Raw genomic sequence first — 227,771 nt, forward strand, 5'->3', positions numbered from 1 at the left:
TTTAAGTCTATGCGTTCCGTTATTTGTTCTTTTGTCAAACTAGTTAATTCCTCAATCTTTTTTCTTGCTTCTTCTAGTGCTTCATAATGGTAACTGTGTGGTTGAAACTCTGGAATTGGGGTATTCAATGGCTCATCACGCATCATAATTGTTGCTCCAAAAGCACGAGCACACTGTAATACGTATTCATTTACATCTGTAATCGTGCCATTACTCACTCCATATGTGTATCCTGTTGGCATCTAATCATCTCCCATTTATAGTTTACTTCTCATAGAATCGTTGTTTTATTGTTATTATTCAATTTTTTTGCCAAAGGTTATCTTCAACTTCTTTTTTGAGAGTATTTAAACATTCCTCGTAATTCTTTTCTTCAAGTAAATCAATGCAATAATCCATTTCATTTAGCAGCCATCTAATCTGCCTAATCAGAACTGTTCTGTCTTTTGGAAATTCATTGGTCGTAACCCTCTTCATTCTTAACCTACCTCACCGTTATGCTCTTTCCATTCTTTAAACTTCATTTGCGAGGATACTCCAAGACTTCCTCCAAACCATTCAGGGGCAAACTTAAATGTTTTCACAAAGTCAGTTAAACATTTATCACATAGATCAAATCTCCAAACGTTAGTTCTATATTTACTGTCTTCGCCTTCGAAATCTACTGTCACCCGATGAGTATCCTGAAATGTAAGATTCGAATCCTGTTCTTCTTCATAAAATCCTTTATCTATTTTGCCGCACTTATTACATACTACTGAATTAGTGAATTCTTTTTTGGCTTTAATTTCTTCAATCCTTGTATTTCTCATCTTTCAACCTCCTATGAAACCTTCGTTTCGTTGTCTACTCAATCACACCGTCCCAATATTTGAATTCCTCTATTCCTTTTTGCTTATCGAGTTCTTTATGTATTTCTGTAGTTGTTTTTTTGGCATAACTTTTGACCGCTCTTATAGCAAGTTCTTTATAACTTTCATCCCATCCACGCTCTAGTTTATGAACACTTTTAAATCTTTTAAAATTTAATAGTCCTTGATTTTTTACAAACACTTCGGCCACGATTCGAAGTACGCCGTGAAAAATATCTTCTTCATAAACTGAAACCATGTATTTATGCCCTTCATACTCAACAGGATATTTTACCAAGTACATAGAGTCACCTCTCTTCATTCTTTTTGAAACCTGATATCTGGATACTCCCAAGGATAATTTCTAGCAATTCTTCTCTCTTTTTCATGTGTAAGCATTCTTAATTTATTTTGTAATGCTACGATGTTACTATTCGTTTTCTCAATTTCATTATTTAATTCTTCATCACTCATCTCTTTGAAGAACATATTGCCACCACCTCTCTTGTGAATTATCTGTTACTCATTCCAATTAATTTTTTCACTTGTCAGAATTTCAGCAATACCAATTTCAACTTTTGATCCATATATAACCGAGTCATTTATTGCCCAGCTCATTCTTCTCTTCGCTTCTTCAAGATCAGAGTAAAATCCGAATTCCCTATGCCCACTTTTATAATTAAAAAATACGATATAGCCGTTCATGACTTCGCCTCCTATGCCATTTCTCATTGGGCAACAAAAATAATATTTTATTGTGTAAGTTCGAGACTGAACTTAACTTGATCCTTCGTCACCCAATCACAGTCATTCTGATTAACATTAAAACAGTAATATTGATCTACGGGGATACTATCTTCGCTTGCCGGTATTGTATCAAGTATCCAAAGCATGTCTTCGTCTTCCCATTCATAACAATCAAGGTTATCTCCACTGATCCAACAAATTCCTTCGATTTTTAACTTGCCTTTTTCATCATATTCGATTCTTGGCTTTAGAAACTGAACTACATTTTCGGAATTAATTGCTTGCATAGTTTTCTCCTTATTAAATCTACATTTCATTCGCTTTGCTCACATACTTCATCAATTGTATTTAGATGCCAAAGGATATTTTTGTAAACCTCAGACTCTGAATGATTGTCGCAATTCTTAATGTCATTTGGAATCAGGAGTTTCTTCACCATCAATCTAAAGGCTATCTCTTCCATGCCATCCATGATATGAGGGTAAGAAACTAGTCTTGCGACATAAGAAGTGATCTGCTCGTTTTCCATACTTAACAACTCCTTATGAAATGAATATTTATTATTTATATGTTTTATTTATATTCTAGATCCTCATCACTCTTTCCAGTAGCCTCACATATAGTCCAGATGAGCACTGCAAAAACCATAATTCCAATACTAATTGCTATCCACATTTCTTCTGCCCCTTTGTCATTGAGTCATAAAATTGAATAAATCTTTTTCAGTTCCATATGGACCAATTAGATAAATTCCACCCTTATCCTTTTGGACTTGTTCTACTTTTGCTCCGTGTTGCTTTGCTAAACTGATCAGTTCATATTTATTAATCTCTAACATTTCATTCAGTTCCTCATACCGTTTTTGGTCTTTAAAGAACCACCGACTGAATTGTTTACCCTTCATATTTCTAATTTCAATAATCTTGTTGCCTTTAACCCAGATATGAAGATTGCCATACATATAGAGTTCTGCTCCTTCTCCATCCTTATATGGAACCTTGGCAGCCAACATAATGTTTCGAGTCAACTTCCGTCTCACAAGTGCTGCTGAAGCGAATTCGTTCCCTTTTACTTTTGCTCGATATGTATTTAATACGTTTCCAGAAAGTTGATACAACTTGTAGTTCATTAAATCATCTCCTCTTTTAATTATGTTTTTATTATATATATTTATTTTATAAAAGTAAAGCACCTTAGAAGAAATATTTTCTAGGTGCTAGGTAATAAAATAACCTTTTCATAGTCAGCATATTTTGTATTTGTATCGATCATTGTACATCTTTAGCCATATATCTTTACCGGCATCTGCAGGGCTTGCTTTAGGATCACTAAATAAGTTCTCACTGTCCCATAAATGATAAACCCTGCGGTTCTTAATCTGTTTGAGTTGACCCTTTATGTATTCTTGATCCTTGTCCTTATCCCATCCAAACACAAAATCAATATCCAACCCTAAATCCTTGAGCAGCTTTGCCTGAACTGGACTTAATTTATCTCCCTCGATTGATACAGCGTTACAAATACCATAGGACCACAAAAGCATGACTGTCTTCGCAGCCTCTACAACTAAACATTCCTTTTTTTCTTTTATGTATGGTAATGCTCTGTGCAAATTAAATAACTCAATACTTTTTGAACAAGAATAAAGATAGGAATACTTTTTAGAATCAGATATCTCTTTATTACCGCCTATATAACGCCCCTTAACTCCAATTAATTGACCGGCAGCATTATGGAAAGGTATAGTTACCCGTTCGCTGTCTATATCGAATCCAACGCCAAATAGTTTTTGCGTCGCTAATTCAATGCCTTCATTGTACCAGTCATAGTACGGATAATTTATGTATTGATTCAAAACTGATTCACTAATTATTTCATTCCTTCTAATTTCAATTTCTTTAGTTCTCGCTTTCTGTATAGGTCTAAGCCACCAATTCCAATCTGTCTTTGGTTTTTCTATGAAGTCATTGCTAGTGTGTTCATAATCTAAGGCGTTACATATGTATGTTTTTATCTGATATAAGTTTCTTTTTACATCCTCAAACGTCCTACAATCATAAAGAATAAATCCTACTAAGAAATAAACGTCCCCACTAACACCCCTGTTAACTATTTCTGTGTGTAGTTGCGGATTCAAATAAATTTGCACACTTCTAGTATTATTCGATCCCGGTAGACGTGCAGTTACTAAAGGATCTCCATTTCTTTTATGATTAACTTTAATTAAGTCACAACCCAACTCCTCAAGTAATTGTCCGATTGTTCCTTCTTCGTATATGCGTTCTTTTAACAGTCTAAGTGAGTCGGACATAAACCTCCTCCCGATTAATCATTTATTGAAAGCTTATATGGAACTGCCTCTGCCATAAGTGTATAAATTTCCGAATTTCTAAACACTTCATTCATTTTTTTAGTTGCTTCCCTTGGTATAGATAGCCCCTGTAGTCCATTCTTTTCACGTTTACTGTGTGTAATACTGCTTCTTATTCCAAACTTATGGAATAATATTTCTTGTGCATATTCACATTCTCTCATATTGAAACTTGCACAGGTAATACTTGCATATCTGTTAGAATGCAAACTTCCATCATCCAAATACCACACTAACAAACTTGTTGCATTTAAACTGGTCAATAAATTGTATATATTCATTTCCTTATATTTATGGAAAATAGGCAGTGATTTAGTTGTAAAATCGTACATTGGTTTTCTGTCTGGGTATTTAGGATTTATGTATTTTCTAATCTTCTTATTGGGCACCATAAGACTTTTTAAGAAATCATATTTTAACTGTAAATATGCAAGTTGATCTTCGTTATGTGATAATTTTAATAAGTAATTCTTACTCCTTTGAGCCTGCAATAATGCTCCATCTCCTAAAAGAGAACCTATTATGATATCTCTTTGAATGTTGTTCTCCTTGTAACTGTTTTGCTTCGCCTCGCCGTTTAATCCGTGCATAACTAGATACTTATTGACCCTTCCTTTAGTTGTACCTAAGAACTCTGCAATCTCTCTCTGTAACATCTTCTTATTTATATATAAATCGTACCAATCATCATAAGTAAATTCATCTATCTCTTTTAAGTAAATCATTTAACACTCCTCAATAATTATGGTCATCGAATACCGTGGTCCAGCCAATTTCTGTCCAAGCGTTCACTCCAAAGTGCGGCTTCATTACAAGGACCCTTTGTCCCGTTTTATAATCTTGTCCACGTCTATTTTTACTGGTGAATATTAAGAAACATTGAGCATTCTTGTCTTTGTCTTTCTTCAAAGGTTCAATTACTTCTCCATATTCGTTAGTAAAAGGATCTTTTCTCCATTGTGTTACAAGCAGTTCCTTCTTCCCTCCTTCATATTCATCATCCCACATAAATCTGCCTGTAAAGAATACAGAGACCTCATTCTTTGCTTTGCGTCCTTCTCCCAGAGCATATTCATTAAGAAACCGCATCTTCAAGGCAGAATCGGCTAGTTGAACATTCATCCAGACCGCCAAATTCAATCCTCCACCGTTAGGTTTGGCAAGTTTATATAACTCCTTAGCATCCTCTACAAAGCGTTCCCAACGAGCCATGTTATTATCGCCCTCTGACGGTTTTGCCGTGTCTACTATAACTCTTGAAATACCTCTAGCGGCATAGTACTTGATCAACTTTTTAACATCTTCCATGACGTAATTTTCCATAAAAACAAAAGTAATTAGTTTTTTATCTCCATCACACAAATCGTGAAGCCATTGTTTAGCCTCTTTTAGACGTTCTTTTTCTTCTTTTGTAAATCCTCCTTCATTCAGTCTTTGACGTCCAACATATTTTCGTTCGCTCTGTTCCCTATCTCTGTTCATTGCTCCTAGAGCGGTTATCAGAAGAATCTTTCTAAACTCCTTAATGCTTTGTTCATTTGCTATAACAAGGAGTTCCTCTTTATTCTCAATACAGGACATAATTACCTTGTTTACTGTGAACGAAGTTTTCCCGCTGCCACCGAAACCACCATACATATAAACATGCCCATGCGCCCATCCTGTACAGATTCCAGTTAACTTCTTTGCATCGTAAAATGGTAATCCCACATCGGGACTTGTGTCCATTTCTTCTATGTCTTCGTCAATATTATCAAGCAGGTGGTGTTCATCATATTGATTATCACCGTCAATTGCTAATTGATTTACTTTATCATTCCAATATGTATGAAGTTGCTCTTTACTCATTTTTTTATAATCGTAATTTCCATTAAGTTGAAGCACTCTTTCTCCGAATAATTCAACTAGGTTTTTGAGGAGATTATATTTTTTTATTTCTTTATAATATGCTTCAAGGTTTTCTTCTTTACCTCTTGTCTCATATATCAACTCATTTATCGTATCAAATCCACCATATTGACTGTAATGTTTTTCAACACCCAAATCTTTCACTACTTCACTAATTGAAATATCATCAAAATATTTCAATTGTTTTTTTGCAGCTCTACGCCCAAGCTCCAAGAAAAAACCATAAACAGGATTAAGGAATGTCTTACTGTTTATTTTGTCTTCAGGATAAAAATTATAGTTTTCTGGATTAGCCCAAAACAAGCCAGTTAAATAACCTTCGCTTAGTACAACTTCCCTTTGTAGGCGTTCTAGAAATTCTTTCATTTAATCTCTCCCTTATAAAAATGCTGTTATATTATTTGCGACACTTTGTTTTTTCTTATAAATAATTTCTCTTCTCTCTTCTTTTGGATCATCGTTCATTTGGTTTCTTATTTCCTCTTCTCTCCGAAGTCTCAACTGTTCATTTCTAAATACCTCATTAAGCGATGAATTTATTACCAGTGTTATTACTTTATTAATCGCATCAGCATTATTTTCATCATTCAATACAGTCTTAATAAACCAATTCACTTTATCTTCGCATAGTCGGTATGCATCTAAAATCAATTTGTATGATATATTTTTACTTTCTTTTAATTCCCGAAGCCGCTTTATATTTCTTGGCGGGATGTTTAAAGCTCTGTGAAGATCAATCAAGTAATCATAGAGCAAACTCCATTCTACCTTCTCAGCCTCCTTTTGTTTCTGCTCTTCTTCAAAAATTAGGATGCAAGTTTTATGAATATAACCTTTGGGATGAATACCTTTGACCATGAAAGTTTTTTCGTCTTTATTTTTGCAATGTTTGCAAATGACTTGAGCCATATTATCACCTCACAATACAAATTCATCGAATACAGGCAATCTCATCAATCCTACCTTAGTCCATTCTCTAAATTTAACCTTGCATCTTAATGCCGGTTCAACAAAAACAAATTCTTTATTTTCCTTTGTCTTCATCTTACTAAGTATCGGCCATGCTGATTTTCTCTCTATGCTGCCCACTCCCAATTCGAGTATTCCTGCAGGCCTAATTCGTTTACCATCTTTGTACCCTATCAGCCAGCCAAATTCATCTTTTCTGTACCCAGTGATATAAACTTCTGCATCATTAACGGAAAGTGATATCGCCTCGTTACCGTCCCAACCCTCTACATAGATCACGTCTGCTTCCGTATTCCCCTTGAACTCCTCTACCGATTTTCAATACTTCCGTAGTTCCACGATACATTAATCATTATGGTTCCTCCTGGCTCCATGAAAGGAGTGTTTTATTATTATTTTTTATTCTACATATTGTGATATCAACGTATTTGCTTCTTCAATCTTTTTCATTAGTTTCTCTTGTTCTTCTTGTTTCTTTCGCTCTTCTCTTTCCTTAACTACCTTATCGGTCTCAATTTTTAAATCTACGAGACGTCTCTCATCTATAAGTGTTTCCTTGTTTATTCGAAATGTCTTAAATTCATAATATCCGTCATATGATAAGAATTCTGTTTCTATGACAAATTCATTGTCCCCAACTGTAATATTTTTGATTTCATAGTATTTATCATCAATTTCACGAATATAACCGATTATTTCATAAAGTAATTTCCCGACTCGATTATGAACCTCCATATAAGATTCTACTTGTTCTTGGTTCAACAACATTCATTCCTCCTTAGCAATCTATTCTGTAATAGGATCATCAAATCCTTCACAATGGAATTCCGTACAATACGAAGCACACCATTCCACTAACTCATTTTTCAACTTGCAATATCCATCATATTCATCGTCTATAAATACTCCTTCCTTATCTGTATAACGTTCAAAATGAATACAGTAATCACAGACTACAATACAGTCTTCCCCGCATTTTTTCATCTCTCATTCCTCATTCTTCTTCTCGTTTTGCCTTTTGTACCATTCAATAATATCATCAACAGTCTTTAATTCCATTTTAATTCACCTTATAAAATCTGAATTTTATCACTTATTCATTTCTCTGAATTCTTGTTACATCTACATTGAAATACTCGGCTAATCTGCATTCAAAATCACACCTAACTTTAGGCCACAGCATAGTTATTTTCCCCGTGTATCCTCTGCACAGGTAATCAATTTCTAACCGATCATCAAATCGTTTTTCCTCAAGAACCTTTATCCCCCGTCTACGCATTTCCTTCCGTATTGCAGATGCGTCTTTGCTTATCTGGTCTTGTATACTATTGAAGAAAAGATTATAAACTTCACCCAACTTAAACTTTGCTACTTTCATCTTCTTTATATTCAGTTCAATGATGTCTAACAAGATAATCATTTCAACATTATCGATAACCAATTTTTCATCCTCAGATGTCGGCACTTTTGTCATTGTTTCCACCCCATAAGAACTTATGTTCTTATTATAAATTGAGATGATAACAAATTCAAATCGAATTCCCTTGGTCATCACACATTTGGTGCAATCCCCACCAATAATGCCCCCAATATTGATCCAACTTCTCCATAACTTCATCTGCTACGATACATTCCTCAAATTGCTCGGAATTATATTGTCCAAGGACGATCCCAATCTCTTCAAGTATGTATTTATCATTCAGCGGTGCTGCAATCCATCCCTTTAGCATAAATCTCACCTCTTCCTATAAAAGATAGTTTTTATCGCCTCAATTATTTCTTTTACTTCTAATATTCGCTTCTTTTTTCTCAAAATCAAGCTCGACTCTTGTAGCATTGTATATCATAATAGCAATATCAGAAGCATCATACTGACAATTTACTTCTTGCAAAAAATTACCTTCCTCATCAATCAATTTCCACTCCATATATCCCACTCCTATACAGCGCAAACATTGCAGCCATCTTTATTTTCACCGTCAACGTCATGCAGTTTCTTCATATCCCAACTATCTATCAACTCTCGCAGCCTTTTATTTTTAACCAATTCGATCATTTCTTGCTCTGAATAAGTAAACTGTTCTTTATTTTGTGTTTTCTTATATTGTCTCTTTATGTATCTGATAATTATATCTTCAGCATTTTCTGAGATGTAGGTTAACGGCTTATCTTTCACCCATGTAAACGTCCTGCCGTCATCATGTTCTGTCTCATAATTTTGTGATTCTTTAAATAAGTTTGGATATAACTTATACATAATAGCCCATTCAACTCGTCTTTGGTAGAAACAGAAATAGCATCCACTTCTTGTTCTCCACTTGTAGTATTCAGGCAACCCAATGGTATCTTCAAGTAATTTATAAATATCTTTTAAAACTAATCCATCTTGTTGATAAAGAAGTATTGGTTGAATATTTTTATTTTTACTCCTACTGATATAACCTTCTCTAAACATTTCGTCTGCTCGTATACCAATATAACTAATACAATAGTCATCTCCAATCCATTGTTCCAAAGGAACGATTTTCATTGTCCGAGTACACCATCTTGCATTTGGTGCTGGTAAGTATCCCTTAAATTGTTTCAATAAATCTTCAAAAGGATTCGACTCATCCCCCCCCGCAACAACTTTAAATTTATTTACATGATTAGGATCGGCTTTGATTCGAAGTATTTTCTTGTCTAAATATTTCTCAAGTTTTTCAAGGTAATCATAAATTTCAGGTAATTCTGAGCCGGTATCAGTGAAGAAAAGTTCTAATTTCTCAAATATTTCAGGATAGTTCTTCTTGATGTAAATTGCCATCGCAGAAGAATCTTTCCCCCCACTGATACCACAAATATGTCTTGGATTTTCTTTTGTACCTAACCTCATAGTATCATCTCCTATTCACAATCATCACACTTGTCGTTTACTGAACTGTAGTCGTCTACATCGACGTAGCTATCACAATTGCAGCAATATCTGTAATGCTGACTCAAATCTTCCGATTGTATCTCTCTCTCCCAGCAAATCACTTCAATTTCACTTTCGGTAAAATGCATCATTGTAACTTCTCCTTTTGTTAATAAAATTTAGTTCCACTGTCTCAATTCCACCTATAACAAAGGGAGAATTGCTTCCCCCTTATTGTATTACATTTAATTATTATTGTAAATATTTATTTTATATTATGACCATTCAATTTTATTGTTCTTGTAATTGTCCAGTCTTCATCCTCTTCATCAAAATAAATTAGAATCTCAGTGTTAGGATGATCTTCGTTGAGAAGCATTTCATCAACTATTTTTGCTACCTCATTTTTATTTTCCGTACTATCGTGACAACTCATATCTTTCCACCTCTCCGTTTAATTTTTAATTGCTTCGTTGATCTTTAACAAACTTATGTATCTGAATCAGTTCTCTAAAATTTCTCTTTATCATCATTTCATTTACTTCATCAACAATTTGGTACATCGCTTCTTCAAGGTCTCTGCGAAGCGAAGAAGGGCAATCCAGTTGGTCAGGTGTTGCTGAAGCATACTGTACTTCACTTTCTGGGCAGCATTGATCAAATGCATTCCATAAACAATATTTATTCGTACAATTCATATGTCTACTCCTTCCATCGTAAAGCTACACATCCAAAGTAGTTACTTTCAGTCAAATGATGTCCATCTGGAATACTGTCTTTCAATTTTGAAGCTGTATCCACATAGTCATGCATTTTGATTGCTTTGTCATACACTCGAAAATGCACCTTTCTTTCGATTGAGAAATTGGTTGGAGTATAATGACCAATTCGTGTACATGTTAAAGAATAACAACCCTGATCGCCATATTTCTTTACAGCATCAAACAAGCTTCCCTTGTACGTACCTAATTTCTTAGTACTTCTTCCTTCAACATCTCCCTCAGTAGTAATTTCCCAGATCCCATAGATGTTAAAATGTTCAGTTTCTAGTTTTTGAAGCATTGCGGCCTTTTCTTCAACTTCTTTGCGTAGTTTTTGAATTTCTTCATTAATACTCATATAAGCCACCTTTTTTAAGTATAAAATTTTCTGTTAGCACCACTTTTTAGCGATATATTAATACAATCTCATCATCTTCCTTCTTTTTGAAAGTTAAGATGTCCTCCTTTTAGTTTAGCAGTTGGTTTGCACGGATAACCATCCTTATCCCAATATATCCCTTTCGGCAACTTGTCAGGACAGTGTTTGCACCATTGTCCTGGCGTCTTGTTACCACAATGGTTACACTCGAAAACGTCTCTAGGGTCGTCAAAAAATTCCTTCAACCATCTGAACATTGCTACCAACCTTTCATCATAGATTTACTCCTTTATTTTATTCATTATTCCACTTATCAATAATTTCCTGAGTCCATATTTCTGTACCATATTCACATACACACTCATATTCTCCTTGAGTATCATCATCAATTTGAACCCCGACACCCGCTATTACTCCGGGCATCTTATTTAATTCTTCGGCGTTTAGAAACTGACCATTTTCAAATTTATAATTTGGACATCTTTCTTGCATTTTCTCACTCGTAAACTTAAGATACAATGCTTCCCCAACTTGACCATGATTATTTTCCATTTGTTAACCTCCAATTAAATTTCTATTCTATTGAGTATTTTTGTTTTAATTTTTTTACTTCATTATCAAATTTAATTTTATTCACAACTGGATTATCTGTTAATTTTTCCATTCCCTTAAGTTCTCTCTCAATATAATAAACTTTGTTTCTATATTCTGCTGCTTCTTCTTTTAAAACTGCTTCTTGTTTCGCAGTGTCACAGTCGCAAAAATAAATAATTTCTTCTTCCCATCTATGATTATGAGACGACCCAATATCTTTTCTCTGTGCTTTATTCCCACAATATGAACAATAATATACATCTGCCCGATAGCCATCTTCTTTTTCATTAAGCATAAACACGGAAGTACTTTGCAATATATTCTCCTCCTCGATGAAATTACAATTCTATAGTCTCTACATTTTTTACCGCATAGAAATGTGGTTCATTGTTTGTCTTCTGTAACCACCCTTTGAAAGCGGCAGTAAGCATTTGATCTAACAATATTTCATCTTCGTTGCTTACTTTCTCTAACCAAGAATCCGATATCTCACCGCATTGTTCTCCTACTTGCTCAGTAACAGGATCAATTACATGGCGACCGTAAATAGATATATCTGGTTCAATAATCTGTCCTACATCAAAACTATTCCCTTCAAAGGTTTCATCGTTGTCAGATGCATAACCATACTCGTCGGCATCAGTAAAGTATCTACTGCCTTCTTCAATTGCCTCTTCTTTAGTATCAAATTCACCACCAATGCATTCCCAATTCTCTTCACTGCCTGTGTTATACATCCATTTACCAATAATATTGTTCACTTTCCTCTCTCCCTTTCCTAATAAAATCACGATTTTAATGTATTTATTTATTATCTTCTATGTATTTGCTTCGCTGCTCTTCCCAATATCTAATTTGATCATCGTAATACTTTAGCTCTTCTTCTTTTTTCTTTGCTTCATTGCCTTCAGTTACTCCTGACCATTCCTCTGCAAGTTTCCACATATCTCTTTCTACGCCTTTGAACGAACCATAAGCAAGGTCAGTATGCATACTAATATTAATCTGCGGAGCGACCCAATCACAACCATTGCCGCAACAACGACGCCCATAATTGTATCCCTCATCTTCTGGACTACATTGACAATACCCCCAGTACCGCTCTTCAATTAGAAAATTGATAACATAGTGATGATCAACACGACGTTCCCAGTAGCGCTCCCAATCACCTCCCTCACCTTCTAACTTTTTATATAGAGAGATATTTATTTGCCCCGGATTATAATACTGAGAATCATAATCTTCAGTTCTGTTAAAACTGAATTTCATTTCATAGTCCTCATAATCATTGATAATTGGAGAAATTTTATCTTGTTGCTGCACAATTGTTTCATAATATCCCCAAGGTTCAAGATCTTGCTGATCTCTGAATTCTTCCAGCATAAACTCTTTTAATGCCTCAAAAAAAGTTTTATTCATTAGATCACTCTTCCTTATTTTTTATTTAGCCTGCCTTAGAAAATTTATAATTCCCTCTAATGTCATACACCGCTTCAATCATCGAATATTCAAATGTTTTATATTTTAAACCTACACAGATAGGTATTTTGAATTTGAAACAATCATTAATATGCCATGATTTTACTTCATTAACCGATTGGCCTTCTTGCAAACACATCATAAAATCATATCCGTTATCTTTCCAATTTGGAACGATGTGATATGTCTTTCCATTATCACACGTTATATAGTCATATGCTTCGATCATCCGTTACAACTCCTTTCCCATGCAAGTTTCATTTCAATGGAATAAATTTACCCCATTCTTTAACTGACTCCAATGTCTTTGCATTTTCTTTGCCGTAAGATATAAGAACTGAAGGTGCTCCCGCATTTGCCTTTGCCTTCTCTCCACTTACATGGTGAAAGAATAGTCTGCCTTTAAAAAACAGTAACGCATCGGCCTTATTCCAAACATGATCGAAGAACATTTTGGTTTCTGTTCTTGCAAATATCAATGCGATGCCATTTCCGTATGTCGCAAGACGGTCTAGTCATGCTGCAGTTTCTTCCCCGTATGGCGGGTTCATCCAGACCTTGCCAAACCATTTTTTCTTTAAGCCATTATCTTCGATTGTGTAGTGGTTTTTAGCAGTGTCCCATGGCCTGTTAATAGGAACACAGGGGTCTAAATCAAACTCTCCTAAACCCTTTATAATTTCAGGAGGCGTCAGCCACTCATCTTTCATCATTCTTGCTGATTGATGCCCTCCCATACCCCTTACTCTTGTACTCAATAAATAAACTCCTTTATTATCTATTTTTATTTATGTCACTTTCTATTCTTGATATTCTTCTAAAATTTCTATAGCGAATTTCAAGTCATAGATCTCACGTGTCATTCTGGTAATAGTCTTAACCATTACATCATCAAGTCTTTGTTTGTATTCATTAACTTCCGATTCTTTTTCTCTAAGTTCATCCTTCAGCAATCGCAACGCATATTCGCCTGACATGCTTCAAGCCTCACTTTCTTTTTTCAAATTCACTTGCTCTACTCGTAAACGAGTATATACGTGGCCGCATATCTTACATCTCTGCTCATGAGTGAACCAACAAGTTTCTTTTGATTTGACCAATTCATACTCATGCTTGTGATTGCTCTTCTTAGATGGCATGATGCCCTCCTTTTAAACTACTGATCATGATGAAATGCTGAATTCATTAGATTTTGTATAGATCTTCGTGATACTCCATCTCAACTGCCAAGTGTGGATTATTATTTTTAAATTCAAACCATATTGTTTTATAATCAAGTTTATTGCAATTATACTTTTTTATTATAATCAATTCGTTATCATGATCCAGATAGACCTCTAAAGGTTCTCCCGGCCTAATTTTTAATGCCTGTCTAAACTCTTTCGGAATAGCAATCCTGCCTAAATCATCGTTACTCTTTACAATTGCATTACTCCAGCTCATACCTTATCCCCCTTTCTCATATCTACCCTAAACTCAAATTGGCTTCTGGTATAATGTCTCCCCGAAATCTTCACCGATACAGGAGTATACATTTCAACTTGCCCACCATAATCTATAATTTGAACTAGTCCATCAGTGATAAGAGGCGACACTACATACACCTGCACCTGAAACAATGCAGCAGTCAAGAATTCCGCATCTGTTTTTAACACTTTGTATGTATGATTCAATGTGATCACCTCTTATCGTTTGAAGAACTATTCGATATTTAGTGTTATGATTCCTTTTTGTCTAAACGGTCAATAACGCTCTTTAACGACTTACCAATCTCTTCGCCAGTTACCCCAGTAAAATGAACAGTCAAGGCAAATATTTGCTCTTCGGTTAATTCAAGACCCATTGCATTGAGTGCTTTTAATCGATTGATAAACTCTTCTCGATCTTGGGTTTTATCTTGATCGGTCATATAATTCCTCCCAATAAAATATCAATTTGATTTGTTTTCTATTGCATACAAAGTAAAATCTATAATACTCTTCGTCAATGATATTGCTTGTTCTTTACTATAACCCCTCTTCTCTACTATTTCCTTTCCAATACGGCATCTTGCCAAAAATGGATACTCCTTATCGTTGTTCTTAACTACATCTATTTCAAACCCTCTATATATTTTTGTCATTCAGGTCCTCCTTTCCAATGAAATCTTTATTTTATTACTATCTGATTTATTGATGAATCAAACGAAAGTCTACCCAAATATTATGTATAGGTACAGATAAACCATCTTCGTTAATGATCAAATTACCTTTTACAGTATAAGGAATATCGGCTTGGAATATTTCCTTCTCATGCTCGTCAATCATGTTGTCTTCTAAATATACAACTCGTTTATTCAATGACTTCGCTCCTTCGCTTTATGTGCAGATTACGCATCAGTTTCCGTTAACTTTTAGGTCGATGTCGGGTAAAATGGCTTCTGGCTTAAACGTAACCCGATAATGATACACACTTACAGCCGCTGTTTCCAATTGCTCTGCGAAGTACGTTACATTATCCGATAGACCTAAAAAGTGCTTTTTGTATTTCTCGTCTCCTGTCTTGCACGTCACTGTTACTTGCTTGGATCGATCATCCTGATTACCAAGTGAGCACCGCCCTTCGATAGTTAGTAAGTAGGTGTCAGTGATCCCGTTGTAAAATACAATTCGTCTATTGATCTCAAAATTGTCAGCGGCCTTGGACAAATTGTTTGAGGCAATGTCGGCATCTGTACAAGCGCTTAGGACGATGACCAAGCCTAATAAAATTGATAAAAGTGAAATTTTCCTCATGTTACTCATCCTTCCGTGTCTACAATTTGCATATATAATCTTTTTTTATTAACCTACACGAGCCTTTGAATAATAGAATTTCCTACCGTCAACATTGAATTTATTAATGAACCAAACCAAGAACTTTGCATATTTCTCCTTTTTAAATCCACAAAGCATTGAATCTTGCATGAAGTCTTTACCATTGTATCGAATGATCCAGTATTCAGTTCTCAAAATATCATCTCCAACTTAATATCCGCCTTCTTTGTCCAACAGCCATTCTTTAAGCAATACCTGTGCTTTTGCAAAGGCTAAATCTCTATCGCAATCTTGCACATGAATTATGTGCCGTCCATGCCATGGATGATCGGCACTGTATCCTACAGTAATATTCCAATCAAGAATACTTGAATAATAAATCTCTAGCGACCAACCTCTATGATGATTCTTGATTGAATCATAGAACCTCAAAAATTCTTCCATATACCCTCCCCATTATCCGAATAAATCCAAATTTTATCGCAAATCAGAATACTTAATATTTCCGATAACAGAGTCTGAAGTCAAATATATTCCCTGTGGATTTATTCGTGCAAACTTAACTTCAGCCCAACCAAAACCCGATTTATCCAAGTCAACCGCATACAAACACCATGATTGACCAAGTTTCAACTCATCTCGCCCTCGCTCCTCTAGTCTTTGCCATAGATCCAATGCTTTCACCCCCAATCATCTAACAAAAATCAAGTTTCATTGGTATTTACTAATCAATGTATTGATGTCTGTAAGTACTTTGCTAATCTCATCACTCGAACCGAAAATTGAACCACCACTTGATTTAATCTCAATTTTAAATTGCTTTGGATCGGTTACTGGTTCAACTGGTGAACTATAATAAAATAATGTCCCTTTGGGAAATGTCTTTTTATAGTAAGAATCAGTATAGTCCTCGGTTAGCTCGGTCAATCCTTTGCAACCCCTCACACGCTTTTCTTTCTTCTTGCTATGTATGTGATAGACAAGTGATTTGTATTTATAAACTTCAACTAATAAACCTTCTCTAATCCTCCAGATATCTTTAATTTCATGAGATTGAATCTGTTCCATTTATCCTCCTTATAAAGTACACAGCTTATCGTAAATCCTCTATCTTACATAAGCCATCGTCATAATTCGGTGCTTGTTGCCCAATGCCGAAAACAACACCATTAAATGCGAAATATTTATAACCCACACTTGTAGCAACTTTTCTACATTCATAAAAGTCTGCTGGAAATATCTTGCGCGAATCAAATACATCTCTCCAATACATTTTCGACTCCTCCCTGATTAGGAAATACAGACTTTATTCACTAAATTCTTCTTCAGATAAATCTTCGCCCTGCTTAATGACCCCCAGTTCAACCATTAAATCCCCAACAGAGCCTGAAAAAATATCATACTCGTACCATTCTAAATGAATTGAGTATTCATAAAGCCATTGTTTGCTATGCTTTAGACAGGCCTCTTTGAATGCCCGATCCCAACCATGCGAACACTCCACAAATGCATAAAATCCTATATTTGTTGCAAGTTCCTCTTTCTCTACATTGAAAGTTTTCATTACATTTTTATGTAGATCGATAAGCAACTCTCTTGTTAGTTGACCCCTAACGCCATCGGGCATCTGATACTCATAACCTTTATCTGTAACTGGCAAGCTGCCACCCCATAAAATAAGATTTTTATCGTCCTTTTTCTTTTAAATCAATATCCTCTTTATTCTCAAAGATGTCTTTCATTTGATGAATAAGCCACAGCGCTTCTTGTGTAGAACTTCCCATATGATATTCATATTGATTCAAAGCTTTCATTGCTTTATGTATTCGTTCGTCCACTATGCTCTCCTCCCTCATGAAACAACACTTTCGTTGTCTTATTCAACTGTATTAATTTGCCATATACCATCTTCATTAAGATACGGTTTTCCCATTGCCAAAAACTCACATCTACCCTTCATATCAACAACGGGTTCTCCATTGGGTTCGAACATCCTGAACGCATCTCCTTGTTTCAATTCTCGAAACTCAATAGTCTGCCATTCCATTGAAGCCAATGATACCAGTCTTTGTACTGTCCTAGTTTCTTCCATTGTTATTCACCTCTTCCTATAAAAATGAAATTTCGTGGTCAATCCCAAACTCCGTCTTCTCTCATTTCTTGTTCTTTTTCATTCCAATAATCAGAATCATAATTTGAACGATGCCTTTCAATTTCTCTTTTCAGGTTTTCAATCTCTTCCTGTGCAGAAACAAAATCATCGTATAAATCAATTATGTCTTGTTCGCAATAATGACCGTTATCAATATACTCTTCCAATTTTTTCTTGCTCATATTGCCTAGTCTTTTCATGTTTTGTCTCCCAGTGAAATGAGATTATTCGTTTAGCTATAGTAGCTTTTGAATTTCTTCTTTCAAATACTTGATTCTTTCATTAGTATCATTATTTATTTCTTCGATTTCTTTTTCCAGTTATTTTATTTTCCTATCAACTCGTTGTTTATGATCGGCGGTAGCCTTATAGAATGCATTATTTTCGGGTCTAACATCTGCTTTTAATTCAAAACTTTGGCTACAATTAGAAAAGGTGCGTTCTCTGGTAATTATGGCTGTAATATTATATAAAAACGGGATCTCAATTGTATAATACTTACCTTCGACAATACTTCTTGCTGTTAAGAAATGCCCCTTACCATCTTCTCTTCTAATAATATGCATTTCTTCAAAGCTGCCTTCTTGATTGCTCAATGACATCCCCTCCAATAAAAGTCGAATTTCGATGGCTTTTTAATGCATACTAATTTCATTTTTGTCTTCTCTAATGCGACCCTTCCATGTGGGAAATCGCATAGAGTATGCACTATCGTCTTGATTCTGGCTTAGTTCAAAATATCCAACAGTAACAATTTTACCGATCAGTATCTCAGGATTATCATAAAACCTAACTCGCTCGGCATCTGAAAAACCGCTACCCACATTGCAAGTATAATGCTCCCCTTCGTACTCAAATTGAATAAGAATACTTCCTAGTTTCCCAACATTTTTACCTGTTCCTTCAACCACTTCAAGAACTCGAACATCAGCTTCATGAAACTTTTTCATCTTTAATATTGCATCACTTCGCTTACATTCATACGGCCTGTTTTGATTTACCATTAAGCCTTCAAATCCATTTTTAATGGCCTCATCCAACAATTTGAATACTTCGGCTCTATCTCGTCCTTTGTATAGTACAGGAACTAACTTAATCAGTTTAAAGCCATACTCCTGTAATAGTTGATTTAATTCTTCTTTCCGCTCAACACACTTTTGTTTTGATTTTCCGCTTTTGAATTCTTCCATAGGAATCATATCAAAACAATGAAATTCAACGTTGTATTTCTCCCCAATTTTAGATATTTCTCTCATTGTTTCTCTATATAAATCAGCGCTACTCAAATTCTTTTCATTTCTTAGTAACAACTCTCCATCATAAGCAATGTTGTCTGGTAATTGTCTTAATTCCTCAATAAGTTCGTTCATATCTTCAAACAATTTGCCTTGTCGGCTAATTAACTTGATCTGACCATTCTCTTTGAGAATGACACAGCGAACACCATCAAGTTTCAATGTAACAACAAAATCATCTGTGATTTTATGTTCGTGCTCTTCAAATTTTTTCGCAAGCATTACTTCAAAAGTTGGAACCAAATTAGGCCAAATTTTATTATAGGTAGATTCGGTACATCCTTCTCTTAAATCCTTTAACAACATTCTTTTATACCATTCTTGTTCATCTTCAGGTTGTCTAGCAATATAACTGTTAATTTCTAGTTTAGTTTCATCTGAAGCATTTCTTTGAAGCAACCAATCCATTAATTCAAAGATATTGTTGAATCTCGAATGAACGATTTCACTTTTCTTAGTAAATGTTTTGGAGCCAACATTGAAAATTTTATAAGGATTATATGTATATTCAAGAGTTCGCTTCAACAATTCATTGTTGATATTTTGCTTAAGAATGGACTCTTTTTCATTTCGAGAACTTGTTTTAGACACCTTATCTACAATCTCAAATACTTTCTTCAAGTGAACATCCCTCTCTACTAATTATTACTTAAAAAGTTCTTGTAATTCTTTTTCCATGCTTTTGATTTTAGCTCTGATATATGCAATTTTAAGTCCAGTCAATTTATTATAGTTATCTTTATTGCTGCACTTTGCCACGCCTTTTGAACCATCATCCAAGATAACAATTGTCTCATCTTTAGTATGAATTACTTTTTGTTTTCTTTCTGGAATTCTAAAGGAGTCACTTTTTGTGTATTCTGTAAAATTGGAAGTTTCAGTAAACTTCTGGTGTGATTGGTGATAAACAATTTCCTTGACTTCCGTATTAGAAACCTTATTATTAATTTTCATATTTTTATTTCTCCTTTTTATTTAATTTCAATCAGATATTTAATAGTCAACTGATCTTCTTTATAAACGATAATCTCATCGTTTTTCAACATGTTTCCTGCATGCGCATGTATGCAATTACTTCCTTTTGAGGCTTGCTGAAGCTTATCATAATTAAAATCATAATATTTACTATCGAAAGAATGTACATCGTATGACTTCCCATAGGCAACATCAAAAAGTCCCATAAATCCAGAGTTGGCATTTCCCCCAGCCCAATACGAGCCATGTAATGATGTGTAGCCTAGACTCTTTTGTGCTTTCGGAGCGAAATAAATTCCATATCCGAACATTTTTCCTGTGATCTGTGCGGAAGGTCTTAATACCAAACTAGTATTAATAATGCTCCAAAAATTCTCATTACGACTACCATGGAACAACAACCTTCTATCTTTGATGTTATTTACTTTCACAAAGTTATCAAATTTTTCTTGTGTCTTAATATTAGTGACTTTCCACGCTTGATAAAACTTATCTTTAATCGATCCCATTTGAGATTTAATCACTTCTCTATCTTCGAATGTAGTTTCTTCAAAAATCAATCCCATAGCTTCCAGTATAGTTTGAGAAGTATTCAGCGTATCATTGTTGCCATTTACATTATTTGTTTCGCTTTCATGTGCGACTTGACCCTTCATGACATCCAATAAGTCTTGTTCTGATTGAATAATTTTGGCAAAATCGCTTGTACTACGCGCTAAATGCTCCTTTACACTTCTCATTTTTCTTGGGATTGTTTTAAATAATTCTACCAAGATTTTATTGAACATATCTACAGAATCAACATTCATTAAATTATGTAATTGTGACTGTGCCTCACTAATCATAGTATTTGTGACTTTATTTGCTGTAATCGTGTAATTATCCTCAATGGCCTTTCTAGCCATTGATTGGAGTCTAGAAACAATAGATTGGATGATAGAATTCGGAATATCCGCATAGTCTTTCTTACGTTTAACTGTAGGCTCTGCAACTAATCTTGTCTGATCAACATATCCTTTTTTAATTTTACTTTTAATTGTTGATTCCCACTTTGACATAGGATATGAAGTCGTCTGGCATCCTGAGACTCCAATTCTGCCATATTGAACTTCAAACCGATCTCCATTTTGAATCATGCGATAATATTTATTATTATTTGCGTTTGGCTCTACTTTGACTAAGTAGACCGATGACATATTCATTCCTCCTCAAATATCTAATAAAAATTCAATTTTATTTGAAAAATTCCATTGCACTATCTACATTAATAATTGAAACCGCGAAGAGAAGCACAAACCCAAATAATCTGATTGTAATATCTATTTTTTTATTAGATTTGAAGATAGCTAGATATAAACAAAATAAAGATAAACATATTGGCGATAATGTAAAAACGAATAATAAAAAAATTGTTGCGGCTTGTACCATAGAGTTCGACTCCCTTCTAAATCTTTATTCTATCTCCGACCCAATAAAGTTTCTCGGATCTCTTCCCAATTATTAACTCTGTAAAATCTATCTTCATTTGAATTATGAGGAGCCGTGAACAGCATTTTTTTACCTCGGAAGTTCTCTAGATTTTTAGGCTTATCATCGATTAAATAATCAGCAGCAATTATCGACTTATCTCTTGTGAATACAAATTTATCTTCATCCAAAAAACTAAAGTGTTTCTTGAGCCATTTATATTTAGGAACAATATTATTCAAATTAAATGGAGAGGTTACAATATAGATGCCATATGTGTAATTTAACTCTTTAAGCACCTCTTGACTGTTTTCGATTACCGACAGCGATTCAAACAATGTAGGATCATCCATATACTCATAAATCTTATCTCCACATTCAGGTTTACACAGATGACTCCAGTTCCAAGCATTAATATCCTCAGGTTTTAGATTGTCATTATAGTCTTCGTTATACCGCCTCACCCACTCTGCAACCAAGTCTGCAATTACATTATCTTGATCTACGGCCAAAATCTCTTTCAAACTTACACCTCTCCTTCTTCTTTAATTGCTACAGCCTGAGCAAACATTGCTCGACACATGATATGTGACAAGTGGTCATCCGTAGTGTCTCCTGCCAAGTATGCATATATATGAATCAAAAGATGATTTAGATGGTCACTGACATCGATTTTCTTCCAGTTATCAGTTCCGTACTTTTCAGCTCCATACTTAAGCACTTTTGTCATTTCAAACATTGCTTTAGGGTCTAATAGGTCAAACCGATATAATACTTGAGACTGCTTGCCACCCTGTTCATTAGTAACCGTGGGAGCGTCCTTCCCTACTCCTAGTACAATCTCGTTCATATTAATCATCCTGCGTCACTATCCCTTATTTAATATTTTTACTTTTAATTTCTGCTTTCCAAATTTTCTTGCTTCGCTAAGATCTTCGATAAATAAATCTAGTTTATTGCCCTTGATAGCAGAACCAGTATCTTGAACAACCCTCTCTCCAACACCTTCTATATATATTCGCGTTCCCATTGGCAGCACCCTTATATCAGCGCTTACCGTAATACCTTCCTTGGTCTTTGCTCCTGAAGCGGTTATTCCATATCCTTTATCACCGGGACGTTTAGAAGTCGATTCTGGGCCATTGGTATAGGCGGTAACAATAAAAATTCCCCAATGCTCTTTTTCCTTCTTAACCACTTCTCGATTCACTTTCTTAACTTCTGGCTTTGTTTTATCCTTTTTCTTGATTTGAATTTTCTTTTCTGCTTTGACCTTCTCGATTTGCTTATGGACTATTGTCTTATGTATGTCCAATCCCGACCTGTAACTATTGATCAATTCATCATTCGTTTTTGTTTCTTTGACTCCGCCTGCAGTTCCACACCCTGTTATAGATACCAAGGATGCTGCAACGAGTAAAGATAGCACATAATTCCTGCTCATGATCCCTCCGCTTAAATAAACGCCCCTCGCCTTGCTTTTAACGGTCTGACGAGGGGTTTATGTATTATGAAATGATTATTTTATTGTTTTATTAAACTGCAAGGTTTTTAATAAACTCGACTGCTGCCGTCAATTGAGTTACATCATTTACTTTTCTGTAGTCTGGTTGTCCAAAGATCTTCCTGAATTCTGGGATAACCAATTGACGAATTTGTTGATCTGTAAATCGCTTTGCTTCTTCGGCAACAGAAGCTCGCAATTCCTCAGCGGTCTCCGAATCACTCTGCTCTTCTTCGATCTGTTCGGCTGTTTCCTTAGCTCGTTGCTCACGCTCTTTTGTTTCTTCGTCACGCAATTCTTCAATAGATTTCTTAGTCTTCTTAAGTTGACCCTCTACAGCATCTTCAAATACTTTCATAAAGTTCTCAGCACTATATTCTACTCGCTCAGGAAGGTCTGTAAATCTGCCGCCTGCGATGCTGATATAACTTGAAGGACGGAAATACATATAAGTTTCTGTTTTATGGAACTTAGAAGCAATTTCTTTATTTTTTTTAGTTTTAGCATTCTCCTCAAGTTCGTTCCCATCTTTATCTGTTACAATAGCTTCATTAAACAAACATGTAACAAGGTGTGCTTGAGACTCAAAAATATCTTTCCCAGTCTTACTCATCATTAGTTCAATTGACTGGAATTTAAGGCCATCGATTGTTGTAGTCTCTTTTTCTTTAGTCCATGCAAGCCAGAAGAATCCATAACCAGCGCGTTTCAAGATATCAATCTGTCTCCAAATTTCTTTCTTAAGCTCGGTATACACATTTTCATCTTTGATGTTCTCATTAAATTCTTGAATGGAGGTAAAGTTTTTAGCATATTTTTTATTCCATTCTTTAATGAACCACTCTGAACACATATCAATTAGCCGGTCAACCGTGTCGATACCAATTACTTTAGTGATAGATCCCGTTTTAGCTTCTTCAACAAGGTTCTTTACAACTTCTTTTTTGAAGTAATCCCAGTCTTTATTATGCATGTCGATATATGAATCCAGTTCCCAAGTTGTATAACCATCTTCGAATGCAAGTAACAAACCAGCATCCGGGTTGTCTGGATAGTGTAGCTCCATAACTTCTTTCCAAAGGCGTGTCTTACCAGACTTAAACGAACCTGCAACCAGAACATTATAGCTTTGCAAATCTACTTTTGGTACATTTCTTTTAACTGCTTTTTGTCTCCAACTCATCTAAATATATCTCTCCCTTATGTATATTTTTTATGTTGCTTATATGTATGAATATTAGAATGGTAGGTCGTCTTCATCAAATGTAAATGGATCTTCTGAGCTGCCACTGAACGGATCTTCATTTGTTGTTTGAATAGATTTTGAAATCTCTTCTTCAGTCAAGAATTTGCGGATAAGTGTACCAGTTACATAACCTGTAATCTCAAGACCTTTTTTAGAACCATTGACTACTCGCTCATATCTAATCTGCTTATTTGATTCATCCACATCTGCAAACGGGTCATCATCTGAAACATTGTCCTCAACAGGAACTTCGGCAAAGGTTGCCCGATTATTATCTACTCCAACAACCTCAATAAAATCTAATGCTTCAAGTGAAGCGAATGCATCCGCCAATGATTTTTTTCCTTCAGTTGTTTCTGTTTGATAAACTACCAATTCAACATCTTTTGGCTCTGATCGATCCTTTCCATAAGCCAAGAACACTCCGTTGACTCTTGTCTCTCCTTTTGCTTCATCAGCATATGTGCTGCGAATACCAATTTGCATATTGAATCGGTTTACTTCTTTAAAATCTGGAGATTTAAAATCGCATACATAGTTCAGTTTCTCTTTTTTATTCAACTTAATTTCTTGTCCGTCTTCAATTACCGTCACTGAATCAAAAACACGACGGACGTTTTTAAATTCTTTACCATCATCTGTAGTAAATTCGTTTGGTTCGTAATGGCCTCTTACTTCTACCCACTTATCTGATGAAACTTCTTGACCAACTTTTTCAGCCTTATCCCAATCTGGATCAATCAAGTGATATGTATCGTCGGGAAATTTCTCTTTATTATGTCTATCTGACCAAACAATCTTATGTGCTTTATTGTGTGTTGAACTATACGGCCATACAAATGCTTGTTCCATACCGAACAATTCAATTTTCAATTCATTTCCTTCTGCTGTTTCTACATTGAAATGAACCTTTCGCATCGGTTTCCCTGAGCGAGATTTGGTTTCCTCATAAATCGGTTGATCTTCCCAGTTATCTGTGACTTCATCCTTCTTACGTACTGGATTCAATTTCCCTACAAAATGGAAGTATCCTTTAAACTCTTTGCCTCCATGATTTTTATTCGTTTTAACCGGTGATTTGTCAGCCATTAATATGTATTCGCTCCTTTTGTTATTTTAATATTTTATTTTATTTATCAGGCTTTTTTTGGTGGATCTAACCCATAAAACTGCTCTTTCATCGGTTGCTCCTTTCTGCAGAGTGTAATGTGAAACATCTATATAATCGCTTTTCAGCGTTATTTTATCGTCTCTGCTTTACATTAATCATCTTATCACACATCAATTATTATTGCAATATTTTATTTTATATTGTTGAGAAATTTATTTCTTCAGTTCTCCCAGTGCTTTTTTATACTTCTCAATCCGCTTATAATCAGTATCTGTTGGTTCAGGGATTCTGGATAGAACTATATTGTCTTCAATATCAACAATTTTAATCGTACGTGCAAGTTCGTTGGTTTTGAGCCGGTGAATGAAGCCCATATAGCTCTCCCCTTCTTGACGAGTAAGAGCAAATATAGCATCTGTAATTTCTTTAGAAAATCCCTCCCTCTTCAAATCATCAATTGTTATATCTGTATCCTCAATCACATCATGCAATACGCCTACAATTTTCTCATCTTCGGTGTACAGTTTTCTCATTACACGTAACGGGTGAAGCAGATAGGGATTTCCCCCTTTATCAACTTGCCCGAAATGTGCATTAACAGCAATTGAAATAGCTTTTTCTAATTGTGATGACATATTTTATTTCGCTCCTTATACGCTCAATGTTCCTTTTTCACATTCTTTTGCTTCATACACGCCGGGGAGATTCCAAACATCAGTTATATCTAACTCAGATGTGAGTACTACAAAGCTCATTTTGAGTTTTGGAATATATACATCTCCAAAGGGATTGAGTAACTCTGGTTCATTTGTGTAAACAAAATACTGTTTCAAAACTCCACCTTCTTTATATACTTATAATGGGTTGTTATTATTAGATTTCTGTTTAATCCAATCAAAAAAATGCCTTGATTGTGTTAAAGTGTAACTATCTAAAAATTCAAAAACACTAATCTTTAAAGTTTCATTCAAATATTCTTGTAGTTCATCTAGCGAGGCATAAAAATAAAATTCACTGAAATGATTATAAGTAAGTATTTGTATCTTCGAATCGTCTGATTTATACATCATTGGTCTATACACTGCTGCAGTCTCCTTATTGCCACATAATAATCAAATTTAGCATACAACCCATTTCTAACGTAGACTTTCATTTTGATTTTAAGAATTCTTCGGTCAAAAGTTCCACAATATCCTTTTTATTTTTTCTATGGAATATGTTTTTACGGTCAGTTACTAAATAACCGCGCCAATCATCTTTATATAATTTGTATATATTGGCGACGTGCTCATTCTTGTAATAGCCTTCATACATCGTATTATCGTTTGAATTTTTAACTAATCTTAATACAATCATCTCCTCTCATCCCCATCTTTTCTTACCCATCTTTTCTTACTTTTTTCATTTTTGCTTTTAAGGCTCCTAATTAATTCAATATCAAGAGAACCGAACGATTCAGACTCAATTTCATACTTTTTAGGCAGTAAATCTTTAGGAGGCCAATTCGAATAAACATTTCTCATGTGATCACCAATAATAGAATACATTTTCCAACTAAATCGTTCCATCTTAGGCATTGATCCATAGTCGATTCTAACTATTGCAGGGAAAACATCTACACCTAATTCATCTTTAATTCTCATGGCCAGTTTGTATGAGGCTTTAGTTATTAAACCCTTATTTCCTGTATTCATGTTTTGATTAACTAAAAGTTCCATAACTTGTTTCCATTTTTCATTGTCGTACTCTTGTCTAATTTTCTCCCATAACTCACTATCTTCATCACTGAACCAACTCCAAGTATCTGATTTAAGTTTTTTGAATAAGTGGTAGTGCTGCATCTTACGCCCCCTTTCCCATGAAATAAACTTTTTGTTGGATTATAGATATGTCACAGACATATATTCTTTCAGCCATTTGCCTTTCTCATCATAAACATCCACGGCGGTAAATGACTCCTGTCTAACCAGATTCCTTGCAATTCTAATCGTACTTAACAGGCTCAGTTCCAAAAATTTTATCTTCCGCTTCTCACCGTTAATACAGCATTCTAATCTGTACATATTTTGCTCTCCAATCTTTATAAAATCAACCTTTTTTTATTTATGTATCAATTCACCTGTTTAAACGGCGAGTTTTCTTCGCCCAACCCTTGTTTTGCAATGAAATGAAACTGATTAAACTCATGGTTGTATGCCGTTCTACCTTTAAGTATATTTAATGCCCACTCCATACAATTAGCTTTTTCGGCTTGTTCAATAAGCCAGTCAATATCTCTTCGGTGTAGTTCGCCCAATTCATGTTGCCTTTTTACCTCTCTAAACCTGTCGTACAATCTCATTCACCCTTTCCCGTGTTTTATCACTAAATAAAAGTAAACTTTTATTGGACCACGCAAATGCAACAGACACATACTCTGTCTATCTAGTCATAAGTACCTTGATATTGAGTATACTGTGGTTTATTATATATGATGAGGTGAACAAAATGATCATACTTATTATCGGGATTACTCTTCTTGTTATTTATCTGTCAATAGGAATATTTATTGCCTATCTTCGAGATAAACTCTATTTTCGTAATAAAAAAGTTGATAAATTTAAAGCAGATGGAAACATTGTTGATATACAGATCACTGTAATAAAAGATCGCATAAATAATGAACCCAAACATAGAATTGGTTCATTTATTTATTGCACTTTGTTTTGGACTAAGATGATTGATATATATAAGCAAAATTAAGGAATTGTCGTTTGACAATTCTTTTTTTGTTTATATATATTCGTTGGATTACTTTCGGATTCATATTTCTTTTTGCTATCACTAATTCTTTCCCACTCTTAAAACTATGTTTATAAACTACCACTTTGTTTTTTTGTTTAATACTGAATTAATCATGTCATCCAAACTATCTACTTTATTCTTATTCTTTTTATTAATGTTGTTCAGTATTTCTTGGTTAACCTTTTTCAAGGAGGTGAATTTCTTTTGTATGTTGCCTCGATTTTTAAGAAGTTCTTGTTTACCGTATTTATTCATTAGGTCCATAAATCTTTCATATTTCATATTGTTCTTTAATTCATTACATTCCCTACATGAGCATACAAGATTACTTTTGGCATTACTTCCTCCCTTATCTAGCGGGATAATGTGGTCAATAGTATCTCCATATTCTCCGCAATAATGGCAAGTGAAATTCGCCTCTATTTTGACATCATTGAATCTTTCTGTCTTTACTTTTTCAGTCTTGTATATAGTGTCAGAAGAGTAAACAGTCGCTCTTCCCTCTTGAACTAAGTTTTTAGCCTTTTCATATGAAACCTGATAAGCCATAGAGACATCGTTTCTCATACAATGAATCAATTCTAATGAACTATCTAGCGCATCTAAACCCAGATCCACCTTTGAGTATCTTTCCATCCGTTGTTTTCTATGCTCCTCTTTACACTCTTTACAGATTCTACTGCCCTTGCTCTCATATGATTCAATCGGTTTTAAAATTTCACACCTTTCACATTGTTTCAATGTCATAAGAGGATCGCACATCCTTTTTTGTTATGATAGGTACAATTATATCATATTTTTAAATATGGCTCAAAACCAAAATGCGATAAATGCGATTGTTTGTATGTCTTACTAATCAATAAAAGAAAGATTTCATCTGATTTATCTTATTCGATCTCCGAAGCAGTGTACAACTCTTCTTCATCCAACTCTAACAATTTCATTTCGGCTTCTTCTGTATCAATTCCTAACTCTTCAAGAACTGAAATTATGTCATCTCTGCCTCCGACTTCTCCTCCTCCCCATCCATCATTTCTACTCAGAACAATACCGCATGCCGCGATTGGCTCCAGTTTATAGCCGTACCATTTGACCATCATTTGAGCTACATCTCCGGGCAAAATACTATAATCTTCATTTTGCTTCACTCTATCGTTATGCATTCTAATAAGTACTTGAGCCAAGTCTTTTTCAAAATCATCCTGATCTTTGCGACGATGTTTTAATCGAAATGTGATGGTCTCATCTGAATTTTTCTCAATTATCTCAAACCTCTCATCATTCTTACTTTTCCATGCTTCTTTTGCCGCCAGCACTGCCTGTTCATCTCTATTATATCTTTGTCCAAGCCCCACACGAATCATTTCTCTGGCGAAACGTTCATCAGAGTCACGGAATTTCTGTCCAGTTGTGTGCAGATACCAATGACATAACTCGTGTAGTAGTGTGCGCTTAATTTCTCTTTCGGTTCTTCTCTTATTGACCTCGCTATTGAATGCAATAGTTTTAATGTCATTGCAATAGTACCCAACTGCAGTTGTCCAATTCAAATCTTTACGTTCTAAATCGATTGTGATTGTTGGAATCTCATTCAAGTTCCAATGCTTTTTCACAAGTTGTTTTGCTTGTTTATTAAGCCATTCCAAAGTTACTTCTGGCATTGTTTTCACCTCTCATGATAAAATGTATGCTTTATCGGATCTTAATATCTGATACTTTACGAACTAAATTTTCGATAAATATCATCAGATCTCTTTCAACAAGTTTACCTTTCCTCCGACTGTACTTTAAGAATATTTTGAATACATTCGTTCATTAATTCTTCCTTATATGAGTTCTGTGCTGCACGTAAGTTATCTTTTGCATTACCTAATTCATATTCCGCCCTAGACATTTGACTAAGTGCATTCATCCTTTTCTCATTTGGCATAGCAGCACATCTCCTAATGAAATATTTGTTTTATCGCTTTATTAAAAACCGTTTTAGCTCACCACTAACTCATAGTCGGGATATAACAGACAGTTCTTAACTATCTGGGCTAGAAAATTTATAGCGCCCTCATAATTACCCCATCCGTTTTCTGGATTCATTTCTTTATACAATGCCGGTTTATTTGTCAATGTGATAATTCCATCTGTAAGAATAATCGCAACATCGGCAGCGGATCTCCTGTGTAAGTCTCCAATCGTGAATCCCATAGCCCTCCTGTACATTGGAGAGACGTTATAAGTGTAATTTCCGCAATCAATTTCTTCATGGCCATCTTTAACCAAGGATACATCCCAACTCATTTTCATTTCCTTCTTTCTTCATATATTTGGACGAACCATTTCTTCGTATGTATAACCCTTGTTCTCAAGTTTTTGCTTTAAATTATATACAGCTTCCGATATTTCATCATGTAAGTCAGGGTTTGAAGTAAGTAACCCCGCCCATCCATCTGCTGTTCCAGTCAACATTGCCTCAGCATCATCTATCATCATTAGTAACGCAAAAATTTGTGATTTATTTAAATAAATTTGCATAATATTCCTCTTCTCTTTTCCGATGAAAGTCATATTTTATTGAGACTACTCATAATTAAATATCATCAACGTGATATAGCTTGTCACGTTTTAAAACAACCTGTTTTTTGCTCATTTCATCTGCTTCGAATTGAAATGGCGTACATCTTGCTCGATCAAAAAATTCGTCTATTGCACACTTATAGTTACAATAAAACTCTCCATATTCTTCACTGTACTCCACTTCTGTTTTGTTTGTTATCTCTTCACTGCATCTTCCACATTTTATAACTTCCACTTCTATCCATCCCTCCAATTTCTAAATAGAACTCACATTTTATCTGTATTTACATACTGCAAATTATTTACCGGAAAGTCACCATTGTTGCCGAATTTATAACCCTCAAGATACACAAATCTGTATTCCCCTATGCCAACAGTAAATTCATCACTTTTACAAGTCCATACTTTGCCATAGTTTTCAGATTCATAAGCTTCCTGACACGAATGCATAACAACCCTATCGCCGCTTTTAAGCTTCATTTTTTATCCTTTCTCTATAAATGATTTAGAAAGAAATATTAGTTATCGACAAAATAGTATGATCTTTTTCAATACTTGCAATCGTCTTCATTAACTCTGTTATGCTGTTTGCTATAATTTCCATATCTTCTGTACAGAAGTACTCTTCGTCATCCAATCGCCACACAATTTTATATTTGAACAAACAATTTCTCCTTTCAATGAAGTTCACAATTTATCGCGATTTAAATATTCATCAAGGTATTTCTTAAAAATGGATATATTAAAAGTCGATCTCATTTTGTTTTTATTCATATACTCAATTATTTCATCGTATGTAGGATTTTTCTGAAAATAAATGCTGTATTTCTTATCAAAATCAACTGTTCTTCTTGACCTCGGTTCTCTAATTAAATCTGTGATTTTACAAGTAATATCCTCAACAAAATCATTATCGAAATCACTGTTGTGATTATGACTTGCATTTTCTGTTTCATATTTACAATCAATACATTTGATAAATACTCTGATTTCAAATAATGGTGGATTTTTTAAGTCGGACTTCTTGAATCCCTTAATCTCACTATTAATAATTTTGCTGGTGGTATACGCAATGTAAGCTACTTCAGTTTGTACTTCTAGGTTGTCGCTATTGCACTTAGGACATTTCGTCATATCCGCCTCATCCCCCTATGAATGATTCGTTTTATCGGTTTTCGATTTCATATTCTAGTATACGAATGTTCTGTAAGGTTTCTTCAATATCTTTTTCCTTTCCAGAATATCGTTCACTTATGTAATACTTCTGCAAGTCTTTCTTGTGAATCTCTCTCATCTTCTGCAGGCTAATTAAACTAATATTCCTTAATTCTCCCTCAGAGTATACCCCCACAATATCACCTCTAAATACTTCAAATGCTATTCAATTTCCCAATTTCATCAGCAATAGATTCAAATTCAATAACAATATCTTTATTCTTCATTCTATATTCATTTCCGTATTCCAAAGGAATATTGTGCTTGGCAACCATATGGTTTAGTAATGTAGAAAGTTCTACAACTTTCATTTTGTCCGAAATATCTTTTTTAAGGATTGCCTCTTTTTGAAGTTTGAATTGTTGTACATCTGCCATATAATAATCTCTCCGTTTCGATTTTATCTTGTAACTTCAATTCCTTTTTTCTCAAGATATTTAAGCAAAGGCTCAACCATTGACTTTTGTGTTGCTTGGCTATTGAAATTCCCAGAACCTATTCCATTAAGCAGCGTCCATCCATTTTGATCAATGCCTTCGAAAATCTTATCTATTACTGTTTTTTGGCTAACTTTCATTCTTCTCATCTCCTCATAAAAGGCTAATTTCGTCGGTTCATCATATAAACTATGGATTCCAGTTTTTTAATTGCAGCTTCAGGATTGTTTGATTGTTGCACATAATCTATATAAACATCCCTTACACCATCGTCTTCCTTAATCCCTGTAGTTTCAAACCAGCTTTCGATTATTTCTTCATATTCCCTAGCTTTAGCATTATACTTTGCAGCCTTTCGCATAGCATCCCTTATATGCTTAGGAACATTTGTCTTCATAATTGGCTCCCTTTTAGATGAACAACTTTTCAAATTCTCCGTCTTTCAAATAATATCTTATGTACAATCCTTCATGTGGGCTATGCAGCAGCATATGACCTTCTGGCTTCTTATAAAGATCAATGTCGCTGTTCCCATATGCCCAGACACATCTTTCTCTTTTGCCAGCGGCCATTTCTTTGAGTTGGTCTTTATACATGCCTTTGCTCATGATTCTTACGAACGCTTCTTCTCCATCCTCTAGACCCAGTGTAATAATAATATCATCTGGAAACTTACCTTCTTTTACATTAATTATTGAGCAATTTTTATTGTTCACATGTTTGGTGTCGTACAATACTATTCCTCCCCTTCATCTAACCATTTTTCATTAAATACCTCTCCGCATTTTAAGCACTTCCATGTACTCAGACTGTTCTCAATTAGCGTATCTTCTTCACAAATTGGACATTCACGGTCTCCCATTGAATATGCCCCTTTCGTCATTTAGATTGTGGATACTTATTTAGAACAGAATGAGCAAAAGATAAAGATTCTTCGACGTTTCCTGCTTTTTCTCCACATAATACTTTTTCAAATTGATCTACTACCCAGCGAAGTGCTACAATTTCCTCGGGGTCGTTTATCCTTTCCTCTGTTACAATTTCAAGAAAGTTAATTTCTGTATCATAATCTATGTAAAATGTTTCAATTCTATTTTTAGGGTAAAAACTCGTCTCACTCCATCTAAGACTTGGATTACCCTGTTTGTCATACCAGTTTATTTTTTCAAATCTCTTATTGTGTTGTTCGAACTCAGAAAAATCAAACTTAAGTTCAAAGCAGCCGCTTCCATCATCGCGGAAATCAACAAGTCTTGCCATCATGCCATCATCAAATCCGCATTCAATCTCTGATTCAACTTTCTCAGTAAATTTCACAACTGGTTTTTTATTAATTAAGTCAACTAATTCTCTACCGTTCATTTCTCCAACTCCTTATGAAAGACTCATTGTATCGGCTCATATATAATGGTTTTAATTCGTCTTAATTGATCCAAAGTTAACTTTACTTTATCATAAGACCTAAAAATATTCTCGATTTCCCGTGATATTCTCTGGAATTCTTCTTCATCTAAGATTTCCTGCATCGAAAAATATAGTTTCCAATCAGCGGTATACCCTCCTGTTTCTTGCTTTAGACCATCAATTTGAAATTTAAGTGGCCTATGATCGGCTCCAACTTCAAAGTATTTTCGACCAACTTTAGTAATCACATCTTCCTTGATATAGACCTCTTTTCTATGTCTTGCGTTGTTTCCCACTGCCTTTAGATAAACTGTTTCTCCGACTTGCATAGAGACTCCTCCTAACAATGAAAGTATTATTTCAAGGAATATTTATGCCTGATAAAGGCATATTGATATCTTTCTTTTACTCCCTCCAAATTGAACGCTATAAATATAGATCTTAGAATTTTTTGAATCATTTCTAGTTCACTTTGGGTTAGATACTCTGTCTTCAGGGCTAATGATAATATTGTATCTTGCTCAGAGCAATCCAAAAACAATTTAATAACATCTCCTTATGAAATCATCGTTTTATGACATTGAGATCATCCATATAGTAATCCGTAATTGAAGTATCGCCTTTTGTAATTTGGATTTTTGCAGCTCCGTCATGAATCACCTGAACAATTCCTTCAGCATTTGTAATTTCAGCATATACTTCTGAGCCTACCTTAATCTCTTCCTTCATAATCTCCCCCACGAAATTATATTTTCATTATGTATCCAACAATTACCTTACTGCAAGTATAATCCATAGCATTATCAAAGTCAATTATTATTATATTTATTTATTTTATAAATTGATTAGGAAGCCGCCAATACAATAATCAGCAAGCTTCACATTATTGTTTATAAGACATGATATGTAGCGTTATCCTTTTCTCTCCTATAGTATTCTATTTGGGCCTCAACTGCTTTCCAATTATGATAAAACTGAGCATATGGTCTGCCGGTATTACATGCTTTATACTTCAACAAAGCTGCCTCCCATGTCCCATAATAAACTCTGCAAGCACAATCATCACTGTAAATAAGCAATACACCATATTCATTTTTATCCATTCTAGTATACCCCTCTGTGTCTGATTTGCATTTCTTTATTGACTGAGATTAGCATTGTGAAACAGGAACATTTGTTCTCTTTATTCAGTAAGATCATTATACCATGTCTTAACTTTCGGTCAACTTTTCCATCACTAAATGTTGTTAATACAATTTTACCAGTAAATTCATACTAGTCCCATTCCTAAATTCATGCGATATTTAACGTAATTTTACATATTGACACATAATAAACACTTGTTCCATTGTAAAATTATGTCGAATAATTTGTCGAATCTTATGTAAAAAAAGAAAACTGCTCCGAATTGGAACAGTTATTATCTAGTCAATAGGCTTCTGTGTTTAATTTGTGTATACATCACTGAATCGTCACGAACATCAAAGTCTTCTCCAAAAAGAGGTTTTATAACTTCGGTTATTGTTTTTTGAGATACTACTGTAAAAGGATATTTTTTGTCTGCAGATTCATGGAAATAAACAACCTTATTATTGGAATCATATTTTTTAATTCTCTTTATATTGATTGCTAATCTTTTATCAACCATATGAAAGTTTTCGAATGTCTCACTCAAATGAGCTATAAAATCTATACTTTTGTCTGAAAATTGATACACTCCCTCTGAAGTAATGACGTAAATTTCTTTTCTTGTTGGTCTTTCTGCATAAAGAATATCATTTATTCTTACATATGTTAACATGTTGTCATGGTTTATAAGCACTGATTCGGTCATTAGCTCAGATTCGATTTCCTGAACTAGTTGATCCATCACTATAGGGGCAACAATACCGAGTTTTGATGTGATAATATTTTTAATTTTTTCAGATAGCATAAAAGTTCTCCTTAAAAAGTTAAATTGGTAGCCCCTAATTAAAGGGGCTATTTTAGGTTTTTAATTTCCAGCTTTTTTAGTCGGGATATGCCACAATCCCAATTTAGTAGTACTATTTTCAGTACCATTTGAAACCGCAGTGGCTGTTCTTGCGATAACAGTAAGAATTTTTTTCATTTTGAATTGACCTCCTTTTCTTTTTTTAAAGCGCTACGTATACGAGTTACGACTTCAGTTCTCTCATCTCTTTCGCGCTTTATCGATAAATATATAAATAAAATAAATATTATAAAAATTAGAATAGTGTAAACGATAAAATTAAATGAGTTTTGAGAAAAAATCAAAAACTTTAATGCGAATATTTCTGACGCGATGCCAAAAATTAAAACAATAACATACACAGTTTTTGACTTATTGATTTTGCGAAAACTAAAACTAAAATAATCACCACTAAAAATTTTGAAGCCTGCAATGCATAAAGCCGTAAATGCCGATAGTGTCTGGAGTATTTCGCCATGAGGAGTAAAAGGCACAGCGACCTCTTCCAACGTTGTAAAATCAGTATATACAGCAATTAAAGCGACAATCGTTTGAATCATTAAATAAATAGTGTATCCTAAAGCTGTCCGCCAAAATGAACTAATCCAATTTTCTTCGAATAGAACTTTAAAAGAAATAACTAATATAGAAAATTGAACAAGCGTATTATAGCCTGCATAATCAGAATTGATCTGGAAGTATGATATCGTTGGCATCAAAACAGCGAGAAAAATGATTTCTTTTACATACCATTTGATAGGAATCCGAAATGACCCCATGATAAAAATAAGAACAGCAATTACTTCAAATGAATTAAATAGTAAAAATCTAAAGTACTCACCTGTCATAAGATATCTTCCTTTTGAGTGTTATTAGGTCAATAGCCTGAATCAATAAAGCCGTACTGATAATTGGAGAAGACATTAGTACCATATTGGCCGTAACGATTAATATTGAGATGATTTTTCTTCTATCTCTAATATTGAACGACTGTTGAAAAGGCGATAACAAGACAATGAGCACAAGTGTAATTAAATCTAATTCGATTTTCTCAAACCTATGTATATAATCGGATATATAAGGAGAAATATTTAGCACTAGACTTGAAAAAACAACACATACGTCAGAACTTTTAAAATGATGCCCTCCAGTAAATAACCTCAATAAAATAATGGAAACCATAGTTATTACTACATCAAACCATCTGCCAGAAAAAACACAAAATACTGAAGATAATATCACTATAAATAAAAAATTAAATATAATTTTCAATCCATGATCGACATCTTCTTTTATAAATCCTTCGGTTTTTCTTATAATATAAGCAGAGAATTTATCAGAGAAACAATAAACCGTCATTCTCACCTCCTTTCCTATTATGAATAATAGTAATTCTTTCCTCATACATAAAGATACCATACAACAATGCTTATTGCAAGTATTTATTTTAATTAACGAAAAATAACCCTTTGTGGGCTATTCTTCATACACTTTTTTAATTGTTTCCACATTAAGAAAATCTTCCTTTAAACGATGAAAATGATATGTTTTATATCCATTGTTCATGGTTGACTTAAACCCAAAATGATCACATATTTCATGATACATTTCCTTGGTCAGTTCTTTGCGTCCATTTGCCATTTTTTTAGCCATGTAGAGCATCCCGGAATTTCTTATCATTGATGGGGTTAGGGTTTTAAGATCATTATAACTTTTAACCGCTGCAATGCGCCTTTGGATTAGAAAAAGATCGGCTTTACCTACATTTTTACTTCTTGTGGATACATTCCTTAAGACATAATCGCTTTGGTCTAAATCTGCTTCTGCCCGCGACCTTAAATCACTGCTAACAAGTCCATTTTTTTTGATATACATTTTCTGACTTAGTGCTTTTTCAACCATTTCATAACATTTATCGCTAACCTTAAGGACTCGTTTTAAGTTTCCATCTTGCAGCATCAGATCATTATTGCCAAGTAAACTATTTTTAGTCAAATTAAGTAACTCATCATATCCAATTGTACCATACGCTCCATTGAAGAGTAACAGGACTACTACTGCATCTTGTGGATTGACACAAATATCAACCATGTCATTTATCTCATCTATTGTAAACAGCGTTTTTTTAGTTTTATCAATAAACTTTTTGTAGTACTCTTTATCCGCGATAGCATCCATAGGATTAATATTGGTTTGTCTCAGATCCTGTTCAATCCCCCATCTGATATATGACTGAGTTATGAAAAAATTTTGACGACTTGAAGCTAGAGTAGCAGGATTTAAATAAAATAATAATTGTTCGATTTGTTCTAAATTAAAATTATATAAGTCGGTTTGATACTGTTCTTCTATGATCTTCGCCCTAGATAGGACGCGCATAGATATTTGAGCCGTCTTTTCTTTTTCGAACGTTTTGAGATAACGTCTTTTTTGCATCTCATTAAAGAAACCTTGTTCATAAATCTTGTTAGACATTTTTTGTTACACCTCTAAATTTAGGATGTTTAAAACATTTACATTTTTCTGAAAATAGTCTCTGACTTGCTTTTGTAATCGAGATGACGAACCTCGATTATTTGTTACAACTTCTTTTATATTTTCTTTATTATTTATATGCTCAATCACATCGTTCAGTCTATTTAATGAGATATCATTATCTTTAAATTGTTTTGCAATTACAATGTACCCGGCAAACATTCTAAAGTGTTTTAAAATGCTGTCATTTGATTCAAATTCATCGCTAAATTTACCCAGAAGATAATTGAAGAAGTCAGTTAAATATGTTCCCAATTCTCTTGCTTCAAATGTATTTTTTGGTTCAAAGACATCTTCAATCGCATTTGCTAACACATCAGATGTAGTTAGTTGACCAGCCAACTCACTAACCCTTGACCCTGAAGCAATCTTGCCCTTTAAATCCGAATTACGCTGAAGTTGTTTTACGGCTACGTACGAAATTTTCTCTTGTTTCAATTCCTCAAGCCGTTCCCGTTTTACTACATTTAAGGTGTTTATCTGTCCAAAATATTTTTTAGCTGTATCGGTATCATACGTTCGGATACTTAATATTATGTCTTGATTGAGTTCAGGGTTTATTGCTACGGCTCTTGCTGCTCCCTGCAAACGGTGAAATCCGTCCAATATTGATACTGTGGTTCCGTCTTTTATTGTTAATTCATTATTTTTAGCATTGTAAGATATCGGCTCTTCTTCTTCCGAATAAACGTTCAATGTGATCATGTCTGGCAAGTAAGTTTCATTCAACATGTTTTCAGCAATGGCTTTGACTGACTCGATATTTATATCTGGAGTAGGTACTACTCCATCACGACCACGCTTAAATTTTGGAGAACGTTGAGTTTCGAAATCGTAAACAATTATGTTACTATTGTTCCATTTTACGACTTCAGTAAATTTAATCGATGTTACATAATTTTCTAGGTCAATTTGTAGTACATTTGGAATTGTAAACGGTAATGATATACCCGCTTTGCTTTCGATTTTATGTTTTTTTGCTTCTTTGAGTTCGTTTTCGGTGAAATAACTCTCAGCTCGGACACCATCAGTTGAATCAATTTCGAAAACAGCGATTGAGATTAAGGCCAGAATATCGGTATCAATCTCTTCGAGTAGAGCAGTGTTTTTTGCTATTTCATTAAAAAATCCTGCTCCGACATATTGTGATAAATTTTTATTTATTTGTTCTACATTCTTGCGCTTGTATTTAATATTTTCTATGCTTTGTTTTAAATTTTCTTCTAATTCTTTCCGATCTCTTAACATCCGCTTATCCGCACTCCTCTCAAAATCCTATTACATTTAAGTATATACGAAAAACTAAAAGATATACAATAGTCAATGTGTCTAGATACATTGACTAAAAACAATGTAAATGACTTGGTGCTTTTTGACTATGTATATCTTTTATACTACATTATGTGTTAAATTTAGTTGTTAATATTAGTAAATGATTAAAGCGTTGCGATAAAAGTGAATTTTCATCGTCAATCCAATTTACATTCCTCAAGATGATCTATCATATTTTGTAACCTTGAATTCAAGTTCTCTTTAAATAATTCGATACGCTCTTCGTCGGAATCACCTTCAAGAGAAATATCTACAAGTGCGGTTTCATACGGCAAATGTAGTACAATCTCTTTGTCATTAATTTCAACGACTTCGATATCACTTTTCTGCTTCAGCAGTTTTTTTAATTCGCTCTTTACACTCATAATTTACACCCCTTATCCCTTGAAATCAGTTTTTATTGACTCAAGAACGTTAATGTGCTTCTTCAATTCGTTAATATGAAAATTAATTACTTCAATTTCCTTTTCATCGATTGTTGCCTTCAACTTCTCTTCTGCTACTTTCAAACGGTTTTTAGCTTCTGTTAGTGAATCTACATTAAAGTTCGGATGAATGCTAAGTCCGAATCTGCCTGCTTCTTGTCTAATTTTATTGAGTTTCTCTTTATCCACATTAATTCATCCTTTCATGATGAAATCCGTGATTAATTATGCGTTCTGACTGATATGTAGTCATTCTGTGCCGTTCTATTACATTTTATCACTATTCATTTTGTTTTACTATTTCATTCTCGCGGCTATCATATATTCGGTAGCCTGTAGCAGCAAACGGCCGTAAGGCTTCAACATCGTTGCTCGATAATGATGTATATTTCCAAGTTTCTGTTCTAGATCTCATATCGACCTCTATTAGTTTTTGAAGTTGAAATCTCTTACTGGAATTCATAATCCACCTCAATGGAAAATTTTATGCTGTAAATTAACTCGTTTATTTGATAAAATATCAAAGAAACTCCCTGCTGAGTGTTAGGGAGTTTTTGTCATGCCTGTTTTTTGACACGATTTTCGTTTCACTCAGTATCAGTATACTCCTGATGCAATTTTCGTGTCAACTCCCTAATTGGTTCTTGGAGGAAAAAATTATGCTTGTGGAAATACAGCTCAAATATATATTAGAAAAGAAAAACATATCTGAGCGAGAATTGTCCAGAAGAACCGGAATAAGACAAGGAACCATTAATGATATGTGCAATAACGTATCTAAACAGATTTCGGTAGCTAATCTTGCTTTAATCTGTGATGAGTTAAATATTGACATATCGGATCTTTTAAAACTTAAGAAGTAGCTTCTACTTCAATTTTTTAGTTGTTCGTCATCTTGACCATAGCAGAAGGGACAGGTTATCCTTATGACCTCTCTTCTAACCTCAATTAAAGACTGATCATTTATTTTAGGTTCAATTACAACTTCAATTTTTCTTTTGTTATTGCAATATGAACAAATCATACCTGTCTCCTCTGCTCTGCTTTTGATTATTTTACCAAATCACTCTCGCCAGATTCTAAACATACATTGTCAAAATTCCTCTTTAATTGTCCTAATACGTACTACATCCTCAAGTGCAGCATCAAATGCGTTTTGAAATTTAGAATCATTACCCATAAAACCGCTGATATAGAAAAGCATATTCACTAGAAATTCCGAGTCTTTTGTTTTCATTATTTTCGCCCGTTCTTCACTCATTTCGCTGAACAAACTTCATCCCCCTTAAAATTCACTTTTCATCAGATTGTATAGAACTGTACTGGCATTCAGTTGAAAGGACTACTCTGCCATCTTCTAATTGTATAATCATGCGGTTAGGCTCCTCCATATCATCGCGTATTATTTTCCCTCTGAACTTAGTATTTGTATTGTAGTGAAAGCATACTTCAACATCAGTATCTAACCATTCTCCTTGTCTCGGAAATTTATTTGCTGTGATATTTTGATGCACTCCCATGTACTATATCTCCCCTACTAATTTATAAAATCTGCTTTTCATTGAATGTGTCTTAGTAATTCATAATAATCCCTGTTAAATATCCTATCTAATTGATTCTTGCTTTTTACTTTTTCATATACACCCCAACCAGTATGATAAAACAAACCGTCTTCCAGTTTTAGAAATAATCCAACCTCTGTAATCTGCGAATTATTGTCTGTGCATTTTGTACAAATTTTCATGCGTTTGCTACTGTGACAGAAACCATCGAAATCATTTATTTGAAAGTGTTCAAGTGATTCTGAACCTCCGCAATTAATGCATTCATCTTGAGTCATTGTAATCATACTCTTTTCATCCTCCTATGAATTTACTTTTTTATTGGTTTAGCCTTAACTGTTATCTCAAACTCATATTCAAGTTTCCCGTCCAGATGCTCTACAAGATCATTTGGATAAAAATTAAAACGTCTCTTATGAAAAGGATTTTTGCAATACGAATCTGGTTTATGCCCAGTTAATCTAATAAATTCGTCCCGACTCACAGCAAAACAAAAACTCTCATAGTCACCTGAATTATAACCACTAAATTTGAATGTCTTTTCTAACATAATTACACTCCTCCTAAAATTCTTATCGTGTTGGCTGATCTCTTGTAAATAAAGAACCACGTTTAGGAACTGCAACTTCTTCAGGAGCAATACCTTCGCCGATTACGGCCAATCTTCCCTCGTCATAGAATTGACCTTCGCGCGGCTTACCATCTTTATCTACTGGAGGTTCAACATAATATTGGCTGCAATTATGTAGATACTCAACCGTCATCAAAACTTTTCCTTCAAATCCCGATACTTTATCCTTTACTTCTGTTCCTAGTGGAACCGCAAAAATGTCTGCATACTCGTCATCACCATAAACAGCATTTGTTGCGTCTAAAATCTCAATTCTTGCCTCATCAAAATATTCTGTCTTTTTTGGTGTTCCGTCAGAAGCTAATTCTTGAGGCGCAAGACCATATTGAGCACAGCCAAACAAATGGGCAGTACGAGCAATAATAACCCCTTCAAATCCAGAAATAGAGTCCTTGGCAACGGCCATCATTGGATGCTTAAATTTAGTTTGCACGATATATCCATCTCCATTTTTTATAATATTATTATTTTTATTATTTATTTTATTAAGAAAGTTCGATCTCTACTACAGTTTGTTTCCTATTATATATTTTTATAACATCATTGGATACATTCAATTCATACTTAAACGCGGTACAGGCCCCTAATAATTTTCCTAGAGCAATCCCATAATAAAATCCATCTTCTCTTTGCCACACTTTATTTTGTTCTTTCTCATAGATGTAATCTTGCGCTAAGACCTCTAATAATTCCTTCTTTTCATATAACTTCATAGCAACCCCGTTTCATCTAATTTAAAGACTTGACTCATATGATCGTATCTTAATTAAAATATTTCATCTTTTTAGCATCAATAAGCCTAAACCCATCGGCTATTGATTTTGAAACCTTTTCTGTTACAACGATCTTTTCCTTGGAATAAGGCAAGTTAAGTATCACTGTACTATTTACCCAGTCTATCTCTATGGTATAAGGAACCTCTTTATATCCATTCATACACTCACCTACTTTGAGAAATTAAAAGTATCAGCACATCCAGTACACAGAACATGGGCTAGTGCATCTGGGTTTTGACAATTGTTTTCAACGTCGTATTCATCAAAGTATCCATAACCATTGATGTCGTAAAAAGTTACTTCATCTAGTGAAGAGCTTTCAAAATCACATACTTCGCATTTCAACATTCAAGCCGCTCCTTTGTTTTCTGATCTGAATAAAGACTTATTTCATCGTCTCAATTCCTTTTCTAACCTAATCAGATACATTAAATCCTCTTTGGATGAAAATAATCCGTAACCTGCCGCTGACGGATATTCGCCAGTAAGTTCAAAATACTCATTCCTAAGTCCTTGCATCGTCTTTTTTACTTTATTCATTTGTCAACTCTCTCCTTATCATGAAATACTTCTTTTATTCATAATTCTGATTTCTGTAAACCTCGTTACATGTCATGCAAACATAACTTTCTTTTCCGTCTTTATTATCTAAACATAGCCTCTGAATACTATTACAACACTCACAATCTCGTTCACCTTCTTTTCCGTCTCTCTCAAAATTCAATACTTTGTACCGTCCCAAAGTAAACAACTCCTTTAATTTCATTTTTAGAATAAAAGAATCCTTTTATCGCCCGTTCAACAACTCATTAACAACAAATTCTTTTCTACCTAAGTCATCAACATTGATCATTCTAAGATTTATCTGATGTATATAATCAGTAACGCTCATATGGTTTATGTAATTGTAGTAAGTAAAAGGAATGTTATTGTTTTTATTTCTACTCTCAGAGTGATTTATCCAACATTTCAATTCAACCTTTTTTAGAATATTTGCGTCATCATAAAAATCTTCGAAAAACCTTCTCGCCTCATCTATAGTAGTTAGTCCATTGTCATTATTCATTCCTTCATTTCATCTCCCTATAGAATAATCTATTCATTCACCTTAGAACTATAATTTATAGTCTTTTGGATTTCTCTTTCCTTTTCCTTTAGTATATGGTCTGACGAAAATCTCTTTCCCGTTCTTTAGTTTTCTGATGTGACCACGTACACCCCAAGATTCTGGCTTCCAATTCACTTTCTTTTTCGAAATTGGGGATTTAACTGTATAAGTTGATTTATTGATATAGACAGTGTACCTTTTTCTATTTGCTTTTCTTTTTGTTTTTACCGTAACAGTTTCTGTATTGGTGGCAATTTTGTTGGTATTTGACTTGTATTTCAGCATATACATCATTGTCGATTTCCAAAAATTTGTAAAACCACTAACGATCATGTCAACATTAGCATCCAAAAAGTTTTTATTACTGATATTTGAAGCTATAGCGATTTCTTTTGAATCCTTATTCAAAAACCAGTGTCCGACTACGTCATTATCTCTTTCTAAATATAAAAACATTACAGTTCTTTCAACATCAATAAAAACAACTTCAATTTTATCTTCAATTAATATTTTTGCAGATTCCATTGGAATTTGTTCTAAACTAAAATTATCTAGACCCTGTATCTTTCCCCATTCAAAAAGATCGACAAATTCCTTTTCTGAGTTAATTATAATTGAATCCGCGTTTTCTAAGTTGCCTGTGTTAATCAAGATTTTTCCTCCCTTAAAAAACATTCCTTTCTAAGATTTTAGCATATCAAGAAGTAACAATAAAATATTCATTTCATCTTATATGTGTACTTATCAACCATTGCTCCCATAACTGAGCGGGCTTCTTTATAAGTCAATAGTACTTGTGGTTTTCCTTCTGCTTCAAACACATATTGATAAGGTGAGCCGCTGCTGGTTTTGGTATTTAAAAATGTGCCTTGAAATATGTATTCTTCTCCGTCAATACCAAAACAGCAACCGATGTACTTTTCAAACCACTGTTTTCGTTGTTTCATACTTCCAACTCCTTATTAAAGAAATACTTTATTTAATGATATTATATTTCTCTTCTAGATAATCAATGTAATCTCTGCTAGTCTGCCATTCAACATTTCTGCTTTTTATATCACATTTATAGTATTTAATTGCTGCCATTCTTCCTCTTTCTCTTAAAACACGTACTACTTTTGCCTCAGTACCTACTTTCCAAGTCCACGTGATTTCTGCAATTCCCAATTTAATTTTGAACATTTTCCATCTCCTCAAGAATGATCGATTTTATTGCCTTACTCATAATCACTATCAGATGCGCGACCTTCTCCGTCTCCTCGTTCTTGGAAGTGTCTATAAGCATAATGTACAACACAATCCTCAGACGCTTCAACGTAACACACAATATCTCTTCCAAATTTATAGTGACTAAATTTCTGAGTATCGATTTCACGTCCACACGCTACACATTTTGCTTTACGAGCCATCGGTTACACCCTCCCTATGAATGGATCATTTTATTTCCACATTGTAGCCTTTGAATTCAGACAACACATTTAGAATAAATTCTGCGCTTGATGTTTTTCGAAGAAGTATTTCACCATTATATAGTGCGTAGTACGCAGTTGCATCTTCGCTTGTATATTTAGATTTCTCATTAACAACCAGTTTCAAGTTCATCTCTTTTATCTCCTTCGTCTTCTTATCTATTATATATTTCTCTAGACTTTCTGAATATCTTGCCGAGAGCAGATTTCCCAAGATTCAAACGTTCAACCAGTTCGACTACTTCCCAATTCGCCCCTTCGAATTCTTCACCTTTTCGATTAGAAAGAAACCTCGCAACATCATCATACAGTTCTGTCTTGTTAATTTGTTTATTTAGATATTGCAACTCTATCTCTTTAAGTCTCTTCATAACGCTCCCTCCAATGAAAATATAGATTTATTGGCTTCTTATGTATTCATCATTAAGTTAACATTATTGTATATTTTTATTTTATATCTGTCAACAGTTATATTTATGGCCTGATCGGCTATTTATATTCTGATCAGGCCTATGTACTGTTCATATCTAACCATCCCCTTGAATAAGATGGTAATCCTCTTTTGAATTAAAACGATAATCCTAAACTTATTCTTACTGCTGTTTCAATTTCTTTCATCTTATCAACATCAACAGATGTAATCTTGTGAATCAAGAACTCTTTGTCTACCGTTTTAATTTGTTCACAAAATATAAGTGAATCTCTGAGCACTCCATTTTTACCGGCTTCAAGTTTAACATGTGTGGGCATTGCTTTTTTGCTTGTACTGCTTGAGATAGGTGCTACAATGACAACTGGAGAATATTTATTTCCCAAATTATTGGAAATTACCAAGCAAGGTCTAATCCCGCTTTGCTCCCGCTTACGACCATTATTTAGATCTACAAGCCATATCTCCCCTCGGTAAACACTTTCCTTTGCTTCTCTACCTCTTTCCATTACTACACTCATCAATTCATCTCTCCTATTTATTATTTATTTTTATTATTCTTCATATCTCATAATCTATTTATATCCACATTATAAAGAATAAATACTTGCAATACAATAGGAACTTTTGTTCTTGTCAAGATTCTTTTTTTACTGATTTTAGGGGAATTTTATCGTTTACATTTACTTCAAAATATGATAAGGAATAAATTTCATGTTATCAGGATAATATATAATCAGGATGGTATATAAATTGAGGTGATATCATGAATCGTAAGGACAAATGGACAGAAAACGATGATAATATGTTGACTCAGACTGTGATAGACCATATAAGGACTGGAAGCACTCAATTAAAAGCTTTTGCGAAAGTAGCAGAGATTCAGAGCAGGACGGCGGCAGCTTGTGGTTTTAGGTGGAATGCTGAGTTGCGACACAGATATAACAACGAGATAAAAGAAGCAAAGTTGCAAGGTCGGCAGAGTAAAGATGTTGCTATAGTTGTGAGAAATCAAGAGCAACTTAATCCGATTGATCAAATAATTGATGCTCTTGAGAAGTTCAGATTTGAACATCTGGAGTTTGAAAATGAAATACGGAATCTGAAGTCTAAGAATGCAGAATTAGAACTGGAACTTGAAGAACTCCGTAACTCCAACGGTTTGAATATAAATCCTTCAGATGACCTCCAGACCCTTCTAGATCTGATAAGAAAGGCAGAAGGAATGATTATTGAACGTGAAAACAAAAAGCCCGCTTATAGGTAATTTAGCAACAAAGAACAGACCTTTGCTTTTGCACAAGAGGTCTGCTCTTTTATTTAATTAGTCCTTTTTTAAGTCGAAATTAGAAATCATATTCGTTGACCAATACAACTTGCATTTCATCGTCTTTCTATAAATGCTACATTCTTAACACGTTTGAATGGTTTCCCAAGAACCGATGAACTTTGAAACACTGTCATCCTAACAAGCCATTTCTGACCCTTGCGGACATGTTCGGGATCGGTCGCCGTATTCCATTCATATTCATTACCTTCTTCATCTTCAAAATCAAACCTTTGGGCTACGTTAGGTTTTATGTCTGAATGCTCTCTATCTCTAATTACTGTGACGACTTTTTCAATCCTCATTTAATTCACCATCCTATAAATCATGCCTTTCATTGTAGTTTATCTGGTAAGAACAATAATTTATCTTCTATCACTTGCATCTCCTTGATTATTTTCTGTGCTTTCTCTATCTCTCGATTTACTTCGTTTAAGAGTTCATCTACTGCAGATTTTTTAGAGCACAAAAAAATATTACCTTTAAATTCAACTGATACTATTTTGATGTCGATGAATTCAAGATAATCATATACTACTGATCGATCTTCACTCAACCTAAACAGCCCTTTTTGAATAAGAGCGGTTTCGACTTTATGCAGATAATACATTTCACTATCGGGAAACGGAATATTAAATTCTCTTCTTACTTCAGCGGAAATACCGTTTCTATTCCCAAAAATATCTCTAGAAAGTTGACTCCCATAATTTTTATTCAATGTATCAATAATTTTAGCTCTCACCTGTATTTCGTTGTTTAAATCAACATCTCGATGTTCTTCTTGTTCGTGATTAAAACAACTTACATGTATATTATAAAGGTCGGTTTCCAAATGATAAGTATACTTCTTATTATTTAATTGAAACGTTTTGCTTACGAGAAGCATTTTTTATTTTCACTCCTTCCCATACAATAGCCATTTTATTTACCTTTCAAATAATCGTCGATCCATTTTACTGCTTCGGACTGAGCCTCTTGGAGTGTTGAATATTTCCCATCAAACCACAAAGAATTTTGTCTTGTATCTGTCTTTTCATTTGTAATCGAAAACCAATAGTATTCTACATTTTTTGAAAAACCATTGCTTCCCTCTGATACTTTAATATGAAAGTTTTTGTATCGTGCCTTCCAAGTATCAAAAGTATCCCAACGACTCATCTTTCCCTGAATCCATTTCACTATATATACTCCTTTAACACATAATTTATAATGAAACAGTCATTTCATGATCTAATTACAATACCATCCCATAGTAATCTCTTTCTTCAACATCTTCTGTCCATGTTGTAAATGGTAAATTGACACGATTTTTCTTTAGAAGCAGACAGAACTCATAATCGCAGCGTTCTGGATAAAGCCTTTTGTCAGGAACATAATGAGAATTGCAATCTACAAGCATTGTAATACAACTATTGTCCTTATAACGTATTGTGTGAATTTCGTTATCTTTTAAATATACATGCCAAGTATCTCTCTCTGAAGTATAGCCATATAACAGTGTTCGATTATTTTTGTTTACCAAATCTTCAGCAGAAATTGGGAGTTTCTTTCCCTCACTATAAGAATTGATCTCTTCCAATTCATTTTTATTCATGTTAAACCGCTCCTTATAAAATAGTTATTTCATTGACTAAGCTTATGAAGTTCAAAGAAATCAAATCTTCTCTTGCCCAATCCCTCATAATGTGCTTGAACTTTGGGGTCAATAAATTCTAACTCAACAGGAAAACAAAAACCGTCGATCAAACGAATTTTAGCTTCTTCTCCCCATAATCCTACCTCAGCATCTTTTACAATTTCTATCTTTCTTCTAACTTTAACAGGATCACCGACTTTATAAGTCATGCTCATTTCCTCCAATTCTTCAAATGAATTAAACCTTTCATTGTTCATTCTTCAAATCCATTCTTAACATGTTATAGATCATTGCGGGGGCATGTAATTCTTGGCCGTATTTCTTGCATAAACAAAATACCAGTGCTTCATCAAAAGATATAAATGATTCCTTAACATACACACCATTAACAACAGGATAGTATAAGGTTTCAGTACCTTTGTTTATCTTCGTTTCAGCTTCTACAATTGCCATTGTGTCACTTATGATTGTAGTTTCTAGTATTCGTCTATGGTCACTCTCAATCTTTCTTTCTACTTCCGTTTCAGCTAGACGAATTCTTTGGCTATGCAGAAGCATACCGTAAAGCTGCACTTTTTGAAATTTTGAGTTAGGTGCATCCTCTAATTCATCAAAAAACTTTTTTATACCATCAAATCCCATTTCTTTTAGCATTTTATATCCTCCTGTTATTCTAATGAAATACAAATTTGATCAGTTTATCAGTATATCTCAAATTCTCCAGCCAATAGTTCTCCTGCTTTACTTATAATAATAGAATCGCTCGTCCATTCATTTATATATTCATATCTTTCTTGCGAATAATGACCGTCATATTTATAATTATCCAACACTTTGTTATCTGCATATTTGTCTTTTGCGAAGAGTAATAGCGGCGCATAAGATTCTTCCTTAGAAGTGTGCCATTCTTTTACTGATCCTGTTTCCTTGTTGAATTCAGAAATCTTAACTCCATTTTGTTTAAAATATTCTATGCCTTTTTGGTGTTCGTATTTCCATTCAAAACCTACTTCTTCAAACTTAATTTTGTATCGCTTTATTAACTCGTCAATGGTTAAAGAATAACAATGGTCTCCAAAAAAGTGAGCAAAATTATGACGAATCCACATCCTGTAATTGTTATTAAGCAAAACTGCTTCCGGTGGGACGAGATGGTTCCCATTAGTTCTTTGTTTGTTCTTCTTAATATCATTCCAATATTGAAGATCCTCTTTGTTCATGAGCGTTCTCCCCTTCTTAAGCGCTTAAATTATTCTTGTTACTATGCTGAATATACAATAATCTATCTTCACGGCAAAACTTTATAAAAGATTCCATATCAGATTCGTTTCTGAATGTATACGTGTTAGCTATTACATTACCTTTATGCTTTTCAATCACAGATACTTTATACATATTATATCACCTGTCTTAAATATTTGTCGCTAGTAGTTACATTTCGAGAAGTTTTATAAGCAAATCTCTGCTCACCTTGCTGCTACAATTCTTGATGTTATTTGTAATTAAGTAAATCAAGAACGACTTAATATGTGCCTCCTTATTCTTTCTTGTCTGAGAATTTGGTACGCCTGCAAGGAAGTTGTCTATATCCTCGCGCTTTGACATGGCAACATCTTTAGTAAGTGATTCTAGATAGTTGTTTAATGTACATCTGTATTGATTATAACTTTTACGATGCCTTGAATTATTCTCGGTATCTGGATATTTTTCTTCCTTGAACGCTTCAAGATATTGCCGGTTTATTTCGGAAACGTTGTAAATCTTGAAGTGTGCCTTATTATTGATATCATCTATAGTTAACTGCTGCACAATCTGATTACCTCCAATCTAATTTTATTTTTCATTTGCCGAATGAGCAAGTAAGGTTAATTCAATCCAGTTAGAACCTTTTGTTTTTACATAAAATTTTTCGCCAATTCGTTTTCCGCCTTTATACATTAGGTTTTCCTCCTTTTTTTAGATTATTTTATTTATTATAATTGTACCAGCCTTTTCCAAGTCTCTCCAGCACATCTTACCCATGACTTCACCCAACCTTGATATTCATTTTTCGTTTCATTATTTAACTATCTTCATTATATCAAAGTATAATTTTATTGCAAGTATTTATTTTATATATTGAACGATAAAAACAGGATTTTATCGGTAAAAGAAAAGTCGCCTATTGACGACCTAACCAATAACTTTTGAGTAAGATTTAACTTCCAATCCAGTATATCTAATATCTCGGAGCGGATTATAATTTCCATCTTCTCGCAGTTCCATTTCCTTAAAAATCCCTGGGGTGCCAATATAGGTTCCATGATAATGAGTCTGTACTGCAGGAACCTTATCATAATCATAATTTTTGATCTTTTCTTGATCTATCATCTTCATTCCTTTTACAAAATCGAACTGATTTACGGGATAATTGGAAGATGTTAATTCCCATTTACCTTTTTCATGAGGGTAACAAAGCCCTCTTGCGTCATATATAAATTTGTGAGTAAACACAACTTTTGTTGCTTTTTGTATAATATCCATTCCATTTATTTTCCAACCGAGTGTATATTCCCCGCTGCACTTTTCCAAAGAAAGTTTATCCTCTGATAGTGTATAATGATAAGACACAGGAACATCATCAATATAAATTAACCCAATCTTAAAATTACTGCGAAAAGACTTATCTACTCCAAATGACATTACATTCTGCAGAAACTCTTCTTTTTCCATTTCATTTTCTCCTTTTACACTGCCTCCCTAAAGGTGAGGTCTTATGCGAATCAAACATCATCGCTGTTATTATATTCTCATCTTACAAACCACGGGGTTGGTTGAGTGTCTTCTTTGACCCACATGATAACGTCGCGGTCATCTCTCTTAATAACAGGACGTTGGGCATTTTTGCGCGCCTCTTGTTCGTCTCGACCAGATACAGTTTCACAATAGTCTTTTTTGTTATAGCTTTTGAATTTTACTGTCCATGCTTTCATTTTCATTTTCCCCTTTCACCTCATCCGGTCTATCCGGTTTGTTGGCTCCGTGTCGTCCCTTGCTGTAATTAAATAATACCATGACCTATACATTTTGTATAGGGGAACAAATACGAACATATTGTAAAACTTATTTTAGTAGATGTTTTATTGTGTCCACATGCCAAGTCTTTTTAGATTCGTCATCAAATGGTGGCAGTGTCCCTCGACGAATACGGTCTGCTATTGCTCCACGTGTCACACCTAAAGCTTTTGCAAGATCTGCCTGTTTATAGTTAGGTTCAATGTCTTCAGGCTTATAAGTACGTCCAGAAGGGCTAACAATCACCTCATCATCAATACTCCAGCCTTGCCATATGCCTGAACCAATCCATTTGTTTGTCATTGCTTGTGTCCTCCTAAATAATCATAAAGCAAAAAGAGCAACGGCTTCCCATCCCCCTCGCGTCCTGCTAATAATTATCCATCTTTAAAAGACAATCTTAACACCATCCTTCAAAATATTGCTTTTAAAAGTGGGTAGTACCTTTCCAGAATCCCAGTCAACTTTATTAAAGTATATTACGCTTATAGGTGGCTCGTAGTACGGATTTACATCAAAAAGCATATCCGACAAATAGTGTCTATTCTCAGGGCAATCCTCTAATTCTGTCAACACCAGCAAGTCTATGTCGCTTTCCGATTCAAAATCCCCACGAGCTTTTGATCCAAAAAGGATTGCCTGTCTTACTTTAAAAGGGACTTGGATTTTGTGTAATACTTCTGCCAAAGCTAATTTCTCTTTCTCCACAAGGAAATTCAGGTTAGATATCTCTGAGTTGCGCATAAAGTATCATATCCTCTCTGTCTACTTTCCCTCGGTAACGGGCGGAGTAATATTCCTGGCATCGTAGGCAGTGGTGTGGCTGACCTCGGTGCATTATCTTTGGTTCGATCCATACGCCTCCGCATTGAGGACATTTGCCTTCAATGCGGTTAAGGTCCCGCTGACGTGCTTTGTGATACCGTTCACGGCAGCGGGATGAGCAGTAATAATTATCGTGCCTACACGGGACAAAAACCTTACCACAGCCGGATGCCTTACAGGTAATAGGATTATATTTCTTTTTCATTTCAATCCATGCTTTCGGCATTGGTTGGTGAATCCGTCTCCAACATGTGAGACAGCACCCGTGGGAGTGCATCGAGCCGCTTTTGTCCAACTGCCTTTAACTGCCCCGTTGTTATGCATAACAAGTCGTAATCATCATTGCGTATGGCTCGTTCCAAGTCTCGTATTAGACCGTCATGCTCGTCTTTCCAGTTTTGCGCCCAAGCTAGGGCGATATTCGCTTTGCTTACCGGCGATCTTGCTTTATTTAGCCGCTGGCTGATTGATCGTTTTTTCATGAAATCATCTCCTACATTCATTTTACATTTTGTACTCCTAAAGTAAAGAGAGACTTTGAAATCTCACGCGAATTTTGTCGTTAACTAGATGGTTTAACATATTTAATATTTTATTTATTATGAAATAAGCATTTTATCCGCTTTTATTCCTCATTATTGAATTTATAGGTAGTGTCTGCTTTCATTTCTTTAATTCGTTCCTTTATTTCTGCATACATTACTGGTTTAGCAGGAATTACACAGTTTTTAAAAGTGTGTTCTAGTGTTGCATCAGTTACAGGTGTATTTCTGCTATTGTCTGCAAAAAACTTGTTAGCATATTGATTGATACGTGATTGTTTCAGTTTTTCATTCATTTTAATTCCTCCAACATATTTAAATTATTTATATGATGAAATCATTTATCTGTATAGTTGATATCTTTTTACGACAGGTTGAAGAACTGATTTATAATCAGGCTTGCAACCTACAACCGTCAAAGAACCGCTAGGAATCTCGGTACGACCGTTATCAATTACATGTACCCATCCCAAGGCTATTAATTTACGAAGTTCTTTTTCCTTGGCTACAAGGATAATTTTAGGATGATCCTTACTATGCCATTCTTCATATTTCTCTGCGCCCTTTTGGAGATAGGTAATTTTGTCTGCAACATGAGCCACCTGTGCCGCTACTTTTCCCGCAGACATTTCAAGTTCTTTATTTACGACATAGTATTGAACGATTTCATCCGTGATAATTGTTCTCATCCTCCAATCATGTAATTATTCATTTATTTAGAACAGAAACGACTTTATTTCCCTATCCTCTGCTGCTTTACGTCGTAGTTCCACAACAAGGCAAATGCATCTTCTGGGCTTACTTCTCCACCTAGAACCTTTGGCATATACTCCACGACTAATGCGTGTTCCGCTGTAACGCAGAAACGGAATGTATTGTTAGAGCGCCCACTTTTGATATGCGCTGCATATTGAGCATTATAATTATTCCGTCCCATACGCTCCGCTGCTTGCTGTAATGCGTTGTATGCTTGCTCTTGTGCTTTAGTTGTGAGCAATTAAACCATGTCATTTTTTCATTCCTCCAATGCAATCATGCTTTTATGCCCTCATTAACTCTTTCAGATCAATATAGGCATTCATGGTTACATTGTGAAATTCTTGATCGCTCATATTGAACAAATCTCTATCATGATAATCATCAATCAATTCCCTGACGTCTTCGCACTCGATTGCGCTAATTTGAAGCGTGGACTTGATTCTTTTTGCAACTGTATTCCTAATTCTGGCAGTATCGCTCATAATTCTTTCTTCTTTTTCTACTAGCCATTTTGGAGGCTTATATTCTCTAAATGGCTTGCTCATGACATGGTTATCATCTACCCACTGTTTGCCGTTACATTCGTAACATTTTCCCCCATCAATCATAATGTAATTTTTAATGATGCCCTTACCAAAGCATTTAGGGCACTTTTTCATATGATCATCTCCGCTTTGGTGAAATAACTCTTTGATCTGCTCTTGTAACCAGAAGAAAGAAGTATACTCTCAATTGAATTTATATTGTTCTTCTCTAAGATGTTGTTTCTGAACCAATTAGGTCTATTCAAATTATTTTTATAGAATGATCTTTGGAACACTTTTATATTCTTCCCATCTGTGAATACAACCACTTTGCATGGTGTGTTTTGCATTGCCTTGATAGTCCCTTCGTAAATTCTATACAAGTCCATTTTCCACTTCCTATTTAAGATTGAACAACTTATTCGCTCTCAATTACCAACCTCTGCCGTTCATTACTGCTTCTAAATTAGCTTTCGCGTGATTAATGTAGTCTTCTTTTCTAGAGTCATTTCCATATGTACCAACGACCTTTTCCAACTGTTTTTTATAGTAATTAATCAATTCTTCTTTTGTTTTCATTGTTTATTCCTCCTAATATTCTAATGAAATGAGTATTTCGAGGGGGATTTTACGCCCCTTCAGTCATTCACTCCCAATGTTCCCCTGATTTTTGACCTGAACACTTTTTACAAATTTTCGCCCCAGTTGGTGGAATTTCTAAGCCGTCACCGTTTAGATAATTAGGTTTATCGAGATTATAACTCTGACAGTTTGCATATTTTTCATTCCCAATTTCAAAACCAAATTTATGCCAAGTGCCTGTTTTTGATTGCATCCACAAAGTTGTTTTATTTTCATTCTTTGTTTCTGTTGTGTTTTTTGAATTTACTCTGTCTATTTTCTTACTTTCGATCCTTTCACGCTCTTTGAGTTCGTTCTTTGCTCGTCTAACATTCTCATTAAGATCATTCAATTCGATTAATAACTTTCTTTCTTCAGAACCCGGAGGAAACGTTGCCCAAAAGATCTTTTCATCAATGCCCTTTTCTTTTATTTTTTTATAATGATTATTATACTTCAATTCATACCTTTGAACCTTTTTAATTGCGGCCTCAAGTTTATCCATCTTAACCGCCTCCTATGTATTTAACTTATGATGTTATTATACACTTTATTAACTCTTATTGCAATGTTTTATTTTATATTTAATCTGTTATGACCTCATTTTCTCTTGCCACCCAACCGCCAGAATAGAGGCGGTTAACGCTCTAGGCTTAAGGCTCTTATCCCGTTATATGGGAACCGCCTAGACGGCTGCAATCTAATCCCATTACTATTCTTTGATCGGTCTTAAGGTTTCATCAAGCATCCACTGCGCTTTGCCTTGATAATCATCAAAATGAACTTGTACAACATTTTCGTGATAAGGATCGATTGCGACAACTGTACCTTTTCCCAATAACTCATGTTCTACTCTCTTTTCCATTAGGTTTCCTCCTTTAAATACACTAATATAATTTTAACCGGTTCCCTCATAACTTCATACTCTTTATGAGAGATTCAATTTTTTTCCTTCTTGTTTATTATTATACACTTTATAATTAGTTACTTCAAGTACTTATTTTATATTTATACGATAAAAGTAACATTTCATCATCTAAATACATTTTCAAAAGATATATTGCTTTTGCTTCCCAAAATTCAGTTTATCTTCTTCGATAGTAATTTTTATTTCTCAGACTCCCATTTTCTTTATTTGTTTACATTATAAAATGATTCAAAATCTTGATATCCTTCCCGCCTGAAAGTAATGGCGGCATAACTCAGAGTAGTAACGTTTCCCTTTACGGTTTCATTATATTTTTTAGTGAAATGTAATTGTCCAATGCTATCAAAATATGGGTTAACACCAGATATAAAATCCTTTACATTATTGTATTTCTTTGCTTCTATTTTTAGATCATTTAAGATTTCTTCCATTTTTTTCGTATCTCCAATCAAAGGAATATTTCATTGTCCTTGAAATACAGTTTCTTTAAATTCTTTAGCTAAATCCTTATGGAAAAACTCTACCGCGTCAATAAAGTAATTGATTTGATTTTCAAATTCTCTTTGCTTGTCTACATCCTTCTTTTCAATTGCCCATTTCAGAAATGATAGATATTCTTCAAAGTCCTTCCTGATTTCATCATCAGACATTACAAGTTTTCTCTCATAATCTTTAACAGGTTTATTCGTTTCATCATTTTTAACACCAAAAGCTTGGCGTATGGTAGCAATCTGCACCATAACCCTTGCGCTTTGTTCCTGACTAAGTAAAGGCTGTGTATCCAATTCAATCACTTTTTTCATAATTTCTACGTTCCTCATTATTATTCATCTCCAATGAATTTAAAATTTTATTGTTTATTATTCCTCCGCTTCCTCCTTAGGGGCCGAAACCCCTGTGTCAGATATCTATTACCTTTGTGCCGATTTCAATCGCCCCGTTACGGTCCAAATACTCATCGAAATACCCGCGCATTTTCACGTATTCGACCACTCTGTCCCAAAGAACCTCACCTTCAACAACTTCTGAGTCATCATAAAGCAATGGAGCCACTAGGAATTTGAATCGATACGTTGATGTATTAAGCTTTCTATCCGCTGGAATCCCCGGAAACCTATGGTATGCTTTCATAGTCCATATAACGCACTGCTTACCCCGAAGCATATATTCTTGAACTATCTCGTGAGCTTTCAAAGCGTTAACGTTTTTGATGCCGCCCCAGTAATCGCCGTTTTCCTCATGAATCCAAACAAAGTAGAGTTCATTTTTATACTTCTCTACTTGCTTCGGTGTGATCCGATCAGGGTTTCTATAGCTTGTCATCTTTACAACCTCCCGCGTAAGGCCGCCGCCGTATAAAATAATTGTTTTATTCGTTAACCTCATTATAAACTTTTTGTGTATTATTTCAAGTGTTTATTTTATTTATTCCCGTGCATGAGGGTCATGGATAACTGCAGTTACAGTAGCACCTACCATACCAACCAATAAACCCAAAACTCCCCATCCTATGATAGTCTGGTTGAAATGTGTGTAACTGTCTGGCTGCATAATACCATACCCGAATACCATTACACCCAACAACAACAATACTATACTGGTAAACATAACTGCCTCGAAAAATTTGTTCATACTCAGTATCCGCTCCTTTGAGATAAAATAATTATTTGATAATCTCATTATAAACTCATACAAAAATTATTGCAAGTATTTATTTTATATATCCGCAATAAACATTGCATTTACTGAATAATCCCATGCCGCTATGCACGAATCATTTGTGCAAACTTCCTCATCCTCAATTACTTCCAGCGGCTTGCCACAAGATACGCAGTTTAACACGTTTAACCCTCCTTTTAACCGGCACAATGAATATATACAAACGATCCTTCATAAATAACCCTATCGGTCTGTAGGCACGTTGTAAACTCTAATACATCTGCCTCTGTGCCTTGCTTCTTGATGATAATTCTACCGTCTTTACGAACAACACGGATGTATTTCATGCTGACACCTCCATTTCTGGCTTGTAGACCGCTAATGGCTGCTTATCAATAGCATTAAGCAGGTCAGACATATAACGTCTGTCAAAACACCCGTATTTAGACTGTGTGACTGTTACGAGTTGATTATATTTAATATATTTATCAGTATTCTTGGTAATACCGTTAATGTCCACATTAATCCAGCCTTCATAGATCATGATGTCATTATGAGGCAAGATAATATTAACCCACTCTGAACGTTTACCCTTAGGTTTATGAATGATGTACAGCGCCTCTTTATATTGTGCGTAAGGTTTAACACTAATTTCTTTAACCGTAGTTTGAACAGCGTTAGGAAAGCCGAATTCTGTAAACATAACCATTGTAACTTTACGTTCTGGCTGAAGCTGCTCCACAACCTCACTATAGACGCTGTTAGTTGCTATGTATTCTTTTAGCATGTCGGCCATTGGAGAGGATTCGTATTTCTCTTCTACGGCCTTAATGACTTCATCAGTGATAACCATACCGTTTTCTTCCAAACCGTTGAGAAAATCGTTTTTAGCTTGGATTTTCTCTGCATCGGTCAACAGTTCCCAATTGTCACGGCTTTTGCAAATTGCATTCGCCAGCAGATCCGAAAGCATATCAAGTTTTACAAACATATTTTCTTGGTTAAAACTTGCATAGTAGTTGAACATTATTATTACCACCTTTTATTTTTATTATTTATCCTTATTGGATAATTCTATTATATCAAAATATAATTTTATTGCAAGTATTTATTTTATATATCCATTTTATTGTTGGCTTATTTTATTCCTTCCTTCATTTCCTCAAGTTTGTCTATAACAACTATAACCGTACTAACTCCCGTCCCTGACTCTTTAAATGATCCATCTGGCAACTTTTCGTAATAACCTTTACCATTCAGCCAATTCCGAAAATGAACGCTTTTTGAATCGTTAGCAAACGTCCAATGAAGCGACATTATAGCAACCAGTTTTCCTCCATCATTTAGGCATTCATAGGCCTTTAGAACATGGTCTGTATCTTGATTTTTCTCAAATGGTGGATTCATAATTACCCTATCATATTTAGCAAATGGGATGAATTCTGTAAAGTCGTCCCCTACAACTTTATACTGTTTTAGTTCTAGGATATGCCTTAAAGAATAATTACATTCAATACCGTGCAATTCAGCCTGTAAGCCGTTGTCATCAATATACTGCTTAATTCCGTCTAAGATGTTCCCGTTGCCCGCTGACGGCTCTAGAATAGTTTCACCGTCTTTAATATCAGCAAATTCAATCATACGCTGAACAATTGTTTTAGGTGTTGGAAAATAACCAGTTATCTTTCTTAACTTGACTTCATTTTCAAGCTTTTTTATTTGCTGTTCAATAGGGTTGGATGGTGTTTCAATTACTTTTACCAATTCTCCATATTGATTTACTGCTTCTTTTAGTTGTTCAGTATTATATATATTTACTTTGTTGTATCGCTTTTGACGTTTAGGAACTTCAAGGTTCCACATTCCATCAGGGTCAAGTTTCGGGTCAATTTCTGGATATTTAATAACAAAATTATGTCTAGTTTTGGAATTATATTTACATCTAATATCTTCGCGGAAGGCATTATTCAATAAAGCTATTTCCAATTGTGTTAATTCATTAGTTGCCGCTTTTTCCCTAAATAATTGTAACATAGCGATATCAAAACGATACTGCTCCCTTTTCTCCTCTCTCGATTCTTCTTCATTTTGACGCTTCCAAGTGTTGGTGAGATATTCGCCAGAAATAGAATTCAATTTATTTTGTATTGATTCAATTTGCTTATCAATTTTTGAAATGTATTTTGTTTGGCTACGCTCTTCATCTTTTTTTTCTGTTTTAGCTTCATCATTATTTGATTTTTCTGACGCAATTGCTGCATTAGTGTTCATATACGCTTTTACTTCTAATATAATGTTGTGTCCCACTTTTGACTTTGTGATCAATTCGGATGCTTTTGTTTTGCTAATTTTCATTCCTCTAGTGTCAAGCTTTGTAGCACAATGTAATGCCCATAACTGTCTAGTTGTAGCCGGTTCCGTAACTTCGCTTTCTTCTGTGTTATCACTTACTGTTGCTTGTACTTCTTCTGTTGTTTCGATGGCTGGAACATCGGAAACGGTTTGTTTTCTAACTGTCTTTCTATATACTGTTTTCTCTTTGTATTCTGTTACTTCTACGAACTCAATTACTGCAATATGACCCTTTTTAAGTAAATCGTTAATTCGGTCAATTGTAAGACTCCACGACTTTCCTATGCTCGTGGATGGTTTATTATTTTTTGTTAATTGTGCAAATGTGATATAATCTCCTCTTTTGTTAGTAAAGGTGTATTTATTTCCTTTATTTTTACCATGTGTGTATCCAACTTTCATAATAAAAGTAAACCCATCGTTAATATCGTTTTGTGTTACATTTGTAACAGTTTTCTCTACTTCTTTAATAACTTTTACAGGCACCTGTATAACTTCTGCCTTCAGCGCATCGGTTTCTGAAATTACTTTTTCAAATCGCTTAATCAATGCCTGCACTTTCTCCGCTTTTTGTTGAAACTCTGTCTTCTCTTTGTTTTCCCAATCATATTCATTCACCGCAAAAACACCTTTACCTTTAGCAATAATCTGACCATCTTTTTCGATGTGCCAGCTTGTGCCACGTGGGTTAGTAAAAGAGAAAATAGGATACGTTTCAGTTACTACCCACTTTTGAATAGAAGCATCTTTTTCTCTTTCCTTCTCAATCAGTACAGCACAAGATGCTTTTTCATTTTCTGTAGAAGCAGGATCATTCATCATTGCCAAAAGCTTTTGAATCCGTGTATTTGTTTTGTACCCTGAATTACCACCTATGTATTGTTTTTGTTCGAAACCACTATAACGAGTATTGTTCTGATCGATGCAAAGAACATAGCCGTTCTTTTCAGCAATGCCATTCCAATCAGCAGGGCTATAGTAGTCTATCATTGCGTCAGATTCGTCATTTTTCCACCCATAAATTTTCCAGCCCATTTTAACCAATTCTCTTGCAATCATAACTTTAGCTTCTCTTTTATCTCCGTAGTACATTCCGCTCACCTCGTATTATTATTTGCTGTTCTTTCTCTAACGATAATTCTATTATATCGAAATATGATTTTATTGCAAGTATTTATTTTATTAATTCAAAAAAGAAAACCGCCTGCTTAGACGGTTCTAATGCTGCTCTGGGATGTCTTTTGTTGTTCCACGTACTCCAATGCTGCGAAACTGTACGAATGCGCTCCACACGCTGTGCATTCAAGTGTAGGAATGTTATGGATTGTAATCGACTTGCCATTTTGTTCGTGTTGTTCGTTGCTAAATATTTCTCTATGTTCATTATTACCACACTCAGGGCATACAAAATGCTTCATATCCTTTCATCTCCTTTGGCAATTCCTTTGCCATTTATTATACCACATATGTACATGATAAATCATGGTTACAGTCAAATGACCGTAACCACAATAACCATTGTGTTTTCATTATTTATTGATAATACAATTGAGGCGAACCGCTTTTTGCCTCCCTTTATTTTATATGTATACCCTTTACTTTCGTCATATCGAGCTTCGACATATTGTCTGGGATTCATTAGTATGTCTTTCACTTCATAAATATTGAACTTCCTTTCATTCATCCTTTCTCGTGCGTGTTTCGTGAATATGATCGCATTATCATAAGCCAACATTTTGACTATCGCGAACAATTCACTTTTGGATAATGGATTCATGCTTTCATCTCCTCTCCGTTATAGATATTATATCAAATTATAGTTTTATTGTATAGTTTTATTTTATATAGCCCCCATGTCAAACAATGAATAAATATTAATCAATTCTAGATTATGAATATCACCATTAGATAACATTCTTTCTGAAAAATCTCCAGAATTTATACAATCGTACAAATGGACAAGAGATATTTTATATTCCCTGTTATTAATTGTTTTGAACAATGGTTGAATTGATTCTTTAAACTGTTCCATTGTCAGTTTAGATAAACGCTCCCTCGGATCATCCTTAGACGTTTTTGTAACCTGTCCCATGCTCAATTTAAGCTGCTCAGAAACAGTAATAAAATCTTTAATACCTTTAATGTAATATGGAATCTGTTCGCTATTTTCAAGATGATACTTAATAAACATATCCCATGCTTTATGAGGGTCTAGGATTGTCTGAAGCAGGTAATATGTAGCATCGCCTTTCATAAGTTCCATTTCCTTTTTAGTTCGTCTTGTCATGGCTACTAGCTCCTTATGTATTATTGATTAATTACATCTTATCAAATAACAGTTTTATTGTAAAGTTTTATCTTATAATGCCAAAGAAAAACCGCTTTTACAAGCGGCTTAATCATAATTTTTTGTTGATCTGTATAATGCTGCTCCCCCAACCGCGAACAAGCATATAGCTACAACCGGCATCCATACACGCAAATAAAATGGGTCTGATTCGGCTCTAAGTGAAAGTAATACTATCCCGAAAACAATTGAAAATATACCACTTGCAAACCATCCCCTGTGATGAATCTTCATATTCATCAATAACAACTCCTCTCATGTTAATTGTATCCGTTTCGTGTTATAGTTATTATAACATAGAGAGGATTTCTCCTCTCTATATATGTATCATTTGCCTAAAGGCGTGTTCTTCTTGGCGGGAGTTCAACGCCTTTTTGTGTTAGTTCGTGTTCTTTCTCTAGGATGTTTAGCCGTTTGATATGCTGTTCTAGTTCTAAGTTTTTCACCTCCAGTTTGTGTTTTCTGTTGAATCGGTTCAGCGAAAATGTAATGATTGCTGCGAATATTGTCCCAATGACTGTTACTAATGCTTTGATATCATCCCAATTCAATCTGTTCCCTCCCTTCTGTCTATAAACATTGTATCAAATATTTATTTTATTGTAAAGTTTTATTTTATATATGAGCAAAATAAAATAAGCCGTAACATCTTTAGATGGAACGGCCAGAGACAAAACGTTTTTCTTTGGCTCTGATGTATTGATTATTTATATTTATTATACCCCCTCGCCTCTATGGGTAAGAGGAAAAAAAGACAGTCGTACTAAGCATTTTTTTATCAGTTTATAACTTTCGAAGTAATAAGGTTTTATTAGTTAACGTCTTCAAGCCAATTGTTTAATATTCTCCTCATTCTCTTGGATGGAATATAAATATGTATTTCTTCATTATTTCTTATTGCACTTCTCCATATCCACTGGATCATTTCAGATAGTGCAAACATATCCTGATTAACTCTAATCCCTTTTGAGTTGAAATATCCATCTAATATAGGGCTAAGATATCTATTTACTGTATAGGCCAAAACCTTCTTATGTTGATACTCATTCGTACTACGTGCAGTTATAGATACATGACCCTTAGTATACCCTTTACCGCTTATCTTTGGCTTATAGTCTTTATAAGTACCCCACATATTATCATTGGACTTGGATTTCATAATGTTATTGAAATAGTTTAAAGTGTTGTTTTTAAGTTGTTTATGAAGATGTGTTTTATTTATGTACCATGATTTAGAAAGCGCATATTCATCGTCGCCTATATTGTTTAAAACCCCATCATAAATATGTATTAATGATTTAATTTTATTTTTTACTTCAGTGTCGGTATAATCATCTTTCTTTATAAACTTATATTCTCCATCTTCGTTAATTGCTCTATAGTATTCATAGTTAATACCATGCAAATCAAAATAATATTTCTGAAGTTGTGCAGGGAATAGGTAAGTCAAAATATATGAGTCATTGAACAATTTAAATACATCAGAAGGAAAGTTCCATAACAATATCTTGCCACCATGTAATATAAGGTTGTGATTTAATGCATATCTCCTAACTGATTGAAACTTTCCTTGGTATACTCCCTTGTCTTTTTCTTTATCTGTATCCCATAACACTAATCCATCTTTAACATACATCCATTCTTTTAAAAGCATCTCAATATCATCTGGTGTTACTTTTAATTCCCTCACTACTTCCATTGCTTCATCAAGTATCAATGTGTATCCACCATTATAAATCAACTCCCTCGTTTCATCTGTAGCACCCTTGAATAGTTCGTGTGTGGTTGCAATGTTTTTACCTTCAGATAAGAGTTTATGAAGAGATTCAAATTTGAATAGCTTTTCCCCATCTTTTTCATATACCTTAGGTTCGAAGAATTTGCGAATCGTACACACATTTCTAATCCTTGCTATTTCGTTTAGAAAAGGTGTTATGTATATGTATTTATTGCTGTCTATTCTGTTCATTAAGTTAATGGCTGCACTTGTCTTACCCGATCCCATGATACTATCAACAACTTTAACTATGGTCATTTGACTCCTCCTCTTTATGAGTTAACTTATATTATATTTATTTAGTTTATAAAAAATCGAAGTTCTCTTACTTATCAATAATCTTCAATACCTTTTCGCATCCAGCAATTACTGAATGTTCTCTTTCCCCATCTGTTTCACCGTCCTCCATATCCATCTGCATCCTGTTAATAGTCCATTCAATTTCATTTTTAATAAATGGAACATCAACTTGATCAAGTGTTTTACCCTCGTCGCTTAATGTATCCTCTATCTGCTGCTGTGCTTCATATGGTAACTGATTAAACAAAGTTTGAATATCATTGTTATTATCATTATTTACTTCTTCAAAATATTCAGTTACTGCATTACTGAAGAAAGTTCTTTCATCAGTGCTTAATTTAGCAGCATGTTGGTATGGATTCTTATCTTTGTATTGTTCGTAAATTGTTGCAGCCAATTTCACATTCCCTTCTGCTATTCTAATGAAATCACGGATTAGTTTCACGATTCTTTCTTCTTTCGTTGTCTTCATAATCAATTCCTCCATCAATATGTATTTTAACTTATAACTCATTTTAACACACAATTATATTTTATGTCAATATTTTATTTTATTTGTAGTTCTATCAGTCGGTGATTATGTTATGCTGTAGTCACTATAGCTATATAAGCTATTGTTATAATAATGTGTAGTAGTTATCATTTGAGACATGTTTTGTTTATAGGGACTGATACATAGATATATGCAATAAGATTATAATACGTTATAGTTTATAGTTATAAGTGTTGAACGATCCCAAAATCATTATGTGACGATATGGTCACATGTTATGCCCTATGCACACATATAAGAGCGCACAATTTTAAATTTTAAATTGCAGATAATTGGAAATTTTTTAAAGTTAATTGATCCGGTAACAGGGCAAGCATCAGCCTACAGATGACGATCATAAGTGATATATAACGTACCTTCTATACCATCTATGCCGTATGGGTGGGGGTGTTTTACATCGGGAAATTGGGACCATTTTACAGATAGGCCTGCAGCACTTCTATTTCGACACTCAACTTATTTTTTAATTCCCCTCCCCATCAAATTTCACCTAAAATCCTATCGATATCTCTATCGGTGCGCTCGATAGAAACCCTTGCTACATCTAGCTTTTTCAACTTTCCATTTTCTTTACATTCTATCCAAACTACCCAAATTCACCCCTTAAACACGAAAAAGCCCTTGCAGCACAAGGACTTACCGATACAAATGATATTCAATTTTTCATTCAACTGCAAAAAGTCCAATTTATCCTTGCTACACTTAGATTTTTCACCATTTTTAATTCCCTCATCGATAAACACTTCGTCGATCATCAAAATTTTTACCTCGATGATTTTTTCAATTTTGATTTCTCCAACAATTCAGTTATCAAAAAAGGTTAAACTTTTGGGAAGTAAAATAATATATATAATACCTTTCTCAATACCTCACCTTAACAATTTAAATTATCATATCTCCAAGTTTTCAGCCTATTATATATTATATTATAAACTTCCCATATCTTTAACCTTTTTGAATTCACACTTTTCACCCTTTGCACAACACTTTATATGTGTTTGGGAACATGTGTTTAGAGTTACCTTCATCATTTTCTCTATGGTCATCCCTATAGCCATTATTAATGACATCTAAATAACCTTTGCTCTCCAGCAAATTCGAATATTTCATTATCGTGTTTTTACTAACTCCACACTCTTTCTCTAACTTTTCGAAGCTTACTGTGTATCCACCCTTAAACAAATCGTTCTTATATTTCAAATACTGATAAAGATAAAATCCAATGGTACCGATCTCCTCATTCCCAACCATATCAATAAAAATATTTATATCAAACAAATGTGTATTACTGATATCATAAAAAGTTCCATCATTCAAATTTTCATCTCTGCTTTCTTCTGTTCTGTGAAAGGCTTTAACTGGATACTTTATCTTGAAATTTTTAGACATATTAATTATTATTTTAGTCTCCAGATCTAAATCTGAGTACATAGTGAAGTTTAAAATATTGTAATCCCCCATCTCATAAGAAATGGGGAAATTACGCATTGTTAATGTATATTGAAGACAATCTAAAATACCATTTTTTTTAATAATGTAATCCAAAGTTTTATTATTACCCGCATAACCCAATATCTCTTTTATCAATTCAGAAGTAAAAAATTCTCCTTGCCCATATTTGCAATATCTATAGAGGTATGTGATTAAGCAGTAATAATTATAAGTAAATGCTATACTTTTAGCGGATTTTAATTGTTCGCTGTTGAATATATCCTTGAATATTTCGTTTGGGATATAAATTTCCTCTCTGTCGTTTGGTGACAGCAATTTATTCAGTTGTTTTTGATTCATTCACCTCACCTCTCAAATAAGGCTCCTTACTTTTCCTCAATAATTCGCACAAAAAAGTATTTCTTCTTAGATTTTCGACTTTCCTCATAGCCTGATTGATCACATCTGCCTGACAAAGAATTATACAATAATCGACCGACCTAGTGATGGCCGTATAAAGCAAATTAGCATTCAATTGATATTTATGAGCTTTGTCCATTACAATGAGAACTGCTTTGCCACTTGAACCTTGTGATTTATGCATTGTTAGACACCATGCATGAAGTAACTGCAATTTTTCCGGGAGAGGGATGCATATTACATCGAAATCAAAGTCAACAACTATGCCGTTCCCATCTTGTTCAAACTCATCTTCTGAATTTTTACTTTTAATTGGCTTCCAATCCGTAACAATGTCGAGTATTTTCCCTGTGTCTCCATTTACTATTTCGACTACATTATTGTCCATATTCAAAATGTCATAAGTATTTTTTGTATTAATTACATAATCACCGATTCTAAATACGCTATCCTCACCAAATTCAAGTTCCTTGCTTGCATCGGTTTGAAGGTTTACAATGTCTTGAATAGTTTTATTTATCGTGACAGTTCCCAGATCTCCTTTCTTGGTAGGAGATAGGGTCATGATATCCTCAATAGAATATTTCTCCAAATAGTTTGTATAATAATGTTTATATCCACCTGTCATATGTTCTGATTTTACAGAGTGAATTAGTAAATTATTTCCGTACATGATCTTACCGAAAAATTCATTATCAATAAACTTTTCACCTTTTCGTATCTTCGTTGCTATATCCAATATACCACCTTCGTTTTGCCTAAAGACAATATCTAACTTGGTGATGGGGATAATTTTACTTTCAATAATATCGTGAAGTACATTGCCTGCAAATACGGACGGAATCTGAAAACTGTCACCTATAAATAGAATTCTCGCAGAAGGATTTTTTATTTTCTTTAACAACATTGATAATAAGAAAACATCAACCATAGATGTCTCGTCGATGATTATAAAATCCTCCGTAATTTCGATCATATCTTTTTCTTTTTTATCCATTCCATATCCAATCGCTTTGTGTATCGTATATGCTTTTTCTTCAGTATAGTTGGATAGTATTTTTGCAGCTTTCCCCGTTGGTGATAACCATTTTGCCGTTAAGCCAATTTCAAATAGTAAATCCTTCAATAATTTCTGAAGCATCGATTTCCCGCAACCAGCAAACCCAACAAGAGCATTTACATTGTACTTCTTTATATTATGGAAAAATAATTTCTGCTGATCAGACAATCCATTTTTCAGAACATTCTTGTATTTTTCTTCCATGCGAACTATAAATTTTTCAGGATCAAATTTCAATTCTTTTGACTTATTCAGCATTTCATTTAGAATTTCTGCAATAGATTTTTCAGACTTGAAAGTAGATTCCAGTGCAACTCGATCTTCTGCGATATATAATCCTTCTGCTTTAAACACTTGATTTTCAATTAAATCTTCTGTTACCTGTAATAATTCCTTACTTCTTTTAATTAGATCATCATATTTTATATATGTATGACCGCTTGTTTGTTCCTTCCCAATAACATGCTTAATACCGTATTGAATCCTGTACGGGTCTTCAATAGGTATCCCCATATTTCGCGCAATTGCATCTGCCTTCTTAAAACCGATCTCCTGAACGCGAATCAGTTCGTAAGGACACTCAGTAATTTTTTGTATGGCTATTTGGGCAGATCCAAATTCAATCATCAACTTTTTTATTGTGTCATAAGTCACTCCGTACTTTCCAAGATAACTAAACAATTCTTGAAATTCTAAATTCTCCAATATCTTTTTCCTTGCTCTTTCATAGATTACTTCGCCAAATCCTTTAACTCTTGTATAGTCAAATTTACCCTCTTTAAACAATTCAATGATGTTCTCATTTGGGTATGTGTTATAAATTGCTTCAACCTGTAAATCCGTCAAAATCGCTTTCAAGTAATCTTTTTGGTCTTCTGCTTTTTCAGGAATATCTTGATAAATGGAGAGCACATTATAACTCGCACCATACCTAGGGTTAAACTCAGCCAATTGAATTTGTGCTTTATATGGTACTCCAATATCTAGACGTTGCATGTTACCTTTGATTGAAACATTATTGTATGTATTTTTCTCTATGCTTGGGTCATCAGTTGAACAGGCATAAATATAATAATTTGATGCAGGATTTGGATAGAGACATTTTTCTGGAACTAAAATTGTTTCAATAATATCGTTCATATAAAACTCCTTTGTTATTTATTTTTATTTTATTTTTCTATTCGATTCCTAATACTTTGTGCAACTTTTCAATACGTTCTATTTTCATTGATTTAGTTCCTCTAAGGAACTGATACAGTAAACTATAACTGCAATCTAATTGTCTACACACCCATGACATATTCCGTCCTTGTTGTCGGATAATATCTTTATACTCACTAGGGTTCAACACTTGCAACATATCTTCACCTTCCTTTATAAAAAATTCGTAACCACTTGGCTACGAATCAAATGTATCACACAATAATTATTATTTCAATAATTTATTTTATCATCTTACTCATCTCCCCTCCACAATTTTCTTAGCTGCCACTTTCAACTGAAGACCCACACCATTTCCCATTCCTTTAACCAGACCTAACAACTCTTCATGGGAAAGTTCATCAAAAATCGAGTCGTCAATTTTATTCTCAATCTGGATACCGGCGTATTCAGCATAGTTATCATTATTTTCATCAATATATTTCATTGATGTGTTCAAGACACTGTGTCCTAACTGTTGTTTAATCTTGAATATGTCTCCTTCTGTTTCCTTGATGTAATTCGCCAACACATTACGAAGCGAGTGAAACGCTACATTACGTTGTTCGCTTATATTCAATTGTTGTTTAAGTGCTTCAATCATATCCTGAACAGTCGTTTTAGATAAATGAAAAATTTTGTTATCGTTATATCGGGTATAATATGCCTGCTCTTTAATCTTAAGGAGTTCATTATGCATGTCTACGGATATTGGCTTAGAATGCTTCTTTTGTCCTTTCCCAATCACTGTCACAATGTAAACATTCTGTTCAGCATTATATACAATGTCATCCCATTCCAGCGACAGAAGTTCGCTTTTACGGAAACTGGTTGTATAAGCCAACCTAATGAGAGCAGATTTTTCTTGACCCTTAACCTGCTCTTTAGCCAATTGGGCCATTGTTTCTGCTTCATGCATGGAGAGTTTTCCATAACTCTTGCTATCATCAGGCAATTGTTTCACTTTCACGGTTTTAGCCTTCAAAGGATATTCATTCACCTCAAGGAAATCGTACAGACTTGAAATAGCAGCCAGATAACTGTTGATTGTGTTATTGGATAGACCTATTTGCTGAAGATATGCCTGATATTTGACAACATCAGCATTACGGATATTCAAATCTTCATCTGACAAATTTTCAATTTCTTTATTTCTTATGTACATGAAAAAGTCTCTGATATTGCGTTCATACTTTAAGTTTGTGTTTACACTTGCCATCCGATGTTGCGCCAAAAATGTCATAATGTCCTCATATACATTTGCACCGTTTTGGTTAATCGCTACTACATTATTCATCATTCAAACCTCCCATTATTTTCTTATCTGATATCATTTTAAACTTCCGTACCATATAAGTCAATACGTTAAATTATTATTGTAATATTTTATTTTATATGTTAAACTGATATCAGAATCACCGAAAGAGAGGTGGTTAATAATACATACTGATGGAGGAATTAATGAGTGAACAGGTATTTTAGAACATGGCAGGACGATTATTATGATGGTGTAGATTTGGATGATGAAGTGGTCAATGATAGGGATTTAGAACGGGATGATTATTTGGAATTTATTAATGATACATCTGACGATCATTACATATGGCTAAAGAATAATGCACAGAGATTATATTATAGAGAACCATTTAAGCCAATACATAGTGTGACAAAAGAATTTATTCATAATAAATAAATTATTGAAGGAGTTGTTTAGAATATTGAAACACCTTGAAAGATATTTAAATGATTATACGCCTGTATTGATGGCAGAAAATCTACGAGTTGAAAATGATATAGACGATGTGCCCAGATTTACTTTCGATTCTGAATTCACAGGTGAGAAAAGAAAATATATGTTATTGATTAATACCAGAGTTTCCAAAGAGATTTTACATAGTTTCATTAAAGATGAATTTGCTATAGAAATTGAAGAGGCTGATGTAGATGAAGAAAGTGTTTGTATGCAATGTCTAGAGATTCACTCTGATTGTGAATGTTAAGAATCAATCGATAGCGTAGCCGCAGGACTTGGCATGTATATAGATGATGACGGAAACTGGCTTCCCTATGACGACGACGATGATGTTTATTTCTTAGAATATGATTTTGAACCAGATGAATATACACATTTATGCCCTAATGGCACAGAAGTAACCATTACAGAATATCAAAGTTATTTAACTATTATTAATCATGATACGAAGGATGTGTTGAAATAATTTGAGTAATAACCAATTTTCTCACGTAACTGATCTACATAAACCCGTTTACATCCCTTCTATTGAAGGGAACGACATTTATAATCATATTTATAGAGATAGAGAATTAGATTTAAAATACATAGGAATGATCCCATCTAGTCTAGAACTGAATAAACTAATTGACTTAGGTTTAAGAACCACTCGGAAGAAAACCAGTGATAAACTGCTTTCGACCGATGTAATCAATGTGAAATTCCGTCAGAAAGTAGATTCTGGTAATCAAATCATAAAGAAACTTGAGGTTAAAATCGAAAAATTAGATAATAAACCTGAATATAAAGAAAAATTGATTAAATTTATTGAACAAATCAAAACCGAATTACACGAAGATAAGTGGAAAGGTATCTCACAAATTGAACTTAGAAAGCAACTATACACGAATGGTTTTGTCCTCAACGGAGTAAAATATGTAGTCTATAAAAGATCAAGTGCTAAATCTAGAGTCGGACAGTGTTTATTCATTAAAGAAAAATTGTATAAACCAATGATTAAATGGAGTCGTATGGGGTTAGATTTTGGAAACAAAACAAAAGATAAAGAAATTGACTACCCCTCCCTACTGGCTTATGAAAGCTTAGTTGGGTCATCGATTGAAAGTATTATTCATATCAATCCAAATAATATCTTGATAGTAGATGATGTTAAGAGCGTATTCAGTCAGAAGTGTAATGTTGTGAGAACCGGCGAAAACGGATTCTTAGACAGTTTTGAAGAAATGGCCGAAATTGAAAACAGCCTATTCGACGGGGAGTCATTGTTAGAGGCGAGTTATTTCCCGCCCGGGAAGTCAATGATACTTCTTAGAAATCACATGTTTAAAAGTGCAGCGTTCAACTGTAACATCCAACAATTCCTTAAGGACAATTGTCCTGATGATATTGAATATGAGAATTGGCAGATCCCCAGTATGTTCAATAATGATAAGGTCTTTGCAAAAGATATTCATCTGATTACTACACCAAGCAGCCTTAAAGCGTTAAAATTCAGTAAGTTGCAAGGAACCGAAAAAGACATGTGGGGATATTGGAAAGACGTTGTAATAAAAGATGGATGTCTGTTTGGAGTTTGCAAGAGCGAAAAAATGTCTAAGCAAGGCGTTGATGATCGGGGGAGAGTCCTGCAGCAGACTAGTTATCAAATGCTTAATTCGTTACCAATGACTAAAGACGATATTAATGTGTTGACTAAGTTTGAAAAAGAATACATAAATAAATTGAAGAACAATGATGATTTCTTTATCGAATATATAAAGGATAACAAGAATGATATGAACAGCAACGAAATGTTTGCAGATATATATGAGAGAAATCCGGACATCGTAAATACCAAGATTTTTAGGAAATTTAGAAAGAATACAATCAACGGCTATGTTACACATATAAAGAATGGCAAAGTGAGAATGCACGGAGATTATTGTGTAATGCTTGGTAACCCTATTGAATTTTTATATCATACTATCGGAAAATTGAATGTTGCGAATCCTGAACCTGTTGTACTAACCTACAATGAAGTTTATACAACCATGTTTGAAGAAAAAGAATTAACAGGCTTCAGGAATCCGCACACTAGTCCAAATAACGTTCTTCTTGTTAGAAATAGACATAATGCAATTATCAATAAGTATTTCAATCTAACTGATAATATAGTTTGTGTAAATGCAATTCAATTCCCACTGCAAGATATTTTATCTGGCAGTGACTATGACAGTGATACTGTATTATTGATTGATAATGATCATCTCTTAAGTATTACAAAGAGAGTTTTTGGAGAGTATAATGTTTGCATTAACAAAGTAAGTAGTTCAAAACGGGAATATAGAGTATGTAACGAAGATATGGCAATCATCGATAATGAACTTTCTAACAGCCAAAAATACATTGGTAGAACAGTAAACACAGGTCAACTTTGTATGTCAAGATACTGGGATTTACTAAACAATGGTAAGAAAGAAGATGAGGTATTCGAATTAATTAAGAAGATTGACGTTGTAACCGTTCTATCTGGAATATGCATTGATCTTGCAAAAAAAATGTTTGATATTAACATCAATAAGGAAATAGAGTATATTTCCAAGGCAAAAGAGTTGAAAAAAGAAAAGCCGTTATTTTGGAAATATGTTAGTCAATCTGCAGAGATAATAACAAGTAGATATGATTGTCCAATGGATTTTCTTTATGAAGAAATGAGTGATTTAAATTATGCAGATAAGAAAGATGATATTCCCCTGTATGATTTATTGATCCAAAGGTCATTAAAAAATGTAATTCGAAGACAGGAATATAAGATAAATAACTATGTTGAGACAATGGTAGAAAAGATCAATAATACATATGGTAGCAACTTGTCCGAAGAAGAACGAGACAGAAGGATTGATGACATCATAAGGTATTACAAATTCTTTGTAGATAAACTACTGATTAATGAAAACACTATGTATTCACTAATATATAAAGTATCAAAAAATAAAAAAGATAAAATCGCATCCAGATTATTAAGGACCCTTCATATGTCTAATAAAACAACATTTATTGATGCATTTTTAGCCAAAAACGACACACTCTTGAAGTAAAAACATACAAAAAACCTTTATAAATAAAGGTAATTTTAATTACATTAAAGGTCTACATATGATAGGGGGTATTTCCCTCTCATAAAATAAAAAATTAAGGGAGAATTAAAAACATGAACAAACAAGATATTATCAATGAAGTTGTACGAATAGCAGGAATTCAAAAAAAAGATGCATGGGCTGCAGTAGAAGCAGTATTTTCAACTGTCGATAACGCTTTAGTTAATGGTGAAAAAGTATATGTTAAAGGTCATGGTACTTATGAAGTGCGCGCCCGTTCTGCTCGCACCGGCATTAATCCTACACTTCTGAAGGAATTGAAAGCCCAAGGTGTTGATGAGGAAACCGCAAAAGAACAAGCGAAAATTGATATTCCAGCTTCCAAGGCTGTTGCTTTCAAGCCTGCTGGCAAACTCAAAGAATCTGTTAAATAAAATTATATAATACATAATCGGTTTAGGTGTTTCGCTGCCCTGAAAGCGAGTGGTACTATCGGTGTTCACTACCATAAAATGTGAATTTAATCGAGAGGTGTGAAAAACGCCTCTCCCCTACTATGTCTTGGGCAAATTCCCAAAGTTACTGATAAGATAAAATAATAATTTCATAGGGAGAAAAATAAATGGCAAAACGAAATAATTCTGTTCAATTCAAAGGTGATCTGGAAGTTGAAACTATGGAGATTCATGAAGTAACCAAAGAAGGCTCTTTTACATATGACCTATTGGCTGAACTTCGTCGTTTTGATGGTAAACAAATTACAATTTCCATCAAAGAAGAGTTTCCAGTAGAGCCTAAACCAGAGGAGTGATTAAATGCCGGTTGCTCCAGATGCAAAACGAAAACAGGATGAAACTGTAGATTCCTACTTGTATCGTGTAGGTTCAAATAAGGATATTTACAACCTTGATTGGCTGGAAATCCGGGACCTAATGAATGAGTCTACTGGCAACAGTTACAACGAGTCTACGTGGAGAAAACGGTTCTCTTCGTTTAGAGATGGTGTAGAATACGCCAAGAAGTCATTTGTCAGTGATAATGAAGTTGTTAAAGAAATCGAGGATAAAACTCTTGAATTTCAAAAGGAACGGTTTAAGTTTCAAGATCAAAAACGCGAATACACAAATATTGTTCGTTCACAAGCACGCTTCGAACACTTGAAAGACGAAATTCATAAGTCTATTTTAGAATTAGCAAAGCACAAACCGTTGAAATTTGTACCGCCCTCCCCTACCCTGTCAAACACAAAAGCCAATACTCTTTGGTCAGATTGGCATGTAGGATCTGAAATCAGGAATAGTTTAAATACATACAGTTTGGTCATCTTTAAAGAGCGCGTTAAGCAACTTGTCTCCAAGGTTATTGAAACAGGTAGGATTCATAATGTGTCTGAATTGACTATTGCCGACCTCGGAGATATGATTTCCGGGGCAATCCATGTTTCTACCAGAGTACAAGCATCTGAAGATGTTATACGACAACTTCAAATCGTGGCTGAGGTAATCGCAGAATCTGTAGCGGAACTTTCCGGTCATTTCGATAAAATTAAGCTTATTACAATCATAGGTAATCATTCTAGGTTAATCCCTAATAAAACTGAGGCTCTACATCGTGAAAATCTTGAATACTTGATTCCTTGGTACTTGGAATCCAGATTAGCCGCCTTCTCTAATGTAGAAATCGTGAAGGATACCGATGGTTATTATATAGATGAGGTTGATGGAGAAAAACATGTTTATGTTCACGGTGATCTTGATCATGTTGCCTCTGTAGCCCGTACCCTCCCTCAACTACTCGGATTTGTACCAAAATACGTATTCTGCGGACATATCCACCATGATACCGTAAAAGAATACGGACGTACAAAAGTGATTTCTAACGGCAGTCTCATGGGAATCGATGACTATGCCCTCACCAAGCGTTTTTATGCTGAGCCTATGCAGAAAATGCATATTTTTGATGGACCAAGAATTAAGTGTACATATGATTTTGAATTGAAGTGATGTCAATATTAGCACCATCAAATTCTCATTTCATTAATCACTACCCGGACGGTGGGGCAAATTGCCGTCGCAACGCGCTATCGGACATAGGAGCCGAAAATATATACTTGAGAGGGGGTGGTAAAATGAAAGGCTTTGCCTATATTGACAATTCCAAAGTACTCCATATTGTAGCAGACGAAGAAATTGCCAAGCAATACACTGGCACTGATGGCAAGTACAAAGAAGTAGATATGGCTTATGAATATGGTTATCCGGTATATGATAAACAAACTTTGGCCGTATATTCTGATGGTCGTGAGAAAGAAGATCGTTATGTTCCCCAAGAAATCCTTGATCTTATCGAAAAAATTAAATAAATAAATTCAAGCTCTACATAATTTAGATTAGTAAGATCATACAGGGCACATCAGATACGTCTGGTGTGCTTTAATGTTTTTACTAAAGAAGGTGGAGAACTCTGTTGTAAGGGTTCGTAAACAGGCTTTCTCCCTCCTATCCACCTTCTTTATTTACCCACAGGGAGAAATCTAAAGGTGGTGACTAATGTCTAAAGCAAAAAATGAAGTTAATGAAGTGAAAAATAATAAAAAGCAGTGCATAAGCTGTAACAAACTAAAAATTGCAAACACATCTTTTTTCTTATCAAACAGCGATTTTCATGCGGACTCCCGTTTCCCTGTCTGCAAAGAATGTTTGAAGAAAAATTTAAACACCAATGATTTGAATAATGTCAAAGATTTGCTTCTACAAATGAACCGCCCATTTATTTATGATCTTTGGCAATCATCACTCGAAGAAGCTTCTAAAAAAAGTAGCGAACCATTTGGTATATATTTAAAATCTGTGGTGCTTAATCATCGTGATGAAACTTGGAAGCATAGCATTATGGAACCGACAGATTTAATCTCAGAAATTGATCAACCCGAAAAAAGAAAATCAGGAAGCGAATTTACCCCTACAGATAAAATAACGAACGAAATTATTGATAAATGGGGAATTGGTTATTCGAACGATGAGTATAGAGCATTCGAAAAAAAGTACAAACGTCTGATAAATAACTACGGGGAAAAAACAGCTTTACATACTGAAGGACTAATTACATATATCCGATATCGTGTAAAAGAAGAAATGGCAACGGCAAAAGGCGAGGTTAAAGAAGCTAAAGAATGGGGAACCTTAGCCTCTAAAGCAGCACAAGATGCAAAAATCAATGTTTCGCAATTGAGTAAGAGCGACATTAGTGGTGGAGTAGATGTGCTAGCTCAATTATTCGAAGCGGTTGAAAGCGAGGTTGGTATCATTCCTCTGCTTCCAAAAGTTCTCGAACAACCTTATGACGATGTAGATTTAGTTATCTGGGCAACAGTAAATTACAACAGAAGATTGGAAGATAAACCGTCGGTTTCATATAGAGACGTTTGGGCATTCTACGATGACATGTTGGAAGAACATTTTGGACAACAAGGTTATAACGAGGATCAAATCAAAGAATTTAAAGAAAGAAGAAACAATGTTTTTCGTGATCTGGGCGAAGTTTATAAGGAGCAATTGTATGAAAGCGATGGTGAGTAGTTTTGGCTAGTTATAAAAATTTCAAAAGTAAAAATAATAAACATACCATTGACAGATATGACATCTATGAAGATTCGTTTAATACACCGGCAACACCAAGCGACAATTCAAATATTATAAAAAGACATATACATAAATGGACAGAGTTCTGTGCATTCTTGCGTTTTTATCCAGATATATTTTTTGACATGATTAAACCGGAAACAGGTGGAATAAAACTTGATCTTTACCAAAGAGTAATGATGCGAGTATTGAGTAGATTTCAACAAAATTACTTTTGCATTCCCCGTGGTGGCTCCAAAACCCTAGTACAGATAATGGTCGCATATCATACCGCTATCACACACCCAAATATTACAATCGCTATCACAGCCTCAACTAAAGAGTCTGCGGTGAAAATATGGAAAGAAAAGCACGATGAGATATTAAGATTCTATCCCTCTATAGCAGATGAAATCAAATCTGCTAACTTCGCAAAAGACAGTGGTAGAGTTCTGTTCGCAAATGGTGCAGTAATTGACAATTTGGCAAATGCCCAACAATCAAAAGGTCTGCGGAGACGCCGAGGGAGTTTAGAGGAAAGTGCTCTTATTGATAAAGACTTATACGAAGATGCCATTGAACCGATTTTTAACATCCCTAGAACTACTGTTACAGGAGAAATTGACCCTGCAGAACTAAATGGTCAAATTAATAGATTCTCAACTTCGGGCTACAAAAACTCAGATGAATATGAAAAAATTCTAACAATGGTAAAAGAAATGACCGATCTAAAAGGCACCTATGTATTCGGTTCTGATTGGAGAATTCCTATTCACTTTGGCCGTCAAAAAATATCTGTAATCAATAAGGCTAGACAGGGTAATGTGATTAGATTTCGCCAAAATTACCTGTGTGATTGGATTGGTGTAAGTGATGGTGCGCTACTAAATGTCAGTAAGTTAATGAAGGCTAGAGTAATTTCAGATCCTGAACTTGAATGTCCAAAAGATAAACGTGGAAATTACGAATTAAATGAATATGTAATTGGGGTTGACGTTGCTCGTTCCGCTTCTGAATCCAATAACAAAACCGCTATTGTTGTCGGCAAGATCATTAGAAATCCACAAGGAGTTATCAGACAAGTTCAAATTGTGAATATAATAACACCTCCAAACGGCTTAAACTTTAAAGAACAGTCAATTGCTGTAAAGAAAATTTTCTATAGATATGGCGGGAATTTGGATATAAATAAATCACGGGTTAAAGCAGTAGTAATAGATGCAGTTACAATTGGTCAAGGTTTAGTAGATAGATTATTAGAAGATGTGACAGACCCAGAAACTAACGAAGAATTGGGATGTTGGGCAACTATTAATACTGATCAAAAACCTAGTGTTCCTAACTCTCCCCCATTAGTCTATTGTTTAAAATCACAGGGTATTAACGGTGAAATCATACGGACGTTTATTGATTATGTGGAATCAGAAAAACTAAAACTTATTAAACAATTCGATGAAATCAAGGAAGGTAGCGGAAGAGATATTAGTGATTTATCTGTTGAAACTGCTCGTATTCAAACGCAGTTTTTAATTGATGAAATTGCCAACCTAAGACTCAAAAAGACCCAGACAACAATTACTGTCGAACAAGTTGTAAAAAGAGTTGATAAGGATAGATACTCTGCGACTGCATATATGCTTTATTATATATCTTTGTTTCTCGAAAAAGAAGAAGAAGATACCTATGATGAGTCAGACGACATCATTTATTTTTAATCGACTTTAAAGAATAAGATTTTCAAGGTGGTGAAAAGTTGACTGAAACTTCCAGTATGAATGCGAAAGCTGCAGACATGGAAACAGATCGAGAATTATCTTCTATTAATCGGGCTACTTCTGCATTTGCAGATGCGTTTATTAGTAAGATGTTTAGCGATGGAATTATTAAAGACGTAACAATGGACCAGTTACTAAAATATCTTTCCAATCCCGATAATTACATAATTGATTTGCAAAACATCGCCCATTATTATTACATTACTTCTGGTGAAGTATTTCAATTGTTTGAGATGACAAAAGTCCTCCCCTCTCTCAATTACAAAATAACTGCGTTTGATAAAAGTAAGAACTACGAGAAAAATATGGACACTTGTAATAGGGTACTTAGAAAAGTAAAGCATAAACAATTGACAAGGGATATTATTGCTCAAGTAATTTCTACCGGTACACTAACGGGAATATGGATTGGTGATAAGAAAAATCCATATCCTTATATATTCGATAGGCCAGATAAAGTTTTTCCTGCCTACAGATTAAATGGTGAATGGTTAATCAATGTTGATTTGGATTGGGTTGTTGGTCTAAAAGAATCAGAACAGATAGCATTAACTGCCAACCTGTCTCCTTATTTAACCATGGATATGGTGAATGAATACAAAAGTGATAGAACTAAAGATAAACAATACATCTCTCTTCCACAGGATAGAACATTTTGTATCAGAACTCATACTTTAAAACGAAACCAACCATTTGGGATAAACTGGTCATTGACCGGTCTATATGATTTGCAACATAAGAAGAAATTAAAAGACCTAGAAAAATCCATTGCCAATAAGATCATTTCCGCTATTGCTGTATTGACTATTGGCAATAAAGATAATCCAGAATATGCAAATTTAAAGTTAAACAAGGATCTCAAAAGAAAAATCCATAATGGTGTAAAAACAGCGCTTGATAAGAATCAAACTCAAGGCGTAACAGTTGTTTCTATTCCTGAGTTTGCAGATATTAAGTTCCCTGAAATGAAGTCAGACGCTCTCGATCCTAAGAAGTTTGTTTCCATAAATCAAGATGTATCTTCTTCATACGGGATAGGCTCATCAATGACTAATGGAACAGGAGCAAACTTCGCATCTGCAAAAATTAATTTAGACATTTTTTATAAAAAGATTGCAGTATTGCTTGAAGATATGGAAACGGATGTCTATGGTAAACTGTTTAAGTTGGTTCTGCCCTCTTCTGTTTCTGACGATTTTTTCCTTGAGTACGACAAAGAACCTCCACTCACCCTTAAAGAGAAAATTGATATCCTAATGAAACTGCACACGCAAGAAGGGTTTAGTTTGAAGGCCGTGCTAGATAATATTAGTACGGTAGATTTTAATGAATATATAGAGCAGTCGATCTATGAGCAAGAAACATTGAAACTTCAGGACAAAATCAAACCATACGCAAGTGCTTATATAAGTACGGGCGAAGAAAACGGTGGCCGTCCGACCAATGAGAATCCCGAAAGTGAATCAACTATACGCTCAAAAACTTCAAATAGCAACGATACCCCTGAAGGGTAAGGAGGTGAGATTTAAAAAGTGAACGATAAAAAATCTAACCTCCAGCTTATGCTTCATTCTTTTAACGAAACGACAGAAGATTTGACAGTTTTAAAAGCAACATTCATTATCCATGATTTCTCAAAATCGTGGAACGGTCAAATTATCACAAAAGAAGTTGCACTTGAAAATGCACATACGCTTCTTAATAAACCGATTGTTGCAAAATACTATCCTGCTATTGAAGGCAATTCATCTACCGATGCTCTAGGTTCACATGAACAATATCTTGGAGCAAATCGTTACGGTGAAGATATCATACAAATGAACACTGTTGCAGTTGGCGTTATTACTACGACTGGATATGTGCTAACCGTTAACGAAAATGGTGAAGACAAAGAAGTATTAGCAATTGATGGCGTTCTTTGGAGAGATCGATATTCGGATGTTTGTGATTTGCTCATTGAGTGGTACAGCCGTGGAATACATATATTTTCTAGCGTGGAATATCTATATAGAAATTTTTCATTCAGGGATGGAATTGAGTATATAGAATCGCCCATTTATTATTCTGGTCATGCTATATTGAACTCTGAGCAACGCGGGGGTCACGATGTTGTATTACCTTCATATGACTCCTCTCGTCTTTTGAGTTTCAATGATATAAAACAATTTAACAGGTTGGTTGCACAGGCATTCAATCGACAAATAAATGAGGAAGGTGAAAAGATGCTATTTAGAAAGATTTGCGAATTGTCGCATGATGATATTCGTTCTAAAATTTATCAGGTATTAGATCCAACATTGACAGAAGGAGTTTATTCTTGGCTAGTTGCAGTTTACGATAATCATTTTGTAGCAGAAATTTATAGCGAAGAATCAGGATATAAATATTACGATTATAAGTATTCTATCGGTGAAGACGCAGTTACAATTGATTTTGAAACGAAATCGGAAGTTGTAGAGGAAAGAACCTGGAAGGCTGTTTCCGAAGTTCAAGATCTTCAAATTCAACTAAACAATGCGTCCGCTAAAGTAGATTATCTCACTGCTGAATTAGAGGCGGCTAAAACTTCTATGAATGACGTAAAAAATGAGAAAGAAAAAATTGAGGAAAAGTTCAACTCTGTTTCGGAGACTATTGTTTCTCTAAATGCTCAAGTAAGAGAATTGGAACAAATTAAAGAACAGTTTGACCAAGAAAAATTTGAACAAACGCTTAATTCTCAAATTGATTTTTATGCCGAAAAGTTTGAAGCCGTTGAAGGCAAGGATAAATTCCAAACTGAAGAGGTTCAAAGTCTTATTAAATTATCCGTAAATGAAAACGAAGAAGGCAAAAGCGCTAAACTTCAATTGAATTCCATGCTTGTTGAATTGGTTAAGCCGGTTAAAAAAACAGATCATAATAATAATGCTGGCATCAAAGAATTGATTAGTCGGAATGAGCGCTTAATCCCTGAAGCAACAGACTTTGAAAGCAGATATACAATTTAAAATAAATATATAATATAGGAGGAAATTATTTAAATGGCTACTAGACAACTTAAAGTGTTGACTGAGGTTGGAACGCATGGCGTTGGCTCACTCAACGTAATCCAAGTTAAAACTCTTTCGGGCGGTGCAAAAGTAATTGGTACGGACGTGGATAACTACACTCTCGTTGAAGATGCAGGATTCAATGCGGACGGTGATCGTACAGTTAAGCAACTCTCCGCAATTACCAATAAAGCATATCTTATTGCCTCACCTGAGATTCGCAATATGGGCGAAGCATTGGTGGATTTTTACAATGGTGTGGGCGAATTCGCACGTATTGTTATTCCGGAGCCGGGATACACTCGTTTTGAAACATCTTCTTATTCGCTGAATACAGGCGTAAGTGAAGTTGCTAAGGGACACGTTGCTCACTTTGATCCTGCTACTAAGAAATTCATCATTTCCGTTGCTGGTACACCTCATACGGATTATGCTGGATCGAGCGCACAATTTCTTGTAGTAGCAAGTGAGGATGAGACTGGCTATACTCTTGGTGCTCCCACAGTTCGTCTTGAAGTAAGTAAGGCTTAATAAAATAAATAATTAGTATATTTGGAGGAATAATAAATTATGGCGTACGATTCTAGAAAATTGTTCGATTTGATGAACCGTGTATATAACAATAAAATGCAAGAAACTGATGGCAATGACATTTCAGAATATGTAAAACGTGTGTTCAATGGTCGTGAAAATCCAGATCCCTCTATGTTGTGGCAATTTAACAATCTCGTCGTGCAACAAGCCGATGAAATTGCAAAACCGATGACAACTGATATTGTATCGGTACTTGCCAACTACAAATCAGTAGCTAAAGACACAGTTGTAAAATATGATATTCCACAAAAAGCAAAAGTTCGCTTTCAATGGTCTGCTAATGGTTCCGGTGTAGACTTGGTTCGCGTTGAAAACCGTAAGAGCGTAATCGCTACACCAAAAACGTTTTCTACTGGCCTGTACTACGAGCCGTTTGGAGATACCGATGCGGTAGAATGGTTCAATAAACTTATTGATTACATCGCTCAAGCAAAAGTTGATCTGTACTTTAAAGAAATCTCCAAACTGGTCACTGCTGCTGTTAGTGCTGGTGACATTCCTACCACAAACGTCCTTACTGGTAGCGGCCTTACTATCACTCAATACAACAAACTAGCTTCTACTCTTGGCCGCTATGGCGGTCGTCCTGTCTTTGTTGCTGACACTCTGATGATTGACTACTTTGCTCAACAACAAACTGGCGCTAAAACTAAAGATCTTTTAACGGATCGTGTTCGTGAAGACCTGCTTCGCGCTCTTAACATTACACAAATCGGTCGTACTGATGCTATCAACCTTGTGAATCCATTCATGGATGATACAAATAGTTCAACTGAACTACCAGTAAATATTGGTTATATGTTTGCTGGCGTAAACAAAAAGCCATTCAACGTCACAGAGTTTGGCGGCATGAAGCAATTGACAGAACAGAATATGGAAGATGAGCGCGTTAAAATGAAGATTACTCAGGATGCAGATATCTCCCTGATGTTTGGAGAGGTAATTGGCTACATCAAAGAGGACGCTTCCGTTACACTTTAATATACTAATCATTAATGGGGCGAGACAAATTCTCGTCCCTATTCTATTAGATTATAAATTTTAAGGGGGATATTTTTGGAATGGTAAAAAATAATAAGATTGCTCGGTATCGTAGTTTCCCATATACGGTAAATTACACTGCTGGCGGTGGAATTAAAGTTTTTCAATGGGCAGGTTCGAAAAGGAATAAGGTTGATATTAAAGAAGTTCCTGAAGAAGTAGTTGAGTGGCTAATGATGAACAGCCGCTGCTTTAGCGAAGGTGAACTTGTGATTATCGAGGATACTGAAGAAGTTAAAGATATTGTAGATAATATTGATGATCTAGAAAAATATAAAAACAACTCTCATAGTCGGGAAGACATAGAAAAGATTTTAACGGGTAATTTCAATGCAATGAAAAAAGAACTTGAGAAAATCACGGTAAATGAAGAAAAAAGATTTGTAATTGATGTGGCAAAGGATGTCAAACTTGACTCTTCCTCTAAACAAAAATTTATCGCTGAATGGGCAAACGTTCCGGTTGACGCCATTTTTGGTGAATAAGTGAGGTGGTTTGATGACCACGTATGACGAAATTTTCACTGAATTTCTTGTTATTACAAAAACAGAGCCTGTTAATGTTCCTACTGAACAAGATAAGATTTATGATGTTATACATAGTGCGGTACGTCATTATAATAACCGAATGCGGACAAAGGTAATGTGTGATGACTTAACAGAAACGATTAGTGAGGAATTAGATGACGATGAATTGATAATCATTGCAAACTTTCTAAAGTTAGCATTCTTAGAAAATCAATTAATCTATTTCACAACATTGTGGCAACCATTCGCCCAAGATATCGGCTTGCGGAATTATCAAGCACAGATTAAGTCTATGGAATACTTAATCAAGAGACAAGAAGACAAGTTAGATCAAATAATTAACAGAATTCAGACGGATTATTTGTAGGGCAGTGGTAAAATGAAGGATTATTCACAGTATCACCAAAATGATAAAGACATAATTTTGAGTCATGGTCTAAGGTTATTCGAGTTAAACAAAGATGGATTCGATGGTGCAGATGTATCAGTAAATGGAGTATCAAGACGAATAATCTTAAAAGATAAATATTCCTTTGATCGTACATTGAAAAAAATCACAGATAGTGCTGGTTCAATAAAGTATGGGGATATTGTCACAATAGATAGTGTCAATTGGTTAGTGCTAACTAAAGAAAAAGAGAATCAAATTTATGAGGACTGGATCGCAGAGAAGTGTAACGGTCAGTTAAAATGGCTTAGTTTTACTGGAGACATAAAGGGCGAATGGTTCACTTTCAGAACGGTATCCAATGCTAATTCAGGTATTGATGAGGGAAGAATTGTCGATTTAGGTAATGAATATAGGCATATTTACATCCCTTGCAACGATGATACTAAGCAGATATCGAAAGATAAGAGGTTCATTTTTGACGAACGTCCATGGGTGGTTGTTGGTGTAGATCGAATAAGCCGACAAGGATTGATTACTCTAGTTCTCAAGGAAGACACTTTTTCTGTCTCAGATAATCTTGAATTGAGTATAGCGGACTATGAAGGAAATATTGCTGATTACTCCATATCAATTGAATATGGTACCCCTCTCTCTGTCTCTGTTGGAGATACTTTGCAGTTACGATCTGAAGTAAGAAATAACGGAAAAATCGCTTCTAAACCTGTCATATGGTTTGTTGATGATGTATCAATTGCAACTGTAAATGAAAGTGGAATTTTATCGGCTATTTCTATTGGTGTAGCAAGTGTTACTGTTACTTTAGTAGATGATCCGAATGTATTTACTACAGCATCTATAAATGTAACGGATTCGCCGCAAGAAGTTTACTCATTAGAAATTACCAGTGCCTCTTCCCTTCCAGATGAAATAAAGAATGGGCAAAGTAAATCATACACCGGAATGCTTCGCCTTAATTCATCTGCGCTAAATGAACCTTTAACATGGGAAATATTTTCTGATGATAAGATTACTCCAACTTCACTGGCAACAATAAACATCAAATCTGATCACAGTTGTACGGTAAAATCTAATTCAAATACTGGGTGTGTACAGATTCATGTTTTCGTGAATTCGAATCCCGCAATAGAATCTTGGAAAAGAATTCAGTTGAAGCCTCTTTTCTGATTGAGGTGATATAAGATGGCAAAATTTGAACAATTAAATGATTACGTATTTAACACCTTGCAAGCACTGATCGGAAATCAGAATCTATGCAAACTTCTTAAATATAATAATACTGACCCATTGTCACAACCAGACATAGAAGACGCCTCCGTATTAATTATGGACAAGATATATCCAATGCCTAATATTCCGGGAACTCAAGCTGAAGAAAGCAGCCTGTTGAATATTATTTTCGATAATTTCAAGTTGTCTTCTGACAATAAAGGAACAAAAGACGGAACCCTTGTGATAAATATAATTGTTCATAATAATCTCTGGCTCATGAATGGTCGTCTCCGCCCCTTCTCAATCCTTGCCGAACTCGATAAAACATTTAATGATAAAAGAATTGTTGGCATCAAAAAGATGCAGTTTGATCGGGGAAGGTATTATTTTATTAATGAGAAATTCAGCGGTTATCAAGTAATTTATCAAGTTGTGAGTACAAATTAATGACTAGTTTAAACCATATATTGGGTTACCCAGAAATCATCAGTGGTATCGGTGAAGTTCACCCTATAACCTTAAAAGATTATGATTTGTTTGAAAGTTGCTCCTCTGTTCTATATCTCACTAAAGCCCACTTCGGGGAGAATTATGCAGACCATTTTCTTTTGGATTTGTTGGTTTTAGGAGTCAACGACGATGTGATTAAGAATTCATTGAGACTCATTTTCTCAATTGTGACTAAAAAAGAAGTAACGCTACATATCGATGCTTCGACAAATAATTATGCCTTCGTGATAGACGAAGAAAACCAGATTAATAAATATAACTATGATCAACTTCGTCAATTGATCATGAAACAAAACTTAATGTTTGAGCAAAAAGTATATAAAAATAAAATAATAAAAGAATGGGCAGAGAAAGCACTAAAAGCGAGATCAAAAAAAGGTGCGAAAATCACGATTGAAGATATAATTTCAACCATTTCCGTATTCACAGGTAAGCATTACAAAGATTTAGCCAGTTATACAATTTATCAGTTGCAAAGTGATTTCAATCGTATCAATAAATTAAAAGATTATGATGCCACTATCGCTTTCAAGTGCGCTGGTGATGATAAGAGCAAGATTGGTCACTATGCCGAATTCATAGACTTGTTCAAGAATCCAAATGATGATCCATTTGTTGACGATAGTAAACTGGCAAATTTGAATAGTGCAATTTCTTAAGGGGAACTGGTTAATACCAGTTCTTTTTTTATATTTTAATAACTCTAGGAGGCCTTTTATAATGGCATTGATTGCTGATGTATTTGATGTAATTCTTAAAGATTCAAACGGTGATGTATTTGGAACTACTACCTTGCAGGATGCGGGTATTGAATTTACCGTTCAAGAAAATGAAGTTCGCTCTGGTAAAGGTAATCAGTTGTATGGTGTTCTGCATGTCTCCAGAGATATCAATATTAACCTGACTGACGTAGAATTTAAGTATGAATGGCTTGCTAAACAACTTGGTCAGACTGTCGTCACAGGTGCCGGTACGGCTTGGTCTATGCCTAAGTGGTATACAATTGATGCGGCTGACAAAATTTCATTGCCCGAAACACCTATCAATGACTCTTTGGCTATTTATGATGCCACGGGCAGGAAACTGGCTCTCACTACGGATTATACTGTAACAGCCAAAGATGTAACTTTTACAGGTCTTACTGCTGGCACAGAAGTAGAAGTAAGAACGTATTCCTACACCACTGCTCCTAACACACAGACAATTGCTATTGACAACTCTGTTTTTGGTAAAGGTGTGCAAGCTGTTTTGGAAACAATCGAAATCAATGGTAACGAAGAAGTTGTAGCAACTATTCAATATCAATTTGATAACGCAGTACCTTCCGGTAACTTTACTATCAATACTGCTTCTGAACGAAATGCGGCAACACAGGCATTCAATCTTCGAGTTATTAAGCCTAGAACTACGAACATTGTTGGTCGCTTCCTTCGTATTCCAGTGACCCAATAACATCATTCTGAGGGCGCTTATGCCCTCTCTTCTTTTTTTAAGGACATTCTTCACAATTCATGTTCCGAAAGAGATCCATCATAAGTGTCTTTCTGACAGACTAAAATTAAATTGGGGGTTATTGCATGGCAAAACAAAAAAAACTTGTACTTAATGAGGGCAATATTAATGATATTGATAAAGAATATGATACTCTAACGAAAATTACATTTAATGATGGAGCGTATACAGAAATATACAAGAAATTCAAACCTGAAAAAGTAGATGTGATGCTGAACGATTTCGCAAGTTTTATCCAAGATTATGAAAAGCATGGCGGTTCAGTTAACAATGATAAGGAATTTGTTAAATATTTGTATCTCTTTATCGTTCAACATTTCTCCACCCTTGTTCAAGGACTCCCTTCGGAATTTGCCAGCCGGTTAAATCTATTGGATAAATTGACTAACAATCGTTATGTGTTAGGCCTTGAAGAGCATTTTGATAAAGATGAACTGCAGTATGTATATACTACTATCTTTAAAAAGATCGAAGCACTGCAGAAAATGAGTGAAGTTGATAAAGAGTTGAAAAATCAGATGAGAGAAAAGATTGAATCCATGGAACTTGAGAACGAAGATATCATCAAGAAAATTATGCTTGGTGAGGATGTGGCTGATGAACAAGCAGTTCACTAATTTGAACAGTTTGCTCAAACATATTCAAAAGGAAGCAGAAAAATCAATTCAGAGCGATGTTTCTAAAAAGGTAATAAAGAAAGCACAAGATCATGTTGATGAGGATGTTTACGCGGTATATCCTGACCCAAAAGAATATGAACGGTCGGGAAAACTCAGAAACAGTTTTGTCGTCACCTCTGTCAAAGATGGAGTAGAAATAACGAACAATAGAATTGACGTAGATCCGTCTACTGGTGAAATAAGAGAAATTGCAGAGATAATCGAATATGGTCACGACGATTCCGAACAAGGCTACCTCTACCCTGCTTATTATCCCGGTAGCGAAAACTTTGTACAACCCAGACCATTCATGAAGAATACAGCAGACGAATTAAACCAGACAGGTGAACATGTTATAACTCTGAAAAAATCTCTGCAGAGAAAGGGTATGGACGTAAATTAAGGAGTGTTTTAATGCCTCGTAATACTTATCGTAAACAAATTACTACGCCAGAATTAATTGAGCAAATAAAAATAGATAATAAAAAGTTAATGGAAAGGTTTCTTAGAGAGCGTAATACACGTTGTGCCGAAGGAACTATTGAAGCTTATCGTAGTGATTTAAATATTTTCTTTGTTTGGAACTTGTTGAACAATGAAAATAAATTATTTGTTGATGTTAAGAAAATTGAGTTTGCAGATTTTTTCAGTTTTTGTGTTGAAGAGTTGAAATGGAGTTCAAACAGATTTGGCAGAATGAAATCTTGTCTAAGCAGTTTCTCAACATTTATTGAGAATTTTTTAGATGATGATTATCCTAGTTTCAGAAATATTATCTTAAAGGCAATCGAAAGTATGCCTAAAAATCCAGTTCGGGAAAAGACTATTCTAACCGAAGACCAAGTAAATAGTCTTCTTAATTTTCTGAAAAATGAAATTAACCGTCCACAAGAAGCTTGCCTATTAGCATTAGCAATTAGCAGTGGTGCTCGTGTCTCGGAACTTCTTAGATTTACAACTGATATTATTGATGAGAATAATACTGCATTTGGTGATATGTTTCTTGAGACAACAAAGATGATTAAGACCAAAGGTAGAACTAAGACTGGTAAGATGATGCACAAATACATAATCAAAGATATTTTCATCCCATATTACAATGAATGGCTTGTTAAGCGCAAAGAAATCTTGGATAAATATGGTGAAAACCACACTGCTATCTTCATTAGGCGTGATGGTAAACCGGCTACCGTTGACACTATTCGAGGTTGGATTGAAAAGTGGGAAAAATTCCTTGATATCCCCTTCTATCCTCACTGTCTGAGACATTATATCGTTACTCATTTGACGCGGCTTGGTCTAAGTTCTGATTTTATCATTGAAATTATGGGCTGGACGTCTTCTGAAATGTATCGTGTGTACAATGATTTGACGGCCAAGGAACGTGAATGGAAAGGCCTTGATAAGCTAAAAGATCATCTTACGAAAGGGGACGAATAGTAATGAAAGCTAAAATTTTTGGTTTTGAAGTCGAAGGTACTCCAGAAGAGTTAGTTAAATTTAAAGAATTGATGGAGAATAAAAGTCAAAAAACAATTACATACTCCCCTTCTCTATTTGTAAAAGATTATGGTAATCCTTATTCGGATAACCCGTTTACTCGTTCTACTGGTTCAAAGAGTATTAAATTCTAACTACCAATAAAACAGCATTTTCATTAGGAGCTGCCACTGAATTAACTGGTGACAGTTCCTAATGAAAACAACATTTTATTGTGAATTCTACCTATTTTAAATTTGTACTATGGTCCTCCGTTAAGCAGGTAGTTATCATGATTCCATAAAATAAGAGCACTAACCCCTCTCTATTTGCACAATTCGACAACTATGAACATATGTTCTATAGGAATTTATTCCTAAATGTCGTATTATGATTTGATGGGAGGATGATAGTTTGTGGCGATAAATGATAATTTAGAGTTTAACAGTAGATTAGATGGCATCTTCAGTGAAATTAAGGGGTTGTTGCAAGGCCATGATGAAGAAGAGGTTATTGCGTTTGCTGAATGGTTTAAGGAAAAAGCTGATTTGAAATTCTATAAGGAAATCAATTCAAGCCTTAGTATTATTAACAACGGCATATATTGGGCTTTCCTTGGATCAAATATTGGAAGCGAACAAGATTTCCATCGCCCAGTTTTAGTAGTAAATACATCACATAAGTCTCCGGTTTGTACAATAATACCATTGACATTAGAAAGACTTAAAGATGGATACTGGTATCATGTTGATCTTGAGGAGTCAAATTCAACAGCTCTTGTAGAGCACATAAGAGTCATTAGCAAAAAACGAATTGATAAACCGTTACGTAAAAATGGATATATTGCAAGCATTACCGAGAATGATTGGAATGCTATTAATAAGCAGTTGAACTACCTTTATCGACTTAAAAAACTCATAAAACCAGAGTGAAAAAATGGGTTGACAATTCGTTTATATGGGTTTAATATGAAGACATTAGATTCCGGCGTCCAGCCGTAAAGCATTACATAATTTTTATTAGATCCAAAACACCTCTATTTTGAGGTGTTTTGCTTTTTATTAAATCGTTTATTAATAAGCCGAGAATCTCGTGGCTTTAGCCATGAGAGGTTCAATCGGTTGATAAGGAACTAAATTTCATGTATTGTATGAGTACAACAGCAAATAAATGACTTCAAACAATGTTTGAAGCATACACTGTGAATGTGCGATGCATATTCCAACAAGGGGCCTTATTTTTATGAGGTCCCTTTTAATTTTTTTGCTTAATATTTGTGTATTGAATAGTTAACTAAGCTCCTTAAAGGAGTTTAGTTGGATCATATAATGTTTTTACGTAAAGAAAACCGCCTTAATTTTAGAGACGGTTCTTTTTGTGTTGAAACGGATTTACTAAGGTCAATTAATGACCTTAGTAAGATTCAAGTAAAGTCCTTAAAGGACTTTACTTGAATTTGTATGATATTTCTTCTTATACATTGAATGGTTAACTAAGATCCTTAAAGGATCTTAGCGAGGCCAGTGAGATCCTTTAAGGAGTTCACTGGATTGTTCGTAGAAATCTGATTTCTAAAGGTTATTTTTGATTGTCAGGTGCGGAACTGAAAATTACACCACTATTTACGCCGTTATTAGTTTGTGTATCTTTTGGTATCCAAGCAATTTTATAATCAAGGACTTCTGCTATCTCTAGAATTTCACCGTATCGGATTGTACCTTTAGAAAGCTTCTTATGGAAATTGGGCAATGAATCATTGCGATTGTATTTATTATTTAAACGCTCAACTAGTTCTGTCATAGTGATTCCCTTTTCTATAGTCAATATTTTTATCAAGCTGAGGAAATTACTCACTTTATCACCCTTTAGGCTTTCATCATTTATGTTTAATTATAGTGCAAAATAGACAACTTTTAAACCAGAGAGTTAAAACTTTTCCACTAACACAATTGACAAAATTGTCTCCTGGGTATATATTTTAACCATGAGGTTAATTTATTATACAGGAGGATAATTATGGACCCATTTGGTATCTGTTTGGTTTATAAAGATGATGGATGTACTATTTATTATGGTATCAGCGACAAGATAATGAATGTCTTTAAACAGTGTAAGGATGGCAGGCCATACGGTTTCTTCTTCCCTACTCGGAAGGTAATGAATTTACAGTTACAATATTATCGAGATATCAATAAGAAAGCTACATATGTTGAAGTCTGATATATAGTCTACGTTTTAATCAATTTTAAACTAAGGTCCCTCAAGGACCTTAGTAATACCTTTATACCGTTTCGTAGTAGGAGTTGAAATATAATATGAGAAAATTTACATTCGAAGAAGTTTATCAGGCATTTATATCAAAAGATTGCAAATTAATATCTACAGAGTATATTGACATAAAGTTACCTTTAGAGTTTATTTGTAAGTGTGGAAAAAGAACGACTGCCAGTTTTGATAACTTTAAAAGAAATAAATATTGTAGTGATTGCGGGATAATAAAACAAGTAAAATCACAAAGACATACATTTGGATACATAGCTAACTATTTTGAAGAGAAAAATTGTAAATTATTAAGTACTACTTATGTGAATAATAAACAGAAATTAGATTACATTTGTTGTTGTGGAAATAAGTCTTCTATTGCCTTTAATGACTTTCAATCAGGTAAAAGATGTTGGCAGTGTAAAGGAAAGAGATCAAATAAAGACAGGGTATTAACATTAGAATATGTTTCTAACTATTTTAAGGAACAAAATTGTATCTTATTGTCAGATAGTTATGATAATGCTAGAGAGCCACTAGAGTATATCTGTGGGTGTGGAACTATCTCTAAAATCGCCTTTTATAAATTTCAATCTGGACAAAGATGTTTTAACTGTAAAAGTAAAAAGATAAGTATAAAGTTGGTAGGACATTACGCTCCAAGAGGAAAAGATAGTCCTAGTTGGAACCCAGATCTAACTGATGAAGAAAGAAAAATTAAAAGAAATTATCCAGAATACCGTAAATGGACTAAAGCAGTTTTGATGAGAGATAATTACACATGTCAACATTGTCTTAAACGTGGTAATGGTAATCTTAATGCGCATCACCTTGATGGCTATAATTGGTGCAAAGAAAAAAGAGTTGACATAGATAACGGTATAACTCTCTGTGATAAATGTCATAAGGGTTTTCATGATACTTTTGGTTGGAAGGATAATACTAAAGAACAATGGGTTGAATATAATCAATTAGTTATAAAATAAATCTTTCTCCCCTCACACATATTCTGTATACTAAATACATGGATATTTATGGGGGTGCTTGTATTTGAAAAAATACATCTTATTAATCATTTTTATTTTGCTTCTAACAGGCTGTTCTTCCTATGCGAGTAGTAATCAAGAAGAGTTACAAATAAACTCTCCTTTAAAAATGAAAGAAGAATACTCGAAGATACTAAATGACAAAGTAATTGAAGAAATGGTTGGAGAGTCCTACAATATCTTGGCTACAGGATATAATAATAGAGATAAAGAGAACGGTTCGATTAAGCCCGATGACTCAATTAATCAATATATCGAATTTATTCAAGCAGCTACTGAGAAAGCTATAGAAAATCACGAAATGGAAAAAGCAGATATGCTAATTGATTTCTTGGATTCATCAGCTAATATCGTTAAGGTTACGAATTATACTGAGCCTGAACTCAATGTAGACACAAAAGGCGACTACGTTGTAGATTCGGAAACTTCAATTTCAGAAGAAAATTTCACTAAAATTAAAGATGAATTAACATTCAAGATTGATAAGTATTTTGAATAAAAAGATAGTGGCTGATTTATGAATAATTAAATACTAACATCTGTAAAGAAGTGGTTATTCGACCGCTTCTTTTTATTTTCTAAAAAGGAGCGAAATGATGTCTAATGATTTAAGAATACTTATTACTGCCGGTTTAAATACTGGTAAGTCTATTGGTGAAATTAACACAGCAATTTCTGGACTACAGAAGAAAATAAATAAATTAAATCTTAAAGCCCAAGTAGATCAAAACTTCACCACTGCAATCAATTCGTTTATAAAAGCAACCGAGAAATTAAGAACAGTCACCAGCGAACAAAGTAAAATAGTTTCTGAAACACAGAATGTCTATAAGAGATTGGATGGAACTGTTGAAACAGTTACACAACAAATCCTTAAGAACGGCGAAATAATTCAGAAAAGTAAAACTATACATGACGCCAACAAAAAGGCAATCAATGAAGAGTCAACTTCTCTAGAAAATCAAATTCGTACACTCAAGCAATTAGAAAAAGAGCTTGAAGGTTATACATTAGCCAAGACTAGGGCAAGTAAAAACAAATTTGGTGAAGTAACTGGCTATACCAATGCATATAAGGATAACAACAACCAAACCGTTACTGTTAAGACAGATGCCGAAGGTAATGTCCAGAAGATTAATGAATTAAAAAATTTCCTAAAGCAAAGAAATGACATACAAAAGCAACAAGAAGCGTTAGATCGAGCACACTATTCAGCATTACAAACAGAAAAAGCTAGATTTGAAGCATTAGACAAAATTCATTATCTTGCTCTTAAACAAAATGCTGAACGAGATTTGAGAGAAAGACAGAGAATTAACAAAGAAGCAGAAGCAATTGATAAAGCTCACTATCTTGCCCTACAACAAAACGCCAAAAGGAATCAAGATTACATTCGTAATGTCGCTGCCACTCAACAAAAAATTAATGATGCAAAAAGTAAATTTAGTGATAATCGGGAAGGCTTAGCAAGTTTAAATGAACTTGAAAACAGATTACAAAGTATTAAAAATAGGGGTGATTTCAAATCTCCCCTCTCCGATCTTAATAATGATATTAAACGAACAATATCGGGATTGAACGAGGCCAGTAAGAGTTCTCAAACATTTGGAAGCTCTTTGAAAGCTGCTTTTAATTCCTTCCCGATCTGGATGATTACGGGAACAGCTTATATGGCTATGACCAATTTTTTCACTGACGGGGTTAGATACGTAAATGATTTAAATAAAGAATTAACACAATTGTCTATCGTATACATGGAGGGTCAAGATCAACTTGGAAAGTACGTCGATAAATTCCATGATTTAGGCAAGGAAATGAGCATCACTACACTTGAGCTGAGCCGTGGCGCCTCGGAGTTTGCCCGCCAAGGTCTTTCCCAAGAGGAAACATTCAATAGAATGGAAACAGCAGTTAAATATGCGAAGATTTCCAATATTGATTTTTCAACTAGTGCAAAGATACTTACTGCTACTGTCAATAGCATGGATGTTGACATTAACAGAGCTGCAGACAGTTTTGCATATTTGGGGGATGCGACCGCGAGTGACGCCTCGGAGATCGGTGAGGCTATGCAACGTGTTGGAGGCACAGCAGGGTCAATAGGCGTGGAATTTGAGAAGGTCTCAAGCTGGATTGCTACTGTTTCAGCTAATACCCGTGAATCCGCTTTTACCATCGGTAACTCCATCAAATCTATTATGGCTCGTGTTCAAAGTATGAAAGAGTATGGGTTTGATGAAGAGGACGGCACCCAAGTTAATGAAGTAGCGAGAGCATTAGCAGCGGTCGATATTCAGTTAGTGGATTCAGAAGGCAACTTCCGCAACTTTGGGACTGTAATGGATGAATTAGGTGCAAAATGGGATAAATTGAGTAGCCGAGAAAAGGCGTATATTTCGACTACGGTTGCCGGAAATTACCAATCTGCTAGATTTAGGAATTTAATGGAAGACTACGCTCAATCCGTAGAACTCTATGAAGGAGCACTGAATTCTGCGGGTATTGCCCAACAAAAGTTTGAACTGTATCAACAAAGCACTGAAGCTCACTTGAACCAACTCAAAAATGCTATGGAGGACATGTGGTCAAATAGTTTTGATTCGAATGCCATCAGGAATGTAATTGATGCATTAACAGTACTTGTCGAATCATTTGATAACCTTGGTAATGTATTGGTTTTAACAAGCGGCCTATTCCTCGCCTTTAGATACAAAGCAATTGCCGGTTTTATAACGGGTGCAGGTGCTGCAGTAAAATCATTGTTAACAACAAGAGCAGCTCTTCAAGGAACTACATCTGCCGCTAATGGCGCTTCGGTTGCTATGACAAGATTGGAAAGATCTTTAGGGTTAATTGGAATAATTGCTACTGTAGGATCTCTGTTTATAACCGCATTTAATGGAGCTAACGATGCAATCAATAATAGTGCTGACTCCATTGAAAAACTTAATGAGAAATATAAGGATTTGTCGGATCAATTAGACAATGTTAGTTCCTATTATGAACAGAATTACGATGCTATTGATACAAACGTAGAAGTCAAGAATAAACTGTTTGAGATGCAAAACAGTCTAATTGATACTTTTGGGCAAGAAGCAAATGGTTTAGATTTAGTCAACGGAAAATACGAAGATCAGATAGCAAAACTTAAAGAACTCAATGAAAATAAAATTGATCTTGAAATAAAAGAAAATCAACTAGCAGTTGACTCTTTACTAAGCAAAAATTATACAGAACCATCGCTAGTGCCAGATGTCTCAAAGAGACTAAGTGATATATTTAGCGGAAATAATTTAAGTTACGCTGTAGGTAATGGCGCTGGTCAAGGTAATCTGAATTTAGAACAATACTATAAAAAATTAAAAGAGCTTCAAAATGAAATACTGAATACAAATGAAAAGATATTCAAATCACAGGAACTAATTCCTCAGAATAGTGAAGAATGGAATAGAGCGCTTCAAGCAGTAAATGCTGAATTAGAAGCAATCGAACCACTTTATAATCAAATCTCAAAATTAGAAGATTTAAAAAAGAAAAAGATTGAAGCCTCCACTCTGGCTCAACAGTCTTTTAACGAAGAACAAAAAGGACTGTTTGAGGATCTGAGTAACGCATTTTCCAACCAACCTTTAGAAGAGTTTGAAAACAGTATTAAATCTGTTACTTCTATCGTTAATGATTTTGATGGGGAAAATGTAGATGAAATCATTGAACAATTAAAGCAAATCCCTAATCTACAAGGGAACCCAGAAATACAAAATTTCATACAAACTTTAGCCGAGAATGCTCGTGTTGCAGAAAGTTCAGTAGACGGACTCTCTACAAGTTTTGATGATGTAATGAATAAAATTCTTGAGTCCTCTGATAATATTGAACTACTAAATAAAGCTCAAGAAGAACTATCGGAAAACAACCAACTTTCTGGTAAGACAATTCAAGAGATTAGTAAAAAATATGATAATTTCATCGATGTTACAAAGTTGAATCGAGAAGAAATTCTAAAGTTCATCAAAGCTAAAAAACAAGAATCTGTTGACTTTACTGAAACAGAACGTCAGAAAACAAAAGATTTGATAGATCAGACTAAGGCAAGAATTACCGCTTATGAGTCTGAAATGTCTGCTATCGGTAAGCTGATCCAAACTATGATAGATCAAACCGGAGAAGCCATTGACAGTGGAGCATTAAACGAACAGGCGCAACTTGCTGCAGAATCGCGAATTGGTTCATGGAGAAAGGTACTAGGTGACACGGCCTCCTCTCTTCAGGATGAAAAGGATAAATTGGCTGAGCTTGAGGGTCAATATGAAACACTTGGCAATGCTAAAGACAACTTGACGGCCACTTCCAATAAGTCAGATAAAGAGCAAAAAAAATCTAACGAAACCCTCTCTGTTACCAACGAACTCTTAACCGAACAAATGAAAAAGTTAAGAGAATTGAAAACAGCCTTAGATAATGCTGATAAAAGTAAAAGCAGATTCAAAAAAGGCTCTGTTGAATACGAACGTGCCTTAAAAAGAGAAATTGCATTGCTTGAACGTCAAGCAGAATTATTGACTGAAGGAATCAAAGATCCTAGTAAACTGGTTGCCACAAAGGTTACAACTACTACAAAAGGTGATGGTTCGGCTAAGGGTATAGACTCCCTACTCACTGCTTCGCAAGCTTTATCTGCTACTAACGCATTAACATATAAACAAGTCAGCGGTAAATTTGAAGGTTCTTACGACCAATTTATTGAACGCGCCCTCTCCGACTGTTCGCAATTTGTTCAGGAGATGTATGATGAATTCCTTGGTATCCAACTTCCAAGGACTGCTGCAGAACAAGCTAAAGTTGGTACTGCCGTAACCAGCAAAAAGGATCTGCAAAAAGGAGACCTTGTATTCTTCAATACTACAGGCAAGTCCAATTCCCATGTTGGTGTATACATGGGCGAAGGTAACTTCATGCAGATGGGTAATTCTGGACTAAAGCAATACAATCTTAACGATGCAGTTTGGAAAAATAAGTATGAAGGTGCTCGTCGAATCTCTGGGGTTTATGAATCTTCCTTCTCACCCTCTTCTCTATCAGGTTCAAAGGTTACAGGCAAAAACGCTGATCTGATCAATAAGTATGCTGGTGCTAATAATGTTGATCCAGCCTTGATCAAAGCAATCATCCAACAAGAATCTGGCAACGGTGCAAATGGTATTAGTAATGTAATGCAAGTCAGCAAACTTGGCAAAAACACAACTGTAGCAAAAAGCATTGAAACGGGAACAGCAATGTTTGCCAAGTATTTGAACCAAACAGGCGATGTTGATATTGCCCTAGCCATGTATAATATGGGACCGGGTATTCTGGATTTCTTCAATAAAAATGGTGGTTATTCCAAAGAGAACATGCAGAAGTTTTCTAACTTGCAAAAGAAGAAAACAGGAAGCTCAGTTTATGGGGACCCTAACTACGTTGATAATGTGAAGAGTTATTATCCATCAGCTAATTCATCAGGAGACAGTAAGGTTAAATACACTCTTCCCTCTCAAAGCGAGATGGAAGAAACTCAAAACAATGCCCGGAAAGAAAGATCTGATACTTATGATGAGATTTATCAACGTAAAATTGCTGTAGTCGAAAACTATGTCACCGGTTCAAAACAGAAGATTGAAAATTTAGATAATCTAATTGCAAAATCACAGGGCGCTCAGTCACGGTTTGACGATGTTTCTGAACAGTGGAGAAAAGAAGAAACCTCGCAAATCAGTTTAATTGAGCAGAAACAGAAAGAACTTGAAACTCAAAATAAGGAATTAGATAGACTCGTTAAAGAAAATAAAATTACTTCAGGCGAATTTGATTCTCAGAAAGCATCTAATAGTACAGAATGGTGGCAATTAGAGCAGGAAAAACAAGAGAAAAAATATGCTGTTATTACTAGTTCTTTAGATGAATATGAGAAGAAAGCTTCTGAGGTAAATAACGTAATCGAATTGTCTCAAGCTCGTCTTGCTCTGCTTGCAGAAGGAACTGAAGAATATAACGATGAAGTAAAAAATCAAATCGATTTACTTAATCAGAAGAAAGTTCCATATCAACAAGAGTTAGATTTAGTTAATGATTTGTTGAAGAGCGGTGGACACACTGCAACACAGACTGAGGATCTTAAAGAGCGCCAACATCAATTAGAATTAGCTCTCCTTGAAACAAATAGTGCAATCAAAGACCAGACTGACGCGCTTAAATCTGCTGCTTCGGATGCACTTAGCAAATATTCCGACGCAATTTCTTCAGTCATTGACTCCATTAAGGATTCGCTTGGAGCAGATGAACTATTTGATACTGGTGCATTTAGCGACTCTGTAGATTCCATCTTGGCCGAACTAGACAGAATCGATGGCAAGTATATTACCGGTGCTCAATTTATTGATACTAGTTCAAGCGCTCGCTCTTCCCTCTCTTCCTACGCATCTCAAGTAAGAAATATTGCCTCAGATGTTCAAAGGATGCTTAATTACTCAAAGGATCTGAGCAATGTAAGTTTTGATAATCTCTCTGACTTTGGAAATCAAATTAATTACCAAATTGCCGCAGCCTCTAAACTGAAAGAGCGACTGGAAGCAATAAATAATGAGATTCGGGATACTGAACTTCAATATCAGAAAGAAGAAGCGGCATTAGAGAAATATATTGATTCTGTCTCTAAATCCTATGACGAGCAAATTAAGAAACAACAAGATTTACTGGATAAACTAGATGAGCAATATGAACTAGAAGACAGAACAAAAGCGCTCAAGGATATCAACGATCAGATTAATGCTGCTAAGAATGATAAGCGCTATTCATACATCACTGAAGCTGGAGAAGAAATCCTTACCTATAACAAGGAAACCGTTAAGGACCTTGAAGACCAAAAGGATGAACTGGTTAAGCAATATGAGCGAGAAGATGTCAAACAGGCCATTCAAGATGAGATTGACCGATTGCAAGATGCAAAGGATAAGGAACTTGAAATTCTCAATGAAAAATTAGAGAGAACAAAAGAAATTCATCAGCAAAACCTTGCAGCTATGCAACTGTATAAAGATAATCTCTCCAATATGTATAACCAGCTAATTGCGGATACTCAAGCCAAGTTGGATCAATATGCTCAGGCTATAACAACAGGTATGGAGAATGGTTCTATTTCTGCAGCCGAAGGATCTAAATTACTGGAATCCGTAGTTGGAGGTTGGCAGTCCTCTTCTATTGCTGGCTGGAACAATTACATAACTCAAGTTAAAGCAAAATTAACTGAGATTCAAAGTCTATATGCACAACTTCAGAAATTGGCTTCCTCCATCAATAGCATTTCTGTTAGTAGCGGTTCAGGTAAATCATCTGGAGGTTCGTCATCTTCTGGCAGTTCTTCTAGCGGCTCCAAAAGTAGCAGTCCGTCTAGTGGTTCAAAGAGTAGTGGCTCAAGTAGTGGCTCTAAAAACAGTAGCGGTAACAGTTTGAGCAATGTTGTGAAAAGCGTCACCGACACAGTAAAAAGTATTGTTGGTGGCACTAAGAAGTATCATACTGGCGGCGAAGTCGGCATGGAACCCCTTGGACCTAATGAAGTTCCTGCTATCCTCAAAAAAGGCGAAGTTGTTTTTACAGAGGAACACCAAAAGATGATAAGGAAAATAATTGCTCAAAATGTAGCACTTAATAAAACATTCTATTTACCAGATCCTAATAAGAAGTTTAAAGCAGTTACTCAACAGGGACCAACTTCGGTAGATAGCAGTGTAACTTATTCGATCAATGGACCAATACATGTGAATGCGAATAATGCTACTGAATTCTATAGAAGCATGCAAAGAACAATTAATTCTAAGAAAAGATGAGGAGGTCTCCCCTCCTCTCTTCTTTTTTTGTTAAGGGGTGAAAATGTGACTATCATCGGGTACGACTTTTACGGTCCTCAGTTTTTTCGTTCTCCGGGTGGCGTAGTCAAAGATATGTACTACGGTGAACTGAAAAATGGACAATATGACCAATTAGAAATACGGGAACGTACTGATGTGCCTACCGATTCCGTTAAAGTTGGCTGGAATACGGATACAAGGGCTATATTTGAATTCACAAGTGATCTAGAAGGTGGCAATATTACCAATGGTGGCTTAGAAATCGTTTCTTTCTTGATCCGACGAAGAAGAGCAGACGAACTAACCACATATACGCTAGACAAGATTCCATTTGTAAATAATTCTCAAATTGAATATGTAGATAAAACACAGCCAAATGCGAATCTAATATACAGCATTGTTCCCTTAGCGGAAAATGCAATTGATGGTAAGGCTGTATCTGTTCAAGCAGAGTCTGATTTTGTGGGATGGTGGATTGTAGACAAGGCAACTGGTAATACATTGGGATTTGATCAGGCTATTGATGATTTAGGGGAAGTTGAAACCGAACTGGAACAAGGACGAAGTGTTATTGAAACGTTTAGTAAATATCCTACAATCTATTATAGCGAAAAGGAGTATCATACGTTTACGTTAGAAGCTGCCCTTATCCCTGAAGAGTTGGAACGGTCAGGGTATAGCTATGAAAAAATCAAAACTCAGTTTATAAGCAATCATAAACCGTTTCTAGTCAAGAGTGACAACGGTAGGTTATTTGTTTGCGATATTAGTAATCCAACATTTAAGACTCCTCAGAATACATGGCATGGATATGATTATGCTACCCTCTCATTGGAATTTACGGAGATTGGTACCTATGAGGATTATATGAATGGAGTTTTGTGATGATTAATTGTAGCCAAGATTTTTTAAATGCACTGAAGCGTCCAATTAAACAATTGTATGTTAAGTTTGAATTCTATGATTCCAAAATGAATTACATTAACGAATTCACAAAACAAGTTACGGAATCGGATACTGGCTCAATCGATGTCAATGGCGATGATCCAGTTAGAAGAAATTTCAGTTTCTCAATGACGAACAAGAACGATGAATTTACATGGGGAGAACAAAAACTTATATGGATTGATAAGCGAGTAAAGGTTTTTGTTGGATTGAAACTTGCAAATGGAAATATAGAGTTTATTCCACAAGGGGTATTTATCTTAAACGAACCTAAAGATTATCACACAATAGATGAAAAAAAGACTGTAGTAAGTGGTCAGGACAAAATGTGGTTAATGACCGAGAAGCGTGGAAAATTCAAATACGAAACTACTATTGAGACAGGGGCCAATATTGGAACCACTATAATGACTTTGGCGGGAAAGGTTGGAGAGACATTATTTAACTTTGATAGGGTAACAGCGACAGTTCCTTATAAAATTACTTATCAACCAAATGATAGTATTTATGATGCCATAGAAGAATTAGCATTATTGGCAAAATGTCAGGTATATTATGATGTCTATGGATATCTACGACTCCAGAACATTGATTTAAATGATTTCGATTCTAACCCTGCCGTTTGGTCCTATATTTATGGGGATGAGAACGAAAGATTCTACGCAGGTAACGTCAGAGAGATGGACGAATCAGACTTAGCCAATCATATATATGTTCTTGGTGGTTCATCTAATACGGCCACTTGTAGTTATGAGTTAATTGTTACTGAAAAAGATAATCGTTGGAAAGATAGCCCGTATACGATTGAGAAAATAGGCGACGTTTTATACACCCATAACGATGGAAACCCGGATTCGCTGCTTACCACAAACGATGAGTGCAAATGGCGCGCTAAGTATGAGTTAATGAAACGTTTAGGATATTCGGAGAAACTGTCACTGTCCATTGCTCCAAACTATCTTCATGATGTCTACGATATCATAAAAATTGAAGATCCAGAAAATAATGTTACGGGTAAATATATGATTGAGAGTTTTTCTGTTCCTCTCTCCCCTGACTTAATGTCATGTGAGTGTCTGAAATATCGTAAAGTCATTGATAATTGGGATTTCATTTAAGGAGAAAGATAAATGGCAAATGACAAAGAATTTTTTTATGACGCCGTAAAGAAAATAGTACAAACTGAGATAAGCAATCTAGGCCTTTTAAATGGTAATTGGCATTTAGGCGAAGTCGTGTCTATAGTCAACTCATTTAAACTCATGGTTTGTGTGGATGGTTCAACAACACCGCAAGAAATCTCATACAATCCTGATGTTAGTTTTAAAGCAGGAGATCAAGTATGGGTTATTTTTATTAATGGGAAGTCAAGAGATAAGTTCGTTCTATGCAAACGAGCATTTTAAGGAAGTGATAATATGGCTTTGCAAAGGCCTTATAACATAAATATTACCGGTCAAACTATAGCCGCTGAAGAAGTCATCAAGGTGACTTGGCAAGTAACAGGCGATATTAGTACAGCATATCAGGTACGAATTTACCTAAATAGTACAGGATCGATGGTTTACGATAGCGGGCAAATCACATCGTTTGCACAGTCACACAATATCCCTGCTAATGCTATTACGAATGGTTCAGAGTTTAAAATTGCTGTCACCATATATAATTCAAATGAAAGTATATCGTCATTAAGTCAGATATTCCAAACCTCCTCTCGTCCTAAAGTTTCGGTTGGGACGATTGGAACGGTAAAATCAAATTCTTATCGATTTACGGCAACGTATTCACAAGCTGAAGCCAATCCAATTCGATCATGGGTTATGTACTTATACAACGAGGATCGAATCAGGGTGCAGACATCGCCCATAAGTACGAATAGTTCTATTGAATACATATTTAGCAGTCTTGAAAGTGGCGCTGATTATTATATTGAGATTCAAGTAACAAGTGCAAAAGGTTTGACGGGTACTTCTGGACTCATTCCGTTCGATGTCCAATATCGACAACCAAATGTTAAGATTAATTTAACTACAGAAAATACGGATGACGCTGGTATAAAAATCTTATGGAATGTGATTCAGATTATTGGAGAGACAACCAAGCCTCCTATATTTACGAGTGATGGATACCTTGATTTAACAGATGATACACTTACTTTTTCAGAAGGATTTAGTGTAGACCAAGATTTTACAATTAAAATATGGATGCGAAATATTAAACCTGACAAGGATTTATTCTTCCTCAAAGGGAAAACAGGAACCATCACTGTTCAATATTGGAGTGATGACCACAAGTTTCATGTATTCAAAGATGTATATGGATATAGATCACATTACGCCAGTCCTGAAGTTGTTGGAATTGGTCTTTTTTGCTGTATTCAGCAAATATTCTGTGACATGAATGTGTTTGCGGAAGTATTAAAAATTTAAAGGAGGAAATTTAATGGCAAATTTATCTACCTTCCCGGCCAGTATTGATTCGTTCGCGCGCCATTTTGAACTCTCGGCATCTGACATTGTAAATGTTGCTCGTTTTCAAGAACTCAAACTAAAACAAAACAGAACGCCCACCGAAGAAACAGAACTAGGTAATCTAACTGTTCAATTAAGGGATAAATTGATATCAGCAGATGATTACAACAAGTTCCAAGATGCTCTTGTCAACATGGAGTTATTTATTCGTGATAATGTTGAGGGCTACATTGAAGACAAACAAGCTTTGTTCGATGAGCATCTTGAAGATGGTATTGAAACGATGGAAGATAAGAAAGATTATTTTATTGAATATGTGAACACCAAAGAAACAGAGGTTCAAGCATTAGTCCGTGAATTTGACAGCAATACGGCTAGATATTATCAAACTTGGAGTGCAACAACTGGACAATATGAGTTTCCTATTTACTCCACACAAGGTACGAATAAGGATATTCCCAAAGAAGCAAATTTGAACATTGGCGAAGAGAATATTGATTTGACTGTGAACGGTACTTCCCTTACGCCATATGTTGATTTTGCAGTTAAGAAAAATGGATTCTATGACACCATTGTTTTATTGGGTAACAATGCTTCTCTCATTACTGCTGGTACAGAGGTTGTGGCAAGATGGTTTAAGAATGTCGGTAAACTCTATTTTAAACATGCATCCTCCCATAATTCGAATGGCACTGATCCTTTGACGGTTTTTGAGGATATGTTGGATAGCACATTAAAGACCAAAGTGAATAATCTCTTGCAGAAGATGACTGTAAGTAAAACAGCCCCAAGTAATCCTGCAACTAATGATATTTGGATCGATATGAATTAGGAGGTGGATATAAATGACCATACAGAAGATTAATCAGGTTGTCATTAGTCAGGATATATTAGATGACATCGCTAGAAAAGCAACAAAAACTGAATTGCAAACGGTAAAAACAGAAATTGATAATCAAATTGCAGCGGTTGTTTCTAATTTAGTTGCTAAAACAGCCGTTGAAACCTTTGATGATATTGCTACTACTTACCCCAATCCCAAAGAAGGCTGGACGGTAACTGTTGATGATACAAATATTACGTATGCCTATGATGAGGACACAAATACGTGGTACAAAATATCGGCAAATTCAATTCCTAAAGCAACGGAGCAGCTTGACGGACTTATTACTAAAGAGTTGGTAACTAAACTGAACACCATTGAAGAACATGCACAAAAAAATAAAACTCCAGATGAAATTTTTGAAGATATAAAAGCTATCGATGGTGTTGGAAGTGGATTAGATGCGGATACACTCCAAAGTTACACACCTGATGATTTTGCAAATGCTGATCATAATCATGACGGAAGATATTTTACACAGGCTCAAATAACATCTGCATTAGGTGGAAAAGTTGACAAGATCAGCGGAAAAGGGTTATCTACTGAGGACTATACAACTGAAGAAAAGGCTTGGGTGATGCAACAAATCGATGGTGTATCGACGGATGTGCCTGCAGATAGTTTATCACCTGAATCTGATATTGCCGAATGGCCTGCTGGTACAAGCATAATGGGGCTTACTCAGACGCGGGACAACTGGTTATATTCTATAAATATGGATACTGAAACCGATGGAATTATCCCTGTGATGATAAAAACATCTAAAACGTTAGGACCTAATGGAACACTCATTTCTGCAATGCAAGAAGCTTACTGTTCTGACGGCAATATGGACATCAACAGGAAGGGTCCAATAGTGTTCCAAAGGATTCAGGTTGGGGCTGCTGGTCCCATGTGGTCATATTGGACTCAAGCTGGCTTTGCCATTGAGATACCACCTAACTCAAATTTAAATGACTATACAACTGAGGGTCAATATTATGTTCCCCTTACAGCGACAGCCGAAACGATTGCGAATGTGCCGAGTGCTGAAGCATTTAATCTAGAAGTCAAAAAGCACGGAGCAGGAGGAGTGAGTAAAGGAGTTATACAGGTTTTCACAACCTATTACCCTACCAACCTGAGAATCTATGAGCGTAGTTTATACAATGGCACTTGGGGAGATTGGAAAGAGATTGTAACCCAAGATCAAACAACTAACTGGCAAAAATACAGCCTAACTGACATCAATGGACGTGCATTCAATATAACCGGACAAGATTTGAACAACATAACAACCGGAGGGTATTATAACGGCAGTGATCTTAAAAATGCGCCAGATAACACATCTTGGTGGTACATCGAGGTTATAGCGCACACGAACAACAATGGCTACACGTTACAGAAGGCATATATGCTTAACGGTGGCGTTCGTGTTATGAAAATGAGGACGCAGGAAGCTGGCACATGGTCTGAATGGACTCAAGTTGGAGCAGGAGGTGTGACTTCTCCCATAGTGGTGAGTGCGACAGTGCCATTAAATCCATCAACGGGGTTGATTTGGTTTGATATTAGTTAATTAGGAGGACGATGATTCAATGGCAAAACCAATTAAAGTGAATACCGGTACATCAACTGAACCAATTTGGACTGAAATAAATGTAAGAGCAAATATAGGGACTGGAAAAGATTCTACAGCCGAAGGCTATAATACAAAGGCAACAGGAGATTATTCCCATACAGAAGGATATATGACGACAGCAGCAGGACAATCCTCTCATGCGGAAGGTGCTCTCTCAACGGCATCAGGAAGTTACTCCCACGCAGAAGGTAATAGTGTAGCATCCGGTTCTTATGCACATGCCGAAGGACGAAGTGCAGCATCTGGAAACGCATCTCATGCTGAAGGTTATCATACAAAAGCAGGCGGAAATGCATCACATGCGGAAGGACAGGAAACAAAAGCTCTAAGTACATCTGCACATGCAGAAGGACAATCGACGGTTGCTATGCATGGATATTCATACTCAATTGCAGAGTGGAATACTGAACAAAAAACAATTACTACATATGAAACTATAGATACCAGTATAACTGTTTCAAATTTTGCCCTTATAATTTTACAGGATTCTAATGGTACAACATATACAATTGAGACAATTCTATCTGCAATAGATTATTCCAATAATATAGTTTCTCTAGGAGTAGACATAGATTTTAACAGCCAATTCCCACAGTTTATTGTTTTCCGAGCTGCATCAGATTTTCCGACTCATGCAGAGGGGCAGAGAACTTTGGCATTAGGAAGGGCAACACACGCCGAAGGTGAAAATACAAAGGCGTTGGGTGATTATGCCCACGCAGAAGGATACAACACAGAAGCATCGGGACAAGGCTCTCATACTGAAGGGTCTGCAACGAAAGCTACAGGAGATTTTTCACATACAGAAGGAATTGGAACAATAGCATCGGCAGATTCAACTCATGCTGAAGGTTACGAAACGACAGCTTCAGCAGATTCGGCACATGCTGAGGGAAAATATACAAAAGCGCTTGGGCCAGCTTCCCATGCAGAAGGTCAGAATACAACAGCAACAGGCGCTTCTGCCCATGCAGAAGGTTATAGTACTAAAGCGACTGGCGGATACTCTCATGCCGAAGGTTATAATACAACAGCAGCAGGTAATTATTCGCATTCTGAAGGAACTGCTACGTCAGCATCTGGCAAAGCCTCACATGCGGAAGGAGAGGCAACCACAGCATTAGGGATGTATACTCATACGGAAGGGAAAGGAACAGTTGCCCTATCTGGAACGCAGTATACAATTGCAAGTTATAATTCGCAACAAAAAACATTTGTCACAAAAGAAAACATTGACAACAAATTTGTATCTACGAACATTCCCGTGTTTGTAGCTTTATATGATTTTTATAGCACTCTAACAGTTTCAGAAACGATACCAACGTCGGTTGATTACGTAAATAAAACAATTGTACTAGGAAATTTAAATGTTGATTTACGGTTAAATACACCTAAATATATTATTTCTAAAATCGATAGAGAATATCCGGCTCATGCGGAAGGTTTTTATACTTATTCTTTAGGTCATTCTTCACATACAGAAGGAAAAATGACGTTGGCAATGGGGGATCACTCACATGCTGAAGGAGGTTCGACTATTACTAGTGGTATGTACTCACACGCAGAAGGAATAGTAGCTTTAGCGAGTGGTTTTGCTTCACATGCAGAGGGGAATAGTACAATTGCATCTGGTTTTCATTCCCACGCAGAAGGTCAAAATACAACAGCTTCCGGGGAGAATTCTCATGCAGAAGGTTCCAACACAATAGCATCAAATTTTTACTCTCATGCTGAAGGGAGTCGTACAGCAGCTTCTGGACTAGCTTCTCATGCAGAAGGTTCCAACACGATAGCATCAGGTGATTACTCCCACGCAGAGGGTAATGGTACAAATGCAAATTTTTATGGTTCTCATATCATGGGGCAGTTTGGCGATGCATCAGCAGCCTATTCTTGGAACCTTGCAAATGGTACAAGCACTACAGCTAAAGGACTTGCTGCAAAAATCCTGCAATCAGGAGCAATGTATGCTGATAGCACGTACAATTCAACTGGCGCTGACTATGCAGAATTATTCGAATGGTTTGATGGTAATACAGAAAATGAAGATAGAGTTGGCTATTTTGTAACTCTAGACGGAATGAAAATCAGGAAAGCAACCTCTAATGATACATACATACTTGGAATTGTTTCATCTAATCCTTCTGTTATTGGTGATTCCTCTGGTCTTAGATGGAACGGTAAATACATTACTGATGAATGGGATCGAATACAGCACGAATTTGTAACTATCTCTGCTGAAACAGCAACCGTAAAAGAGCATGTAGAAACTCAAAATGAAGATGGCACGACCACGATAAAAGAAGTTGAGAAAGTAATAGAGGTTATACCTGAACGTATAGAGTGGCAACCGAAATTGAATCCAGACTGGAATCCAGATGAACCATATGTTGAACGGATTATTCGGCCTGAATGGGATGCTATTGGTATGATGGGGAAATTATTCGTTCGTGATGATGGAACATGTGAAGTCAATGGATACGCCAAACCTAATGATGAAGGCATAGCTACTAAGTCTGACTCAGGATATCGAGTTTTAAGAAGAAAATCAACAAATATCATCGAAGTATTGGTAAAATGACAGGAGGAAAATAAAAATGCCTAAAATGAGAGTAAATACGGGAACATCAGCATCGCCCAATTGGACAATTTTAGATGCAAAAGATGCTGATACTGTAGATGGATTACATATGAGAGTTAGCAATAATGTTCTTCAATATTCTAGTAATGGAAGTACATATACGAATGCAGGGATGACAGATAGTGAAAGAAATCTATTGAATACGACCACTGCTACTGCTAACAATGCTCTGCCTAAGTCTGGGGGAGTTATTAGTGGTGACTTGGCTGTTTCTAATCAATTGAAGGTAAGATACAATGGCGCATCTAATATAACTATGCCTATTGGAGACTCTGATACGGGACTTCATTGGGCAGGAGATGGAGTTTTAGAGATTTGGTCTAATAATATACCTGTAGCAAGAACTCAAGATGGCATTCTAAAACTTAGGGGATCAGATGGAGTATATAGAGGAGTGAATGAAATGAATAAAGTCGCAGTAGCGAGTGATAATGTAAGATATTCTGATGCAACAGCTAGATCATTTTATAAAAACAGCCCGTATCAAGGTATGCTTTTTTATAGATTTATTGCTCCAGCTTCTGGGGAATATCGGATAAACGGAACTGTAAATACTAAGAATACTTTAATAGGTGCACCATTATATATAGCTATAACTGCAGATACTGGTTACAATTACCAGCATGATCGTAATGCTAATTTTGTAAGTGCTTCACGTTATACGTACTTAGATTATACAATTCCTGTAGGTACTGTTATAGATCCTAAAAACTCTTATACATTTTATGAATATAAAAATACTACTGTTGTCTATGATTCAGAGCAAAGTGGAAATAGAGATTTTTCATTTACTGTACGTGTATCAGAACCGGGTCCAGTATATTTAATTGTTTCCACTGATGGTCCGTGGTCTACTGGTCAACCAATTACTGTAAGCAATGTTGCTGTTAGATATGATTTAATTAATGTTTAAAATTCACAAGAGAGTTGTCATATCTAATATCGAATTTGGAACTTAAGAGATAATATTACCCAATAAAATACGCATTTCATGAGAAATATGGAGTTAAAAAAGCCTTATATATCAAGGTTTTTTGCTCCATATTTTTTAATTTATCGGAAGCAGGTTGAACAAATGAAGGAAGAATTTTATGAAATTTGTCTGGGGGCATATGAATACCTGATAAAAGTAGTAGAATACGTAAAACTGGTATGGGTTCTACTGTATACTTTTATATCTTACATACTCTTCCCTAATGAATCTTACATCCCCCCTACTCTATCTCTGTTGGGTGCATTAGTTATGGATGTATTCACTAAATATTATGCCATTAGTAAACAAAATGGTGGTTTTAAGCATGCGGTAAAAACTCGGAAAATCACTTCTAATTCGTTTTGGAAAGGCACGAAAAAGAAACTAGTCAGCATGCTGGTCATTATGATTTGTTGCGGGTTGCTTATAAGGTTCACTCCTTTCCTGCCTGAAATTGCAGTTACTGTAACGATAGTTTGCTATGGATTTATGTTTCTACGTGAAATTCAAAGTATTGCTGAAAATATGATTGATGCCGGTCACGATGATATGGTTTGGTTCTTGAACTTGCTTAAACGTAAAAAGAAACAATTCATTGATGAGAACGGAATTGATGAGCAACCAACAGAAGAAATAAATAAACAGGAGGAGTAAAATGAAACAGCAAGGTAATTTCCTATTACTTGAATGCAGTGAATTTAGAGAATGGCTAAAGAAGCAGAGCGTCACTCGTAACATTAGAGTGCTTCAGGTACATCATACAGCCTCTCCCAATTATTCAACCAGAAAGAATCAAGATCATTTTAAGTGTCTTGAAGGAATGAGAAATTATCATATTGATACAAATGGCTGGGCGGCAACTGGTCAAAATATAACTACTTTTGAGGATGGCAAAATTGCTATCTCTTTGGACAGAGACTTGAATAAGACACCTGCCGGGATTAGAAATTTTAATACTGGGTGTATTTGTATTGAGAACATAGGTAATTTCGATAATAGTGGAGATACCATTACGGAGGACCAAAGAAAAACGATTGTCCATTTGTATGCTTGCCTTGCAGAGAAATTTAACATTCCAATAGATACAAATCATATTGTCTATCACGGATGGTTCTCTTATACCGGTACTAGACTTAGTGACTATACTCCCGGAAAATCTAGTAAAACCTGTCCCGGAACTAATTTCTGGGGAGATGGGAATACAATTGCTGCAGCCAAGAAGGGCTTTATTCCTGATATTTTAGCTGAGTATAACCGACTCAAAGGAAAAACAAATATAAACGAGGATGGTCAACAAATGACAGAAGTAGAGAAACAAGAGTTTAATGCGCTGAAGAAACAAGTTGAAGATTTGGTCAATAGTAAAGATTCACTCAAAGAGACAAATCAACAACAAGATGAATATCTTAAGAATGTCGATGAACGTACAAAAGCATTGGAGAATAAGCACTCTCTTTCTGAAATCCCGATTTATGCTAAAGAGGCAATTGAAGCACTCTCTAAATTAACCGATAAAAATGGAAACAAAGTTATCGATACTCCTACAGGAAGAAGTGCAGATTTTTACTCAATCATAACAGTTCTTTATCGTAGCGGATTATTTAAATAAAAAAATATACATAAGGAGTAGATTGAATGGCTGACTATACAGATTTATATGTAATTGGTGGATTAATTTTGTTGGTTACTGGCCTCTTCTTCCTTATTCCTTTCTTGAAAATGAAGGGTATAAAAGTTGAAGAAGTTGCAGATCAAATTTTAGATTCAATTGAAATTGCTGATCTGGTTCTTGCGGTTCTTCCTATTGCTGAGAAACATAAGAATAAGGCATCAGTCGTGTCCGATGTTGCTAAACATGTTATCAAGTATGTCGAAGATTTCAGCAATGATACGCTGACTCAGGAAGCCAAGGAGAAACTTTCAAAAGAGTTAATTGATAAAGTGTTGGCTGAATTAAAAATTGTTCCTACTAATGCACAGAGAAAACTAATCGAAGTTCTTGTGAAGAATGGACTAGGCATTTAAACAGATGTAAACAGAGTTACGAATTGACAATAAAAAAACCGCTTTTAGCAGTTATCGAAGTGTGTTATAATTTAATCAGAGTTTATCCCGTCAAACATGTGCTGGTGTAACCATTCCCAGACCTATAACGGTAAGGCTCTTTTTATTTCAAATATTGCCTCTTCTCCATGTCTTTACCTTACCAAAAACTAAACAAGGGAGAATCTCTTCCTTCCGAAAAAACTATAAATTCTATAATTACATAGATAGCCCTCTTTAAGACTATATCTCTTTGAGGGCTATTTTTATCGTTTTAGTAGTCTAAAATATAAGTTGATTTGAGGATTAAGGTGAATCGAGTTATATACATAGCATGAGAAATAAAAATACTCCTCGATAGGTTCAAGAGGAGTATTTTTATAATTAAGAACTTAGAGTTTCTGGCCTGACTCCAACATCTGATACGGGTACAAGGTCATTAATCTGGATAAGCATAAGATCGTTCTTAGACAATTTAGCATGTTTCCCAATTAATCTCACGGCTTGTTGACGGATGGATTTTTCAATCAAATTTCTTACAAGTCTTGCATTGCTAAAAATTGGTTCCCTAAGTTTTTCAATAATAATTATCTCTTTCAACTTTGTTCTTGCCGACTCACTAAGCATATATTCTCTTTCCTTGACCATCTTATCAGCGATAAGAATTAGTTCGTCTAACTCATAATCACGGAATTCAATTTTCATCGGAAAACGAGAAGGAAGACCGGTATTAGTACACAAGAACTCATCCATCTCATCAGGATATCCCGCAAGAATAATAATTAGATCGTCCTTTTTATCCTCCATAACTTTGACAAGACAATCTATAGCCTCTTTGCCAAAATCCTTTTCGCCACCACGAGCAAGACTGTAAGCTTCATCAATAAAAAGTATCCCACCCATAGCTTTCTTAACTAATTACCTTGTTTTCTGTGCTGTATGACCAATATACTCACCAACTAAATCTGCCCGTTCAACTTCAATTAAATGCCCTTTGCTTAGTAATCCCATTTCTTTAAAAAGTTTAGCAACTATACGAGCAATGGTTGTTTTCCCGGTTCCCGGATTGCCTCTAAATAACATATGGTAAGATTGCGAACCAGCACGCAAGCCAACTTCTTTCCTCATTTTCTCAATTTGCATAAAGGCATAAATCTCATAAATCAGTTCTTTAACCTGTTCCAGTCCAATCATGGAATTCATTTCTTCAAATATGTGATTAACCGATTCAATTTGCTCGTGCTGGATGAAGGGTTCTTTTACTTCTTCCCTAATAGAAGTAATTTCTGTTTGTTGTTTAAAAGTGATATTTATACGTGATTCGTTTACAGTTATTTGTCTAAGACTTTCACCCAAGGATTTCACCTCGCAATTACTAAATGTTTTGGGGCTGTATCGTTATATGCTTCTCAGACGTGCTACAGTCCTGTATAAGACATTTTTGGGGTGCGACCAATACAAAGTTATTAGCCATCGTTTCCTTCGCTTAGAATCTGTCTGCAATAAGCAGGGCTGTAGCCATATGTTTTATAAATCTCTGCAAACGATCTGTTCTCTTGCTTATGCAATTTATAAATTAAGGGATAAAGTTTTCCCCTTTTTAATTTTGCTCTTTCCTTTAGAGTGAATCTTGGTATGTTGTGCTTTTCGAATAATCGTTTGATTATCCACCAATCGATGCTTAGTTTTTCGGCTATCTCCTCAAAAGTCAGCAATTCTTTATGATAGAGGCGAACCATTTCATCGAACTGCTCTTCATAAAGATCAGGTTTAGACTGAAAATCTTCTCCTCCCCACTTCGGCTTGCTTATTTTAATTGAATCATACACATAAAAATCTATACCATCGCCTTTACAAGCGTGTCAATCGCTTCTTTGCCAAAATCCTTTTCCCCGCCTCTTGCCAGGCTGTAAGCCTCATCGACGAATAAAATTCCGCCGAGCGCCTTTTTAACGAGATCCCTCGTTTTCTGAGCTGTATGCCCGATATACTCGCCCACCAGATCGGCGCGCTCCGCTTCAATCAAATGCCCTTTGCTCAGCACGCCCATTCTTTGCAGCATTTTGGCCACAATCCGGGCCACCGTCGTTTTGCCCGTCCCGGGATTTCCTTTAAAGATCATATGATATACGTGCGAGCTGCTCTGCAGCCCGGCATCCGAACGCATTTTTGCAATCTGCAGGAAAGCGTAAATCTCGAATACCAGCTCTTTAATGCTGTCCAGTCCGACCAGTTGGTCCAGCTCTTTTTGAATCTCCTGGTACAGGCTATCGTAAGGCATCTCTTTGACAGCCCCGGCTGTATCGACTTCAGGTGTGCTTGGAGGCTCCTGGCTGCGGATTACGACATTAATCTGTCTGGAAGGTCTCTCCTCCGGCCGCTTACCGGCGGCTGCTCCCCGTCCGTTCATGCATCCATCACCTCGATATTTGTTCGGACTTCGGTCCCTTACCAAATGTATTCAGCGCAGCTTGTTCTTATTAGTATTTTGATTCAAACAGCAGCCGGTCAAGCCGCCATTTCACATACGCCAGTACCTCGCAGCACCTTTCATTTGCGCTTGAACTCTCCGTTGTGAAACCACTCCGCGCGATGACGGAGCGACATCTGAAAAAAAGGAAACATATGCGCATCAATCTGCCGCAGCAGCTCTGCAGCCGTTCTGTTGGCCAATTGTGCTTCGCCAGCCGTAATATGTCCTTTCTGAAGAGCTTCCTGCAGTTCATCCTCATCCACCAGAAACACTTCGCCATTGCCGAGAACCACAATGTCCAGATACAAATCATCGAACCACGGCACACCCTGATCGGTTACGCCCTGACTACGGCATGTATCGATATACCACTCCACAATTTGCTGTTTGTCATTAAACATGGCGGTCACTACATAATGTGCAGCTTTCGGATAATACTGCAGCCAGGAATATCCTTTGTCTGCAATGCAAAAGGTGTGGCTGCCGTAAGTTTTCCACAATGGTTCTTTCAGCCCCAGCATCGTGTACAGTGTTACATATCCGGTAAAAGACTCGCTTTGCACATATTTGCAGGCAAATTTCCGGTTTGTGATTCGCCTCCAATTGGCCCTGTCTCCGAATTTCCGTTTCATTGTAGACTGTCCTCTCCAACATTGGTAAATTCAGCTTACCATATTTGCAGATTACACTCAAAAATGAATTAAACCTGCGGCTTTTCAGCCGCAGGTTAACATAATTTTTCATACGTTATCTATTTTCTCCACTTCCGTCCCCATTACCATTCACTGCACCATTGCCTATGTCCGAGTTATTGTCTTGTGTATTCACAGTCCCGGAGTTCAGTTCACCATCCTGAGTGGTGCTGTTGTCAACCTCTCCTTCCCCTGCAGGCTGATCCTGAATGTTGGGATCAGTTTGCCCATCAGGAACACCTGTTCCGGTGTCTGTGCCGGCGTCTGTACCTGAACCGTCACCGTTACTCTGCCCTGGCGATGTGGTATCTTCAGGAAGGCCGCTGTTCTCCCCGGAGCCGGTTCCGTTATCTGGAACTGTATTGCCCGGATCAACCGTCCCTGTGCCATTGTCAGGAGGCACCGTCTCGCCCTCACCAGACTGATCATCCGTAGAGTTTTCCGGCGGAGCCTGCGCTTCAATGGATATTTGAACCGTACCGGACGGATCTGATTCTCCTTCCGCATTGTAGGCTGTCACATAGTAGTCATATGTGTGGCCTTCAGGCGCATCGATATCTTCCGTATTGGTTACAGACAGACCTTCGATCACAGGCGTAAAGCTGCCCGCGGAAGCTTCCTTTCTATATACCCGATACTGGGCATTCTCTCCGTCCACCGCATTCCAGGTAAGGGATACGATCTGCGTATCCGGGTTGTAGGATGCGGACAATCCCGCAGGAGCGGATAACTTCTGCGGCTCCTCTGGCGGAGCTTCAGTCTCCGGCAATCCTTCAGGCTTTTCAAAATCCTGCACCGGCTCGCCTTCCAGCGCCTGGCTCATCACCTTGGCAAAGAACGCCGCCGCTAGGCTTGAGCTGTTCTTCAGCATATGTTTGCTGTCAGGCTGATCATATCCCATCCAAATGGCACCCGTATATTGAGGGGTATAACCAACAAACCAGACGTCACGGTTGCCGCTGTTGCCTTCAATACCGCTTTGGGTCGTACCGGTCTTGCCTGCCAGCGGTCTGCCAATGTCCGCACGTCTGCCAGTACCGCTGTTAACAACCTCGCGCATCATATCCGTCATCTGGTAGGCCGTTTGCTCGCCCATGACTTCTCTTGCATCAGATTTATGCTCATACACGACGCTTCCTTCGCTGTTCTCGATCTGTTTGATCGAAAAGGCGGACTGGAATTGGCCCTTGTTGGCAAATGCGCTGTAGGCCTGCGCCATTTCCAGCGTGTTTGTTCCTTTACTCATGCCGCCGAGCGCAATGGCCAGCGACTTGTCTTCCTCGGTCATCGTAATGCCAAGCTTTTGCGCAAATTCGTAGCCTGTGTTTACGCCGATTTGGTTGAGCAGCCATACCGCAGGAATGTTCTCCGATTTCGTAATGGCATCCTGCATGCTGATGGTTGAAGAGTAACCGTGCAGGTTCGTCGGGCAATAGTTGCCAAAGCACTGCTTCTCGTTGCTTAACCGTGAATCGGATGTGAAGTTGCCTGTCTCCAAAGCAGGCGCATAGGTAACGATCGGTTTCAGTGCCGATCCGGGCTGTCTGCGGCTGGCATTTACCCGGTTAAAGCCCTGACGCTGGTAATCCCGCCCGCCCATAAGAGCCGCGATGCTGCCGTTCTGGTTGTTCATAATGACCATGGAGCCCTGCACTGGCTTGTCGTCAGGGCTTTTCTCGAACATATCATCGTCCTCGAAAGCCTGCTCAAGCGCATTCTGCGCCTTTTCATCCATCGTCGTATAAATCTTGTACCCGCCAACGTTTAAGTCATCACTCGTTAAATGGGTTACTTCCTCGGCTTCATCCATTACATAGTCGATAAATGCCGTATATTTGGTTTCCGAAGCTGGCGGCTCGTAACCATAGTCCACAGCCTGCGCTTCTTCCATCTGCAGCTTCGAAATATACCCCTGCTCATACATGAGCTGCAGCACAACCCCCCGCCGCTCCTTGGAGTTCTCCGGATTGGAGAGCGGGTTATATTTGGACGGCCCTTTCGGCAACGCCGCCAGAGTAGCCATTTCCCACAGTTCCAGTTTGTTTAAATCGCTCTCCCCAAAATAATATTCGGCAGCGGCTTTAATCCCATAACGCTGATGGCCGAAGAAAATCCGGTTCAGGTACAGCGTCAAAATTTCGTCTTTGGTCATATTGCGTTCGAGAGCCGTTGCGATGGACACTTCCGTCGCTTTGCGGAAAAACGTCTTATCTCTCGTCAAAAACAGGTTTTTGGCCAACTGCTGGGTGATCGTGCTGCCGCCTTCCACAGCCGCCCGGGCGATTACGTCACGAACCGCCGCGCGTCCAATCGCCCATATATCAACGCCCTGATGCTCGTAGAAACGCTTGTCCTCAGTCGCAACAAAAGCATCCTTTAACAGTTTGGGGATCTCTTCGCCTTCAACCGGCTCGCTCTTCTGGATTGAAAGTTCGCCCATCTGCTTGCCGTTGCGGTCGTAAATCCGGGAAGGCTCGTTAACCGAAATTTTGTCCAAATTCGCCTGATATAACTTTTCTCCATTAACCATAACATACAAATAACCTGCCAGTGCTACGATAATCGCAAGTGCCGCCGTAAAGAAGAGCGTCCAGCCGACACGCTTTGCCGTAATTTTCTTCTTCTTGCCCTTCGGCTTGCCCGCATCATTCTGCCGATTGCGATTACCGGATCTGGACAATGAATCGTTTGGCATTCCTCTGACTCCCTTTCGGTGTTGCGTAGTCTTCTCTCTTAATGAAAAGAACAACCTCTGTCAGGTTGCTCCCGTATCCATTTCTATTCAATTAGACGAAATTTAATGCCCAAAAGTTACATCCTGAGGGACTCAGCTCTCGCTGCCGCTTTCCTGCTGCTGCATTAGCGAAACATTCCGCTGCGGTGTAAATGTGGAAATGGCATGCTTGTAAATCATTTGCTGCCGTCCATCGGAATCAATCACAATTGTAAAGTTGTCAAAAGCTTTAATGGTCCCCCGTACCTGGAACCCGTTCACTAAATAAACGGTGACTGGAATGCTTTCTTTGCGAAGCTGGTTTAAGAACGTATCTTGGATGTTGATGGACTTGTTCATTAGCCGTACCCCCAATAATCATTTGAGTTATTCTGAAATGTATTCAAGATCTATCCTGAACTTTCCTGCTGCAATCTTCTTCAATTCGTCGGCAGTTTCTGAAAAATGTGCAGCATTCGTCACATCCATCCACCGGATATCCTTCATGTGCCGGAACCAGGAAAGCTGCCGTTTAGCAAAATGGCGGGTATCTCTCTTCAATAAAGTGACTGCGTCTTCAAGCGTTGCTTCCCCTCGCAGATAGGATGAAATTTCCTTGTAGCCCAGGCCCTGCATCGAGATGGCATCACCTCTGACTCCGCGCTCCATCAAGGACGCCACTTCCTCAATAAGCCCTTGCCGCAGCATGCCATCAATACGGTCTTCAATACGGTTATATAGCATTTGCCTATCCATTGTCAAACCCACGATGCACAAATCATAGGGAGATTCCCTTTTTTGCGCGGCTGCAAGGGAGCTGAGGGGCCTGCCGCTGACATGGTATACCTCTAGCGCACGAATGATCCGGCGGCGGTCGTTCGGATGCAGCTTCACCGCGCTTTCAGGATCCACAGCGGCCAATTTCGCATGCAGCGCCTCGTTCCCCGCGCGTTCGGCGTAGGCAAATTGTTCCTGCCGGAAAGCATCATCCGCACCAACCTCGGAAAAGCGGTATTCATAACAGACGGACTCCACATACAAGCCTGTCCCGCCCACAATAAAAGGCAACCGGTTTCTGCCATGAATCTCCGGAATCAGCCTGCGGCAGTCCTCCTGAAACTCTGCAACCGAATAAGGGTATTCGGGATCATGTATATCAATTAAATGGTGAGCAATGCCTCCCATTTCCTCTTTTTTTATTTTCGCTGTGCCAATGTCCATATGCCTGTAGACCTGCATGGAATCACCGGAAATGATTTCGCAATGAAATGATCGGGCTATTTCAATGCTTAGCTGTGTTTTGCCGATCGCGGTAGGTCCGACCAACACAAGCAGCTTCGGCTTAGGATGTACTGTCAATCTGAATCACTCCGTACACTGTTTTCGTTTGTCCACGCTGTTCAACCTGGAATCCGAGCCGGCTGAATTCACTGCTCTTCCGTTTTTCTTTCATGAGCACGGTCTTTCTTGCCACCCTGCATGCCTCACGGATGCTCTCCGCCTCCAGGGGAGCCGGATTGGCATAGGTCCGCAGCGGCCCGATGGCGCTTGAATCCGCGACAGGGTCACGGAACATCGGATCAAAATAGACGATATCCACGCTGCGGTCAGGAAGGTTGCGGAGCATGTCCAGATGATTGGCGCTCGTGACATGAATGCGCTTGAGGGCCTCATCCACTTCGGGAAAACCGGAGCGGTAATATTTCATCCCTTCCATGAGGAGCGCACATACGGGCCTTGAGCTTTCGACGGCTGTCACTTGACCGCCAGGTCCTGAAGCGACGGAAAACACCAGGGAATCGGCTCCCATGCCTGCCGTGCAGTCCAGCACGGTATCCCCTGCCTTCAGCCTCGCGGCGGTCAGCATCGGGTCTGCCTCGCCCTTTAATACCCGTCGCGCGCGAATATATCCCATGCTGGGGTGATAATCCAGCGTGGGCTGTCCCGGACGGATCAGCCGTACGCCGTCCTGTACAAGCACCAGCACGTCGGAGGCGCCGTGCCGCTTCGCCAGCATGGCTACAGATAGTCGGCCGCGCGGGATGTATGATGCCCCAGTGGCGGCTGACAGCCGCGCTGCCCGCTCCAGTGTCGCTGTACCGGGAGAATCGCCTGTTGTTATGATAAAGCTGTTGCCAGGTTGTTGTAAAGACACTTGGTTTATGACTCCTTATAGAGGTGGTTCAAAAAGTCATCTTTTGATCACGAAGTAAATCAGGAAGCGGACTCGACATCGAATCTTGAATTCAGCCGGGCCTTCCGGTGCTCACGTACCCTAAGTACGCTCCGCTCCTCAGTCCCTGGCTTCATTCAACCTTCTCGGTGCTGAAAACCTGACTTTTTGAACACTCATTTATATTACATCACTCGTTTGAACAGCTTCTCCAGATCATAGGTTGAGAAGGAGACGACAATCGGACGGCCGTGCGGGCAGGTATAAGGCTGCTTGCACTGGCCGAGCCGCTGCAGCAGCACACTCGCTTCCCGCTCGGTAAGCTTCTGATTGGCTTTGATGGATGCACGGCAGGAGCACATGATGGACGAAGCCTCACGCAGCTTGGCCAGATCAATCGTTTTCTCCTGCAGCACCCACTCGGCCATCTCTTCTATCACATCAGACTCCTCCCCTTTGGGCAGCCAATAGGGATAAGATGTGACACGGAATGTCTGTCCTCCGAAATGCTCCAGATGTACACCCGCCTGCTCGAACCAATGCAGCCTGCTCTTCAGCTTTTCTGCATCGGATGGTGTAAATTCGAGCGTAATGGGAAGCAGCAGTTCCTGAGAGGCTGCTGCCGGATTGCCGAATTTCCCGTAATAATATTCATAGTTGATGCGCTCATGGGCTGCATGCTGGTCGATCAGATACAAGCCGCTGTCGTTCTGCGCAATCAGATATGTTCCATGATGCTGCCCGATCAGGGTCAGCTCCGGAAAACGCGGTATTTCAGGCGCGGCTCCTTGAAGTGCCTGCTCTGCTGCAAGCTGCTGTGCCTTCCGCTCCGCCTCCTGCTGGTAGGGTGTCCTCCGTTCCCCTACCTCCAGCTTGTAGGTTGAAGCGGCTGCCTCGCGGATGCCGGACTGCTGTCCGGTGAAGCCCGTCCCGGCCTGTCTCGCAGTCCGCTCATCGTGCTCATCCGTTCGTGAAACGGCAGACTGTGCTTCATCCGCCGCTGCAGGACGATGCCCGGAAGAAGTCCCATACTCTGGTGAAATGGCTGCCGGAGCATCCAAGTCCTCCCTGGCAGCACGGACCGCCCGCTCTTGCGGTTCAGCAAATGCCTGATCTTTTGAAAAATGAAACTGCTCCTGAATGATCGATTTGCTCTCCTTGCTGCCAGGCTCACGCTTGACCGCCTTCGGGATCAGCACCTGCTGCTGCAGGGCTGCCCGGACCGTTTCCTCCACGAATTGATAAAGCTCCGCTTCTTTGCTGAACCTCACCTCAAGCTTGGCCGGATGCACGTTCACATCCACCAGCGACGGGTGCATCTCCAGCCGGAGCACGGTCAGCGGATAACGATTGATCGGCAGCAGCGTATGATAAGCCTTCAGGAGCGCCTGATTCAAGCCAAAGCTGCGGACAAAACGTCCGTTGACCACCGTGGAAATGGCGCTGCGGCTGGAACGGGTCCATTCCGGCTTGCTGATGAAGCCGCTGACCCGGTAGTCCAGGCTTTCGCCTTCCAGGACGAGCATCGCCTTGGCGGCGGATGTGCCGTATACGGCGGCGATGACCTGCAACAGATCGCCGTTGCCCAGCGTCTGCAGCAGCACATTGCCGTTGTGGCGCAGCGTAAAAGCGATCTCCGGATGAGACAACGCCATCCGGTAGAGCACGTCCGAAATGTGGCCCAGCTCCGTCTGAATCGTTTTCATATATTTAAGCCTTGCAGGTGTATTGTAAAACAATTCACGGACCGTAAAATCGGTACCCTGCTGTGCGGCCGCATCTTCATGTGCCACAAGCCTTCCGCCTTCAATGACGATACGCCGCGCGCGCCCGTCATCACTGGCGGAGGTCAGCACCTCGACCTTGGCAACCGCCGCGATGCTGGGAAGAGCTTCTCCCCGGAAGCCAAGGCTTGTAATCTGGAACAGATCACGGCCGTGCGCAATTTTGCTGGTGGCATGCCTGTAAAACGCCGTCTCGACATCGTCGGGCTCAATGCCGCCGCCGTTGTCCAACACGCGAATGCTTGCCAGCCCGCCTTCTTCAACCATGACATCGATGCGCGAGCTGCCCGCGTCAACCGAGTTTTCAAGCAGTTCCTTCACGACGGAAGCGGGCCGTTCAACTACCTCGCCCGCCGCGATCTGGTTGGCGATGTGCTCGTCCAGCACCTTGATTTTCGCCATAACCTTCTCCCTCCCCGTCCGAATGTAATAGGCGGTTACAAATCAACCGCATTATGCTTCAGTTCGTTCAGCAGCTGCATCGCCTGCAGCGGCGTCATATTCATGATATCTGCCTGTTTCACCATCCGGATAATATCCATCACCGCAGGCTCCACGGCTGTCGCCGACTGCACGGGACCTGCCTTCGGTTCGGCCGTCTCTTCTTCACCGAACATGGACAGCTGGACAACCGTTTCCTTAATCTGACTGTTCCGGTCATCCTGATGATTCTTGCTACCGGTATCAGACTGCAAACCGGCAACGGGCATTTCCTGCGCTTCCGGCACCTGCCCGGCAGCGGAGCCTGCAGCCGCCTCCACGCCCGCGGTCACCTGCGCAGCAGCCTGCCCGAAGCCGGACAGCAGCCCGTTGGCCCGGTTAATGATCACGTCAGGCAGACCGGCAAGCCGGGCGCAATAAATGCCATAGCTGCTGTCAGCAGCTCCTGGAATCAGCTTGCGCAGGAAGTTCACCTTGTCTCCGCTTTCCTGTACAGCCATCGAGTAATTGCGCAGCGAGTGCAGGCTTTCCTCCAGATGGGCCAGCTCGTGGAAGTGCGTCGATACAAGCGCCTTACAGCCGATTTTGTCATGCACATATTCGATGACCGCCTGGGCAATCGCCATTCCTTCGCTGGTGGACGTGCCTCTGCCAAGCTCATCAATAATAATGAAGCTGCGGGCGGTCGCTTTCTCCGTCATGACCTGGATATCCGCCATCTCCACCATAAAGGTGCTTTGCCCTCCGATCAGGTCGTCCGCCGCACCGATGCGCGTGAAAATGCGGTCCAGGATCGGTACCTCGGCCCTTGCTGCTGGAACAAAACAGCCGATCTGCGCCATGATGGCAATCAGTGCAACCTGACGCATGTAGGTGCTCTTGCCGGCCATGTTAGGCCCGGTAATCAGCAGAATGCGAGCGGCCGCTTTTTCCAGCCCGGTAGCGTTGGCGATAAAACCTCCGTCCTTCATGACCGCCTCCACGACCGGATGCCGGCCCTGCTCCACTCTGAAATCATACCCGTCCGTCATCTCCGGCTTCACAAACCCGCGCTCCGCGCTGACAGAAGCGAGCGACTGGTAGACATCGATCTCGGCCACCTGCTCGGCCAGCTTCTGCAGCCGCTGGATTTCCCCATTCAGCTTTGACCTTAACTCGCTGAAGAGGCTGTATTCCAGATCAACCATCTGGTCCTCTGCCTCCAGGATCAGTGTCTCCTTTTCCTTCAATTCTGGAGTTATGTACCGCTCCGCATTGGCCAAAGTCTGCTTGCGCTCATACCTGCCTGTCGGCAGTGCGGAAAGGTTCGATTTGGTGACCTCAATATAGTAGCCGAAAACCTTGTTGTAGCCGATTTTCAGGGACCTGATGCCCGTCGCCTCACGTTCCTTCGCTTCCAGCTCGGCAATCCAGCGCTTGCCGTTCACGCTCGCTTCCCGCAGCTCATCCAGCCGTTGGTGATAACCGGCCTTGATAATGCCGCCTTCCCGCACCGACACAGGCGGTTCATCCGCTATGGCCTTATCGATCACGCCTCCTAAATCGGCGCACTCATCCATAGTGTCCGCAATGCTGCGCAGGGTCGCCGAGGGAGACTCGCTGCAGAGCTGCTTCAGCTCCGGGATGCGCGCCAAGGACAGCTTGAGCGCAATCAGGTCGCGCGCATTCGCGTTGCCGAAGGCGATGCGTCCGACGAGCCGCTCCAGATCATAGATGTCTTTCAGCTGTCCGCGCACATCCTCCCGCAAAATAAACTGGTGGTACAGCTTGTCCACGGCTTCCAGACGATCTTCAATAGTGCTGCGCGACAGCAAGGGCTTGTCGATCCATCGCCGCAGCAGCCGTGAGCCCATGGAGGTCTCTGTGCGGTCGAGCAGCCATAACAGGGAGCCCTTTTTCGAGCGCTCCCGCACAGTTTCCACCAGTTCCAGATTGCGGCGGGTAAACGGATCCAGAATCATGAAATGATTCGGCTCGTACGCTGAGATGCTTGTAAGCTGACCGAGCGAACGCTTCTGTGTTTCATGCAGATAGGCCAGCAGCCTGGAGACACAGACACGCCGCTCCGTGGTCGTCCGCGCCCATTCGGCTTCGCCGAACTGCTGCCGCACGAGATCGTCCTTCGCCTTGTCCCATGCCGTATAGACAACCTTGCGGCCCGCAATCGGGCTTCTTGCGGCGATGAGATCAAGCAGCTTTCCGTCCCCGATCATTTCGGAGGGCTCATAAATGTTGACTTCATCCATCAGCCATTCCTCGGAATAAGGCGCGGAGGTCAGATAAAGCTCCCCTGTGGACAAATCGCAGGCAGCAAGGGCCAGCATGCCGCCGCTCTCCGTCACACACACCATATAATTGTTGGAGCGCTCGCCCAGCGCTTTGCCCTCCATCACAGTGCCCGGCGTCACCACCCGCACAATTTCACGTCTTACCATGCCTTTGGTGACGGTCGGATCTTCCATCTGCTCGCAAATTGCAACCTTGTAGCCTTTTTCAATCAGCCGCTGGATATAGTTCTCGGCCGAATGATAAGGAACGCCGCACATCGGGATTTTTTCACCGATTCCCCCGTCCCGTCCGGTCAGCGTAATTTCCAGTTCCTTCGCCGCCAGCACTGCATCGTCAAAAAACATCTCGTAAAAATCGCCGAGCCTGAAAAACAAGAACGCATCCTTTGCCTGTTCTTTTACCTTTAAATATTGCTCGATCATCGGCGTATACTTTGCCATAACTACCCCCACCAAACTTACTCTTTTATAGAATCAATCAGTCCAGTTGATTGTACTTGTATTTCCTGAGTCTTTATTATACCAAAAAAGGCCTCCCGGATCATCGGGGGAACGGAAGGCCCCACAGCGGGCGGATATCCCGCGTCTCATCCCACACCTCCCCGCCGCGGAGGCAGCGGATAAACGGATCTGCAAAATGCCTGTATTCCTGAAAAGAAGGCAGGTGTTCGATGTCGTCCAGGAGCGGCTCCAATGCTTTATACAACCTGGGCTTATCTCCATTATAAAAGGCCTCGTGGATGGCATCCTGCTGTAATGGGCGCTGCGGCAGCTCCCTGTAATGGCGGGCGATCAGATAAGCAAAGCCGATGACACCTTTGGCAAGCAGCGGAGAGACGAGAAAGCTGGGGAGCGTGCGGTATTCGAAGCCCCCGTGGGGCTTGCGGCGGAAATCCCCCAGCGTGCCGTAACGCGGACGCCGCGCATGGGTCCGCTGATCCTCAAGCAGTGCTATCGGAAGCGCAAGGTAATTGTCCAGCACCCGCAGTAGCTCACCGGTAAGCGCAATTCCGCTGAAATGCAGATGGCCGCCCAAGGGCAGCCCGCGCTGCGGCATCCCACCGGCCTGCCAGATCAGCGTCCTGTCCGTAATGCGCCGCGAGGCAGACGCCATCGCCTTCCGCAAGTGGCGCAGCAGTCGTGATGGCTCAGGACTCGGAGCAGGGCGCAGCTCCGCTACCGGGAAGAGCGTCCGCCCGCGCCGTGATACGGCATCACAGCCCGCTTCCCCATGCCTGTCAAGATACCTGGAGGCGGGGACGACCCTCTTCTCGGGCAGCCTGACCAGCAAAAACTCGGGATCCATGCCGATGAGCGGCGTTTCTCCGGCATGATGCAGTTCCTTCTCCGTGGCAGATGCAGCAGAAGATAACCCGGCTTGGTACAGCTCCCTCAAACGGCTGTCGTTTCGCCATGGCTCGGGCCGCACACGGGCCACTCCATATCCGTTCCGGGCAGGCATCAGCACAATTTCTCCGGAATCCATCCCGAGGGTATACAGACTACGCACCGCAAGCCTCCCCAGCCGGGTGTAAAGGAGAGGGCCTGCGGTCGGCAGACTGCTTATTTTCGCTAGCGATGCAAGGCCTGTTCCCATGCTGCGGATTTCCAGTACCTGCAGCCGCTGCACCTGTACAGCGTAACCCAGCGCAAATGTCTCCGGGGCGGACCGCACGGTCAGCATTTCGGCAATCCCGGTCCGGGTCAATCTGCGGCATTGCTCACGGACAGGCATATTTCTGAACACATCCGGTAAACGATCCAATTCCTGCATGCCTCCTGAGCCTCCTGTACGAGCATTCGCCCAAAACATTAAAAAAAGAGGGCATCCGCCCTCTACTTTGCTGCAGCCCGCGCATATGATGCTGCATAAATCCAAAGCAACCATGTTTACAATTCGTCATCAGCAAGATCGAGATCAAGATCCTCAAAATCTTCTTCTCCCGAGATATACTCATAATCTTTTTCGTCAGCATCTCCGCAGCTGTCGCACACCAGTACGCACACTTTGGTTTCAGCAATCATTTCAACTGCGAACTCGCGCTCAACGCGGATGATGACGCTGCCTCCACCAGGAGAAACACTCGCTTCAACACAGCTGGGTTCCTGCGTTGCCTCCGCAGCAACCTCCACTGTTGATTTCCTGTGCTTCGCATCCAGATAAGAAAGGCCCACCTGCTCGACATAAGATACCGATTCTTTAGCCACGTCGGTTTGGGAATTGTTATCATAGGAGTACCAGATGTTAATATGGTAAGTTCCAACAACCTCAATTCCTTCACCGGCAAAAACCGCTTCATACTGGTGGTTGATAACCCAGGCCCCCAGGATGCTTGTCGGATTATTTGGCGGAGTCACGGTATGAGTTACGGTAGAGAATTTGCGGCCTTTACCACAAACCGCTTTGGTTATGACTTCTCTACATTTCGGTTTATGACTCAATGACATTTTGAACCTCCTCCATACAATCATTCACTACATGTGTATGCAGGGCGTGGGCTAAAGTTGAGTGAATGGGACAACGGGAATAAATATTATTTGTCAAAGCCCATTTTTATGCACCGCAATCGCTTTGCTACATTATACAGATTAACGATCATAAATATGATTCGCTGGCGATGGGCAGTAACATGAACAAAAAGACCGAATCTCAAGTTGAGGAACGGTCTTTTTGTGATGTGTCTTACTTAAGCTTCCGCCTGCTTCAAATCCACCGGAGCCGGAGCCTTGTCCTTTTTGGCGATTTTCAAATATTGCAACAGCTCTCTGCTGAGCTGCAGGATGGCCGATCTGACTTCGAACTCCTCGCGCGTGGCAGGCAGGTCCATCTCCCTGAATTTTTCATCCACCTGCTGCAGCAGCTTCTCCGTACGGCCTGTGTAGTGTTCTGTAACGACATCGACGCTCAGCTGCTCAAAAAGCTCCGCTACAAGCTCAGCCTGCGGCATATGAAGGTACATCTGCGAGATCAGCTGCATCATGTTCTGGATGGAGTCCAGCTGCTGTCTGCGCATGTAGAAATACACTTTCCAGTCCTCGCGCGGGTGCAGCACCTGATTCTCCAGCGAGCGGCCTGCTTCGCTGATCCCCTTTGCTATAGCCTGATCTGCCGCAATCATTTCACTGCCGTCCCAACCATAATCCGGATTTCGCAGCGTTTGCGCAATCCGTGTAAATATAACGGAAAAAGTCTGATCAATACGCTGGCGAATCTCCAGCATCGTATTATCCGTCCGCGGCATGTAAGCCAAATTAACCACCATGGCGGAGCCAAGCCCGATCAGCAACAGCCACAGTTGGGTCAACAGCACCTCTGCATCGATCACCCCACCGCTGAACACCCGAAAAACGACAACCGATCCCGTTACAATCCCTTCCTTGAAGCCCACCCTGACAATGACCGGAAAAGCCGTTAAAATATACAGTGCCAGCACCCAATAATGAAAGCCGAACACATCGAATAATACACTGGCAAAAAGCAGTCCCACCACAGAGGCAAAAAAACGCGCCGATATGGTGCGAATGCTCCTTTTACGCGTGACATCCACGCCAAGAATCGCAAGCAGCCCTGCCGACGTGGCTCCGGGAACGCCGAGCCCGTCCGCGATAAGGACAGCCATCAGCGCTGCAATCGCCGTCTTAATCACACGAAAACCCATGAAAAAATTCGCCCTTCCTTGAAAACTAATTGATTGTTTTCATGATACCTTACTTTATACGCTAACGTAAACTTGGAAAGCAACAAGAAGGGAAATAACTTGTTAGCTGAAATCGATCCTGCACCTATTTTTCCACCAACACAAAAAAACGGCCGGTGTTCAGAAGCTCTCGCCCCTGTTCCCGCCGCTGTTTGCCTCAGTCTTTTTTTGAACTACCTCTAATGTTGTCTGCCTGTCAAAAGTCTCCGCTCCATATAGGCAACCCCCTGATACATAATGGCCGCAATGATGGAAATCAGCAGCAGGCTCGACATGACGAGCGTAAAGTTGAACACCTGAAAGCCGTAAATAATCAAATATCCCAGACCGGCCCGGGCTGCGAGAAACTCGCCGACAATAACCCCGATCCAGGCCATGCCGACATTGACCTTCAGCGTGGAGATGATGGCCGCAAAAGAGGCGGGCAGCACCACCTTTCGGAATTCGTCCCGCTTGCTTCCCCCGAAGGAACGGACCACTTTAATATAATTGGCGTCCACCTCGCGGAAGCTGTTATAAACCACCAGTGTCGTAATGATGATAATAATGGACAGGGTTGTCATCAGAATCGCGGTAAAGCCGGCCCCGAACATCACGATGAAAATGGGGCCAAGCGCCACCTTGGGCATGCTGTTGAACACGACCATATAGGGATCCAGCACCCTGGAGAGAAACGGAAACCACCAGATCAGAATGGCCAGCGCCGTTCCGAGCAGCGTCCCCAATATAAATCCGGCTATCGTCTCACCGACGGTAATCGCCAGATGACCCCATAATTCCCCGCTGACGGCATCTCCGTAAATTTGCCCGAAAACCTTGCTCGGATAGCTGAAAAGCAGCACATCAATCCAGCCACGCCTGCCCGCCAGCTCCCACAACAGAAAAGAGGCGATCAGAATCGCCAGCTGTACTGCACGCACCCGCCACTTGGCGACCCGGTTGCGCCGCTTGTATTGCTGATGAATGCCCTGCATCCATACCTGCGTTTCCGCTTCCGTTCCGGTATTCATATCCGCATCACTCCTTTGCGCCGGAGGCTTCGAGTTCAGCCCAAATATCACGAAAAAGCTCGTTAAACCCCTCCTGCTCCCTTGCATAAAAGGGCTGCGCCTTCCGGATCGGATCGGGTACCGTGAACGAACTCCGGATACGTCCGGGATTGCGGTCAAGCACCAGTATCCGGTCGCTGACCGCTATCGCTTCAGCCAGATCATGCGTAACGAGGACAGCCGTTTTGCCGTGGGCGTGCAACGTCTTCGCTATCAAATCCTCAAGCTGCAGCTTCGTCTGATAGTCCAACGCGGAGAACGGCTCATCCAGCAGCAATAGCTCGGGGTCCGTCGCCAACGTCCGCACCAGGGCCACACGCTGCCGCATTCCTCCCGACAGCTGGGAGGGATACAGATTTTCGGTGCCTGTGAGTCCCATATCTTCCAGCAGACGCAGCACCCGCATTTTTGCATCCGCCTTAACGGTGTGGGTCAGCTCAAAGCCAAGCATCGTGTTTTCCAGTATAGTACGCCAGGGAAACAAGTAGTCCTGCTGCAGCATATAACCCACTCTGCGGTCCGGTCCCGCTACGGGCTTGCCCTGAAGCAGCACCTGGCCGGCTGCCGGCTGAAGCAAGCCTGCGATCATGGACAGAATGGTCGTTTTGCCACAGCCGCTCGGACCGACAAGACTGATGAATTCACCGGGCGCAACCGTAAAGCTTACGTTATCGACAGCAAGCGCGGCTTCTTTTTCCGTAACGTAGACATGTTTTATATTTTGCAGTTCCACCAGAGGCATCAATCCGATTCCTCCAGAGATCCTGCCGCCTTTTCCGCAAACTGGTTGTTCACAATCTCTTCCAGCGGAACCTCGCGCTGCAGCTCGCCTGCACTGTCCATTACGTTCAGCAAATTGGCCCATTCCTTGTCGTCAATCACCGGATTTTCCGCATAAGTGCCCTGTTCCTTGTATCGCTTGATACTGCTGATCACAATATCCTTATCCGTGTCCTTGAAATAAGGGAGAATCGCTGCGGCAATTTCTTCGGGAGAATGCTCTTTCACCCACTGCTGGGCCTTCTGCAGCGCATTCGCAAATTTTTGAGCGGTCTCGCCGTGCTGCTGCAGATAGCTTTGTTTCGCCATATAAACCGTATATGGAAGCAGCCCGCTTTCCGTACCGAAGGAAGCGACGACATGCCCGCGCCCCTCTTTCTCAAAAATGGAAGCCTGCGGCTCGAACAGCTGCACATAATCCCCGGTGCCTGACGCAAATGCGGATGTGATGTTGGCAAAATCTATATTCTGAATCAGCTGCATATCCTGATGCGGGTCAATATAATGCTTGCGCAAGGCAAATTCCCCGGCCATCTGCGGCATTCCGCCTTTGCGCTGTCCGAGAAATTCACTGCCCTTAAGGGACTCCCAGTCAAACTCTCCTTCGGTGCTCCTTGCAAACAGGAAGGTGCCGTCGGTCTGTGTCAACTGGGCAAAGTTAATGACCGGATCCTGAGTCCCCTGCTGAACGATATAAATGGATGTTTCCGACCCAATCAGCGCAATATCCGCCTGGTTGGACAAGAGCGCCGTCATGGACTTATCCCCGCCGGGAATCGTCGTCAGTTCCACATCCAATCCTTCCTCCGCAAAAAAGCCCTGACTTAACGCTACATACTGAGGCGCATAAAAAATAGTGCGCGCCACCTCGGCCAGCCTGACCTTCGTCCCGCCCTGCTCTGGCGAACATCCCCCCAGCAGCAGCAATCCGCACAGCGCTGCCGCTGTCGCGGCCTTCATCCAACCTGCTGCTTTCATAAGCCTTTCCTCCATTTCACTGGGCAAATCTAAAATATGTATATGCACAGTTAAGATGGTTGGTCAACGCGGATCACACCAAAGCTGCTCCGACAACGAACCATTCCTCCAGTCTCTGTTGCCCCCAAATTTACCAACTGAATGGCGTTTGGGTTTAATAAAAAAAGCCAGGAACCAGAGCGTGTTAGCTCGGTTCCCGACCTTTTGCGTCAAGTTACAGCTTGTAGATTTCGGTATATTTCGCTTCCAGATAATCCGCCAGATAGTCCGGATTCAGCTCCTCGCCGGTAATGGACAGAATCAGCTCGGACGGTGTACGGCTCTTGCCGTAAACATAAATTTTGTCCGTAAGCCATTCCTTGATCGGCAACAGATTGCCCTGTCCGATGAACTGGTCAAAATCCGGTATCTGCTTGCGCATCGTTGCCATCATCTGTGCGGCATACATATTGCCGAGCGAATAAGAAGCAAAATAGCCGAAATCGCCTCCCGACCAATGCACATCCTGCAGGACACCCAGCGAATCATTCGGCGGCGTAATGCCCAAATAGTCTTGATATTTGGCATTCCACACTTCAGGCAGCTTTTTCACTTCAAGTCCTTCATTAAACAGCATCTTTTCAATTTCATACCTGACGATAATGTGCAGATTATATGTAAGCTCATCGGCTTCAATCCGGATCAGCGAATTCTCCACCCGGTTCACCGCCAGGTAGAACTGCTCCAGTGAAACCCCGGCAAGCTTATCCGGAAAATGCTTCTGCAGCTCCTTGTAGTACCGCTGCCAGAACGGTTTGCTGCGGCCGATCATATTCTCCCACAAACGAGACTGCGACTCATGTATGCCCATCGAAGTGCCTTCCGCGAGCAGCGTCCCAGCCAGCTCAGGGCTGATGTTCTGTTCATACAGCGCATGACCGCCCTCGTGTAGGGAGCTAAAGATCGCGCTCAGTACGTCGTCCTGGACGTAATGCGTCGTAATGCGCACATCCCCCGGGTTTAATCCGGTAGCAAACGGATGCACGCTTTCGTCCAGGCGGCCTGCCTCAAAATCATAGCCCATTTGCTCCAGCAAATACAGCCCGAACTTCTCCTGCTGGCCGACATCGTACACATCCTTCAAAAATGAAGCGTCAGGCTTGTGCGGGGAAGCTTGTATTTTCTCCAGCAGCGGGACGAGCCTTTTTTTGAGCCGGTCGAACACCAGGTCCAGCTTCTCCACCGTCATGTCCGGTTCATACATATCCAGCAGCGTGTCGTAGCGGGTATGTTCAACTCCCCAGTAATCTATAAACTCCTGCTTCATCGCCACAATTTTGGTCAGATAAGGCTCAAAGCCCGCAAAATCATTGTCGCCCTTCGCCTTTTCCCAATAGCTTTCCGATTGGGCAGCCAGCACCGCATATTGCTTGATTTTTTCGGCAGGCACTGACTTGTTCAGCTCATATTCCTTGCGGCATTCCTCGACCAGCCGGCGGTCGTTATCTGCGAACTGCGCGGCGGCTTCCGGTGTCGACAAAACCTCCAGCAGCTCCTTCATTTCATCCGATACCTGAAGCTTGAATACCTCCGTTGACAGCATGCCTACCGTTTCCGAACGGATTTCAATTCCCTTTCGTGGTGCTCCTGTCCGCATATCCCAATGGAGAAGTCCGATCGCCTCGCCATAGCTTTTGATCTTGTGTACCAGCTCCTTGAACTGCTGCAAACGGTCCGTTAACTGCTGCTGCTCCATTTCACTCACCTCAGCTTAAATTTAATTCCGGTTTTTCAGTGCTCCCGGTTTGTGCCATACATCTTGATGATAATAATTATTCGCCGTATAATCAAATGTTAAGGGATCAGAACGCAAAGAAACCTCAAGGAACGTATCTAACAGTGAGGAGATGGAGAGATGAACCATATTCAGGCCATTTTGGAGCATAATACACAGTTTGTGGCGAACAAAGAGTATGAAGCTTATCGGGCAGGCAAGTTTCCGAACAAAAGAATGGTGATTATCACCTGCATGGATACCCGCCTGGTGGAGCTTCTGCCACGTGCCATGAATCTGCGCAACGGCGATGTGAAGGTGATCAAAAATGCCGGCGCCATCATTTCGCAGCCCTTCGGCAGTGTCATGCGTAGTGTGCTCGTCGCCCTGTATGAGCTGGAAGCCGATGAGGTCGTCGTTGTCGGCCATCACGAGTGCGGCATGGCGGCCCTCAACTCAGAGGTTATGGTCCAGCACATGCTTGAGCGGGGAATAGATCAGAAGGTACTGGATACACTGGAGAATTCGGGGATCAAGCTGAAAAAATGGCTGCGCGGATTTGACAACGTGGAGGAAGGGGTAAAAAGTACTGTGAAGATCATTAAGAATCATCCATTACTTCCCCCCCGAGTACCTGTTCACGGCATGATTATCCACCCTGAAACCGGGGCGCTTGATCTTGTTGTTGACGGATATGAAAATTAGACATCTCTCTATTTTTGGGCACGGATTTCGAATCCGTGCCTTTTTGTGCGGCTTTGCAGCGGGAAAACCAGGCTTTCCGGAGGTAAAGTTGAATACCATACAGTTCTAGTGTACACTTTCCTTATAACAGCAGCAGAATGCTGCAGGTTCCAGCCGCTATTAAATACTTGTATTAATGGAAGAAGGAGATAACGCTTATGAATTTATTGTCCTACGGTTTGTTGGGTCTTTTGGCCCGGCATGAATCCTCGGGATATGATCTGATGCTGCGTATTCAGCCTTTCTGGCAGGCCAAGCACAGCCAGATCTATCCTTTGCTGGCACGCATGGAGAAGAACGGCCTGCTCTCCTCCCGCTGGATTCAGCAATCAGATAAACCGGACAAGAAAATCTACATGATTACGGACAAAGGAACTCATGCACTCCAGCAATGGACCCATGAATCGGTATCTCCGCCGGTTACCCGCGACGAGATGAGCCTGCGGCTTTTCTGCCTGTGGCTCGCGGATAAAGGAAGCGCCATCCGTATGTTCGAGGAGAGAAAGCGTCATTTTAATCATCGTATTGCTCACCTGGAGGACTACCTGGGAACCATTCCCGCAGAGAACTTGAGCTTCGGCAGCCAGGCCTTCGGCGATTACATCCTCGTGCAAAAAGGGCTGCTGAACGCCAAAGCCGGACTGGACTGGTGCAATATGGTGTTGAAGATGCTCGCCGGAGATGTGCAGGAGCAGCAAAATCCGTTTATGCTTAAAAATTAATTTATTCCGTTTTGAAACCATGCTCCATATTCATCGTATATAGGGATAGCGGCTGGAGAACAATCATTTTACAATAATTATTTTACAGGGGGTAACAACTTATCATGAAAGCATTTTCTTTCAAGAAATTCACTATGATCATGATGGCTTTCACATTGCTGTTCGCTGTAGTTGCGCCGTCAGACGCGGATGCACGCCGTGGCGGAGGATTCAGCTCAGGCAAGAAATCCTATCAGCAGTCCACAACACCAAGCAGACCGAATGACAGCTCCAACAACAACAACGTGAACCGCAGCGAGACAAGAACAAATAATAATTCGGTAGCCGGCAACAGAACCGGCGGCGGATTTTTCGGTGGCGGATTTATGCGCGGCATGCTGATCGGCGGTCTGGCAGGCATGCTGTTCGGCGGCCTCTTCGCGAATATGGGCATGCTCGGAAACCTGCTCGGACTCGCCATCAACCTGCTCGGCATTTACCTGCTTGTAGTCATCGGCTTTGCCATCTACCGCAGCATCAAAAATCGCCGCAAGCAGAAAGAATCCCGCGAAGGACGTTACTAATCCATGGTTCTGAGTATGGATGAAATCATCAACGCCATCTGTCTCCATATGGCTGCCCGCAAGGACGTAAAGCCGACCGACGTAACGGTTGAGCTCTTGTGGGACGAGGAAACCGGCTATTCTGCGGAAGTGTGGGTTCATGAGAGAAGCCAGTATCTCGTGGAATCCAATATTATTGAAGCGATTTTGCGGTATCTTCATTCCGAGCACGGCATTCGTGCCTACCGGGAAGATGTTGTATTGGAGCTGGACGAGGAAATAACCGCTCACGTACGCGTATAACAGTCTCATATTTACTTTTAGGTGCTCCATTTTAGTATTACATTTAGTATGAAAAAGGACCTCATGACCCACTTCAATGTGGATTTTGAGGTCCTTTCGCGTTTTCAGAACTGTTCCTTACTTATGGGGTGATTTTAACTGCTGAATTGTCTTCGAGCAGTGCCAGATTATTTACGGCTATCGTCTCCCCTTTTTCAATACCGCTTGTGATCAATGCCTGAGATCCGGACTTGCTTGCAACGGTTACTTCTTTGCGGACAACATGATCATCATTCACGACAAAAACATATGCTTTGCTGTCTTGCTCCAGCACGGCGCCGGAAGGTACAATCATGCCCTGCTGTGCATCGTTATTCACGAAGCTGATGTCTGCCAGCATGCCCGATTTCAGCTTCATGTCCGGATTGGCAACCGAAACTTTTACCGGATATCCTTTGCCGCTCGAATCCAGCGGGCTTACATTTTTAACCGTTCCAGTCGTAATCAAATCGGAAGCTGTCACCCGTACCTGAACCTTGTCCCCGACCTTAACCTGGTTAATTTGATCTGCAGGAACATAAATCAGTGTATTTACTGTGCTCAGATTTGCGATTACCAGAGCGGGTGATGAGGCGGATACCATTTCTCCGACCTCCGTATTTTTGACGCCTACAATACCGTTAATCGGAGAAGTGATCACGGAATCCTCCAGTGCGTCCTGTGCGATGGAAACATTGAGCTGGGCCTGCTTGAGGGACTCGCGGCTTGATTCAATCGTTGCGGTGCTTTGCGAAACCTCCAGCTGCCGCTGCGCATTGCTGTATCCGCTGTTCGCATTCTCATAACTGCTGGTTGCATTTTTATAGGCTTCCTGTGCAACGGCCAAGGCTTTTTGGGCTGCATCCCGCTGATTCTCTGCATTTGACTTGGCATTTACTGCATTATCGTGTGCCGCCTGGGCGCTTACCACCGCAGTTTGAGCCTGTTCAAGCTGGGCCTGCGAAACGGAGCCTTCACTGAACAAAGCCTGTGTTCGCGTGAGCGCCTTTTTCGCGTCAGCCAAAGCCTGCTCCGTCTGCTTTACGCTATTGGCTGCGCTGGACAGACCGTTCTTCGCCTGTTCCACCGCCGTTTTCGCCTGATTAACGCTCCCCTGCGCCTGATTAATAGCACTCTTGGAGGAAATGACGCCGCTCTTCGAGTTGACTATACCGGAGGTTGCCGATACGACCCCGGACTCGTGGGAGGCTTCTGCCGTGCTGACAGCGGCTCCAGCCGCAGATGCCGCAGCCTTGGCCTTGGCCAGATTATTGCGGAGATCGTTGTCCTCCAGCTTGAACAGCATCTGCCCCTTCTTCACCTCAGAGCCGACATCCACCGGAAGCTCGACGACCTTGCCCGCCATCTTCGAAACGATGTTTACCGTCTCGGTCGGAGTAACAACCCCGGTATAAATTTTGCCTTCACCCAAAATGCCTTCCTGGGCCTGACCTACCTTCACCGGTACAACCATATCCTGGGACGCCGCTCCGCTGCCCGAGCAACCGGCTAACACGGCTGTTCCGAGCAGAACTGCGGCTAACGTAGTTTCCAATTTTGTTATCTTCATTAATGTTCCCTTTCTTTCTATCATTTTTAATGAGGGCGCATCACCATGGTCCACCTTGCCTTGCGTTTATTCGCTTGGGGAGGCTTTCTTTTCCGACTTTCTTTTCTGGATAAACAGAAAAATAAGCGGGATAGAACAGAACAGCGGTACCGAAGAGACCAGGAAGGTGTCCCCGATGCCTCTCGAATAAGCATCCAGCGATATCATTCCGGAGACCGTAGACTGCCAGGAGCTGCCAAGCAGAGACTGAAACGATCTGGCGGAATCAGGCGTGATCGATTCAGCAATATGCTGGGAATGCATGGCTGTTCGTGTCTGCATAATGGAAGTAAATACGGCAATCGCCATCGAAGCCGCTACCGTCCGCACCAGATTCGATGCCGTGGAGGCGTTGCCCACCTTGCTCGCCGGCACTGCGTTCATCCCGACCGTGGATAATGGCATCATACAGATCCCGATCCCGAGACCACGCAAAGCCATTACGATTTCCAGCCACTGGTGAGGCGTGTCCGGAGTAAGCTGGTGCAAATGGTACGTCATAAAACCGGTCAGCGTGAGACCGACCAAGCCCAAGGGCACAATCCCGAATTTATCGAACAGCTTGCCCGCGATCGGCATCATGACCCCCATCGCGAGCGCCTGCGGAATGAGTAAAATACCGGTGTCTATCGGAGACACGGACTGGATATTTTGCAAAAACAGCGGCGTAAGAAACATTCCGCCATACATCCCCATCATCACGAAACTGGAAGCAATGACGCTGAGCGTAAACCTGTAATTTTTAAACAAGGAAATTTCGATCACCGCATTGTCTTTACCGGCTTCAACGTAAATAAGGAACACCAGTGCCCAGAATGCAATGAATAACAACCCCACAATTTTAAAAGAAGTCCAGCCGTCGGATGAACCGTTCGACAAAGCATACAGCAGAGTGCCTGCACATGTTGCTGCCAGTAAAAAACCGGGCAAATCAAATTTTCGTGGTTCCCCTTTAGGTGGTTCCTTGATCAAAACAATAGCCATCAGAATGGCAAACAATGCAAACGGTAGACTGATGATAAACAGAAAACGCCAGTTGAACCATTCGATCAAATAACCGCTGAGCGTTGGACCAATGGCCGGGGCCGCCATCGCGGAAATGCCCCAAATCCCAAGAGACATACCAACCTGCTCCCGTGGCATAATTTTATACACGATCGTCATACTGAGCGGCATGATGACACCGCCCCCGAGACCGGCAATAATCCGCGCCGCGATGAGCGAGGTGTCGCTCCAGGCGAATATACACAACCCCGTACCCAGCGAAAAAACGCTAAGCGCTAAAATAAGAAACTTTTTGTAACCAATGCGCTGCTCCATAAAACCTGTAATCGGGACGATCACCCCGGATGCGAGAGTGTATCCCGTGATAACCCATTGAATCTTACTCGTGGTCGAGCCAAGATCTGTTGTCAGACTCGGGATGGCTACGTTGATCAGACTGTTGTTGAGAATAGCGACAAAAGCCCCCAGGATAATAGCTAGAAAGGCAAGCCAGCGTTCTCTGACCGAGCCTGTGGAAGGAGCAGCGGCAGTATCTGCGGAAGACACATCGACTCCCCCTTTTTATTTGGTATGAATCTTAACTTCAACATTGGTTCCCGGAATCAGCTTCAGGTCATCCGGCGTATTAAGCACGATTTCCACCGGGATACGTTGGGTCACTTTATTGAAGTTTCCGCTGGTGTTCGTGGCCGCAATGGCAGCAAATACTGAGTTGGAGGCCTGCCCCACCTTGCGCACCTTGCCCTGGATAGTTCGGTTGCTAGAGGCGTCAAGCGTAATGTCCACCAGCTGTCCAGGCTTCACCCGGCTGATGTCGGTTTCTTCAATATTGGTCGTCACATAAGCGTTGCTCATATTAGCCATGACCGCAACAGCGGCGCTGGGCGATCCGATCTCATGCACCTTGGAATACACTTTGATCACGGTGCCATCGATCGGCGCCCGCAAGACAGACTTGCTGACGGAGGAGGCGTCAAGATTCGCAACATCCTGTTCGGCAACTGGCTCATTTTGCTTGAGCATATCGCCTTCCTCTACATCAATATGGGTAATTTCCCCTGTGATCTGCGGCATCACCTTATACTGGTCCACCGTAATGCGGGCGTCGTCACTGGTGATAAAATGGCTCCCCTGATACCAGTAATAATAGCCAAGCGTGCCACCGCTTAAGATCAAAATTACAATGAGAATCGGCAGTACAGTCTTCTTACTCACTTCTTCCACCCCTGTTACTATAAAAATTATTATTCAACGCTGATATTTTAAATTTAAAATATACGCGGTCAAATCAATATACACAGATCTGCTGAATAAAGAAAAGCATGACTTTTAAGCCATGCGCTTACCGATACAAAAGCGATCAACAACTAATGTAACTACTTATATTTAAAAAGTTTCATATCAAGCTCACAAAAACTAATTATAGTTAAATTTATCAAATTGGCAAGTAGTTCTTTTGGACTATTTTAGAAATTTTTCGTCTTTCAGCATGCAAAAGAACGCCCCGAGTCATAGACCATTTGGGGCGTCCTTAGTGCATTTTGCACATTAAGAAATGTGAAGTCTGCTGTTTTTTTTCTCCGCCCCCGGAAGCAGATTGGTTTCACGCCGCTTCGCGCAATTCGGACAGAGGCATCGGTCCATCATATAACCAGCTTCTTGCAAGGTGTCACGCAGCAGTGTCACATAATCCAATGATCTGCCCAAAGAAGACGGGCCGTTTACATAAGACACCTTTTTGCCTTCCAGCAGACAGTAAAACTCAATCATTTCGGGTACAGAGCCAAAGGCATAATGGCTGAACACGGTAATCAGATGCATATATGCGTTAACCAAATAAGGGTCGTAAGAAACCATGTATTTCTGAACGAGCAGCGAATCCGCATGCGGCCCCATCATCCAGGCTGCCTCTATGATCAACGATAGCTCCACATTCAGCTCCGCTGCCGGGATTTGAAATTGCTCAAACAATATCGCAGGCTCATGGAGCTGCCGGTTAGCCGCCCCGATTTTGCAAATTCCGCCGGTCACCTTGTCTTTAACCTCCCAATAATGGGAATAGGACTCAAAGCCAGTGTGCTGCTTCGGCCACCATTTTTCAAGCATGTATTGCACCGGAATTTCACATCTGACATCATATGGGGTGCTGTAATATTCATGCAAAGCATGAGAGACCGCATGCTGCACATGTTCGCGCCAGCCCGCGCCCGGCTTCAGCTTGTCGCTCTTCCGGGACTGCTGGGGCTTGCGGCTGCCCCACATATATTCAATTTGATAATCGTAAAGTACAGGTATGGAGCTGCCAAGCTGCTCATCTCTCATCATTTATCCGGTCCTTTCCGGTCAGGATACCGCAATGCCTGCCTGCAAAAACCTGCGGCCAAACTCACGGCATGCTTCTTTTTCCGAGTCCTGTGGATTGAATTCAATCTTGAGGCTGTCCTGCACCAATAGCGCCCCCCGCTCCTTCAGCTTCTGCTCCAGCAGATCGACTGCACCGCAAAATTGCGCGTAGGACGTATCCCCGCTGCCAAAAACCGCTGTTTTGCTTCCCTCCAGCTCAAGCTCTTCCAATTCTTCATAGAAATCGAGAAACTCATCAGGCAGCTCGCCGTCTCCCCATGTGTAGACGCCAAGCAGGTATCCGTCATATTCAAGCAGCTCCGCCGCATTGCATTCATAAGCTTCCTTAAGCACCGCCAAATGTCCTGTCTGCCTGATACCTTCTGCGATCAATTCGGCAATTTCTTCGGTATTTCCCGTCATCGACGCGTAAGCAATCAAAATCTTGGCCAAAATACATCCCTCGCTTTATTGTCTTCTTGTTAACATGAATATAAATGATAATGATTCTCATTGTCAAATATTTTATACAAAAATCGTTCGTGTTGGCCTTCCCCGCCCTGCTGGCGGCGCAAGCTGCAATTGTGTACAATAGTGTACATACGACTTTTTGAAGGATGGATTATAACATGTATGTAGCTGACAAATGGAATGATTATGAAGTGATTGATACCGGTGGCGGTGAAAAGCTCGAACGCTGGGGGGATGTTATTTTGCGGCGCCCCGATCCGCAAATCATTTGGCCTTTGGCGAAGGAAACAGCGGAGTGGCGCAGCACGCACGGCCATTACCACCGCAGCTCGGCTGGCGGCGGCAGCTGGGAGATGAAGAAGCCTGTTCCCGAGCGCTGGACGATTAACTATGAAAACCTCAAGTTCCATATTCGCCCGACCAGCTTCAAGCATACCGGCCTCTTCCCCGAGCAGGCAGCAAACTGGAGCTGGATGATGGATAAAATCGCCTCAGCAGGCAGACCGATCTCGGTGCTGAATTTGTTTGCTTATACAGGCGGAGCGACGGTTGCGGCGGCTTACGCCGGAGCCAGCGTCGTTCATGTCGATGCAGCCAAAGGTATGGTACAGTGGGCCAAGGAGAACGCGCAGCTGTCCGGCCTCGCCGACAGACCGGTGCGTTTTATTATGGACGATGTATTCAAGTTTGTGCAACGGGAGCAACGGCGTGGCAACAAATACGATGCTATCATCATGGACCCGCCTTCGTATGGGCGCGGACCGAGCGGCGAAACGTGGAAGCTGGAGCAGAGCCTCTATCCTTTCCTGGAATCGTGCATGAGCATCATATCGGACAATCCTTTGTTTATGCTCATCAACTCCTATACGACCGGCATTTCGCCTACCGTATTAAAAAATATGCTCAGCATGACGATGCAGCCCAAATATGGCGGACGCATCACCGCAGGTGAGATCGGGCTTCCGATCACCCGCTCCGGGCTCATTCTGCCTTGCGGTATTCTCGGACGCTGGGAGGCGTAGCCCCCATGTCACATGTACCAAATGAGGAATCCGGGATTAAGGTATTGTATGAGGACAACCATGTGCTGGCAGTCGAAAAACCGGTGAATGTCCCCACCCAGGAGGATACGAGCGGAGATCTTGACCTCCTGACCCTGCTGAAGCAGGATTTGAAGATCAGGCATCAAAAGCCGGGCAACGTGTTTTTGGGGCTGGTTCACAGACTGGACAGGCCCGTTGGCGGCGCCATGATCTTCGCCAAAACGTCCAAAGCCGCATCCAGGCTGTCCGAGACCGTCCGCACACGCAGCTTTCGCAAGCTGTACGCGGCTGTGGTACATGGCTCCCCGGGAGCGCAGAGCGGCAGGCTTGAGCATGATCTGCTCAAGGACCCGCGCACCAATACGGTGCGGGCGGTCAAGTCCGGTACGCCGGGAGCCAAGCAAGCCTTGCTGGACTATAAGGTCGTAGGAGAAAAGGACGGATTAAGTCTGATTCTGGTTGAGCTTCACACCGGCCGTCCTCATCAAATCCGCGTGCAGTTGCAAAGCATCGGCTGTCCACTGTACGGGGATCAGAAATACGGTGCAACGGTGAACCGCCCGGGCCAGCAGCTCGCCCTTTGGTCCCTGCTGGCCGGCGCCCCTCACCCTGTCAGCAAGGAGCCGCTTCTCTTCAGATCGATCCCGCCGCGTCAATTTCCGTGGAATGAATGGCCGCAGGAGGTTTATGAAAGGGCAATTCCTGAGTTTTGAATGCTGGCAGAGTGCCTCTGTGTTGATTTCTCCCTTTTTCGGTCCTGATAATAAAACAGCGGCTATCTAAGACATATGATTTTGTCTTAGCAGCCGCTATTTTTAATGATTTATTAGTCAAGTAGTAATTAGCATTTTAATACGAATAATTGATATAGACTTTAAAGTTGGTTTAAACCAATTATTACCGTCTGAATGGGTATATTCTGTTTAATTGTTGTTCTTTTCCTTTGAGATATTCCTCCGCCCAAGTAACACCATTTTCTATAATCGAACCTAAATTATCTTTATTGTAAGTAAACCCTTTAATATGATGATAACTAACCTCGTAATCACCTTGCATCCAGGTATCTCCCATACCTTCCTCACGAAGCCAAATACCCACTAGACGATTAATAGCACAAATATGAGCTTCATCTATGTGACCCGAGGGAACAGATTTTTCTATAACGATAAATCTAGCAATTGCAGCATAGGCAAGCATTTTTTCTTCGTTAGTAAGATGACCAATATCAGGCTGATCTTTTATTAAGAAAGGCGAGTAACCCATCATTTTTAATTGCTCACATATCATTTTTAACCTAGTCCATGTTTCATGAGTGTTATCTTTACCTAATACTAAAACCATAGATTTTTTACATTTTTCTAACCATTCTGAAAAAGACTTTTCTGCACTATTAGATTTATTTTCTTCAAAACATCCCTCCGTCATTTCTCTTAATTTATCTTCTGAAAAAGGCTCCTTAAAACCCAAGTCTCTAAATACTTGATATAGCCGTGGCCTCACATAGGCCGGAGATTCAAGTATTACAAACAATCTCTCAATTAATGATCTCTGTACTATCATCTCTACAAGTGAACCGCTTAATTGCTGCTTTGTCATACCTCTGCCAACATAGTCATCCTTCTCTATACTAAGTATTCGTCCCAAAGCATACAATTCATCCTCAGAATACGATTGCTTTAAAAAAACTATCAATCGTTGTTGATTTGCTGGGTTATTTTCAAAATGTAAATTCAAAGAGTTTTCCATCGTCTCCATTATTACTTAGCTCCAATCTTATATATGGATGTTGATTTAATTCCTCGGGCATTAAAATAGTTGTGATAATATATTGGAAATCAGGATCTTTCCCTTTATCTATAAAAGGCTTTTCTAACATATCAATTACGTAAGAAAAAATTCTGTTATATACCAATGGCTCAATATCATTGATGTTTGGTGAATCGTGAACAAGTAGTCGAGGATGTGGAGTGTTTTGATTAATTCCAAGCTTTAGTAAAGCTAAATCAAATGCAATAACTGCTAAAGTAATCGCTGCTGCCCCAGTATCCTTACCTTCGCTAATTGTTAGATATTTAATCTCAGCTATAAAATTTTTTGCTCGTTCGCTTAAACTTAATGAACCAATTCGTTTATTAAAATATAAAAATGATACAGCTTCATGAAAGAAGGTTTTTAAAGATTCGAGACCTTCATCCATTAGTTTCTGAATTCGATCTCTCTCTGTTTTAGCAATAGTTAAATTGTCTTTCGCACGGCCGTGTTTTCTTTGGTATTCGTCACGATCTCGAAAATAATCCAGATCTTGTTTTAACCCCGTAAACTTCTCGGATAGAACTTGAAGTTCTTGCTCTTCGTTCTTCATTAATTCTAAAATTTTATTAACGTCTTTTGATATTTCCAAATTTACATCTGAAATTTTTGAATCTAATTGACTTACTTCAGAATGAATCTCATTTATCGATTTATTCAAATCATTAATAGCCAGTATTAGATCTTGTTTTTCATTAGATAAGATATTTTGCATAGTCTTCATAACTTCCTCGGAGTAATTTTCATCATTCGACTTTTTGGGGCAAACGAAAGATGGATCATTAGTAATTGGAACTAAGCAAACAGGACATATTTCATATTCAAAAGATTGAAGAAAAAGGTGAGCTTGGTTTGCTGTTTCTATATTTTCTTTTTCTATCTGTATTTCATTTAAAGTAGCCTGAAAACTATTTAGCCTCGTATTAAGTAATTGGACTTCTTTTAAGTACACCATTTTCTTTTGAAGGAATTTATTTTTCTTTTCAATTCGTTCATCAGAATGCTTTTGTAGATGCATTATTTCCATTTTCAATTCATCTATAACTCTTTGTTTTTCTTTCATTTTTTCTAAGACATCATCTGCTTCTGACCTAATAACTTGCTCTGCCTGATTTACTTTGTGATTAACGTATCTTTTAATAATATCTAATGCTTTTTTTGCTTCCTTTTCCACTTCTTCAGCTTCGATAACCTTGCTATTAGCACTTAACGTTTCATAGGTGGTCAAACCCGAAAGAAATTGCATTAATTTTCTTTTTGAGTCTGCACTGGCAGTGTAATTTCCTGGCTTATCAATAAACTCAAAGCCACCAACCTGATCACGAAAAATAATTTGCATAACATCACGAAAGGAAACAATTTTTTTATCTTCAAATGTATTTGCTCCCTGAAATATAGACTGATCTAAAAAATTTCTATAATCGGCATCTTGGTAAGACTCAAATGAATGCTCCACTCCAACTAAAAGGTCATCAATAACCCAACCATTATATAGTAAACAAACCTCACCCTTTACCAGATTACGCTGTACAGTATACTCTTGTTTTCCAATACGAAATTCCATCAACAAATCATGTAATTCTAGTTTCTTTCGTCCATAAACTTTATCTTTTCCTAAAAATTTCCCTTTTCCCAATCCATAATCTAGAAGATTTACAAACGTAGTTTTTCCTACACTATTTCGAGTCCCCGGAAGATTTCCCTGATGTACATTGGCTTCGTTAACAACATTAATTTCTTCATATAATACAGCTCGAATAATATTAAGACCAGTTCTGAATGTGACATCTGTCTTTCCTTTAGGAGGATTTATCGCAATTCTGTTGATATATAAAGATTTTCCCATTGTTCTTCTCCTATTGCTTGATAGATTTTTGTTTGAAGTTGAGATAACTCATATCTCCTAATAACAGTGCATGCAAATACCGCTTTATGTCTTATTATCCTAAAACTATCATTTTCAAGAGGTATCGCAGCTCTCAAGGCTACACTTACAAATTCCCCTTCAATTTTAACAAGACTTCTGGCTAACAATTCTTTTAATCCTCTTACAAAACGTCTATCATATTTCTGGATAATATAGGGTGAAAGTATAGAATCAAGGTTTCTTAATTCCCATTCAGGTATGTATTCTAAAAAGCGCTCCCTTTCAATTTCATTTAATAATCTTGAAAGTACTTTAGTAAAGCGCACGAGGTAAAATGCATAAGATAGCTGATCTAAAGTACATTTCGAAAATGAATTAATAATCATAAATAAGATAAGACCATTATATGAACCTGTTTCATCTGCCTCATATAAAGCCAGTTCTTGTTCAATATTGCGTTTAAACACTTTTAATCACCTTCACTCATTGAAGATATAACAGTCATAAGCCGTATCAAATATGACACCTGATAGATGTTCTAGACTTTCATCAAATTGTTCTCGAATATGGAGCGGTAGTTGGGCGTATAGATACTCCAATAAACGTTCAAATCTGAAATCAGCTTTATAAGTATCTGCCGGATAATTGTCACAAATACGAAAATACAAATACATGACTTTCTTCTTTAACTTGTTATATTTAGTGTAACCTAACTTTTTAGCTATTCTTTGTAATACGGAAATTTCCGTTCTACTTCTCATAGCATGAGCTTGCTTATCCTTTGAGAATTTGGCTTTATTCTCCAATTTATCTTGAAAACTTGTCATATCAGCTGTGTCAATATCTGCCGTGTACTTTTCTAATTCCTCATCGTTCATTTGCTCTAGTGCATGAAGCAAGCTTGTAAACATATTGCCGAATTGGTTTGCTAAATCAGCGTCTAATGGCCGTATTACAAATTGAGAATCAAAGCTATGAATTGTTTTTTCAAACTCAGGGATTAGCATTTCTGAAACCCCCTTTTGAACTGAACGATCCACTAATAAGCCAATTGCTTGAATAATTGTTGCCTGATTGGAGTAAACATCAAATGGGTTTTCTTCGACAACTAGTCGACAAACTCTTTCAATTTGTGCATATGTAGGTTGCATTTCATGTATTTTATCAATAATAAGTTGTTTTTCTGGCTCACTTGTGTTGGAAATCGCCATTCATGTCACTCACCTTTAATAATCTACAATGATATACTACTTTGTAGTATCATTAGCCTAATACTTTCGACACCCTTCGCCGTTCTCCTTCTTTTTCCATATATTTTTCAAAGAAAATTAGTATAATCTTCATTTTAAAGCTTCATACGAGGTGATAAATCATTAAGGCAAAAATAATTAATATCCTTTTTTGATATTAATCTTCTAAATATATAACCTTTAGAACTACTACTGAGGACTTATCTTGATAAACAAATCATTCAAATAATGTAAATATGTTTTTTTGGTTTGATCAATAATCATTCCTTTGCCGGAAGATCACGGCGCTGCTCGGAGAGAGCATAAGATGAACCACAATCGCGTGCAGCGGATTATGCAGCTTGATGGGTTACAATGTCGTGTCGAAGTGAAGAAACGCAAACCCACTGAGCAGCCTGCTTACATAGCAAAACACCTATTAAGGCGCCAATTTGAGGCCGATGCCCCCATGAAAAACTTGTTATGGATATTACATATTCGCCGTTTGGCGGAAAGCTTGTACCCGCCAAGTATCTTGGACTTGTTTAACGGAGAGATTGTGGCATACAGTATAGCGGACAAGCAAGACTCAGTGTTTGAACTGGACACGCTCAATCAGTTACTCGCTCTACTAGGCATGATGCTCCATAGCGACCAGGGTAGCTTCTACACCTCTCAGGTTGTAAAGGGAAAAGGCATTACCATAAACATGTCCCGTAAGGGTACGCCCGCTGATAATGCCCCATCGAATTGTTTAATTCCACGATAAAGTCTGAAACGTTCTATCTCGAAAGGGCTTTACGATGGTGGCCATTGTCGTAAAGCCCTTTCGAGACTACATTCTGTCCCCTAACTCATTTCGCATTCAAACAAACTAAACAACCAGTCGCCAGTTAATTTCCGGCAACTGGTTGTTTAGAACTTGGAGGGTGTCTTGTTCCCTGCCTCACAAATAGGGGCCAATCCCAGTTATAGGATGTCTGTTTATTTATTATGATCCATGTTACGAAGAAACAGCCGTCCGTCTCTTTTTCTCCACCGCTTCATGCTGCTTCTGCGGATTTGTATTTTGAATAAAAAAGGACAGGATCAGGGCGGCAATACTCATGCCTGTGGCAATCATGAACGCATAATTGATGCCATAGGTCATCGCATGGTTGGTAATACCCGCCAAAGCCGCATCATCTGTCAAGGAGACTCCTTGTGTATGTGCCAGCTCCAGCGTGCGGCTCTCCGTTTTCATCGTCATAACCGTCACGAGCAGCGCCGTTCCGATCGAGCCTGAAATCATGCGCAGCGTATTGCTCATCGCCGTGCCATGAGCGTTCAGATGCTGGGGAAGCTGGTTCAGGCCTGCCGTCTGAATCGGCATCATAATCATCGACATGCCGAACATACGGGCCGTGTAAACAATCAGCAGCTCCATATACGATGTGGTATCACTAAGCCGCGTAAACTCCTAGGTCGTGATGCTCATAATGGCTAAGCCGATTACTGTCAGCCAGCGGGCTCCGACTTTATCGAAGATGGTACCCGTAATCGGGGACATGATGCCCATGAGAATTGCGCCAGGCAGCAGCAGACCTGACTGCATGGGGGTAAAACCCCGGATGTTTTGCAGATATAGCGGCAGCAGAATCATACCCGCATACAAAGCCATGGTGACGATTACGTTAATAATGGTGGTCAAACTGTACATATTGAACTTAAAAATCCGGAATTCAAGCATCGGCTCATCGCTTTTAAGCTCACGAATAATGAACAGGAGCAGCGTAATAGCGCCAATGGCCAGGGTTGCGAGCACAACCGGGCTGCTCCAGCCAGCGTTGGCCGCCTCACTGAAGCCGTACAGCAGACCGCCAAAGCCCAGTGTGGACAAAATGACAGCCGGAATGTCCAGTTTAGGTTTGGACAGCTCTGTCACATTTTTCAGGAAAAATACACCGATTAACGTAGCGATCACAGCAATCGGCAGGATAATCCAGAACAGCACACGCCAGTCATAATGCTCAACAATATAACCGGAAAGAGTCGGACCGACGGCCGGAGCAAAGGTCATGGCAATGCCCATCGCCTGTCCCCGTTTCTCAATCGGGAAAATATTCAGGAACACGACCGTCATCAGCGGCATCGTAATCCCGGCGCCAGCGGCCTGGATCAGTCTTCCGATCAAAACAACTGTAAAGTTAGGCGCAATAGCACACAGCAGTGTTCCGATCGTAAATAAAATCATAGAGCTTAAAAAAAGCTGCCTGGTACTGAACCTGGCAATCAGAAAAGCGGTCACCGGTATCAGCACACCATTGACCAGCATGATATGGTGGCACAAGAAGTCAAGACAGATTTTTTTATTTTTTAAGGTGTGAAAAAATGTACATACTTCTCTCAATGAACTTGTGGATTCTATAGAGAAAGAACGATCATGATCCATAAATGGATGATGATACCACTTTTAGTTGTCCACGGGTGGAGGACGCAGCCCAAGCGGGAGCGTGGTCCACCTGTGGACCATCGCCTAGCCTAACTTATATACGGTGGCGGGGGTTTGGTAACCCAGGGACTGGTGTGGACGAGTATGATTATAAAAGTCCAGATAGCGATGGATGCCATTTCGTGCTTCCCTTGGAGTCGCGTAATCGTGAAGATACACCTCTTCATACTTGACACTGCGCCATAAGCGTTCGGTAAAAATGTTGTCCAGCGCTCTTCCCCTCCCGTCCATGCTAATTCGCACATCTACAGCCTTTAGCAGGTCGGTGTATTGGGGACTCGTGAAATGGCTGCCCTGGTCGCTATTGAAAATGTCGGGTTTATGCACCGCCAGTGCGCGGCGAACCGTATCGAGTACAAAGTCAATCTCTAAACTTTGATCCAGTTGCCAAGCCACAACAAACCGGGAATACCAATCCAAAACGGCGACCAGGTACATCCAGCCTTGTCGCAGACGAATGTAGGTGATATCTATACCAAAGACCTGGTTGGGTCGCTCCATCGTGAGGCCACGCAGCAAATAGGGATAGGTCCGGTTTTGCAGATTACGCTTGCTCAGATTTGGGCCGGGATAGATGGCAGCTAAGCCCATGTCCCGCATATAGACCTGGACGGTATTGCGGTGAATGCCTTCGCCCTCCCGCTGCAGCATGGCGGCAATCCGCCTGGAGCCCATAAATGGGTACTGCGTATAGATTTCATCAATCCGGTGCTTGAGGCGTATTTCCTCCGGAGAGGGAGGAGCCGGCTTGTAGTACAGGCTGGTGCGATTCAAGCTGAGCAACTCGGCTTGCACCGTGAGGGACAGTTCGGGGTGATCCCGTTCGAACAGAGCGATACGGGCTCCACGGGTCATTTCAGAGGCCAGATTTTTTTTTGAGCCACGCATTATGGGTCGTGAGCTTCCCAACTTCGGCGTAGAGGTCATTGATCTTTTGTTCGTAGTCGGTTTTCATTTTGGTGATGCCTTTGCGATCATCCACAAACAGCTGATGCAAATTCTGAACAGCTTCTGTTTTCCACCGCTGGAGGACATTCGCGTGGATGCCATGCTCGCTTGCCAGCTGGGAAACCGACTTTTCTTCCTTTAATATTTCCAGTACGATCTGCGCTTTCTGCTCGGGGGTAAATTTTCTTCGCACGGTACTCATACAACTAACTTGCTCCTTTTTTGCTGTCTGAATTTCTTAGTCCATTATAGTTGCTGATGGATCTGCAATGTAAAACAGCCGCTCCACAACTCCGCTCATCGTACTGCTTCCTATATTAGCTCATTTTTCCAGCTCGGCTAGACCGATCTCAGGCCGTTCGTGCAGGATGGTCAGCTACATAGCTTAACTCTTCATTTATGTAATAGTCAACATAACACACGCTTTTTTTCTGAAAATTAACAAAATAAAAGACAGTTTTCTGAAAGCCAGAAATGAACTGTCTGATTCCATCATTTATTATACTTGTCCGGCTGCTGTAATTTTACCCAATAGATAAACGAGCAGATTCTGGTTATGCATGGAGATTCGGCCAAGCGCCGAGGATAGAAAATCATTGCGAACTTGAATGCCCCGGTCTGCTTCCTCCATGCCGTGGTTTGTGATCAGGATCCACACGATTCTGCGGTCCTCCTGATCTCTCACACGGGTGACAAGCTCGTTTTTTTCCATTCTGTCCAGCAACATGGTGACTGCAGCAGGTGTCGTGGCAAGGTACGGGATAAGCTGTGAGGGCTTCATCCGGCCATTCTCCTGAAGCACTTCCAGTACTGTCAGCTGCGACTCGGTCAACGATGGTGCCAAGTGCTGTTCCATATATGCTTTATAATCTTTGGTCAACTTAAACCACAGCTTGGCAAATTCAGACGTTTGCACTCTTTCATCTCCTCTCAGCAGTCATTTGCAAGCACGTTGTAAAAGCAACTTATTCATGCTGTTAAATTTCGCCGTGGCGCCTTCTTTTCCTGCCCTGTTAACCCCAAGATAGCCAAAACAGGAAATAAGTCATACATACACCCAAGGGGTATCCTGCATTTCGACAGCCGTCATTAAAAACCTTTCCATCTTGACAGACAGAGCCCGACAATAAGCGGAAAAGGCGAACCGGAAGCCCCATAAGACTCGGCGCATCCCGTATACGTTCTGACACGCTCCAAGAACGAAGCATTCCTACAATCGCTGTTGCCCCCCAATTTCTAACTATTTTCTAGAGGAGGAAATTCGGTGGCAAAGGCGAGCGCTATCGCTTTTCCGGAATTGCTTCGTCCTTTCCGCTGCTGCGTGCGCGTGCCTACTTAAAAGGAATCGCCAAGCTTATGCGATTCCTTAAATAACAAGAAAGGTCGAGAACAGGGGAGTTATCCTGTTCTCGACCTTTGCGGAGTCAAAAGCCCTTATTCTCTTCATCTTCGAATAAGCAAGCAAAAATACTTCCCTTGAACAAGCGAAGCGTTCAAGGGATACTACCCTGCCAAGTGCCCGGAATTGTCCTGAAGAAGCGGAGCGTTCGCCTTTATCCCCGGATTTCTTCCGCTGCCTGCTTCAATCAGGAAATCCGGGGATAACAGCGATCGGAAGGACAATCCGGGCACGCCTAACTCCGGGCACGCTTCCTTACTCAACCCCTGACGAGCTCTGCGGCTCTGGACGGAGCCGCACGTCCGCCACAAGGTCCTTCTTCTCCAAAGGAACAAGCTGTTTTCCCGTGTCCTTGCGGCCCATTAACGGCGCTTTCTCGGAAAGGATGGCTACAGATTGCCCTTCGCTGGTAACAGCAGTCAACTGTACAGCCTCCGTAACGTGGAAGGCGGCCATCAGCCTGGAGCCGTTCGGACGAACCCGCTTGCCTTCCTTGAATTCAAAGGTGGCGATGCCTTTGCCACCCCGGCCCTGAAGCGGATAATCGAGTAGCAGCGATCTCTTACCATATCCGAGATCAGACACTACCAGAATCTCTCCTTCATCCTCCTGAACCCACAGCGTGGCGATGACTTCGTCACTCTCCGCCAACTGGATACCCCGGACACCAGCAGACACACGGCCCATCGCATTTACCTCGTTCTCACGGAAACGAATGCTCATTCCGGCGCGGGTGACTAGCATCAGATCACGCGAATTGTCACTCAGCGTGACTGACAGCACTTCATCATCCGCAGCCACCTTGGCTGCGGCTACCGCGCTGGAGCGCTTGGTGGCGTAGTCCTTCAGCTCCGTTCGTTTGACCTGCCCCTTGCGGGTGACAAAAACAAGACTTTTGCCCTCTTCTTCCATGTTCTTCACCGGAATGATGCTGACAATCCGGTCTTCCTTCGATAAAGGAATAACATTGACTATTGCCGTGCCCGGCTCCTTCCACTTATATTCAGGAATCTGGTGCACAGGCAGCAGGAAGTATTGCCCCCTCTGTGTGAAGACGAGCAGCGAGTCCAGAGTATTCACATCCAGCAGCTCAGTAATATAATCGCCTTCCTTAACGCCAGAGCCGGAGCGCTCTCCCCCGGAGCGGGTAAAGGACAGCAGGCTGATGCGTTTTACATAACCCTGCCTGGACAGGGTCACGAGCACATCCTCCGAGCTGACCATGACCTCAAGGTTCACCTTGATTTCTTCCACTTCCTCCTGGATCGCGGAGCGGCGGTCGATGCCGAAACGCTCGCGGATTTCCAGCAGCTCCTTGCGGATGACATTGATCAGTTTGCGGTCACTGTCCAGAATGGCGCGCAACTGGGCAATTTTCTTTTGGATGTCAGCCAGCTCTTTTTCCAGAGAAGTAATCTCCAGATTGGTCAAACGGTACAGCTGCAGGGTCAGGATAGAGTCCGCCTGGCGCTCGCTGAAGCCGAACATCCACTGTAAATTGTTCTGCGCATCCTGACGGTTTTTGGATGCCTTGATCGCCGCGATCACCTCATCCAGAATATTAAGCGCTTTAACCAGACCTTCGAGCACATGAGCACGGTCCTCCGCCTTCTCCAGCTCAAATTGGGTGCGGTGGGTAACGACTTCGCGCTGATGCGCAATATAGGCCTCCAGAATTGCTTTCAGCCCCAACTGATGCGGAGCCTTGTTCACGATAGCCACCATATTAAAGTTATAGGCTACCTGAAGATCCGTCTTCTTTAAAAAATAAGCCAGTATGCCTTCCGCATCGGCGTCTTTCTTCAGTTCAATCACAATCCGCAATCCTTCGCGGCCGCTTTCGTCACGAACCTCGGCGATGCCCTCGACCTTTTTCTCCAGACGGATATTTTCCATGGCGGTAACCATGCGGGATTTGACCACCTGATAAGGAATTTCGGTAATGACAATCTGCTGTTTACCGCCCCGCAACGATTCAATTTCCGTCTTGGAGCGGATATAGATGCGTCCCTTGCCTGTTCTGTACGCTTCCAGAATACCGTCCCCGCCCATAATCAGGCCGCCTGTCGGGAAGTCGGGCCCCTTGATAAAGGTCATGATCTCTTCCAGTTCAATGGAAGGCTTCTCCATCACGGCGATGCAGGCATCGATCACCTCGCGCAAATTATGAGTAGGGATTTCAGTAGCAAAACCCGATGAAATGCCGCTGACCCCGTTGACCAGCAGATTCGGATAACGTGAAGGCAGTACAACAGGTTCTTTGGCCGTATTATCAAAATTGTCTTTGAACAGAACCGTCCGCTTCTCAATATCGCGCAGCATTTCCATCGCGATCGGCGAAAGCCTGGCTTCCGTATAACGCATGGCCGCAGCCGGATCGTCATCCCGCGAGCCCCAGTTGCCATGGCCATCAACAAGCACATGCGCCATTTTCCATGGCTGGGCCATGCGGACCATCCCCTCGTAAATCGGTGCGTCGCCGTGGGGATGATAATTACCCATGACATCGCCGACGGTCTTCGCCGCCTTCCGGTACGGTTTATCCGGGGTATTGCCCGAATCGTACATGGAGTACAAAATGCGACGCTGTACAGGCTTCAGACCATCGCGCACGTCAGGAATCGCCCGGTCCTGAATAATATACTTGGAATATCGGCCAAACCGGTCGCCGACAACCTCTTCCAGAAAAGCTGGCAAAAACTGTTCTGATATGCTCATCTAAGCACCTCTTTTTAAAAATAACCGTTCATCGTTGATGCTATGCATGAATATCGTTTACTCTTCATATTCGGTAAAATCCACATTTTCAACAATCCATCTTTTGCGCGGATCCACCTTATCCCCCATTAACGTTGACACCCTGCGCTCCGCCTTGGCCGCATCCTCAATCTGCACCTGTAAAAGAATACGCGACTCCGGATTCATCGTCGTTTCCCACAGCTGATCCGGGTTCATCTCACCGAGTCCTTTATACCGCTGCAGCTCAAAGTTCTTCCCGAATTCCTTCAGGTAGTTTTGCAGTTGCTCATCGCTCCAGGCATATCTGACCGTTTCCAGCTTGCCTGATTTGCGTGTGATTTTGTACAGCGGCGGCTGTGCGATATAGACCTTCCCGGCATCGATCAGCGGTTTCATATAACGATAGAAGAACGTGAGCAGAAGCACTTGAATATGAGCGCCGTCCGTATCCGCATCCGTCATGATGATAATTTTCGAATAATTGCTGTCTTCAACGGAGAATTCCGTACCGATCCCCGCTCCGATCGCGGAAGTGATGGCACGATACTCCTCATTCTTCAGAATGTCGGCCAGCTTCGCTTTCTCGGGATTCATCGGTTTGCCCTTCAGCGGCAAAATCGCCTGAATCTTGGAGTCCCGTCCCTGCTTGGCCGAGCCCCCAGCCGAATCTCCTTCAACGATAAACAGTTCGTTGCGCGTAAAGTCCTTGGACTGCGCAGGAGACAGCTTGCCGTTCAGATTGGAGCTCTCGCTGCGCTTTTTGCCTGAGCGCATTTCATCCCTTGCTTTTCTTGCCGCTTCACGCGCCTTGGAAGCCTGGATCGATTTCTTGATCAAGGTTTGGGCTACCTGCGGATTCTCCTCCAGAAAACGCTGCATGTTCTCGGCCACAATCGCATCCACGGTACTGCGCGCCGAAGCGCTCCCCAACTGATCCTTGGTCTGTCCGACAAATTCCACCTCAGACATTTTGACACTGATGACGGCCATCATGCCTTCACGCAGGTCATTGCCTTCGAGATTTTTTTCCTTCTCCTTTAGCATTCCGGTACGGCGGGCGTAATCGTTCATCACACGCGTATAAGCTGTTTTGAATCCGGTCTCATGTGTACCGCCGCCGCGGGTCGGAATGGAGTTAACGAAGGAAGCAAGCGTCTCCGTATAACCCGCATTATACTGAATAGCCACTTCTACCTCGATATCTTCCTTTTCACCGGTGAAGTGAATCACATCGTGCAGGACGTCCTTGCCCTCGTTCAGGAACGCGACAAATTGGCTGGCTCCGCCCTCATAATAAAATTCATCGCTTTTGCCATTGGGCTCATCCTTCAGGACAACGCGGAGGCCGGAGTTGAGGAAAGCAATTTCCTGCAGCCGCTCGGCAAGCGTATCATAATTCAGATTGATGCCGTTCTGAAAGACACGAATATCGGGTTTGAACGTGATTTTGCTGCCGGTTTTGTTCGTATTCCCAAAGGCCTCAAGCCCGGTAACGGGTTCTCCGACATGCTCAACCCCCTGCTCATCCTGCCAATATTCAAACCGCTGGCGGTGAATTTTGCCTTCCCGGTAAATCTCTACTTCCAGCCACTCGGAAAGCGCGTTGGTTACGGACGCCCCTACGCCGTGCAGACCGCCCGATTTTTTATACCCGGAACCGCCGAATTTACCGCCAGCGTGCAAAATCGTAAATACAACCTGGGGAGTCGGTATACCCATCTTATGCATTCCCGTTGGAATGCCCCGTCCGTTGTCCAATACAGTAACAGAACCGTCCTTATGCAGCGTAATTTCGATTCGGGAGCAAAATTTGGCGAGATGCTCGTCAACCGCATTGTCTACTATTTCCCATACCAAATGATGCAGCCCCGAAGAACTGGTGCTCCCGATGTACATGCCCGGCCGTTTCCGTACCGCCACAAGCCCTTCGAGAACTTGAATGTCGTCCGCCCCGTAATCCGAAGCCTGACGGTCATTCCCGTCAGCTCCCCTGGCGAACAAGTCGATTTCGTCGACCATTCATGCTCCCCCTTTGTCTAATCATGACCTTGTTTAAAGCAAAAATGCAAACAGATGTTTTCTTTTATACTTTGTCCATTTTAATTCAATATATCCCGTTTCGTAAAGACGGCGAATGAAACGATCAGCGCTGATATACCCCAAACAGACAGCACAGTCAGAGAAAACGGCAGTGTCATGCCCTCAATTGGCGCGGGGTTTCCAGCCAGATATGCTGTCAATCCGAGATTCACCATAAACAGATATTTTGCGCTTTCCCAGGAAGAAGCCATATTGGTCAGAATCGTGCCTGCGATCAATGCCGACATCATGACCACTATGCTCGCCGCCGTACTGCGGAGAAGGACGGAAACCATAAACGCCAGCATGGCAACAATCATGCTCACAAACCAGATCAGCCCGCACTGGAGCAGCATGTATTTCCACTGCGGCACCGCCTGAACGGCTGACATATCCACATTCGAGCCTACAATCCGGAAACCGGTGAATACCGGCACCCCAAAGCCTTTGTAGCCGAAGAAAAGCCCGGAAATGAGATAGCTCATTACAAAGGTGGATACCACTATGAGCGAGACGAACATAAAGAGCGCCAGCAGCTTGCTTAACAGCACCTTCCACCTGCGGACTGGTCTTGTAAGCAGCATCTTGATGGTGCCTGTCGTCCGCTCCCCGGATACGAGATCCGATGCGATCGCCATAATGAGCAGCGGGATGAACAGATTGACGGAATTGTCCATAAATTCACGGGTGAAGGTAACCGCTCCCGGCTCATTGGGATTGATGTCATGCTCTAAATAATACTGCATTTGCTGAATAAAAACACTTCGGTACCTTTTCCATTCCTCAGGGACCCGGTCGCTGCCAAGCGAGTTCTGGTTGTCCGTGATCGCCTGCTGCAGCTCAAGCCGCCAGTCACCGCCAAATTTCTCGCGGTTTCTCTCCGCGGCTTTAAGCTGGGCATACGTAAATATAGGCACGAGAACGAGCAAAATGAGCAGAATGATATAAAATCTTTTTCTTTTCATAATTTTGATCGTCTCGTTCTTCACTAAAGGCAGTATGTTATTCAAGCACTTCACCCTCTGTCATCTTCAGGAATAGCTGCTCCAGAGTAGGATTGATCGGGCTTACACGGTGCACCTCGATGCCAGCCCCTGTGAGAAGGGCAACCAGTTCAGATATATGCCTTTCCTCCATTTCGGTGAATATCGCCCCTTCACCCGCAGAGGCAATGATGCTGTCATCCACCTGCTCGTCCGGCCGCTCAAGCACCTTGACGAACGGCGAGCCTTGAAGCAGAGCCATCCCTTGCTCACGCGGGTGCAGTTGCCAGATTGCGAGCCGTGAATGATCCGCAACCAGTTCCTTAACTTCGCCTACTGTTAGCACGTTGCCGTGGCTGATTATGGCCACCCGGTCGCATAGCAGCTGAATTTCGCTCAACAAGTGACTGGATACGAATACGGCCATGCCCTGCTCGGCCAGCTCCCTGATGAAAGCCCGCATTTCCTTGATACCCTTGGGGTCCAGCCCGTTGGTCGGCTCATCAAGGATTAACAGCTTCGGCCTGCCCAGCAGCGCCTGCGCAATGCCGAGCCGCTGCCGCATGCCCAGGGAGTATGTATTGACCTTGTCGTGAATCCTCCGGTCCAGCTGAACGAGATGGACAACCTCTTGAATGCGGGCAGCGTCGATTCCCGGCTGCATACGCGCAAAGTGCTCAAGATTTTCCCAGCCTGTAAGGTAGCCGTACATTTCCGGATTTTCAACAATTGAGCCGACAAAAGTGAGTGCTCGCTCCGGGTCCCGGTTCACATTGTATCCGCAGACGCTGATCGTTCCCTCCGTCGGTTTGATCAGATCCACCAGCATGCGAATGGTGGTCGTTTTGCCGGCCCCGTTTGGTCCGAGGAAACCAAAAATCTCCCCTGCGTATACATCAAAAGTTACATCCTGGATGATCCAGCGGCGTCCTATCTTTTTCTTTACATGCTGTACGGATAATACCGTTTCCCGCTCATGTGTGTCCATTATTCATCCGCCTCCCCGCCGGGCGATGCTGTGGCGAAGCCCTGAACGATCCGTTCCGCAATGGCCTGATACCCTGCGCCGTTCGGGTGAAAATGATCTGAAGAAAGGTAGGCAGGCAGGTTTTGCCAAAACAGGTCGAACGTCGGAATCACACTCATGTTATCGTTTTTGTTCGTAATCGTAAGCGCCGCTTCATTCCATTCGCTGACCACGGTATTGCCGGGAGCTTTCAACTCCGCCAGATCGCTGAAAGGATTGTACAGGCCGAGATACAATATTCGCGCATCCGGATTGATGGTGTGCAGCCTGTCCAGTATCTTCTGCAGGCGTGCCGAAGCCGCCGGCAGGGTTGTCCTCAACTGCTCCGCTGTCGGGGGCTCCGAGCCGCTCTGGAGAGCCTGTCCGCCTGCAAACAGATCGTTCCCACCGATGGAGAGCATGATCACGTTGGCTTCCTTGAGAACATATTGTACACCTGTCTCGTCAAGTCTGGTCAAGAGGGCGTCTGTCGTAAGCCCGTTAATTCCAAGATTATTAATCAGCTTGGCATGCATCCCGTTTTTGTCCAGCAGATCGACCGCTCTTCGCACGAATCCGCTTCCCGAGTCGTCCCCCGTTCCTCTGGCAAGCGAATCTCCGATAGCGACGGCTCTGATCTCATTCCCGGCCGCAGGAGACGGGACCTGTCCGCTTTCCGGTGCAGCAGCGGGCGGAGACACTGGCGCTGGCGAAAGATTCCCGGCAACAGCAGCTGCAAAACCGTATATAAGAAGCAATGTGGCTGCAATGGACAAGGTGCTTGTTATTCTCCAGATCCAGCTCGTTGAATTCAACCTGCATACCTCCCGAATGCCCTAATCTACCTAAAGATAAAGCTTCTTTTTCCGATTTGCAAATTTCCCCTTTGCTGCGGGCGCCGGAAAGTGATTTTGTAGAGAACGCAAAAAAGCAGATCAGGAATCTCAGTATTCCCGATCTGCTTTTTCCTATTTCGTTTATTTTCCGACAAATTCCTGCACCCAGTAGCCGTTATAATAGCCGATACCGATCAGCGTGAAGTTCGGGCTCATAATATTTTTACGGTGTCCCTCACTGTTCATCCAGTCTTTCATGACCTCTTCAGGCGTCTGTTGTCCCATGGCAATATTCTCACCGGCATAGGAATAGGAAATGCCGAATTTCTTCATCATATCAAATGGTGAACCGTAGGTTGGCGAGTTATGATCAAAGTAGTTGTTCTTGCTCATATCCTTCGCTTTTTCCAGCGCCATGTTGGAAAGGTTCGCATGGCTGGTCAACGGTTTCAAACCTGCTTTGCTGCGCTCCTGATTTACGAGGGCGATAACTTGCGCTGTAAACTGCGACTTATCTGTTGATGGCTTAGTTGTAGTAGTGTCCGGATTAGACACCGGCTGTGTCGGAGCCGCCGGCTTTGGTGCGGTTTGTCCGCTTTCCGGCAAGTTTACTGTATCTCCGGCATAACCGTTATCGTTGAGCCATTGCTGAATATAGGAAGATAAGTCCGTTGAAGTCGTTGGCGCAGGTGCCGCTGATGCTGGCAAGACCAATGCTGCGGACAACGCTGCTGTCAGGGTTCCTGTTGTCAAAATCTTTTTCCACGTATGTTTCAAAGATCTCATCTCCCAATTTTAAAATTTACAAAAAGGTTACAAACTTGTCATCAGCACAGTGTCAGTATAACATGATTCAACCCGAGGTTCCTAACCCAAATTTATGGAAATTCACCTTCGAAATCACAGAAAAAGCCGCGGCAGAACCGCGGCTTTGTTACTTTTATAGTTATGTCTTACTTTTTGGTTGCATATTTTCTCATATCAATGGCGATTGCAGCCACGATGATGAGACCTTTAATAATCAGCTGCCAGTAAGGGCTGACCCCGATAAATGTCAAACCATAGTTGATAATGGTGAAAATGAATACCCCTACGAGTACGCCTGGCACAGTTCCGATACCGCCGGAAGTGGATACCCCGCCCACGACACATGCCGCGATGGCGTCAAGCTCATACATGTTACCGTAGTTGTTCGTGGCACCGCCTGTACGTGCAGCTTCCAGCACCCCGGCCAGGCCATACAGTGCGCCGGCAATCGCATAGATCCAGATCAGGTTTTTGGATACATTGATGCCGGATACCTTTGCAGCCTGAATATTGCCGCCGATGGCATACATGTTTTTACCAAGCTTTGTTTTGTTAAACACGACCCACACGATGACAGACACAACAATGGCAATGATGACGATGTACGGGATGGAAAATTCCCCGCTGCCGATGAATCCGGAGCCGATAGTCGTGAAATCAGGACGCAGACCGCCAATCGGCTGGGAGACGTTCGGTTCCATATCAAAATACAAGGAGTTCAAGCCATATACGGCAACCATGGTGCCGAGTGTGGCGATAAACGGCGGTACGTTCAGCTTGGCTACAACCCAGCCATTGATCATACCGCACACCAGACCGATAATGACAGCCAGCGCAATCGGGATGATGACGTTCAGCTCCGGCAGATCCGGGAAGAAGCGGCGCGGATAATCGGATACCTGCAGCATGGATGCCGAGATGACGGCAGATAGTCCGACGATCCGTCCGGCAGACAGGTCCGTTCCGGCTGTAATCAGGATAAATGCCATACCGAGTGCAATGATAATACGGGTTGACGACTGTATGAGCACGTCACGCAGTGTATTTACGGCTATAAAGCTCGGATCATAAACGGCAATGCCTACGATGAGTACGAATAATACGATATAGATTGCATTTTGAGACAAAAGTCCCTTCATTTTTACAGTATTCATAATGAATGTTTCCCCCTCTGATTCTCCCTAGTGCTGGGCAGCCAGCCTCATAATCTCTTCTTCTGTGGCCTGTTCGCCTTCCAGCATTCCCGTAAGGCGCCCTTCCGACATCACCATAATCCGATCGGACATACCCAGCAGCTCCGGCATTTCGGAGGAAATCATGATAATGCTTTTCCCCTGCTTCGCCAAATCGGAAATGATGCTGTAAATTTCAAATTTGGCGCCAACATCGATACCGCGTGTCGGCTCATCCAATAAAAGAATGTCAGGCTCAGTCAGCAGCCAGCGGGCGAGCAGCACCTTTTGCTGATTGCCGCCGGACAGGTTCATGATGAGCGCTTTCGTATTCGGCGTCTTGGTGCGCAGCTTCTCGACCATTTTGTCCGATTCGCTCCGCTTCCGCTTCTCATCAAGCAGCAGGTACGGCTTCTGGTAACGGTCCAGGTTGGCGATGGCCGCATTCTCATGCACCGGCAGCACGGGAAAAATCCCCGTAACGCGCCGTTCCTCGGTCAACAGCGCGAAGCCCAGCTTTTTCGCATCCTCCGGTGATTTGATTTTGACCGGTTTTCCGTTCATTTCAATCGTCCCGGATTCGATGGCCCGTAAGCCGAAGAGCGCCTCAATAACCTCCGTACGCTGTGCTCCGACCAATCCTCCAATCCCGAGCACTTCGCCCTTACGCAGCTCAAAGCTTACATCCTTGAACGATTTTGGCAGCGGGGAAGTTAATTTTTTTACACTCAGCACCACTTCGCCCGGCACATTCTCACGCTCCGGGAAACGTGAGGTCAGGTCCCGCCCGACCATTCTTGAAATGATCAGATCGGTGGTCAGATCGGCCGCAGGCCAGGTTCCTATTTTCTTGCCGTCACGCATAATGGTGACATCGTCCGAAATTTGCAAAATTTCTTCCATTTTGTGCGAAATATATATGATTGCCACCCCCTGCTTTTGCAGGTCCCGAATGATGCGGAACAAATGCTCCACCTCGACACCTGTCAGGGATGAGGTCGGTTCATCCATGACGATAATTCGCGAATGGAATGACACCGCCTTGGCGATTTCGATCGATTGGATTTTGGATACGGACAGCTTGCCGACAAGGGTCTCAGGCTCCAGATCGATATCAAGCTGACGGAACAGATCTTCCGTATCGGCTTTCATTTTTTTGTGGTCAACAAATTGCAAGGGACCAATGCCCTTGGTGGGAAAACGGCCCAGCCAGATGTTTTCCATCACATTCCGGTGCGGCACCGGATGCAGCTCCTGGTGAATCATGGAGATTCCATGATTCAGGGCATCCTTCGAATTGTTGATTTCCGTTTTGACACCGTTCAGCAGGATTTCTCCGCCGTCAGGCTTGTAAATGCCGAAAAGGCATTTCATCAGTGTCGATTTGCCGGCCCCGTTCTCACCCATCAGGGCATGGACCGTACCCGGCCGTACCTTCAGGGTCAGCCCGTCCAGCGCCTTGACACCAGGGAATTCCTTGGTAATGTCGTTCATTTCCAAAACATACTCATGTTGAGTCATCTGTTACGCCCCCTGCGTATTTGTCTTTAATGGAGAGGCACAGCACTCCTGGTTCCTATCCGGATAAAAGCGGAGCGGGTGAATGCTCACCCGCCCTGAATTTGTAACTGAGATTGTTACTCAACGGATGCGTCAGCGATGTTATCCTTAGTGATTTTTTTGTAGGAAATCCACACATACTGATTGTCTGTAATGTCGAAGCCTACATTTTCTTTGCTAGGCGTTTCGCCTTTGGCAAGTGTCGAGCTCAGGTTAACGGCTGCTTTACCTTGGCTGCCAGCATCATTCAATACAGTTCCCAGCAGTGTGCCGTCTTTCAACGCCTGCAGTGCTGGTTCAGTCGCATCGACACCTACAACCGGCATATATTTGTCACCCGTGAAATAACCTGCTGCTTTAAGCGCTTCTACAGCACCAAGTGCCATATCGTCGTTGTTGGCCAGCACAGCTTCGATCTTGTCGCCATTAGCGCCCAGGAATGCAGCCATTTTTTCCTGTCCTTTTACACGGTCCCACATTGCAGTATCTTCAGCAAGCTTCTCAACCTTGATGCCTGCATCTTCAATCGCTTTAACCGAGTATTGTGTACGCAGCTCGGCGTCCTGGTGGCCTGGCTCGCCTTTCAGCATGACATACTGGAGAACGCCGTCCTTGTTTTTGTCCGCTTCAGGATTGTTTTTGAAATAATCCGCAACCAGCTGACCTTCCATCGTTCCGGATTCTTCGGCTTTGGCACCGACATAATACACTTTATCCCACTTCTTCATATCTTCCGGCAGCGGCTCACGGTTCAGGAATACGACAGGAATATCCGCTGTCTTCGCCTTGTCGATGATGACACCCGCTGCTGTGCGGTCAACCGGATTCACGATCAAAGCGTCTTTTTTCTTGGTGATAAACAGATCCACTTTATCGTTTTGTGTTGGCTGGGAGTTTTGGCTGTCCACGATATCCACTTCAGCTTTTCCGGCCGCATTTTTTTCGATAGCGCTGCGGACACCGGACATAAATGTATCGTCAAATTTGTAGATCGCTGCCCCCACTTGCGGAAGATCACCGCCTCCACCTCCGGCGCCACCTGAGGAAGATTTGCTTCCGGATGAAGAACAGCCTGCCAGCGCTCCACTGACCAAGGCACCTGCAAGGAGTACAAAAGTAACTTTTTTCATCAATGATTAGACCTCCTGGTACGGCTCTGTAGCCGCTTTCTCTTTTGTTTACGCTTTCATTATCCTTGAAAAAACACCGTATTGTAATACAAAATCCTCATCAAAAACATGAAAATCCTCATCAATGTGTGAGGATTTTCATAGGTAAATAGTCCTTTCTCTATGTGGGCGAGCCGGGGCGCTACGTATGCATGCCGAGAGACGCTTTGTAAAAATCATCTGACAAACGGGAACAGCTGCTTCTGATTTTCCGGCCACATCATGTTGTTCAAATCGATCAGTTTGGTGCCCGTGTCCGTCCGGTCGGGGACGTCCAGTCCCTGAATGTATTCCACCGCCTGCTTCACGGCGAGATAGCCGTTACTGAACGGGTTTTGGATGACCGTCGCCTGTACGGTGCCCTCCTGCAGCATCTCCATCACCGCAGGCGGGCTGTCGAATGTTACAATCTTGACCTTCGGGACGAGACCGGCCTCGCGGACCGCCCGCCCGATACCCAGGCCCGCCTCCCCGCTGAGGCCCACAATGGCATCCAGCCCCGGATACCTCTTCAGCATTGCGGCAGCCTGCTGGTATGCCAGCTCCTGATCGGAGCCGCAGTACGCTGTCTCCACAATTGAGATGTCGGGAAAGCGTGCCAAATAATCCATCAAACCTTCTAGCCGCTGGTCCGCATTACGCGCTCCTTTCACAAAATTAATGATCCCGATTTCCGCTTCCGGTCCGGTAAGCGTACTCAACCGTTCGGCCGCAAGCTGTCCGGATGCGTAATTGTTTGCACCAATAAAGGCAACTGGACGAGCTGACGCGACCTCCGCATCCATCGTGATGACCGGGATGCCAATGGCCCGATCCGTTACCTGAGCCAGGGCCATATAATCGCCCGCCGCCAGAATGATAGCATCCGGGTCCGCTTGGATAGAGGCTTCCATCAGTTTGATTTGTCCCTCGATATCCGTTTCACGGTCAGGGCCGCGAAAATTTAACTTTACATTAAACTCCTTGGCGGCAACCTCTGCTCCCAATTTTACTGTATTCCAATACTCGCTGTCCTTCTGTTTGACGATCATATCGATCTGCAGCGGTGTAGTGACGGCTGTCGGTTCCGCACTCTGGCCACCGCAGCCAGCAAGCAGTCCGGTAAACAGCCAAAGGCTGGCCAGCACCCATGATTGATAGCGCTTCAAGCTCCATCCCTCCCCGATGCAGCATCCTCAAGCGGCAAAGACGGTATTCTGATCGTGACCGTCGTCCCTTCTTCCAGCTCACTGTCGAAGTGCAGACCATACCCGTCTCCGTAATAGAGCTTGATTCGCTTGTGCACATTGGCAACCCCTACGCCGGAGCCTTTTGCAGATCTGTGCTCCCCCGTCAGGATACGCTCCAGTGTCTCTTCTCTCATGCCCAGCCCATTGTCGGAGACGGTGATCAGGATATCCCCGCCATCAGCCCGGGTGCTGATGCGGATGAGGCCCTTATCCGCCATCTCCTCGATGCCGTGCACAATCGCGTTCTCTACGATAGGCTGCAAAATGAGCTTCAGGCACTGGAAATGCCGCAGGCCTTCATCCGCTTCAATCACGTAATCAAAACGATCCTTATAACGTACCTTCTGAATGATCAGATAATGGCGCACATGCTCCAGCTCATCTCCCAGTGAAATAATCTGCTTGCCCTTGCTGAGACTGATGCGAAAGAACTTGGATAATGAGGTTATCGCTTTAACCACTTCGTCATTTTGCCCTCTCTCCGCCAGACGAATCACCGTGTTCAGCGTGTTGTACAGAAAATGCGGATTGATCTGGGCCTGCAGCACGTCAAGTTCGCTCTTGCGTTTTGCCTCCTGCTCGCGGATGCTTTGCTCCATTAGTTCGCGGATGCGGGCCAGCATCCGGTTGAAGCTGCCGGACAGCTGCTCGATTTCGTCCGCTCCCCGCACCTGAATCGGCGTATACAGATCTCCCTTTTCCACTTTGCGTACTGCTTTTTCCAGCCGCTGTATCGGCTTGGATATGCTTGTCGAAACGAGGACGGATAAAATGAGCACCACAATGAGAACCTCCGCCAGAAACCAGACAATAAAACTGTTCAGCTCCTGCTTGGTCGTCAATATTTCCTCCGGAAAAGCAACGCCGACAATTTTCCAACCGATCGGATTGACCGTCTTGACGGTAATGAGCCGTTCTTCCCCTGTGGATTGATCGATATATCTGCCATAGGAGTAGCTCAGAACCGGCTCGATATTCTCATATTTCAAGCCGGCGTATATAAGCTGCTGCTGCGGATGGTATACGATGTTGCCTTGTGAATCGATAATATACACATAACCCCGCTTGCCCAGACTGACCCTTTTCGAAAGCTCATCGATCGTCCTGAAATTAACGTCCACCAACAGAATGCCTTTCTTCACTTCTCCCCCCTGGCGGTAAGCAACCTGTCCACTCATGGAAACAACCCATTTGTACTGACCCGGGAACAGATTCTGGATGTGGGGAGGAGAAAAGGTCATTACCCCCTCTCCCCGCAGCGCGCTCTCGAACCAGCTTTGCGAAATCAGATTCGTGTTCCGCTGCAGCTTCCGGTCCGGCATGTCCAACACCATGTCCCCCCCGGGGGTGAACAGCGCAAAGGAAACGACATCCTGTCTCGTTCCGAGCACGGCCGACAGCTGCTCATGCAGCTTGCTGTCCGAGATGTCCTCCGCCGCGGCGATTCGTTCACCGGCCACCTCGTAGATGCCCATCATGCCCTCCACATAAATCTCCAGATTGTAGCTCACCTGCCCGATAATCTGCTGAATGTTAAGAAAAGCATTCTCCTCCGCCGTGTTCGAAAATTTGTTGTACAGCAAACCGCTGACGACCAAAACGATAAAAACAGTCAGCAGCATGAAGGACAAGCCGATCAGGAAGCGGATGCTTCTCCATGGCAATGACCCGAGCATTGCACGAAGACGGCCGAGCAGTCCTGCCAAAGGTGTTATTTTCATGCTGTCGGTTCAGCCTCCTCGGGAGCTGTTGCGGTATTCTTTAGGTGTGATGTTGAACGTCTTCCGGAAGCAGTAGCTGAAATAGTTGGAGTCCGAAAAGCCGGTTTTCTCCGCAATTTCAAACGCCTTCAGATCGGTGGCGCGCAACAGCTCCTTGGCCTCTTCCATACGCAGCTGCATCAGGTAACCGACAAAGGTCATCTTCATCTCTTTTTTGAAAATACTGCTAAAGTAACCTGCGCTGATATGAAGATGGCTGCATACCTTGGCGATGGACAGATCGCTGTCGCTGAAATGCTCGCGCATAAACGCCTTGGCTTCCTCCACGAGCTTGCTGTACCCGGTTTCACGACGGCTGGAAATCAGACGGATCAGCGTATTGCAGGCATACGTAAACCACTGCTTTACCTCGGGTAAATTGTTCAGCCGGTATACCTCCGCAACCGGATTGGAAGCCGCACCGAACACGGACTCGATCCCGATGCCGGCCTCACGTGTCACTTTAAGGATTACCGTTAAAATTTCCAAAAGGTATACCTGGTAGTCCTGAACAGATACTGCGGCAGGCCCCAGATCCGTAAACAGGCTGTCCATCAGCTCAGCCAGTTCGGCGGAGGTGCCCACCTTCAATGTCCGTATGAGCGCCTGCTCCTTCAAGTCGTCAAAACGGAGCAGATCGGCTCTGCCTGACTCCACATCATCAATCAAAATAATGCGGTTGTTGCCAAGCACAAACCTGTAGTTCAACGCCCCGCAGGCGCTTTCATAGGAGATATAGGTGTTTTCAGCTTCCCTGAACTCGGTCCCGGCTCCGATCGTAACGGTGAGCTTTAAATATTTCTCCACACTGACCCGGATTTCATCCAGCCCGTTCAGGACATTGCGGGTAAATTGCTCGCTCTCCTCGCTGCGGCGGACAGACAGCAGCACGATATGATCCTGATGCATGAACACAAGGCCGCTCCCCTTCCTGCCCATGATTTCCTCCGCGATATTCAGCACCGCAAACAGCTGCAGCTGCCGGTTGCCCGAGCTGTGCAGTGAAATGCCGTTACTGCTGTCAGCAGGTCCGGACCAGTGATTCCCGTGAAGCCGGTCTATCGAAATCGCTGCTGCCATATAACCTTCTCCGGACAGATCCAGGTCGTACAGCCGCGATTTCTCCGCAATTTCCGTCTGCGGCAGGCGTCTTGAAATGAGCGAAATCAGAAAAAGCTCGCGCAGCAGCGGCAAGCTCCGTTTGTAATGATCCTGAAGCACCTGCAGATTTTCTTTATCCGCAATTTCACTTTCAATGCGGCTTTTCACCTTCAACAGTACATCCACCAGCTCACCCGCCGAAAATGGCTTGAGCACATATTCGTCGATATGCAGCTTGATGGCCCGCTGGGCATACTCAAATTCGTCGAAGCCTGTCAAAATAATAATTTTGGCTGTCGGCGCATGAAGCCGCACCCATTCTGCCAGCTGCAGACCATCCATAAAAGGCATCTGAATATCGGTGACGATGACGTCAGGCTGATGTTTCTCTACAAGCTCGCATGCCTCCCTGCCGTTCTCGGCCGTGGCGATGACTTCAAAGCCGTGCGCCTTCCAATCAATTTGCTCCAGCAGTCCCTCACGGACGTCCTGCTCATCATCTACCAGAATTAGTTTGTACATTGCATCATCCCTCATATCCTAAAACTTTGAAACAAGAGGTAGTTGAACACGCACATCAAGTGAATGTCCTTGAGTCGCTGTTTCGTGAAAGCGTTTCCCAAAAATCACTTTGGTATTGTATTATATCTTGTGCAGGAAGTAAATAGGGCAGAAAAAAAGAGCCGGCCACTTCCGTGCCGGATCAGGTTCATCACTATTTTTATCTGCTATTTGAGCTTTTTGATCAGTCGATAACCATGTTTTTCAAACCCGATGCGTTCGTAAAAATCGAGTGCGACTGCATTCCGTTCACGATTTGCGCCTGTGACTACCATATGCACGCCTCCGTGCTCATTGCCCCACGTCTCCGCCTGTGCAACAAGCCTTCTGCCGATTCCTTCGCGACGGTATTCATTGCTGACAATCAGCAGCATGATCTGTGCGGCCGGCTCGGGATAGGCGTGGCTTTGCACAATCTGAACGCCGATGGCGCCGGCTACCTTTCCGTCAACTTCTGCCATCATGATGCAGGCATTAGGATCAGCTTCAATGGATTCCATACGTTCGCGCATGACGGCGCAGGTCATCGGATAATTGATTTCCCGCATCAAACCTGTAACGCATTCGCAGTCACTGAGCTCACCGGTCCGCAGCGTCAGCTCCGGAGCCAAAACGTTATTTGACATGGTTTACGTTAACCTCCACTTTAAGCTTATTAGCAGCTTCATTTGCAATTTTTCGGGCTGTTTCCACTTCATCGGCCGTGCTCAATGCTACAGCCATCCGCCGGCCCACTTTCGTCTCCGGCTTGCCAAATATTCTTACCTGGGTACGAGGCAGCTTCAACGCTTCCTCAATTCCGCCCACCGCATAATCCTGAACGGCGGTATTCGCTTTAAGCGTGGCGGAAGCCCCCGGGACGAGCAGCTGTACCTCGTGTACAGGCAGCCCGAGAATAGCCCGCACATGCAGGGCAAATTCGGATAAATCCTGCGTCGCCATCGTAACCATCCCGGTATCATGAGGACGGGGAGATACTTCGCTGAAGACGACGCCGGTGGATGTCAGAAACAGCTCGACACCGAAAATCCCGTATCCTCCCAGTTCATCCGTAATGCGACGCGCAATGTCCTGTGCCTGCTCCAACTGACCGGCTGTCATCTGATGGGGCTGCCATGATTCAACATAATCCCCGTCCTTCTGCACATGCCCGATCGGCGGGCAGAAGGTTGTCCCGCTTACCGAGCGTACGGTAAGAAGCGTGATTTCGCTTTCAAACGGAACAAAGGCCTCGACAATGACACGAGCCGTACGGCCACGTGCCCCTTCCAGAGCCGCGTTCCAGCAGGCAGGCGCTTCTTCGGGTGTCCGGCAAACAGATTGTCCCTTGCCCGAGGAGCTCATCAGCGGCTTCACCACACATGGTGTACCAAGCTCGGCCACCGCATGCTGCAGCTGCTCCAGGTTATCGGCAAAGCGGTACGCGGCGGTAGGCAGTCCAAGCTGTTCAGCTGCCAGCCGGCGAATCCCTTCGCGATCCATCGTAAGACGTGCAGCGCGGGCGGTAGGCACAACCTTGAAGTCCTCCTGCTCCAGCTCTTCCAGTGCATGGGTTGCAATCGCCTCAATTTCGGGGACGATCAGATCAGGCTGCTCCTTGCGGATCAGCGATTTCAAGGCTTCAGGGTCTTGCATATCGATACAATAGGACCGATGGGCTACCTGCATCGCAGGCGCATGCTCATAACGGTCCACGGCAATGCATTCCACACCGTATCGCTGTGCCTCAATAATAACTTCTTTTCCGAGTTCGCCACTGCCAAGCAGCAGCATTTTTTTCGCTCCAGCGGAAAAAGGAGCACCCCACATTTTGTTCCTTCCCCCTCAGACGATATAGCTCGTTCATCTTTATTTTCAGGGTTCACGGCCAATAATGCAATAGTGCTCCGCAATTTTCTTTACAAAAAACGTGATTTTGCGATAATTTTTTTACAAAAATCTGAATTGTGCTTCAACAAGCCCACGATAAACCCCTTGTTTTTCCATTAACTGGTCATGATTTCCTGCCTCCACGATCTCGCCATGATCCAGCACGATGATGTTGTCGGCGTTCCGGATCGTCGACAGCCGATGTGCAACCATGAAGGAAGTCCTGCCTTTCAGCAGCACCTTCAGGGCATCCTGGATTTTCACCTCCGTCTCGGTGTCGATGCTTGCCGTGGCCTCATCCAGAATGAGGATGCGCGGGTTCGCCAGCAGGGCGCGGGCGAAAGACAGCAGCTGTCTTTGCCCCATCGAAAGCACCGTTCCCCGCTCCTCAACCTCCGTTCCATATCCGCCGGGCAGCTGTGTAATAAATTCATGAGCGTGCACGGCTTTGGCGGCAGCCTCAATCTCCTCATCCGTGGCATCGAGGCGGCCGAACCTTATATTTTCGCGGATGGTACCGGAGAAAATAAACGTGTCCTGCAGCACGATACTGACCTGGCTGCGCAGACTCTCCACCTGGACATCCCTGATGTCGTGGCCGTCAATCGTCAGTTTGCCTGAAGTAATGTCGTAAAAACGGCTCAACAGGTTAATGATGGTACTCTTGCCGGAGCCGGTATGACCGACGAGCGCAATGGACTCCCCGGCCTTAACGGATAAGCTGATGCCCTTCAAAGCCTGCCGCCCTTTCTCATACTCAAACACGATATTCTCCAGTTCGATATCCCCGCGGATCGGCGGCAGCGGCACGGCCCCCGGTTTATCGGAAATGGCCGGTTTCTCATCCATAAACTCAAAAATGCGCTCTGAGGATGCCATCGCTACGAGCAGCTGGTTGTACATTTGCCCGAGCCGGTTAATGGGGTCCCAGAAATTGCCGACATAGGTGGCAAAGGCCACCAGATACCCGATGGTCAACTGCTCCGTCTGGATCAGGTATGAGCCGAACCAGAACAGTACGAGCGTCCCCAGCCCACCGGTGATTTCAATCAGCGGCCCGAACCCCTGGTTCATCGCGGACGCCTTGTCCCAGGAATTTTTGCTGGAAAGGTTCATGCGATCAAAGAAGGCCATGTTTTCATGCTCCTGCGTATACGCCTGGGTTACGCGAATCCCCTGAATGGATTCATTCAGATGAGAGTTGATGCGGGAGTTTTTCATTCTGACATCCTGCCAGGCGCGGCGTATCCGCACCCGCAGCTTGGTGGAGATGATGAACATCAACGGCACGGTCAGCATGACCGCCAGCGCCAGCTTCCAGTTGATCAGCAGCAGAATGACGATGATGCCTGACAGCTGCACGCAATCGATGAGCACATTCACCGCGCCGTTCGTAAACAGATCCTGCAGCGAGTTGATATCATTCGTGACACGAACGAGCACGGAGCCTGCCGGCCGCTTGTCAAAAAAGTTGAACGACAGCTTCTGAATATGCTTGAAGAGGTCGGCTCTGAGATCATAAATGACGCGCTGGCCGATAATATTCGTATATTTGATCCGGTACACACTCGCGCCCCACTGAATGATGTAAAGCACCAAAACAATTCCAGTCAGGGTCAGCAGCAGCTTGAGATTAGGAACCGTGATTGCCTTGTCAATGGCCTGGCTGGTCAAATACGGCACGGCAAGCTTTGTCATTGTGCCCAGCACCATCATCAGTGCAACCAGGGGAAGCATTTGTCTCGCGTAAGGCTTCATATAAGCGAACAGCCGCCTGAATTCCACCCAGTTAAACGGCTTGTCGATCACTTCGTCATCCTGATAAACAAAGCGTTCATTCATCGGCTTGGCCTGTGATTCTTCCTGTCGTTTACGCCTCATGAAAACGGAATTTTCGCTTCTCTGCATGTTTATATTCATGGATTCACCTTCTCCGCTGCGCTGGCCGTCTGCGCAATATGGTCTGCATATTGAATTTGATAGACATCCTGGTATACCCCCGGCGTGGACGTCAGTTCCTCGTGGGTTCCCCGCTGCACGACCCTGCCCTCCTCCAGCACCAGAATTTCATCGGCATGCCGGAGCGAGGAGATGCGGTGCGCGATAATAAAGGTTGTTCTTCCCTTCATAACCTCTTTAAAGCCAGCCTGAATCTCGTGCTCGGTTTCCATATCGACAGCGCTCGTCGCGTCGTCCAGGACGAGTATCTTCGGGTTCTTCAGCAGGGCACGGGCGATAGCGATGCGCTGCTTCTGTCCGCCGGACAGCCCCAACCCCCGTTCGCCCACGACAGTGTCGTAGCCATCCGGCAGTTCGCTGATGAAATCATGCGCCTGGGCCAGCTTCGAAACACGAATGATCTCTTCCATGCTCACATTGTTCATCCCGTAGGAAATGTTGTTGCGGATGGAGGAGGAGAACAGAAAAGTCTCCTGAAACACGGACGCGATCTGAGAGCGCAAATCCTTGATTTTGATATGGCGGATATCCATACCGTCCAGCTTGATGCTGCCTTCATTCACGTTGTAGGCGCGCATTAGCAGCTGAATAATAGTCGATTTCCCGGAGCCCGTACCCCCGAGCAGCCCGATTACGGAGCCCGGAGGCGCATCGATATTGATGTCCACGACGGCAGGCATTTTGTTTCCATAAGCAAACATTACATTTTCGAAGGTAATATGACCCCGGACCTTGGCGGGATCGAGCTTGATCACACCATCTTCATCCTTGACGTCCACCCGCTGGTGCAGCAGTTCAAGCACCCGTTCCCCGGAGGCTTTGGATTGCGTATAGTTGTTGATATGGAACCCGATGCTCCACATCGGCCCGATGATATACCAGATCAGGCTGAAAAAAGCGACCAGCTCGCCCAGCGTCAAGGATTGGCGGATGACCAGGTAACCACCCACGCCCATTAGCAGCACAACACTGACCGAGGCCAGCAGCTCCATGACCGGGAAATAGCGGCTCCACAGCTCTGCCGCGTTCAGCTGGTTTCGCTTGTAATACTCATTGCGCACCGTAAATTTATCCACTTCATGAGCCTCACGCGCAAAGGACTTCACCGTACGCACGCCGGTGATGTTCTCCTGTACAGCCGTTGTCAAAGAGCTCAAGGCCTGGCGCATATCTTGAAAGGTCGGGTGGATCTTGGATTCGAATTTGAGAGCGACAAAGGTGAGGAGCGGCATGCTGATAAGCGTAATCAGCGTCAGCTGCCAGTTAATGCTCATCATGACTACTGCACCGAAAAAGAGCATCAGCAGCACGTTGAGCAGTTGGGCGAACCCGAAGCCGATGAAGTTGCGGATCGCTTCCAGGTCCCCGGTAAGGCGGGACATGAGGTCTCCGGTTTTGGCGGTATCATAGTAGCGGAAGGATAAAAACTGAAGCTTCTCGTAACAGGCATTACGAAGACGGTAGGCCAAAAAATTTCCGAGCCTGCCGCCGAAAAATCCGTGAAGAAATTGCATAAAGGATTTGAGGATCACGACTCCCAGAGCCGTCAGGGCCAGCATGGGAACGTCTTCAAAATTGCGAGGCACAATTACGTCGTCAATCAACCGCCGAAGCAGTATCGGGTATACAAGCCCGAGCGCGGTGGCTATGGCAAGGCATAGGATTGAAAAGAGCAAGTAGTGCCTTCTCTCCTTGAAGAAGCCCTGCAGCTGCCTGAGAACATCCATGAGTTTTTCCCTCCATTAACTGTTCATAATTTGTAATGACAATTATGAAGTTTATCATCCGCTTTACAGGGCGGCAAAGAGGATTACCCGCTGTTTTCGGGCAGGAATCCCCACATTTAACCAACGGTGTTTTGAAAACGTATTATTTTAATGAAATAGGGAAAATAACTCCCGTTTGCTTCCTTTTTTCAATGTTCAAGCATACATAAAAGGCAGCCTCTCCTCATAGGATGAAGGCTGCCTTGAGACATTGTGGTATAAAAGCTGAAAAAATGAGCGGGTATGCTGCAAACAGCACAGGAAAAATCACGGGCTGACCGGCTCGCCATCTGTTACACGCTTTCCTGCTCCAATTCCGCCAGCCGCTCTGCCAGTGCCGTCCACTGCTCCGGACTTTCGTTGCCGGCCAAAGATTGCTTCATGCCCTCCAGCGCCTCTTCTGTCTGCTCCTGGATATACCCGGCATGATGCTGTCTTTCCTGACAGATGCATTCCGTATAATAATCGGCGAGACTGCCACCGACACGTGCCGCTTCTTCCGCAACGAGTTCTCTGAGCAGTGGCTCAAGCTTCTCCTGCAACAGGCGCCGGCCGGCGCCTTCGAAGAAGTGCTTCGGATTTTTGAAAAAGCTCCAGTAGCTTTTCCACTCGACCTTCCCCTGGAAGGAGGCCTCCTCCAGCTCAGGCACCTTCCACTCCCGCGATGCTGCCGGCTTGCTGTCCAGACCGTCCAGCAATGCATGGATCTCCTCGCAGCAGCGAGAGCTTTCCTTCAGCACGATCGCTTGGCCCGCCTTCTCCAGCCTCAGCGTGGTGGCAAGCAGTTCCTGACTCAGCTCGATTTCGAGCAGACGCAGCAGCTCTCTGCCGGAAGCAGCAAATACGGAGCGCAGGTCTCCCTCGCCTTCCCGCAACGCGGATGGATGGAAGGCTTCCGCCATAAACTCTCCCGTGCGGTAGGTTATGCGCTGCCGGACATGATAGAGCAGTTCTTCCACTTCCGCCGCCATGCCCGGAGCCGGAGCCGCAGAGGCCAGTGCTCCGGTGATGGCGGCGGAACGGGTGAGGGCAGCTTCTACCTGACGCAGGCGAAGCTCACGCTGCTCTTTTCCCGCCATCGCTTCTTTGGCCCACTGCTCCATCCGGGCACGCACCCTTTGAATATCGCTGCCCGCTGCCCGGATGGACAGGCCTGCCAGCTCTTCGCCCGCGAAAGCGTGGAAGGATTGCTCGAACTCCGCAAACCTGGAGGCGTCGTAAAGCGCGGCCTCCTCCTTCTCCCGGCCGTCAAGCGCGAGCAGACTGGACACAGGGAAGATGCGCGGCTTGCGGATGCCGTTCGACTGCAGCTCCGCAGATACATGCCCGACGACCGCCTGCAGCTCTTCCTCCGAGGAGGCCAGATCTGCCGCATTTACAATAAAGAAGGTCTGATCCAGCACAAGCGCGTCCTTCACCCGTCCAAGCTGGGCCAGAAACTGGCGGTCGCCCTGGGTGAAGGCATGGTTGTAGTAGGTGACAAATACGAGCGCATCCGCATGCTTCATATAATTGAAGGTAACGCCGGTATGACGGGCATTGACCGAATCCGCCCCCGGCGTATCCACCAGCACGATGCCCTGGCGGGTGAGGGCACAATCGTAATACAGGTCAATCCGGTCTACAAAGCAGGACTTCGACTCGGCAGCCACAAAGCCCTTGTATTCCTCCATGCCAACGATCAGCACCTGGCCGAGCTGCGTTTTCGCGTCCTTCCAGCCGGCGGCAGCAGCCTTGATAAAGCTGTAGTGCGGCCGTCCCGCCGGATGGATTCCCTCGGGCCTTAGCTGCTCCGCCGTGCGCAGCCACTGCTCACCATCCGGCATGTCGATGCCGAGCAGTCTGAACGAATACTCCAGATCCTCGCGCAGCGCGGCGGGAGACTTCATGTGGACTGCGGCTGTTCGGTGGCGCCGCTCTCCTTCCGGCGCCATGATACGGTTGATCGCCGCCGTTGTCGGATGCGGCGAGACAGGCAGAACCGCTTCGCCGAGCAGGGCGTTGGCGAAGGAGGACTTGCCTGCGCTGAAGGCGCCGAACAGCGCCAGCGTGAACCGACCGTGCAGTAGGCTGCGCGCACGGTCCCGCAGCCCCCTCACCGCCGCCTGCATGGCGGGGTAAGGGGCTGCCAGTGCGGCGGCGGCTTCGAGCCGTGCCGCCGCATCCGCGAGCCGCCGCTGCCGTCCGGCGGCGGCAGGCTGCGCCGCAGCGTCCTGGCGGCGCGCGGCCGGGACAGGCACGGCTGCAGGCGCGGGCCGTGCTGCAGGCGCAGCCCCGGCGGCGGCTGGCGCCGCGGCGCGCGGCAGCTGCGCGGGCAGGCTGCCCGCAGGCGGCAGCAAGGCCCGCAGCACGGCGGCGTGGTCTGCAGCCGCCGTGCGCAGCGCGTCGGCCCGCAACGCGGCCTGCGCGCGGGCCGCTGCGGCGGCAATGCGCTCCGCCAGCGCGGTGCGCTGTTCGGCCGCGCGCGCGCCGAGCTGCTTCAGCAGCCGCTCGGTCAACCCACGCACGGCGCTGCGGTACAGCGCCGCCACGCCGGCGCGCAAATCCCTGCAATAGTTCAGCGTATATTCAGGCGATAAGGCCGCTTCCTGCACCGTATCCGCCACCAGCTTCTCCGTGATCCCTGGATGCAGCCGGCCCAACTCCTCCTCATACGAGCTATCCCATAATTGATGTAGCTCGCCGAAGGTACGGAGCTGGCTTCTGACATGGGGCAGCAGCTGCCCGTCCGCCTGCTCCTGCAGCATGGCCGTCAGCTTTTCCAGCCGCCGCTGCCGCTCCTTCTCCGTGCGGCCGCCGGCAAAGAAGAGCCCGGCCTTAAAACCGCTTCTGCGGCTTTCCAAATATTCGGCAGCGGCATCCCGCAGGACGGCTGGTGTCAGGTTTGCCTGCTCGATCAGATGTTCCACCTCACGGCGCAGCCGGTTCTGCTCCGCTTCCGGGAGCTTCTCCAGGGCCTCAGCCTCTTGCTTCAGTATTGCGTATTCCGCCTGCTGCCTTTCCGCTTCTGCTGCTCCTCCGGCGTCCTTCAGTAGCCGGTCAAGCTCCTCCTCCAGTTCCGCCTCGCGGGCCTGAATATGCCTTTCCGCCAAATGATGCAGCGAAGAACATACGCTATGGCTGACCAGCGTCTCCTTCATGCCGATCATGGAGCGGATCAGTTGCTCCAGCGAAGCCCACTGGTTCAACGGATGATGCCTGTCCGTCAGCGATGTAAACAATATATCCGCATAGCGGACCTCCCAAGCCTTGAAGCTCTCCTCTACTGCTTTGCGGTAATCGGCAAAGGACAACTCGCGCTCCCTGTGCTTGTCAATCTGGTTGACGATCAGATAAAGCGGCTTGCCCCAGTCGGACAAGCTCTTGGCAAAGGTTAAGTTGTTCTCCGACTGGACATGGTTGTAATCCATCACATAAAAGACGACATCCGCCAGATGCAGCGCCGAATCCGTAGCGAGCGCATGCCCTCTGTCCGTCGAGTCCACCCCCGGAGTATCCAGCAGCACGCCGCCGTCCTTCAGGACTGGCACGTCGTCCCATACCTCCACAGCGGAATACTCTCCCCCATTTACGCAGTATTCTGCCAGATCGGCGAGGCTGACCTTAAGGGGCGATTCGCTCGGCCCGCTGCGGTATATAAGCGCCCGCGGCTCCCCCGACCGGATGGAAACAACATTTGCACTTGTCGGCACAGGGCTGGACGGCAGCACCTTTTTACCGCACAGGCTGTTGATAAGGCTCGATTTCCCGGCTGAAAAATGACCGCAAAACGCAATGGTCAGCTCACCGGTAGACGCTTTCTGCAGCAGATCTGCAGCCGAGGCTGCTCCGGCGGAATCCTCAGCATTCTGCAAAAATAGCCGTATCTGTTCCATGGACCCGGACTTGCTCTCCATCTTTTCGGTAACCGTTTTCACCATCTGTCCGGTTCCACTCCTTTAATTTGATTGCTTCTCTCTGGAACCATTGTAGCACTGAACACACTCGCTGAGAACCGCAGCCAATCTTCCACACAGACCTGGAAGCACAAAAAAGCCGCCCCGGCCCGAAGACCGGCGGACAGCTTATGCTTGAAACGGAGCGCTTCAGTTCACAGCTTCTTCCAGTACAGGCAGCAAAATTTCAAATACCTGTCCGTGCTGCAAAATGGTGATGCCGCGCTGTTTGTCCTTCATAACAACAACCTCCGGCTTTTGCGACATGCGTTCCAGATAGTGTTCAGGAACGTCGCCGGAATGGCTCACCGTGATCCCTTCCATTTCACGTTCCTCATTTTCGGAGAGCTCACTGCTGAGCACCTCTTCGAAAATATCGGAGAACGCTCCAAAATTATCCGTATAGACCGAAATGCACTTCATTTTAGTTTCATCCTTTTCTACTCTTATGATTGTAGTCTTTTCTTGGCAACCTGACGCTTGGCAGACGTTTCCTGTTCCTTATCCTTCCTGATTCGGGACGTTTTCATACGCTTTTTGCCTTCACGGCAAACATCAAGCAACGGGCACACCTGGCACTGGGGATTCTGGGCCTTGCAATGATACCGTCCGAAAAAAATCAGCCTGTGATGGGTGATCGTCCATTCTTCGCGGGGTACCCGCTTCATCAGCTTTTTTTCCACTTCCAGCACACTGTCGTCCCAGCCCGCCAGGCCGAGGCGCTTGGAGACCCGTTCGACGTGAGTGTCCACCGCGATGGCGGGGACACCAAACGCGTTGGATACAACAACGTTGGCCGTTTTCCGCCCTACTCCAGGAAGCTGCACAAGCTTGTCATGCGAATCCGGTACCTCGCCCCCGTACTGTTCAAGCAGAATCCGGCACAGGCTTTGAATGTGCTTGGCTTTGTTCCGGTACAGGCCGATCCTCCGGATATCCTGCTCCAGTTCCTCCAGCGGTACAGCCAAATAATCCTCCGGCGTCTTGTATTTTTGGAACAAGTCGGCTGTTACCTTATTGACCGTTTCATCCGTGCACTGGGCTGACAGCAGTACGGCAATCGTCAGTTCAAAAGCGTTGCTATGGTTCAGCTCACAATGAGCGTCAGGAAACATATTGCCGATCGTGTCAAGAATATGGCGCGCGGTTGCTGCATTCACGGAATCCTACCTCCTACACAAAAAAACGTCCTGATACAGGGGCCTGCCCCGTATCAAGACGATCACTCTAAATAATCATCCGGAAAAAGAAACGACTATTGTTTGGGTATTCCAACCGCCAAGGGGCTTAAATACTTTTTTAGTTTATCATTATCTGCGCCGGAATGCACCCCTTAAGTACATAAAAGAACAACGAAGCTCAATTATTACGCTTGATCGGGTGCTCAAGATCCACATGGCCCATCAGCGATTCTACCGCTTCCCCGTCAACGAGAAGATCGAGCGTGTTCACCTCGGGGAACTGAAACATCGTCTTGGTCAGTGCCTCCAGCGCCAGCGCTTCTCCTCCGGCGCCAAGCCGTGCGGCGTCAGGCAGGCTGATATTCAAAGTCAACGCCCCGTTTTCAAACCTGATCTGCTGAATCTCTATGGATTCTGACCACAACGGCGCCTGATTATCGCTGCCGCTGTGCTGTAATGCCTGAAATGCCAGCTTATACTTTTGCAGTTCGCTCGGATAGCTGATCTCCTGCGTGGACTCCAACAGCTCTGCCTGGTTGGCATCCGTATAATACACTTTAATGCTCATGCTGCCTGTTTCAGCTTTATCTGGCTCCGTCTCTTCGGCCGCCGGCTTATCCGGCGCCCCGGGCGGCTCAGCCTCCTGATTTTGCGGAGGAGTTCCCGCAGACTCTCCATCGGAAGCCGCTGCGTCTTGCCCGGCGGGAGCCTCCTGCACAGGCTGTTCCTCCGCTGGCGGAGCGGCGGGTGGTGCGGCCTGTTTGCCTGCACAGCCTGCTGTAACGGCTATGATCAACGCAAGCTGACACGCATTCCAAGCTATCTTTTTCATCCCTCAGCCTCCTGTTCACCAGAAAAAGGATCAATTGACCCCGAGATACTCTTCAATTCCATCCGCAATCCCCTGGGCCACCCGATTCTGGAAGTCCTCCGAGAATAAAGCCGCAGCATCATTGCTGTTGCTCAGATACCCTACCTCCAGCAGAACCGCCGGCATGCTCGTTTCACGGATGACATGGAAATTGCCGTAACGGACGCCGCGGTTGGTGAGTTGGGTCGCTGCAACCAAATGCTTGTGGACCGTATTGGCCAGCTCCTTGCTGCTGCTGCGCTGATAATACGTTTCCGTGCCGCTTGCCGCCGAAGAGCCGGCCGAATTGGCATGAATGGAAACAAACACATCGGCATTCACGTTCTCGGCAACCTTGACCCGCTCCTTCAACTCCAGGAAGGTATCATCACTGCGGGTCATGACAACGTCCAGATCAGGACTTTGCTTCAAAATTTGCTCTACCTTCAGGGCCATTGCCAGGTTGAAGGACTTTTCATTGTTCCCGCCGCCGGCAGAAGCACCCGGATCTTTGGCACCATGCCCTGCGTCGATGACAACAACTTTTTTGCCGTCGCCCCCCACCGGTGGTGTCACTTCGCTGCTGTTCTCCGTCAGATCAACGATGACGAGATCAGTGCCCTCATTGTACGCCTTGTAGCCCATCACTTTATTCAAATCAATGACGACACGCACGGTAGAAGGGCTGTCACTGAATAGCGCATAACGTATTTTGGAGACATTATCGCTGTCCGTCACCGCCAGTTCCCCGTTGTGATCCGCATTGAGAGGCAAGCTGTCTCCGAACGTATCCGAGAATGCCGCATTGGGCAGGTCAATGACGAGCCGGTCCGGTCCTGCCATCGTGAACGTGTTCGGCTTTACAGTACCTGTGGTTGTGATAAGCATCCGGTTATCACTGAAGCTGATTCCATTCACCAGTGCAAGACCTTCCGATGGTGCATTGCCATCCGTGCTGTCGTTTCCCGAAGCAGGAGGAGTGCTTCCTTCGTTCCCTGGGCCACTGTTCCGGGTGACCAATGTTACGGTTTTGGTGGAACCGTCCCAGTCGACGTCCACGCCCATTTGTTCTCCAATGAACCGAAGCGGAACCAGAGCGCTGCCGGAACGTATAACAGGAGCAACGTTTAATGTGACCTGCTTTCCGTTGACGGTTGCAGATTTGCTGCCAATTACGAGTTGAAGCTCCGTTCCGTCACTGAATACCTGAACGGTCTTGTTCTCCTGCTTCCAGTCTACCTTGTAACCCAAATTTTCCGAAATGACCCGAAACGGTACCATCGTCGTCCCGCTAATGATACCCGGCTGCGCTGAGCCGGAAACATTAATCTGCTTTCCGTCCAGAACGATGTGCGCACCGGCCGACGCTGCGTGTCCATAATTCGGAGCCGCCCACATGAAGACAAATAAAAACAATAAAAAGCCTAACTTCTTCATTCTTCACCCTTCCATTCCAAAATTTTTGCCATGCTTCAGCGCAGCCTTCGTTGTGCATGCTTACGCAATGCCGGACAACCTTATTAGACGTTTGGCATCGTCAAAAGTTGCGTATAAATGCCAAGATAACTAAATTAATGTACTTTTCAGCGCTTGTTGCCGCCGGGAAATCCGATTCATTTCCTTGGTTTAGGCCTGGAGACTTGGTGATTTGGAATCATTTACCTCACAACAAAAAAACGATTATATCCAAACGTGTGATCGCTTGACATAACCGTTCTTATGTTCACTTCATTTCCTCATTTTCTATAGGTCCAAATATTCGCGCAAAGCATTTACAATCCCGTCCGCAATCCGGTTCTGGGTCTCTTCCGAGTACAGTGCAGCCTCGTTTCCGGCATTGCTCAAATAACCTGCCTCCAGCAGCACGGCCGGCATCTTCGTCTCACGGGTCACATGCAAATTCTGCACCTTAATACCGTTATCCTTAAAGCCTGTCGCCTCGGCCAGATATTTTTGCATTACAAGGGCAAGCTCCTTGCTGTCAGCCCTGGTATAGTAGGTCTCAGAGCCGTTGGCCAGCATGCCGGTTGCTGTCTTTGGCATGCTATTGGCGTGAATGGAGACAAAAATATTCGCATTCAGACTATTCGCAAGTGAGGACCGCTCCTCGAGCTCCGGATAAGTATCTCCGTCCCGTGTCAATACAAGCTCGACATCCGGGTCGCCCTGCAGCCTCTCCTGCACCTTTAAAGCTACTGCCAAGTTGAATTCCTTTTCCGTCCGTCCTGTAATGCTGGACGCTCCAGGGTCTTTGCCGCCATGTCCCGCATCAAGCACTATCAGCCAGCGTCCATCCTCGCCGGATGGCTCCGCCGGATTGGAAGGCACAGGTTCATTTACAGGCTCATCTGCAGACTCTCCCGGAGATTCGCCAGGGGAATCGTTCAGGGTAATCACATATTCCCCTTCCTCCTTAGCCAGGGAATATCCCTTGGCGCTGTTCAGAACGAGCACAATCCGCGCAGCCGGATCACTGCCATCAAACTGCCCGAAGCGAAGCAATTGCACATCTTCGTCGCCGTCCGCCTCAATAGCTCTGGTTCCGTCGCTTTCCTTGGTGTATTGATCGTTCAATTCCTCGCTAAATTCCACATTTGGAAAATCAACCACAATCCGGTCAGGGCCAGTCATCGTGAATACGTTCGGCTCGCTTTCCTCGTCCGCCAACACGGTGAGTTGACCGTCACTGAAGCGGATTCCGTACACCTCATGCGCATGTTCCCCGGCATCTGTGTCCGTATCCGTCCCCTTGTCCGGGTCTGTTCCAGGCTCGTCCGCCTTGCTGTCGCTGTCCTTGTCCGCATCATCAGCAGCAAGCTTCTGCAGATACACCGCTTTGCCGGCATTATCCCACTTGACGCTTAAACCGAGCTGCTCCCCCACAAACCGCAGCGGTACCAGGGTTGAGCTTCCCCGCAGCAGCGGTGGAGAATCCAGCTGTACTTCCTTTTTCCCCACATACGCCATCGTCCGGCCAACATACATGGAAATGTCGGTGTTGCTCTTATGTACCGTCACCTTGTACTCCTTGGGTTCCCACTCAAACTTGTAGCCCAACTCCTCACCGATGACGCGCAGCGGAACCATCACTTTTCCGTTCACCATTTCCCCTGTCGCGTCCCCGGACACGTTCAGCCGCTCGCCGTCCAAAAACAGGCCCACACCTGCCGCCTCAGCCTTGTGAAAAGAAGGGATCAAACATAGCCAAAATGCCAAAAAAAGCAGCCATCCGTATTTTTTCATCCTGATTCTCCTTATTAATATGCTCTTGAAGCCCTTCGCTGCAGTTGGAGCTACCCTCATAACCTCTTAGACGCCAAATGCTGCCAAATGTTGCGCATAAATATGTACCTTTATCATTTTTTTTGACAAAAAAACCGCAAGCGCAGATTTTAACTGCACTTGCGGCACCACGGGTATTACCGAAAACAATTATACGAATGCTTTCTTGGCGAGCTGCTGTTCATAAAGGGCAATTTTATCTTCATGCTGAAGCGTTAACCCGATGTCATCCAGACCCTGCAGCAGGAACTGTCTGCGATGCTCATCCAGATCAAAATCGATATGCAGACCGTGTTCGTCCGTGATCGTTTTATTTTCCAGGTCCACGTTCAAACGGTAACCGTTATGAGCCGCAGTCCGCTGGAACAGCTCCTCGACCTGCTCCTCTGACAATTTGATCGGGAGGATTCCGTTTTTAAAGCAGTTGTTGTAAAAGATATCGGCATACGACGGAGCAATGACACATCTGAACCCGTAATCCATAATAGCCCAAGGCGCGTGCTCACGGGAGGAGCCACAGCCGAAATTGGCACGGGAAATGAGGATGGATGCTCCCTGATAGCGCTCCTTGTTCGGCTCGAAATCAGGGTTTACGTTGCCCTGCTCATCAAAGCGCCATTCATAGAACAGAAACTGTCCGAATCCGGTGCGTTCAATCCGCTTCAGAAACTGTTTTGGAATAATAGCGTCTGTATCCACATTGACCCGGTCAACCGGGGCTACAATACCGTTTAAAGTTTTAAATGCTTCCATAATCTCTCTCCTCCCGTGTCCTAGCTGACAACTTCCTGCTTAAATTCCCAGCCGCGCACATCATAGAAACGACCGTGGACCGCTGCGGCGACAGCCATGGCAGGCGAAACAAGATGCGTGCGTCCGCCGCGCCCCTGCCGGCCTTCAAAGTTACGGTTGGAAGTCGACGCGCAGCGCTGTCCCGGCTGCAATACGTCCGGGTTCATCGCCAGACACATGCTGCAGCCCGCATCGCGCCATTCGAAGCCGGCTTCCTTGAAGATGACATCCAGACCTTCCTGCTCCGCCTGCTGCTTGACACGTCCGGAGCCCGGAACGACAATCGCCGTTACTTTGTCAGAAACCTTGTAGCCCTTCGCCACCTCGGCCGCGGCGCGCAAATCCTCAATCCGGCCGTTCGTGCAGGAACCGATAAACACATAGTCAATTGCAATATCCGTCATCGGCGTTCCCGGAGTCAGGTCCATATATTCAAGCGCCTTCTCAGCGGCTTTGCGTTCGTTTTCCGTAGCCATCCCGGCAGGATCAGGAACCTTGGCTGTGATGTCCGTACCCATGCCAGGGCTCGTTCCCCAGGTTACCTGCGGGATGAGAGTCTCCATATCAAATTCCGCAACCGTGTCGAATTGTGCTCCTTCATCGGTCACGAGCTTCTTCCATTCTGCCACAGCCTGGTCAAATGCGGCTTCCTGCGGTACATGCTCGCGTCCGCGCAGGTATTCGAAGGTCGTCTCATCCGGAGCGATCATGCCTGCACGGGCACCACCTTCAATGGACATATTGCAGATTGTCATGCGCTCTTCCATGCTCAGCTCGCGAATAGCCTCACCGGTGTACTCGATAACATAACCTGTGGCAAAGTCAGTGCCGTATTTGGCGATTACACCAAGAATCATGTCTTTTGCCGTCACGCCGGGCTTGCGCTTGCCGACGAAGCGGACCTCCATCGTTTTGGCCCTGGCTTGCTGCAGACACTGGGTCGCAAGCACGTGCTCAACCTCGCTCGTTCCGATCCCGAAGGCGAGCGCGCCGAAGGCACCGTGTGTGGAGGTATGGCTGTCGCCGCAAACGATCGTTTTGCCCGGATGCGTCAGACCGAGCTCCGGCCCCATGACGTGCACCACGCCCTGGTCGAGCGTGTTCAGATCGTACAGGGTTACACCGAAATCGCGGCAGTTCTGGGTCAATGTGTCGATTTGCTGCTTCGAGATCGGGTCCGCAATGTTAAAGCGGTCCTTCGTCGGCACATTGTGGTCCATCGTCGCAAACGTGCGCTCAGGACGGCGCACCTTGCGGCCGCTCAGGCGCAGCCCTTCAAAAGCCTGCGGCGAGGTCACCTCGTGCACCAGATGCAGATCGATGTATAAAATGCCCGGCTTGCCCTCTTCCTGATGAATAACGTGATTATCCCAAATTTTCTCAAACATTGTCTTTTTGCTCATTCTATTCACCCCTGTTTGGTTCGTACATTGTGAGCAGGCAGAAGCGCCTCTCTTGTTGACATGAATATATCATTCTTGTCTTCATTCATCCAAGATATAATATCTATAGGAGTGATAGGCTGAAACTATAACCTCTGTAGTCGAACGGCTTGAATTCAGATATAATATTGGAAGCAAGTATATCAAGATCTAAAAAGGATGGTCGTTCCATGGAATTCAGGCAGCTTCAATACGCGCTTCAGATCGCCTCTGAACGGAATTTCTCCAGGGCAGCCGAAAAACTCCATATCGCGCAGCCTTCGCTGAGCCAGCAGCTTTCCAAGCTGGAGAAGGAGCTGGGTGTGCTTTTGTTTCAGCGCAATACGAGCGCGGTTGAGCTCACCCATGCCGGCGAGGTGTTTGTGGACAAAGCCCAGAAAATTGTCGATGCCATGGAGGTGCTGCGCCAGGAAATGGATGACATCTCCCAGCTGCGCAAAGGCAAGGTTGTCGTCGGCAGCATGCCGATCACCGGCTCTCATTTACTGCCGCATGTGCTGCCTGCCTTCAAGCATCTGCATCCCGACATCGAGATCACGCTGCTTGAGGATTCCTCCATGAACCTGGAGAAAAAAACGGCGAACGGGCAGACCGACTTAAGCCTGCTGTCCCTCCCCCTGGTCGAACCGTCCCTGTCCTATGTCCCCATCGGGGAAGAGGTGATCGACCTTGCCGTGCCGCCAGGGCATCCCTTGGCCAAGCTTGCCGAAGAGAAACTGCTGCAGACGGTCAGGCTGGAAGAGCTGGCGGATGAACCGTTCGTCGTGCTCAAGAAAGGACAAGGCTTCAGGAAGCTTACGATGGATTTGTGCCATCAGGCCGGCTTTGAACCGCAGGTTGTGTTTGAAAGCAACAATATGGAAACGGTGCAGTCCCTTGTCGCCACAGGCATGGGCATCACCCTCGTGCCACGCTTCATCGCCCGCGCTGCCAGCAGCGAATTCGTGCCGGTATACCTGAAGCTCACGGATCCTACCCCAAGCCGCACCCTGGTAATCGCTTACCGGAACGGGCGTCATCTCTCGAAAGCGGCTGAAGCGTTTATTGCTACCTTTGAGGAAACGGTGAGCCAATTGTCGGGTGGGCTGTAATTGCCCCATTCCGGCACTTGACCAGGCAATTACAGATACAAAGACGGGCGGCGGTCTTCAAACACCGGAATCCGTCCCCGTACTTCCTTGACCAGCTCCGGATGGATCGTCCCGGTGACGATTTCCTCCTGATCGCCTCCCTCGGCGATCACCTCTCCCCACGGATCGATAATCATCGAATGGCCGAAAAATTCCGTTATGCCTCCTGTTCCCACCCGATTGCAGGCAAGCACATACATCTGGTTTTCAATTGCTCTTGCCATCAGCAATGTCCGCCAGTGATGCAGCCGCGGATGAGGCCATTCCGCTGGCACGATCAGCATGTCGGCTCCCGCCAGCGCCAGCCTGCGTCCAAGCTCCGGAAAGCGGATATCGTAGCAAATCGATGCCCCGGCCTTCATAGCACCATCGAGCTCGAACAGTACAGGCTCACTTCCAGCCTGCAAATATTTCTCCTCATCCATTAGACGGAACAGGTGAATTTTCGAGTATGAAGCAGCCGTATTTCCGCTGCGGTCGAATATATAGGTTGTGTTGTAGATGCCGCCGTCCGCTTTTTTCTCCGCGATCGAGCCTGCCACGACATTCACCCGATGCCTGCGCGCAAAGGCGGATACCCACTCTTTTGTTTCCTTTCCTTCCACATCGGCCAGTTCATGAATCTGTTCCAGGGCATAACCGGTATTCCACATTTCCGGAAGCACGATCACATCCGGTTTGACTGCAGCCGTCACGGCCTGTTCCATCAGCTGCTCCATATGGCGGCGGTTGACCTCCGGCTCGCCAAGCGCGATATCGGCCTGCAATAAAGCAATATTTACAGATTGGCTTGAATCGGTAGACATGGTTTCCCTCCTCCGCAGACGCCGTTAGAGTTGACCGCGTCCGCCTGCATCTCAACATTTGTATCATCATATCCCGGTCTGGGCCCGCACGCAACAGGATGCGCTTAATTCCCTCTATACAACTCGGGAATATAGTGATAGATTTAGCTTTAATTGAAATTTAAGATAAAGGTTGTGTACAATTCCATGAACAATGGGGTCTCCAACAGCAAATATGCCGCTTTTTCCATACCTGTAGCAGATGTGATGACACAGCTTCCAACACAGTTTTTTGCGACACTCGTCCAGAATGTCAACCGTGAGATTGCCGCAGGCCATGATGTCATTAATCTCGGCCAGGGCAATCCGGATACACCGACACCGGAGCATATCGTCAAGGTTCTGCAGCAGGCGGCCGCCAATCCGCTCTATCATAAATATTCACCGTTTACGGGCTACCGTTTCCTCAAGGAAGCCGTCGCGCAACGCTATCTCGAGGATTACGGAGTGGAGCTTGACCCGGATACGGAGGTCGCCATCCTCTTCGGCGGCAAGACAGGGCTCGTGGAGCTGCCCCAGATTTTGCTGAATCCCGGGGATGTCTGCCTCGTGCCTGACCCGGGCTACCCGGATTACTGGTCAGGCGTCGCGCTGGCCAAAGCGGAAATGTCCTTCATGCCCTTGCTGGAACGGAACGGATATCTTCCGGACTATGCGAATATCCCGGATTCAGACCGAGACAGAGCAAAGCTGATGTTCCTGAATTATCCGAACAATCCGACCTCGGCGACGGCACCGCTCTCCTTCTATGAAGAGACCGTGGAGTTTGCCGGACGCCATCAAATTGTGGTGGCCAGCGATTTTGCCTACGGGGCGATCGGCTATGACGGCGAGCGTCCGGTCAGCTTTCTGCAGGCCGCAGGCGCCAAAGAGGTCGGCATCGAGTTTTATACTTTGTCCAAAACTTATAACATGGCAGGCTGGCGCGTAGGCTTCGCGCTCGGCAACGCGGAGATCATCTCCCGCATCAACCTGCTGCAGGACCATATGTATGTCAGCCTGTTCGGCGGCATTCAGGAGGCGGCCGCAGCAGCACTGACCTCATCGCAGGATTGTGTAACCGAGTTGGTTGGCCGGTATGAATCGCGCCGTAACGCCTTCTTCCAGGCGCTTGCGGACATCGGCTGGAAAGCGCAGGCACCACGGGGCTCGTTCTTCAGCTGGCTGCCGGTGCCGGAAGGGTTTACATCCGCTTCCTGCGCGGATTTGCTCCTGCGAGAGGCCAAGGTCGCTGTCGCTCCCGGCATCGGCTTCGGCAGCCACGGCGAGGGCTACGTGCGTGTTGGACTGCTGAGCACAGAGGAACGGCTGGTGGAGGCCGCGCAGCGGATCGGCCGTTTAAACCTGTTCCGCTGATAGCGGGATGTTAATCCTTTTGCCAAAATGCGGCGGCCGTGATATTCTTGGTGATAAGAAAACAATAAACGCAATGACGGGGCCAGTACGAGAAGCGGTGGCGACCAGAGAGTAAATTCCGACAGGCTGTGAGAATTTACCGTTGACCCTCTCCGAACCCTACCCCCGAGCGGCCTGCACCTGCAGGACGTCCTCTGACGTTACAGGAATGAAGTCGGATGATGCCAATCATCAATGAAGGTGGTACCGCGGAAGCTCAAACTTTCGTCCTTTGCTAAGGACGAAAGTTTTTTTGTTGTCTTTTTTTGCAAATGAGTCTATGCCATTAAAGGAAGTGGAACCCATGTCTTCACGTATTGTTGTCAAAATCGGCAGCAGCTCGCTGACCGGGGATGAAGGGGGGCTGAACAGGGATGCGATTTCGTTCTTTGCGGCGGAAATGGCAGCCATGCATGCCGAGGGCCACGAGCTGCTGCTTGTAACCTCAGGCGCTGTGGCGGCAGGCTTCAGGGAGATCGGCTACCGCTTTCGCCCGAAGCAGCTGCATGAGAAGCAGGCCGCTGCCGCTGTAGGTCAGGCTCTGCTCATGCAGGCTTACCAGCAGGCCTTTGGCAGCCACGGGATTACCACAGCCCAGATCCTGCTGACACGCAGCGATTTCCTCATCCGCAAGCGGATGAATAATGCGCGCCGCACGATGGAGGAACTTCTGGAGCAGCGGGTGATCCCTATTTTCAACGAAAACGACACCGTTTCGGTCGATGAGCTGAAATTCGGCGACAACGACATGTTGTCCGCCCTCGTCGCCAACCTGTCCAAAGCCGCTCACTTGAGTATCATTACGGATATGGACGGCCTGTACACCGCTGATCCGCGCAAGCATCCGCAGGCGGTCCGCTTTGACAGAATTTCCGAAATTACGGAGGAAATTTACGAGCTTGCCGGCGGCTCCGGCTCTTCCGTGGGTACGGGCGGCATGCGCTCCAAGGTGGAGGCCGCCAAAGTGGCTGTGCGCGGCGGTGTGCCGGTATTTGTAGGCAAGGTAGCTGAACCGGGGGATCTGCTGCGCAGCGTTGAAGGCACGGGACGGGGCACTTATTTTGATACCCATCTTTCTTCCCTGCCCGTGAAAAAGCAGTGGCTCGGCTTTATGTCTACGCCTCTTGGAACCGTGCATGTCGATGCCGGGGCTGAGAAAGCGCTGCTTCACGACGGCCACAGTCTGCTGCCTGTCGGAGTCTTTAACGTGGAAGGAACGTTCAGTGCCGGCGATGTCGTTGAAGTCGTGGGACCGGAAAAGCGCATTCTGGGAAGAGGCATCGTCAATTATGACGATGAGCAGCTCCGGTCGATTCTCGGTCTCCCAAGCGGAGACGTTATCCGAAAAATCGGGACCCTTCACAGGCTTGAGGTCATTCATCGGGATGAGTGGATTACGTTGTGAAGCCTTGCAGGATATTACTTGAGGAGGTTGAACGAAATGAGTGAAGTAAAGGAAAAGGCGTCATTGGCAAGAGCTACGGCCGGGGCGTTAAACAAACTCAGCACACAGCAAAAGAATGAGGCGCTGCTTGTTATGGCCGAAGCTCTTGTGCAGCACCGTGACGAGCTGATTGCGGCGAATGATGACGATTTGCAGCGCGGCCGTACAAACGGTACCTCGGAATCGCTGCTCGACCGGCTCAAGCTTACGGAAGCGCGGATTGAAGGCATTGCCGAAGGCTTGCGGCAAATTGCCGCCCTGCCCGATCCGGTCGGCGATACGCTGGAGGTGCTGGACAGACCAAACGGGCTGCATATTGAAAAGATCCGGGTACCGCTCGGCGTAATCGGCATCATCTATGAGGCCCGTCCCAATGTAACGGTGGACGCGGCCGGACTGTGCCTGAAGACCGGCAACCCGGTCGTGCTGCGCGGCGGCTCGGCCGCCCTGTCCTCCAACCGGAAGCTGGCGGAAATATTGCATGAGGCGCTCGACACTACAGCCATTCCACGGAATGCGCTGCAGATTATTGAGGACGCAGACAGAGCTTCTGTAGACGAAATGCTGAAGCTGAACGGACTGATCGACGTTATTATTCCGCGCGGGGGCAGATCTCTGATCCAGACTGTCGTGCAAAACGCCACCGTCCCTGTGATTGAGACCGGCGCCGGGGTATGCCATACGTATCTGGACGCTTCAGCTGATCCGGCGATGGCGGATCAGATTGCGCTCAACGCAAAGGTACAGCGCCCGTCTGTCTGCAACTCGATGGAGACGCTGCTTGTTCATGAGGATTTTGCGTCTGCCCACCTGGCCCGGCTTGCAGAGCGCTTCCGGGAAGCCGGTGTGGAGTTGCGCGGATGTGACCGAACACGGGAGCTGGCGCCTTTTGCTTTGCAGGTCACCGAGGAAGACTACGCTACCGAGTACAACGACTACATTCTGAACGTGAAGGTTGTAGCCGGTCTGGATGAAGCTCTGGAGCACATTGCCCGCTTTGGCACGCTGCATTCCGAATGCATTATTACCGCAGACGAGACAAATGCCGCGCGTTTTCTGCAGGAGGTGGATGCGGCAGCGGTCTATCACAATGCTTCCACCCGCTTTACCGATGGCTTTGAATTCGGCTTCGGTGCGGAGATCGGCATCAGCACGCAGAAGCTGCATGCACGCGGACCGATGGGTCTGCCTGCCCTTACATCCGTCAAATATATCGTCCGTGGTGACGGACAAATCCGCGAATAAATCACCCCAGAGAGGGTTAGCGCCAATACAAAGATATTGCAGGAGGTAAAATTCAATCATGTGTGAATCTACACCAAAGACCTTAATTTCACAGCAAATCATTTTCTCGGGTGCCGGCTCGCTTGCCGAATCCCTGATCAAAGGCATGATTGCCCGCCATGTGGTACGGCCTGAAGGGATTACTGTAACCAACCGCAGCAATGCGGCAAGACTGCTGGAGCTCAAGACACGTTACGGGGTAGTGACACAAAATGATGACGCCGCCAAGGAAGAGCTGCTGCGCCGGGCTCCGGTCATCGTGCTTGCCATGAAGCCGAAGGATGCAGGAGCGGCGCTGAAAGCCATGGCTCCCTTGCTGTCTGAAGATCAGCTGCTCATCTCCGTGATCGCCGGACTGTCCATTCGTACGATGCAGCAGTTGCTTGGCCGCAACCAGCCGATTGCCCGTACGATGCCGAATACCTCGAGTTCGATCGGGCTTGGCGCCACAGGCATTACCTTTTCGAAGGAGATTTCTCCGGAGCAGCGGACCAGCGTGCTGCAGATGTTCGAATCCGTCGGCACCGTCACTGTCGTTGACGAGGATAAAATGGAAATCCTCACCGGCATTTCAGGCAGCGGCCCGGCTTATGTCTATTACTTGATGGAAGCCATGATGGCCGCCGGTATCCGCGGGGGGCTGACAGCAGAACAGTGCCGGGAGCTGACCGTGCAAACCGTTCTTGGAGCAGCCCGGATGGTACAGCAGACTGAAGAAGAACCGTCCGCGCTCCGCGCAAAAATCATGTCGCCAAACGGCTCAACCATTGCCGCGCTGCAAAAGCTGGATGAAGGGGATTTCTTCGAAACCGTCATCAGCGCAGTCTACCGCTGCGCCGAGCGCTCCCGTGAGATGGGAGATGCGTTAAAGGAGGGTATTGAATGAGCTATTGCCAGGCAACCTACCGCGTATACGACGACAAAGCGGATTTTAACAAAAAAGCCGAGTCGATCGCGGTAGGCATGACTGTCGGAAGCTGGACGGAGCTGCCACAGACGAAACGTGAAGCCATGCAAAAGCATCTCGGTCAGGTCACCAGCGTGGAAGTGGTGGACAATGGTCCCGGACAGCGCTATGCCGACCTGACCATCGCCTATCCTGATGTCAATTTCAGCGCAGACATTCCCGCACTGCTCGTCACGGTGTTTGGTAAAATATCGATGGATGGGCGCATCAAACTGACGAAGCTCGATTTCTCGGAGCGCTTTCTGTCCGCCTTCCCCGGCCCGTGTTTCGGCATTCAAGGAGTGCGCGAGCTGCTGAATGTACATGACCGCCCTCTGTTCATGAGCATCTTCAAATCCGTCATCGGGTTGAATCTGGATGAGCTGAAAGAGCAATTTGTAAAGCAGGCGCTGGGCGGCGTCGATCTGATCAAGGATGATGAAATCCTGTTCGAGAACGAGCTGACCCCGATCGAAAAGCGTGTTGAGGCTTGCCTCAAGGCGGCAGGGGAAGCCGGCCGCGAGACGGGAAAAAAACTGCTTTACGCCGCCAACCTGACAGGACCTACATCCCAGCTTAGGAGCCAGGCGATCAAAGCGGTGCAGGCCGGGGCGAATGCGCTTCTGTTCAATGTGCTGGCTTACGGCTATGATGTCCTGCATGAGCTCAGCTCCGACCCGGACATCAACGTGCCGATTGCAGCTCACCCGGCGCTGGCCGGGGCCTTTTACCCCTCTCCTTATTATGGCATTTCGGCATCTGTGCTGCTCGGACAGCTCATGCGCCTGGCCGGGGCGGACCTGGTGCTCTTCCCTTCCCCTTACGGGTCGGTTACGATGCCGCGCGAAGAGAACATGGCCATCCGGGATGAGCTGCTGCGTACGAATTTGCCTATAAAAACGAGTCTGCCCGTACCTTCGGCAGGAATTCATCCGGGGCTTGTGCCCTTGATTTTGCGCGATTTCGGCCAGGATGTCGTGATCAACGCCGGCGGTGGTATCCACGGCCATCCGATGGGCACGGAAGCCGGCGGCCGCGCTTTCATGCAGGCGATCGAAGCTGCGGGACAGCACATTCCGCTCGCCGAATATGCTGCCTCCCATCCGGAACTGCAGTCTGCTTTGCAATTATGGGGAGGAGAACGATGACAGCAGCGAGGAAGCCTGTCATCTTTTGTGATTTTGACGGCACGATCACCGTGAGCGACAATATTGTCGCCATTATAAAGCATTTCCGCCCGCCGGGTTATGAACCGATTCTGGACGATATCATTCAGCAGCGGATCTCCGTCCGTGAGGGAGTCAGCGCGATGTTCTCCCTGCTCCCCTCGTCGCGCAAGGAGGAGATTGTGCAATTTGTGCTTGGACAAGCCGCTATCCGCGAAGGTTTTGGACGCTTCCTTGACTATTTGCAGGAGCAAGGTATCGAATTTTATGTGACCAGCGGCGGTATGGACTTTTTTATCGATCCGTTGCTGAAGCCATTCGGCATCCCGCATGATCATATTTTTTGCAATGGCGCGGATTTTTCGGGAGATCACATCGAAATCACTTGGCCCCATCCTTGTGATAACCAGTGCAGCAACATGTTTGACAGTGGCTGCGGGATGTGCAAAACGACCGTTATGCGGCGTTTTCCTGCCGACAGCTACCGCCGGATACTGATCGGGGACAGCCTGACCGATTTTGAAGGCGCGAAAATTGCCGATTTCGTCTACTCCCGCTCCATACTGACCGACAAATGCGCGGAACTGGGCGTGTCCCATGTTCCGTTTGCAACGTTTGACGATATCGTCTCTGATCTGAAATTGAAGTTTGAAGAAGGAGTGCTGTAAGTGAGCCTGGTCCATATTCCTGCCGAGGAAAAACGGCGTGTACTCGAAGAATTGGCAGACGTAAAGGAACTGTTCGCAGCCCGTAACTGGTTTCCCGGCACAAGCGGCAATTTGTCGATGCGGGTAGGTGAAATGGATGGAGAACGGTTCCACTTTGCCATTACGGCGAGCGGTAAAGACAAATCCAAGCGGACAGCGGAGGATTTTCTGATCGTGGATCAGGCAGGACGACCGGCGGAGACTACCAACCTGAAGCCGAGTGCGGAGACGCTGATTCACTGCGAAATTTACCGCCTGACAGGCTGCGGGGCCGTGTTCCACGTCCATACCGTGTTCAACAACCTGATTTCCGAGTATTACGGGGAACAAGGCGCTGTTCCGCTGCAGGGCATTGAGCTGATCAAGGCTTTCAACATCTGGGAGGAAAATGCGGCGATTGCCGTTCCTGTGCTGCCCAACTATGCCGATATTTCCGCCATCGCCAAGCTGGTGCCTGGTGTATTAAATGAGCAGGTTCCCGGCATTCTGCTGCGTAATCACGGTATCTATGCGTGGGGCCGCGACGCGTTTGAGGCCAAGAAGCATCTGGAAGCCTTTGAGTTTCTGTTTGAGTCGGTCTACAGATCTTTGCTGCTGAACAAATAATGCTCACCAAGTAAAAGGCACCTGACAGTTCGAGTATTCGAGTAAAGGAGATGTCCCAAAAGGTCTGTTGATCCGGGGCTCTCCTTTTTATGTTCTGAGATGCCCCCTCTCGACAAAATGTTTATGAAATAGTTTGTAAAATTTTCGCAAGCTCATTTTCAACCACGGAATCGTCTATAGAGCCCAGATATTCCGGTGTAAGCAATTGATACTTTTTCATGTTATAAAAATCAATAATTGCTTGTTTCAGGGTGACATCATACTGGATGGAGAAGGATGGCTCCATCATGCGCCGCAGCACAGCATCATCTTGAACCATAAACAGCACTGCATTCATTCTGTTAAAAATACCCTGCTCCATCCCGGATTCAAAAAAAGCCTGTAAATTTTGATTTCTATTTATTAGGGCAATGGCCAGATTTTCAAAAAGATGCGGATAAAATTCTTTGAGATCCTGTAAAAACACATCAGAAAAATAAATGACACATATCAACGATTGCAAAAACGTTTTTTGAAAGCGCTCCACAAAAGATACGGAATCATCCTGTTCAACTGCATCAACCTCTTGCAGGAAGCTGATCGAGTACTCTACAACCTGCTGGATGATCTCATCTTTGGATGAAAAATACTTATAAAGCGTCACTTTGCTAATATCCATATACTTCGCGATATCGTCTATTTTTAATTGGCTGAATTTGGTGTTGCGAATAACAGGTTTTATTTTGGCGATATATTTATTTGTACCTGCGGGTTTTCTCACGAATTGAAGCCTCCTTCGACACTCATAAACGATATTATACCAAATTTTCAGCACCACAAACACCATTTATAAATTTAATTAAGTTAACTAAAATAATAAAAATAGTTTACTTTGTTAATCCCCTGTTATATAATCACTCTGTAACCGGACATCCCATATCTGATCCATTAGAGGAGGACTGAAAAGTATGCGTATTTTTGTAACAGGTGCGACGGGTTTTGTTGGCTCCGCCGTCGTCCGCGAGCTTATCGATGCAGGGCATCAGGTCGTTGGCCTTGCCCGTTCAGACAAGGCCGCCGCGTCGCTGATTGCAGCCGGGGCCGAGGTTCATCGCGGTGCCCTCGACGACCTCGACAGTCTTCGCAGTGGTGCTGCCGCTGCGGACGGCGTCATTCACCTTGCTTTCATCCATGACTTCTTGAACTTTGCGGCCGCTTGTGAGGCGGACAGGCTCGCGATTGAAACGATTGGAGCAGTGCTCGCAGGCACTGGCAAACCATTCGTGGGTACCTCGGGGACGCTCATGCTCCCGCCGGGACGTACCTGGACGGAAGAGGTCGAACCCGCCCCGGGAGGGCCGCGGCGCTCCGAGGAAGCGACGCTTGCGCTGGCTTCGCGCGGGGTGCGCGCATCAGTGGTGCGGCTTGCACCGTCGGTCCATGGCAATGGGGATCACGGCTTTGTTCCGACTCTGATTGGCATCGCGCGTGAAAAAGGCGTTTCAGCCTATGTGGGTGACGGCCTGAACCACTGGCCTGCGGTGCACCAGCTTGATGCCGCACGTCTCTTCAGACTGGCGCTTGAGAAGGGAGAGGCAGGAGCCAGATATCACGGGGTTGCTGATGAGGGTGTGCCATTCCGGGATATCGCGGGCGTAATCGGCCGCCAACTGAACCTGCCAGTGGTCAGTATTTCCCGCGCAGAGGCAGACGGCCACTTCGGCTGGATCAGCCACTTTGCGTCCGTCGGCGAACAAACATCGAGCGCACTGACCCAGGAACGTTTGGGATGGCGGCCAGTGCACCCTGCACTGATCCCGGATCTCGAACAGGGTCACTACTTTAACCGTTGAACATCCTTCACCTCTTCGCTGCCCGGACGCTCCCTATCTCAAGAAACCGGGCCGGGACATTATAAAAATTCCTTTCCCGGCTCACACTAACATGGAGACCAAAATTTGAACAAGGGAGCGAATCCGATTGGCAACAGTTCTATACATTACGGCCCATCCGCATGACCATCACAGCTCTTACAGCATGGCTGTGGGAGAAGCCTTCCGCACAGCCTATCAGCATGCGAATCCGCAGGACAAGGTAGAGCATCTGGATTTATACAAGATTCATGTGCCGCATATTGATGCCGACGTATTCAGCGGCTGGGGCAAGCTCGCTTCTGGCACGGAGTTTTCGCAGTTAAGCCCTGACGAGCAGACGAAGGTGAACCGCCTGAATGAAATTGTCGACCAGTTCATTAGTGCGGACAAATATGTTTTTGTGAACCCGATGTGGAACTTTTCGTTCCCTCCGATTTTGAAGGCTTATACGGACGCCGTCTGCGTGGCAGGCAAAACGTTCCGCTATACCGCTGAAGGGCCGGTAGGTCTGCTGACAGATAAAAAGGTGCTTCATATCCAGGCCAACGGTGGAATTTATTCCGAAGGACCGGCCAAGGAGCTGGAGTCCGGGAGCCGCTATTTGCGGATCGTGAGCGGCTTCTGGGGCATTACCTCATTTGAGGCGCTGTTCGTGGAAGGCATGAACGCCCAGCCGGACCGGGCGCAGGCCATCAAAGAGGAAGCAATAGAGCGGGCGAAACAGCTGGCGGCCACATTTTAAGGAAGAGGACGAAACTACAAAAAAACCGCTCAACGAAGATCTCGTTGAGCGGTTTTGCTCCATTGAACGTTAAAAGGTAAAGAATCCATCCAGCTTGGCGTAAACATTGCCGTCCAGCCTGCTGACCGCGCTCAGCGCTTTTTGTCCGGGATAGCCGTAGTGTATGCTCAGCTTGCTCTCCTCCTGCTGCCCATAAGCAGCTTGGTTCCCCCTCCGATCAGCACCACGGACACGATTACCGTACGCAGGTGAGTATCAATCCGTTCCTGCAGGCGCAGCTCTGGTAAACGCATATCAATAAACGGCACAACTATGTTCATCATCACAAAGTACAGACCCATGCAAAGCAATATCAACCCGAGCAGCTTCTGATGCTGCGCAAACATTTCCAGAATCGGTCTGTCCTCCAGCGGCTCCCGCTCATAGCGGCTTGCCTGCTGCAGTCCGTCAAAGAAGCTGTAGAACCAGATGACGGGAATGAGGAACAAAAACACGCTCAGTCTAAGGACATCAAGGACATATATCCCCCCGACAAACAGCAGCATGAGCTGCAGCCCGCGCTTTTGCAGTCCGAGATACATTTGACCAGCCCCCGGAAAGGCGGACAGAATCATGGCCAATACCTTGCTGCGCCGGCCTCCGGCTCTTCCGAGCTCAAATTCCTCGAACAGGGTGCGGTCGCTCAGTATGTCTCCCGCCTGCTTGTACTCAATGTACCGGAGAGCGTCAAACACACAGTAAAGCCAGATGACAGGCAGAATGCCGAGAAAGACAAGAAAGCTCTCTGTGCCAGTGATGACAGCAGCAAAGAAAGTCACAACACCAATGCCAAAAAAGGTGATCAGAAACGACAGCCCCCGCTGCATCAGGCCTATGTATAAATGACCCAATCCCGGGATGAACGAAAGCAGAATGGTATTGAGCTTTTCACTCTTCCTGGATACCGGCTGTGGGATATGCTGCTCATAATCCGGGAATGCATCCGGATAAGCACCGCCGCCTTCCCCGGGAGGACCATAGGGGTAACCCGCAGGCGGATAATAAGCATTCTGACTGCTGAGCAGCCTGAGCAGGAGATGCAGCATGCTGATGCCCCATACCGCTACTGCCCCCAAAAACGTCAGCAACAAAAAGAAATCTTCATCGCCGATGGCGCACAGAAGCGCTCCTCCTGTTATACCGCCAAAAAACAGAAGCATATATATAAATCCAGCAAATTTCCTGTTCCAATAAAAGAACCCGAGACCAGGCACCATATTCAAAAGCAGCGCCAGCAGCCTGCTCCGCTGAGGATCCGGCATAATTTGTTCATCCTTTCTGTATTATCATTTAAATCCAAGGTCTGAAGCGGTGCGGTCCGCTACTGCTTCATCCTGTCCAGCCAGCCGGTGGCTGCTTTCATTGCCTCAGCGCTGTACGAAGGGGCAGAGCTTTGCTCCAGCAGCAGCGAACGCTCTGCGGTCAGCTTGTCGAAAGCGCCCGAAAACAGAATCAGAAGCGTAATGCTTGCAGCCAACGCATAATGGAAAAAGGCGTGCTCATACCAGCGCTGCCCAGCCTGCTTGCCGGACGCTGCTTTGTTATTGCTGACCGGCAAACCGGCCATGACCCGCTCGGCAAATGAGACCGGATTGTCAAGCTCCGGCAGACGATCCTGCAGCCGCTCAAGCTCCTTCATGTATTCTGCAAAAGCGGCTTCATCCTCGAGCAGCAGCTGTTCTATGTAATCCGCCTGCTCTGCGGTGCAGCCGCCATGAATATAAGTCCTTATGTCCTGCGCTGATATGCTGCTGCCGCTATTCATCGCCATTCCTCCTCATTCCAATTGCGCCGAATCCATAGCCTTGCCCTGTACAATCGGGATTCGACCGTTTTTACAGCCACCTGCATCTCTTCCGCCAACTGTTCGTAGCTTTTGCCTTGCAAATAAAAGGCAGTAACCATTTCCTTATGCTGCTCGGGCAGCGATTCGATCTTATCTGCCAGCTCACTGCGCCGCTCCTGGCGAATCAGTCTGCCCAGTATATCCTCTTCGTGGGAAGGAAGAAGAAGCAGAGCTTCATCCGCTACAGTCATATCGGCCGTTCTGCGGCTGCGCCTTCGTTTGGTATCGATGGCTTTACGAACCGCTATTCTGGTCAGCCATGACTTAAAGCCTTCATTGCGGTACTGGGAAAGAGAAGTGTACACCTGTACGAACGTTTCCTGGGAGACATCCTCCGCTTCCTTTGCATCCTGAAGAACCGAATAGGCCGTCTGGTATACATGCCTGCTGTACCGGTCCACCAGCTCGCGAAAAGCGCTCTCTTCCCCGCGCCGGATCCGTGCGATTAACATGTCCGTTTCAATGACTGTCTCCTCCTTCCCAAACCTATAGACGCAACAGCCTGCAGCTCCCCCTGCAACTATTTATAAAAAGTTTTTATTTATTCCGTTATCGATTTAGATAAGCATGAGTATCAACTGCTGGTGCAGGAATTTGCCGCCATTCCGCAGCATGCTTCGATATGATCCGCAGCAGCTCGCTTAAAGCGGGTGACTGCCACTTTTTTGTATGATACACAACCTGTGTCGAGACACGCTGCAGGCTGTCATCCCAGTTCAGCCGCCGCAGCTTGCCCTCCTTCAGCTCATTCTGTACGGTTACGAGCGGTAATAATGACAGGCCGAGCCCTGTCATAACACACTGCTTGATGGCCTCGATGTTCCAGAATTCAAGACTCGGGTCCGGGAAAATTCCGCAGCTGTTCAGATGCTGCTCAAAGAGGGCTCTGTAAGTGCAGCCGGCTTCGGTATGCAGAATCGTTTCCTGTCTGAGATGAACGGGCTCCACATGTTCCAGTTCTGCAAGCGGGTGACCCGGCGGAGCGATCAACGCCATCTCCTCTTCGACAAGCAACTCGGTATGGAGCTCCTTACCCTCTGCTTCCGGCTGCAGCAAAAAAGCCAGATCCAGCTGCCCCGACCGGACCTGGTCCTTCAGCTCCCGGCATAAGCCAGGTTTCAGGGTGATTTTCACATTAGGATAACGGTCACGATATTCCCGCAGCACGGCAGGCAGACGGTACGCGGCCAGCGATTCCGGCGCACCGATCATCAGCGTGCCACCCATTTCTGTAACCGAATGGACAGCGTCTTTGGCCAAAGCATGCATCTTGGAAATTTCCTGGGCATAGGGCAGAAGCTTTCTGCCCGCATCTGTCAGCACAATTTTCTTGCCTATTCTGTCAAACAGCGGTGTGCCCAGTTCCGTTTCAAGCGCCTGAATCTGCGCCGTTATGCTGGATTGCGCATAATCGAGCCGCTGGGCGGCACGCGTAAAGCCTCCCTCTTCCACGACGACAAGGAATGTAAATAAATTGCGGGATTCCATAGCTCCTCCTCTTCCATCGATAATACCGATGCAAATGATTTAATAATTCCGTTTTTCCGATGAACCTATTATCTGTTAAGCTGGATTCAAATTCAAGAAAAGAGGAAAGACGTTATGGAACCCGACACATCTCAACAACAGCTGAAAAAAACAATCGGAACGCCTCAGGCCGTAGCGCTCTATATCGGAGCGGTCATTGGCTCAGGCGTGCTGATCGTACCCGGGCTCGCGGCGGAAATGGCCGGTCCTGCCTCGCTGCTGGCCTGGGGTTTTATGACCCTGCTTATTTTACCGATGGCCCTTTCCATGGGACTGCTCTCGGCCAAATACCCCAATGCCGGCGGTGTATCCCACTTCGTCACCCTTGCTTTCGGCCCCCGTGCCGGGGCTGTTGTCGGATGGTTCTTTCTGATGTCCGTGCCGATTGGGGGCCCTGTCGCCGCTCTTACCGGTGCCGGTTATTTGACGGCCGCACTGGGCTGGGGTGATCATGCGCGCATGATCATCGCTTCCCTGATCCTGGCTTGCGGTTTGCTGGTCAACTGGTTCGGGATGAAACTTGCCGGCCGTATTCAAATTGCTGTGGTCATCGCCATTGCAGCCGTGCTTTTAATCGCGTTTGCCCTCTCTGTGCCGCAAATGGAGGCAGCGCATTTTGCCCCCTTCCTGCCGCACGGCTGGCTCAACATCGGGCAGGCGGCGGCCATTTTGTTCTGGTGTTTTATCGGCTGGGAAGCCGTGTCTCATATGTCGGAGGAATTTAAAAATCCGCAGCGGGCGGCGGTAAAAGGGGTAATGATCGCTGCCGTTATCGTTGGCATCCTTTACTTCCTGTCCGCGCTGGCTGTCGTCGGTACGGGAAGCTATCTTGCGGGTGCTGACACGGCACTGGTTCATCTGATCAGCGCTCCACTTGGATACTTGGGGGCCTTGATTGTTGGGGTTATGGGTATTTTTATCTGTACAGCCACTATAATCGCTTATGTCGGCGCCGCTTCACGCGTGGCATACGCCTTGGCGCGCGAAGGAAATGCTCCGAAATGGATGGGCCGGGTGTCCGGTACTTACCATTCCCCTGCGGGTGGACTGCTCTTTCTGGGCGTTTCATTTGCCCTGGTCATGACGCTGTACGGAACCCGGCTGGTTTCGCTGACAACACTGATACAGCTGCCGAATGCCGCCTTTATTCTGACTTATTTGTGCGGTTGCGCCGCAGGAATCCGTCTGCAGAAGGCAGACCGGCGCGCGCTCGCTGTAAGCTGGATTTCTTTTATATGCACGGCTGCGGTTTTTCCTTTTACGAGCTGGGCGATGCTCTATCCCTGTGCCATTCTCGTCGTGTGCTGGGCTGCAGGTCTGTTGAAACCGCAAAAAAGCGGGCGCATTCGCGCACAGCTATCCGATCAGCCTCCGGCCGGCAAAAAGGCTTAAGCTGATTGCCCATAGCCCGACCTTTAAGCTCAACAACTTAAAAAGAGTCCCAGCAAACAAATTCAGCATCACCCTTACCTGCCGTTTTAATCGGCATTAGGGTGATGCTGAAATGTTTCCAGGTCAATTCTACGGTTGCCCAGCAGTTCAACTCCTTCAGATTGCAGAAACAGGCATTGCAGTTCAGCCGATTCGTCATCCTGGACGGCAATTTCACCCTTGGCATTGACCACACGATGCCATGGCAGTTGATATTTCCGGCTCATGGAATGAAGAATCCGGACGACCTGTCGCGCGGCACGGCTGCTTCCCGCTTCTCTGGCGATTTGTCCGTAAGTCATTACTTTTCCTTCCGGAATCTGTTGAATCACTTCAATGACCCGGGCTGTAAATGGTGTCAAGCTTAAATCCTCCTGTCCAAATAAGCTAAGTAATAGCGGATATGTATTATCCTAAAGAGAATTCGGCAGGAGTTCAAGCCGATCGTACCGCCGAGACAATCCTAGCGGACCACAGCGCCGTTATTTTGCGAAACCAGCAGCTTTCAGTGCTGTAACGGACACCACAACCCTTATTGTGCATTGATGTACACGTATCCAGCCTTTTTCAAGCAAATAACGGCTCTCCCGTCCGTTAAAAATGAAAACAGCGGCTTTCCAGGCAAATAAGGTCATTCAGGTCCGTTAGCTTCATACGGTCTGATCTATCGCCACCAACGTTCACGTGTTTTCGGGATCAATCCACTAGATTAAGGCTATGAGATCCCCTTCTATTTTTCCCGGAGCAGTGGTAGGGGCATATCGCTTTACAACGTTCCCATTCCGATCGACAAGGAATTTCGTGAAATTCCACTTAATTCTGTTGGAGAGAACTCCTTTTTTCTGCTCCTTCAAAAATGTAAACAGAGGATCTGCGTGTTCTCCATTCACATCAATTTTCGCAAACATGGGGAACTTCACTCCATAATTCAGCTGGCAAAATTGAGTGGTTTCTTCTATATTGCTAAATTCCTGATTATTGAATTGATCGCAGGGGAAGCCGAGAATCTCCACCCCTTTAGCTTCGTATTTTTCATACAGCTCCTGCAATTCTTTGAATTGTGGCGTAAAACCGCATTTGCTTGCCGTATTCACGATGATTAAAATTTTGCCTTCGTAATCTTTTAACGATCTTTTTTCCCCATTTGGCATTTTTGCTTCAAAATCATATACAGTCTTCATTATTAAATTCCTCCCAGATGACCCGGATTGGGGATGTATGATCCCCTTCTTCCTGATTGTAAGCCTTTGGTATTGACCTAACTCAATTATAACTCTTAACTGGTTAAGATTCATAACTTGTGTATACACATTACCTTTGGAGCATAATAACAGGGACATTTGAACAATGGAGGATTGTGCATGCTCGATAATCTGGAAAGCAATTACGACTGTGCCAACGCCGGTGAGGATCTGCGACAATTGAAGCAACAGCTTGCTTCGCTCCGTTCACAGAGCGCTGACGACAAGGAGACCCGTGAAACCATGAACCGGCTCGAAAATCAGATTTCGTTCATTATGAACAAATGTGATATCAACCATTCATGAACAAATAATGTAATCGCGGAACAAAGTCGGGTCCTGCTTGGGATCCGGCTTCTTATGTGCTCCTGTCACGGATAATTGTCTGGTTGTTTATCATCGAATTCGAAGTGCCGGCTAAAGTTAAGTGAAATCAAAAACTTTTGAGTTGAGTTTCATATACAACCTTATTCCGGTTATTTAACCGAGAATAAGGTTGTTTTTGTATAAGGACACAGGTATCCAGCTGCTGTGACATTTTGTTTACATGTTGATCAAACTTTAGCGACATCTTCCCGCTATATTGGAATACGGCATAACACCATCCATGTACAGACAAGGAACAATGATACAAGTTAAGCCATTAAGCCATAATCTTTTGAGGAGGAATGCAATTGTCAAACCGTATTAAACTGCCAGACGGGTCTGTCAGAGAATATGAAGCGGACGGCGCGCACGTTGAAATTGTCACCCGGGACTCTGCCGAGGGACAGGAGATCACACAAAGAAATTCACGAGGGACTGGGCGACTTGTAGCGCTTGATGCAACGCGGGGGTTGGCCGTCATAGGGATGTATTTACAGCACTTTGCGTTGAACGAAACGAATGCTTTCGTCTCCGGGAATACGACACTGTTATTTGTGCTCTGTGGCGGCATCTCGTACTCGATCATGGCGCAACGCATGCGAGAGCAAGGGACGGAGGAGACCGCGTTCCGTGCGCGGATGCTCGCTCGCGCAGTGTTTGTCGATATTATCGGATATCTCCTCATTTTACTGAATACCCCGTACGGAGTGATTTTGCCCGCTTATGCAGCGCTGTTCGTGCTGGCTCTGCTGCTGGTTCGCCGTTCGACGCGTGTGCTCTTTACCACAGCGTCAGCTCTGCTTGTGGCGGGTCCGCCACTGATGATTCTCGGAGGAAGCGTCCTGCCGAGAGCCCCTCTCCTCGGTGATATTGCTGGCGGACCGATGTCCGGGCTTGCACTCGCCCCCGCTTTCGTCGCCGGTATGGCGATCGGGCGCCTCAACCTCGCCAAGATGCGTACCGCCCTCTCACTCGCAGGCGGAGGCGCGATCATGCTCGCGGTTGGCAAAGGGCTGGGCACTTTCGTCCTTCCCGGGCTGAGCCGCTCCTTCGAGGAGTGGCTCGCAGGCGTACAAGGCGCCGTCGCCCAGCCGGATCAGTATGCAATCTGGCCTCTTAACACAGAACCGCCATTATGGCATATGCTGCTCTGGACAGCTCCGCACAGTGCGTCGACGTTCCAGACGCTGACGGGGCTGGGTGTAGCATTCCTGGTGCTGGGACTGGCGTGTCTCGTACCGAAAAAGACTGCTGTCGTGTTGATGCCTTTCGCAGCTGTAGGACGCGCAGCGCTGACGATGTATGCGGCTCAGTTCGTCGTGATATGGGGCCTTGAACTGGCTGGAATTGATTACGGTCTCGGGGGGATTCCTTTCGGCGATCTGCTCGTCGCTGCCGTAACGGTGGTTGTGGGTTGGCTGATCACGCGGCTCCCCGCCGGTCCCCTAGAGGCCACAATGCGGCACTTCGACCGGATGTTCAGCGCCTCGCGGAAAGCCACAACACCTGCGTCATCTTGACGGGGGGAATGACCACATTTCAGGTCGGTGGATTTCTTTTTTCGTAATATACTTTTTTCGACCAACCCGAATAACCTCCACGGCTGTGGAGGTTATGGTTAAATATGCCCTTACAAACAAAAACAACCCTATTCCGGCCCATGACCGAAATAGGGTTGTAATGCAGCAGAGCGAGCACTCTTGAGTTATGTTACTGAAATTCGATGATAAATGACTGTTTGTCCGGGGAATCCATATGTGTAACCTGGGAAGGAGAAAACAGCTTCTGTCCATAAATGAAGAGGCTGCTGTTGTTAAGATTCCAGTACATTTCAGTCGGCAGAATCCCGCGGTAAACGGGCTCATTATACAGAATATTTTTCCCCTGCATTTTCCCGGCATAGATAATATCCTGATCGTACAATGAGTAGGCAATACTTTTTTTGTCATGAGAAAATGTAAAGATGCCTACCTTTTCAAGCAGCACGGAGAGTTCGCTGTTTCGCCGGTCGTATTCGTATAAAGTACCGTCGGTTCCCAGGAATACAAACTGATCGTTGGTGATCCATGCATTTTCCTCTCTTCCAATCTGATGCTTATACTGAAGCTCAATATCGCTTCCGGTAACTGTGCCCATCATCATGTATGTTTTTCCGGGCTGATCATCGGGGTACACAGTGAACAGCACGCCCCGGCCATCATCTGAAACATTGATGCTCAGGAGTGTATCTCTCTTCCCCTTGGGAAAATCCTTCAGCTGATATGTCTTGGAAGTTTGGGTCCCGATATCATATAAACGAAGGCTGTCGCCCCCACTCTGAGAAGGATCGATCACCAGATAAGCGAGGTATTTGCTGTTGCTTGACCAGGCGACATCCTGCAGAAACAGCTGGTCGCGGAGGCTGAACTTTGCCACTTCCGTTTCTTTCCCGTCCGATAATGATATCAGCTTCAGGGTTATTCCCGAAGCAGATGTGGAGCTTTCGCAGATGTGCTGCCCGTCAGGGGAAAGCGTCATTTGAGAATGCTCAACCTGAATTCCCGGAATCTGCTCGCTTTTCTCATAAGGATAGGTCAGACGCTTTAGCATCATATGCCCAGGAATGCTCATATTTTTGAACGCTGCAACTACAGAGCTGGAAGAGGACCAGCCCAGCAATTGACTGGCATTTGCGAAATCATCCGGGAGCCGGTAGATCTTCTTCACCTGAAACGGCCGGGAACTTTGATCTTCGGTGTTCACTTCTTCTTTGCCGGGAATAACAATCGTTTCTGTTTTAGGTCCTGAATTGCAGCCTGACAGCAGTATGAGGATCAACGAAAGTGTTCCTAGCCCTAATATAAAACGTTTGTATTTCATAATCGATTCTCCGTCCTCACGTTCTGCAAGCCTTCGAACTCCACTGTGACCCTCGTATGATGATTTTGGCTTACGATGAAGATCGTTCCGCCAAAGTCGTCCACGATAGATTTGACAATACTGAGCCCCAGTCCTACACTGCCCTCTTCCGATCCGCCGGGATGAGCCAGATAGAATGGCTGAAACAGGTTTGCAAGCTGCTCGGCCTCTATAGGATCGCTTGGATTATCAAAAACAAATCGAACCTGTCCGTCGGCATGCTCCGCCTTCACGGAAATTTCCGAGCGCGATAGGCTATATTTAATCGCATTGTCAAGCAGGTTGATAAAGAGCTGGCGCAGCCTGTCTCCTTGCCCGAATATGATCAAATCATCTTCGATTTCATACCTTATGCTTTTCTTGTATCGCTGCGCCCGAATGGCCATCGACTCGCATACATCCTGGAGGATCGGCCCGGCATCGACTTTGTCGGACTCATCGATCATGAAATTTTTACGCGAAACTTCAAGCAGCTTCAATACCATGGTATGAAGGCGTCTGCTTTCCTCGATAATGTGGTTCATTCCTTTTTCAAAAAAGCTCCGGTCCTGTTCACCGTTCTTCCTGATCAATTCCGCATACCCCAGAATCGAAGTTAACGGTGTCTTGAGTTCATGGGTCACATTGTCAAAAAAGTTTTTCTCCTGCTGGCGGAGTTCCTTGAGATGATCCCGGTCCTTTTTAATCGTGGCGATCTGCCTGCTGATTTGATCGATCATATCATTAAAATTGTCGGCCAGCCGGCCGATCTCATCTTCCCGGTTAAAACGGAGGCGTACGTCCAGATTCCCATTCTTCACCTCGGTGGAAGCCCGGGTCAGCTTGACAAGCGGAATGGTGATGTGCCGCGAGAGAATATAGGAAAACAGGAACGCCGCCGCAAAAATCGCAAACGCGATATAAAAGATAATGTCCAGGATCCGTCCGCTTTGCTGATAAAGAAGGCTGAAATCCTTGGAAAAACGCAGAATTCCCACCCTGGATCCATCAATCACGACCGGGTAGGAAAAAAGGACGGAGGCTTTATTATGCTCATAGGTAATGCTGTACGCTGTCTGGCCGTCGATCGCCTGCTTCAAATCACTTTCTTTCTCCTCCGAAAAAACGAACCTGTCCGAAGCATACAGTAATTCGCCATCTATTGTATAAACGCCGACACTGCTGCCCGTCGCATGATTCAAATCATTCGCCATTTCCTGGGCCATTTCGCCGAAGTATAGTTTATTGCTTGCAAAGTGGTTGATGAGAAAGGCTTGGCGTACGTATACATTGCTGTTGTTCTTAAGTCCTACTAAGTCCGATGTGACCAACTTTTGATTGCTTGTGCGGATGAACTCCTTGACAGTCTGATTAAGGACAATAAACGAGAGGGAGAAAATCAGAAAAAATCCGACAAGAAATTTAATGCTGATCTTTCGTCTCATTCCTCATCCACCTGTTTTACGAATTTATATCCAATGCCGAATACGGTCGTAATGAATTCGCTGGCATCAAGCTTTTTGCGAAGTCTTTGGATATGCGTGTCCACGGTACGGGTATCGCCGACAAATTGATATCCCCATACCATATCAAGCAGCTCCGAACGTGTGAACGTTCTGCCTTGATTTCCAATCAGGGTCATGAGCAAATCGAATTCCTTTGGCGTTAATTCAACGGCGTGGCCGTCTTTTTTGACAAGGTGTTCTTCTGCAATGATTTCGATTTGTTTAAAACGGATCACACCATTTTTCGATTCGTTTTGCTGTCCACTGTTCGCTTGCTCCACCCTCCGAAGAATCGTGCGGATGCGGGCAACCACTTCGCGCAGGTCGAAAGGCTTCGTGATGTAGTCATCCGCACCAAATTCAAGGCCAAGCACCTTATCGGTTATATCGGATTTCGCCGTAATCATACAGATGGGGATGTTGTAATTTGCTGTTACCTTTTTGCAAATATCCAGGCCGCTTTGGTCAGGCAGCATCCAGTCCAGCAGCAATAGATCGGGTTTAAATAGCTGCAGTTCACTCATTCCTGCTGCTCCATTCGCCGCAGTCCGCGTCTGAAATCCTTCCAGGGAAAGCCCATATGAAAGTAAATCGGCAATCGGAGTGTCATCTTCAATAATGAGAATTTTGGCTTTATTCATCATAATCTCCGTCTCTTTTCTATCTCATGCCACGGAAGATTCACGGCATCGTTACTTATGTTAACGATTCGTGTGTGAATAATCAAATATGCCCACGCCGGCCATCGAGCTTTCGCATACGACATTTCAGCCTAGGGAATTCGACCTCCTCAGAGGTCGAATAGCTAGAGTGAGATGGGTGTCTGGTGCCCGTTGCCTTTTCATACAGCTTTGCACGATTATCCCTTTTACTCAGAATGCAGGGTTGTGGGGGCTAAGGGAAGGAATGGAGAGAACTGAGAACAGAGATAAGAAAAAAAAAGGCAGCTGAAGTGGAATATTCTGCTTTGGATGAGAACATATATTTGCTAATTATAGATTCGGAGGTGAGCAGGTATGGAAGTTCAAGCGGCAACGAGAACCAGGGTCTTTTTATTTTTGCTGTGCCTTGTTCCCTTCCCTCCTTCTCTCTCTCGGTTTCACATCACCTAAACGCTCTGCTTTCTCCTAAGATCGTCTCATGATCTCGAACCGGTCTGCTTCTCCATAAGGCATGATCAAAAAATAATAGATCCATTCGGTTGTCCTGAATAGCGTAACAACAGGCATTTTCGTACCTCACTTGAGCCGTTATTTTCTTTAACGCGCTAAAGTATATTTTCGGTTCCCGGTTTTCTTTTTTTCTGTACCTGATCCAAAGGGATAATCATGCAAAGCTCTCGTTGTCATAAAATAAGTCCTCAACACACTCCGCCCTTTCGATCATAGATTAAGTTCAGCTTTCAGTATAATGACGTCGACCAGATAACCGAATTACTCATGACCACTTTTATTAAACGGTTATTTTCATATGTATGCCAGCGATCGTCGAGCCTTGGTGTGCCGTTCGGCTGCCAACATCGTATGGTTTAAACCCTATTCCAGTATAAAACAATAAAGCTCTCGTATTTATGTTATGACAGATGAGATGCAGCTCCTGAACCTTCAACTCCTCCCGGGCCAGCCTTAGCATATGCCTGATCAAAAATTCCGCTCCGCCCTTCCCCCTGTATTCAGGCGAAATAATGAAGTTGCCCAGCCAGCATTTATCTTCTTCCACATTATAAAAGTTGGCATACCCGGAGACTTGCCCATCACAAACCAGTACGGTCGGGCACCTTCTCTCCTTGGCTAGTTCCTCCAGCTGGCTGGCCGTAAGCGGAAAGCGCAGCTTGGGAGAAATAAAGAATAGCTCCTGTTCGCTGCGCGGAAAGGTGCTGATGATTTCAAAATCTTGTGCTGTTACCGGACGGCATGAAAAGATACTGTGTTGACCTTCGCTAACGCTTGTCATCATTTCTCCCCGTTCCATTTTTTTCGTTAGATTCGCTCTTGAACTTCCCGTACACTGTCGGAGGTGCCGATGCTATTCTTAAAATCAATATGCTTAAATCCCCATCCACACATATCGGTCAAAACAGAACTCAGCGTTTTCCCATGTTCGGATAGAGAGTATTCGACCTTCGGAGGGATCGTTTGGTACACTTTGCGAATGATGAGTCCGTCCCGCTCCAGCTCTCGGAACTGATTGGTAAGCATGCCTTGTGTCACATGGGGGAGCAGACGTTTTAACTCACCGAACCGTCTCGTTCCTTCGTGCAGCAAAATAAACAGGATAAGCGGCTTCCATTTGCCTCCTATGACCTGCAAGGTGGTTAATATCCCGTCTTTTTTATACAACGGATCCATATCGGCGTCCATATTCTCACCCCCTGATTTTGAGACTTTCCAAGTGCATACCTCTACTTTACCAAAGCATTCTGATTATAAATAGTACTACTTATTTTCGTACATAGTATGGTTCAACATACCACCTTTATCCTTGGCGGCATCAATCGTACTGTTTTGGAGACTAAGTACGAAAAAAAAGCGTACTTTTCAAAAATATCTTTCGCTTTAATAATGGGAGGTGCACATAAGCTGGTTGAAAAAACAGGAGGGAAACAAAATGAAAACTATGGTAATCGTGGCACATCCGAACCTGGAGGCATCCCGTGTCAATCGGGTTTTTATGCGAGAGATTCATAATCAACCAAACATCGATGTAAGAGACCTTTACAGTACTTATCCCAATTGGAATATTGACGTGGAAAAAGAACAGCAATTGCTCTTGTCGTACGACCGGATTGTTTTTCAATTCCCTTTCTATTGGTACAGCTGCCCCCCGTTATTAAAAAAATGGTTCGATGATGTATTTACGTACGGATGGGCGTTTGGACCGGAAGGAAATCATTTGAAGGGCAAAGAATTTATGCTTGCAACCACCACGGGAGGAACGGAACAAAGCTACCAAGCAGGCGGGGACAATTGGTTCACGCTCAGCGAACTTTTCAGACCGATTCAAAGTACCATTACCAGATGTAATGGTACCTATATTCCTGCTTTTGTTACCTATAATACTACTCATGGTACCGATGCCTATTTCACTCAAGAGGCGAAGAGATATACGGATTATATCCAAGCTTCTTCGAGCTTGCTCGTGCATTGATGCTTTCTTTCTTAATCGCTGAGCAGTGATGTGGAATGTAGCTTAACAGGCCGCCGATCAATCGGTGGCCTGTTTTTGTTACGTTGTTATTCCACCCCCGTCAAGCGTGCACTGAGCTCCCACAGCCTGCGCCGAAATTCGTCGTCATATGCCTATTTGTCGGCAGACGATTCCTTTTTTCGATCAAAGTATTTCCCTGTCACCCCTTCCAGTTCGGTCGAAACAGCCAGTTGGACAACCGCATCTGCGCCGGAATGGACGTTGCCCAGCGGAGTAACTCCGCTTTCGCGGACCATCTTTGTATCAAGGAATGTTCCGGGATGCAAGCAATTGCAGGTAATGCCAGTGCTTCGGAGAGTTTCGGCTAACTTGAACGTGAACGCAACGAGTGCCAGCTTGCTTTGCTGATAGGCTCCTAATGGAGAATAGCCTCTTTCCAGCATAAAGTTGGACAAATCAATCCGTGTCTGCCCGGCGGATGCAACGTTCACGATTCGTGCCGAATTTGCTTCCAGCATCGGCAGCAGCAAACCTGTCAGCAGAAACGGGGCCAAATAATTGACAGCAAGCACAAGCTCATGCCCGTCCCGGTTTAAGGCACGCTGCCCCGGCCCAGCGGTACCCGCGTTGTTGATCAGCACATCGAGACTGCCATACTCGTTCTGCACCTCCGCTGCTAGCCTCCGCACTTCAGCAAGCGATGAAAAGTCCGCCTTATGAAAACGAACTTTTTCGTTGTCCGTTAACCGAACGATCTGCTCCACCGCAGCCTTTCCCCGCTCGTCGCTTCTCCCGTGCACAATCACGGTCGCCCCTCGCGCCGCCAAATCGATCGCGGTCTGTTGGCCGATACCGTCCGTTGCTCCTGTAACAAGAATCGTTTGTTCATTGATTGGTTTCATGATGATCCCCCCGACTTCCGGCAATTTGGCAAACGGAATGTTACTCATTGTGAATGACCTCTCTTTCATGAATACAATTCGATTATATTATTAAAAATCGATTATGTAAATATAAATCGTTTAATCAACTTATTGTCGAACTTATCCTTTGTTTTTTTATAAATTTAGTGTAAACTATTTGAACGTGTATAATCCCGATTTCGTGAAGGATGGTGTTGGCTGCATGGCCAAAAGAAACGGTTCGTCCACTTTAAGCGAAAATGTCACGAAGAAGCTGCAGTCCGAGATTCTTGCCGGACAATATGAACCAGGCTCTCCATTAACCATTTCGGAATTAGCCAAAGGTTTCGATGTCTCGGTAGCCGTCGTGCGAGAAGCACTGACCCGGTTAGCGACCCAAGGACTCGTCTTGCAAAACCCGAATCACGGATTTTCAGTGAGAATGGCTTCGGAAGAAGAACTGAATAGCATTATAGAAGCGCGGTTGATCAATGAATCTGCTGCATTGCGCCTCTCCATCGCCCATGGTGATCTCACATGGGAATCCAATGTCATCGCCGTTCATCACAAGTTATCGCAAACGCCCGAGTACAAGGAAGTGAATCACAAGCTTGCCGTTCGCGAAGAGTGGTCAGATATACACCGTCAATTTCATTACGAATTGATCGCCGCATGTCCAAATCCGGTTCTCCTGGATTTCTGCAGACGCCTTTGGGACTTGAGCGATTTTTATCGACATTATTCAACCCCACAGCAGCAAGTTCGCGATGGCCGCGCCGAACATAAAGAATTGATGGATGCCGTGCTTAACCGTGACAGCGACCGTGCCGTCGAGATCTTCAGGACGCACATTCAGCTCACCGCGGATATCCTGTTTGACAATCGGTAAGGGAATGATGCCCGCAAGCTGCCGGCTTAGCCCTGCCAATGATCATGTTTGCCTTGTTCATTTGGATTTCGTTATGGGTGGAGGAGTAGGCTTCCGTTACTTTTTAATATTCGGATTCACGGCCAAGATGGTTTCCGCCATTTCCCATAAACGGGGCAAAAAATGAATCGTCTCCTTCGCCCTGCGGCTAAAATCCTCTCTTGCAGTCATTCCAAGATTAGACAGCATGGCCTCAAACGCCGGAGCAAATGTTTGCTGCAGGCCGGAAGGCGCGTCTGCCGCCATAATTTTATGACAGCGCGCAAAGGTGGCGGTCATCCAGAAGACCGCTTCGCGGTGGTATCCGGTGCGGATCAACTCGCGGCTGCCGTCAATGACGACCGGGCGGGCAGAGGCAGTGATATCGGAGCTGAAGAAAAACGAAGTTTTGGCGACACCAGCAGCTGCATCAAATGTCTTTTCCAGCTCAATGAGATGAGCTTCAACTTGCTGAGGGGACATGCCAGTACAACCAAGTTGATCGAGAAAGCGCGGATAATGCTGCTCCAAACCATACTGGGCGAGCACATTTCGGGCAGTAGAATAACGGAGACGCACGGTCGGATTGCGCAGCGCCGCCACCAGAATCAGATGGGTGGCCACTCCGGTCGGAAACAGCCAGGAGGTGGCCAGATCGTGCAATGGAGCATTTGTGTCGATAGCCCTCAGACCCTCTGCAATTTTCTTCATGACATTCTCGCAGCGCCTGCGCACCCAATACATATCGTTGAATTTGAGAGCAACCTGGGATTGCAGCGCGCGCAGCCTCCCGCTTGGGTCGTCAATAATCGTATTCAGGCGAAAGCTCCCTGCCAGATGATAGGAAGACAACACCTCTTCCACCACGGCAAACTGCTGCATGGACAGATAAGTGACTTCCAGAAGCACACCGCAGTGCACCAGCTTGCCAGGCTTTAACGGAGGCTCGGTTAAAGCGGTAACCACCACGATGTCAATATCGGAAAAAGCCGGCAACTCCAGCTCATCAGACAGCCCCACTGTAGACCCGCTGTAATAGGCCCCCATATAACCTTCCGCAGAGTGGGCATGCCGGACGACCCAGTCAACAGCGGCACGTCTTGCTTCTCCAATTTTCATTAGCAGCACACCTCTCGTTTGTCAGTATAATCCACCAAATCTTCGCATCCTGCAACCTTTTTGAACTCCCTCTTTTAATGGTTGTTCAGATGGATTTTATAGTAGGCCTTCCGATAATCCGTAGGCGTCATCTGCACGTATTTTTTGAAGAGGCGCATAAAATATTTTTCATCCTCAATCCCCACCGTGGCGGACACCAGTTTGATACTGGCAGAGCTGCGGGACAGGATGTCCTTGGCTTTGGCGATTTTTAGCAGATGAATGTATTCCTGCAGGTTATACCCGGTCTTTTTCTTGAAAAACCGCGACAGATAGTCGCGGTTATAATTGAACCTGCGCGCCACATCGGCTGCCGAAATGTCCTGCGCCGCATGGATGCGCACCCATTCTATAATTTCCGCAATATTGCGGTCCCCTTTATTTTGCTGGGCGCTGCGGTACACGTCCGTAATCGTCTGCTCTGTCAGTTCAATCAGCAGGGAAGTCGTCAAATAGTGGGCGCTTTGCAGGGAATAGTAGTTGGAATTCACGACATGCTGGAGCTGCTGAAACAGGATGTTAATCCGCTCCACCGCCTGGGGCGTGCACATCAGGGGGAGATACATATCCGTACAATTGCGGTCCGCATCCGGCTCGTTCAAAATCTGCCATACACGGGCCATCTCCTGCTCATCCAGCCACTCTGCCTGTGCTGACGGGATGAAGTGAAACCAGTAAAAAGAGACTCCCTCCTCGCACGGTTTATGTCCGTAATGAACAAGTCCGGGCTGCAAAAGCAGCACCTGTCCCGGCTGCAGCTCATACTCAACCTCATTTTGCGTAATATACAGCGTTCTGTGCACCCCGATCAGCACTTCATAAGAATCGATACTCCGTTTGCTGTGGGTCCAGGGCACATTGGAAATAAAATGTCCGCATGATATGAATTCGACCGGATTTCTGATGTCTGTCTTTAGAAACTTCATAACCTCAGCTCCTCGAACCTTTGATCCGCGTTCGCCATTCCATTGGTCAATATAATCCACCTTTTCTGTCACAACAGCTACTTACATCAAAAAGCAATCATGTTATGATTTTTCGTGCAAGCGCTTGCAACTAATGAAAATACTTTTTTCGTTCCGTACCATCCTATCTGCGTTCATTGAAGGAGGGTCATTTTGTGAGAAAGCTACAACTGTTAATCATTGTCCTGGTGTGCGCACTGTTTGCCTCAGGTTGCTCCGGAGGTACATCTCCAGGCGACGGCGCGGCAGACAGCAACAAGACAGACGGAGTCGTCACCCTCAAGTTTATGGGCTGGGAAGCCAGTCCCCTCGAAACGCAAAGCGTCAAGCAAGGTCTGGAAGTCTTCATGAAGGAGCATCCCAACATTAAAGTCGAATATCAGCCCGTGCCGCAGGCGCAGTACGTGCAGAAGCTGCTGACGATGCTGGCCGGCAATTCCGCACCAGACGTCTTTTTTCTCGGCTCGGCGGAATACCGGTCTTTTCAGAAACGGGGGGTATTGCTGGATTTAACGGACCACTTCCAGAAGGATCTTTCACTGGATGAATTTATCCCTTCCTCGGCAAGCATTATGCAGGTTGACGGAAAAATATTCGGCGTAAGCAGCTGTACGGTTTCCCCTGTACTCTACTATAATAAGCAGCTTTTTGACAAGGCGGGCATCGCCTATCCACCAAGCGATCCGGCCAAGGCATGGACTTGGGAGCAGTTCCGCGATACCGCCAAGCAGCTGACTATAAAAGATGGCGACAAAGTTACGCAGTACGGGGCATTTGGCCTCGAAGCGTTCGCTAACACAACCGCCGAAATTTTATCCAACAACGGAACTCTCTTCAATGAAGATGGCACAAAAATGGCCATCAATACACCAGAAACGAAAAAGGTGCTGCAGTCCGTTCTCGACCTGCGGCTCGTCGACGGCGCCTCCCCCACCGCGAAGACACTGGAGAGCATCGGCATGAAGCCTGCCCAGATGCTGCAGACAGGCAAGGTGGCGATGATGGTCGACGGTTCATGGGCGCTGCAGGAGCTAGCGAGCATGGGCTTTCCTGTAGGCGTGGCGGCCTTGCCCAAATTTGAGCGCGCGGTCACTCAGGGACAGGCGCATCTGCACTCGGCCGCGGCCAATACGAAGCATCCGCAGGAAGCCTGGGAGCTCGTGAAATTTTTATCCTCCGAGGAATATCAGATCGGGCTAGTGAAGGAAGGCTTATGGATGCCGAACCGGACGGATCTGTACACCGAAGAAGGCATTACCAAATGGTATAACGACAAGGTTCATCCCGCAGGCTTCAAAGAGCTGGTTCCTTTCTTCAAAGATGCGGAGGCCTATCCTTTCTCCCTGATCCGGCAAAATAAAGTGAACGATATTATTACCGAAGAGACGGATAAGCTGTGGTATTCCGGCCAGTCGGTGGATGACACGCTCGCCAATATTGAGACAAGAGCCAATGTTGAGCTTGCCCAATGATTTTCTGGCCAATCAGCACATATTCTGACGGGCGCGCCCGGTGCGGCAAGCCGGGCCCCGTTGCGGAGGTGACCCCGTATGCATCCGAATCAAGGTTTGGCCGACCCTGGCATGGCATCCGTGGAACCGCACACGCCGGGCCGAAGAAGCAGGCTTAAGCGGTTATTTTATAAAGACGGCACCTGGGCGTTTCTGCTGCTGCTGCCCAACCTGCTCGGATTTCTTGCGTTTACGTTTCTGCCGGTGGTTGCATCTTTTTTGCTGAGCTTCACATCCTGGGATATGCTGAGCCCCATTCAATGGGTCGGTCTGGATAATTACGCCGGATTGATACATGATGAGACCTTCATCAAGGTATTCTGGAACACCCTTTATTTCTCGGCCGTTTCCGTTCCATTGGGCATTGTATTGGCCTTATTTCTGGCTGTGGCCCTGGATCAGAACATCAAGTTCAAGAAATTTTACCGCGCCGCCTACTTCCTGCCGGTCATTTCCTCCATGGTGGCCGTGGCGGTTGTGTGGCAGTGGATTTACAATCCCGAGTACGGCATTCTCAATTATTTCCTTGGCTTCTTCGGCATCAAAGGACCGGATTGGCTGACCAGTACGGTGTGGGCCATGCCTGCGGTCATCATTACAAGTGTGTGGAAAAACATCGGCTTTAACATGCTGCTGTTCCTGGCTGGCCTGCAATCGATCTCCGAGAGTTATTACGAGGCCGCGGAAATGGACGGCGCCCGCTGGTATCACAAATTCCGCTATATTACCGTTCCGCTGCTGTCACCGACGACTTTTTTTGTGACCGTGATGTCTGTGATCAGTTCATTTCAGGTGTTCGACACCGTGTTCCTCATGACCCAGGGTGGGCCGGCGCGTTCCACTTCCGTCATCGTGCATTATCTCTATGAAACGGCATTTAAGTATTTCAATATGGGATATGCAAGCGCCATGGCCTATATTCTGTTTTTCCTGGTGCTGCTGATTACCCTGTTCCAGTTCTGGCGTCAAAAAAAATGGAGTATTTATTGAGGAGGGTGAGCCGTGAAAACGAATCTGGGGCTGAAAATTGCCGCACACGCCGTGCTGCTTGCAGGTGCCATCACGATGATCCTGCCCTTTCTCTGGTCTGTCAGCACCTCGCTGAAAAACATCAGTGAAGTGTTTGTGTTCCCGCCCACACTGTTCGGTGAGTCCATTCAATGGGAAAATTATTTGCGCATCTCGGACCGTTTCCCGTTCATGACATATCTGCTGAACAGTGTTAAAATCACCGTGATCGCGGTGGTGGCCCAATTGATCACCAGCTCCATGGCCGGATATGTATTTGCCAGGCTGAAGTTCAGGCACAGGGAGCTGCTGTTTGGCCTATATCTGGCTACGATGATGATCCCGGCCCAGGTGACGCTGATTCCCAACTTTATCATCATGCGGTTTTACAATCTGGTGGATACGCATTGGGCGCTTATTCTGCCCGCCCTTGTATCTGCTTTCGGTACGTTCCTGCTGCGCCAGTTTTTCCTCACCATTCCCGCCTCCCTGGAGGATGCGGCCAAGATCGACGGATGCACGCCTTTCGGGGTGTACTGGCGCATTTTCATACCCCTTTCCAAACCGGCCATGGCCACGCTCGGCGTGTTTGTCTTCATGGGGATGTGGAATGATTTCCTCTCTCCGCTCGTGTATATCAATTCGCAGGAAATGATGACACTGCCGCTTGGCCTCGCCTCCATGCAGGGCATGTACTCGACAGACTGGCCCGTTCTGATGGCTGGCACCGTCATTACGATCATTCCGCTCATTGCCGTGTTCCTGCTGGCCCAGGACTTTTTCATCAAAGGCATTACGCTGTCCGGTTTGAAGGGTGAATAAAAAAATCCATATCCGAAGGGAGCATGTCCATGAGCACGATGAATAATCAGGTACAGAAAAAGATGAATCCCCTAACCCTGCAGCAGGTGACGATCCAGGACCCTTTCTGGAGCTCGCGCGAGCAAAATGTAACCGAGACGGTCGTCCCCTATCAATGGGACGCCTTGAATGACAATATCCCTGGTGCGGAGCCCAGCCATACGATCGAGAACTTCCGTCTCGCCGCCGGTGAAGCACAAGGCGAATATTACGGCATGGTGTTTCAGGACAGCGACCTCGGCAAATGGCTGGAAACCGTCGGGTTCATTTTGTCCAGGGAACGGGACCCCGAGCTGGAAAAAACGGCCGATGAGGTCATTGACCTGCTGGAAAGAGCCCAGCAACCAGACGGTTACCTGAATACGTATTACACGGTCAAAAAAACGGGAGAACGCTGGACCAACCTGCGTGACAATCACGAGCTGTACTGTGCAGGCCATCTGATGGAAGCCGCCGTATCGTATTATCAGGCTACAGGCAAAAGAAAATTCCTCGACATCATGTCCAGATATGCCGACTATATTGCTACCGTCTTCGGTCCGGGGTCTGATCAAATCCAGGGCTACGACGGGCATCCTGAAATCGAACTGGCTCTTGTGAAAATGTATGAGGCCACAGGTGAGGCCAAATATCTGGAGCTGAGCAGCTTTTTCGTAGACCAGCGCGGACAGCAGCCGCATTTCTTTGATCAGGAAGCAGAGAAACGGCAGGAGAATACTTCCCGGAAACGCAGTTATGATTACTTCCAGGCCCATGCCCCGGTGCGTGAGCAGCAGACGGCGGAAGGCCACTCGGTACGGGCTGTCTATCTCTATAGTGCCATGGCCGATTTGGCGGTGAAGAACGGGGATCAGCAGCTGCTTGACGCGTGCAAACAGCTGTGGAAGGATACAACACGCCGCAAAATGTACCTCACCGGAGGCATTGGTTCTTCCGAATTTCAAGAAAGATTCACCGTGCCTTACGACTTGCCTAATGACCGTGCCTATGCAGAGACCTGCGCGGCCATCGGCCTCATGTTCTGGGCGCACCGGATGCTGCAGATCGAGGCGGACCGGGAGTATGCGGACATCATGGAACGAGCGCTGTATAATGGCGTATTGAGCGGCATTTCGCTGGACGGTAAAAGCTATTTCTACGTCAACCCGCTGGAAGTGTGGCCGGATACCGCCAACCACCGCCATGATATGTCGACAGTCAAGGTCACCCGTCAGCCGTGGTTCGGCTGCGCCTGCTGCCCGCCGAACATCGCGCGCCTGATCGCTTCGCTCGGCCAGTACATCTATTCGCAAAATGATGCGCGCAAGGAGCTGTACGTGCACCTGTATATCGGCAGCAACGCAGCGGTGGAGCTTGCCGGTCAGCAGGTACGGCTGCTTCAGACGACCAGCTATCCTTGGGACGGAACTGTCGAGTTAGAGCTGGACATGGACCAGGGGGCTGAATTCGCCGTTTCCCTGCGCATTCCAGGCTGGTGCAAGGCAGCCAAAATCGCCGTCAACGGCGAGGAAGTAACGGACACTGCAACGAACAGCGGGTATGCTTCCCTGCGCAGAACCTGGCAGCCGGGAGACCGCATCACCCTGGAATTGAGCATGCCGGTTGAACTCGTATTTGCCCATCCGGCGCTGCGGGAAAATGCGGGCAAAGCCGCTCTACAGCGAGGGCCGGTCGTCTTCTGCCTCGAAGAAGCCGACAACGGTGTCAACCTGCAGGATATTGAGCTGGCGGCGGACGCCAAGCTGAAAGCGGAATTCGATGAGAATCTGCTGGGAGGCGTAGTTGTCATCAACGGTACCGCAACCCGGTCCGACAGCCCTGCAGCCGATGCAGATGAGCTGTATGCCACCAGCCCGGCAGCACGGGTACCGGTTCGGATTACGGCCGTTCCGTATTATGCCTGGAGCAACCGGGCACCGGGAGAAATGACGGTTTGGATCCGGTGCCGCGCATAGGCCAAAATGCAGGAAAAAAAAGCGGGTGTTAGTGGAAATCATCCACCGACACCCGCTCTTTTAGCCGCTGCTTTTGTCACACCTTTTAGCCGAGAACTTATGATTCGTCCTGGTCAACCTGACCTCAGTTTATCGGAACTCAAACCCGTCATAACCCTTCTTGATGATTTCGTCGCAGAAAGCGCGATAGCGGTCCCCACCACCTAAATAGATCATGCATGTGCGAGGCTTGTCCTTTACGTTTGATCCCATGTACCATGAATCCGCCAGCGGGTATAGCCCCTCCGAAGCGACTTGGTCGATGTGCGCCTGCCATTCATCTTCCGTTGCAGCTGCGGGCTCCACCTCGACGATGTCATTCGCCACCATGAAGCGGATCATCTCTGTGGCGAAGTCAACTTGATATTCGATTAACGGTGGAATATTTTGCAGCGGGCAATGAGGCCCAGCGATCATGATGAGGTTGGGAAAGTGTTGTATCCCGATCCCCAGGTAGGTGCGAGGGCCTTTCGACCAGTGTTCCGTCAAGAGCCTTCCATCCCGGCCGACAACACCCATCCGCATCATCGGCCCGCTCATGGCATCGAACCCCGTGGCAAAAATCAGGACGTCGAACTCGAACGAGCGCTCGCTCGTTCGCAGTCCTGTTTCGGTAAGCTCCTCAATGGGTGTAGACCGGACGTCGACAAGCTCGACGTTGTGCTGGTTAAAGACCTCGTAGTAGTTGCTCTCGAATGGGGGACGCTTGGTGCCATAGGGATGGTGACGGTGAGATAACATCTCGGCCGTCTTCGGGTCCTTCACCCGCTCACGAATTTTTGCGCGAATGTACTCGGCTACGGTGTCATTCGCTTGCTTGTCGAACATAATGTCCTGGAAACTATCGACATACAGCCGGTATCCACCCCCGTTCCAGCACCTGTCGTACACCTCGCGGCGCTCCAACGGCGAGACAGCGAGAGCGGACGGCTTCGGTCCGTCATATGGGGGGGATGCCTAAAAAGTGGTTGCGCGCTGCTTCACGGATCTTCGAGTATCGTTTTTTGACAGACGCCAGTTCCGAAGGAACCAGCGGACCGTTGCCAAGCGGTGTTGCGTAGTCCGCCGTCCTCTGGAAGACCGTGAGGTAAGCGGCATCCTTAGCGATTTCCTGGATCACCTGGATGCCCGATGGTCCGGTGCCGATGACAGCCACTCGTTTGCCCTTCAAGTCCACATCTTGGTGTGGCCACCTCGCGGTCATATAGACTTCGCCAGAAAATTTGTTCATTCCAGCGAAATCCGGAACATGGGGCGCGGCGGTCAGGGGTCCTGTGGCGGAGATGACCCATCGGGCGCGCGCTGTGTTCCCGTCGTCGAATCCGACCTGCCACTGATGGGCTTCCTCGTCCCACACCATCGAGGCCACCCTCGTATTGAACTGGATGTCCCGTCGAAGATCGAAGCGGTCGGCGACATGATTGAGATAGGCAAGGATCTCGGGCTGCGACGCATATCGTTCGGTCCACTCCCACTCCTGCTGGAGTTTTTCCGAGAAGGAGTACGAATAATGGATGCTCTCGATATCGCAACGGGCTCCGGGGTACCGGTTCCAGTACCAGGTTCCGCCCACACCCCCGGCGGAGTCATACGCACGGACGGTGAGTCCCAGATGGTCACGCATGCGATACAAGGCGTACAAACCGGCAAACCCGGCACCGATAACGATGACATCGAAGTTGGGGACTTGCGTCGCATCCCCCATCTTGGTCTGATTCAAGTTAGACAACATAGACTGATCTCCTCTCTTAACTCGTTTTTTTAGACACCGCGGTCAACAGGGGACGAGCCGCAATCCCATCCTTCGGCAATAACAAACTTTTAATCCATCCACCGTGACCAACAAATCTGTATATAATTGGGATTCATCACCGCCATGAACCTCTTCGACAAATACCTCGTAGATCACCTCCTTAGTGAAGAAACCTACCTGCGATGATGATGTCAACCGCCGATCATATGAAATCCTGAGTCAACATGCAAGATCTCTCCGGTTACGCTTCTTGATAGATCACTGATAAAAAATAAGGTTGCATCTCCGACTTCGTCCTGGTCAACACCTCGACGCAGGGGGGCTTTTTCCTCGATGTCATGCATTTTTTGTTCAACACCGGAAAGAACTTTAGACGAAAAGGTAGGAACAATACCAGCAGATACAGCATTAACACGGATACCGTATTTGCCGACATCATCTGCCAAATAACGCACACTTGCCTCCAAAGCCGCTTTAGCAGCTCCCATTACGTTATAATTAAAGTTAGGCAGTATCCGTTCTGAACCCAAGTAAGTTTGCGTAACAATACTTCCGCCTTCAGTCATGAGCTCTTTCGCTGCTCTTGTTACAGCTACAAGCGAATAAGCGCTAATTTCTTGTGCCAGTAAAAAACCGTCACGGGAGATGTCTGTAAATTCTCCTTCAAGGTCCTCACCTCTGGCGAAAGCAATGGAGTGAACGAGTCCGTGAATCACACCGGCTTCATCCTTGATGTTAGCAAAGGCTTCCTGAATGCTTTTATCGCTTGCCGCATCACAGGAAACAATTAATTTGGGTGTTATGTTATGTTCGTCCAGCAACCTAACCAGTTTTTTATAGGATCGTTCCCGTTTGTTCGTAAAGATTAAATTTGCTCCCGCATGATGTAAGGATTTTGTAATCCCCCAAGCAATGCTTCGCTCATTCGCGACCCCCATAACAACAACATTTTTTCCCTCTAATAAGCCCGGCATGTTCTACCTCCAGCATTTTGTTAATCACCTTCAACAAATGGAATCTATCGAAAAACAGGAAAAGAATTGTTCAGGTTCAACATGTATGACATGACTAGCGAAATCAGGGTTGTTTTCCAAGTATGGCTTCCCATATTTGCTTTTAGAAAACCTTATGTCCATATTTCGAATATGGAGGTCGTTGGTAATCATAGATCTGATCAACAATTGACCGGCTAAGGACCTTATTTGCGCCTCTTTTTTTTAAATTTTAAAATCTTGCATCTGTTATCATCATCAAGAAAAGTCAGCAATTCTTTGAAATGATCGCTTAAAATATTCGAATATAAATCAATGCTAAAAATAATTTCATGGTCATACTCCAAATCTCCTTAATCGCTGATACAGCCATGTATTTCAGCTTTGGCTACAACCTTATTCCCTACCATTGCCTCAGCTTCCGCGAAGATTGCATGATCAATGAGTCTTACGAACCTGCATTTATATATAACTTGGTCGCCTGGTTTTACTTTATCTAAAAACCTGGCCTTTTTAATTGCAGTAAACAGGAAGATTTTCTTCTCAGCGTCTTCTGTCTTGCCAATTGATAATTTATAAAGCAAAATGATGGATTGAGCCATACCTTCGATTAATAAAATACCCGGGAAAACCGGATTGTCAGGAAAATGCCCTGGAAAAAACCATTCATTGAAACTTACATTTTTCAAGCATGTGATATGATCGTGGAGTTCATAATCCAGTACCGAATCAACGAAAATAAAAGGGTAATCTTGTGGCAAGAGAGATCTGATGTCATTTGAACTTAGTCTCATGAATAGCCAACCTTCCTCTGATCAGACACTTTCCAGCATCAAACAATTTGTTATGCCTGACAGGTCTTGGGATGTAACCACTATATTCTGTTTTTTAGTTTTCTTTAAATGATTCGCTGCCAAATGCACTGGAATTTTTTCCTGAGCACGATGATTAAGTTCTGAAAGTGCCATGCTTTTTGGTAAAATGCCCTTGTTTAGCGCCAGCAAACCTGCGGCTGCCTGAAATACTCCGGATGCTCCATAGGTTTCACCAATTGCCCCTTTAATTGAACTAATCGGCATCTCCGGATTCATTGTTCCAAATAAATGACGAATCGCCTTCATTTCCACTGCATCCTGTGCATAAAATCCACTTGCTCCCGATATGATGCCGCTTGTTTCACTAAAATCTATACCCGCCTGTTTGATGACTTGCCCGACCGCACTTTCCATGGCATAAATGCGTGAATCTTCATCCATAGCAACCGTGTTGGAATATGAAATGATTTTTCCTAGTGGAGTTCCTCCACGCTTTAAACAGTCCGATAATCTTTCTAACAAAATAACAGAGGCGCCCTCTCCCGGTATACATCCCGTACTGTCTGAAGAAAAGGGTTTACCGGCTCGATCCGAATATTCTTTCGGTAAAACATTAGAATGTTGATAAATCCATAAAACTCTTTCATTGATCTCTTCTACGCCCCCTACCAAAACCTGTTTGGCACGTCCTTTATGGATAGATGAGACAGCGTAAGCTATGGCATCGAGACCAGCACATTGTCCAGTAGCAATCGTAGTGTTGAATGCGCGGGCATTCGTTCTAATGGCAAGCTGTGCTGCAGGAGCGTTAGCTATCGTATTGGGTGCCTGCATTGGACTTACAGATCGGGGACCTTGAGTAACTGTTATATAATCATAATCTGACATCGCTTGCAGTCCGGCTAAGTTGCTGCCCACAACGACCCCCAGGTCCAGGGATTCTGATTCGGATACTGGACTGATGTCACCCAGTCCGGCATCTTGCCAGCATCGCACTGCAGCGCTAAACAGGTATTGTGTACTAAGTGAAAGATACTTTAACCCACGCTTGCCGATTAAATCTTCCGGGTTCCAATGGTTAACACGGATGGTTTCAATGACAGGCAAGTCTAAAAAGTCATTGCTTATTGAACTTGTACTTTTTGAATCAGACTCCCCTAGCAGATGATCCCAAAATTGATTATGATCCGTTCCAAACACGGATACAGTTCCCATACCTGATACTACAACCGGATCATTGTCATTCCACATTAGCGATCTCTCCTAAAATTATTGAGCAGATATTGCCCCCAAAAGCAAAGGAATTGCTAAGCACGGTATGAACGGGACGAGCTATACTCTGATTTGGGATCACATTTGTAATACATTCCGGATCCGGGGTCGAGTAATTCATAGTGGGAGGAAGAACTTGGTGTTTTATAGATAAAGCGCATGATACTGCTTCAATTGCGCTAGCCGCCCCCATGGTATGACCTAGCATGGATTTGATGGAGCTGGTTGGAATTTGATCTAATAATGATCCAAATACGGACTTCAATGCCATCGATTCCGTCAAATCATTAGCAGGTGTGCCTGTCCCATGAGCACTAATATAAGAGATTTGTTCTTTTTCGACTTTTGCATCCTTTAATGCGTTGTTCATTGCAATTTGTGCGCCTAATCCCTCGGGATGAGGGGCAGTCGGATGGTGAGCATCACAAGCAAGACCATAACCAAGCAGTTCCGCATAAATAGGGGCGCCTCGTTCTAGAGCCGTTTCCAGATTTTCTAAAACTAATACTCCGGCCCCTTCACTAACCATCATGCCTTTGCGGTTTTTATCAAATGGCTGACAAATTTCCGGCGCCATGGCTCCCAATCGGTGAAAAAGCGCAAAACAGCTTCGTGATATTCCGTCCGAACCACCAACAAAGACAATATCCGCAAGGCCACTT

General features: G+C 43.0%; 267 protein-coding genes, 3 pseudogenes and 1 other annotated feature (2 of these 271 only partly in view). Of the genes and pseudogenes, 67 read left to right on the forward strand and 203 right to left on the reverse strand.

Features of this window, described 5'->3' with window-relative positions; all coding sequences use genetic code 11:
* The 76 genes from ACE5LO_RS00990 to ACE5LO_RS01365 all read right to left on the reverse strand — a co-directional run.
* Positions 1 to 242, reverse strand: the start of a protein-coding gene (locus tag ACE5LO_RS00990) for a hypothetical protein (RefSeq protein ID WP_375518209.1). The gene continues 382 nt to the left of window position 1, outside the view; only the first 242 of its 624 coding nucleotides appear in the window; the start codon lies at positions 240 to 242; its stop codon lies off the left edge, out of view.
* A 237-nt stretch (positions 243 to 479) separates the two neighbouring features.
* Positions 480 to 812, reverse strand: coding sequence for a hypothetical protein (locus tag ACE5LO_RS00995; protein ID WP_375518210.1), 333 nt, complete (start codon positions 810 to 812; stop codon positions 480 to 482).
* Positions 813 to 846: 34 nt separating this feature from the next.
* The gene (locus tag ACE5LO_RS01000; RefSeq protein ID WP_375518211.1) at positions 847 to 1,155 is read right to left on the reverse strand and encodes a hypothetical protein; all 309 of its coding nucleotides are present in this window, start codon (positions 1,153 to 1,155) and stop codon (positions 847 to 849) included.
* Positions 1,156 to 1,169: 14 nt separating this feature from the next.
* On the reverse strand, positions 1,170 to 1,340 hold the full coding sequence (locus tag ACE5LO_RS01005) for a hypothetical protein (protein WP_375518212.1): 171 nt from the start codon (positions 1,338 to 1,340) through the stop codon (positions 1,170 to 1,172).
* A gap of 30 nt (positions 1,341 to 1,370) precedes the next feature.
* Positions 1,371 to 1,556 (reverse strand): hypothetical protein, encoded by a 186-nt coding sequence (locus tag ACE5LO_RS01010; RefSeq protein WP_375518213.1) that lies wholly within the window; start codon positions 1,554 to 1,556, stop codon positions 1,371 to 1,373.
* Positions 1,557 to 1,603: 47 nt separating this feature from the next.
* A complete protein-coding gene (locus tag ACE5LO_RS01015; RefSeq protein ID WP_375518214.1) occupies positions 1,604 to 1,885 on the reverse strand; it encodes a hypothetical protein in 282 nt (93 codons plus the stop codon).
* A gap of 26 nt (positions 1,886 to 1,911) precedes the next feature.
* On the reverse strand, positions 1,912 to 2,127 hold the full coding sequence (locus ACE5LO_RS01020) for a hypothetical protein (protein ID WP_375518215.1): 216 nt from the start codon (positions 2,125 to 2,127) through the stop codon (positions 1,912 to 1,914).
* Between the two features lie 162 nt (positions 2,128 to 2,289).
* The gene (locus ACE5LO_RS01025; RefSeq protein WP_375518216.1) at positions 2,290 to 2,727 is read right to left on the reverse strand and encodes a YorE family phage-derived protein; all 438 of its coding nucleotides are present in this window, start codon (positions 2,725 to 2,727) and stop codon (positions 2,290 to 2,292) included.
* A 114-nt stretch (positions 2,728 to 2,841) separates the two neighbouring features.
* Positions 2,842 to 3,909 (reverse strand): DNA primase, encoded by a 1,068-nt coding sequence (locus ACE5LO_RS01030; RefSeq protein WP_375518217.1) that lies wholly within the window; start codon positions 3,907 to 3,909, stop codon positions 2,842 to 2,844.
* 14 nt (positions 3,910 to 3,923) lie between these two features.
* Positions 3,924 to 4,694, reverse strand: a complete 771-nt coding sequence (locus ACE5LO_RS01035; protein ID WP_375518218.1) for a hypothetical protein — start codon at positions 4,692 to 4,694, stop codon at positions 3,924 to 3,926.
* Between the two features lie 10 nt (positions 4,695 to 4,704).
* A complete protein-coding gene (locus tag ACE5LO_RS01040; protein ID WP_375518219.1) occupies positions 4,705 to 6,243 on the reverse strand; it encodes a hypothetical protein in 1,539 nt (512 codons plus the stop codon).
* Between the two features lie 12 nt (positions 6,244 to 6,255).
* The gene (locus ACE5LO_RS01045; RefSeq protein ID WP_375518220.1) at positions 6,256 to 6,786 is read right to left on the reverse strand and encodes a YorH family phage-derived protein; all 531 of its coding nucleotides are present in this window, start codon (positions 6,784 to 6,786) and stop codon (positions 6,256 to 6,258) included.
* A gap of 9 nt (positions 6,787 to 6,795) precedes the next feature.
* Positions 6,796 to 7,125 (reverse strand): ATP dependent DNA ligase, encoded by a 330-nt coding sequence (locus tag ACE5LO_RS01050; RefSeq protein WP_375518221.1) that lies wholly within the window; start codon positions 7,123 to 7,125, stop codon positions 6,796 to 6,798.
* A 120-nt stretch (positions 7,126 to 7,245) separates the two neighbouring features.
* Entirely contained in the window at positions 7,246 to 7,608 is a 363-nt protein-coding gene (locus ACE5LO_RS01055) for a hypothetical protein (RefSeq protein WP_375518222.1), read from the reverse strand.
* 331 nt (positions 7,609 to 7,939) lie between these two features.
* The gene (locus tag ACE5LO_RS01060; protein WP_375518223.1) at positions 7,940 to 8,320 is read right to left on the reverse strand and encodes a YhjD family protein; all 381 of its coding nucleotides are present in this window, start codon (positions 8,318 to 8,320) and stop codon (positions 7,940 to 7,942) included.
* A gap of 55 nt (positions 8,321 to 8,375) precedes the next feature.
* On the reverse strand, positions 8,376 to 8,576 hold the full coding sequence (locus tag ACE5LO_RS01065) for a hypothetical protein (RefSeq protein ID WP_375518224.1): 201 nt from the start codon (positions 8,574 to 8,576) through the stop codon (positions 8,376 to 8,378).
* A 39-nt stretch (positions 8,577 to 8,615) separates the two neighbouring features.
* Positions 8,616 to 8,774 (reverse strand): hypothetical protein, encoded by a 159-nt coding sequence (locus ACE5LO_RS01070; protein WP_375518225.1) that lies wholly within the window; start codon positions 8,772 to 8,774, stop codon positions 8,616 to 8,618.
* An 11-nt stretch (positions 8,775 to 8,785) separates the two neighbouring features.
* Complete coding sequence (locus tag ACE5LO_RS01075) at positions 8,786 to 9,721, reverse strand: phosphoadenosine phosphosulfate reductase family protein (protein WP_375518226.1); 936 nt, start codon at positions 9,719 to 9,721, stop codon at positions 8,786 to 8,788.
* Between the two features lie 286 nt (positions 9,722 to 10,007).
* The gene (locus ACE5LO_RS01080) at positions 10,008 to 10,178 is read right to left on the reverse strand and encodes a hypothetical protein (protein ID WP_375518227.1); all 171 of its coding nucleotides are present in this window, start codon (positions 10,176 to 10,178) and stop codon (positions 10,008 to 10,010) included.
* Between the two features lie 25 nt (positions 10,179 to 10,203).
* Positions 10,204 to 10,440 carry a hypothetical protein gene (locus tag ACE5LO_RS01085; RefSeq protein ID WP_375518228.1) on the reverse strand — a complete coding sequence of 79 codons (237 nt, stop codon included), beginning with the start codon at positions 10,438 to 10,440 and terminating at the stop codon, positions 10,204 to 10,206.
* A 4-nt stretch (positions 10,441 to 10,444) separates the two neighbouring features.
* Positions 10,445 to 10,861 (reverse strand): hypothetical protein, encoded by a 417-nt coding sequence (locus ACE5LO_RS01090; RefSeq protein ID WP_375518229.1) that lies wholly within the window; start codon positions 10,859 to 10,861, stop codon positions 10,445 to 10,447.
* Between the two features lie 315 nt (positions 10,862 to 11,176).
* Positions 11,177 to 11,434: a hypothetical protein gene (locus ACE5LO_RS01095; protein WP_375518230.1), complete on the reverse strand. Its 258-nt coding sequence runs from the start codon at positions 11,432 to 11,434 to the stop codon at positions 11,177 to 11,179.
* A 22-nt stretch (positions 11,435 to 11,456) separates the two neighbouring features.
* On the reverse strand, positions 11,457 to 11,792 hold the full coding sequence (locus tag ACE5LO_RS01100; RefSeq protein ID WP_375518231.1) for a hypothetical protein: 336 nt from the start codon (positions 11,790 to 11,792) through the stop codon (positions 11,457 to 11,459).
* 22 nt (positions 11,793 to 11,814) lie between these two features.
* The gene (locus ACE5LO_RS01105; protein WP_375518232.1) at positions 11,815 to 12,237 is read right to left on the reverse strand and encodes a hypothetical protein; all 423 of its coding nucleotides are present in this window, start codon (positions 12,235 to 12,237) and stop codon (positions 11,815 to 11,817) included.
* Positions 12,238 to 12,280: 43 nt separating this feature from the next.
* Positions 12,281 to 12,895: a hypothetical protein gene (locus ACE5LO_RS01110; protein WP_375518233.1), complete on the reverse strand. Its 615-nt coding sequence runs from the start codon at positions 12,893 to 12,895 to the stop codon at positions 12,281 to 12,283.
* 25 nt (positions 12,896 to 12,920) lie between these two features.
* Positions 12,921 to 13,184: a hypothetical protein gene (locus ACE5LO_RS01115; protein WP_375518234.1), complete on the reverse strand. Its 264-nt coding sequence runs from the start codon at positions 13,182 to 13,184 to the stop codon at positions 12,921 to 12,923.
* A 286-nt stretch (positions 13,185 to 13,470) separates the two neighbouring features.
* The gene (locus ACE5LO_RS01120) at positions 13,471 to 13,713 is read right to left on the reverse strand and encodes a DNA N-6-adenine-methyltransferase (protein ID WP_375518235.1); all 243 of its coding nucleotides are present in this window, start codon (positions 13,711 to 13,713) and stop codon (positions 13,471 to 13,473) included.
* A gap of 42 nt (positions 13,714 to 13,755) precedes the next feature.
* Positions 13,756 to 13,932: a hypothetical protein gene (locus ACE5LO_RS01125; RefSeq protein WP_375518236.1), complete on the reverse strand. Its 177-nt coding sequence runs from the start codon at positions 13,930 to 13,932 to the stop codon at positions 13,756 to 13,758.
* 208 nt (positions 13,933 to 14,140) lie between these two features.
* Positions 14,141 to 14,398: an AbrB/MazE/SpoVT family DNA-binding domain-containing protein gene (locus ACE5LO_RS01130; RefSeq protein WP_375518237.1), complete on the reverse strand. Its 258-nt coding sequence runs from the start codon at positions 14,396 to 14,398 to the stop codon at positions 14,141 to 14,143.
* A gap of 274 nt (positions 14,399 to 14,672) precedes the next feature.
* On the reverse strand, positions 14,673 to 14,864 hold the full coding sequence (locus tag ACE5LO_RS01135; protein WP_375518238.1) for a hypothetical protein: 192 nt from the start codon (positions 14,862 to 14,864) through the stop codon (positions 14,673 to 14,675).
* A 21-nt stretch (positions 14,865 to 14,885) separates the two neighbouring features.
* On the reverse strand, positions 14,886 to 15,077 hold the full coding sequence (locus tag ACE5LO_RS01140) for a hypothetical protein (protein ID WP_375518239.1): 192 nt from the start codon (positions 15,075 to 15,077) through the stop codon (positions 14,886 to 14,888).
* A 46-nt stretch (positions 15,078 to 15,123) separates the two neighbouring features.
* Complete coding sequence (locus ACE5LO_RS01145; protein ID WP_375518240.1) at positions 15,124 to 15,294, reverse strand: hypothetical protein; 171 nt, start codon at positions 15,292 to 15,294, stop codon at positions 15,124 to 15,126.
* Between the two features lie 36 nt (positions 15,295 to 15,330).
* Positions 15,331 to 15,729, reverse strand: a complete 399-nt coding sequence (locus ACE5LO_RS01150; protein WP_375518241.1) for a beta-sandwich lipoprotein — start codon at positions 15,727 to 15,729, stop codon at positions 15,331 to 15,333.
* A gap of 231 nt (positions 15,730 to 15,960) precedes the next feature.
* Entirely contained in the window at positions 15,961 to 16,194 is a 234-nt protein-coding gene (locus ACE5LO_RS01155; RefSeq protein WP_375518242.1) for a hypothetical protein, read from the reverse strand.
* 267 nt (positions 16,195 to 16,461) lie between these two features.
* Entirely contained in the window at positions 16,462 to 16,818 is a 357-nt protein-coding gene (locus ACE5LO_RS01160) for a hypothetical protein (protein WP_375518243.1), read from the reverse strand.
* A 25-nt stretch (positions 16,819 to 16,843) separates the two neighbouring features.
* On the reverse strand, positions 16,844 to 17,023 hold the full coding sequence (locus ACE5LO_RS01165) for a hypothetical protein (RefSeq protein ID WP_375518244.1): 180 nt from the start codon (positions 17,021 to 17,023) through the stop codon (positions 16,844 to 16,846).
* A 33-nt stretch (positions 17,024 to 17,056) separates the two neighbouring features.
* A complete protein-coding gene (locus tag ACE5LO_RS01170) occupies positions 17,057 to 17,410 on the reverse strand; it encodes a hypothetical protein (protein WP_375518245.1) in 354 nt (117 codons plus the stop codon).
* A gap of 25 nt (positions 17,411 to 17,435) precedes the next feature.
* Positions 17,436 to 17,588, reverse strand: coding sequence for a hypothetical protein (locus ACE5LO_RS01175; RefSeq protein ID WP_375518246.1), 153 nt, complete (start codon positions 17,586 to 17,588; stop codon positions 17,436 to 17,438).
* Positions 17,589 to 17,626: 38 nt separating this feature from the next.
* A complete protein-coding gene (locus ACE5LO_RS01180) occupies positions 17,627 to 17,842 on the reverse strand; it encodes a hypothetical protein (protein ID WP_375518247.1) in 216 nt (71 codons plus the stop codon).
* Between the two features lie 38 nt (positions 17,843 to 17,880).
* The gene (locus tag ACE5LO_RS01185) at positions 17,881 to 18,102 is read right to left on the reverse strand and encodes a hypothetical protein (RefSeq protein ID WP_375518248.1); all 222 of its coding nucleotides are present in this window, start codon (positions 18,100 to 18,102) and stop codon (positions 17,881 to 17,883) included.
* A gap of 120 nt (positions 18,103 to 18,222) precedes the next feature.
* Positions 18,223 to 18,498, reverse strand: a complete 276-nt coding sequence (locus tag ACE5LO_RS01190; RefSeq protein ID WP_375518249.1) for a hypothetical protein — start codon at positions 18,496 to 18,498, stop codon at positions 18,223 to 18,225.
* A 39-nt stretch (positions 18,499 to 18,537) separates the two neighbouring features.
* Entirely contained in the window at positions 18,538 to 19,818 is a 1,281-nt protein-coding gene (locus ACE5LO_RS01195; protein ID WP_375518250.1) for an ATP-dependent DNA ligase, read from the reverse strand.
* Positions 19,819 to 19,842: 24 nt separating this feature from the next.
* Complete coding sequence (locus ACE5LO_RS01200; protein ID WP_375518251.1) at positions 19,843 to 20,151, reverse strand: hypothetical protein; 309 nt, start codon at positions 20,149 to 20,151, stop codon at positions 19,843 to 19,845.
* Positions 20,152 to 20,168: 17 nt separating this feature from the next.
* Positions 20,169 to 21,368 (reverse strand): WGR domain-containing protein, encoded by a 1,200-nt coding sequence (locus ACE5LO_RS01205; protein WP_375518252.1) that lies wholly within the window; start codon positions 21,366 to 21,368, stop codon positions 20,169 to 20,171.
* A 261-nt stretch (positions 21,369 to 21,629) separates the two neighbouring features.
* On the reverse strand, positions 21,630 to 22,163 hold the full coding sequence (locus ACE5LO_RS01210; protein ID WP_375518253.1) for a 5' nucleotidase, NT5C type: 534 nt from the start codon (positions 22,161 to 22,163) through the stop codon (positions 21,630 to 21,632).
* A gap of 2 nt (positions 22,164 to 22,165) precedes the next feature.
* Positions 22,166 to 22,489: a dATP/dGTP diphosphohydrolase domain-containing protein gene (locus ACE5LO_RS01215; RefSeq protein ID WP_375518254.1), complete on the reverse strand. Its 324-nt coding sequence runs from the start codon at positions 22,487 to 22,489 to the stop codon at positions 22,166 to 22,168.
* Positions 22,490 to 22,507: 18 nt separating this feature from the next.
* Entirely contained in the window at positions 22,508 to 23,083 is a 576-nt protein-coding gene (locus ACE5LO_RS01220) for a 3D domain-containing protein (RefSeq protein ID WP_375518255.1), read from the reverse strand.
* Positions 23,084 to 23,174: 91 nt separating this feature from the next.
* Complete coding sequence (locus ACE5LO_RS01225; RefSeq protein WP_375518256.1) at positions 23,175 to 24,326, reverse strand: AAA family ATPase; 1,152 nt, start codon at positions 24,324 to 24,326, stop codon at positions 23,175 to 23,177.
* Positions 24,327 to 24,380: 54 nt separating this feature from the next.
* Positions 24,381 to 25,478, reverse strand: coding sequence for a hypothetical protein (locus tag ACE5LO_RS01230; protein WP_375518257.1), 1,098 nt, complete (start codon positions 25,476 to 25,478; stop codon positions 24,381 to 24,383).
* A 234-nt stretch (positions 25,479 to 25,712) separates the two neighbouring features.
* Positions 25,713 to 26,135 carry a GTP pyrophosphokinase gene (locus tag ACE5LO_RS01235; protein WP_375518258.1) on the reverse strand — a complete coding sequence of 141 codons (423 nt, stop codon included), beginning with the start codon at positions 26,133 to 26,135 and terminating at the stop codon, positions 25,713 to 25,715.
* 15 nt (positions 26,136 to 26,150) lie between these two features.
* Positions 26,151 to 26,333, reverse strand: a complete 183-nt coding sequence (locus ACE5LO_RS01240) for a hypothetical protein (RefSeq protein WP_375518259.1) — start codon at positions 26,331 to 26,333, stop codon at positions 26,151 to 26,153.
* A gap of 519 nt (positions 26,334 to 26,852) precedes the next feature.
* Entirely contained in the window at positions 26,853 to 27,341 is a 489-nt protein-coding gene (locus ACE5LO_RS01245) for a hypothetical protein (protein WP_375518260.1), read from the reverse strand.
* A gap of 269 nt (positions 27,342 to 27,610) precedes the next feature.
* Positions 27,611 to 27,835, reverse strand: a complete 225-nt coding sequence (locus ACE5LO_RS01250; RefSeq protein WP_375518261.1) for a hypothetical protein — start codon at positions 27,833 to 27,835, stop codon at positions 27,611 to 27,613.
* A gap of 524 nt (positions 27,836 to 28,359) precedes the next feature.
* Complete coding sequence (locus ACE5LO_RS01255; protein WP_375518262.1) at positions 28,360 to 29,031, reverse strand: HNH endonuclease; 672 nt, start codon at positions 29,029 to 29,031, stop codon at positions 28,360 to 28,362.
* Between the two features lie 140 nt (positions 29,032 to 29,171).
* Positions 29,172 to 29,945: a SprT-like domain-containing protein gene (locus ACE5LO_RS01260; RefSeq protein ID WP_375518263.1), complete on the reverse strand. Its 774-nt coding sequence runs from the start codon at positions 29,943 to 29,945 to the stop codon at positions 29,172 to 29,174.
* Positions 29,946 to 30,049: 104 nt separating this feature from the next.
* Positions 30,050 to 30,214, reverse strand: a complete 165-nt coding sequence (locus tag ACE5LO_RS01265; RefSeq protein WP_375518264.1) for a hypothetical protein — start codon at positions 30,212 to 30,214, stop codon at positions 30,050 to 30,052.
* Positions 30,215 to 30,267: 53 nt separating this feature from the next.
* Positions 30,268 to 30,576, reverse strand: a complete 309-nt coding sequence (locus ACE5LO_RS01270) for a hypothetical protein (protein WP_375518265.1) — start codon at positions 30,574 to 30,576, stop codon at positions 30,268 to 30,270.
* A gap of 18 nt (positions 30,577 to 30,594) precedes the next feature.
* Complete coding sequence (locus ACE5LO_RS01275; RefSeq protein WP_375518266.1) at positions 30,595 to 30,810, reverse strand: hypothetical protein; 216 nt, start codon at positions 30,808 to 30,810, stop codon at positions 30,595 to 30,597.
* A gap of 55 nt (positions 30,811 to 30,865) precedes the next feature.
* Positions 30,866 to 31,087, reverse strand: a complete 222-nt coding sequence (locus ACE5LO_RS01280; protein WP_375518267.1) for a hypothetical protein — start codon at positions 31,085 to 31,087, stop codon at positions 30,866 to 30,868.
* 32 nt (positions 31,088 to 31,119) lie between these two features.
* Positions 31,120 to 31,332 carry a hypothetical protein gene (locus tag ACE5LO_RS01285; protein ID WP_375518268.1) on the reverse strand — a complete coding sequence of 71 codons (213 nt, stop codon included), beginning with the start codon at positions 31,330 to 31,332 and terminating at the stop codon, positions 31,120 to 31,122.
* A 207-nt stretch (positions 31,333 to 31,539) separates the two neighbouring features.
* Positions 31,540 to 31,986: a hypothetical protein gene (locus tag ACE5LO_RS01290; protein ID WP_375518269.1), complete on the reverse strand. Its 447-nt coding sequence runs from the start codon at positions 31,984 to 31,986 to the stop codon at positions 31,540 to 31,542.
* Between the two features lie 236 nt (positions 31,987 to 32,222).
* Complete coding sequence (locus ACE5LO_RS01295) at positions 32,223 to 32,444, reverse strand: hypothetical protein (RefSeq protein WP_375518270.1); 222 nt, start codon at positions 32,442 to 32,444, stop codon at positions 32,223 to 32,225.
* Positions 32,445 to 32,467: 23 nt separating this feature from the next.
* Entirely contained in the window at positions 32,468 to 32,644 is a 177-nt protein-coding gene (locus ACE5LO_RS01300) for a hypothetical protein (protein ID WP_375518271.1), read from the reverse strand.
* Between the two features lie 23 nt (positions 32,645 to 32,667).
* On the reverse strand, positions 32,668 to 32,901 hold the full coding sequence (locus ACE5LO_RS01305; protein ID WP_375518272.1) for a hypothetical protein: 234 nt from the start codon (positions 32,899 to 32,901) through the stop codon (positions 32,668 to 32,670).
* Positions 32,902 to 32,914: 13 nt separating this feature from the next.
* Positions 32,915 to 33,238 (reverse strand): hypothetical protein, encoded by a 324-nt coding sequence (locus ACE5LO_RS01310; protein ID WP_375518273.1) that lies wholly within the window; start codon positions 33,236 to 33,238, stop codon positions 32,915 to 32,917.
* Positions 33,239 to 33,383: 145 nt separating this feature from the next.
* Positions 33,384 to 33,866 (reverse strand): hypothetical protein, encoded by a 483-nt coding sequence (locus tag ACE5LO_RS01315; RefSeq protein ID WP_375518274.1) that lies wholly within the window; start codon positions 33,864 to 33,866, stop codon positions 33,384 to 33,386.
* A gap of 23 nt (positions 33,867 to 33,889) precedes the next feature.
* Positions 33,890 to 34,237 carry a beta barrel domain-containing protein gene (locus ACE5LO_RS01320; RefSeq protein ID WP_375518275.1) on the reverse strand — a complete coding sequence of 116 codons (348 nt, stop codon included), beginning with the start codon at positions 34,235 to 34,237 and terminating at the stop codon, positions 33,890 to 33,892.
* Positions 34,238 to 34,472: 235 nt separating this feature from the next.
* A complete protein-coding gene (locus ACE5LO_RS01325) occupies positions 34,473 to 34,637 on the reverse strand; it encodes a hypothetical protein (protein ID WP_375518276.1) in 165 nt (54 codons plus the stop codon).
* A gap of 161 nt (positions 34,638 to 34,798) precedes the next feature.
* Positions 34,799 to 35,011 carry a hypothetical protein gene (locus ACE5LO_RS01330; protein ID WP_375518277.1) on the reverse strand — a complete coding sequence of 71 codons (213 nt, stop codon included), beginning with the start codon at positions 35,009 to 35,011 and terminating at the stop codon, positions 34,799 to 34,801.
* Between the two features lie 317 nt (positions 35,012 to 35,328).
* Positions 35,329 to 35,841, reverse strand: coding sequence for a hypothetical protein (locus tag ACE5LO_RS01335; protein ID WP_375518278.1), 513 nt, complete (start codon positions 35,839 to 35,841; stop codon positions 35,329 to 35,331).
* Between the two features lie 173 nt (positions 35,842 to 36,014).
* The gene (locus ACE5LO_RS01340; RefSeq protein ID WP_375518279.1) at positions 36,015 to 36,728 is read right to left on the reverse strand and encodes a hypothetical protein; all 714 of its coding nucleotides are present in this window, start codon (positions 36,726 to 36,728) and stop codon (positions 36,015 to 36,017) included.
* Positions 36,718 to 37,239 (reverse strand): accessory gene regulator B family protein, encoded by a 522-nt coding sequence (locus ACE5LO_RS01345; protein ID WP_375518280.1) that lies wholly within the window; start codon positions 37,237 to 37,239, stop codon positions 36,718 to 36,720. The genes ACE5LO_RS01340 and ACE5LO_RS01345 overlap by 11 nt, the downstream gene beginning before the upstream one ends.
* Positions 37,240 to 37,356: 117 nt before the next feature.
* Positions 37,357 to 38,355, reverse strand: a complete 999-nt coding sequence (locus ACE5LO_RS01350) for a phage lytic cycle repressor MrpR family protein (protein ID WP_375518281.1) — start codon at positions 38,353 to 38,355, stop codon at positions 37,357 to 37,359.
* A gap of 6 nt (positions 38,356 to 38,361) precedes the next feature.
* On the reverse strand, positions 38,362 to 39,663 hold the full coding sequence (locus ACE5LO_RS01355) for a DNA sulfur modification protein DndB (RefSeq protein ID WP_375518282.1): 1,302 nt from the start codon (positions 39,661 to 39,663) through the stop codon (positions 38,362 to 38,364).
* A 221-nt stretch (positions 39,664 to 39,884) separates the two neighbouring features.
* Positions 39,885 to 40,112, reverse strand: coding sequence for a hypothetical protein (locus tag ACE5LO_RS01360; RefSeq protein WP_375518283.1), 228 nt, complete (start codon positions 40,110 to 40,112; stop codon positions 39,885 to 39,887).
* Positions 40,113 to 40,124: 12 nt separating this feature from the next.
* The gene (locus ACE5LO_RS01365; RefSeq protein ID WP_375518284.1) at positions 40,125 to 40,361 is read right to left on the reverse strand and encodes a hypothetical protein; all 237 of its coding nucleotides are present in this window, start codon (positions 40,359 to 40,361) and stop codon (positions 40,125 to 40,127) included.
* Positions 40,362 to 40,831: 470 nt separating this feature from the next.
* Between ACE5LO_RS01365 and ACE5LO_RS01370 the strand changes: the two genes are divergently transcribed.
* Positions 40,832 to 41,035: a helix-turn-helix domain-containing protein gene (locus ACE5LO_RS01370; protein WP_375518285.1), complete on the forward strand. Its 204-nt coding sequence runs from the start codon at positions 40,832 to 40,834 to the stop codon at positions 41,033 to 41,035.
* A 230-nt stretch (positions 41,036 to 41,265) separates the two neighbouring features.
* Here the strand turns inward: ACE5LO_RS01370 and ACE5LO_RS01375 are convergent, their stop codons facing one another.
* The 16 genes from ACE5LO_RS01375 to ACE5LO_RS01450 form a co-directional block, all read right to left on the reverse strand.
* Positions 41,266 to 41,445 (reverse strand): hypothetical protein, encoded by a 180-nt coding sequence (locus tag ACE5LO_RS01375; RefSeq protein WP_375518286.1) that lies wholly within the window; start codon positions 41,443 to 41,445, stop codon positions 41,266 to 41,268.
* A 19-nt stretch (positions 41,446 to 41,464) separates the two neighbouring features.
* Entirely contained in the window at positions 41,465 to 41,692 is a 228-nt protein-coding gene (locus tag ACE5LO_RS01380; RefSeq protein WP_375518287.1) for a hypothetical protein, read from the reverse strand.
* Positions 41,693 to 41,730: 38 nt separating this feature from the next.
* Positions 41,731 to 42,021 (reverse strand): hypothetical protein, encoded by a 291-nt coding sequence (locus ACE5LO_RS01385; RefSeq protein ID WP_375518288.1) that lies wholly within the window; start codon positions 42,019 to 42,021, stop codon positions 41,731 to 41,733.
* A gap of 23 nt (positions 42,022 to 42,044) precedes the next feature.
* Positions 42,045 to 42,284 (reverse strand): hypothetical protein, encoded by a 240-nt coding sequence (locus tag ACE5LO_RS01390; RefSeq protein ID WP_375518289.1) that lies wholly within the window; start codon positions 42,282 to 42,284, stop codon positions 42,045 to 42,047.
* Positions 42,285 to 42,306: 22 nt separating this feature from the next.
* Positions 42,307 to 42,798 carry a hypothetical protein gene (locus tag ACE5LO_RS01395; protein ID WP_375518290.1) on the reverse strand — a complete coding sequence of 164 codons (492 nt, stop codon included), beginning with the start codon at positions 42,796 to 42,798 and terminating at the stop codon, positions 42,307 to 42,309.
* A 52-nt stretch (positions 42,799 to 42,850) separates the two neighbouring features.
* Positions 42,851 to 43,078 carry a hypothetical protein gene (locus tag ACE5LO_RS01400; protein WP_375518291.1) on the reverse strand — a complete coding sequence of 76 codons (228 nt, stop codon included), beginning with the start codon at positions 43,076 to 43,078 and terminating at the stop codon, positions 42,851 to 42,853.
* 49 nt (positions 43,079 to 43,127) lie between these two features.
* Entirely contained in the window at positions 43,128 to 43,301 is a 174-nt protein-coding gene (locus ACE5LO_RS01405; protein WP_375518292.1) for a hypothetical protein, read from the reverse strand.
* A gap of 230 nt (positions 43,302 to 43,531) precedes the next feature.
* Positions 43,532 to 43,681, reverse strand: a complete 150-nt coding sequence (locus ACE5LO_RS01410; RefSeq protein WP_375518293.1) for a hypothetical protein — start codon at positions 43,679 to 43,681, stop codon at positions 43,532 to 43,534.
* 247 nt (positions 43,682 to 43,928) lie between these two features.
* Positions 43,929 to 44,207, reverse strand: a complete 279-nt coding sequence (locus tag ACE5LO_RS01415; protein WP_375518294.1) for a hypothetical protein — start codon at positions 44,205 to 44,207, stop codon at positions 43,929 to 43,931.
* A gap of 48 nt (positions 44,208 to 44,255) precedes the next feature.
* On the reverse strand, positions 44,256 to 44,900 hold the full coding sequence (locus tag ACE5LO_RS01420) for a hypothetical protein (RefSeq protein WP_375518295.1): 645 nt from the start codon (positions 44,898 to 44,900) through the stop codon (positions 44,256 to 44,258).
* Between the two features lie 68 nt (positions 44,901 to 44,968).
* Complete coding sequence (locus ACE5LO_RS01425; protein ID WP_375518296.1) at positions 44,969 to 45,196, reverse strand: hypothetical protein; 228 nt, start codon at positions 45,194 to 45,196, stop codon at positions 44,969 to 44,971.
* 28 nt (positions 45,197 to 45,224) lie between these two features.
* Positions 45,225 to 45,431, reverse strand: a complete 207-nt coding sequence (locus ACE5LO_RS01430) for a hypothetical protein (RefSeq protein WP_375518297.1) — start codon at positions 45,429 to 45,431, stop codon at positions 45,225 to 45,227.
* Between the two features lie 35 nt (positions 45,432 to 45,466).
* Complete coding sequence (locus tag ACE5LO_RS01435) at positions 45,467 to 45,658, reverse strand: hypothetical protein (protein WP_375518298.1); 192 nt, start codon at positions 45,656 to 45,658, stop codon at positions 45,467 to 45,469.
* A gap of 25 nt (positions 45,659 to 45,683) precedes the next feature.
* Entirely contained in the window at positions 45,684 to 45,851 is a 168-nt protein-coding gene (locus ACE5LO_RS01440; protein WP_375518299.1) for a hypothetical protein, read from the reverse strand.
* 22 nt (positions 45,852 to 45,873) lie between these two features.
* Entirely contained in the window at positions 45,874 to 46,089 is a 216-nt protein-coding gene (locus ACE5LO_RS01445; RefSeq protein WP_375518300.1) for a hypothetical protein, read from the reverse strand.
* A 196-nt stretch (positions 46,090 to 46,285) separates the two neighbouring features.
* Complete coding sequence (locus tag ACE5LO_RS01450; protein ID WP_375518301.1) at positions 46,286 to 46,669, reverse strand: type II toxin-antitoxin system PemK/MazF family toxin; 384 nt, start codon at positions 46,667 to 46,669, stop codon at positions 46,286 to 46,288.
* Positions 46,670 to 46,914: 245 nt separating this feature from the next.
* On the opposite strand from ACE5LO_RS01450, the gene ACE5LO_RS01455 reads away from it, so the two are divergent.
* Positions 46,915 to 47,415 (forward strand): hypothetical protein, encoded by a 501-nt coding sequence (locus ACE5LO_RS01455; protein ID WP_375518302.1) that lies wholly within the window; start codon positions 46,915 to 46,917, stop codon positions 47,413 to 47,415.
* A gap of 116 nt (positions 47,416 to 47,531) precedes the next feature.
* Here ACE5LO_RS01455 and ACE5LO_RS01460 read toward each other — a convergent pair whose 3' ends face one another.
* The 34 genes from ACE5LO_RS01460 to ACE5LO_RS01625 all read right to left on the reverse strand — a co-directional run bounded on the left by ACE5LO_RS01460 (position 47,532) and on the right by ACE5LO_RS01625 (position 70,760).
* Positions 47,532 to 47,780, reverse strand: coding sequence for a hypothetical protein (locus ACE5LO_RS01460; RefSeq protein WP_375518303.1), 249 nt, complete (start codon positions 47,778 to 47,780; stop codon positions 47,532 to 47,534).
* 29 nt (positions 47,781 to 47,809) lie between these two features.
* Entirely contained in the window at positions 47,810 to 48,361 is a 552-nt protein-coding gene (locus ACE5LO_RS01465) for a hypothetical protein (RefSeq protein WP_375518304.1), read from the reverse strand.
* Positions 48,362 to 48,396: 35 nt separating this feature from the next.
* Positions 48,397 to 48,654, reverse strand: coding sequence for a hypothetical protein (locus tag ACE5LO_RS01470; RefSeq protein WP_375518305.1), 258 nt, complete (start codon positions 48,652 to 48,654; stop codon positions 48,397 to 48,399).
* A gap of 55 nt (positions 48,655 to 48,709) precedes the next feature.
* Positions 48,710 to 49,069: a hypothetical protein gene (locus ACE5LO_RS01475; protein ID WP_375518306.1), complete on the reverse strand. Its 360-nt coding sequence runs from the start codon at positions 49,067 to 49,069 to the stop codon at positions 48,710 to 48,712.
* A gap of 29 nt (positions 49,070 to 49,098) precedes the next feature.
* Positions 49,099 to 49,320: a hypothetical protein gene (locus ACE5LO_RS01480; protein WP_375518307.1), complete on the reverse strand. Its 222-nt coding sequence runs from the start codon at positions 49,318 to 49,320 to the stop codon at positions 49,099 to 49,101.
* 37 nt (positions 49,321 to 49,357) lie between these two features.
* Entirely contained in the window at positions 49,358 to 49,765 is a 408-nt protein-coding gene (locus tag ACE5LO_RS01485) for a hypothetical protein (protein ID WP_375518308.1), read from the reverse strand.
* A 47-nt stretch (positions 49,766 to 49,812) separates the two neighbouring features.
* Positions 49,813 to 50,331: a hypothetical protein gene (locus ACE5LO_RS01490; protein ID WP_375518309.1), complete on the reverse strand. Its 519-nt coding sequence runs from the start codon at positions 50,329 to 50,331 to the stop codon at positions 49,813 to 49,815.
* Positions 50,332 to 50,542: 211 nt separating this feature from the next.
* Complete coding sequence (locus ACE5LO_RS01495; RefSeq protein ID WP_375518310.1) at positions 50,543 to 50,920, reverse strand: hypothetical protein; 378 nt, start codon at positions 50,918 to 50,920, stop codon at positions 50,543 to 50,545.
* A 363-nt stretch (positions 50,921 to 51,283) separates the two neighbouring features.
* The gene (locus ACE5LO_RS01500) at positions 51,284 to 51,823 is read right to left on the reverse strand and encodes a hypothetical protein (RefSeq protein WP_375518311.1); all 540 of its coding nucleotides are present in this window, start codon (positions 51,821 to 51,823) and stop codon (positions 51,284 to 51,286) included.
* A 77-nt stretch (positions 51,824 to 51,900) separates the two neighbouring features.
* Positions 51,901 to 52,083: a hypothetical protein gene (locus tag ACE5LO_RS01505; protein ID WP_375518312.1), complete on the reverse strand. Its 183-nt coding sequence runs from the start codon at positions 52,081 to 52,083 to the stop codon at positions 51,901 to 51,903.
* Between the two features lie 130 nt (positions 52,084 to 52,213).
* Positions 52,214 to 52,468 carry a DUF3653 domain-containing protein gene (locus ACE5LO_RS01510; RefSeq protein ID WP_375518313.1) on the reverse strand — a complete coding sequence of 85 codons (255 nt, stop codon included), beginning with the start codon at positions 52,466 to 52,468 and terminating at the stop codon, positions 52,214 to 52,216.
* An 84-nt stretch (positions 52,469 to 52,552) separates the two neighbouring features.
* The gene (locus ACE5LO_RS01515; protein WP_375518314.1) at positions 52,553 to 52,909 is read right to left on the reverse strand and encodes a nucleotidyltransferase family protein; all 357 of its coding nucleotides are present in this window, start codon (positions 52,907 to 52,909) and stop codon (positions 52,553 to 52,555) included.
* A 287-nt stretch (positions 52,910 to 53,196) separates the two neighbouring features.
* Positions 53,197 to 53,472, reverse strand: coding sequence for a hypothetical protein (locus ACE5LO_RS01520; protein WP_375518315.1), 276 nt, complete (start codon positions 53,470 to 53,472; stop codon positions 53,197 to 53,199).
* Positions 53,473 to 53,615: 143 nt separating this feature from the next.
* Positions 53,616 to 53,828 (reverse strand): hypothetical protein, encoded by a 213-nt coding sequence (locus ACE5LO_RS01525; protein ID WP_375518316.1) that lies wholly within the window; start codon positions 53,826 to 53,828, stop codon positions 53,616 to 53,618.
* 45 nt (positions 53,829 to 53,873) lie between these two features.
* Positions 53,874 to 54,221, reverse strand: coding sequence for an aminoacyl-tRNA hydrolase (locus ACE5LO_RS01530; RefSeq protein WP_375518317.1), 348 nt, complete (start codon positions 54,219 to 54,221; stop codon positions 53,874 to 53,876).
* A gap of 351 nt (positions 54,222 to 54,572) precedes the next feature.
* Positions 54,573 to 54,950, reverse strand: coding sequence for a hypothetical protein (locus ACE5LO_RS01535; RefSeq protein ID WP_375518318.1), 378 nt, complete (start codon positions 54,948 to 54,950; stop codon positions 54,573 to 54,575).
* Between the two features lie 297 nt (positions 54,951 to 55,247).
* Positions 55,248 to 55,394: a hypothetical protein gene (locus tag ACE5LO_RS01540; protein WP_375518319.1), complete on the reverse strand. Its 147-nt coding sequence runs from the start codon at positions 55,392 to 55,394 to the stop codon at positions 55,248 to 55,250.
* A 67-nt stretch (positions 55,395 to 55,461) separates the two neighbouring features.
* Positions 55,462 to 55,941, reverse strand: a complete 480-nt coding sequence (locus tag ACE5LO_RS01545) for a hypothetical protein (protein WP_375518320.1) — start codon at positions 55,939 to 55,941, stop codon at positions 55,462 to 55,464.
* Positions 55,942 to 56,148: 207 nt separating this feature from the next.
* Positions 56,149 to 56,301: a hypothetical protein gene (locus tag ACE5LO_RS01550; RefSeq protein WP_375518321.1), complete on the reverse strand. Its 153-nt coding sequence runs from the start codon at positions 56,299 to 56,301 to the stop codon at positions 56,149 to 56,151.
* A gap of 266 nt (positions 56,302 to 56,567) precedes the next feature.
* Positions 56,568 to 56,795 (reverse strand): hypothetical protein, encoded by a 228-nt coding sequence (locus tag ACE5LO_RS01555; RefSeq protein WP_375518322.1) that lies wholly within the window; start codon positions 56,793 to 56,795, stop codon positions 56,568 to 56,570.
* Between the two features lie 30 nt (positions 56,796 to 56,825).
* The gene (locus ACE5LO_RS01560; protein WP_375518323.1) at positions 56,826 to 57,167 is read right to left on the reverse strand and encodes a hypothetical protein; all 342 of its coding nucleotides are present in this window, start codon (positions 57,165 to 57,167) and stop codon (positions 56,826 to 56,828) included.
* 97 nt (positions 57,168 to 57,264) lie between these two features.
* Positions 57,265 to 57,687 (reverse strand): hypothetical protein, encoded by a 423-nt coding sequence (locus ACE5LO_RS01565; RefSeq protein ID WP_375518324.1) that lies wholly within the window; start codon positions 57,685 to 57,687, stop codon positions 57,265 to 57,267.
* Between the two features lie 679 nt (positions 57,688 to 58,366).
* Entirely contained in the window at positions 58,367 to 59,050 is a 684-nt protein-coding gene (locus tag ACE5LO_RS01570; RefSeq protein WP_375518325.1) for a hypothetical protein, read from the reverse strand.
* A gap of 110 nt (positions 59,051 to 59,160) precedes the next feature.
* Positions 59,161 to 61,467 carry an N-6 DNA methylase gene (locus ACE5LO_RS01575; RefSeq protein WP_375518326.1) on the reverse strand — a complete coding sequence of 769 codons (2,307 nt, stop codon included), beginning with the start codon at positions 61,465 to 61,467 and terminating at the stop codon, positions 59,161 to 59,163.
* A gap of 116 nt (positions 61,468 to 61,583) precedes the next feature.
* Positions 61,584 to 61,793 carry a YgiT-type zinc finger protein gene (locus tag ACE5LO_RS01580; protein ID WP_375518327.1) on the reverse strand — a complete coding sequence of 70 codons (210 nt, stop codon included), beginning with the start codon at positions 61,791 to 61,793 and terminating at the stop codon, positions 61,584 to 61,586.
* A 74-nt stretch (positions 61,794 to 61,867) separates the two neighbouring features.
* Positions 61,868 to 62,152 (reverse strand): DUF4258 domain-containing protein, encoded by a 285-nt coding sequence (locus tag ACE5LO_RS01585; RefSeq protein WP_375518328.1) that lies wholly within the window; start codon positions 62,150 to 62,152, stop codon positions 61,868 to 61,870.
* Between the two features lie 63 nt (positions 62,153 to 62,215).
* Positions 62,216 to 62,662: a hypothetical protein gene (locus ACE5LO_RS01590; RefSeq protein WP_375518329.1), complete on the reverse strand. Its 447-nt coding sequence runs from the start codon at positions 62,660 to 62,662 to the stop codon at positions 62,216 to 62,218.
* A gap of 108 nt (positions 62,663 to 62,770) precedes the next feature.
* Entirely contained in the window at positions 62,771 to 62,962 is a 192-nt protein-coding gene (locus ACE5LO_RS01595) for a hypothetical protein (protein WP_375518330.1), read from the reverse strand.
* 95 nt (positions 62,963 to 63,057) lie between these two features.
* Complete coding sequence (locus tag ACE5LO_RS01600) at positions 63,058 to 63,273, reverse strand: hypothetical protein (RefSeq protein ID WP_375518331.1); 216 nt, start codon at positions 63,271 to 63,273, stop codon at positions 63,058 to 63,060.
* A gap of 260 nt (positions 63,274 to 63,533) precedes the next feature.
* Positions 63,534 to 64,757 (reverse strand): YonV family putative phage-derived protein, encoded by a 1,224-nt coding sequence (locus tag ACE5LO_RS01605; protein ID WP_375518332.1) that lies wholly within the window; start codon positions 64,755 to 64,757, stop codon positions 63,534 to 63,536.
* A gap of 67 nt (positions 64,758 to 64,824) precedes the next feature.
* Entirely contained in the window at positions 64,825 to 65,271 is a 447-nt protein-coding gene (locus ACE5LO_RS01610; RefSeq protein ID WP_375518333.1) for a hypothetical protein, read from the reverse strand.
* Between the two features lie 1,050 nt (positions 65,272 to 66,321).
* Complete coding sequence (locus ACE5LO_RS01615; RefSeq protein WP_375518334.1) at positions 66,322 to 67,143, reverse strand: helix-turn-helix domain-containing protein; 822 nt, start codon at positions 67,141 to 67,143, stop codon at positions 66,322 to 66,324.
* The gene (locus ACE5LO_RS01620; protein WP_375518335.1) at positions 67,121 to 69,403 is read right to left on the reverse strand and encodes an AAA family ATPase; all 2,283 of its coding nucleotides are present in this window, start codon (positions 69,401 to 69,403) and stop codon (positions 67,121 to 67,123) included. The genes ACE5LO_RS01615 and ACE5LO_RS01620 overlap by 23 nt, the downstream gene beginning before the upstream one ends.
* 319 nt (positions 69,404 to 69,722) lie before the next feature.
* Entirely contained in the window at positions 69,723 to 70,760 is a 1,038-nt protein-coding gene (locus tag ACE5LO_RS01625; RefSeq protein WP_375518336.1) for a tyrosine-type recombinase/integrase, read from the reverse strand.
* Between the two features lie 168 nt (positions 70,761 to 70,928).
* On the opposite strand from ACE5LO_RS01625, the gene ACE5LO_RS01630 reads away from it, so the two are divergent.
* The 25 genes from ACE5LO_RS01630 (at position 70,929) to ACE5LO_RS01750 (ending at position 91,595) form a co-directional block, all read left to right on the forward strand.
* Positions 70,929 to 71,156: a hypothetical protein gene (locus ACE5LO_RS01630; RefSeq protein ID WP_375518337.1), complete on the forward strand. Its 228-nt coding sequence runs from the start codon at positions 70,929 to 70,931 to the stop codon at positions 71,154 to 71,156.
* Between the two features lie 25 nt (positions 71,157 to 71,181).
* Complete coding sequence (locus ACE5LO_RS01635) at positions 71,182 to 71,463, forward strand: hypothetical protein (RefSeq protein ID WP_375518338.1); 282 nt, start codon at positions 71,182 to 71,184, stop codon at positions 71,461 to 71,463.
* 33 nt (positions 71,464 to 71,496) lie between these two features.
* On the forward strand, positions 71,497 to 71,682 hold the full coding sequence (locus tag ACE5LO_RS01640; RefSeq protein WP_375518339.1) for a hypothetical protein: 186 nt from the start codon (positions 71,497 to 71,499) through the stop codon (positions 71,680 to 71,682).
* A 1-nt stretch (position 71,683) separates the two neighbouring features.
* Positions 71,684 to 74,293, forward strand: coding sequence for a hypothetical protein (locus ACE5LO_RS01645; RefSeq protein ID WP_375518340.1), 2,610 nt, complete (start codon positions 71,684 to 71,686; stop codon positions 74,291 to 74,293).
* Positions 74,294 to 74,406: 113 nt separating this feature from the next.
* Positions 74,407 to 74,727: an HU family DNA-binding protein gene (locus ACE5LO_RS01650; protein ID WP_375518341.1), complete on the forward strand. Its 321-nt coding sequence runs from the start codon at positions 74,407 to 74,409 to the stop codon at positions 74,725 to 74,727.
* Between the two features lie 188 nt (positions 74,728 to 74,915).
* Positions 74,916 to 75,104, forward strand: coding sequence for a YonK family protein (locus ACE5LO_RS01655; protein ID WP_375518342.1), 189 nt, complete (start codon positions 74,916 to 74,918; stop codon positions 75,102 to 75,104).
* 4 nt (positions 75,105 to 75,108) lie between these two features.
* Positions 75,109 to 76,296: a metallophosphoesterase family protein gene (locus ACE5LO_RS01660; protein ID WP_375518343.1), complete on the forward strand. Its 1,188-nt coding sequence runs from the start codon at positions 75,109 to 75,111 to the stop codon at positions 76,294 to 76,296.
* Between the two features lie 125 nt (positions 76,297 to 76,421).
* Positions 76,422 to 76,655 (forward strand): hypothetical protein, encoded by a 234-nt coding sequence (locus tag ACE5LO_RS01665; protein ID WP_375518344.1) that lies wholly within the window; start codon positions 76,422 to 76,424, stop codon positions 76,653 to 76,655.
* Positions 76,656 to 76,842: 187 nt separating this feature from the next.
* Positions 76,843 to 77,871 (forward strand): YonG family phage-derived protein, encoded by a 1,029-nt coding sequence (locus tag ACE5LO_RS01670; RefSeq protein WP_375518345.1) that lies wholly within the window; start codon positions 76,843 to 76,845, stop codon positions 77,869 to 77,871.
* 2 nt (positions 77,872 to 77,873) lie between these two features.
* Complete coding sequence (locus ACE5LO_RS01675) at positions 77,874 to 79,628, forward strand: terminase large subunit (RefSeq protein WP_375518346.1); 1,755 nt, start codon at positions 77,874 to 77,876, stop codon at positions 79,626 to 79,628.
* A gap of 38 nt (positions 79,629 to 79,666) precedes the next feature.
* Positions 79,667 to 81,202, forward strand: coding sequence for a hypothetical protein (locus ACE5LO_RS01680; RefSeq protein ID WP_375518347.1), 1,536 nt, complete (start codon positions 79,667 to 79,669; stop codon positions 81,200 to 81,202).
* 18 nt (positions 81,203 to 81,220) lie between these two features.
* Positions 81,221 to 82,678, forward strand: a complete 1,458-nt coding sequence (locus ACE5LO_RS01685; RefSeq protein WP_375518348.1) for a DUF8531 domain-containing protein — start codon at positions 81,221 to 81,223, stop codon at positions 82,676 to 82,678.
* A 33-nt stretch (positions 82,679 to 82,711) separates the two neighbouring features.
* The gene (locus ACE5LO_RS01690; RefSeq protein ID WP_375518349.1) at positions 82,712 to 83,251 is read left to right on the forward strand and encodes a hypothetical protein; all 540 of its coding nucleotides are present in this window, start codon (positions 82,712 to 82,714) and stop codon (positions 83,249 to 83,251) included.
* Between the two features lie 39 nt (positions 83,252 to 83,290).
* Positions 83,291 to 84,295, forward strand: coding sequence for a YonB family capsid-like protein (locus tag ACE5LO_RS01695; RefSeq protein ID WP_375518350.1), 1,005 nt, complete (start codon positions 83,291 to 83,293; stop codon positions 84,293 to 84,295).
* Positions 84,296 to 84,375: 80 nt separating this feature from the next.
* A complete protein-coding gene (locus ACE5LO_RS01700) occupies positions 84,376 to 84,840 on the forward strand; it encodes a hypothetical protein (protein ID WP_375518351.1) in 465 nt (154 codons plus the stop codon).
* 13 nt (positions 84,841 to 84,853) lie between these two features.
* Positions 84,854 to 85,249 carry a hypothetical protein gene (locus ACE5LO_RS01705; RefSeq protein ID WP_375518352.1) on the forward strand — a complete coding sequence of 132 codons (396 nt, stop codon included), beginning with the start codon at positions 84,854 to 84,856 and terminating at the stop codon, positions 85,247 to 85,249.
* Positions 85,250 to 85,261: 12 nt separating this feature from the next.
* Positions 85,262 to 86,458, forward strand: a complete 1,197-nt coding sequence (locus tag ACE5LO_RS01710; protein WP_375518353.1) for an Ig-like domain-containing protein — start codon at positions 85,262 to 85,264, stop codon at positions 86,456 to 86,458.
* Between the two features lie 15 nt (positions 86,459 to 86,473).
* A complete protein-coding gene (locus ACE5LO_RS01715; RefSeq protein WP_375518354.1) occupies positions 86,474 to 86,950 on the forward strand; it encodes a YomW family phage-derived protein in 477 nt (158 codons plus the stop codon).
* Positions 86,950 to 87,672, forward strand: coding sequence for a hypothetical protein (locus ACE5LO_RS01720; RefSeq protein ID WP_375518355.1), 723 nt, complete (start codon positions 86,950 to 86,952; stop codon positions 87,670 to 87,672). Before ACE5LO_RS01715 ends, ACE5LO_RS01720 begins: the two co-directional genes overlap by 1 nt.
* Before the next feature lie 61 nt (positions 87,673 to 87,733).
* Positions 87,734 to 88,465, forward strand: a complete 732-nt coding sequence (locus ACE5LO_RS01725; RefSeq protein WP_375518356.1) for a YomU family phage tail tube protein — start codon at positions 87,734 to 87,736, stop codon at positions 88,463 to 88,465.
* A 125-nt stretch (positions 88,466 to 88,590) separates the two neighbouring features.
* Entirely contained in the window at positions 88,591 to 89,142 is a 552-nt protein-coding gene (locus tag ACE5LO_RS01730; RefSeq protein WP_375518357.1) for a YomO family phage-derived protein, read from the forward strand.
* Complete coding sequence (locus ACE5LO_RS01735) at positions 89,123 to 89,587, forward strand: YomN family phage-derived protein (protein WP_375518358.1); 465 nt, start codon at positions 89,123 to 89,125, stop codon at positions 89,585 to 89,587. The genes ACE5LO_RS01730 and ACE5LO_RS01735 overlap by 20 nt, the downstream gene beginning before the upstream one ends.
* 11 nt (positions 89,588 to 89,598) lie before the next feature.
* The gene (locus ACE5LO_RS01740) at positions 89,599 to 90,624 is read left to right on the forward strand and encodes a tyrosine-type recombinase/integrase (protein ID WP_375518359.1); all 1,026 of its coding nucleotides are present in this window, start codon (positions 89,599 to 89,601) and stop codon (positions 90,622 to 90,624) included.
* Positions 90,625 to 90,626: 2 nt separating this feature from the next.
* Positions 90,627 to 90,818 (forward strand): hypothetical protein, encoded by a 192-nt coding sequence (locus tag ACE5LO_RS01745; protein ID WP_375518360.1) that lies wholly within the window; start codon positions 90,627 to 90,629, stop codon positions 90,816 to 90,818.
* A gap of 261 nt (positions 90,819 to 91,079) precedes the next feature.
* Positions 91,080 to 91,595 carry a type II toxin-antitoxin system PemK/MazF family toxin gene (locus tag ACE5LO_RS01750; protein WP_375518361.1) on the forward strand — a complete coding sequence of 172 codons (516 nt, stop codon included), beginning with the start codon at positions 91,080 to 91,082 and terminating at the stop codon, positions 91,593 to 91,595.
* Positions 91,596 to 92,241: 646 nt separating this feature from the next.
* Here ACE5LO_RS01750 and ACE5LO_RS01755 read toward each other — a convergent pair.
* On the reverse strand, positions 92,242 to 92,463 hold the full coding sequence (locus ACE5LO_RS01755; RefSeq protein ID WP_375518362.1) for an LLM class flavin-dependent oxidoreductase: 222 nt from the start codon (positions 92,461 to 92,463) through the stop codon (positions 92,242 to 92,244).
* 515 nt (positions 92,464 to 92,978) lie between these two features.
* On the opposite strand from ACE5LO_RS01755, the gene ACE5LO_RS01760 reads away from it, so the two are divergent.
* The 14 genes from ACE5LO_RS01760 to ACE5LO_RS01825 all read left to right on the forward strand — a co-directional run bounded on the left by ACE5LO_RS01760 (position 92,979) and on the right by ACE5LO_RS01825 (position 113,413).
* Positions 92,979 to 93,911 (forward strand): HNH endonuclease, encoded by a 933-nt coding sequence (locus ACE5LO_RS01760; RefSeq protein WP_375518363.1) that lies wholly within the window; start codon positions 92,979 to 92,981, stop codon positions 93,909 to 93,911.
* A gap of 64 nt (positions 93,912 to 93,975) precedes the next feature.
* Complete coding sequence (locus tag ACE5LO_RS01765; protein WP_375518364.1) at positions 93,976 to 94,470, forward strand: lipoprotein; 495 nt, start codon at positions 93,976 to 93,978, stop codon at positions 94,468 to 94,470.
* A 97-nt stretch (positions 94,471 to 94,567) separates the two neighbouring features.
* Complete coding sequence (locus ACE5LO_RS01770; RefSeq protein ID WP_375518365.1) at positions 94,568 to 101,833, forward strand: phage tail tape measure protein; 7,266 nt, start codon at positions 94,568 to 94,570, stop codon at positions 101,831 to 101,833.
* 45 nt (positions 101,834 to 101,878) lie between these two features.
* Entirely contained in the window at positions 101,879 to 102,739 is an 861-nt protein-coding gene (locus ACE5LO_RS01775) for a hypothetical protein (RefSeq protein ID WP_375518366.1), read from the forward strand.
* Positions 102,739 to 103,917 (forward strand): DUF5048 domain-containing protein, encoded by a 1,179-nt coding sequence (locus tag ACE5LO_RS01780; protein WP_375518367.1) that lies wholly within the window; start codon positions 102,739 to 102,741, stop codon positions 103,915 to 103,917. The genes ACE5LO_RS01775 and ACE5LO_RS01780 overlap by 1 nt, the downstream gene beginning before the upstream one ends.
* Positions 103,918 to 103,929: 12 nt before the next feature.
* Complete coding sequence (locus ACE5LO_RS01785; RefSeq protein WP_375518368.1) at positions 103,930 to 104,205, forward strand: hypothetical protein; 276 nt, start codon at positions 103,930 to 103,932, stop codon at positions 104,203 to 104,205.
* 12 nt (positions 104,206 to 104,217) lie between these two features.
* Positions 104,218 to 105,228: a hypothetical protein gene (locus ACE5LO_RS01790; protein ID WP_375518369.1), complete on the forward strand. Its 1,011-nt coding sequence runs from the start codon at positions 104,218 to 104,220 to the stop codon at positions 105,226 to 105,228.
* 13 nt (positions 105,229 to 105,241) lie between these two features.
* Entirely contained in the window at positions 105,242 to 106,102 is an 861-nt protein-coding gene (locus ACE5LO_RS01795) for a hypothetical protein (protein ID WP_375518370.1), read from the forward strand.
* Between the two features lie 13 nt (positions 106,103 to 106,115).
* Positions 106,116 to 107,711: a pyocin knob domain-containing protein gene (locus ACE5LO_RS01800; protein ID WP_375518371.1), complete on the forward strand. Its 1,596-nt coding sequence runs from the start codon at positions 106,116 to 106,118 to the stop codon at positions 107,709 to 107,711.
* Positions 107,712 to 107,730: 19 nt separating this feature from the next.
* Positions 107,731 to 110,355 (forward strand): peptidase G2 autoproteolytic cleavage domain-containing protein, encoded by a 2,625-nt coding sequence (locus tag ACE5LO_RS01805; RefSeq protein WP_375518372.1) that lies wholly within the window; start codon positions 107,731 to 107,733, stop codon positions 110,353 to 110,355.
* A 16-nt stretch (positions 110,356 to 110,371) separates the two neighbouring features.
* Positions 110,372 to 111,328, forward strand: coding sequence for a hypothetical protein (locus tag ACE5LO_RS01810; protein ID WP_375518373.1), 957 nt, complete (start codon positions 110,372 to 110,374; stop codon positions 111,326 to 111,328).
* Between the two features lie 162 nt (positions 111,329 to 111,490).
* Entirely contained in the window at positions 111,491 to 112,042 is a 552-nt protein-coding gene (locus ACE5LO_RS01815) for a phage holin family protein (RefSeq protein WP_375518374.1), read from the forward strand.
* A 1-nt stretch (position 112,043) separates the two neighbouring features.
* The gene (locus ACE5LO_RS01820; RefSeq protein WP_375518375.1) at positions 112,044 to 112,997 is read left to right on the forward strand and encodes a peptidoglycan recognition protein family protein; all 954 of its coding nucleotides are present in this window, start codon (positions 112,044 to 112,046) and stop codon (positions 112,995 to 112,997) included.
* 26 nt (positions 112,998 to 113,023) lie between these two features.
* Positions 113,024 to 113,413, forward strand: coding sequence for a hypothetical protein (locus ACE5LO_RS01825; protein ID WP_375518376.1), 390 nt, complete (start codon positions 113,024 to 113,026; stop codon positions 113,411 to 113,413).
* Between the two features lie 402 nt (positions 113,414 to 113,815).
* On the opposite strand, the pseudogene ACE5LO_RS01830 reads toward ACE5LO_RS01825, so the two are convergent.
* From ACE5LO_RS01830 to ACE5LO_RS01910, 17 genes and pseudogenes are all read right to left on the reverse strand, one after another.
* A pseudogene (locus ACE5LO_RS01830) lies at positions 113,816 to 114,787 on the reverse strand (AAA family ATPase).
* Positions 114,788 to 114,897: 110 nt separating this feature from the next.
* Positions 114,898 to 115,260: a hypothetical protein gene (locus ACE5LO_RS01835; protein WP_375518377.1), complete on the reverse strand. Its 363-nt coding sequence runs from the start codon at positions 115,258 to 115,260 to the stop codon at positions 114,898 to 114,900.
* 14 nt (positions 115,261 to 115,274) lie between these two features.
* Positions 115,275 to 115,841, reverse strand: a pseudogene (locus ACE5LO_RS01840) (AAA family ATPase); the annotation flags it as partial.
* Between the two features lie 140 nt (positions 115,842 to 115,981).
* Positions 115,982 to 116,536, reverse strand: coding sequence for a ribonuclease FAU-1 family protein (locus ACE5LO_RS01845; RefSeq protein ID WP_375518378.1), 555 nt, complete (start codon positions 116,534 to 116,536; stop codon positions 115,982 to 115,984).
* A gap of 115 nt (positions 116,537 to 116,651) precedes the next feature.
* Positions 116,652 to 119,291 carry a PBP1A family penicillin-binding protein gene (locus tag ACE5LO_RS01850; protein ID WP_375518379.1) on the reverse strand — a complete coding sequence of 880 codons (2,640 nt, stop codon included), beginning with the start codon at positions 119,289 to 119,291 and terminating at the stop codon, positions 116,652 to 116,654.
* A gap of 132 nt (positions 119,292 to 119,423) precedes the next feature.
* Positions 119,424 to 119,669, reverse strand: coding sequence for an RNA chaperone Hfq (gene hfq / locus ACE5LO_RS01855; protein WP_375518380.1), 246 nt, complete (start codon positions 119,667 to 119,669; stop codon positions 119,424 to 119,426).
* A gap of 27 nt (positions 119,670 to 119,696) precedes the next feature.
* Complete coding sequence (miaA, locus tag ACE5LO_RS01860) at positions 119,697 to 120,668, reverse strand: tRNA (adenosine(37)-N6)-dimethylallyltransferase MiaA (protein WP_375518381.1); 972 nt, start codon at positions 120,666 to 120,668, stop codon at positions 119,697 to 119,699.
* Positions 120,652 to 121,464, reverse strand: a complete 813-nt coding sequence (locus ACE5LO_RS01865; protein ID WP_375518382.1) for a class I SAM-dependent methyltransferase — start codon at positions 121,462 to 121,464, stop codon at positions 120,652 to 120,654. Before ACE5LO_RS01865 ends, miaA begins: the two co-directional genes overlap by 17 nt.
* A gap of 203 nt (positions 121,465 to 121,667) precedes the next feature.
* Positions 121,668 to 123,668: a DNA mismatch repair endonuclease MutL gene (gene mutL, locus ACE5LO_RS01870; RefSeq protein WP_375518383.1), complete on the reverse strand. Its 2,001-nt coding sequence runs from the start codon at positions 123,666 to 123,668 to the stop codon at positions 121,668 to 121,670.
* A gap of 35 nt (positions 123,669 to 123,703) precedes the next feature.
* The gene (gene mutS, locus ACE5LO_RS01875) at positions 123,704 to 126,436 is read right to left on the reverse strand and encodes a DNA mismatch repair protein MutS (protein ID WP_375518384.1); all 2,733 of its coding nucleotides are present in this window, start codon (positions 126,434 to 126,436) and stop codon (positions 123,704 to 123,706) included.
* Positions 126,437 to 126,536: 100 nt separating this feature from the next.
* On the reverse strand, positions 126,537 to 127,769 hold the full coding sequence (locus ACE5LO_RS01880) for a putative amidoligase domain-containing protein (RefSeq protein WP_375518385.1): 1,233 nt from the start codon (positions 127,767 to 127,769) through the stop codon (positions 126,537 to 126,539).
* Positions 127,770 to 127,885: 116 nt separating this feature from the next.
* The gene (gene cotE, locus ACE5LO_RS01885; protein ID WP_375518386.1) at positions 127,886 to 128,443 is read right to left on the reverse strand and encodes an outer spore coat protein CotE; all 558 of its coding nucleotides are present in this window, start codon (positions 128,441 to 128,443) and stop codon (positions 127,886 to 127,888) included.
* A 239-nt stretch (positions 128,444 to 128,682) separates the two neighbouring features.
* Positions 128,683 to 129,654 (reverse strand): aromatic acid exporter family protein, encoded by a 972-nt coding sequence (locus ACE5LO_RS01890; protein ID WP_375518387.1) that lies wholly within the window; start codon positions 129,652 to 129,654, stop codon positions 128,683 to 128,685.
* 218 nt (positions 129,655 to 129,872) lie between these two features.
* Positions 129,873 to 130,667, reverse strand: coding sequence for an ABC transporter permease (locus ACE5LO_RS01895; protein ID WP_375518510.1), 795 nt, complete (start codon positions 130,665 to 130,667; stop codon positions 129,873 to 129,875).
* Between the two features lie 43 nt (positions 130,668 to 130,710).
* The gene (locus ACE5LO_RS01900) at positions 130,711 to 131,484 is read right to left on the reverse strand and encodes an ABC transporter ATP-binding protein (RefSeq protein ID WP_375518511.1); all 774 of its coding nucleotides are present in this window, start codon (positions 131,482 to 131,484) and stop codon (positions 130,711 to 130,713) included.
* Positions 131,484 to 132,500 carry an ABC transporter substrate-binding protein gene (locus tag ACE5LO_RS01905; protein WP_375518388.1) on the reverse strand — a complete coding sequence of 339 codons (1,017 nt, stop codon included), beginning with the start codon at positions 132,498 to 132,500 and terminating at the stop codon, positions 131,484 to 131,486. The genes ACE5LO_RS01900 and ACE5LO_RS01905 overlap by 1 nt, the downstream gene beginning before the upstream one ends.
* 214 nt (positions 132,501 to 132,714) lie before the next feature.
* Positions 132,715 to 134,235 (reverse strand): carboxypeptidase M32, encoded by a 1,521-nt coding sequence (locus tag ACE5LO_RS01910; protein WP_375518389.1) that lies wholly within the window; start codon positions 134,233 to 134,235, stop codon positions 132,715 to 132,717.
* A 159-nt stretch (positions 134,236 to 134,394) separates the two neighbouring features.
* On the opposite strand from ACE5LO_RS01910, the gene ACE5LO_RS01915 reads away from it, so the two are divergent.
* The 4 genes from ACE5LO_RS01915 (at position 134,395) to ACE5LO_RS01930 (ending at position 136,564) form a co-directional block, all read left to right on the forward strand.
* Positions 134,395 to 134,958: a beta-class carbonic anhydrase gene (locus tag ACE5LO_RS01915; protein ID WP_375518390.1), complete on the forward strand. Its 564-nt coding sequence runs from the start codon at positions 134,395 to 134,397 to the stop codon at positions 134,956 to 134,958.
* Between the two features lie 197 nt (positions 134,959 to 135,155).
* Positions 135,156 to 135,719: a PadR family transcriptional regulator gene (locus tag ACE5LO_RS01920; RefSeq protein ID WP_375352761.1), complete on the forward strand. Its 564-nt coding sequence runs from the start codon at positions 135,156 to 135,158 to the stop codon at positions 135,717 to 135,719.
* 101 nt (positions 135,720 to 135,820) lie between these two features.
* On the forward strand, positions 135,821 to 136,282 hold the full coding sequence (locus ACE5LO_RS01925) for a hypothetical protein (protein ID WP_375518512.1): 462 nt from the start codon (positions 135,821 to 135,823) through the stop codon (positions 136,280 to 136,282).
* 3 nt (positions 136,283 to 136,285) lie between these two features.
* Entirely contained in the window at positions 136,286 to 136,564 is a 279-nt protein-coding gene (locus ACE5LO_RS01930) for a YxcD family protein (protein WP_375518391.1), read from the forward strand.
* A 121-nt stretch (positions 136,565 to 136,685) separates the two neighbouring features.
* Here the strand turns inward: ACE5LO_RS01930 and ACE5LO_RS01935 are convergent, their stop codons facing one another.
* The 5 genes from ACE5LO_RS01935 to ACE5LO_RS01955 form a co-directional block, all read right to left on the reverse strand.
* Positions 136,686 to 138,152, reverse strand: a complete 1,467-nt coding sequence (locus tag ACE5LO_RS01935) for an efflux RND transporter periplasmic adaptor subunit (protein WP_375518392.1) — start codon at positions 138,150 to 138,152, stop codon at positions 136,686 to 136,688.
* A 66-nt stretch (positions 138,153 to 138,218) separates the two neighbouring features.
* Complete coding sequence (locus ACE5LO_RS01940; RefSeq protein WP_375518393.1) at positions 138,219 to 139,742, reverse strand: DHA2 family efflux MFS transporter permease subunit; 1,524 nt, start codon at positions 139,740 to 139,742, stop codon at positions 138,219 to 138,221.
* 15 nt (positions 139,743 to 139,757) lie between these two features.
* The gene (locus tag ACE5LO_RS01945; protein ID WP_375352758.1) at positions 139,758 to 140,411 is read right to left on the reverse strand and encodes an HlyD family secretion protein; all 654 of its coding nucleotides are present in this window, start codon (positions 140,409 to 140,411) and stop codon (positions 139,758 to 139,760) included.
* Positions 140,412 to 140,744: 333 nt separating this feature from the next.
* Entirely contained in the window at positions 140,745 to 141,521 is a 777-nt protein-coding gene (locus ACE5LO_RS01950; protein WP_375518394.1) for a hypothetical protein, read from the reverse strand.
* Positions 141,522 to 141,539: 18 nt separating this feature from the next.
* Entirely contained in the window at positions 141,540 to 141,992 is a 453-nt protein-coding gene (locus tag ACE5LO_RS01955; RefSeq protein WP_375518395.1) for a flavodoxin, read from the reverse strand.
* Positions 141,993 to 142,168: 176 nt separating this feature from the next.
* Between ACE5LO_RS01955 and ACE5LO_RS01960 the strand changes: the two genes are divergently transcribed.
* Together ACE5LO_RS01960 and ACE5LO_RS01965 are read left to right on the forward strand one after the other, a co-directional pair.
* Entirely contained in the window at positions 142,169 to 143,032 is an 864-nt protein-coding gene (locus ACE5LO_RS01960) for a class I SAM-dependent methyltransferase (RefSeq protein ID WP_375518396.1), read from the forward strand.
* 5 nt (positions 143,033 to 143,037) lie between these two features.
* Positions 143,038 to 143,766, forward strand: a complete 729-nt coding sequence (locus tag ACE5LO_RS01965; RefSeq protein WP_375518397.1) for an RluA family pseudouridine synthase — start codon at positions 143,038 to 143,040, stop codon at positions 143,764 to 143,766.
* Positions 143,767 to 143,950: 184 nt separating this feature from the next.
* On the opposite strand, the gene ACE5LO_RS01970 is transcribed toward ACE5LO_RS01965, so the two are convergent.
* From ACE5LO_RS01970 to ACE5LO_RS01985, 4 genes are read right to left on the reverse strand one after another with little or no spacing between them, the layout of a single operon-like run.
* A complete protein-coding gene (locus tag ACE5LO_RS01970) occupies positions 143,951 to 144,808 on the reverse strand; it encodes a hypothetical protein (protein ID WP_375518398.1) in 858 nt (285 codons plus the stop codon).
* Positions 144,771 to 146,708 (reverse strand): hypothetical protein, encoded by a 1,938-nt coding sequence (locus ACE5LO_RS01975; protein ID WP_375518399.1) that lies wholly within the window; start codon positions 146,706 to 146,708, stop codon positions 144,771 to 144,773. The genes ACE5LO_RS01970 and ACE5LO_RS01975 overlap by 38 nt, the downstream gene beginning before the upstream one ends.
* Positions 146,672 to 147,196, reverse strand: a complete 525-nt coding sequence (locus ACE5LO_RS01980; protein WP_375518400.1) for a hypothetical protein — start codon at positions 147,194 to 147,196, stop codon at positions 146,672 to 146,674. Before ACE5LO_RS01980 ends, ACE5LO_RS01975 begins: the two co-directional genes overlap by 37 nt.
* 12 nt (positions 147,197 to 147,208) lie before the next feature.
* The gene (locus ACE5LO_RS01985; RefSeq protein WP_375518401.1) at positions 147,209 to 147,940 is read right to left on the reverse strand and encodes a hypothetical protein; all 732 of its coding nucleotides are present in this window, start codon (positions 147,938 to 147,940) and stop codon (positions 147,209 to 147,211) included.
* Positions 147,941 to 148,286: 346 nt separating this feature from the next.
* Between ACE5LO_RS01985 and ACE5LO_RS01990 the strand changes: the two genes are divergently transcribed.
* Positions 148,287 to 148,727, forward strand: a complete 441-nt coding sequence (locus ACE5LO_RS01990; RefSeq protein ID WP_375518402.1) for a DDE-type integrase/transposase/recombinase — start codon at positions 148,287 to 148,289, stop codon at positions 148,725 to 148,727.
* A 234-nt stretch (positions 148,728 to 148,961) separates the two neighbouring features.
* Here ACE5LO_RS01990 and ACE5LO_RS01995 read toward each other — a convergent pair.
* From ACE5LO_RS01995 to leuC, 27 genes and pseudogenes are all read right to left on the reverse strand, one after another.
* Positions 148,962 to 150,272: pseudogene (locus tag ACE5LO_RS01995) on the reverse strand (DHA2 family efflux MFS transporter permease subunit); the annotation flags it as partial.
* A 201-nt stretch (positions 150,273 to 150,473) separates the two neighbouring features.
* A protein-coding gene (locus ACE5LO_RS02000) for an IS3 family transposase (RefSeq protein WP_375518403.1) occupies positions 150,474 to 151,599 on the reverse strand; the annotation gives its coding sequence in 2 pieces (ribosomal slippage) (positions 150,474 to 151,326 and positions 151,325 to 151,599; 1,128 coding nt in all).
* Between the two features lie 297 nt (positions 151,600 to 151,896).
* A complete protein-coding gene (locus ACE5LO_RS02005) occupies positions 151,897 to 152,313 on the reverse strand; it encodes a MarR family winged helix-turn-helix transcriptional regulator (protein ID WP_375518404.1) in 417 nt (138 codons plus the stop codon).
* Positions 152,314 to 153,051: 738 nt separating this feature from the next.
* A complete protein-coding gene (gene gyrA, locus ACE5LO_RS02010; RefSeq protein WP_375518405.1) occupies positions 153,052 to 155,514 on the reverse strand; it encodes a DNA gyrase subunit A in 2,463 nt (820 codons plus the stop codon).
* Between the two features lie 57 nt (positions 155,515 to 155,571).
* Positions 155,572 to 157,554, reverse strand: a complete 1,983-nt coding sequence (parE, locus tag ACE5LO_RS02015; protein WP_375518406.1) for a DNA topoisomerase IV subunit B — start codon at positions 157,552 to 157,554, stop codon at positions 155,572 to 155,574.
* Positions 157,555 to 157,634: 80 nt separating this feature from the next.
* Complete coding sequence (locus tag ACE5LO_RS02020; protein ID WP_375518407.1) at positions 157,635 to 158,624, reverse strand: ABC transporter permease; 990 nt, start codon at positions 158,622 to 158,624, stop codon at positions 157,635 to 157,637.
* Positions 158,617 to 159,585 (reverse strand): ABC transporter ATP-binding protein, encoded by a 969-nt coding sequence (locus ACE5LO_RS02025; protein WP_375518408.1) that lies wholly within the window; start codon positions 159,583 to 159,585, stop codon positions 158,617 to 158,619. The genes ACE5LO_RS02020 and ACE5LO_RS02025 overlap by 8 nt, the downstream gene beginning before the upstream one ends.
* Positions 159,585 to 160,418: a GDSL-type esterase/lipase family protein gene (locus tag ACE5LO_RS02030; protein ID WP_375518409.1), complete on the reverse strand. Its 834-nt coding sequence runs from the start codon at positions 160,416 to 160,418 to the stop codon at positions 159,585 to 159,587. Before ACE5LO_RS02030 ends, ACE5LO_RS02025 begins: the two co-directional genes overlap by 1 nt.
* Before the next feature lie 162 nt (positions 160,419 to 160,580).
* Positions 160,581 to 161,216 (reverse strand): CAP domain-containing protein, encoded by a 636-nt coding sequence (locus ACE5LO_RS02035; RefSeq protein WP_375518410.1) that lies wholly within the window; start codon positions 161,214 to 161,216, stop codon positions 160,581 to 160,583.
* A gap of 176 nt (positions 161,217 to 161,392) precedes the next feature.
* The gene (gene mglC, locus ACE5LO_RS02040; RefSeq protein ID WP_375518411.1) at positions 161,393 to 162,400 is read right to left on the reverse strand and encodes a galactose/methyl galactoside ABC transporter permease MglC; all 1,008 of its coding nucleotides are present in this window, start codon (positions 162,398 to 162,400) and stop codon (positions 161,393 to 161,395) included.
* Positions 162,401 to 162,427: 27 nt separating this feature from the next.
* Positions 162,428 to 163,939, reverse strand: coding sequence for a sugar ABC transporter ATP-binding protein (locus ACE5LO_RS02045; protein WP_375518412.1), 1,512 nt, complete (start codon positions 163,937 to 163,939; stop codon positions 162,428 to 162,430).
* Between the two features lie 116 nt (positions 163,940 to 164,055).
* Positions 164,056 to 165,108: a galactose ABC transporter substrate-binding protein gene (locus ACE5LO_RS02050; RefSeq protein WP_375518413.1), complete on the reverse strand. Its 1,053-nt coding sequence runs from the start codon at positions 165,106 to 165,108 to the stop codon at positions 164,056 to 164,058.
* Between the two features lie 215 nt (positions 165,109 to 165,323).
* Complete coding sequence (locus ACE5LO_RS02055; RefSeq protein ID WP_375518414.1) at positions 165,324 to 166,295, reverse strand: substrate-binding domain-containing protein; 972 nt, start codon at positions 166,293 to 166,295, stop codon at positions 165,324 to 165,326.
* Entirely contained in the window at positions 166,292 to 168,097 is a 1,806-nt protein-coding gene (locus ACE5LO_RS02060; protein WP_375518415.1) for a sensor histidine kinase, read from the reverse strand. The genes ACE5LO_RS02055 and ACE5LO_RS02060 overlap by 4 nt, the downstream gene beginning before the upstream one ends.
* Before the next feature lie 9 nt (positions 168,098 to 168,106).
* Positions 168,107 to 169,759 (reverse strand): response regulator transcription factor, encoded by a 1,653-nt coding sequence (locus ACE5LO_RS02065; RefSeq protein WP_375518416.1) that lies wholly within the window; start codon positions 169,757 to 169,759, stop codon positions 168,107 to 168,109.
* Between the two features lie 206 nt (positions 169,760 to 169,965).
* A complete protein-coding gene (locus ACE5LO_RS02070; protein ID WP_375518417.1) occupies positions 169,966 to 170,424 on the reverse strand; it encodes a GNAT family N-acetyltransferase in 459 nt (152 codons plus the stop codon).
* Positions 170,414 to 171,607: a formate-dependent phosphoribosylglycinamide formyltransferase gene (purT, locus tag ACE5LO_RS02075; RefSeq protein ID WP_375518418.1), complete on the reverse strand. Its 1,194-nt coding sequence runs from the start codon at positions 171,605 to 171,607 to the stop codon at positions 170,414 to 170,416. Before purT ends, ACE5LO_RS02070 begins: the two co-directional genes overlap by 11 nt.
* 120 nt (positions 171,608 to 171,727) lie before the next feature.
* Positions 171,728 to 173,548, reverse strand: coding sequence for an ABC transporter ATP-binding protein (locus ACE5LO_RS02080; protein WP_375518513.1), 1,821 nt, complete (start codon positions 173,546 to 173,548; stop codon positions 171,728 to 171,730).
* A 35-nt stretch (positions 173,549 to 173,583) separates the two neighbouring features.
* The gene (locus ACE5LO_RS02085) at positions 173,584 to 175,353 is read right to left on the reverse strand and encodes an ABC transporter ATP-binding protein (protein ID WP_375518419.1); all 1,770 of its coding nucleotides are present in this window, start codon (positions 175,351 to 175,353) and stop codon (positions 173,584 to 173,586) included.
* 332 nt (positions 175,354 to 175,685) lie between these two features.
* On the reverse strand, positions 175,686 to 179,312 hold the full coding sequence (locus ACE5LO_RS02090; RefSeq protein WP_375518420.1) for a dynamin family protein: 3,627 nt from the start codon (positions 179,310 to 179,312) through the stop codon (positions 175,686 to 175,688).
* A gap of 165 nt (positions 179,313 to 179,477) precedes the next feature.
* On the reverse strand, positions 179,478 to 179,750 hold the full coding sequence (locus tag ACE5LO_RS02095; protein WP_375352716.1) for an NAD/NADP transhydrogenase alpha subunit: 273 nt from the start codon (positions 179,748 to 179,750) through the stop codon (positions 179,478 to 179,480).
* A 23-nt stretch (positions 179,751 to 179,773) separates the two neighbouring features.
* Positions 179,774 to 180,487, reverse strand: a complete 714-nt coding sequence (gene nth, locus ACE5LO_RS02100) for an endonuclease III (RefSeq protein ID WP_375518421.1) — start codon at positions 180,485 to 180,487, stop codon at positions 179,774 to 179,776.
* Between the two features lie 199 nt (positions 180,488 to 180,686).
* Positions 180,687 to 181,340 carry a GerMN domain-containing protein gene (locus ACE5LO_RS02105; RefSeq protein WP_375518422.1) on the reverse strand — a complete coding sequence of 218 codons (654 nt, stop codon included), beginning with the start codon at positions 181,338 to 181,340 and terminating at the stop codon, positions 180,687 to 180,689.
* A gap of 30 nt (positions 181,341 to 181,370) precedes the next feature.
* Positions 181,371 to 182,795: an N-acetylmuramoyl-L-alanine amidase family protein gene (locus tag ACE5LO_RS02110; RefSeq protein ID WP_375518423.1), complete on the reverse strand. Its 1,425-nt coding sequence runs from the start codon at positions 182,793 to 182,795 to the stop codon at positions 181,371 to 181,373.
* A 306-nt stretch (positions 182,796 to 183,101) separates the two neighbouring features.
* A complete protein-coding gene (locus ACE5LO_RS02115) occupies positions 183,102 to 184,601 on the reverse strand; it encodes an N-acetylmuramoyl-L-alanine amidase family protein (RefSeq protein ID WP_375518424.1) in 1,500 nt (499 codons plus the stop codon).
* Between the two features lie 189 nt (positions 184,602 to 184,790).
* On the reverse strand, positions 184,791 to 185,393 hold the full coding sequence (gene leuD, locus ACE5LO_RS02120) for a 3-isopropylmalate dehydratase small subunit (protein ID WP_375518425.1): 603 nt from the start codon (positions 185,391 to 185,393) through the stop codon (positions 184,791 to 184,793).
* A 20-nt stretch (positions 185,394 to 185,413) separates the two neighbouring features.
* A complete protein-coding gene (leuC, locus tag ACE5LO_RS02125; protein WP_375518426.1) occupies positions 185,414 to 186,835 on the reverse strand; it encodes a 3-isopropylmalate dehydratase large subunit in 1,422 nt (473 codons plus the stop codon).
* A 209-nt stretch (positions 186,836 to 187,044) separates the two neighbouring features.
* Here leuC and ACE5LO_RS02130 point away from each other — a divergent pair, with 209 nt between their 5' ends.
* A complete protein-coding gene (locus ACE5LO_RS02130) occupies positions 187,045 to 187,965 on the forward strand; it encodes a LysR family transcriptional regulator (RefSeq protein WP_375518427.1) in 921 nt (306 codons plus the stop codon).
* 29 nt (positions 187,966 to 187,994) lie between these two features.
* On the opposite strand, the gene ACE5LO_RS02135 is transcribed toward ACE5LO_RS02130, so the two are convergent.
* The gene (locus tag ACE5LO_RS02135) at positions 187,995 to 188,810 is read right to left on the reverse strand and encodes a carbon-nitrogen family hydrolase (protein ID WP_375518428.1); all 816 of its coding nucleotides are present in this window, start codon (positions 188,808 to 188,810) and stop codon (positions 187,995 to 187,997) included.
* Between the two features lie 186 nt (positions 188,811 to 188,996).
* On the opposite strand from ACE5LO_RS02135, the gene ACE5LO_RS02140 reads away from it, so the two are divergent.
* From ACE5LO_RS02140 to ACE5LO_RS02170, 7 genes are all read left to right on the forward strand, one after another.
* The gene (locus tag ACE5LO_RS02140) at positions 188,997 to 190,205 is read left to right on the forward strand and encodes a pyridoxal phosphate-dependent aminotransferase (protein ID WP_375518429.1); all 1,209 of its coding nucleotides are present in this window, start codon (positions 188,997 to 188,999) and stop codon (positions 190,203 to 190,205) included.
* Positions 190,206 to 190,269: 64 nt separating this feature from the next.
* Positions 190,270 to 190,480, forward strand: a binding site (T-box leader).
* Between the two features lie 68 nt (positions 190,481 to 190,548).
* The gene (proB, locus tag ACE5LO_RS02145) at positions 190,549 to 191,649 is read left to right on the forward strand and encodes a glutamate 5-kinase (protein ID WP_375518430.1); all 1,101 of its coding nucleotides are present in this window, start codon (positions 190,549 to 190,551) and stop codon (positions 191,647 to 191,649) included.
* A gap of 36 nt (positions 191,650 to 191,685) precedes the next feature.
* Positions 191,686 to 192,933: a glutamate-5-semialdehyde dehydrogenase gene (locus ACE5LO_RS02150; RefSeq protein WP_375518431.1), complete on the forward strand. Its 1,248-nt coding sequence runs from the start codon at positions 191,686 to 191,688 to the stop codon at positions 192,931 to 192,933.
* 58 nt (positions 192,934 to 192,991) lie between these two features.
* Positions 192,992 to 193,858 carry a pyrroline-5-carboxylate reductase gene (proC, locus tag ACE5LO_RS02155; RefSeq protein ID WP_375518432.1) on the forward strand — a complete coding sequence of 289 codons (867 nt, stop codon included), beginning with the start codon at positions 192,992 to 192,994 and terminating at the stop codon, positions 193,856 to 193,858.
* Positions 193,855 to 195,066: a 2,3-diketo-5-methylthiopentyl-1-phosphate enolase gene (locus ACE5LO_RS02160; protein ID WP_375518433.1), complete on the forward strand. Its 1,212-nt coding sequence runs from the start codon at positions 193,855 to 193,857 to the stop codon at positions 195,064 to 195,066. Before proC ends, ACE5LO_RS02160 begins: the two co-directional genes overlap by 4 nt.
* Entirely contained in the window at positions 195,063 to 195,752 is a 690-nt protein-coding gene (locus ACE5LO_RS02165) for a 2-hydroxy-3-keto-5-methylthiopentenyl-1-phosphate phosphatase (RefSeq protein WP_375518434.1), read from the forward strand. Before ACE5LO_RS02160 ends, ACE5LO_RS02165 begins: the two co-directional genes overlap by 4 nt.
* Complete coding sequence (locus ACE5LO_RS02170; protein WP_375518435.1) at positions 195,753 to 196,397, forward strand: methylthioribulose 1-phosphate dehydratase; 645 nt, start codon at positions 195,753 to 195,755, stop codon at positions 196,395 to 196,397.
* Between the two features lie 121 nt (positions 196,398 to 196,518).
* On the opposite strand, the gene ACE5LO_RS02175 is transcribed toward ACE5LO_RS02170, so the two are convergent.
* Positions 196,519 to 197,157, reverse strand: a complete 639-nt coding sequence (locus ACE5LO_RS02175) for a TetR/AcrR family transcriptional regulator (protein WP_375518436.1) — start codon at positions 197,155 to 197,157, stop codon at positions 196,519 to 196,521.
* A 187-nt stretch (positions 197,158 to 197,344) separates the two neighbouring features.
* On the opposite strand from ACE5LO_RS02175, the gene ACE5LO_RS02180 reads away from it, so the two are divergent.
* The gene (locus ACE5LO_RS02180) at positions 197,345 to 198,229 is read left to right on the forward strand and encodes an SDR family oxidoreductase (RefSeq protein ID WP_375518437.1); all 885 of its coding nucleotides are present in this window, start codon (positions 197,345 to 197,347) and stop codon (positions 198,227 to 198,229) included.
* 127 nt (positions 198,230 to 198,356) lie between these two features.
* Positions 198,357 to 198,992 (forward strand): FMN-dependent NADH-azoreductase, encoded by a 636-nt coding sequence (locus ACE5LO_RS02185; protein ID WP_375518438.1) that lies wholly within the window; start codon positions 198,357 to 198,359, stop codon positions 198,990 to 198,992.
* Positions 198,993 to 199,159: 167 nt separating this feature from the next.
* Here ACE5LO_RS02185 and ACE5LO_RS02190 read toward each other — a convergent pair whose 3' ends face one another.
* From ACE5LO_RS02190 to ACE5LO_RS02205, 4 genes are all read right to left on the reverse strand, one after another.
* Positions 199,160 to 200,293: a hypothetical protein gene (locus tag ACE5LO_RS02190; RefSeq protein WP_375518439.1), complete on the reverse strand. Its 1,134-nt coding sequence runs from the start codon at positions 200,291 to 200,293 to the stop codon at positions 199,160 to 199,162.
* Between the two features lie 59 nt (positions 200,294 to 200,352).
* A complete protein-coding gene (locus ACE5LO_RS02195; protein ID WP_375518440.1) occupies positions 200,353 to 200,796 on the reverse strand; it encodes a hypothetical protein in 444 nt (147 codons plus the stop codon).
* A complete protein-coding gene (locus ACE5LO_RS02200; RefSeq protein ID WP_375518441.1) occupies positions 200,793 to 201,329 on the reverse strand; it encodes an RNA polymerase sigma factor in 537 nt (178 codons plus the stop codon). Before ACE5LO_RS02200 ends, ACE5LO_RS02195 begins: the two co-directional genes overlap by 4 nt.
* A 97-nt stretch (positions 201,330 to 201,426) precedes the next feature.
* The gene (locus ACE5LO_RS02205; protein ID WP_375518442.1) at positions 201,427 to 202,365 is read right to left on the reverse strand and encodes a LysR family transcriptional regulator; all 939 of its coding nucleotides are present in this window, start codon (positions 202,363 to 202,365) and stop codon (positions 201,427 to 201,429) included.
* Positions 202,366 to 202,479: 114 nt separating this feature from the next.
* Here ACE5LO_RS02205 and ACE5LO_RS02210 point away from each other — a divergent pair, with 114 nt between their 5' ends.
* Complete coding sequence (locus tag ACE5LO_RS02210) at positions 202,480 to 203,796, forward strand: APC family permease (RefSeq protein ID WP_375518443.1); 1,317 nt, start codon at positions 202,480 to 202,482, stop codon at positions 203,794 to 203,796.
* An 86-nt stretch (positions 203,797 to 203,882) separates the two neighbouring features.
* Here ACE5LO_RS02210 and ACE5LO_RS02215 read toward each other — a convergent pair whose 3' ends face one another.
* Both ACE5LO_RS02215 and ACE5LO_RS02220 read right to left on the reverse strand, forming a co-directional pair.
* Complete coding sequence (locus ACE5LO_RS02215) at positions 203,883 to 204,197, reverse strand: MGMT family protein (RefSeq protein WP_375518444.1); 315 nt, start codon at positions 204,195 to 204,197, stop codon at positions 203,883 to 203,885.
* 342 nt (positions 204,198 to 204,539) lie between these two features.
* Positions 204,540 to 205,016: a glutathione peroxidase gene (locus tag ACE5LO_RS02220; protein ID WP_375518445.1), complete on the reverse strand. Its 477-nt coding sequence runs from the start codon at positions 205,014 to 205,016 to the stop codon at positions 204,540 to 204,542.
* A gap of 180 nt (positions 205,017 to 205,196) precedes the next feature.
* Here ACE5LO_RS02220 and ACE5LO_RS02225 point away from each other — a divergent pair, with 180 nt between their 5' ends.
* Together ACE5LO_RS02225 and ACE5LO_RS02230 are read left to right on the forward strand one after the other, a co-directional pair.
* Complete coding sequence (locus tag ACE5LO_RS02225; RefSeq protein WP_375518446.1) at positions 205,197 to 205,382, forward strand: DUF2524 domain-containing protein; 186 nt, start codon at positions 205,197 to 205,199, stop codon at positions 205,380 to 205,382.
* Positions 205,383 to 205,750: 368 nt separating this feature from the next.
* Complete coding sequence (locus ACE5LO_RS02230; RefSeq protein WP_375518447.1) at positions 205,751 to 206,962, forward strand: DUF418 domain-containing protein; 1,212 nt, start codon at positions 205,751 to 205,753, stop codon at positions 206,960 to 206,962.
* Between the two features lie 190 nt (positions 206,963 to 207,152).
* On the opposite strand, the gene ACE5LO_RS02235 is transcribed toward ACE5LO_RS02230, so the two are convergent.
* From ACE5LO_RS02235 to ACE5LO_RS02255, 5 genes are all read right to left on the reverse strand, one after another.
* Positions 207,153 to 208,301: a WD40 repeat domain-containing protein gene (locus tag ACE5LO_RS02235; protein WP_375518448.1), complete on the reverse strand. Its 1,149-nt coding sequence runs from the start codon at positions 208,299 to 208,301 to the stop codon at positions 207,153 to 207,155.
* On the reverse strand, positions 208,298 to 209,764 hold the full coding sequence (locus ACE5LO_RS02240) for a HAMP domain-containing sensor histidine kinase (protein ID WP_375518449.1): 1,467 nt from the start codon (positions 209,762 to 209,764) through the stop codon (positions 208,298 to 208,300). Before ACE5LO_RS02240 ends, ACE5LO_RS02235 begins: the two co-directional genes overlap by 4 nt.
* A complete protein-coding gene (locus tag ACE5LO_RS02245; RefSeq protein WP_375518514.1) occupies positions 209,761 to 210,465 on the reverse strand; it encodes a winged helix-turn-helix domain-containing protein in 705 nt (234 codons plus the stop codon). Before ACE5LO_RS02245 ends, ACE5LO_RS02240 begins: the two co-directional genes overlap by 4 nt.
* 811 nt (positions 210,466 to 211,276) lie before the next feature.
* On the reverse strand, positions 211,277 to 211,780 hold the full coding sequence (locus ACE5LO_RS02250; RefSeq protein ID WP_375518450.1) for a GNAT family N-acetyltransferase: 504 nt from the start codon (positions 211,778 to 211,780) through the stop codon (positions 211,277 to 211,279).
* 23 nt (positions 211,781 to 211,803) lie between these two features.
* Entirely contained in the window at positions 211,804 to 212,184 is a 381-nt protein-coding gene (locus ACE5LO_RS02255; RefSeq protein WP_375518451.1) for a winged helix-turn-helix transcriptional regulator, read from the reverse strand.
* Positions 212,185 to 212,431: 247 nt separating this feature from the next.
* Between ACE5LO_RS02255 and ACE5LO_RS02260 the strand changes: the two genes are divergently transcribed.
* Positions 212,432 to 212,971 (forward strand): NAD(P)H-dependent oxidoreductase, encoded by a 540-nt coding sequence (locus ACE5LO_RS02260; protein ID WP_375518452.1) that lies wholly within the window; start codon positions 212,432 to 212,434, stop codon positions 212,969 to 212,971.
* A gap of 152 nt (positions 212,972 to 213,123) precedes the next feature.
* Here the strand turns inward: ACE5LO_RS02260 and ACE5LO_RS02265 are convergent, their stop codons facing one another.
* Positions 213,124 to 213,921: an SDR family NAD(P)-dependent oxidoreductase gene (locus tag ACE5LO_RS02265; RefSeq protein ID WP_375518453.1), complete on the reverse strand. Its 798-nt coding sequence runs from the start codon at positions 213,919 to 213,921 to the stop codon at positions 213,124 to 213,126.
* A gap of 175 nt (positions 213,922 to 214,096) precedes the next feature.
* Here ACE5LO_RS02265 and ACE5LO_RS02270 point away from each other — a divergent pair, with 175 nt between their 5' ends.
* Positions 214,097 to 214,762: a GntR family transcriptional regulator gene (locus ACE5LO_RS02270; RefSeq protein WP_375518454.1), complete on the forward strand. Its 666-nt coding sequence runs from the start codon at positions 214,097 to 214,099 to the stop codon at positions 214,760 to 214,762.
* Between the two features lie 96 nt (positions 214,763 to 214,858).
* Here the strand turns inward: ACE5LO_RS02270 and ACE5LO_RS02275 are convergent, their stop codons facing one another.
* Together ACE5LO_RS02275 and ACE5LO_RS02280 are read right to left on the reverse strand one after the other, a co-directional pair.
* Positions 214,859 to 215,899: a hypothetical protein gene (locus ACE5LO_RS02275; protein WP_375518455.1), complete on the reverse strand. Its 1,041-nt coding sequence runs from the start codon at positions 215,897 to 215,899 to the stop codon at positions 214,859 to 214,861.
* A gap of 74 nt (positions 215,900 to 215,973) precedes the next feature.
* Complete coding sequence (locus ACE5LO_RS02280; RefSeq protein ID WP_375518456.1) at positions 215,974 to 216,864, reverse strand: AraC family transcriptional regulator; 891 nt, start codon at positions 216,862 to 216,864, stop codon at positions 215,974 to 215,976.
* A 194-nt stretch (positions 216,865 to 217,058) separates the two neighbouring features.
* Between ACE5LO_RS02280 and ACE5LO_RS02285 the strand changes: the two genes are divergently transcribed.
* From ACE5LO_RS02285 to ACE5LO_RS02300, 4 genes are all read left to right on the forward strand, one after another.
* Positions 217,059 to 218,375: an ABC transporter substrate-binding protein gene (locus ACE5LO_RS02285; protein ID WP_375518457.1), complete on the forward strand. Its 1,317-nt coding sequence runs from the start codon at positions 217,059 to 217,061 to the stop codon at positions 218,373 to 218,375.
* Between the two features lie 111 nt (positions 218,376 to 218,486).
* A complete protein-coding gene (locus ACE5LO_RS02290; RefSeq protein ID WP_375518515.1) occupies positions 218,487 to 219,404 on the forward strand; it encodes a carbohydrate ABC transporter permease in 918 nt (305 codons plus the stop codon).
* 12 nt (positions 219,405 to 219,416) lie between these two features.
* A complete protein-coding gene (locus tag ACE5LO_RS02295) occupies positions 219,417 to 220,244 on the forward strand; it encodes a carbohydrate ABC transporter permease (protein ID WP_375518458.1) in 828 nt (275 codons plus the stop codon).
* 29 nt (positions 220,245 to 220,273) lie between these two features.
* Complete coding sequence (locus ACE5LO_RS02300) at positions 220,274 to 222,238, forward strand: glycoside hydrolase family 127 protein (RefSeq protein ID WP_375518459.1); 1,965 nt, start codon at positions 220,274 to 220,276, stop codon at positions 222,236 to 222,238.
* 129 nt (positions 222,239 to 222,367) lie between these two features.
* On the opposite strand, the gene ACE5LO_RS02305 is transcribed toward ACE5LO_RS02300, so the two are convergent.
* From ACE5LO_RS02305 to ACE5LO_RS02335, 7 genes are all read right to left on the reverse strand, one after another.
* Positions 222,368 to 223,168: an NAD(P)/FAD-dependent oxidoreductase gene (locus ACE5LO_RS02305; RefSeq protein WP_375518460.1), complete on the reverse strand. Its 801-nt coding sequence runs from the start codon at positions 223,166 to 223,168 to the stop codon at positions 222,368 to 222,370.
* 49 nt (positions 223,169 to 223,217) lie between these two features.
* On the reverse strand, positions 223,218 to 224,009 hold the full coding sequence (locus tag ACE5LO_RS02310; RefSeq protein WP_375518461.1) for a flavin-containing monooxygenase: 792 nt from the start codon (positions 224,007 to 224,009) through the stop codon (positions 223,218 to 223,220).
* A gap of 212 nt (positions 224,010 to 224,221) precedes the next feature.
* Positions 224,222 to 225,004 (reverse strand): enoyl-ACP reductase FabI, encoded by a 783-nt coding sequence (gene fabI / locus ACE5LO_RS02315; RefSeq protein WP_375518462.1) that lies wholly within the window; start codon positions 225,002 to 225,004, stop codon positions 224,222 to 224,224.
* A gap of 30 nt (positions 225,005 to 225,034) precedes the next feature.
* Complete coding sequence (locus ACE5LO_RS02320; RefSeq protein ID WP_375518516.1) at positions 225,035 to 225,232, reverse strand: 4'-phosphopantetheinyl transferase family protein; 198 nt, start codon at positions 225,230 to 225,232, stop codon at positions 225,035 to 225,037.
* Between the two features lie 143 nt (positions 225,233 to 225,375).
* Positions 225,376 to 225,816, reverse strand: a complete 441-nt coding sequence (gene fabZ, locus ACE5LO_RS02325; protein ID WP_375518463.1) for a 3-hydroxyacyl-ACP dehydratase FabZ — start codon at positions 225,814 to 225,816, stop codon at positions 225,376 to 225,378.
* 21 nt (positions 225,817 to 225,837) lie between these two features.
* Positions 225,838 to 227,088 carry a beta-ketoacyl-[acyl-carrier-protein] synthase family protein gene (locus ACE5LO_RS02330; RefSeq protein ID WP_375518464.1) on the reverse strand — a complete coding sequence of 417 codons (1,251 nt, stop codon included), beginning with the start codon at positions 227,086 to 227,088 and terminating at the stop codon, positions 225,838 to 225,840.
* Positions 227,078 to 227,771, reverse strand: the 3' portion of a protein-coding gene (locus tag ACE5LO_RS02335; RefSeq protein WP_375518465.1) for a beta-ketoacyl-[acyl-carrier-protein] synthase family protein. Its footprint extends 527 nt past the window's final position; 694 of the gene's 1,221 nt are visible here — the last part of the coding sequence; its start codon lies beyond the right edge, outside the window; it ends in the stop codon at positions 227,078 to 227,080. Before ACE5LO_RS02335 ends, ACE5LO_RS02330 begins: the two co-directional genes overlap by 11 nt.

Origin of the sequence: Paenibacillus medicaginis, assembly GCF_042138635.1 — a bacterium.
GTDB lineage: Bacteria > Bacillota > Bacilli > Paenibacillales > Paenibacillaceae > Paenibacillus > Paenibacillus medicaginis.

Excerpts from the sequence above, each read along its gene's own strand:
- ACE5LO_RS02220 (WP_375518445.1), bottom strand. The coding sequence starts at position 205,016 with ATGAAGACTGTATATGATTTTGAAGCAAAAATGCCAAATGGGGAAAAA.
- ACE5LO_RS01445 (WP_375518300.1), bottom strand. The coding sequence starts at position 46,089 with ATGAAGAGACTTAAAGAGATAGAGTTGCAATATCTAAATAAACAAATT.
- ACE5LO_RS01390 (WP_375518289.1), bottom strand. The coding sequence starts at position 42,284 with ATGTTAGAAAAGACATTCAAATTTAGTGGTTATAATTCAGGTGACTAT.
- ACE5LO_RS02330 (WP_375518464.1), bottom strand. The coding sequence starts at position 227,088 with ATGTGGAATGACAATGATCCGGTTGTAGTATCAGGTATGGGAACTGTA.
- ACE5LO_RS01665 (WP_375518344.1), top strand. The coding sequence starts at position 76,422 with ATGAAAGGCTTTGCCTATATTGACAATTCCAAAGTACTCCATATTGTA.
- ACE5LO_RS02290 (WP_375518515.1), top strand. The coding sequence starts at position 218,487 with ATGGCATCCGTGGAACCGCACACGCCGGGCCGAAGAAGCAGGCTTAAG.
- ACE5LO_RS01790 (WP_375518369.1), top strand. The coding sequence starts at position 104,218 with ATGGCTTTGCAAAGGCCTTATAACATAAATATTACCGGTCAAACTATA.
- ACE5LO_RS02255 (WP_375518451.1), bottom strand. The coding sequence starts at position 212,184 with ATGGACGCCGATATGGATCCGTTGTATAAAAAAGACGGGATATTAACC.
- ACE5LO_RS01505 (WP_375518312.1), bottom strand. The coding sequence starts at position 52,083 with ATGAAAGCATGGACAGTAAAATTCAAAAGCTATAACAAAAAAGACTAT.
- ACE5LO_RS01350 (WP_375518281.1), bottom strand. The coding sequence starts at position 38,355 with ATGTCTAACAAGATTTATGAACAAGGTTTCTTTAATGAGATGCAAAAA.
- ACE5LO_RS02310 (WP_375518461.1), bottom strand. The coding sequence starts at position 224,009 with ATGTTGTCTAACTTGAATCAGACCAAGATGGGGGATGCGACGCAAGTC.
- ACE5LO_RS01740 (WP_375518359.1), top strand. The coding sequence starts at position 89,599 with ATGCCTCGTAATACTTATCGTAAACAAATTACTACGCCAGAATTAATT.
- ACE5LO_RS01575 (WP_375518326.1), bottom strand. The coding sequence starts at position 61,467 with ATGTACTACGGAGATAAAAGAGAAGCTAAAGTTATGATTGCAAGAGAA.
- ACE5LO_RS01415 (WP_375518294.1), bottom strand. The coding sequence starts at position 44,207 with ATGAATAATGACAATGGACTAACTACTATAGATGAGGCGAGAAGGTTT.
- ACE5LO_RS01330 (WP_375518277.1), bottom strand. The coding sequence starts at position 35,011 with ATGGATAAAAATGAATATGGTGTATTGCTTATTTACAGTGATGATTGT.
- ACE5LO_RS01890 (WP_375518387.1), bottom strand. The coding sequence starts at position 129,654 with ATGGGTTTTCGTGTGATTAAGACGGCGATTGCAGCGCTGATGGCTGTC.
- ACE5LO_RS01000 (WP_375518211.1), bottom strand. The coding sequence starts at position 1,155 with ATGTACTTGGTAAAATATCCTGTTGAGTATGAAGGGCATAAATACATG.
- ACE5LO_RS02065 (WP_375518416.1), bottom strand. The coding sequence starts at position 169,759 with ATGTACAAACTAATTCTGGTAGATGATGAGCAGGACGTCCGTGAGGGA.
- ACE5LO_RS01185 (WP_375518248.1), bottom strand. The coding sequence starts at position 18,102 with ATGAAAAGACTAGGCAATATGAGCAAGAAAAAATTGGAAGAGTATATT.
- ACE5LO_RS01020 (WP_375518215.1), bottom strand. The coding sequence starts at position 2,127 with ATGGAAAACGAGCAGATCACTTCTTATGTCGCAAGACTAGTTTCTTAC.
- ACE5LO_RS01915 (WP_375518390.1), top strand. The coding sequence starts at position 134,395 with ATGAACCATATTCAGGCCATTTTGGAGCATAATACACAGTTTGTGGCG.
- ACE5LO_RS01525 (WP_375518316.1), bottom strand. The coding sequence starts at position 53,828 with ATGAATGAAAAACTGAAACAATCACGTATCAATCAATATGCTAACAAG.
- ACE5LO_RS02140 (WP_375518429.1), top strand. The coding sequence starts at position 188,997 with ATGAACAATGGGGTCTCCAACAGCAAATATGCCGCTTTTTCCATACCT.
- ACE5LO_RS01115 (WP_375518234.1), bottom strand. The coding sequence starts at position 13,184 with ATGATCGAAGCATATGACTATATAACGTGTGATAATGGAAAGACATAT.
- ACE5LO_RS02210 (WP_375518443.1), top strand. The coding sequence starts at position 202,480 with ATGGAACCCGACACATCTCAACAACAGCTGAAAAAAACAATCGGAACG.
- ACE5LO_RS01555 (WP_375518322.1), bottom strand. The coding sequence starts at position 56,795 with ATGGAAGAAATCTTAAATGATCTAAAAATAGAAGCAAAGAAATACAAT.
- ACE5LO_RS00995 (WP_375518210.1), bottom strand. The coding sequence starts at position 812 with ATGAGAAATACAAGGATTGAAGAAATTAAAGCCAAAAAAGAATTCACT.
- ACE5LO_RS01990 (WP_375518402.1), top strand. The coding sequence starts at position 148,287 with ATGAACCACAATCGCGTGCAGCGGATTATGCAGCTTGATGGGTTACAA.
- ACE5LO_RS01705 (WP_375518352.1), top strand. The coding sequence starts at position 84,854 with ATGACCACGTATGACGAAATTTTCACTGAATTTCTTGTTATTACAAAA.
- ACE5LO_RS01480 (WP_375518307.1), bottom strand. The coding sequence starts at position 49,320 with ATGACTTATAAAGTCGGTGATCCTGTTAAAGTTAGAAGAAAGATAGAA.
- ACE5LO_RS01500 (WP_375518311.1), bottom strand. The coding sequence starts at position 51,823 with ATGGAAAAAGAAGAGTTTCTGCAGAATGTAATGTCATTTGGAGTAGAT.
- ACE5LO_RS02160 (WP_375518433.1), top strand. The coding sequence starts at position 193,855 with ATGAGCTATTGCCAGGCAACCTACCGCGTATACGACGACAAAGCGGAT.
- ACE5LO_RS01180 (WP_375518247.1), bottom strand. The coding sequence starts at position 17,842 with ATGGAAGAAACTAGGACAGTACAAAGACTGGTATCATTGGCTTCAATG.
- ACE5LO_RS01975 (WP_375518399.1), bottom strand. The coding sequence starts at position 146,708 with ATGGGAAAATCTTTATATATCAACAGAATTGCGATAAATCCTCCTAAA.
- ACE5LO_RS01795 (WP_375518370.1), top strand. The coding sequence starts at position 105,242 with ATGGCAAATTTATCTACCTTCCCGGCCAGTATTGATTCGTTCGCGCGC.
- ACE5LO_RS01800 (WP_375518371.1), top strand. The coding sequence starts at position 106,116 with ATGACCATACAGAAGATTAATCAGGTTGTCATTAGTCAGGATATATTA.
- ACE5LO_RS01285 (WP_375518268.1), bottom strand. The coding sequence starts at position 31,332 with ATGAAGCTTAAAAGCGGCGATAGGGTTGTTATGCATTCGTGTCAGGAA.
- ACE5LO_RS02050 (WP_375518413.1), bottom strand. The coding sequence starts at position 165,108 with ATGAAAAAAGTTACTTTTGTACTCCTTGCAGGTGCCTTGGTCAGTGGA.
- ACE5LO_RS01550 (WP_375518321.1), bottom strand. The coding sequence starts at position 56,301 with ATGGAAAAGAGAGTAGAACATGAGTTATTGGGAAAAGGTACAGTTGTC.
- proC (WP_375518432.1), top strand. The coding sequence starts at position 192,992 with ATGTGTGAATCTACACCAAAGACCTTAATTTCACAGCAAATCATTTTC.
- ACE5LO_RS02090 (WP_375518420.1), bottom strand. The coding sequence starts at position 179,312 with ATGGTGAAAACGGTTACCGAAAAGATGGAGAGCAAGTCCGGGTCCATG.
- ACE5LO_RS02260 (WP_375518452.1), top strand. The coding sequence starts at position 212,432 with ATGAAAACTATGGTAATCGTGGCACATCCGAACCTGGAGGCATCCCGT.
- ACE5LO_RS01950 (WP_375518394.1), bottom strand. The coding sequence starts at position 141,521 with ATGATGAGAGATGAGCAGCTTGGCAGCTCCATACCTGTACTTTACGAT.
- ACE5LO_RS01545 (WP_375518320.1), bottom strand. The coding sequence starts at position 55,941 with ATGGATAAACTTGAGGCCGCAATTAAAAAGGTTCAAAGGTATGAATTG.
- ACE5LO_RS01155 (WP_375518242.1), bottom strand. The coding sequence starts at position 16,194 with ATGGAAGAATTTTTGAGGTTCTATGATTCAATCAAGAATCATCATAGA.
- ACE5LO_RS01060 (WP_375518223.1), bottom strand. The coding sequence starts at position 8,320 with ATGACAAAAGTGCCGACATCTGAGGATGAAAAATTGGTTATCGATAAT.
- ACE5LO_RS02190 (WP_375518439.1), bottom strand. The coding sequence starts at position 200,293 with ATGCCGGATCCTCAGCGGAGCAGGCTGCTGGCGCTGCTTTTGAATATG.
- ACE5LO_RS01745 (WP_375518360.1), top strand. The coding sequence starts at position 90,627 with ATGAAAGCTAAAATTTTTGGTTTTGAAGTCGAAGGTACTCCAGAAGAG.
- ACE5LO_RS01760 (WP_375518363.1), top strand. The coding sequence starts at position 92,979 with ATGAGAAAATTTACATTCGAAGAAGTTTATCAGGCATTTATATCAAAA.
- ACE5LO_RS01770 (WP_375518365.1), top strand. The coding sequence starts at position 94,568 with ATGTCTAATGATTTAAGAATACTTATTACTGCCGGTTTAAATACTGGT.
- ACE5LO_RS01935 (WP_375518392.1), bottom strand. The coding sequence starts at position 138,152 with ATGAAGATAACAAAATTGGAAACTACGTTAGCCGCAGTTCTGCTCGGA.
- ACE5LO_RS01905 (WP_375518388.1), bottom strand. The coding sequence starts at position 132,500 with ATGAAAGCAGCAGGTTGGATGAAGGCCGCGACAGCGGCAGCGCTGTGC.
- ACE5LO_RS02225 (WP_375518446.1), top strand. The coding sequence starts at position 205,197 with ATGCTCGATAATCTGGAAAGCAATTACGACTGTGCCAACGCCGGTGAG.
- ACE5LO_RS01530 (WP_375518317.1), bottom strand. The coding sequence starts at position 54,221 with ATGAGAACAATTATCACGGATGAAATCGTTCAATACTATGTCGTAAAT.
- ACE5LO_RS01690 (WP_375518349.1), top strand. The coding sequence starts at position 82,712 with ATGGCTACTAGACAACTTAAAGTGTTGACTGAGGTTGGAACGCATGGC.
- ACE5LO_RS01780 (WP_375518367.1), top strand. The coding sequence starts at position 102,739 with ATGATTAATTGTAGCCAAGATTTTTTAAATGCACTGAAGCGTCCAATT.
- ACE5LO_RS02025 (WP_375518408.1), bottom strand. The coding sequence starts at position 159,585 with ATGGACACACATGAGCGGGAAACGGTATTATCCGTACAGCATGTAAAG.
- ACE5LO_RS02280 (WP_375518456.1), bottom strand. The coding sequence starts at position 216,864 with ATGAAGTTTCTAAAGACAGACATCAGAAATCCGGTCGAATTCATATCA.
- ACE5LO_RS01265 (WP_375518264.1), bottom strand. The coding sequence starts at position 30,214 with ATGCCAAATGAGAAAAGGATGAATGCACTTAGTCAAATGTCTAGGGCG.
- ACE5LO_RS01720 (WP_375518355.1), top strand. The coding sequence starts at position 86,950 with ATGACTAGTTTAAACCATATATTGGGTTACCCAGAAATCATCAGTGGT.
- ACE5LO_RS02045 (WP_375518412.1), bottom strand. The coding sequence starts at position 163,939 with ATGACTCAACATGAGTATGTTTTGGAAATGAACGACATTACCAAGGAA.
- ACE5LO_RS01405 (WP_375518292.1), bottom strand. The coding sequence starts at position 43,301 with ATGAATGGATATAAAGAGGTTCCTTATACCATAGAGATAGACTGGGTA.
- ACE5LO_RS02080 (WP_375518513.1), bottom strand. The coding sequence starts at position 173,548 with ATGAGGCGTAAACGACAGGAAGAATCACAGGCCAAGCCGATGAATGAA.
- ACE5LO_RS01805 (WP_375518372.1), top strand. The coding sequence starts at position 107,731 with ATGGCAAAACCAATTAAAGTGAATACCGGTACATCAACTGAACCAATT.
- mglC (WP_375518411.1), bottom strand. The coding sequence starts at position 162,400 with ATGAATACTGTAAAAATGAAGGGACTTTTGTCTCAAAATGCAATCTAT.
- ACE5LO_RS01475 (WP_375518306.1), bottom strand. The coding sequence starts at position 49,069 with ATGAATAAAAATGAATTGGAAGAGATCAATTCTTATAGTGAGGGAAAG.
- ACE5LO_RS02095 (WP_375352716.1), bottom strand. The coding sequence starts at position 179,750 with ATGAAGTGCATTTCGGTCTATACGGATAATTTTGGAGCGTTCTCCGAT.
- ACE5LO_RS01255 (WP_375518262.1), bottom strand. The coding sequence starts at position 29,031 with ATGACATTGAAACAATGTGAAAGGTGTGAAATTTTAAAACCGATTGAA.
- ACE5LO_RS01400 (WP_375518291.1), bottom strand. The coding sequence starts at position 43,078 with ATGAAGTTATATGAAAAGAAGGAATTATTAGAGGTCTTAGCGCAAGAT.
- ACE5LO_RS01220 (WP_375518255.1), bottom strand. The coding sequence starts at position 23,083 with ATGAGCAGGAATTATGTGCTATCTTTACTCGTTGCAGCATCCTTGGTA.
- ACE5LO_RS01085 (WP_375518228.1), bottom strand. The coding sequence starts at position 10,440 with ATGAATTGTACGAATAAATATTGTTTATGGAATGCATTTGATCAATGC.
- ACE5LO_RS01150 (WP_375518241.1), bottom strand. The coding sequence starts at position 15,729 with ATGAGGAAAATTTCACTTTTATCAATTTTATTAGGCTTGGTCATCGTC.
- ACE5LO_RS01535 (WP_375518318.1), bottom strand. The coding sequence starts at position 54,950 with ATGAAAAAGTGCCCTAAATGCTTTGGTAAGGGCATCATTAAAAATTAC.
- fabZ (WP_375518463.1), bottom strand. The coding sequence starts at position 225,816 with ATGAGACTAAGTTCAAATGACATCAGATCTCTCTTGCCACAAGATTAC.
- ACE5LO_RS01455 (WP_375518302.1), top strand. The coding sequence starts at position 46,915 with ATGAATCGTAAGGACAAATGGACAGAAAACGATGATAATATGTTGACT.
- ACE5LO_RS01305 (WP_375518272.1), bottom strand. The coding sequence starts at position 32,901 with ATGAAGACAAATGTTCCTAAGCATATAAGGGATGCTATGCGAAAGGCT.
- ACE5LO_RS01730 (WP_375518357.1), top strand. The coding sequence starts at position 88,591 with ATGGCAAAACAAAAAAAACTTGTACTTAATGAGGGCAATATTAATGAT.
- ACE5LO_RS01040 (WP_375518219.1), bottom strand. The coding sequence starts at position 6,243 with ATGAAAGAATTTCTAGAACGCCTACAAAGGGAAGTTGTACTAAGCGAA.
- ACE5LO_RS01965 (WP_375518397.1), top strand. The coding sequence starts at position 143,038 with ATGTCACATGTACCAAATGAGGAATCCGGGATTAAGGTATTGTATGAG.
- ACE5LO_RS02115 (WP_375518424.1), bottom strand. The coding sequence starts at position 184,601 with ATGAAAAAATACGGATGGCTGCTTTTTTTGGCATTTTGGCTATGTTTG.
- ACE5LO_RS01605 (WP_375518332.1), bottom strand. The coding sequence starts at position 64,757 with ATGACCATAGTTAAAGTTGTTGATAGTATCATGGGATCGGGTAAGACA.
- ACE5LO_RS01970 (WP_375518398.1), bottom strand. The coding sequence starts at position 144,808 with ATGGAGACGATGGAAAACTCTTTGAATTTACATTTTGAAAATAACCCA.
- ACE5LO_RS01080 (WP_375518227.1), bottom strand. The coding sequence starts at position 10,178 with ATGAGTTGTCACGATAGTACGGAAAATAAAAATGAGGTAGCAAAAATA.
- ACE5LO_RS01725 (WP_375518356.1), top strand. The coding sequence starts at position 87,734 with ATGGCATTGATTGCTGATGTATTTGATGTAATTCTTAAAGATTCAAAC.
- ACE5LO_RS01595 (WP_375518330.1), bottom strand. The coding sequence starts at position 62,962 with ATGAATATGAAGATTCATCACAGGGGATGGTTTGCAAGTGGTATATTT.
- ACE5LO_RS01315 (WP_375518274.1), bottom strand. The coding sequence starts at position 33,866 with ATGAACGGTAGAGAATTAGTTGACTTAATTAATAAAAAACCAGTTGTG.
- ACE5LO_RS02250 (WP_375518450.1), bottom strand. The coding sequence starts at position 211,780 with ATGATGACAAGCGTTAGCGAAGGTCAACACAGTATCTTTTCATGCCGT.
- proB (WP_375518430.1), top strand. The coding sequence starts at position 190,549 with ATGTCTTCACGTATTGTTGTCAAAATCGGCAGCAGCTCGCTGACCGGG.
- ACE5LO_RS01930 (WP_375518391.1), top strand. The coding sequence starts at position 136,286 with ATGGTTCTGAGTATGGATGAAATCATCAACGCCATCTGTCTCCATATG.
- ACE5LO_RS01715 (WP_375518354.1), top strand. The coding sequence starts at position 86,474 with ATGGCAAAATTTGAACAATTAAATGATTACGTATTTAACACCTTGCAA.
- ACE5LO_RS01510 (WP_375518313.1), bottom strand. The coding sequence starts at position 52,468 with ATGACAAACAAATGGATTGGTTCAGGCATATGGCAAGGCTGGAGTATT.
- ACE5LO_RS01300 (WP_375518271.1), bottom strand. The coding sequence starts at position 32,644 with ATGAAAGTTAGCCAAAAAACAGTAATAGATAAGATTTTCGAAGGCATT.
- ACE5LO_RS01565 (WP_375518324.1), bottom strand. The coding sequence starts at position 57,687 with ATGACAAGCTATAGAAACCCTGATCGGATCACACCGAAGCAAGTAGAG.
- ACE5LO_RS01820 (WP_375518375.1), top strand. The coding sequence starts at position 112,044 with ATGAAACAGCAAGGTAATTTCCTATTACTTGAATGCAGTGAATTTAGA.
- ACE5LO_RS01540 (WP_375518319.1), bottom strand. The coding sequence starts at position 55,394 with ATGAAAACAAAAGAAGAATTGATTAATTACTATAAAAAACAGTTGGAA.
- ACE5LO_RS01140 (WP_375518239.1), bottom strand. The coding sequence starts at position 15,077 with ATGACAAAAATATATAGAGGGTTTGAAATAGATGTAGTTAAGAACAAC.
- ACE5LO_RS01065 (WP_375518224.1), bottom strand. The coding sequence starts at position 8,576 with ATGCTAAAGGGATGGATTGCAGCACCGCTGAATGATAAATACATACTT.
- gyrA (WP_375518405.1), bottom strand. The coding sequence starts at position 155,514 with ATGAGCATATCAGAACAGTTTTTGCCAGCTTTTCTGGAAGAGGTTGTC.
- ACE5LO_RS01045 (WP_375518220.1), bottom strand. The coding sequence starts at position 6,786 with ATGGCTCAAGTCATTTGCAAACATTGCAAAAATAAAGACGAAAAAACT.
- ACE5LO_RS01710 (WP_375518353.1), top strand. The coding sequence starts at position 85,262 with ATGAAGGATTATTCACAGTATCACCAAAATGATAAAGACATAATTTTG.
- ACE5LO_RS01270 (WP_375518265.1), bottom strand. The coding sequence starts at position 30,576 with ATGAGTTGGGATGTATCCTTGGTTAAAGATGGCCATGAAGAAATTGAT.
- ACE5LO_RS01245 (WP_375518260.1), bottom strand. The coding sequence starts at position 27,341 with ATGCAGCACTACCACTTATTCAAAAAACTTAAATCAGATACTTGGAGT.
- ACE5LO_RS01585 (WP_375518328.1), bottom strand. The coding sequence starts at position 62,152 with ATGAATCCATTATCCAAAAGTGAATTGTTCGCGATAGTCAAAATGTTG.
- ACE5LO_RS02275 (WP_375518455.1), bottom strand. The coding sequence starts at position 215,899 with ATGAAAATTGGAGAAGCAAGACGTGCCGCTGTTGACTGGGTCGTCCGG.
- ACE5LO_RS01095 (WP_375518230.1), bottom strand. The coding sequence starts at position 11,434 with ATGGAAAATAATCATGGTCAAGTTGGGGAAGCATTGTATCTTAAGTTT.
- ACE5LO_RS01615 (WP_375518334.1), bottom strand. The coding sequence starts at position 67,143 with ATGAATCAAAAACAACTGAATAAATTGCTGTCACCAAACGACAGAGAG.
- ACE5LO_RS02110 (WP_375518423.1), bottom strand. The coding sequence starts at position 182,795 with ATGAAGAAGTTAGGCTTTTTATTGTTTTTATTTGTCTTCATGTGGGCG.
- ACE5LO_RS02270 (WP_375518454.1), top strand. The coding sequence starts at position 214,097 with ATGGCCAAAAGAAACGGTTCGTCCACTTTAAGCGAAAATGTCACGAAG.
- ACE5LO_RS01660 (WP_375518343.1), top strand. The coding sequence starts at position 75,109 with ATGCCGGTTGCTCCAGATGCAAAACGAAAACAGGATGAAACTGTAGAT.
- ACE5LO_RS01735 (WP_375518358.1), top strand. The coding sequence starts at position 89,123 with ATGAACAAGCAGTTCACTAATTTGAACAGTTTGCTCAAACATATTCAA.
- ACE5LO_RS01700 (WP_375518351.1), top strand. The coding sequence starts at position 84,376 with ATGGTAAAAAATAATAAGATTGCTCGGTATCGTAGTTTCCCATATACG.
- ACE5LO_RS01005 (WP_375518212.1), bottom strand. The coding sequence starts at position 1,340 with ATGTTCTTCAAAGAGATGAGTGATGAAGAATTAAATAATGAAATTGAG.
- ACE5LO_RS01110 (WP_375518233.1), bottom strand. The coding sequence starts at position 12,895 with ATGAATAAAACTTTTTTTGAGGCATTAAAAGAGTTTATGCTGGAAGAA.
- ACE5LO_RS01580 (WP_375518327.1), bottom strand. The coding sequence starts at position 61,793 with ATGAAGCATTTTGTATGCCCTGAGTGTGGTAATAATGAACATAGAGAA.
- ACE5LO_RS01025 (WP_375518216.1), bottom strand. The coding sequence starts at position 2,727 with ATGAACTACAAGTTGTATCAACTTTCTGGAAACGTATTAAATACATAT.
- ACE5LO_RS01785 (WP_375518368.1), top strand. The coding sequence starts at position 103,930 with ATGGCAAATGACAAAGAATTTTTTTATGACGCCGTAAAGAAAATAGTA.
- ACE5LO_RS01320 (WP_375518275.1), bottom strand. The coding sequence starts at position 34,237 with ATGCAAGTCGGAGAAACAGTTTATCTAAAGGCAGTGGGAAACAACGCA.
- ACE5LO_RS02205 (WP_375518442.1), bottom strand. The coding sequence starts at position 202,365 with ATGGAATCCCGCAATTTATTTACATTCCTTGTCGTCGTGGAAGAGGGA.
- ACE5LO_RS01340 (WP_375518279.1), bottom strand. The coding sequence starts at position 36,728 with ATGACAGGTGAGTACTTTAGATTTTTACTATTTAATTCATTTGAAGTA.
- ACE5LO_RS01825 (WP_375518376.1), top strand. The coding sequence starts at position 113,024 with ATGGCTGACTATACAGATTTATATGTAATTGGTGGATTAATTTTGTTG.
- ACE5LO_RS01610 (WP_375518333.1), bottom strand. The coding sequence starts at position 65,271 with ATGAAGACAACGAAAGAAGAAAGAATCGTGAAACTAATCCGTGATTTC.
- ACE5LO_RS01985 (WP_375518401.1), bottom strand. The coding sequence starts at position 147,940 with ATGGCGATTTCCAACACAAGTGAGCCAGAAAAACAACTTATTATTGAT.
- ACE5LO_RS01695 (WP_375518350.1), top strand. The coding sequence starts at position 83,291 with ATGGCGTACGATTCTAGAAAATTGTTCGATTTGATGAACCGTGTATAT.
- ACE5LO_RS01620 (WP_375518335.1), bottom strand. The coding sequence starts at position 69,403 with ATGAACGATATTATTGAAACAATTTTAGTTCCAGAAAAATGTCTCTAT.
- fabI (WP_375518462.1), bottom strand. The coding sequence starts at position 225,004 with ATGCCGGGCTTATTAGAGGGAAAAAATGTTGTTGTTATGGGGGTCGCG.
- ACE5LO_RS02235 (WP_375518448.1), bottom strand. The coding sequence starts at position 208,301 with ATGAAATACAAACGTTTTATATTAGGGCTAGGAACACTTTCGTTGATC.
- purT (WP_375518418.1), bottom strand. The coding sequence starts at position 171,607 with ATGTGGGGTGCTCCTTTTTCCGCTGGAGCGAAAAAAATGCTGCTGCTT.
- mutL (WP_375518383.1), bottom strand. The coding sequence starts at position 123,668 with ATGGCGAAAATCAAGGTGCTGGACGAGCACATCGCCAACCAGATCGCG.
- ACE5LO_RS01290 (WP_375518269.1), bottom strand. The coding sequence starts at position 31,986 with ATGACGAAATGTCCTAAGTGCAATAGCGACAACCTAGAAGTACAAACT.
- ACE5LO_RS01520 (WP_375518315.1), bottom strand. The coding sequence starts at position 53,472 with ATGAAAAAACGATCAATCAGCCAGCGGCTAAATAAAGCAAGATCGCCG.
- ACE5LO_RS01325 (WP_375518276.1), bottom strand. The coding sequence starts at position 34,637 with ATGAAGGAAGAGATTAAGGTAGGCTCAGAAGTATATGCTGAAATTACA.
- ACE5LO_RS02240 (WP_375518449.1), bottom strand. The coding sequence starts at position 209,764 with ATGAGACGAAAGATCAGCATTAAATTTCTTGTCGGATTTTTTCTGATT.
- ACE5LO_RS01360 (WP_375518283.1), bottom strand. The coding sequence starts at position 40,112 with ATGAGTGTAAAGAGCGAATTAAAAAAACTGCTGAAGCAGAAAAGTGAT.
- ACE5LO_RS01230 (WP_375518257.1), bottom strand. The coding sequence starts at position 25,478 with ATGGCTGACAAATCACCGGTTAAAACGAATAAAAATCATGGAGGCAAA.
- ACE5LO_RS02300 (WP_375518459.1), top strand. The coding sequence starts at position 220,274 with ATGAGCACGATGAATAATCAGGTACAGAAAAAGATGAATCCCCTAACC.
- ACE5LO_RS01435 (WP_375518298.1), bottom strand. The coding sequence starts at position 45,658 with ATGGCTCGTAAAGCAAAATGTGTAGCGTGTGGACGTGAAATCGATACT.
- parE (WP_375518406.1), bottom strand. The coding sequence starts at position 157,554 with ATGGTCGACGAAATCGACTTGTTCGCCAGGGGAGCTGACGGGAATGAC.
- ACE5LO_RS01160 (WP_375518243.1), bottom strand. The coding sequence starts at position 16,818 with ATGGAACAGATTCAATCTCATGAAATTAAAGATATCTGGAGGATTAGA.
- ACE5LO_RS02245 (WP_375518514.1), bottom strand. The coding sequence starts at position 210,465 with ATGAATAAAGCCAAAATTCTCATTATTGAAGATGACACTCCGATTGCC.
- ACE5LO_RS01440 (WP_375518299.1), bottom strand. The coding sequence starts at position 45,851 with ATGAACTTGAAACTGGTTGTTAATGAGAAATCTAAATATACAAGCGAA.
- ACE5LO_RS01900 (WP_375518511.1), bottom strand. The coding sequence starts at position 131,484 with ATGCCTCTGGTGGAACTGCAAAATATAAAACATGTCTACGTTACGGAA.
- ACE5LO_RS02200 (WP_375518441.1), bottom strand. The coding sequence starts at position 201,329 with ATGTTAATCGCACGGATCCGGCGCGGGGAAGAGAGCGCTTTTCGCGAG.
- ACE5LO_RS01385 (WP_375518288.1), bottom strand. The coding sequence starts at position 42,021 with ATGATTACAATGACTCAAGATGAATGCATTAATTGCGGAGGTTCAGAA.
- ACE5LO_RS01880 (WP_375518385.1), bottom strand. The coding sequence starts at position 127,769 with ATGCAGGAATTGGATCGTTTACCGGATGTGTTCAGAAATATGCCTGTC.
- ACE5LO_RS02150 (WP_375518431.1), top strand. The coding sequence starts at position 191,686 with ATGAGTGAAGTAAAGGAAAAGGCGTCATTGGCAAGAGCTACGGCCGGG.
- ACE5LO_RS01135 (WP_375518238.1), bottom strand. The coding sequence starts at position 14,864 with ATGACCGATCAAGATAAAACCCAAGATCGAGAAGAGTTTATCAATCGA.
- ACE5LO_RS01590 (WP_375518329.1), bottom strand. The coding sequence starts at position 62,662 with ATGACAAGACGAACTAAAAAGGAAATGGAACTTATGAAAGGCGATGCT.
- ACE5LO_RS01370 (WP_375518285.1), top strand. The coding sequence starts at position 40,832 with ATGCTTGTGGAAATACAGCTCAAATATATATTAGAAAAGAAAAACATA.
- ACE5LO_RS01515 (WP_375518314.1), bottom strand. The coding sequence starts at position 52,909 with ATGCGCAACTCAGAGATATCTAACCTGAATTTCCTTGTGGAGAAAGAG.
- ACE5LO_RS02070 (WP_375518417.1), bottom strand. The coding sequence starts at position 170,424 with ATGTCAAATAACGTTTTGGCTCCGGAGCTGACGCTGCGGACCGGTGAG.
- ACE5LO_RS02180 (WP_375518437.1), top strand. The coding sequence starts at position 197,345 with ATGCGTATTTTTGTAACAGGTGCGACGGGTTTTGTTGGCTCCGCCGTC.
- ACE5LO_RS01070 (WP_375518225.1), bottom strand. The coding sequence starts at position 8,774 with ATGGAGTGGAAATTGATTGATGAGGAAGGTAATTTTTTGCAAGAAGTA.
- ACE5LO_RS02195 (WP_375518440.1), bottom strand. The coding sequence starts at position 200,796 with ATGAATAGCGGCAGCAGCATATCAGCGCAGGACATAAGGACTTATATT.
- ACE5LO_RS01850 (WP_375518379.1), bottom strand. The coding sequence starts at position 119,291 with ATGCCAAACGATTCATTGTCCAGATCCGGTAATCGCAATCGGCAGAAT.
- ACE5LO_RS01430 (WP_375518297.1), bottom strand. The coding sequence starts at position 45,431 with ATGTTCAAAATTAAATTGGGAATTGCAGAAATCACGTGGACTTGGAAA.
- ACE5LO_RS01815 (WP_375518374.1), top strand. The coding sequence starts at position 111,491 with ATGAAGGAAGAATTTTATGAAATTTGTCTGGGGGCATATGAATACCTG.
- ACE5LO_RS01655 (WP_375518342.1), top strand. The coding sequence starts at position 74,916 with ATGGCAAAACGAAATAATTCTGTTCAATTCAAAGGTGATCTGGAAGTT.
- ACE5LO_RS01560 (WP_375518323.1), bottom strand. The coding sequence starts at position 57,167 with ATGAAAAAAGTGATTGAATTGGATACACAGCCTTTACTTAGTCAGGAA.
- ACE5LO_RS01650 (WP_375518341.1), top strand. The coding sequence starts at position 74,407 with ATGAACAAACAAGATATTATCAATGAAGTTGTACGAATAGCAGGAATT.
- ACE5LO_RS02105 (WP_375518422.1), bottom strand. The coding sequence starts at position 181,340 with ATGAAAAAGATAGCTTGGAATGCGTGTCAGCTTGCGTTGATCATAGCC.
- ACE5LO_RS01380 (WP_375518287.1), bottom strand. The coding sequence starts at position 41,692 with ATGGGAGTGCATCAAAATATCACAGCAAATAAATTTCCGAGACAAGGA.
- ACE5LO_RS01355 (WP_375518282.1), bottom strand. The coding sequence starts at position 39,663 with ATGTTAAGAGATCGGAAAGAATTAGAAGAAAATTTAAAACAAAGCATA.
- ACE5LO_RS01810 (WP_375518373.1), top strand. The coding sequence starts at position 110,372 with ATGCCTAAAATGAGAGTAAATACGGGAACATCAGCATCGCCCAATTGG.
- ACE5LO_RS01090 (WP_375518229.1), bottom strand. The coding sequence starts at position 10,861 with ATGAGTATTAATGAAGAAATTCAAAAACTACGCAAAGAAGTTGAAGAA.
- ACE5LO_RS01670 (WP_375518345.1), top strand. The coding sequence starts at position 76,843 with ATGTCTAAAGCAAAAAATGAAGTTAATGAAGTGAAAAATAATAAAAAG.
- ACE5LO_RS01035 (WP_375518218.1), bottom strand. The coding sequence starts at position 4,694 with ATGATTTACTTAAAAGAGATAGATGAATTTACTTATGATGATTGGTAC.
- ACE5LO_RS01640 (WP_375518339.1), top strand. The coding sequence starts at position 71,497 with ATGTATATAGATGATGACGGAAACTGGCTTCCCTATGACGACGACGAT.
- ACE5LO_RS01920 (WP_375352761.1), top strand. The coding sequence starts at position 135,156 with ATGAATTTATTGTCCTACGGTTTGTTGGGTCTTTTGGCCCGGCATGAA.
- ACE5LO_RS01235 (WP_375518258.1), bottom strand. The coding sequence starts at position 26,135 with ATGTCATCACAATTAGAAAAAGCTATTTCAATTGCTGTTAATGCACAT.
- ACE5LO_RS01335 (WP_375518278.1), bottom strand. The coding sequence starts at position 35,841 with ATGCTATCTGAAAAAATTAAAAATATTATCACATCAAAACTCGGTATT.
- ACE5LO_RS01960 (WP_375518396.1), top strand. The coding sequence starts at position 142,169 with ATGTATGTAGCTGACAAATGGAATGATTATGAAGTGATTGATACCGGT.
- ACE5LO_RS01125 (WP_375518236.1), bottom strand. The coding sequence starts at position 13,932 with ATGTCAGGCGAATATGCGTTGCGATTGCTGAAGGATGAACTTAGAGAA.
- ACE5LO_RS01165 (WP_375518244.1), bottom strand. The coding sequence starts at position 17,023 with ATGTATTGGAGAGATGTATTTGATTCGCGCAAGATATTTCCAGCAGAC.
- mutS (WP_375518384.1), bottom strand. The coding sequence starts at position 126,436 with ATGGCAAAGTATACGCCGATGATCGAGCAATATTTAAAGGTAAAAGAA.
- ACE5LO_RS01460 (WP_375518303.1), bottom strand. The coding sequence starts at position 47,780 with ATGAGGATTGAAAAAGTCGTCACAGTAATTAGAGATAGAGAGCATTCA.
- ACE5LO_RS01225 (WP_375518256.1), bottom strand. The coding sequence starts at position 24,326 with ATGAGTTGGAGACAAAAAGCAGTTAAAAGAAATGTACCAAAAGTAGAT.
- ACE5LO_RS01345 (WP_375518280.1), bottom strand. The coding sequence starts at position 37,239 with ATGACGGTTTATTGTTTCTCTGATAAATTCTCTGCTTATATTATAAGA.
- ACE5LO_RS02135 (WP_375518428.1), bottom strand. The coding sequence starts at position 188,810 with ATGTCTACCGATTCAAGCCAATCTGTAAATATTGCTTTATTGCAGGCC.
- ACE5LO_RS01275 (WP_375518266.1), bottom strand. The coding sequence starts at position 30,810 with ATGCAAATTTATTTAAATAAATCACAAATTTTTGCGTTACTAATGATG.
- ACE5LO_RS01490 (WP_375518309.1), bottom strand. The coding sequence starts at position 50,331 with ATGAACAAAGAGGATCTTCAATATTGGAATGATATTAAGAAGAACAAA.
- hfq (WP_375518380.1), bottom strand. The coding sequence starts at position 119,669 with ATGAACAAGTCCATCAACATCCAAGATACGTTCTTAAACCAGCTTCGC.
- ACE5LO_RS01465 (WP_375518304.1), bottom strand. The coding sequence starts at position 48,361 with ATGCTTCTCGTAAGCAAAACGTTTCAATTAAATAATAAGAAGTATACT.
- ACE5LO_RS01010 (WP_375518213.1), bottom strand. The coding sequence starts at position 1,556 with ATGAACGGCTATATCGTATTTTTTAATTATAAAAGTGGGCATAGGGAA.
- ACE5LO_RS01015 (WP_375518214.1), bottom strand. The coding sequence starts at position 1,885 with ATGCAAGCAATTAATTCCGAAAATGTAGTTCAGTTTCTAAAGCCAAGA.
- ACE5LO_RS01625 (WP_375518336.1), bottom strand. The coding sequence starts at position 70,760 with ATGAATAATGTAGTAGCGATTAACCAAAACGGTGCAAATGTATATGAG.
- ACE5LO_RS02130 (WP_375518427.1), top strand. The coding sequence starts at position 187,045 with ATGGAATTCAGGCAGCTTCAATACGCGCTTCAGATCGCCTCTGAACGG.
- ACE5LO_RS02060 (WP_375518415.1), bottom strand. The coding sequence starts at position 168,097 with ATGAAAATAACACCTTTGGCAGGACTGCTCGGCCGTCTTCGTGCAATG.
- ACE5LO_RS01205 (WP_375518252.1), bottom strand. The coding sequence starts at position 21,368 with ATGTCATCGGTCTACTTAGTCAAAGTAGAGCCAAACGCAAATAATAAT.
- ACE5LO_RS01410 (WP_375518293.1), bottom strand. The coding sequence starts at position 43,681 with ATGAATAAAGTAAAAAAGACGATGCAAGGACTTAGGAATGAGTATTTT.
- ACE5LO_RS01845 (WP_375518378.1), bottom strand. The coding sequence starts at position 116,536 with ATGAAACGGAAATTCGGAGACAGGGCCAATTGGAGGCGAATCACAAAC.
- ACE5LO_RS02165 (WP_375518434.1), top strand. The coding sequence starts at position 195,063 with ATGACAGCAGCGAGGAAGCCTGTCATCTTTTGTGATTTTGACGGCACG.
- leuD (WP_375518425.1), bottom strand. The coding sequence starts at position 185,393 with ATGGAAGCATTTAAAACTTTAAACGGTATTGTAGCCCCGGTTGACCGG.
- ACE5LO_RS01075 (WP_375518226.1), bottom strand. The coding sequence starts at position 9,721 with ATGAGGTTAGGTACAAAAGAAAATCCAAGACATATTTGTGGTATCAGT.
- ACE5LO_RS01030 (WP_375518217.1), bottom strand. The coding sequence starts at position 3,909 with ATGTCCGACTCACTTAGACTGTTAAAAGAACGCATATACGAAGAAGGA.
- ACE5LO_RS02085 (WP_375518419.1), bottom strand. The coding sequence starts at position 175,353 with ATGGATGTTCTCAGGCAGCTGCAGGGCTTCTTCAAGGAGAGAAGGCAC.
- ACE5LO_RS01485 (WP_375518308.1), bottom strand. The coding sequence starts at position 49,765 with ATGCTAAAAGAAATGGGATTTGATGGTATAAAAAAGTTTTTTGATGAA.
- ACE5LO_RS01755 (WP_375518362.1), bottom strand. The coding sequence starts at position 92,463 with ATGACAGAACTAGTTGAGCGTTTAAATAATAAATACAATCGCAATGAT.
- leuC (WP_375518426.1), bottom strand. The coding sequence starts at position 186,835 with ATGAGCAAAAAGACAATGTTTGAGAAAATTTGGGATAATCACGTTATT.
- ACE5LO_RS01215 (WP_375518254.1), bottom strand. The coding sequence starts at position 22,489 with ATGAACGAGATTGTACTAGGAGTAGGGAAGGACGCTCCCACGGTTACT.
- ACE5LO_RS01260 (WP_375518263.1), bottom strand. The coding sequence starts at position 29,945 with ATGCCAGAAGTAACTTTGGAATGGCTTAATAAACAAGCAAAACAACTT.
- ACE5LO_RS01570 (WP_375518325.1), bottom strand. The coding sequence starts at position 59,050 with ATGTTCAACTACTATGCAAGTTTTAACCAAGAAAATATGTTTGTAAAA.
- ACE5LO_RS01200 (WP_375518251.1), bottom strand. The coding sequence starts at position 20,151 with ATGAAAATTAATAATAAGGTTTCTAATACGGAAGTCAAGGAAATTGTT.
- ACE5LO_RS01450 (WP_375518301.1), bottom strand. The coding sequence starts at position 46,669 with ATGAGTGTAGTAATGGAAAGAGGTAGAGAAGCAAAGGAAAGTGTTTAC.
- ACE5LO_RS02265 (WP_375518453.1), bottom strand. The coding sequence starts at position 213,921 with ATGAGTAACATTCCGTTTGCCAAATTGCCGGAAGTCGGGGGGATCATC.
- ACE5LO_RS01295 (WP_375518270.1), bottom strand. The coding sequence starts at position 32,444 with ATGGCAGATGTACAACAATTCAAACTTCAAAAAGAGGCAATCCTTAAA.
- ACE5LO_RS01425 (WP_375518296.1), bottom strand. The coding sequence starts at position 45,196 with ATGAAACAACGAAAACAGTGGTTTGAAAAGTACATCGGTTGCTGTTTT.
- ACE5LO_RS01895 (WP_375518510.1), bottom strand. The coding sequence starts at position 130,667 with ATGCAGGGCATTCATCAGCAATACAAGCGGCGCAACCGGGTCGCCAAG.
- cotE (WP_375518386.1), bottom strand. The coding sequence starts at position 128,443 with ATGTCATTGAGTCATAAACCGAAATGTAGAGAAGTCATAACCAAAGCG.
- ACE5LO_RS01910 (WP_375518389.1), bottom strand. The coding sequence starts at position 134,235 with ATGGAGCAGCAGCAGTTAACGGACCGTTTGCAGCAGTTCAAGGAGCTG.
- ACE5LO_RS01130 (WP_375518237.1), bottom strand. The coding sequence starts at position 14,398 with ATGAGCTGGAGTAATGCAATTGTAAAGAGTAACGATGATTTAGGCAGG.